Below are 228877 nucleotides of genomic sequence, written 5' to 3'. Positions count from 1 at the left end.
CGTCGATGAAATCCACGCGGTGGCGTCGGACAAGCGCGGCAGCCACCTGAGCCTGACGCTGGAGCGCTTGCAGCGGCTGGTCGCGCAGCCGATCACGCGGGTGGGGCTGTCGGCCACCCAGAAGCCCATCGAAACGGTGGCGCAATTCCTGGTCGGTGTCGACGCAGACGGCGTGCCGCCGCCGTGCGAGATCGTCGATATCGGCTACACCCGCAAGCGTGATCTGGCCCTGGCGTTGCCGCCCACGCCGCTGAGCGTGGTGATGTCCAACGACCAGTGGCTGCAGGTGTATGCCGATGTGGCTGCACTGGCGCAGCAACATCGCACCACGCTGGTGTTCGTCAACACACGGCGCATGGCCGAACGCGCGGCGCGGCATCTGGGCGATCTGCTCGGCAAGCAGCGCGTGTCGGCGCATCACGGCAGCCTGTCGCGCGAGACGCGCCTGCTGGCCGAGCAACGGCTCAAGGCCGGCGATCTCACCGTGTTGGTGGCGACCGCATCGCTGGAACTGGGGCTGGATATCGGCGATGTCGATCTGGTCTGCCAGCTCGGTTCGCCGCGCTCGATTGCCACCTTCCTGCAACGCGCCGGGCGTTCCGGACACAAGGTCGGCGGCACGCCCAAGGCGCGCCTGTTTCCGCAGACCCGCGACGAACTGGTCGAATGCGCCGCGCTGCTGGACAGCATCCGCCGCGGCGAACTGGATGCCTTGCGCATTGTGACGGCGCCGGTGGATGTGCTGGCGCAGCAGATCGTTGCCGAAGCCGCATGCGAAGACTGGGACGAAGATGCGCTGTTCGCGCTGGTGCGGCGCGCGTGGCCGTTCGCCGGGTTGAGCCGTGCCACCTTCGACAGCGTGGTGCGCATGTTGTGCGATGGCTTCAGCACCCGCCTCGGTCCGCGCGCCGGGTATCTGCATCGCGATGCCGTGCACCGGCGCCTGCATGCACGGCGCGGTGCGCGCATGACGGCGCTCACTTCCGGCGGCACCATTCCCGAAACCGGCGACTACAGCGTGGTGCTGGAACCGCAGGCCGAAAAGATCGGCACGGTGAACGAGGATTTCGCCGTTGAAAGCCTCACCGGCGATGTGTTCCAGCTCGGCAATGCGAGCTACCGCATCCTGCGCGTGGAGGCCGGGCGCGTGCGCGTGGAAGATGCCAAGGGCGCGCCGCCGAACATTCCGTTCTGGCTGGGCGAAGCGCCGGGTCGCAGCGATGAGCTGTCTGCGGCGGTGTCGCGCCTGCGTGGCGAGATTGCCGCGCGGCTGGACACCGCGCCGCACCAAGCCGCGCGCGACTGGCTGCAGCGCGAGCTGGAGATGTCCGCCGAAGCGGCGCGGCAACTGGTGGATTATCTGGCAAACGCTTGCACGGCATTGGGCGCGATGCCCACCCAGCAGTGCCTGGTGATGGAGCGCTTCTTCGATGCCAGCGGCGGTACCCAGCTGGTCATCCATTCGCCGTACGGCAGCCGCATCAATCGTGCGTGGGGGCTGGCGCTGCGTAAGCGCTTCTGCCGCACCTTCAATTTCGAATTGCAGGCGGCGGCCACCGAAGATGCGATTGTGTTGTCGCTGTCGACCAGTCATAGCTTTGCGCTGGAAGAGGTTGGTCGTTACCTGCATTCGTCGTCGGCCGAGCATGTGTTGATCCAGGCATTGCTGGACGCACCACTGTTCGGCGTGCGCTGGCGCTGGAACGCCACCAACGCAATGGCGCTGCCGCGCTTCAGTGGCGGCAACAAGGTGGCGCCGCAGTTGCAACGCATGAAGTCCGAAGATTTGCTCGCCACGGTATTCCCGGACCAGGTGGCCTGTGCGGAGAATCTGGTCGGCGAACGCGAGGTGCCTGACCACCCGTTGGTGGCACAGACCCTGGAAGATTGCCTGCATCACGCCATGGATAGCGACGGCTGGCTGCAGGTATTGCGCGGCCTGGAATCGGGCGCGGTGACGCTGGTCGCGCGCGACCTGGCGGCGCCGTCGCCGCTGGCCGCCGAAGCCTTGAATGCGCGTCCGTATGCATTTCTCGACGATGCGCCACTGGAAGAACGCCGTACCCAGGCCGTGCAAAGTCGCCGCTACACGCCGCAGACCAGCGACGACCTGGGCCAGCTCGATCCGCAGGCGATTGCCGCAGTGTGCGAAGAGGCCTGGCCACAGCCGCGCGATGCCGAAGAAATGCACGAGGCATTGGTGGTGCTGGGCGTGTTGCCGGTCGCAGAGGCTACCGACGCGCAGTGGCAGGCATGGTTGGCCGCGCTGGCCGCAGCGGGTCGTGCCAGCTGCATTGCCTTGCACGGCAGCCCGGCGCTGTGGGTCAGCGCCGAGCGTATCGACTGGTTCTTGCCGTTGTATCGGCAAGCAACTGTGCAGCCGCCGTTGCAGGCGCCGGCCGATTGCCGCGTTGCCGACTGGCAGCGCGACTGGGCGGTGCGCGAACTGCTGCGCGGGCGCTTGTCCGCGGTCGGCCCGGCACAGGTGCCGGCCTTGTCCCACGCATTGCAGGTACCGGAAGCAGAAATCGCGCTCGCACTGGCGGCCTTGCAACGCGAGGGCTACGTCATGGCCGGGCAGTTCAATGCGCATGTGCAGGCCGAAGAGTGGTGCGAGCGCCATCTGTTGGCACGCATCCACCGCTACACGCTGGGGCGCCTGCGCCGCGAGATCGAACCGGTATCGCAACGCGATTACGCGCGTTTTCTGTTCGAGTGGCAGCACGTGGACAGCAGCAGCCGGGTGGCTGGGCCGGATGCGCTGGCCGGTGTGGTGGGGCAGCTCGAAGGCTTCGAGGCGCCTGCGGTGCTGTGGGAGAGCGAGCTATTGCCTGCGCGCATCCGCGACTATCAACCGGCCTGGCTGGACGAGTTGTGCACTGCCGGGCGCACGCTGTGGGCACGCCTGCGGCCCGGCGGCGGCCGCAGCGGCGCTGCACTGCGCAGTACGCCGATCGTGCTGCTGCCACGACGCGAAGCGCAGCGTTGGAGCGCGTTGGCGCGCGATGCCGACGACGCGCCATTGGGCTCCCGCGCGCAACGGGTCATGCAGGTGCTGCAGCAGCAAGGCGCGCTGTTCTTCGACGAAATCGCCGACGCGGCACATCTGATGAACACCGAGCTGGAAGATGCCTTGAGCGAGCTGGTGATGCGTGGCCGCGCGCATTGCGACAGCTATGCCGGCCTGCGCGCGCTGCTGGTGCCTGCGTCCAAGCGACCGTCGGCACTGTCGCGGCAGCGTCGCCGTGCCAGCGCACTGGGCATCCGCGATGCGGGCCGCTGGGCACCGGTGCGGGCGCTGCCCGACCTGCCGCTTGCCGAAGCCGCGCAGCGCCATCAGGACATGCTCGAACACGTCGCGCGCACGCTGCTGCGGCGCTACGGCGTGGTGTGCTGGCGGCTGCTCGAACGCGAGGCCGCATGGCTGCCGCCATGGCGGGAATTGCTGCGCATGTATCAACGGCTGGAAGCGCGCGGCGAAATCCGCGGCGGGCGGTTTATCGCCGGGCTGTCCGGCGAGCAGTTTGCGTTGCCGGACGCGATTGCGGCCCTGCGCCGTGTGCGCGCGCAGCCCTTGCCGCAGCAGTGGATCTGCGTCAGTGCCAGCGACCCAAGCAATCTGCTCGGCAGTCTGCTGCCGGGCGAGCGGGTCGCGCGCGTGCCGGGCAATCGCGTCGCTTCGCTGGATGGGCTACCGATGGCGGTCTGGGCGGCAGACCGCTTCCAGGCCTTGCAGGAGCTCACCCCCGAGCAGGCCGAGCAGGCGTTGCGTCTGCTACAGCGCGGACCGGGCGCGGCCGAGCAATCGCCGATGGAGCGCTGGTTGGCTCAATCGCCCGCGGGCGCCGTGCCTTTTCCGGTCACGCGCGGAAGCGGACGCGACACATAGCGGCTATCTGCAACCACCCAGCGCCATGGCGCGTCCACGGCCTTGCGGATGCCGATACGCGGCGTTGCCACTGGATGGGAGGGGGGCGGCACGCCGTTGTCTTCGATCCAGAGCCGCGCGGCCGCAGTGCTGAGATCCAGCCCATTGTCGGCGGCGGTCACGCCGAACGCCTGCGCCAGGCGGCCTGGGCCGGTGGTCAAGGCGGTGACCGGCGCGGCGCCGCGCGCGGCCTGCATGCGATCGATACCGGCCAGCGGTTCCAGTGCGCGGAGCAGCACCGCATGCCCGGGCGCACCGCCGCACACCGCATTGATTGCCCAATGCATGCCATAGATGAAATACACATACAGGTGCCCCGGCGCACCGAACATCACCCGCGTGCGCGGAGTCATGCCGCGGAACGAGTGCGCGGCCGGGTCGTCGCTGCCGCAGTAGGCTTCCACTTCGGTGATGCGCCCGCGGCGTCCGTCAGCACTGACCAGCACCTTGTTGAGCAATTGCGGCGCGACGTGGCGGGCATCGTGGGCATAGAACGTGCGGGGCAAGGGCTTTGCAGGCATGGCCAAAGCATAGCTGCGCAGACGTGATGTCCCAGCGGTGTGGCCTGGACAGCGCACGGGCGGGGGTAGGGTTTTTCCGAATATGGGCGGTGATGAGCGCGTGATCTGTCACAAAAGCGCAGATTCGATTTGATGAATAGGCACTCCGGCTCTGGATGCATCTCAAGCGCGTTTTGTCGTCGCCGATAGCCATTAGCGATGGGTTAGACCCGCCGTATCGCCATGCGCGGTACGCGCAGCGCCATCGCCTTCCTGTAGCGCATGTCGCCCACGCATCCTTCTTGAGAGAACTCCCCAATGTTAGGCAACTTCAGAATCGGAACCAGACTGATCGTGGCATTCCTGATCGTCTCGGCCATCGGCGCATGCATCGGGTGGGTGGGCTATTCCAACTCCGGCCGCATCAGCGCGCTGTCGACGTCGTTGTACGAGCGCGAGTTGCTCGGCATGTCCCATGTTAAGGAAGCCAACATCAACCTCATCTATGCCGGCCGCGCGCGCGCCAACCTGTTGTTGGCCAGCAGTGCAGAAGAGCGCCAGTCGCATGTGCAGAACATCGACAAATACACCGCCAAGGTGGTCGATCACATGGCCCGTGCGCGGGAGAGCTTCCAGAGCGAGGAAGGCAAGAACAAGCTGGCGCAATTCGATCGCGCCTGGCAGAAGTATCTGGACGAGCGCGGCCGCTTCATCGAAGTCGCCAACCGCGAAGCGTTGCGCGAGGCCAATCCGGAACTGGCCGCGCTCTCGCGCGCGGTACGCGCCAGCTCGGACGAAGTGGATAACCTGATGACCGACCTGAGCGGCCTGCGCGAGCGCAGCGCCGCGGCGGCCAACGCCGAAGCCGATGCGATCCACACACGCAGTTCCAGGCTGTTGGTGGCCATCATCTGCAGCGGCGTGTTGCTCGGTGCCATTCTCGGCGTGGTGATCAGCCGCAGCGTCACCGGGCCGATCCGCCGCGCGGTGGCGGTGGCCAACGGCTTGTCGGAAGGCGATCTCACCATGCGCATCGATGTGCATGGCCGCGACGAAACCGCGCAACTGCTCGAAGCGATGCGCACCATGGTCGGGAAGCTGTCGCAGGTGGTCGGCGAGGTCAATACCAGTGCCGAAACCCTCGCCAGCGCGTCGGAAGAAGTCAGCGCCACCGCGCAGTCGCTGTCGCAGGCGGCCAGCGAACAGGCCGCCGGTGTGGAAGAAACCAGTGCGTCGCTGGAGCAGATGACCGCATCGATCAGCCAGAACACCGAGAACGCGCGCATCACCGACGGCATGGCCACCCAGGCCGCGAAAGAAACCGTGGAAGGCGGCGAAGCGGTGGTGGCCACCACCCAGGCGATGAAGCAGATCGCGCAGAAGATCGGCATCATTGACGACATCGCGTACCAGACCAACCTGCTTGCGCTCAATGCCGCGATCGAAGCCGCGCGCGCCGGCGAACATGGCAAGGGGTTTGCCGTGGTCGCCGCCGAGGTGCGCAAGCTGGCCGAACGCAGCCAGGTGGCCGCGCAGGAAATCGGCGAGGTGGCCAGTTCCAGCGTGGAATTGGCCGACCGCGCCGGTCGTTTGCTGGATTCGATCGTGCCCAGCATCAAGCGCACCTCCGACCTGGTGCAGGAAATTTCCGCCGCCTCCGAGGAGCAATCTTCCGGCGTCAGCCAGATCAATTCGGCGGTCGTGCAGTTGAGCCAGACCACCCAGCAGAACGCCAGCGCATCCGAAGAGCTGGCCGCCACTGCCGAGGAAATGAGCGCGCAGGCCGAACAGCTGCAGCAGAGCATGGCGTTCTTCCGGCTGGGCGGGCAGGGCGCGCCGACTCCGCCGCCCAAGCGCGGCAAGCAGGTCGCTGCGCGTCCGGCGCGTGCGGCGGGTACGCGTGGCTGGCGCAGCAACGCAGCGCCGGCGTATGCGATGTCCGAGGGCCCGGACGAAGGCCAGTTCGCGCGTTTCTGAGAGAGCGACCAATGACCGCACCGACGCTTGATGTGATGCCCGGCGATGCCGATGTCGCCGCGCAATATCTGACCTTTCAACTGGATGGCGAAACCTTCGCCACCAGCATTCTCGGCATCCGCGAGATCATTCAATACCGCGCTCCCACACCGGTGCCGTCGATGCCGGATTGCGTGCGCGGGGTGATCAATCTACGCGGCGCGGTGGTGCCGGTGGTGGACCTGCAATCGCGGCTGGGGCGCGCAGACAGCACGATCGGCAAACGCAGCTGCATCGTGATTGTGGCCACCGAACAGGCGCAGGGCACGCAGGTGATTGGCGTGCTGGTCGATGCGGTCAATGCAGTGATCGAACTGGCCGATCAGGACATCGAAGCGGCGCCGTCGTTCGGCACGCATATCCGCCGCGATCTGCTGCGCGGCATGGGCAAGGTCGGCGAGCGCTTCGTGGTACTGCTGGAGATGGAGCAGGTGCTGCAGGTGGACGAGATCGCCGGAAACACCGACGCACTGGCGGCCTGAGCGACAGCCGTGCAGCAGGGCGATCGGCGCAGTCTGCGTCGATCAGGCCCGCAGCTGCCAACCGTCGAAGCCGTGCACGCGGTTGCGGCCATCGCCACGCGCCTGCTGCAACGCGTGCCGCGCACGGGCCAGCAGGGTATTGCTGTCGAGCGCGGTTGGCGTGGCAACGTCCACCACACCTGCGCTGAGCGTCAACGGGCCGGTGGGCCAGTGCGCGTCTTCCACTGCCTTGCGCAAGTCTTCGGCAGTGGCAAGGGCTGCAGATGCAGCGGTCTCCGGCAGCGCCACGCAGAATTGATCGCAGGCCAGACGCGCCACGAGTGCGTCAGCCGGAAGCTGCGCTTCCAGCAATGCAGCCACCTGAAGCAAGGTGGCATCGGCCGCTGCCGCGCCGGCCTGCAATTTTTGCCGCTTGAAGCCGTCCAGTTCGAGCAGCATGAAACCCAGGGGCGCATCGGCGGCAGAGCTGGGCGCGTCGGCAAGCGCGTGCAAAGCGTGCTCCAGCCCGGCGCGATTCCATCGCCCGGTGAGCGCATCGCGCAGTGCATCCAGCTCCACCAGCCGCGCGGCCTGTTGCAGTTCGATGGTGCTGACGACTTGCCTGGCCAAGGCTTGCAGCGCGTCGCGCTCGGTTACCGACAGGCGCCGCGGAACGCGATCCAGCACGCACAGGGTTCCCAGTGCGATGCCGTCCGGGGTCAATAACGGCGCGCCTGCATAGAAGCGGATCTGCGGCTCGCCTGTCACCAGCGCGTTGCGCGCAAACCGCTTGTCCAGGTGGGTATCGCCGACTTCCATCACCTGATCGGGTTCGAGGATGGCATGCGCGCAAAACGACAATTCACGCGGCGTCTCGCTCTGCTGCATGCCGAGCCTGGATTTGAACCATTGCCGATGGGTATCGACCAGCGAGATCAGCGCCATCGGCATCCGGCAGAGCGCGGCTGCGATCGAGGTGAACGCGTCGTAGCTCGGCTCCGGTGCGGTGTCCAGCAGGCGGTAGGCATGCAGTGCCTCCACGCGCTCATCTTCGTTGGCCGGCAGGCGCGCCCCCGGAATGGCGTTGACGCCTCCTGGCAGTAACGTTGCCTGGATCAGGTTCAACGCGGGTGCATCGGGTATCTGCATGCAAAGCACCACCGGGAACAAGGCGCCATCAAGGCGATGAGGGTTTGACGCGACAACGCACTGGCCGATGCGACTGCAACCTTGGCAAGGCACCGGTTCCCAGGGCAGCGGCATATCGGCGAGCGCCTGTCCGGATCTTGCCACAGGAACGCGTGGCTGGCCGGTGCCGGGCTTTCAGTCCCACGGACGCAGCGGTCTCAGCTGCACGACAGGGTGCAACGCGCCGCTGGCGATGCAGCAGGGAAGTTCACCGCATCGGCGTGCCGCGGCGCTGCCCGATGCCAGGCAGCATGCTTGGCCAACTCACTCTCCCTGGCCAGCCTTGCCGGTGGGGCGACGGCTTTGCTCGTCGTGCACCTTCAGGTCTTCCTGGCCCGGGCGTTGCTTGGCGGCATCGTCGTGCTTGCGGTCTTGCTGGCTCTCGGTCACGCCGTGCGCATCGTCGGCGACGTCATCGGGCTGCTGGTCTTTCTTGCTCATGGTGTGGTCCGCTGTGGAGTGAAGCCGGACGTTAGCGCGCGCGATGTGATCCCCACGCCACGGCGACCGGCCGGCCCTGCACCGCAACACCCTCAAAACGCGCAAGCCCCGGAAACATGACGTCTCCAGGGCTTGTGCGTTTGACTCGATGGTGGAGCGGAAGGGGATCGAACCCTCGACCTTCGCGATGCGAACGCGACGCTCTCCCAGCTGAGCTACCGCCCCACGTGCTTCGATTCTACCCACAAGCCGCGCGGTTCGCCAAGCGAAGGGCGCGGCCGACGGTGCGAGGCGGCACTGTCGTGCGGGCTATCGCCTTACTCGCGAACCAGCGGAAACTTGAGGTCCGGGTTCTTGGCCTTCCATTCCTTGTACGACACCGACCCTTCCCAGGCAGCGAAAGCCTTCGGCGTGCGGCCACGACCGGACCAGGTTTCGCCGGTGTGCGGTAGCTCGTACTTGGGCTTCACTTCGCTGCGGCCGCTCTTGACCACTTCCTTGCGCGCGGCAGTGGTGCCCAGGTAAGCGGCAATGTCGTTGCGCTGCTTGGTGTTGAAGTGACCGGCGAACTGCTCGAGCAGCGAAACGATGGTGGCATGCGCAGAGGATGCCTCGCTCGCGCGCTCGGTTTTCTCCTGTTCTTCCAGCTTCTGCAATTCGTCCAGCAGCTTGGCTTTGGCTTGCGCGATGGAATCCAGTTTCGAAGAGGTATTGCTCACAGAGGTATGGCCTCGGAATAAGAGTGGACACGCCGCCCGAAGGGCGCGCGGCATTATGGCATGTGGCCCGGGAGCGGCCGTTGTGGAACAGGGGCTTGCACATGGCGTGAACAGGCCTTTCACGACGCCTGTTCGAACGCTTTCGCATTGTCGCTACGGGCGCTGCTGGGCCGAAGGCTCACGTTAGCAGACCCGACCACGACGATACAGGAGCATGTCATGAGTGACGACAAACGCAACGTCGGTTCGCCAGACCGCGACCGCATCAACGTCAATGAAGCCTATGAGCTGCAGTACTGGACCAAGACCCTGGGCGTCAGCGCCGAGGAGTTGCGCGCGGCCGTGCAGAAGGTGGGGCCAATGGCCGCCAGCGTACGCCAGCACCTGGGCAAATAAGCGGAAGGTCCGTCATGAGCCTGAGCGAATATCGCCGCAAGCGCAGCTTTAACAAGACCCGCGAGCCGGAGCCGGGCAAGGCCCTGCCGCCGGGGCAGCGTGCGATCTTCGTGGTGCAACTGCACCACGCCAGCCGCCGCCATTACGACTTTCGCCTGCAGGTGGGCGATGCGCTCAAGAGCTGGGCGGTGCCGAAGGGTCCCAGTTACGACCCCAAGGTCAAGCGCATGGCAGTGGAGGTGGAAGACCACCCGGTCGATTACGCCAGTTTCGAGGGCGAGATTCCCAAAGGCGAATACGGCGGCGGGCATGTGGCGCAGTTCGATCATGGCGTGTGGGCCACCGCGGGCGACCCCGAAGCGCAATTAGCCAAGGGACATCTGCGCTTTGAGTTGTTCGGCGACAAGCTCAAGGGCGGTTGGCATCTGGTGCGCTCGGGCAAGCCGGCGCGGCAGCCGCAGTGGCTGTTGTTCAAGGACGACGATGCCTACGCCGGCACGTTGGAGGCCGATGACCTGCTGGCCGACGTCGCTGCCGCGCCTGCCGAGGATGTACGCCGCGCAGGCGCCGGCAAGACCCAGCGCAAGGCGCTGACGACCGTGCCGCCGCCGGCGGCGAAGAGGCGTGGTACCTGGGCGAAACAGGCGCTGGCGCTGAGCAATGCACGTCGCGCCGAGATGGAAGATGCCCCGTTTGCACCGCAGCTGGCCAAGCTGGGGCAGTCCCCGCCAGAAGGGGCGCAGTGGCTGCATGAAATCAAATGGGACGGTTATCGCATCCTGGCCACCGTGACCAACGGCAAGGTGAGGCTATGGTCGCGCAATGCATTGGAGTGGACCGACAAGACGCCGGAAATTGCCGATGCCATCCGGTCGCTGGGCCTGCGCAGCGCGCAGATCGATGGCGAACTGATCGCCGGACGCGGCACCAAGGACGACTTCAACCTGCTGCAGGCCACCTTGTCCGGCGAGCGCCAGGTGCCGCTGGCGCTGGCGGTATTCGACCTGTTGCATGTGGACGGGGTGGACATCAGCGAGGCGCCGCTGCGCGAACGCAAGCGGCTGTTGCAGCAGGTGCTGGAGGCTGCACCTCACACGCATCTGGCCTATAGCTCGCACGTCGAAGGCGATGGCACCGAGGCGTTCCGGGTGGCCGGGCAACAGCACTTCGAAGGCATCATTTCCAAGCGCGCAGATCGCCCGTATCGCGATGGGCGTAGCGACGATTGGCGCAAGACCAAGCAACTGGCCAGCCAGGAGTATGCGGTGGTCGGCTACACCGCGCCCAAGGGCAGCCGCAGTGGCTTCGGCTCGCTGTTGCTGGCCGCGCCGGACCCGGTGCATGGCTGGTTGTACGTGGGCCGTGTGGGCTCCGGGTTCTCCGGTGCCTTGATGCGCGAGGTCACCCCGCAACTGGAAGGTGGCGGGCGCAAACCCACCGCGCATATTCCCACCGAAGACACCGACCTGCGCGGCGCCACCTGGTTTGCGCCGCGCTTTGTGGTGGAGGTGTTCTATCGCGGCATTGGTGGGCAACAGTTGTTGCGCCAGGCATCGTTCAAGGCGCTGCGTCCGGATAAGCGCATTGCCGATCTGGCCGACAGCGATGCCGGAAACGGCCCGGCTACACCGTCCTCTGCCAGGCGTTCGGCAACAACGCGTGCTGCCAAAGACGCAGCAACGCAGGCGCCCAGACGTGCAGCGACGCGGGCAACAGCGCCTGCGCGCAAATCTGCGGTTGCCACACCTTCCTCGGCTGCGCTGCCGACGCTGTCCAGCCCGACCAAGCTGATCTACCCGGATATCCGCGCGACCAAGGGCGATGTCTGGGACTATTACCAGGCGGTGATGGATCACCTATTGCCGCAGATCGTGGGACGGCCGCTGTCCATCATCCGCTGCCCCAGCGGCGCCGAAAAACCGTGTTTTTTCCAGAAGCACCATACTGCCGGCTTCGAGCGTGTGAGCTCGGTCAAGCTGACCGAAGAGACCGGAACCAACGCGTATTACCTGGTGGTTGAAGACGCGCCTGGCCTGCTGGAACTGGTGCAATTCAATGCGCTGGAATTCCACCCTTGGGGCTCGCATGCGGACCGCCCGGATGTGGCCGACCGGGTGGTCTTCGATCTCGATCCGGGCCCGGACGTGCCGTTTGCCGAGGTCAAACGTGCGGCCAACGATATTCGCAAGCTGCTGGCGCAGCTGGAGCTGGAATCGTTCCTGCGTGTGTCTGGCGGCAAGGGGCTGCACGTGGTGGTGCCCCTAAACCCCGGCTGCGATTGGGAGGTGACCAAGCGTTTCGCCAAGGGATTTGCCGATGCCCTGGCACAGGCGCAGCCGCAGCGGTTCATCGCCACTGCCACCAAGCGACTGCGCAACAAGCGCATCTTCGTGGACTACCTGCGCAACGGCCGTGGCGCCACTGCGGTTGCGTCCTATTCGTTACGCGGCCGCCCGGGGGCGCCAGTCGCCTTGCCGCTGGCGTGGTCGGACCTGTCCAAGCTGCAGCGCGCCGATGCATTCACTTTGCGCGATGTCCCGGAGAAGCTGCGCCGTCGGCGCAAGGATCCCTGGGCAGACATGGACGGCATCCGGCAAAACCTGGCGCGCTGGGCAGAGCAGGACGAGGAGTGACGTGCTACGGCGCAGAGAATGCCGGCATCGCCGCGCGGGTGCGACCGGTAATGAAATCGCCGTGCGACGCAGGCGCTTCGCAAGGTCCTCACGCCTTCCAATACTGTTCGCGAGGCGGTCTTCGCCGGTTCGGCGCCGCTCGCCTGTACCTGACGAAGAGCCCGCATCGCTGCGGGCTCTGCGCCATCACCGCGGCAATCCTACGCCGCAGTGTCGTCCAGCAGCGGCATCAGCTGTGATTCCAGCAGGGCACGACGCCATTGGCCCAGCGCCGCAGGCCAGCTGCGTTGTTCCATCAGGGTTTCCAGGTGGCGGCGCGAGGCCAGCAGGCCGTCCGGCAGGCCGAGTTCGCGGCTACGCTGCGCCACCGCGTCCTGCAGCCGTTTGAGTACGGCCTTGTTGCCGTCGGTGGCGGCCTGCGCCAGCGGCGCGTGCTCTTCATCCGGCAGCGGGATGTTGAGTGCATCCCACACCGCGTTGGCAAGCTTGCGCGGCGCCTTGGGGAATTTGTCGAACTGGCGCAGCAAGGCTTCCAGATCGGCTGGCGGAAACCGCGCCAGCTGGCTGGCCAGCTCGTTGTCCAGGATCCAGCTGCGCGGGCGATCGCTCTGCCGCGCCTGCAGGTCGCGCCAACGCAGCAGCCGCAGCAGGCGTCGTTGCGCGGCCGGTTCCAGGAACTGTGCGGCACGCAGGCTCACATGCGGCCAGCGCTCGCCATCGTCGTGCTCCACCGTGGCGAGCAGGCGCTCGGCATCTTCGGCCAGCCAGTCCAGGCGGTCCTGTTCGGCGAGGCGGCGGGTGAGTTCGTCGTGGATTGCAAACAGGTAGCGCACGTCGTCGGCGGCGTATTCCAGCTGCGACGGCGATAGCGGGCGACGCATCCAGTCCGAGCGTGTCTCGCCCTTGGTCAGCAAGGTGCCGGTGACTTCCTGCACCAGTTTCTGGTAGCCCATGCCGCCGCCGACACCGGCCAGGGCCGCGGCGATCTGGGTGTCGAACAACGGCCGCGGCAAGGCGCCACACGCGCATTTGAATGTGACCAGGTCTTCGCTGGCGCTATGCATCACCTTGACGATGTCGGTGGCGGTCAACCACTCCTTGAGCGCCGCATTCATGCCCGGGATCAGCGGGTCGATCAGCAGGATCTCATCGCCGATGGCCATCTGCACCAGGGCCAGCTGCGGCCAGTAGGTGCGTTCGCGAATGAATTCTGTATCCAGGCCGATGCGCGACGGTCGCGCTGCCTGCAGGCGGTCAGTCAGCTCGGAGGGGTGGATGATCCAATGGGGCACGTGATTTCCGTCGGCGGCAAGGGTTTGCGCAGAGCGCGCAGAATAGCCTAACGTCGCGATCGCCTGTCGTGCGGCAGAGCACTGGAAGGAGCAGGTGGTGGGTGAGTGCGGTGACCGGATGGCAGCGTGGGCAATGGTCGCGCTGAGGGCGACTGGCAAAATTCCTGCGCAGCCAGCAGGCGGGCGCGGCCGCTGTGCGGAATCGGCATCTGGCACGCCTACGCTCCGGTTCCTGCGCGCCCGCCTTGCCCGCCCGAGCGCTGCGCGCTGCGTTTTGTTGGCCGCTCTTAGCCTGTGCGCCTGTTCGCGCACGCCCACGCCCGCGCCTGCGGCTGCGCCGCAACCGGCACCTGCCGCCGTGCCGAGCAAGCCGAACGTTTCCATCGGTGGCGAAGAATCCGCCGAAACCGTGGCGCAATGGCAACCGCCGGTGGTGGAGTTGGGCGACGAGCCCCTGGCGCAGGTGCGCAAGCGTGCCGACCAGGCATTGCGGGAAGACCGCCTGTATCGCGACGCCGGTGATGCGATCCCGTTGTATCTGGCGATCCAGCAGCGCGCCGGTGGCAAGGATGCAGCCAGCCGGCGTGGCCTGGAGCAGGCGCGTGACCGGTTGCTCGAACGCGGCGCGGCGCTGATCGCACAAACCGAGCGCCAGGATGACGCGTTGGAGCAGGCGCGTGAGGTGGCCTTCGTCGCGCTTGCCCTTGCGCCACAGGACCCGAAGGTGCGCGCACTGCAGCGCGAGGTGGAAACCGCGCAGCGCGTGCTGGCGTTCAACCGCGCCGGCGAAGAAGACCTGCGCGGCGGGCGGCTGGGCGAAGACGGCAATGGCGCGCTGGTGAATTTTCGCGATGCCGCGCAATTGGATCCCGACAACCCGCGCACCCGGCAGGGCCTGGCCGCCGTGGAAAGCGGCCTGCTGGAGCGCGCCGAACGGGCGGCGCAGGCGAGCGACTTCATCGGTGCCCGTTACTGGCTGCAGATGGCGGGGCAGGTACGCGATCGCGCGCCTACCATCGCCGATGCGCGCGCGCGGGTGGAACGCGTGCGCCGGGCGCAGATCGCGGCGTTGCACGACGCCGGTCTGCACGATCTGACCTCGCCGCGCGGGCTCAAGGCGGCCGGCGAGAAGCTTGCCGAAGTGTTGCGCATCGCCGACCCCGGAGATCCAGTGGCCGGCGATCTGCGCCGCCGGCTGGAACTGGCCACGCATTACGGCAGCTTCCGTCCCGGGCAGGTGTTCACCGACGGGCTCAAGGTCGGCGGGCGCGGGCCGCAGATGATCGTGGTGCCGCATGGCGCATTCCAGATGGGAGCCGGCGATGCGGAGCCGGGCGCTTCCGACAACGAGCGCCCCGCCCATTACGTGCGCTTCGCGCGCGGCTTTGCGTTGTCGATCACCGAGGTCACGGTTGCCGAGTTCCGCCAGTTCGTCGATGCCACCGGCGCACGCCCGCGTGCCACCCGGCGTGGGCATTCGGTGGTTTACGACGAGCGCAGCGGCAACTTCATCCGCCGCAGCGGCGTGGATTGGCAGTCCGACTACAACGGCGCCCAGGCCGCGCCCAACAGCCCGGTGATGCACGTCAGCATTCGCGACGCCGAAGCGTATGCGAGCTGGCTGTCGGAACAGACCGGCCGCCATTACCACGTGCCCAGCGAGGCCGAGTTCGAGTATGCGGTCCGTGCCGGCACCACCGGACGTTACCCGTGGGGCAACGCGGGCTCGCCGCCGGCCGACGCCGGTAATTTCACCGGCGGCAACGACGTTTCGCGCAGCGGCCGGCACTGGAACAACGGCTTCGTCGGCTACGGCGATGGCTTCTGGGGTCCGGCGCCGGTCGGCAGTTTTCGCGCCAACGCCTGGGGTCTGCACGATATGGGCGGCAACCTGAGCGAATGGGTGGCCGACTGCTGGCACGCCAGCTACCGGCGTGCACCGGCCGATGGCGCTGCCTGGTACAACCCGGGCTGCCGGCAACGCATGATCCGTGGCGGCAGCTGGGCCAATTCGCCGCAGCAGACGCGCGCGGCCTGGCGGCAGTCGCAGGACTCGGACACCACCAGTGCCCGTATCGGCTTTCGCGTGGCACGCGGAATCTAGCGACGACCTACGGCGGATGGGCGCGTCGATCGTGCGGTTCGTGACTGCAGGCTTCGGCTTGCCGTCGCTGTCGCCGCGAGCGCTTTCGGCTCGGCCCTAAAATCTGGGGACGCCTTGGCGGGGGCGTGTTCGCTCCGACAGAGTCGGCTCGGGGCGCGGCTAGGCGAGAAAGGCATCTGTCGTGCACGACGAGAAACTCGGCCAAAAGAGCGCTGCAGTCGCGCGAGCGCCTCTGGGGATCGAGGACCCGCGGACGGCGGGCGCTTCCATCCAGCAACGTTCCGAGGACGACGAACGCAAGCGAAATTTCCGAGGCGGCAATCCCCGGCCGTTAGCGGTGCAGTGGGCGCTTGCAGGCGATGCGCCGCGCTGACCAAGCGTTGTGCGCAAGGTGGGGTTCAGTTGGCTTAACAGCGATGAACACCGCGTGCATGCGCAGTGAAACCGGCCGTGTCTGCTGTGGTCAAATCGCAACCGCTATCAAGGGACTGCCGTCATGGGCATGGGGATCAAAATGTTTCGTTGGGTGATTGCGATCTTGCTGATCGGCGGCAGCGGCTATGCCGTGGCGCGGCATCTGCAGGACAGTAATACGGCTGGGCATTACGGCTCGGTCGAAGTTCTCCGCCCGGAAGGGACGCCCAAGGCGATGGTGATCCTGCTGCCCGACAGCGCTCATCCGCAAGACAGCCAGAAGCTGGCCGACCTGCTGAGCGACGATGGCGCGCTGGTGGCAGTGGTCGACACCGCAAACTATCGTGAACACGTGCGCTCGCACCAAGCCGCCTGCAGCTCGCTGGCCGACGATGCCGAGCGACTGGGCAAGAAATTGTTGCGCGCCGAACACGTCGATGCGTTCCTGCCGCCGGTGCTGGTGGGGCAGGGCGATGGCGCGGTGCTGGCGCGTCAGGCGGTGGCCTCGGCCGCGCCCGACGTGCTGGGCGGCGCGGTGGTTGCCGACGCCGGCACCAAGGATCCAGGCCTGGCGTGCTCGCGCGATCTGCCCAATGCCAGTCAGGGCTTCCTGGACGATCTGGCCGATGCATCCAGCCCGATGCAGATCGCAGCGGCCACACGCGGGCACTTCCTGGCTGCGCAGTCGCAGGGCCTGGGCGACCTGCCGCTAGTGGAACTCCACGCACCTGGCAGCGACCGTCTGGTGGTGATGTTGTCCGGCGATGGCGGCTGGCGCGAGCTGGATAAAGGCATTGCCGCGCAGTTGCAGCAGCAGGGCGTGTCGGTGGTGGGCTGGAATAGCCTGCGCTACTTCTGGGGCAGCCGCACGCCGCAGCAGGTCGGGGCGGATCTGGATCGGGTGATCGCCAGCTATCGCCAGCGCTGGCATATCCAGCACGTTGCCCTTGTTGGGTACTCGTTCGGTGCCGATGTGTTGCCGTTCGCCTATCCGGAACTGTCGCCCCAGCAACGCGCTTCGGTGCAGTTCGTCAGCCTGCTCGGCCTGGGCCACGAGGCCGACTTCAAGGTGCGCGTCGGTGGCTGGCTGGGCTGGCATAACGACGCCGAGCGCGATGTGGAGCCGGCCATCCAGGCGCTGGACGCGCACCGCCTGCAATGCATCTACGGCAACGAAGAAAAGGACACGCTGTGCCCGGAGCTGCGCGCACGTGGCGTGCAGGTGCTGGCGCGTCCGGGTGGGCATCACTTCGACCATGATCCGGTGGTGCTGGCCAATCTGCTGATGGAGGGCTGGCAGCATGCAGCGCAGACGCCGATGGCGGAAACAGCAAGCCGCTCCTGAAGCCGCTTGCAACCGACGAAGCGTTGCATAACGTTTTCTGGAGCGGTTGATCGACAAGCGGTGATCGGCACTGAGCACCTTCTTGCGTAGGTGCTCAACGTTGAAGTCCTGCTGGCGGCCCTGCTCCAGCGAAATCGCGGACTCGCCCGGCCCTGTGGCGTGTTTCGAAGGCGCTCTCTGGCACCGCGCCTATCCTTGTGGCACTCCGTGCAATGGGCATCTTCGAAGAGTTCATGTCAGCGCTTAGCGCCGGCCTTGCTGCGGGAGCGACGGCGCTGCGCATGGCTTGCGGTCAGCTTTCGCCAGACTCCACACGCACCTGGATGCTGCCATCGGCCAGCTGCGCGCGCAGGCGTTCGCCCGTGACCACCTCGGCGGCGCTGCGCACCACGCTGCTGTCGGCAGGGCGGGTCACGATGGCGTAGCCGCGCGCGACTGTGGCCAGCGGGCTGACCGCTTCCAGCGAGCGTGCAATGCTGCGCAGTTGCAGCTGATCATGCTGCAGGCGGCGTTGCATCGCCGCCTGCGGGTGCAGTGCCCGCAGGCGTTGCTGCAAGCCGGCCAGCTGGCGTTGCGGGTTGTGTGCTTGCAGCTGCGCTTGCCCACGCTGTAAACGCGCCTGCAAGCGTTCGAGCACCTGCGTCATGCGCGCACGCAGCTGGCGACCGGCGTCTTGCTGGCGGCGATGGAGCAGTTGCAGGCGCGCCTGCGGGCTCTGCGCACGCAGCCGCAGTGCCAGTCTGTCTGCGCGTTGCATGGCATTGCCCAAGGCGTGTTGCTGCAGTTGGGTCATGCGTGCCTGCGCACGCCGCACGCGCGCGACCAGCTCGCGTTGATCGGGCACCAGCAATTCGGCCGCGACCGAGGGCGTGGGCGCACGCACGTCGGCCACGAAATCGCTGAGGCTGAAGTCGGTCTCGTGGCCGACTGCAGACACCACCGGCGTCTGCGCGGCGGCGATCGCGCGCGCCAGGCGTTCGTCGTTGAAGGCCCACAGATCTTCCAGCGAGCCGCCACCGCGGGTGATCAGGATGACGTCGTAGCGCCCGGAAGCATCGGCGCGTTGCAGCAGTGAGGTGATCTGTGCGGCAGCGCTGTCGCCTTGCACCAGCGAGGGCAGTAGATCCACTTCGAGCAGCGGAAAACGCCGCGCCAGCACGCTGAGCACATCGCGCACCGCCGCGCCGCTGGGCGAGGTGATCACCGCCAGCCGCTGCACATGCGCAGGCAGTGCCTGCTTGCGTTCGGCATCGAACAGGCCTTCGGCGGCAAGACGCGCGCGCAGTTCGTCGAAGGCGCGACGCAGGGCGCCTTCGCCGGCTTCTTCCATATGGTCGAGCACCAGCTGATAGTCGCCGCGTGCTTCGTACAGGGTCACGCGCCCACGCGCGAGCACGCGCAGGCCTTCGCGCGGCTGAAATTTCAGCCAGGTGCTCTTGGGCTTGAACATCGCGCAGCGGATCTGCGCGCGCGCATCCTTGAGTGTGAAATACAGATGTCCCGACGCGGGACGGGTGACGCTGCTCAGTTCGGCTTCTACCCACACCAGCGGGAAGCTGCCTTCCAGCAGGTCGCGCGCCAGTGAATTGAGCTGGCTGGGAGTGAGGATCTGATCGTTGCGGTCGGCCATCGCTGCATTATCCCGTAGCGACGACGGTCATGGGTGATCTGCTGCGAATGCCGATGCCGCCGGTGGCTGCGCCGATCGCGTGCACGTGCAGGCCGCGGCTGCTGCATGCGCGACGCGTGCGGGTCAGAGGTCGTGTTGCGCCAGCGCCCAGCCAACGTGTTCGCGCACCAGCGCCGAGTCGTCGTGGCGACGCGCTTGCAGTGCGGCCAGGACCTCTGGCGTGCCAGGCGCATTGCCCAGGCCCACGGCAATATTGCGCAGCCAGCGCTCGTGTCCGCTGCGGCGGATCGGGCTACCCTCGGTGCGGCGCAGGAACTCGTCCTCGTTCCAGGCGAACAACTGCGGCAGCGTGGCCACGTCCAGGTCGTTGCGGGCGCGGAAATCGGCTTCGTCGGTGCGCTTGGCGAACTTGTTCCAGGGGCAGATCAGCTGGCAGTCGTCGCAGCCGAAGATGCGGTTGCCGATCGGCTTGCGCATGTCTTCGGGAATTGCGCCGTCGTGTTCGATGGTGAGGTATGCGATGCAGCGGCGCGCATCCAGCCGGTAGGGCGCGATGATGGCTTGCGTGGGGCAGATGTCGATGCAGCGCGTGCAGGTGCCGCAATGCGCGGTGGCGGGCGTGTCGATCGGCAGTGGCAGGTCGAGGTAGATCTCGCCGAGAAAGAACCACGAGCCGCCATGACGATCGATCAGGCAGGTGTGTTTGCCGATCCAGCCCAGGCCGGCATTGCGTGCCAATGCGCGCTCCAGCACCGGCGCCGAATCGACGAACACGCGGAACCCGAATGGGCCGATTTCGCCCTGGATGCGCTCGGCGAGCTTCTGCAGCCGGTTGCGCATCAGCTTGTGATAGTCGCGCCCCAGCGCATAGCGCGCCACATAGGCGCGGTTGCCGTCGTGCAAGGTGTTCCAGGCTTCGGTGTCGTCCTTGCGGCCGTAATCCATGCCAACCGACAACACGCGCAGGGTGCCGGGAACCAGTTCCTGCGGGCGCGAGCGTTTGTCGCCGTGCTGGGCCATCCAGTGCATGGTCCCGTACAGTCCTTCCTCCAGCCAGCTACGCAGATGCACCTCATCCTCGCCCAGCTCAATGCCGGTGATGCCGCACCGTTGAAAGCCGGCTTCGCGCGCAAGCACGCGAATGCGCGCAGCGGTATCGGCAGGGTCGGGGTGGGCAAGGGCGGCAGACATGGCGACAAGTATAGAATTCCCTGCATGTACGCACCGCTCGATCTTTACGACACCACCGCCGCGCGCACGCTCGATGCGCAGGCCACCACGCTGCTCGGCGGCGATGGCTACACCCTGATGCAACGCGCCGGGCAGGCGGCCTGGCAGTGGTTGCTGGAGCGCTGGCCGCAGGCGCGCCGCATCGTGGTGGTCTGCGGCACCGGCAACAATGGGGGCGACGGCTATGTGCTGGCGCGCCTGGCACACCGCGCAGGGCGTCAGGTGCGCGTGGTGCACCTGACCGAACACGGCCCCGGCTCGGATCTGGCGCAGCGCGCCTGTACCGACTACCTCGCCGTCGGTGGGGCAATCGAATTGTTTCCGTATCCGCTGGCGCAGGTCGATGTGATCGTCGATGCGCTGTTCGGCATCGGCCTGAATCGCGCACCCGATGATGCAACCGCCGCCCTGATCGACGCCATCAACGCGGCGGGCGTGCCGGTGTTTGCGCTGGATGTGCCCAGCGGCATCGATGCCGACCATGGGGTGGCCTTCGGTGCGGCGGTACGCGCAGCACTGACCTTGCAGTTCATCGTGCCGCATCTGGGGCTCTACACCGGCGATGCGCTGGAACATGCCGGCGAGCGTCAGATCGCCGCGCTGGAGGTGCCGCTTTCAGCGTTCGACGGGCTCACGCCAGCCGCACATAGTTGGAGTGGCGAGGCCCTTGCGGCGCAATTGCGCCCGCGTCGCCGCAACACGCACAAGGGCGAATCGGGGCGGGTGCTGTGCGTGGGCGGCAATCTCGGCAGCGGTGGCGCGATCATGCTGACCGCCGAAGCGGCGTTGCGCAGCGGCGCCGGGTTGGTGCAGGTCGCAACGCGCGCCGAGCATGTCACGCCGCTGCTGGCGCGCTGCCCCGAAGCGATGGCGCGTGCCGTGCAGGCCGATGACGACATCGCCACATTGACCGAGGCGGCAGATGCAGTCGCGCTCGGGCCCGGGCTAGGGCAGGACGCCTGGGCGCAGGCGTTGTGGCGTGCGGCGCTGGGCGCCGCTACGGCGGTGGTGATCGATGCCGATGGGCTGAATCTGCTGGCCTCCACCGACGTTGCAGCGTGTGGTCCGCGCATCTTGACGCCACATCCGGGCGAAGCCGGTCGTCTGCTTGGCCTTTCGACCCGACAGATTCAGCGCGATCGTCCGGCTGCTGCCGCTGCACTCGCAAAACGCTACGACGCCGTGGTGGTGCTCAAGGGCGCCGGCACCGTGGTCGCGTCGCCAGGTCACTTGCCGCGCATCATCGATGCGGGCAATCCCGGCATGGCGGTCGGCGGGATGGGCGATCTGTTGACCGGCGTCATCGCGGCATTGCTGGCGCAGGGATTCTCGCCGTTCGATGCCGCCAGCCTTGGCGCCTTGTTGCACGCCTGTGCCGGCGATGCGGCCGCGCACGCAGGCGAGCGCGGCCTGCTGCCCACCGACCTGCTTGCCGAGCTGCGCCGCCTCGCCAACGCTGGAGCCATCGCATGATCGACCTCAACGGACAGCTGCACGACGTGCAGGCCACCGAAACCCTGGGCCAGGCGCTGGCCGCCGTGCGACCGGCCAGCGCGGTGGTGCAGCTGCATGGCGACCTGGGCGCGGGCAAGTCCACGCTCGCGCGCGCGCTGTTGCGCGCACTCGGTGTCACCGGGCCGATTCGCAGCCCCACCTACACCTTGGTCGAACGCTATCCGCTGGCAACCGGCGATGAAGCCTGGCACCTGGACCTGTACCGCATTGGCCATGCGGGCGAGCTGGATTTTCTCGGGCTCGACGAGGGCAGTGCGAGCTTGTGGCTGGTCGAATGGCCGGAGCGCGGTGCTGGCGTGCTGCCGCCAGTCGATCTGGACGTTGAACTGGCCGTGGCTGGCGAAGGCCGCAGCGTTCGGTTGCTGGGCCGCAGTGCGATCGGGCATGCCTGGATGGAAAGGCTGTCCAAGCAGCCCCAGTTGCAGGCCCTTTTTGCCTCCTCACGAGAAGAATGAACGCCAGGTTATGGATTATTAAGGGAAATTGCCTTGCAATTCACACAGTTGGATGCTTGAATCCAGCGCCATGACACCGGGGATCCGCCAGTTCTTTCTTTCCGCCCTGACCGCCAGCTTGAGCCTGGCGGTTTTTGCTGCATGGGGCGGCGAAATCAAGGGGGTTGGCGTCAGTACCGGGGCCACCGGGACCCGTGCAGAAATTCAACTGGCCGGCAGCGGCGGCTTCAAAACCCTCTCGCTGGCGAACCCGACGCGCCTGGTTGTCGATTTTCCCGAATCCTCGGGCATGCGCGGTCTCAAGCTGCCGTCCGCTGCCGGATTGGTGACCTCGGTACGCACCGGTCAGCCGGTGCCTGGCACATTCCGTGTGGTGTTCGAACTGGCAACGCCGGTGACGCCGCTCAAGCCGCAGATGCAGACGCTGGGTAGCGTGTCGACATTGGTGATCGAATGGCCTGGCGATCCGGCGCCGGCGGCGGCCTCCGCCGTTGCTGCGGCTGCACTGACGGCAGCCCCGGCGCCGCGTCCGCTCAATGCGCAGGCCGAAGCTGCACGCGCAACGGCCGCCCTGGCCGCATCTGCGCAACGTGCCTCCTCGGTGCCGCCGTCCCAGCCGTCGACTCCGCCGCCTGCACCGTCTGTGCCGGCATCGGCGCTGCCCACTGTCACTCAGGCCCCGGTACCGACCACTGTCGCTACCGGTGTGCCGACGCCTCGGCCTGCCACCTCCGGTGCACCAGCGCCGACCGGCGTTGCCGGCAACACGCCGAACCGTGCCGCCGGGGCCGCTGCCAACGTTACGTCCGGCGCGGTGGTGGCGGGCAGCAGCGCATCTGCAGCTGCCATCTTGAATGGCGGCAGCGCACCGATGGGCGCAACCTCCGGTAATGCCGCGGCAAATGCCCCCAATAGCGCCTCGAGCGCGGTGGCTGCTGCAGGCGACGACGACCTGCCGCCGCGCCCCGTGCTGCCAAGCGAAGCGTCGCGGGTCAAGATGGCGCCGGGCATGCGGCCGTTGATCGTGGCGATCGACCCAGGCCACGGCGGCCAGGACCCGGGCGCCATGGGTCCCACCGGCAAGCGCGAGAAGGACGTCACCCTGGCGGTCGGCCGTGAACTGGCACGCCAGGTCAACGCCACGCCAGGCATGAAGGCCTACCTGACCCGCGATACCGACGTGTTCATTCCGTTGCCGATGCGTGCGCAAAAAGCCCGCGCCGCCAAGGCCGACATCTTCATTTCCATCCACGCCGACGCCGCCGAAAACCGCAGCGCCACCGGCTCCTCGGTGTACGTACTGTCGACCAAGGGAGCCTCGTCGCAACGTGCGCGCTGGCTGGCCGACAAGGAAAACGCGGCCGATCTGGTTGGCGGCGTGCGCCTGCAGCAGACCGAAAGCACCTTGGCCAACGTGTTGCTGGACCTGGCTCAGAGCGGCCATATGAAGGCCTCCGAAGATGCCGCCGGCCATGTGCTTGGAGGATTGAAGCGCATCGGCAACAACCACAAGCCGCAACTGGAACGCGCCAACTTCGCGGTGCTGCGCACCTCCGACATGCCGGCAATGCTGGTGGAAACCGCCTTCATTTCCAATCCGGACGAAGAACGCCGCCTGATCGATCCGGCTTATCAGCGCAAGATCGCTGGCGCCGTGCTGGACGGCATCGATACCTTCTTTACCCGCCAACCGCCGCCAGGCACGTTGTTCGCGGCACGTGCGCAGGCCGAAGCCGATGCAGTCAGCACCGTGGCCGGCGGCAGTCGCTGACCCGCTCGGCTATCATTCCGCACTGATTCCTTAAATGACGGCGAAATGACGGCGCCTGCGCGCCGCCGGATTGCCGTGCCGAGGTCTGTCTTGCCTGTCACACCGCCGATCTACCGCGTTTCGCGCGTGCCGCAATGGAGCGTGCGTTGATGGCGATCCGCCAGTTGCCCGAGATTCTGATCAACCAGATCGCTGCCGGCGAAGTCGTCGAGCGGCCCGCATCTGTGGTCAAGGAACTGGTCGAAAACGCACTCGACGCCGGCGCCACGCGCGTGGATATCGAGCTCGAGGAGGGCGGCGTCCGGCTGATCCGCATCCGCGACAACGGTGGCGGCATCGCCCCGGACGAACTGCCGCTGGCCGTGTCGCGGCATGCCACCAGCAAGATCGCTTCGCTGGACGACCTGGAAACCGTCGCCACGCTGGGCTTCCGTGGCGAAGCCTTGCCGTCGATCGCCTCGGTCAGCCGCTTTACCCTGACCTCGCGTCGCCACGACGCCGAGCACGGCTCTGCATTGGAAATCGACGGCGGTCGCCTGGGCGAAGTGGTGCCGCGCGCGCATGCGCCGGGCACCACGGTCGAAGTGCGCGAACTGTTCTTCAACGTGCCGGCGCGGCGCAAATTCCTGCGTGCCGAACGCACCGAACTCGGCCACATCGAAGAGTGGTTGCGTTCGTTGGCATTGGCGCGGCCGGATGTGGAATTGCGCGTCTCGCACAACGGCAAGCCGTCGCGTCGCTACAAGCCGGGCGATCTGTATTCGGACGCGCGGCTGGGCGAAACCCTCGGCGACGATTTTGCGCGCCAGGCCTTGCGCGTGGACCAAAGCGGTGCCGGTCTGCGCCTGCACGGCTGGGTTGCGCAACCGCATTACTCGCGTGCCAGCACCGACCAGCAATACCTCTACGTCAACGGCCGCTCGGTCAGGGACCGCAGCGTGGCGCATGCGGTGAAGATGGCCTACGGCGATGTGCTGTTTCATGGCCGTCAGCCGGCCTATGTGCTGTTTCTGGAGCTGGACCCGGCACGCGTGGACGTCAATGTGCACCCGGCCAAACACGAGGTGCGTTTCCGCGAAGCGCGGCTGATCCACGATTTCGTCTATCGCACCCTGCAGGATGCCTTGGCGCATACCCGTGCCGGCGTCACGCCAAACAGTATCGGCAGCGATGGTGCCGGCGACCCAGGTGCGACCGCTGGCGGACTGGGCAACATTGCTGGCAGCGGTGTTCCTAACCACGGCAACGCACCTGGCAGCAGCGGTAGCGGCTACAACTACCCGAGCTGGACGCCTTCGCAAACGCCGCTGGGACTGCGTGTGGACGAGGCGCGCGCCGCCTACAGCGCGCTGTACGCGCCGCCGCCCAGCAGTGCGCAGCAATCGGCAGGCATGCCGAGCATGGCCGGCACCGGGTTGCCGGCAACTGCGCAAGACAGCGGTGTTCCGCCGCTCGGTTATGCCGTCGCGCAGTTGCACGGCATCTACATCCTGGCCGAAAACGCCGAAGGCTTGATCGTGGTCGACATGCACGCGGCGCATGAGCGCATCGGCTATGAGCGGCTCAAAAATGCGCACGACAGCATCGGCCTGCACGCGCAGCCCTTGCTGGTGCCGATGACGCTGGCAGTGGGCGAGCGCGAAGCCGACACCGCCGAGCGCGAAGCTGAAACATTGGCCACGCTCGGCTTCGAGATCACCCGGGCCGGCCCGCAGTCGCTGCACGTGCGCAGCATTCCCGCGCTGCTGGCCAATGCCGAGCCGGAGGCGCTGCTGCGCGATGTGCTGGGCGATCTGCGCGAGCATGGTCAAAGCCGCCGCATCGCCAGCGCACGCGACGAACTGCTCTCCACCATGGCGTGCCACGGTGCAGTGCGCGCCAACCGCCGCCTCACCGTGCCTGAAATGAACGCGCTGCTGCGCGATATGGAAGCCACCGAACGCTCGGGCCAGTGCAACCATGGCCGACCGACCTGGGCGCGGTTTACGCTGAGCGATATCGATCGTTGGTTTCTGAGGGGGCGTTGATGGCAGTGCACGGGGGGAAGGGCTGGCTGCTCGGCATGCTGGTCGCAGCGGCGTTAGTCGGTTGCGGGCGCGATGCGCCACCGCCGGCTGCGCCGGTCGCACTCGACAAGACATTTCTGGCCGACACCGCCGCCTGGCGCGAAGCGCGGCTGAAGGAACTGCGCGCGCCCGATGGCTGGACCAGCCTGGTTGGCCTGCATTGGCTGTCGCTGAAGGCGCATTACATCGGCAGCAGCGCCGACAGCGGTATCAGACTCGCGGTAGGCCCACCGAAGATGGGCATGGTGTCCACCGAGAACAACGCGGTCTGGTTCGTGCCCGAGCGTGGCGCCGCGCTGACCCTCGATGGCAAGCCGCTGACCAGCCGGATCCGCTTCCAGTCCGATCGCGATCCGCAGCCCACCCTGATCCATTTCGACCAGGGCAAGGGCGTGTTGAGCCTGATCCATCGCGGCGACCGGTATGCGCTACGGGTCAAGCATGCCGACGCGAGCTCGCGCACGCACTTCGCGGGTCTGGACTATTGGCCCGTGGATCCATCCTGGCGCATCAACGCGCGCTATGTGCCCAACTCCGTCGGCAAGACCATCCCGATCGTCGACATCGTCGGGATCAGCAGCGAGCAGCCGAACGCGGGCGCGATCGAGTTCGAGCGCGACGGCAAGACCTACCGATTGGAAACCATCGGCGAGCCAGGGCGGCCGATGTTCGTGGTATTCGCCGACCGCACCAGCGGTCACGGCAGCTATCCGGCTGGACGTTTTCTGGATCTGGACCTGCCCGATGCCTCGGGGCATGTCATCGTCGATTTCAACCGCGCCTACAACCCGCCATGCGCGTTCACCCCGTTCGCCACCTGCCCACTGCCGCCGCCGGAAAACCGCATCGATCTGGCGGTGTCGGCAGGCGAGAAGGCCTACAAGGTGCCGCACTGACATGCGCGCCATTCACATGTGCGGAGAAGCCTGGTGACCGGGCGACGGACCACGTTGACGCGCCAGCGGATTGCCACCTGGTGCAGCGGCGCGCTGCTTGGCCTGGCCTTGTGGAGCGGCGCGCTCGTACCGGTGTGGGCGCGCGGTGCCGGCCACGCGCCGGCAGGCCCGCCGGTGCCGCTGCTGTGGAAGGTCGATGGCAAGGGCGGCACGCTGTATCTGCTGGGCTCGTTTCATGTGCTCAAGCCCAGCGACTACCCGCTATCGCCGGATGTGATGCAGGCCTTCGCCAAGGCCGACCGTCTGCTGTTCGAATTGCCGCCTGACGATGCGCAATCGCCCGAGCTGGCCAGTCGCATGCTGCAGGCGGCGCGGCGCACCGACGGGCGTACGCTGCAGGACACGCTGGATGCGAAGACCTGGCAGGCGCTGAGCGCCTACGCGCGCAAGTACGGCATGTCGCTGGCGAGCCTGCAGCCGCTCGAGCCCTGGTTCGTAGCGCTGACGATCAGCCTGGCGGAGATGACCCGGCAAGGCATGGACCCGAACGCGGGGCTGGACCATTACCTGATGGAACAGGCGCAGGCGCGCGGCAAACCGGCCGACGGCCTGGAGCGCGCCGCCGAGCAAATCGCCTTGCTCGACGGCATGTCGCCGACCGAGCAGCATCAGTTGCTGGAAGAGTCGCTGGACGAGGCCGATGCCACCGACCAGCTACGCCAGCTGCATGCAGCCTGGCGCAATGGCGATGTGCATACGCTGTCCACGCAGATGGCCGAAGACATGCGCCGCCAGTATCCGGCGCTGTATCAGGACATCAATGTCGAGCGCAATGCGCGCTGGGTGCCGCGGCTGGAGCGGCGGCTCGGCAAGGGCAGCGGAACCACGCTGGTGGTGGTCGGTGCGCTGCATTTGCTGGGCAATGACGGGGTAGTGGAGCGTCTGCGTGCGCGCGGCTACCACGTGGAGCGGATCTGCTCTGCCTGCACAACGCAGGCCGGCCACTGATTGGCTGCGCCTGGGAGCGTGGGGCTCCTGGCGCAGCGTTCGATATCTCAAGCGGTCGACATCACACCGCGACCAGCCGTCAGCTGGCATGGCCGGCGCAGCGGAGCCGGGGTGTCCGAACAGCGCCTGAGGATGCCGGCACCGGCCGCACCTGCCTGGCGGCTGCGCAATGGCGTGTTGTCTATTAGCCGCGGTTGCGGGCCTTGCCGGTCGTGCCGTGATTGCCGCCAGCCGAGCCATGCGTGCCGGTTCCCATCGGGCCGCTGCCCAGGCCGCTTGCCCCGGGCGGGTTCGGCGGCGTGCCCGGGCCACCCGGGCGGCCGAAGCCGGCGCCGAAGTTGCGCTGGAACTCCTGCCACAACTCCAGGTTGCGCTCGGTCAACTGGTTCATCATCGCCCACGGGGTTTGCCCGAGCAGGTTGCCCATTTGCTGACGGAACTGCTGCTGCTGATCCAGGAACACCTGCATGCTGCGCTCCAGGTAATTGCCCATGAAGCCCTGCAGCGAGTCGCCATAAAACCGGATGATCTGGCTCAGCAACTGGGTGGAGAGCATCGGCTCGCCGTCCTGCTCGCGGTCGGCGATGATTTGCAGCAGCACTGCGCGGCTGAGGTCCTCGCCGCTCTTGGCATCGCGTACTTCGAATTCTTCGCCATCGATGATCAATTGGCGCACATCTTCGATGGTGATGTAGCTGGAGATTTCCGTGTCGTAGAGACGGCGATTGGGATACTTCTTGATGATGCGAAGTCCGGCCATGGAACGTTCACCCACACTGATAGTGCGCGCAGGATGGCGCACCGCAGCAGCGCTTGCAACAGCCAAAAGGCCTTATTTGCTTAAGCGGACACATTAAAAATGTTGCGCAGCATGGTTTTTGAGCAAAATCCATGCTGCACCGCAAAGTTGCAGCAAACGTTACCAGCCCATGTGGTGGCCGCCGTTGATGTCCAGATTCGAGCCGGTGATCCAGGCAGCCTCTTCCGCAACCAGAAACGCCACCGCGTAGGCGATCTCTTCCGGACGGCCCAGGCGTCCGGTGGGGATATCGGCCACGATCTTGGCGCGCACTTCTTCCGGAACGGCCATCACCATGTCGGTAGCCACATAACCGGGCGAGACCGTGTTGACGGTGACCCCGAATGCCGCGTTCTCGCGCGCCAGCGAGATGGTGAAGCCGTGCATGCCAGCCTTGGCGGCAGCGTAGTTGGCCTGGCCATACTGGCCCTTGAGCCCGTTGATCGAGCTGATCTGGATCACCCGGCCCCAGCCGCGTTTACGCATGCCCTCGATCACCGGGCGGGTCACGTTGAAGACCGAATTGAGGTTGGTATTGATGACCTCGTGCCACTGCTCGGCACTCATGCGGTGGAAGGTGGTGTCGCGGGTGATGCCGGCGTTGTTGACCAACACCTCGACCGGCCCCAGCGATGATTCGACGTCTTCCACCAGCGCGCGCGCATGCTCGGACGAGGCGACATCGCCGCGAAACAGGGCGACCTCGTACCCCTGCGCCTGCATGCGCTGCTGCCAGTCGCGCGCCTTCTCTTCGTTGCGGAAGTTGCTGGCGACCCGGTGGCCCTGGTCGGCCAGGCGCTTGCAGATGGCAGTACCGATACCGCCGGTGCCGCCGGTGACCAATGCGACGCGAGATGTCATGACGACTCCAATCAACAAGTGAGGCTGAGGGCGATTCGGGTGCGGGACTGCTGCGCCCGGACGCCGGTGCTGGGCCGCAATTCTAGTCACGCTGGAGGCCGGATGCGCGCGCATCGAGGTCCAGCTGGCGTTGGCCTGGAAGCAGCCGTGGCGAAAAATGCTGCGCGGCCTGCTGCAGCAGGGTTTCCACGGCTGCATGCCGCGGCAGTGCGTCGGCCTGTTGGCCCAAGGCGACCCAGGCGGCGTGCAGGGCCGGCAGTGGATCGGCGTCGTCCAGTGCGGGTGCATCGTGTGACTTGGACAGCTTGCGGCCGTCGCGATCCAGCATCAGCGGCAGGTGCAGGTAGCGCGGCTGCGGCAGGCCCAGTGCGCGCTGCAGCACCATCTGGCGCGGGGTGGAGTCGAGCAGGTCTGCGCCGCGCACCACATCGGTGATGCCCTGCGCCGCATCGTCCACCACCACTGCCAGTTGGTACGCCCAATACCCATCGGCGCGGCGCAGCACCACATCGCCCACCTCGGCGTAGACATCCTGCAGCACCGGGCCCTGCAAGGCGTCCTCGAAGCCGACCGGCGATTGCGGCGGCATCCGCAGGCGCACCGCACGGCGCTCGCCCAGTGGCGCGACGCAGGCGTGGTGGATGCCGCCCATGCCGGCCAGATCGGCACGGCTGCAGCTGCATTCGAATGCCTGGCCGGTTTCCAGCAATTGAGCGATAGCGTCGGTGTAGGCCGCATCGCGCTCGGACTGCCGCATCACCGGCAGGTCCGAGTGCAGCCCGAATGCGGCCAGCGTGCGCAGCTGACGTTCGCTGGCGCCGGGTTCGGCACGCGGCGGGTCGATGTCTTCGATGCGTACGCACCACTGCCCACCGGCATGCCGGGCCAGCAGCCAGCTGCCGAATGCAGCCAGCAGGGAGCCGAAGTGCAGGGGGCCGGTGGGCGAGGGCGCGAAGCGGCCGAGATAAGGGGGCGATGGCATGGGCAGCTGAATCGTCGGTCAGGTGCTTGCTTGATTTCAAGCCGCAACACCCGCAGATCCGCACCAGTTCCCCCCGCATCCGTGGAGCCATCGCGCCATGTTCAACCGCATTTTCCTGTTCCTGCTGACCAATCTTGCGGTGCTGATGCTCGCCGGCATCGTCATGTCGATGCTGGGCGTCAATCCCGCGCAGATGAGTGGCCTGTTGGTGATGGCCGCCATCTTCGGTTTCGGCGGCTCGTTCATTTCCTTGCTGCTGTCCAAGTTCATGGCCAAGCGCAGCACCGGTGCGCAGGTCATCACCGAGCCGCGCACGCCGACCGAGCGCTGGTTGCTGGAGACCGTGCGCCGCCAGGCCCAGGCTGCCGGCATCGGCATGCCGGAAGTAGCGGTCTACGACGGCCCGGAAATCAACGCGTTCGCTACCGGCGCCAACCGCAACAATGCCCTGGTGGCGGTGTCCACCGGTCTGTTGCAGAACATGGACCAGGATGAAGCCGAGGCGGTGCTTGGCCACGAGATCGCCCACGTGGCCAACGGCGATATGGTCACCATGGCGCTGCTGCAGGGCGTCCTCAATACCTTCGTGATCGTGCTCGCCCGCGTGGTCGGCGGCATTATCGATAGCGCCTTGTCGGGCAACCGCGAGGGCGGTCGTGGCTTTGCGTACTACATCATCGTGTTTGCGTTGGAGATGGTGTTCGGCTTGTTCGCGACCATGATTGCGATGTGGTTCTCGCGACGCCGCGAATTCCGCGCCGATGCCGGTGGCGCGCAGCTGGCTGGCCGCAGCAAGATGATCGCTGCGCTGGAGCGGCTGTCGCTCAACCATGGCCAGAACACCTTGCCCTCGCAAGTGCAGGCGTTCGGCATCTCCGGTGGGGTGGGCGAGGGCTTGCGCCGGCTGTTCCTGAGCCATCCGCCGCTTACCGAACGCATCGCTGCGCTGCGCGCCGCCAGTGGTAGCGCCATGTAAGGTGTCGGAACTCCGGCTGCCTGGCAGGCAACAAAAAACCCGCGCAATGCGGGTTTTTTGTTGCTTAGCGAGGTTGCGAACGAGCGGGCGCGCCGGCTTTCAGCCGAACTCGTAATTCATCAATGGCCCGGTCGGTGCCACGAAATCGCCCTGGACGTAGTCCACTCCGGCACTGAAGAAGCTGCTCATCGACTGCGCATCGGCGACGAACTCGGCCATTGTCAGAATGCCGGCCGGCTGCGCCCGCGAGGTGATTTCGCGAATCTTTTCCTGGCTCTCCCGCGCCGAGGCGATGTCGCCGGTGATGCCGCGATCCAGTTTGAGGAAGGCCGGGTGGAAATGCGCCAGCAACTGGAACGAATCCAGGCCCGAGCCGAACTGCTCCAGCCCGACCTTGCAATCCATCGCCGACACCGCAGCCAGGAACTGCTGCGCGTTGCGCAGGTGCGTAAACACCTTCGACTCCGGCGTCTGCAGCCACAGCCGTTCGCCGGGGACACCGTAAACCGCCAATTGCTCGCGGATGGTGTCGATCATCTGCGGGTCCGAGAACGAGTTTGGCCCGATGCGTACCAGCAGATGGGTCTTGTGCCCGGCACGTTGGCGTTCGCCCAGTTGCCGGATGGCCCGCGCCACCACCCAGCGGTCGATTTCGGTGACCAGGTCGTGCTCTTCGGCGATGGCCATGAACGCGTTCGGCGACATCATTTCGCCATTGCGTTCCAGGCGCAGGAAGGCCTGGTACAGCTCCAGCGGCTCGCCTTGCAGGTTGAGCACCGGCTGGTAATGCAGCAGGAAACCGTCGCCGACCAGCGCTTCGCGCAGCTGCTCGACCCAACGTTCGATGCGTTCTTCTTCGGCCCGATCCGCCGCAGCCGGGTCGTAGATGCTGACCGCGTTGCCACCGAGCTCGGCAGTGGTGCGCACCGCCTCGGTGCCGCGATTGAGTACCTGGCCGATGCTGGCGATCTTTTCGCCGATCTGCACGCCGCCGATGCTGACCGTCACCGTGGCCGAGCGCGTCCCCACGCTGACCACGTGCTGCGCGAACGCATTGCGCACGGTTTCGGCCAGCGCATGCGTGCGCGCGTAATTTCCGTTCAACAGCAGGGCGAAACTGTGTTCGCCGAAGCGCGCGGCCAACACGCTGTCGTCCAGCACGCTCGCCACATGCGCGGCAAGCGCAGCAATCAGCGCATCTGCCGAATCCAGCCCGAACTCCGGAAGGATGCGTGCGTAGTGATCCGGCTCGATCAGCAGGAAGCCGGATTGGCCCTCGCTGCGGCCGGCCTGTGCCACGGCCTGTTCCAGCGCCACCATGAAGGTGGGGCGATTGAGCAGGCCGGTGACCTGGTCGCGCTGGCGCAAGTCTTCGACCTCGCGCGCCAGTTCCGGGTCGAACTCCTCGCGGCGCCGGAACACCACCTGGATGCACGGCTCGCCTTCATAGGTGGCGGTGGCGAACTCCATCGTGGCCGGAAAGGTGTCGCCTTCCACGCGGCGTGCATCGAGCTTGTACTGTGCCGGCGGCGGTTCGCCCTTGGACATCGCCTTGAGCAGCTGTTTGAAATCGTCGACGTATTGCGCGGCGATCATGTCCAGCAGCGAGATGCCTTCGACATCGTCGAACGACTCGAAGCCGAACATTTCCAGATAGGCATCGTTGGCACGGATATGCATGCCTTCATGCACGTAGGCGATCGGGTCGCGCGAGGATGCGATGAGTGCGTCGCAGCGGCGCTCGGTCTCGCGCATCTGCGCTTCGATGCGGCGCAGTCCGCGGCGGGCCTGCAGGTCGTCCCATTCCGAGCGCACCAGTGCAAGCAAATGCGCGGGGCGGTGGCGCAATGCGATGGCGCGCACCCCGTGCGAAGCGGCCTCGACCAGGGCGTTCTCTTCGATCCGCTCGGCCAGCAAGATGATCGGGATGTCCTTGCCGCTGCCCGCAATTTGGGTCTGCAAGGCGCTCATGGGGATCTGCTGCGCCTGACCCAAGATGGCCAGATCGATCTGGCCCGACAGCATGCTGGCCAGTTCCTCCTGGCTTTGCGGTCGCGATGGACGCACCGCAATGCCGCCATTGCGCAGCGCGGTGACGATGGTCTCCGCACTCTCCACGCTGTCGTCGACGATCATCAGGCGGAGGGTGAGATCTTTGCCTTTTTGCATGCGCGGCTCCCTAGAGACGGGCTTTAATACACGAAGGGGTTTGACACGTCCATGTGTGTGGAGCATGCCGCATCAAGTGTGAGACGTAGAACAATATTTGCGCGTGGAAGATGCCTTCTGGCGCGCATCGACCGTTTTCACTGCGTGCTGTCCATGCCGCGACGGCGCGTTCAAGGCGCCTGACCTGATCGGTGGGCGAGCCCCCCGCCATCGCCGTTACGCCACGCTCCCCGCTGCATGGCCGGACGCCCACGCCCACTGAAAGTTGTAACCGCCAAGCCAGCCGGTGACATCCAGTACCTCGCCGACAAAGTACAGGCCTGCCACCAGGCGCGACTCCATGGTCGCACTGGAGACCTGTTGGGTATCGACCCCGCCCAGGGTGACTTCAGCTGTCCGATAGCCTTCGGTGCCGCTGGCGATCAGCGGAAAGCTGCCGAGCAGCTCGGCGGCGGCTGTCAGCTGCGGCGGATCCAGCTGACGCACCGGCTTGTCTGGCAGCCAGAGCTCGCACAAGCGTTGCGCAAACCGTTTCGGCAGCACGTCGGCCAGCACGTTGCGCAGCTCGGTGGCGCCGCGTTGCTGCTTTTGTTCGCGCAGCCACGTCGCTGCATCGCGACCGGGCAGCAGATCCAGCCGCAAATCGTCGCCCGGCTGCCAATACGAGGAGATCTGCAGGATCGCCGGGCCGCTGACCCCACGATGGGTGAGCAGCATGGAATTGCGAAAGCTGACTCCGTTGCACTGCGCCTGGACCGGCAACGCCAGCCCGGACAGCGCTTGCAGACGCTCCTGATGCTTGCCGCTCAATGTGAGTGGCACCAGCCCGGCGCGGGTGGGCAGCAGCGCATGGCCGAACTGCTTGGCCAGGGTATAGCCGAAGCCGCTGGCCCCCATGCTGGGAATCGACAGCCCCCCGGTCGCCACGATCAACGACTGCGTCTGCACGGCCCCCTGGCTGGTCTGGACCTGGAAGCCGTCGCTGCCGCGCTGGACCGACAGCACGTCGCACTGGGTGCGGATCTGCACGCCGGCCGCATCGCATTCGTCCAGCAGCATGCGCACGATCTGCTTGGAGGAGATGTCGCAGAACAACTGGCCCAGCTCTTTCTCGTGATAGGCGATGGCATGCCGTTCGACCATCTCCACAAAATCCGCCGGGCTGTAGCGCGCCAGGGCGGATTTGCAGAAATGCCGATTGGCCGAAATGAAGTTGCCAGGCGTGGTGCCGGTGTTGGTGAAATTGCAGCGCCCGCCACCGGACATCAGGATCTTCTTGCCGACCTTGTTGGCATGATCGATCACCACCACCTTGCGGCCACGCTGGCCGGCAGTGAAGGCGCTCATCAGCCCGGCAGCGCCGGCGCCGATGACCAGCACGTCGCAACGCATGCTCATTCGGCCGGGGCTTGCCGCACCATCGGGGTCAGGGTGACGCTGCCGTGGTCGGCCAGCATCTGCACTTCGCCGTCCTGGATGATCACGTCGAACCGCATGCCGCGCTGGATCAGTGCGCCCAGCGCTTCGGTGGCCTGCGAGTCGAGCTCGATCACGCGCAGATTGCGGTACCGGCCCATGGCGTTGGCGTGCTTTTTCCACCAGGTTTCGGTGGCCTGGCCGCCGTAGCCGATGACCACCGCCTGGCGCGAGCGGTTGCAGGCCTTGCGCACGCGGCTTTCGTCCGGCTGGCCGAGGTCGATCCACAGATCCGGGTCGCCGGTGTAGTCGCGCCGCCATAGGTCCGGCTCGTCGTCGTTGCTGAGGCCACGGCCGAATTCCAGACGATCGTCGGCAAATAGCGCGAACGCCAGCAGCCGCACCATCAGGCGCTCGTCGGTCTCGGAAGGGTGCTGGGCCAGGGTCAGCGAATGGTTGGCGTAATAGCCGCGGTCCATGTCGCTGATCTGAAGTTCCGCCCTGCGGACGGTGGCGGTGAGGGCCATCAGGATGCCGGTTGCAAAGGGCGCCTATGATACGCGGCCGGTTCATGCGCCGGGTGTTGCCCGCATCTGGCAGAGGTGCGTCGTCGGCCGGGCCTGGGCTGGCTGACAGCTGGATGGTGCGAGCAAGGGCAGGGTGGGCTTGGCTCAGAGGCCGGTTGGCTGCAAGGGCCACGGCGGGGCGACAGGCGCTGAGGCGCGGTCCAGGACGTCGCGGACCATGGCCGGGCAGGTGTCGTTAACGGCCCCCATGATCTGCGCAGCTGTGGGGGCGTCAGGCAGTGGCATCCGGTCAATTGGGATGGGGACAGTCCCGACAGGCCGTCGGATTGGACCCGACTGCAAAAGATTTGACGCAGGGTGTCGCTTTTTGCAGAAAACACGAGTACTGTGCACGCACTGTGTTTGCAAGGGTCACCGTGAATCGTGGCCTGGTGCAGCCGGATCGTTACAGATCTCGCTTCATCGTTCCGCTTTACCAACGCCTGCAACTCAGTCTCAGCTCCGGCTTTTCGGACGCTGCGATTTATCCATCAATAGTTCAGGAGTTAGTAAATGTCAGAGCGTCAGAGCGGTACCGTGAAGTGGTTCAACGATGCCAAGGGCTTCGGCTTCATCACCCCGGAAAGCGGCCCGGACCTGTTCGTGCACTTCCGCGCCATCCAGGGCACCGGCTTCAAGTCGCTGCAGGAAGGCCAGAAGGTCACCTTCGTCGCCGTGCAGGGCCAGAAGGGCATGCAGGCTGACCAGGTGCAGGCGGTCTAATCCGCCTGCAACCTTAGGGTTGCCAAAAACGCCGGCCGTGCAAGCGGCTGGCGTTTTTTATTGTCTGCACGACAGGCGGTCAGCCTCGCTGGCGCGTCCACCAGGCGCTGCTTGCGCACAGCGACGACGCCTGGATCGGTAGGATGTGCGCTTTCCGCGCGCAGCTATCTCATGATCACTGTCCACCATCTCAATAATTCCCGTTCCCAGCGCGTGCTGTGGCTGCTGGAAGAACTGGCGCTGCCTTACCAGATCGTGCGCCATGAACGCGACCCCAAGACCATGCTGGCGCCGCCGGCGCTGCGCGCGATCCATCCGCTGGGCAAATCGCCGGTGCTGGTCGATGGCGACCTGGTCGTAGCCGAATCTGGGGCGATCCTGGAGTACCTGACCGAGCGCTACGACACCGAGTGCGCGCTGTCGCCATCGCCGCGGCCGCTGGATTCGCCCGAGCGCCTGCAGTTTCGCTATTGGATGCATTACGCCGAAGGCTCGGCGATGCCGCCGTTGCTGATGACGCTGATCTTCGGTCGCATCCGCAGCGCGCCGATGCCGTTCTTCGCCAAACCCATCGCACGTGCGATCGTGGACAAGGCGATGTCGGGTTTCGTGGGGCCGCAGCTCACCTTGCATCTGGATTGGATGGAGCAGTCGTTGCAGGCCGGCAACTGGTTCGCTGGCGAACGCTTCACCGCCGCCGACATCCAGATGAGCTTCCCCGTACAGGCGGCGGCCGCACGCGGCGGCGGTCTGGAGAACTACCCGCGTTTGCACGCGTTTCTGCAGCGGATCCAAGCGCGTCCGGCGTATCAGGCTGCGTTGAAGAAAGGCGGCCCGTTCGAGCTGATGGGAAGCAAGCCGGCCAATTGAGGCATCGGGGAGTAGGGAGAGCGGGGTGCGAGTAGGTGGGCGGGACTGTGCTTCGCCCGCTGTCTGCTGCTACGACATGGCGTCTCTCATCGCCATGTATTCCCTCATTCCGGATCCGAATGGCTACCCAGCGACACCGTCGTCGGTATCGCTGCCCATCAGCCGTTCGCAGCGGTCACTCAATCCCCAGCGACGTCAGGGCGGATTGCGCTTCAGGGCACCCGGCACTGGCGCACAAACTGCAGCGTATCGTTCAGCACCTGCGAGCGCTCGGGCGATTTGCGCAGCGCCAGCAGGATGCCGAGATGGCCCATGCCGGGGTAGACCTTCAGTTCGGCACTGCCGCCTTCGCGCTTGAGCGCCTGCTGCAGCGAGACGCTGTTCTGTAGTTCGACCACGCGGTCGGCATCGCCATGCAGCAGCAACATGGGCGGTTCGTCGCCGCCGACGTAACGCACCGGTTGCGATTGCCGTTGCGCTGCCGGCGCATCGCCGAAGATTTCGACCAATTCGGGATCGGTCATCGGCATGAAGTCGTACGGCCCGGCCAGGCCTACGACGCCGCACAACTGGTGAGGTTTGAGGCCTTGCGCCTGCAGCCAGCGGGCATCGGTGCCAAGCAACGCGGCCATATGCGCGCCTGCCGAATGACCCATCACCGCGAGGCGATTCGGGTTGCCGCCGTACTCGTGCGCGTGGCGGTAGCTCCATGCGGTGGCGCCTGCCGCGTCGGACATGAAACCGTGTAATCCGACCTGCGGATACTTGCGGTAGTCGGCCACCATCGCCACCACGCCCTGGCGCGCAAGTGCGCGGCCCACCCAGCGATAGTTGGCGCGTGAACCGCGCTTCCAGGTGCCGCCGTAGAAAAACACCACCACTGGCGCGTCGCTTGCGCCGCGCGGCTGGTAGACATCCAGCGCCAGGCCGTGCGCGGAATCGAACACCTGGTCGCGATGCTCGACAATGCCCGATCGGCTGGATGCGGCATTGATGCCACCAAAAAAGACGCTGCTGCAGGCCGTCATGGTCAACGAACCGAGCAACAGGAGGGCAGGACGGAACCAGCGGGAAGCGCGCGAGGGCATGGGCAATATCGGTACGGGGGCAGGAAGGGTGGTGGGGACCAGGCACGAACGCAACAGGCCGGCAAGTGCAGACCAGAGAGTGGCGTCCCGGCAACGTTCGCCTCTGTCTGGTTCGCATCTGATCGGCAGCCGGCGGCTATTAGCGGCTATCGCACGTCGCAAGCATGTGCAGGACGAGCCCGCTCGGCACACGCCAGGCGAGTGAAGATACGGTTCGCACGCAGCGCCGGATGCGGCTTCGCCCATGTCAGGTTCACTGCCGGTGGCCTAGGCTTGCCGGCATGACACATTTGCACTTCGATAATCGTCTGCGTCAGCAGCTGCCTGGCGACCCGGAAGAGGGGGCACGCCGGCGCGAGGTGGGCGCGGCCTGGTCGTCAGTCTTGCCGACGCCGGTCGCCGCTCCGTACCTGATCGCGCATTCGGCGGAGATGGCGCAGGTGCTGGGCCTGGAGGCGGCCGAGATCGCCAGTGCGCAGTTCGCCCAGGTGTTCGGCGGCAACGCGCTGTACCCGGGAATGCAGCCTTGGGCGGTCAACTACGGTGGGCATCAATTCGGGCATTGGGCCGGACAGCTTGGCGACGGGCGGGCGATTTCGCTGGGCGAGGCGATCGGAACTGACGGTGGGCGCTACGAATTGCAGCTCAAGGGTGCCGGCCCGACGCCGTATTCGCGCGGTGCCGATGGGCGCGCCGTATTGCGCTCGTCGATCCGCGAATTCCTGTGCAGCGAGGCCATGCATCATCTGGGCGTGCCGACCACGCGTGCATTGAGCCTGGTCGGCACTGGTGAGGCGGTGGTGCGCGACATGTTCTACGACGGCCACCCGCAGCGCGAGCCGGGCGCGATCGTGTGCCGGGTGGCGCCTTCGTTCATCCGTTTCGGCAACTTCGAATTGCCCAGCGCACGCGGCGATATCGCATTGCTGAAGCAGTGGGTGGATTTCACCATCGCCCGCGATTTCCCGGCGTTGGCCGGTGCCGGCGAGGAGCTCTACGCCGACTGGTTTGCGCAGGTCTGCGAGCGTACCGCGGTGATGGTGGCGCACTGGATGCGGGTCGGGTTCGTGCATGGGGTGATGAATACCGACAACATGTCGATCCTCGGTCTGACCATCGACTACGGCCCGTATGGCTGGGTCGACGACTATGACCCGGACTGGACGCCCAACACCACCGACGCGCAGGGGCGGCGCTATCGCTTCGGCACCCAGCCACAAGTGGCCTACTGGAACCTGGGCCGGCTTGCCCAGGCGCTGGCGCCGCTGTTTGCCGACCAGGCCCTGCTGCAATATGGGCTGGATCGTTTTCGCGATACCTACCTGGCGTGCGACCGGCGCGACACCGCCGCCAAGCTGGGCTTGGCAGAGTGTCGCGACGAGGATCTGCAGCTGATCGACGCGCTGCGCGCCCTGATGCGCGAATCCGAGATGGACATGACGCTGACCTTCCGTGGGCTCATCGACCTGTCGCCCGAACATCCGGACCCCGCGCAGCTGCGCGACGCCTTTTACGACGAAGACAAACGCCTGGCGGATGCGCCGCAGCTGCAGCAATGGCTGCAGCGCTATGCCGCGCGCCTGCAGCAGGATCCGCTGTCGCCAGAAGAGCGGCGCGCGCGCATGCGCCTGGCCAACCCGCGCTATGTGTTGCGCAATTATCTGGCGCAGCAGGCGATCGACCGTGCCGAGCAGGGTGACCCGTCCGGGGTGCAGGAGTTGCTGGAAGTCATGCGCCGCCCTTACGACGATCAGCCCGGGCGCGACGCATTTGCGGCGCGGCGGCCGGACTGGGCACGTGCTCGCGCCGGGTGTTCGATGCTGTCGTGCAGTTCCTGACGCGCTCAGATGCAGGTATGCCGTAAATCCGGCAGGGATGGCGTGCGCAGCCTAGAATAGGCGCAACTCCACCGGCCACCACGCCACCGCCCTCATGACTGACTGCAGCCGCTGCGCCGGCACCACGACTTCCGGACCCAACCATTGGTCAGAGCGGATTCGCGACATCGCCGATTTCCCTAAGCCGGGCATCGTCTTCAAGGACATTACCCCGTTGCTGTCGGACGGCCCGGATTTCGCCTCTGCGCTGGACGAAATGGCGCAGCCGTGGCGCACCACGCCGCTGGATGCGGTGCTGGGTATCGAGGCGCGCGGTTTCATTCTGGGCGCTGCCCTGGCGCGCGAACTGCGGACCGGCTTCGTGCCGGTGCGCAAGCCGGGCAAGCTGCCGGGGCGCACGCTGATCCAGGAATACGCGCTGGAGTACGGCACCGATCGCATCGAAATGCATGAGGATGCGCTGCCACGCGGGGCGCGCGTACTGATTGTCGACGACGTGCTGGCCACCGGCGGCACGCTGCGTGCGGCCCTGGGACTTGCTGCCCAACTCGAACTGGAAGTCGTTGGCGCAGCCGTGCTGGTGGAATTGCAGGTGCTGCAGGGTCGCCAGAAATGGGCGAACGATGTGCCGCTGTTGGCGACACTTTCTTACTGAGTCCAAGCGCTGGAAGCGACCCTGGATGCGTGGACGTGCGCGCATCCAGGATTGCTGCTGCTGAAACATAGGCGGCCGGCGCAATGCCGGCCGCGCTGCGTTCAGAGCTTGCTGACCCGAAACCGGCGTCCCTTGATCTTGCCTGCGTGCAGATGTGCCAGCGCCTTAGCGACCTGCGCGCGGGCAATGGCCACGTAGGAGCGGGTAGGGTAGATGGCGATCTTGCCGATTGCCGCGCCCGAGAGCCCGGCTTCGCCAGTCAGGGCGCCCAGGATGTCGCCGGCACGCAGCTTGTCGGTCTTGCCGCCATCGATGCGCAAGGTGGTCATTGCCGCCTGCGGCAGTTGCGCCGGGCGCGCGGTGGCCAGTGGCGCACGCGACCACTTCAAGGGTTGGCCCTGTTCGGCTTCCAGTGCCTGCGCGCGGGCAGTTTCGCGCGGGGCGACCAGGCTCAGCGCCAGTCCATGCTTGCCGGCACGTGCGGTACGGCCAATGCGATGGCGGTAGGTTTCGGTATCGGTGGGCAGCTCGTAGTTGACCACCGCCGAGAGGTCTTCCACGTCCAGCCCGCGAGCGGCCACGTCGCTGGCCACCAGCACATTGCAGCTGCGGTTGACGAAGCGCACCAGCACTTCGTCACGGTCGCGCTGTTCCATGTCGCCGTGCAGCGCGAGTGCGGAGAAGCCGAACTCCTGCAGCGAGCCAGCCACCTCGTCCACTTCCTTGCGGGTATTGCAGAACACCACGCTGGACTCGGGATTGAAACGCAGCAGCAGGCCGGCAACGGCCTTTTGCCGATAGGTCGGGTCGACCTCGAAGAACTGCTGATCGATCTCCGGTGCGCTATCGGCGCCTTCCACCGTGACCTCAACCGGCTCCTTCAACAGCTCGCGTGCGAGCGTGCGGATACTGTCCGGGAACGTGGCCGAAAACAGCAGGCTTTGGCGGTGTTTGTCGCAACGGCCGGCAATCTCGCGGATGGGTTCTTCGAAGCCCATGTCGAGCATGCGGTCGGCCTCGTCCAGCACCAGCGTGCGCACGCCGCCCAGATGCAGGGCGCGTTTGCGGGCCAGTTCCTGGATGCGACCGGGCGTGCCCACCACCACTTGCGGGTCGTGCGCTTCCAGCGAGGCCAATTGCGGGCCCAGCGGCATGCCGCCGGTGAGCACCACCAGCTTCATGTTGGGAATGCCGGTGGCGAGCTTGCGCAGCTGCTTGCCGACCTGGTCGGCCAATTCGCGGGTGGGGCAGAGCACCAGCGCCTGTGCGCGGGTCACTGCAGGGTCGAGCTTTTGCAGCAGGCCAAGCCCGAACGCGGCGGTCTTGCCGCTGCCGGTCGGCGCCTGGGCGATGACATCGAGCCCCTGCAGGATCGGCGGCAGGCTTTGCGCCTGGATGGGAGTCAGGACGGTGTAGCCAAGGGCGTCGATGCCGGGGGCCAGGGCCGGCGACAGCGGCAGCGCGGAGAATTCGTTCATGGCGCATTTTAGCCCGGGATTGGGGAGTAGGGATTCGGGATTCGTCACCGTGACAGCGTGCGCTTTTGCCAATCCCGAATCCCCAATCACCAATCCCGTACAATTGCGCCATGCCTTTAATCACTCTGCAAAGCGTCGACTACAGCGTCGGCGGCCCCTTGTTGCTGGAAAAAACCGACCTCACGATCGAGCCGGGCGAGCGTATCGCCTTGATCGGCCGCAACGGCGCCGGCAAATCGACCTTGATGAAACTGATCGCCGGCGAGCTCAAGCCCGACGACGGCGAAGTGCGCGTGCAACAGGGCGTGCGCATCGCGCGGCTGGAGCAGGAGGTACCGCAAGGGACCGGCGGCAGCGTGTTCGACGTGGTGGCCGATGGTCTGGGCGAGTTGGGTCATTGGCTGGCCGAATTCCATCAGCTCAGCCATGCCGAGGTGTTCGACGCCGATGCGTTCGGCAAGGTGCAGGCCAAGATCGATGCGGCCGACGGGTGGGCGCTGGATCAACGCGTCACCGAGACGCTGACCAAGCTGGAACTGGACGGCGATGCGGAGTTCGCGCGGCTGTCCGGCGGTATGAAGCGACGCGTGCTGTTGGCGCGTTCGCTGGTGTCCTCGCCGGATGTGCTGCTGCTGGACGAACCGACCAACCATCTGGATATCGAAGCCATCGATTGGCTGGAAACCTTCCTGAAGGGCTGGAGCGGCAGCGTGCTGTTCGTCACCCACGACCGGCGCTTCCTGCGTGCGTTGGCCACCCGCATCGTCGAGATCGATCGCGGCCAGGTCACCAGCTGGCCGGGCGACTGGGCCAACTACGAGCGCCGCCGCGAGGAACGGCTCAATGCGCAGGCGCAGGAGAATGCGCGCTTCGACAAGTTGCTGGCGCAGGAAGAGATCTGGATCCGTCAGGGCATCAAGGCGCGGCGCACCCGCGACGAGGGCCGCGTGCGGCGCCTGGAATCGATGCGCAACGAGCGCGTGCAGCGGCGCGAGCTCACCGGCAACGTGCGCATGGAAGTCTCGCAGGGCGAGTCGTCCGGCAAGAAGGTGATCGAGGCCAAGGAGGTTGGCTTCGCGTTCGGTGCGCGCACGATGGTCAAGGATTTTTCCACCATTATCCAGCGTGGCGACCGCATCGGCCTGATCGGCCCCAACGGCAGCGGCAAGACCACCTTGCTCAAGCTGTTGCTGGGCGATCTGCAGCCGCAGCAGGGCGAAATCCGCATCGGTACCAATCTGCAGATTGCGTATTTCGACCAATACCGTTCCACCCTGCGCGAAGACTGGAGCGCGATCGAAAACGTAGCCGAAGGCCGCGATTTCCTGGAAATCAACGGCAAGCGCAAGCACGTGCATGCCTATCTGCAGGATTTCTTGTTCACCCCCGAGCGCGCGCGCGCGCCGATCACGCGCCTGTCCGGTGGCGAGCGCAATCGCCTATTGCTGGCACGTCTGTTCGCGCAGCCGTCCAACCTGCTGGTGATGGACGAACCGACCAACGACCTGGACGTGGAAACGCTGGAGCTGCTGGAAGAATTGCTGGGCGAATACAGCGGAACCTTGCTGCTGGTCAGCCATGACCGCGACTTCCTCGACAACGTGGTGACCTCCACGCTGGTGATGGAGGGCGATGGCCTGATCGGCGATTACGTCGGCGGATACAGCGATTCGCTGCGCCAGCGCCGTACGCCGGTCGGCAATGCGATGGCGGTGGCCAAGGCATCGGCCACTGCGGTGGCGACCGCGCCCGTGGCTGCAGTGCCGGCGGACACCGCCCCCAAGCGCAAGCTCAGCTACAAGGATGCACGCGAGCTGGAGCAACTGCCGGCCCTGATCGAGACGCTGGAGCAGCAAGTGGCCACGCTCACCGAGGCGATGAACGAGCCGGCCTTCTATCAGCGCGACAGTGCGGCGATGGCGGCCCACACCGCAGCATTGGCCGATGCGCAAAAGCACCTGGATGCGGCGTACGCGCGCTGGAGCGAGCTGGATAGTTGATCGTCGGTCGGCACGCGCAATGCGTGCCGTTCGCGCGTCTGGCGCGACGAAGGGCGATGGTGGTCTGCCATCGCGCCTGGATGCAGGCCGATGCGGGTGCGTAGCGATCCGTGTTCGCCGGAAATACCAGCGCTGATCGACAGCGCCGCATGGTGCCTGGGAAACATCGCGAGCGCTCATCAGGTCGGTGCGGGCGGCATGCAGGCAGCCATCGCTTCTGTACGGGGCATGTGGTGCCGGCGCCAGGCGTGTCCGCTCCGCCGGCTGCGCAGGCGTGCTGTTGGCTGCTCTCAGTCGCAGGCGCTTGCGGGCGCAACGAACGCCGCGAAGGTCAGCCCGCGTGCTGCCCAGGCGTTGGCGACTTCATCGAGGATGTCCAGCAAGGTGTCGCGGTCGTTGGGTGCCGTGCTGGCCAGCGCCTGGGCGCCGTCAATGAGCAGCGCATAGCCATGTGGCGAAGGCAGCCACGCCAGGTCGCGCAGGGCATCGCTGAGCGCGTCCCAGTTGCGGCCGAAGCTGGCCGGGAAATCCAGTTGCGTGGCCAGGCGCATCAGCAGCATGCGTTTGTCGCTGCAGGCGGCCAGATCCACGCGCACGATGCGTAGGCCGGCATCGCGCGCAAGCGCTGCCATGGTGTCCAGATCGTCGGTCTCGGCCTGATACACCCCCGACTGCTGCGGATCGGACAGATCCAGCGCGAAGTCGCCAGCGTTCATGGTGCCTGGTCCGGGGTCGGGCCATCGAAGGCCTTGAAGCTCTGGTAATGATCGTCGCTGTAGTACCACGCCTCGGGCGGAGTGCCGCCGGTGACGATGCGGCGCGCGCCGCGATCCGGGCTGCCGGGGGTATCGACAGTGTATTCGCGGTAATAGCCACGCGGACGTTCGGGCAGGCGATGCTCGCGGTTGCCGAACATGCTGCCATCCTGCGGATGCGGAAACGGGCCACCGCGCTGGATCAACACGATGGTGGCCATCGCCTCGGTCGGCAGAAAGGCGGGCAGGCGCGGCACCTCGCGCGTCGGCGCGTCCGCGGCGATCGGGGCGTTGAGTTGCGGCGCGAACTGCGGCTTGGGCGTCTGCATCGTGCGCATGCCCCACAGGCCGGCGACGAGCAGCGCGATGGCGACAACGAGCAAAGCGGGCTTGCGCATGAAGACAGTCCGAAATGGATACGGCAGAGCAAGTATGCCGATGCGCGACTGTGTCGACTTTGAACGTGGCCGGCGCCGGGACGGTTCACGCCCAAGTAACCGGGACCTGGTGCAAGGTGTGCGGCGAACATCGTGCGGCATGCGATGGGATGAAGTTTCCCTGCCAGCACCCTTGGTAAGCGCTGCCGCCGTCCTTACCATTCACCCCGCAACGCCCGGTCTTCGCCGGGCGGCAAGTCCAGGAGATACGCATGGCTTACACCCTTCCGCAGTTGCCCTACGCCTACGACGCGCTGGAACCGAACATCGATGCGCAAACGATGGAAATCCATCACACCAAGCATCACCAGACCTACATCAACAACGTCAACGCGGCGCTGGAAGGGACCGAGTACGCCGATCTGCCGATCGAAGAACTGGTCTCCAAGCTGAAGAGCCTGCCGGAAAACCTGCAGGGCCCGGTGCGCAACAATGGCGGCGGCCACGCCAACCACTCCCTGTTCTGGACCGTGCTGTCGCCCAACGGTGGCGGCGAGCCCAAGGGCGAGGTCGCCAAGGCGATCGACAAGGATCTCGGTGGTTTCGAGAAATTCAAGGAAGCCTTCACCAAGGCCGCCGTCAGCCGCTTTGGCTCGGGTTGGGCGTGGTTGAGCGTGACCCCCGACAAGAAGCTGGTGGTGGAAAGCACCGCCAACCAGGACAGCCCGCTATTCGAGGGCAACACCCCGATCCTGGGTCTGGACGTGTGGGAACACGCGTACTACCTGAAGTACCAGAACCGTCGCCCGGAATACATCGGCGCGTTCTACAACGCCGTCAATTGGGAAGAAGTCGAGCGCCGCTACCACGCCGCGATCGCCTGAGGTCCTGCACCGGCGCCAGGCACTGCCTAGCGCTGTGACAGCGGCACCCAACGTACAAGGCCGGGAGCGATCCCGGCCTTGTACGTTTACTGCGCTGTGGGTAGGAGCGACCCCGGTCGCGAGAGGCCTTGCAGGGAAGCCTCCGTGCTCGGGCGTGTTCCGATGTCTGCCGGGCAGCGGTAGTGCGAACGGGTCGATCAGAACTTGGCGTCGAACTCGCGGGCGTAGCCGGTGTTGACGATGACCTTCTGCAACGCGTCGCTGATCTTGATGTTGCCGGCCACGATTTGCTGCGTCTCAGGGCCCATGTTGTCCATGCGCGGCGGGGTGGCGCCCTTGTAGTCGCAAACGCGGCCACCGGCCTCGCGTACCAGCAGCACACCAGCGGCGATGTCCCAGGCTTTGACGCCCGCTTCGAAATAGGCGTCGGCGCGGCCGCAGGCCACATAGGCCAGGTCCAGCGCTGCCGAGCCGGTGCGGCGCACGTCTTCGGCCTGCACCAGCAGCGCATCCACGCACTTGAGCTGCGCACTGGCGCGCGCACGCTCGCGTGGCGGGAAGCCGGTGTGGACCATTGCGCCTTCCAGATCCTTGCGCTCTGCGATACGGATGCGGCGGTCATTGAGCACCGCGCCTGCGCCGCGGCTGGCAGTGAACAGCTCGTTGCGCAGCGGGTCGAAGATCACCGCATCGGTCGGTTCGCCATTTTCCACCAGTGCGATGGACACGCAGTAGTGCGGGAAGCCGCGCAGATAATTGCTGGTGCCGTCCAGTGGATCGATGACCCAGGTGTAGCGGCCACTCTTGCCGCCCTGCACGCCGCCTTCTTCGCCGAACACGGCGTACTCGGGGTAGCCGCGCTTGAGTTCCTTGATGATGACCTTCTCGGCATCGGCATCGACTTCGCTGGCGTAGTCCATGCGGCCTTTCTGCACCACATTGAGCGCATCGAGCTTGTTGATGCCGCGCAACAGCACATTGCCGGCGAGGCGGGCGGCTTTGACCATGACGGTGACGGCGGGTTTCTGCATGGTGAAAGCTCCCGTGAAGGCAGAATCGGACAATGGCGAAGGTATAAAGAGCGGTCCGGCGCGAAAGCCGGCCGCGCAGTTTACCATCTACGGCCGAACAGCTTCCCGATCTCCGTTCATGTCCGTCAGCCAGCGCATCCGATTTGTTCTTGTGGGTACCCAGCATCCAGGCAACATCGGCGCTGCAGCGCGTGCGATGAAGACCATGGGGGTTTCGCGCCTGGTGCTGGTGGCACCGGAGCGCGCACTCGACGAAGACGCCTATCGGCGCTCGGCCGGCGCAGAAGACGTGCTGAGCCAGGCGCCGATCTTCGCGACACTGGGCGAGGCGGTGGCCGACTGCACGCTGGTGATTGGCTGCACTGCGCGCGCGCGCCGGGTGGCGCTGGAAGAACTGCTGCCGGACGAGGGCGCGCAGCGTGCCCTGGCCAAGGCGGGCGAGCCGGCCGAGGTGGCCTTCGTGTTCGGCCGCGAGCGCACCGGTCTGACCAACGACGAGCTGCAGCTGTGCCACGCCGCGGTCCACATTCCCTCCGATCCGCAGTTCAGTTCGCTCAATCTGGCCGCGGCCGTGCAGGTGCTGGCGTACGAGGTGCGACTGGCGCAGCTGGCGGCAGGCCAGGCCGAACGCGCGCCGGCAGCGGCTCCGGGCTTGCGCGACGGGCCGGCCAGCCACGCACAGCTGGAAGGGATGTTCGGCCAGCTGGGCGACACGCTGGACGAGATCGACTTCCACAAGGGCCGTGCGCCGGAGTCGGCGATGCGCAAGTTGCGCCGGTTGTTGCTGCGCGCAGAGATGACCGAGCAGGAGGTGCGGCTGATTCGCGGCATCCTGTCCGATGCGCAGCGCATGGCCATGCTTGCCAAGCAGGCCGGAAACTGACGTCTGTCACATCTTCGAAGATTCGGCTAGGCTGTCCGCGGCTCTAGGGGAGTGTCCGTTTTGCGCGGTCTACGATGGTGTCTGATTGCCTGCTGGCTGATTGCCGGGGCAGGCTTGGCCGTGACGGCTGCGGCAGCGCCTTCCTCGGTCCTGGTGCTTGGACGGATCAGCGATGATCCCGCCAGCCATTACGAGCAGCTCAAGCCCTTGCTGGATTACGTGGTGCCGCGCATGCGCGAGGTCGGGATCCGCCGCGGCGAAATCCTGATGGCGCCCGATGCGCGCCAGATGTCCAGCTATCTGCGGCGCGGCCGGGTCGATTGGGTCAGCGAAACGACCGGCGCGGCGATGCTGCTGGAACAGCGCGGCAGCGCGCATCCCTTGCTCATGACCGAGCGTGGCGGACTGCGCGACTTCCACACGGTGTTCTTCGTGCGCCGCGACAGCTCGATCCAGTCGCTGTCGCAGTTGCGCGGCCATACCCTGGCATTGCAGAACGCCTCGTCCACCAGCGGCTACCTGCTACCGTTGCTCGAACTGCTGCGCAACGGCATCGCATGCGATGTGCTGCTGTCGGCCGACGACACCCCGGCACGCGGATCGGCCGGCTATCTGATGGTGGGGTCGAAATTGAACGTTGCCGCGTTCGTGCACAAACATCTGATCGACGTGGGCGCGCTCAGCAACGTCGATTGGGACGACGAACGCCACATGCCACCGGTGTTCAAGCGCGACTTCCGCATCGTGCACCGCACTGCGCCGGTGCCGCGCGCGGTGGAAATGGTGCGCGCAGGAATGGACCCGGCCGTGGAGCAGCGTCTGCGGGTGGTGTTGCTGCAGGCCGCCTCCGACCCCAAGGCGGGCCCGGCGCTGAAGCGCTTTTTCGACACTACCGGGTTCCATCCGCTGGATCCCGCTAGCCGCCGACGTCTGCAAGAGTTGAGCGCGGGCGTGCAACGCGTCAGGGATCACGTGGAATGACTCAGGTGCGCTTCGGCTTGCAGGCACGCTTTCTCTTGGTGATGGCGCTGACGCTGCTGCTGGTCGGTGCGATCCTGGCTTCGCTGCTGCAGCGACAAAGCGCGATGCAGCGCGAGGTGCGCGGCTTGAGTGCGCAGATCCTGCACGAGCTGTTCGATCGCAGCCTGCGCACGCGCGGCGAAACGCTGGCGACCGAGCTGGCTTCCGGCTTGGCCAACCCCTTGTATTACTCGGACCTGGGCGCGGTGGGTGCGCTGGTGCGCAATGCCTCGCGCCAGCAGGTGGTGAGCTATGTGCTGGTGTTCGACCGCCATGGCCGGCTGGTGCACGACGGCACGCCGACCTTGCAGCGTTACGGGCAGGCCATGACCGATCCGCTCGCCGCCAAAGCGCTGGCGGCGCAGGCGATGGTGTTGCAGTCCTCGCCGGAGGTGCTGGATGTGACGGTGCCGATCAAGATCGGCGACCAGCGCATCGGTGGCGTGCGCGTGGGCATGTCGCGCGAGCGGGTGCGCAAGATCGAATCCGGCGCCAATCTCACCCTGGTGCAGAACCTCAACGCCATCGGCAAGCGTGATCTGGGCTGGTTGCTGGTCCTGCTGGCTGCGCTGGTCGGGCTGGGCGTGTTGCTGGCCATCTACGTGCAGCGCACGCTGGTGGCGCCGATTCGGTTGCTGGCGGCAGCGGCAAGGCAGATCGAACGGGGCGACTATGCGGTGCAGCTGCCGCCGCACCCCCGCAACGACGAGATCGGCGAGTTGATTTCCGCGTTCGGGCGCATGAGCGAAAGCATCGCCCGGCACGACCGCGAAGTGCGGCACATGGCCTACACCGACGCGTTGACCGGGCTGACCAACCGGCTGGGCTTTCGCGAGGGTCTGGATCATCTGCTCCACACCGCGCGCAGCAACGACAGCAAGTTGGCCTTGCTGTTTGCCGATATCGACGACTTCAAACGCGTCAACGACACGCTTGGCCATGAGGCCGGCGACGAGGCCTTGCTGCAGTTCGCCAGCCGCATCAGCCGCGCAGTTGCCGCGCTGGGCGGCGACGATGCGATTCTGGCGCGCTTTGGCGGCGATGAGTTCGTGATCCTGCTGCAGAGCGGCGATGTCAGCCTGCTGGCGGCGCAACTGGCCGACCGGCTGGTGCACGAACTGAGCCGGCCGTTGAACGTGCAGGGCCGCGAGGTGTTCCTGGGGACCTCGATCGGCATCACGCTGTTCCCCGATGATGCGCGCGATGCCACCGCGCTGCTGAAGAACGGCGACATCGCCATGTACCAGGCCAAGGTCGCCGGCAAGAACTGCCATCGCTTCTACAGCCGCGCCGCCGATCACGCGGTGGAGCGCCGCGTGCACATGGAGCACGAGTTGCGCGGGGCCTGGGAACGCGACGAGCTGCGTCTGGTCTACCAGCCGATCTACCGCACCAGCGACCGTGTGCTGGTGGGCGTGGAGGTGCTGCTGCGCTGGCAGCATCCGGCGCTGGGAACGATCGCGCCGTCCACCTTTATCGATATTGCCGAGCAGAGCGGCCTGATCGAAGTGATCGGCCCCAAGGTGCTGCGCGCGGCCTGCCTGGAGGCGGCGCAGTGGCCAGTGGTGGGCGAGGGTTTGTTCGTGTCGGTCAATGTTTCGCCGCGGCAACTGCGCAGCGGTGCGCTGATCGACACCGTGGCCGGGTGCCTGGCCGAGTCGGGGCTGCCGGCCGCGCGCCTGCATCTGGAGCTGACCGAGACCGCGGTGATCGGCGACGAGATGATGGCGGCCAGCCTGCTCGACCAACTGCACCGCACCGGCGTGAAGGTATGGCTGGACGATTTCGGCACCGGCTTCTCCGGCTTGAGCCATCTGCGTCAGGTGCCGGTGGACGGGGTCAAGATCGACAAGAGTTTTGTTGCCGACCTGCAGCGCGACCCGGACGATCTGGCGCTGACCACCGCGATCATCAACATGGCGCACTCGCTGGGAATCACCGTGGTTGCCGAAGGCATCGAGCAGGAAGCGCAATTCAATCTGTTGCGCGAGCGCGGTTGCGACCTGGGGCAGGGCTATTGGTTCAGCAGGCCGTTGAGCCCGGCCGATATGGTCAAGCTGATCGCGGCGGGGTGAGTGCCCTCGGAGCGCGCCTGAGCGCGACGGGCTTTACTGGATAAGGCTCCATCGCGCCCGGGTGCGCTCCTACGACCGGTTGCGCTGAGGTCCGGGCGGTTACAGCGGCCGCTTGCCGGTATCGCCGGGGATTTCACGCACCAGCCGCGGGACCAGGTAGCCGGACAGGCGGGCAGCCAGCTCGGCATGCAGCGCGCGCGCGCGCGCATCGTCCACTTCGAAATGCGCCACCCCGGCGACCCGATCGAGCTGATGCAGGTAGTAGGGCAGCACGCCGGCGGCAAAGCTGCGCTCGCTCAGCGCCGCCAGCGCATCCACGCTGTCGTTGACGCCACGCAACAGCACGGCCTGGTTGAGCAAGTGTGCGCCGGTGTCGCGCAGCCCCTGCACGGCGGCGTCTACCGCGGGGTCGAATTCGTTGGCATGGTTGGCATGCAGTACGAACGCCACCGGCCACGGCAGGCTGCGCAGCCAGGCCTGCAGTGGCGCATCCACGCGCTCCGGCAGCACGATCGGCAGGCGGCTGTGGATGCGCAGGCGCTTGAGATGCGGGATGGCCGCCAGGGCGTCGGTGAGTTCGACCAGCTTGGGTGTGGCCAACGAGAGCGGGTCGCCGCCGGAAAGCAGCACTTCCTCGATGCCGGGGTCGGCGGCGATCGCGGTCACCGCCTCACGCCAGCCATCGCGCGCAGCGGTCTCTTCGGCATACGGAAAGTGGCGGCGGAAGCAGTAGCGGCAGTGCACCGCGCAGCTGCCGGTGGCGATCAGCAGGGCGCGGCCGCGGTATTTCTGGATCACCCCGGCAGCGGTCCGGGCGGCGGCATCGCCCACCGCATCCAGGCCGAAGCCCGGCACCGGCTGCATTTCCGCATCCAGCGGCAGCACCTGGCGCAGCAGCGGGTCGTGCAGGTCGCCATGGCGCATGCGCGCCACGAAGGCGCGCGGCACCCGCAGTGGAAACTGGGCGGCGGCGGCAGCGCTGATTGCCGCCGCTTGCGCATCCAGGCCCAGCAGCTGCAGCAGCACGCGCGGGTCGCGCACGGCGTCGCGCCACTGCTGTTGCCAGCGCGCTGGCTGCAGGGCGGGGGGCGGGGATGGCTGTAAGGCGAGGGGGGCTGCGGTTATCATGTGCGGTCACAAAACCAAATGCCCGCCGGTTGCGGCGGGCGCCCCATTCTAATCCGACCTGCTACCGCGTGGCGGGTCGTGGTCTTATCGAGGAGCTGCACCATGGCCACTGTTGGCATGAACGACGTCAAGAACGGCATGAAGATCCTGGTCAACAACGAGCCGGCGGTCATCACCGAGACCGAATACGTCAAGCCGGGCAAGGGCCAGGCCTTCACCCGCATGAAGTACCGCTTCATCAAGTCCGGTCGCGTGGTCGAAATGACCATGAAGGCGACCGACGATGTGGAAGTGGCCGACGTGGTCGATACCGACATGCGCTACCTCTACAGCGATGGCGAGTACTGGCACTTCATGGACCCGGAAACCTTCGAGCAGGTGCAGACCGACAAGGCCGGCATGGGCGGCGCCGACAAGTGGCTCAAGGGCGAGGAAGACTGCATCGTGACCTTGTGGAACGGCACCCCGATCTGGGTGCAGCCGCCGAACTTCGTCGAGCTGAAGATCACCGAGACCGATCCGGGCGTGCGCGGCGACACCTCCGGCGGCGGCGGCAAGCCGGCCACGCTGGAAACCGGCGCGGTGGTGCGCGTGCCGCTGTTCGTCAACCAGGACGAGATCATCAAGGTCGATACCCGTTCGGGCGAATACTCGGCGCGCGTCAAGTAATCCAGATGCGCTTGGGACGCCGGTCCGGTCGAGCAGTACGCAGCGCCAGTGTCCTGACGACGCCAGGAGCAGCCGAAGAAACGACTGCGCCGTTGCCAGGCTTGGGCGGCCGGTGTCTGGAATCTGCATGGGCCACGCGTGCACTGCCGGTCCCGTGCGCCATTGGCTCGCACCTGACGGCCGCGTGCGTCGCGTTGCTGGCCGGGCTGAGCGGCCTGCTGGCGGCGTGTCCGGTGCTTGCGCAAACCGCCGCCGCCACTGCCTGCGACGCGCAAAGCGTGGCGGCGGTGGCAGCTGGTGCGGTGTCCGGCGCCGCAGGGGCGGTGCCGGTCGACCATGCCGTGGCACAGACCTGCAAGCCGTGGCCGTACGACCCATCGATACGACTGGCGGCCATTGCGTTCGCCAGCGATGCCACCACCGAGGCAGGCGAACGCAACCTTGAGTTGCGCGTTGCCATGCTCGATGCCCGTACTGCCCAGGTCGTTGCCTTGTACACGCAGGACATGGGCGAAGATGCCGGCTTCGAACTTGCTGCCGACAGTCTGCGCCTGGATACCGCACGCTATGACCTGGCGCAGGGCGTGCGTGCGGTTGGCGTGGTGGTGCACAGCGTTGCGCGCGGGCCCAGTTGTCCGGATTTCGACAGCAACGATGCATTGACCTTGCTGGTGCGCGAACAGCGCCGGTTGCGCCCGGTGCTGCAGCGGGATCTCACTGTCTGGCGGCGGGTAAAAGGCGAACCGTGCAACTGGGGCGCGACGGGTGTGGTGACCGAACGCGGCACGCTCACCCTGTCGATGGACGCGCCGGTCCACACGGGCTATGCCGACATCGCAGTCACTGCCAACCTGGTGACTTCCACCACCGTCGAGGATGCAGACGACATCGAGCGCACGCACCGCCAGCGCCAGGTGCTGCGCTACGACGGCACGCGGTATGCGCCTGTGTCACGCTCCGACGACTCCTGGCCGTTCGGCAACTAACTTCAATGGATCCACTCATGACCAACGCTCCGCCCGAACCCTGCGACCTGCTGATCGAGGCCGGCTACGTCGTGCCGATCGAACCGCATGCGGTGGTGCTGGAAGACCACGCGGTCGCGGTCAGTCACGGCGTCATCGTTGCCGTGCTGCCGGCTGCCGAAGCACGCACGCGTTTTGCGCCCAAGCAGACCGTGTCGCGGCCCGATGCGGCGTTGATCCCGGGCCTGGTCAATGCGCATACGCATAATCCGATGACGCTGCTGCGCGGCGTCGCCGACGACCTGCCGCTGATGGTGTGGTTGCAGCAGCACATCTGGCCGGTGGAGGCGGCGGTGATCGGACCGGAATTCGTGGCTGATGGCACCACGCTGGCAATCGCCGAAATGCTGCGCGGTGGTACGACCTGCGTTAACGAAAACTACTTCTTCGCCGATGTGCAGGCGGCCGTCTACAAGCAGCACGGTTTCCGTGCGCTGGTGGGCGCGGTGATCATCGATTTCCCGACCGCATGGGCATCGTCGGACGACGAATACTTCGCGCGTGCCGGCGAGCTGCACGACCAATGGCGCGACGATCCGTTGATCAGCACCGCGTTCGCGCCGCATGCGCCGTATACCGTGAACGATGCCAACTTCGAACGCGTACGCATGCTGGCCGACCAGCTCGACATCCCGGTGCATCTGCATACGCACGAAACCGCGCAGGAAGTGGCCGATTCGATCAAGCAGTACGGCCAGCGCCCGCTGGCGCGGCTGGATCGCCTGGGCCTGGTCAACGACCGCCTGATCGCGGTGCACATGACCCAGCTCACCGATGCGGAAATCCATCTGTGCGCCGAGCGCGGCGTCAGCGTGGTGCATTGCCCCGAATCCAATCTCAAGCTCGCTTCGGGCTTTTGCCCGGCATGCGCGCTGCAGCGTGCGGGCGTGAATCTGGCCATCGGCACCGACGGCTGCGCCAGCAACAACGACCTGGACATGTTCAGCGAAAACCGTACCGCCGCCATTCTGGCCAAGGCCGTGGCCAACGATGCGACCGCGCTGGACGCCGCGACCACCTTGCGTGCGGCCACGTTAGGCGGCGCGCGTGCCTTGGGCTTCGGCGACAGGATCGGCTCGATCGAGGTCGGCAAGCAGGCCGACCTGGTCTGCGTGGACCTGTCTGCACTGGAAACCCAGCCGCTGCATCATGTGCTGTCGCAGCTGATCTACGCGGCTGGCCGCCATCATGTCACCGATGTGTGGATCGCCGGAAAGCCCAAACTGGTGCAGCGCGAGCTCATCGACATGGATACCGCCGCCCTTCTCGCCAATGCGCGGCAGTGGCGCGAACGCATCCGCACCGTCCGCGCCTGAGCGCGCGTCACCGCATCACGGAGCCCCGCATGAATTCGAATACGCACGCCAAATCCAGCAATTTCCATCAGAGCGAGCTGGATAAATTCGCCGCACTGGCCAACCGCTGGTGGGATGCCGACGGCCCGCAGAAGCCGCTGCATGCGCTCAATCCAGTGCGTCTGGAGTATGTGTCCACGCGGCTGGAACTTGCCGGTGCGCGCGTGCTCGATGTCGGCTGCGGTGGCGGTTTGCTCAGCGAATCGATGGCACGTCTGGGCGCGCAGGTGACTGCGATCGACCTGGCGCCGGAACTGGTGAAGGTGGCGCGTCTGCACAGCCTGGAATCGGGCGTGCAGGTCGACTATCGCGTGCAATCGGTGGAAGACCTGGCCGCCGAACAGCCGGGCAGCTTCGATACGGTGACCTGCATGGAAATGCTCGAACACGTGCCGGATCCGACCGCGATCATCCGTGCCTGCGCCAGCCTGCTCAAGCCGGGCGGCAAGCTGTTCCTGTCCACGCTCAATCGCACCCCTGCCGCGTTCGCGTTGGCGGTGGTGGGCGCCGAATACATCGCGCGTCTGCTGCCCAAGGGCACGCACCACTACAAGGATTTCATCAAGCCGGCCGAGCTTGCGGCGTGGCTGCGCAACGCCGGGTTGCAGCTTGAAGACGTCAGCGGCATGCTGTACGAGCCGTGGCGCAATCGCGCCCGCCTGTCCTCGCGTACCGAGGTGAATTACCTGGCGTATGCGGTGAAGCCGTGATGGGCGGGGATTCGGGAATCGGGAATCGGGAATCGCAAAGGCGGTTGGCTGAGGGTTTGAGATTTTCTCGTTTCCGGTGGAGTGCATGCAGTTGCATGCCCGTGGCGCTGTGGTGAGTTTCCCGCGTGCGGCGTTGTTCGATCTGGATGGCACCTTGCTGGACAGCGCGCCGGACATGCTCGCGACAGTCAACGGGATGCTGGATGCGCGTGGGCGTGCGCCAGTTGCATTGGCTTCGCTTCGCCCGGTGGTTTCCAAAGGTGCGCGTGCGATGCTCGGCGTGGCCTTTGCCGAGCTCGATGCCGCGGCGTGCGCGGCGCTGGTGCCGGAATTCCTGCAGCGCTACGAAGGCCTGATCGGCACGCAATCGCAGCTGTTCGATGGCATCGAACAGATGCTGGCGCGGCTGGAGGATGCCGGCTGCGTGTGGGGTATCGTCACCAACAAGCCCGAATATCTGGCACGCCTGATCCTGCCGCAGTTGGGCTGGGAGCAGCGCTGCGCGGTGCTGATCGGTGGCGACACGCTGGCCGAGCGCAAGCCGCATCCGTTGCCGCTGGTGGTCGCCGCCCAACGCATCGGCGTTGCACCTGCGCAATGCGTGTATGTGGGCGACGATGAGCGCGACATCGTGGCTGCGCGCGCGGCGGCGATGGCGTCGGTCGCGGCGTTGTGGGGCTATCGTCTGGACGACGACGACCCGACGCACTGGCAGGCCGATGTGCTGGTCGAGCGGCCGCAGGCACTTTGGAATGCGGCAACGTGGCCGCAGATCTGATCTTTCTTCGTATTTTTCCGGACCCGCCATGAGCCAATCCAGCGCGCTCGACAGTTTTCTCGACAAGTGGGCCACCCGCTGGCCGGAATGGTCGGTTGCCGAACCGTTCGTGCCCGAGCCGCAACGCCGTCTGGCAGTTGCCTGGTTCGCGTTGCTGCAGGAATGGGAAGACATCATGAATATCGCCGGCGACCCGTTGCCGGCCGATGCCAAGCTGGCGTGGTGGCAGCAGGAGCTGCGTGACTGGTCCAGCCAGCGCTCGCGCCATCCGTTGGGGCGCGTGCTTGAACCGGTGCGTGCGCCGTGGTCACAGCTGGCCGACACCTTGCCGGCCATGCAGGCCGCGCGCGTCCAGCCACAATCGCTGCAGCACGCGCTAGGGGCACTGCGTACGTTCGCCGAGGCGGTGATTGCGGTGGAAGCGGTGCTGTTCGCACGGGCACGGCCTGGCGATGCCACTGCGGTGGCGGTGCAATGGCTGGATGCACGCCAACGCGTGGCCGGCGACGGCGCAGCGCCCGGTGGCGTTGCCACGTCCGCCTGGCGCACGCAGCTGTTGCAGGCCTGGCCGCGCAAGGTCGCGTTGGCGCGGCCGCACCGGGTGTGGTCGCGTCTGGCACGGCTGCGCTTGCAGCGCGAGCTGGCGGGCAAACCTGCGTACCCGCCGCCGATGCAACAGCTCTGGCATAGCTGGCGTGCCGCCAGCGGCACCGATTAAGCGGCGCCGGTAGGTCAGCTGCGTGCAGCATGCGCGTGTGTGGCGTGACGGGCGCGGCGGCCCAGTCTGTCGTGTGCGGAGCGGGGCAATTGGCAGCACGGCGCTAAGGTAATGACAGCGCCAATCGTGCGTAGGCCTTGCGACGCAGTCAGGCGTTCGCACGCCCTCTTATCGGCAGCCGGTGCGCTGCCGTTGTCGCGGCCGATACGATCGAGTGCCGCGCGACGCCACGCACACGCAGGGATCCTGGCAGGAATTCCAGCTCGTCGCGCGAGGCCGCAAGCACGGGCAATGCCCGGCTTGCGGCGCAGTTGCGGCGAAGCATCGACTCAATTGGCCGCGCCGGGACCGCTATTGTTGTATTCGTAGAAACGGTTGGCCGAATTGGTGCAGTTGCTGCTGCAATACGGGCGGCCGACCGTTGATGCATTCCATGGCGCGGTCTTGCGGATATGGCTGCCCAGGGTCGAGTCACGTACCGTCACCTGGCCGTTGGGCGAAGTGCCGTTGACGTAAGAACTCAGGCTGCCGACGCTCTCGTCCCACGCACGTCCAAGATAGGTGTTGTTGTCCGGGGAGCCGGAGACACCGGTAAAGCTGCTGTTGATCGCCAGAAATCCGTAGCTGCTGCCAGGACGCGTGCTGGGCGCAAAAATATAGCCGCCGCGGCTGCTGCCCAGGCGTGCGCCGGTGGAACGGATGGTGGCGCCATCGAAAACACCGACGCCGGAGCCGAAGATGAAATCGACATCGCCTTCGATGGTGCTGTTCTTGAAATACGCCCGGATCACATTGGACGCGCTGGTCGCGCTGATCAACAAGGTGTCCTGGTTGCCGGTCACCAGGACATCCTGGAAGTTGGCCTTGTCGCCACGCACAGCCAGCGCCACCGCCGATTGATTGTTGTCGGTGTAGGTGCCTTCCACATAGTTGTTGTCCACGCGCAGGTGGCGCGCCTCGAAATTCGCCGCGCGCACCGTGAACGTCGCGCTGTTGGAGGTGCCAACCGTGGTCGCCGACGCATTGCTCGCACACGGGTGGCTTGCGGTGCCGGCTGGCTTGGGAGTGGGGTTGGCATTGTTGAAGCGGATGACGGTGTCGCCGGTATTTGTGCCCAGCCCGAACAGCGTCAGCGGTGGCGCATTGTTCGGCACGCAGACCAGCTCGGTGTAAGTGCCCGCCTTGATGCTGATATAGCGACGTGTGGTGCCGCCGGCAGCCACGGCAGCGTCGATGGCAGATTGCACGGTGCGGTAGCGTGTTGAGCCGTCGGCCGCCACTGCGTAATCGGCACTGAGTAGGGCGACACCTGCGGTGGGGTTCCAGTTATCGGTCACCAATGCGCTGATCGGCCCGGCTTTGGCCAAGGCTTTGGCGATCGTATAACTGCTCGCTTCGCTGCTGGTGAGTTGCGGCCGTGTGGCAGTGCCGGTCAATGCCAGCGCAGTGGCGCTAACAAGGCTCAGCACTGCGGCAGCGAGACAGGTCGAACGGATGTGCGTTGCAGACATGTGGTGGCGCTCTCTCAGAAGGGGACGTATGCGCAATACGCTGCAGATGCCGGCAAGCCAGGAGCGACGACGACGCCGGTGCGCGCTCGCCTGATAAACGATCGCAACAGGTGTCCGGCCGCTTCAGGATTCGGAAGCAATGCAGCGCAGGTGCAACGACGGTCGTTGCCATGCGCGGTTCTCGTTCGTGCCGCACCAGCGGCCGGCCGATCCTACTGCCGTGTTCGTTTTTCGGCTGATGACGTATCGGCCAATGTGCCGGAACTGCGAATCGGTCACGCTTTGCGGGCCGGTACTGGCGCTACAGGCCATGTGCGCACGCGGACCATATTGCGGTTGCACAATGACGGCGATTCGAGATGCGTCCTCACATGCCGTGGGCGCAGGGCCTTTCAGACTGACTCACCCGCGTACACGCGCATGTCAGGAATCGAAATGGCAGACACCAAAGAGTTGCAGGAAAAATTCTGGAAGGCGCTCAAATCCGATCGCACCGTGATGCTGGGCCTGGACGGTGTCGAAGACGGTCATGCGCGTCCGATGACCGCACAGATCGAAGGCGATAGCGGTGGACCGATCTGGTTCTTTACATCCAAGGACAACGCGTTGATCACCATGCTGGGGCAGGGCCGCCGCGTCATCGGCGCCTTCAGCAGCAAGGGCCACGATTTGTTCGCCAGCATCAGCGGCTCGCTGCGCGAAGACACCGACCCGGCCATGGTCGACCGGTTGTGGAATCCATATGTCGCTGCGTGGTACGAAGGCGGCAAGACCGATCCGAACTTGGCGCTGCTGCGCCTAGACGCCGACCATGCGCAGATCTGGCTCAACGAGTCGAGCCTGCTGGCAGGGATCAAGGTGTTGTTGGGCGTCGACCCGAAGAAGGATTATCAGGACAAGGTGGCGGACGTTCCGCTGCGCTGAAATCTGGGGCGCACGCGCCACCGTCAAGGTGGCGTGTGCGCACTGGTTGCGCGATTTGCTCCGCTCACCGCTGTGCGACGGTCGCATTGCCACGCTGGCCCGCCAAGCGGAGCGTGCCGATGCGCGTGCATCACCTCAACTGCATCTCCACCTGTCCGCTGGGCGGCCATCTCATGGACGGACGTACGCCAGGCGTCCTGGATCGCGGCCATCTGTGTTGCCATTGCTTGTTGGTGGAAACCAGCGCCGGGTTGGTACTGATCGATACCGGTTTCGGCCTGCGCGATGTGGCCGAGCCACGTGCGCGCGTGAGTCGGTTTTTTCTGGCCCTGGTCAAGCCGGATTTGCGCGAGGAGATGACCGCAATCCGGCAGATACAACGGCTGGGGCTGGACCCGCGCGATGTGCGGCACATCGTGCTGACCCATCTGGATTTCGACCACGCCGGCGGGCTGGACGACTTTCCGCATGCGCGCGTGCACCTGATGACGAGCGAACGCGATGCCGCACTGGCACAGCGCACCTGGATGGATCGCCAACGCTTTCGTCCGCAACAGTGGTCTACGCGCGGGCAGTGGCGCACCTACGACGGTGCAGCAGGCGAGCGCTGGATGGGGCTGGAGTGCGTGCGCGACCTGCATGGATTACCGCCAGAGCTGCTGATGGTGCCGCTTCCCGGGCACACGCTGGGTCATGCCGCGGTTGCGGTGCACACGCCGGCACGATGGCTGCTGCTGGCAGGCGATGCATATTTCTTCCATCGCGAAATGGATCCGGACGCGCCTTACTGCACGCCAGGGCTGCGCGCGTATCAATGGATGCTGGAGAAGGACCGCGCCGCGCGCTTGAGCAACCAGCAGCGCCTGCGCGTTCTACGGCAACAGCATGCAGGTGAGGTGGAGGTGTTCTGTTCGCACGATGTGAGCGAGTTCGAGCGTATTGCCGGGCAGCCGGCCCGCCTGCCGAGCGGCGCCTTGCTGCACGCACCCACGCCGCAGTGATCCGCACTTCACCACGCGCCAACGCACCGCAGCGCGATGATCTGCCACCGGCACAGCGCGCTTGCGTGATGACGCCATTCCAGGAGATTGAACATGCAGCAGATCGAAATTGGCCAGATGGTATTTCTACGCGATGGCGAAATCGGCGTCGGTGCCGTCCGCGACATCCGCAACGATGGGGACGAACTGGTCATCAATATCGAAAATGGCGGCGACTTCGTGCTGCCTGCCTCGGTGGTGCGTGATGTGCACTCGGGAAAGGTGATGCTGGATGTCGACAAGCTTCCCGATGATGTACGCAACGCCTTACGTCATCCGCATGACAATGAACTGCAGACCAGCACCTATGCCGCCAGCAACACGCAGGATGGGGCATTGAAGTGATGGATTGATTGCGAATTGCGCGGTGTGACTCCTGGTCAGCACACGCCGCGCAGTTCAGTCAGGCAGCAAGAACGTGCGCGGCGCGATGTCGGCAGGCCCTGCCAGCGACGCAGGTTGTTCGGCTTCGTCTTTCAACTGCACGCCAGAGAGTCTGCGGCGAAATGCCTCGCGCAGCAGATACGCCAATTTGTGGCTCGCCTCGGCGTAACTCAGCCCTTCGGCGCGAATGTTGGAAATGCAGTTGCGCGCTGCATCGGTGAGCCCGACGCGGGGCGTGTAGGTGAGATATAGGCCCAGGCTGTCGGGCGAGCTCAGGCCCGGCCTTTCGCCGATCAGCACGATCACGGCGCGTGCGTTGAGCAGTTCGCCGACCTCATCGCCGATCGCCACGCGCCCTTGCGCCACCAGCACCGCCGGCGCGAGCGACCAGCCTTCCTGCGATGCCAGTGCATCGATCTGGTCGAGCATGCGCGCGGCATGCCGATGCACGGCCAGCGCAGACAGCCCATCGGCGATGACCACCGCAACATCCTGTCCGCCGCCATGCACGGCCGTGAGGCCGCGTAGCTGGGCGGCGGCATCTTCGGCCAGGCGCCGTCCCAGATCGGGACGTCGCAGATACTGATGACGATCGGCCGCAGCGCTCTGCAGCAGGATGCTGCTGCGCCCGCGTTGCTCCAGCGCGGCCTGCAGCGGTGCCGGGTCGAATGCCAGATGCACCGCATCGCGTGCCTGCGCGTGCGCCAGCTGGAACTCCAGGTGCGCGTCCGTAGGCAGGCTGGTCCCCACCCGGCCCAGCGCAATGCGCGCGGGCGTCAGTTGGCGCAGGTGCGCCCAGGCATCGCGGGGTGGTGTGGAGGGTGCGCTCATGGCGCCGCTCTACCGCTGGCCTGTGCCAATGCACGCCGAAATGGCGCCGGTACCTCGCTGCCGAGCTCGAAGCGGCCATCGCGCAGCCGCAGGATGTCGTGCTGCTCCAGCCACCGTTCGAACTCGGGTGCGGCGCGCAGGCCGAGTGCCTGGCGCGCATACAGCGCATCGTGAAACGAGGTGGTCTGGTAGTTCAACATCACATCGTCCGAGCCGGGGATGCCCATGATGAAGTTGATGCCGGCAGTACCGAGCAGGGTGAGCAACACGTCCATGTCGTCCTGATCGGCTTCGGCATGGTTGGTGTAGCAGATGTCACAGCCCATCGGCACGCCGAGCAACTTGCCGCAGAAGTGATCCTCCAGCCCGGCGCGGACGATCTGCTTGCCGTCGTAGAGATATTCCGGCCCGATGAAGCCCACCACGGTGTTTACCAGCAGCGGTTTGTAGTGGCGCGCTACCGCATAGGCGCGCACCTCGCAGGTCTGCTGATCCACGCCGTGGTGCGCATTGGCCGACAACGCGCTGCCCTGGCCGGTTTCGAAGTACATCACGTTGTCGCCGACGTTGCCGCGCCGCAACGACAGGCCCGCTTCATACCCTTCCTGCAGCAAGGCCAGGTTGATGCCGAAGCTGGCATTGGCCGCCTCGGTGCCGGCGATGGACTGAAACACCAGATCCACCGGCACGCCGCGGCCGATCGCTTCGATGGTGGTGGTGATGTGCGCAAGCACGCACGATTGCGTGGGAATCTGATACCCACTGATCACCGCATCGAGCATGCGCAACAGGGCCGTGGTTGCGGCCAGGCTGTCGCTGGCCGGGTTGATGCCGATCACCGCATCGCCGTTGCCGTACAACAAGCCGTCGAGCACGCTGGCGGCGATGCCGGTTGCATCATCGGTGGGGTGGTTGGGCTGCAGGCGCGTCGACAGGCGTCCGCGCAACCCCAGCGTGTTGCGAAAGCGGGTGACGACCCGGGTTTTCTGCGCCACCAGGATCAGGTCCTGCACCCGCATCAATTTGGACACCGCGGCCACCATTTCCGGCGTCAGGCCGGGTGCCAACGCGGTCAATGCAGCTTCGTCGGCCTGCGCACTCAGCAGCCAATCGCGAAAGCCGCCCACGGTGAGATGCGCCACGGCGGCAAATGCAGCGGCATCGTGCTGGTCGATGATCAGCCGGGTGACTTCGTCTGCTTCATACGGCACCACTGCTTCGTCGAGGAAGTGCCGTAGCGGCAGATCGGCCAGCGCCATCTGTGCGGCCACGCGCTGCAGACCGGAGTCGGCGGCAAGACCGGCCAGCTGGTCGCCGGAGCGCGCAGGCGTCGCCTTGGCCAGCAGCTGCTTCAGATCGGCAAACTGAAAGCGTTCGCCGCCTGCGGTGAAGGCAAAGCCGCTCATCCGGCGCTGGCCACAGGCGTGTGTTGCGTGCGCAGGCTCAGGACGCAACACGCCGCGCCGAACAACAGCAGGCCCAGGAAGATCAACGCCACAATCGGGTTGAACCACACCATCGCCACCAGGCACACCAGCGCCAGCAGCAGCGCAATGGCCGGCACCACCGGGTACCCCGGTGCGCGGAAACTACGCTCCAATCCCGGTTCGGCGCGACGCAGCCTGAACAGGCTGAGCATGCTCATCACATACATCACGATCGCGCCGAACACCGACATGGTGATCATCGCTGCGGTCAACGACATGCCCTGGATCTTGACCACGCTGTCGCTGCAGATAGCAGCAATGCCGATGACGCCGCCAGCCAGGATGGCGCGATGCGGCGTGCGAAAACGCGAGAGCCTGGCCAGCCCATGTGGCAGGAAACCGGCACGCGCCAGCGCAAAGAACTGACGCGAATAGCCCAGGATGATGCCGTGGAAACTCGCTACCAACCCGAACAAGCCGATCCACACCAACATGTGCAACCAGGTGGAACTGTTGCCGACCACGGCCTTCATCGCCTGCGGCAGCGGATCGTTGATGTTGGAAAGCTGGCGCCAGTCGCCGACGCCGCCGGCAAACACCATCACGCCCAGCGCCAACACCACCAGGGTGAGAATGCCGGCGATGTAGGCGCGCGGAATCGTGCGCCTGGGGTCTTTGGCTTCTTCGGCCGCCATCGCCGCGCCTTCGATCGCCAGAAAGAACCAGATCGCAAACGGGATCGCGGCGAAGATTCCGGAAATGGCCGCCGGCCCGAAGCCGTCGCTGCCGGCCCAGCCGTTGGCGGCAAAGCGCGCCACGCTGAAACCCGGCGCCACCACACCCATGAACACCAGCAGTTCGATCACCGCCAGCAAGGTCACGATCAGCTCGAAGGTGGCTGCAATCGCCACGCCGACAATGTTCAAGCTCATGAAGACCAGGTAGGCGCCAACCGCTGCAAGACGCGGATCGAGCGTGGGGTACTGCACGTTCAGATACGCGCCGATCGCCATCGCGATAGCCGGCGGCGCGAAGACGAATTCGATCAACGTGGCCAGGCCTGCCAGCATGCCGCCATAGGTCCCGAACGCGCGCAGGCTGTAGGCGAAGGGCCCGCCCGCATTGGGAATGGCGGTGGTCAATTCGGTGAAGCTGAAGATGAAACAGGTGTACATCACTGCGACCAGCAGCGTGGTCACCAGAAAGCCGAGCGTACCGGCGGTGCCCCAGCCGTAACTCCAGCCGAAATACTCGCCTGAAATCACCAGCCCCACTGCGATGCCCCACAACTGCCAGGTACCCAGGGTCGGTTTGAGGTGCTCGTTGCGCATGTCGCACATCTCCTGCAGTCGGGGAGGGGAGATGAAGCACGCCCGACGCCGAAGCGACGGACCGACCGTCGGCAGCCCAAGCGTCCACCTGCAGCGACGCACGACGGTCGTTTCGGTTATACCGCAAAGCCCGCTGGCGAACACAAGCACGACGGGTAGGTCGCCGCCGACCGGGTGTGTAGCGTTCCGGCGCAATGATCGTGGGTTGCGTTTTTCTTCTGGCGTCGCAGGGTGTGGCCCGTTGTTAAATTGAGGGGGCCTGATCCAGTGGTCGCGATGCATCAAATAGTGGGGTCATCGCAGAATGACTCTGCAGCCGCACGCTAAGGCGGATCGGGATCATGGTCCATCAACGGGGCGGGGATGCGACCATTCGGTGTCATCCCGCTGACGACTGCGCCGGTAGTCGGGGCGCGCCGGTTCTGTCACGGTCCAGCAGGCTGCATGAACTCGATGGAAATATGGTCGGGACCGGACACGTAGGCGGTGAGCGTTCCTGTTCTCGGACCTCCCGGAATCGGCAGCGGCTTGCCCTTCGCCTTCCATCCGGCCGCCTCGACACGGCAAATGGCCGCATGGATGTCCCGGACGGTCAGCGCCAGATGGGCGGCCCCGATCGCACCCGCGCTGTCCGGCGACTGCCCATTCCGACGGCCTTTGGAATATTGCAGCAACTCGACGATGAATCCGTCCGGAGCCTTCACGATTGCCGTTCGCACGCTCGGATCATCCACGCCGGTGACCTGATGCAGGAAATCGCCGCCCATCTGTGCCTGTCGTTCGAGCGTAAACCCCAGGGCCTCGGTCCAGAACCGGATCGCCTCGTCAAGAGATGAAACGGCAAACCCGATGTGATCAACGTTGGCCACGCCTGCATTGCTATCCACTGTTGCGGCTCCGTTCCAGTACGTCCGGGACGCGATAATTTGTGTGAGGGAAACTCGAGTCAGCAGAAGACCGGGCTGGCCAAGCAGGCTCTTCTAGGAAGCGTAGAACAGCGTCTTCAATGCCACCGCACGTCAAAAAGGCGATCTTTCGAACGCTCTACTTCGTCCGCTCAAGCACCAGCAACGGATCGATGCGGATGTCGAACCAGTTCATTCCCCAATGCAGATGCGGCCCGGTGGCACGCCCGGTGGCACCAACCGCCGCAATCACCTGGCCTTGCTCGACCCGGTCGCCCACCTTCACGTCGATACGCGACAAGTGCAGGAAATTCGAGCTCACCCCGAAGCCGTGATCCAGCAGCACCGTGCCGCCGGTGAGATACAGGTCCGGCGCCGCGAACGTCACCACGCCGGCAGCCGGTGCCTTCACCGGGGTGCCGGTGGGCACGGCGATGTCCATGCCCGAATGGCCGGCGCCCGGCTGGCCGTTGTACACGCGTGCATTGCCGAAGCGGCCGCTGATACGTCCCTGCACCGGCCAGATGAAGGGTTGGGCGAAATCGGTGCGTGCGTCATCGCGGTCGCGCGCCGCCGTGACCTGCGCCTGTTCGCGTTTGATGCGCGCGGCAATCTCGGCCGGCGGGTTGACCGTCTTCGGCGGCACGCCATTGACGCGTTCCACCGGCCAGTCGCGCGGCGTTACTGCGATGCTCACGGTGCGCGTGCTGCCATCGGGTTGGGTGATCTGCACCTGCAAGGGCCCGGTCGCATCACGGCCGATCCCGAACACGACGCTTCCATAACCGCTCACACGCAAGTTGCGGCCGGCATATTGCACCTTGCTGCCTGCCGGCACCTTGCCGATCACCAGCGCGCCTTGCGACGCGCTTTGCGGAAATACGACATCAGTTGCGGCGGCCGCACCCTGCGCTTGGGCGCGACCTGCAACCAGCGCGACCGGCGCCAGGATCAACCAGGCACCAAACAGGGCTGCGCGCATCAGCGGTCGAAGGTCAGGCGCTGGCCGGCAGCGCTGCCCACCAGCTGTTCGCCATCCCACACCTGCTGGCCGTTGACCCACGTCGCAGCGATGCGCGAACGGAAGGTGGTGCCCTCGAATGGCGACCAGCCGCACTTGGACAACACCTGCTCGCGCTTCACGGTAAACGGGGTGTTGTCGATCATCACCAGGTCGGCGAAATAGCCTTCGCGCAGGAAGCCACGCTCTTGCACATCGAACAACTGGGCCGGCGCATGCGCGAACTTCTGCACGATACGGGTGATCGGCAACTTGCCTTCGTGCACCAGCTCCAGTGCCGCGACCAGCGCGTACTGCACCAGCGGCAGGCCCGAGGGCGCCTGCGCATAGGGCTTTTGCTTTTCTTCCCAGGTGTGCGGGGCGTGGTCGGTGGCGAGCACGTCGATGACATCTTCGGCCAGCGCATCGATGAGCGCCAGACGATCTTCGGCGTCCTTGATCGCGGGGTTGCACTTGATCAGGTTGCCCAGTCGTGCGTAATCGCTGCGATCGAAGCGCAGAAAGTGGATGCAGGTCTCGGCGGTAATGCGCTTGCGCAGCTTGCCATCGGCATCGACCAGCGGGCCGGCTTCGAACAGCGCCAGCTCGTCGGCGGTGGAAATGTGCAGCACGTGCAGGCGGGTGTTGTGCTTGCGCGCCAGCGAGACCGCCAGCTGCGAGGACTTCAGGCAGGCCTGACGCGAACGGATGTCCGGGTGCATCTCCGGTGTCAGCGCATCGCCATACTTTTCCTTGTACTGCGCCATCGTCGCGTCGATGGTCGGGGTGTCTTCGCAGTGGGTGATGATCGGCGTGGGTGCGTCGCGGAAGATGGCGTCCAGCGTTTCCGGGTTATCGACCAGCATGTTGCCGGTGGAGGCGCCCATGAACACCTTGATGCCCGGTGCAGTCTTGGGGTCCAGCGACTGGATGTGGGCCAGGTTGTCGTTGCTGGCACCCATGTAGAAGCCGTAGTTGGCCCAGGCGCGCCCGGCAGCGGCGTCGTACTTGGCCTGCAGTGCGGCGGCATCCAGGGTCGGCGGATTGGTGTTGGGCATGTCCATGAAGCTGGTCAGGCCACCAGCCACCGCGGCGCCGGATTCGGTCGCGATGTCGCCCTTGTGGGTCAGGCCAGGTTCGCGGAAGTGCACCTGGTCGTCGATCATGCCTGGCAGCACCCAGCGTCCGGCGGCATCCACGACGGTATCACCAGGGGCAGGGGCGATCTTGCTGTCGATCTTGGCGATGCGGCCGCCCTCGATCAGGAGATCGGCGTCGAACTCCTTGCCTTCGTTGACCAGGCGGGCATTGACGATGACGGTTCGGCTCATGGATGGGGTCCTTTGCAGCTGCAGGAAGAAGACGGGGAGGGCGAGGCGGGTGCATCGGGCACCGGATCGAATCCGCCCGGATGGAAGGGATGACAGCGGCCGAGCCTGCGCGCGGCAAGCCAACTGCCGCGCAGCGGGCCGAAGCGGCCGATGGCGGTCATCGCGTAGTCCGAGCAGCTTGGTGCAAAACGGCAACGCGGCCCGAGCAGGGGGCTGATGACGAGCTTGTAGACGCGTAGCAGCGCGATGAGCAGGCGTGAGATCACTTGCCAATGATATGCCACTTGCATTAATAGGTGGTTGCCGGGGGTCCGCGGGGTACGTTATAAAGGCCCGCTTTCCCGGGCCCCGGGGGAACCAAGGATGAGCGTTTCGTGGCTGCTAAAAAACCTGCAAAAAAGGCCGTAGAGGCCGCCAAGAAGTCCGCCAAACCCGTTGCGAAAAAGGCAGCGACGTCCGCTGCTGCGAAACCGGCCGCAAAACCGCCGACCAAGCAGCCGGCTGCCAATAAGGCACCCGCGAAGAAGGCACCTGCTAAGAAGGCCGCTGCCAAGCCGGCGCCGGCTTCCAAGACCACCGCGTCCGCAGCCCCCAAGTCAGTGAAACCCGTCGCCAAGAGTGCTGCCAAGCCGGCGGCGAAAAAGGCAGCTCCGGCTGCCGCCAAACCGGCTGCCAAGCCGGTGGCGTCCAAGTCCGTACCGAAGCCGGCCACCAAGCCGGCTCCGGCCAAGTCAGTCCCGGTCAAGGCTGAAAAGCCCGCGCCCGCACCGGTCCCCAAGGCCGTCCCTGCGAAGCCGGCAAAGCCTGCGACCCCGTCATCTAAGAATCCCGTGCCCGTTTCGAAATCTTCCGCAAAAACGCCAACTAAAACCGAAGCCCCCGCCAAGCCTGCTGCGACCCGTCCGGTCGGCAAGGTGGCCGTGGCCGTGACGTCCAAGCCGTCCAGCGCGGCTCCCAAGACCAAGTACAAGGTCGTCGAGTACAAGACCGACGAAGCAACCGGTCGCCCGATCCTGCCGCAGGGCTACAAGCCTTCCGCGGACGAGGAGTACATGAACAAGTTGCAGCAGGAATATTTCCGCCAGCGTCTGCAGAGCTGGCGCAACGAGATGGTGGAGGAATCCAAGCAGACCATCGAAAACCTGCGCGAAGAAGTACGCGACATCGGCGACGAAGCCGAACGTGCCACCCGCGAGACCGAAAACTCGCTGGAACTGCGTGCCCGTGATCGCGCCCGCAAGCTGATTTCCAAGATCGATAGCACGCTCAAGCGTCTGGAAGACGGTGACTACGGCTACTGCGTGGACACCGGTGAAGAGATTGGCCTGGACCGCCTGGAAGCGCGTCTGACTGCCGAGCGCACCATCGATGCCCAGGAGCGTTGGGAGCACTTGCAGAAGCAGCAGGGCGACTGATCGTCCGCCTGGCTCACCGAAAGACCCCGCCATGTGCGGGGTTTTTTATGGTCGCCTGATTCGTTGTATTGGCGCCTGGCCGAGAGTCAGGCAGCGCCCATTGGCGAGACGCCGCCGCACGCAGCTGCATGCGGCACGTGAGCGCGGTCCGCAACACGAGCCCCTTGCCACCACAGCGGCGCAGTGGGCACCGGCAATCACGCGATCGCGCCGCTCACTGCAGATCGCGCAGGTCCAGCTTGCGCAGGCGCGGCGCCTTCCAGGCGGTGGTGGCCACCACGCCCAGGGTGACGCAGCCGCCGATGACCACCGCCGGCACCAGGCCGACCAGGCGCGCCATGACGCCGTCGTAGAACGCGCCCAACTCGTTGGACGAGCCGATGAAGATGCCGTTGATCGAAGACACCCGGCCACGCATGGCATCGGGGGTGGCCAACTGCAGGATGGTCTGGCGCACCACCACCGAGACGCCATCGCACATGCCGTACACCAGCAGGATCGCCGCGGACAGCCAGAAATGGCGCGACAGTCCGAAGGCGATGGTGCAGAGCCCGAAGCCGGCCACCGACAGCAGCAGCACGCGTCCGGCATTGCGCTGCAGCGGGTGCCGCGCCAGCCACACGCCAACCACGATCGAACCCAGCGCCGGCGCACCGCGCAGGATGCCCAGGCCTTCCGGGCCGTAGTGCAGGATGTCGTGGATGAAGGCCGGCAACATCGACACCGCGCCGCCAAGCAGGACCGAGAACATGTCCAGCGCCATGGCGCCCAGCATGATCTGGTTGGACAGTACGAACTGCGCGCCTTCGGCGATGCTGCGGAAGATCGGCGCACGCGGGCCGGCGCTGACCGGCTCGCTGACACGTAACAAAGCCAACGCCAGGATCGCCAGCATCGCCACGCTGGCGGCGACCCCGTAGGCCAGGCCCTTGCCGCCCCAGCCGACCAGCACGCCGCCCAGCGCCGGGCCGATCACCATGCCGGCCTGGAAGGTGACGCTGCCGATGCTGGCGCCGCGTGCGAATGCGTCGCGCGGCAGCGCCCGTGCGAACAAGGCGTTGTAGACCGGCGACAAGAAAGAGCGCGCCGCGCCGGTGAGCGAGATGGCGGCATAGATGGGCCACACGCCTTTGACCGGCAGCCAGCCTTGCGTGATCGCCAACAGCAACAGCGCGGTTGCGACCAAGCCCAGCACGGCGACCATGCCCAGCCGGCGGCGCGGCAGGTGATCGACCAGGTAGCCGGCAAAGGGGGCGATGCAGAAGAACGGCAGGATTTCCGCCAGGCCGATCAGCCCCAACGAGAGCGGGTTGCCGGTCATTTCGTAAATATGCCAACCGACTGTCACCGCGACGATCTGGTAGGACAGCATCGCCGCCACGCGGTACAGCAGCACCAGGCCGAAGCCTGGATGGGCGAGCAGCGTCCGCAGCGAATCGGCGGGCGATGGGGCGGGCGTGCTCACTGCTGCGCGCGCGCGGTATCGCGGATGAAGGCCAGCATCGCTGCCACGCCGTTGCTGCGGGTCGGCGACAGATGCTTGGCCAGGCCGATCCCGGCGATGTAGTCAGGCTCGGTAGCCAGGATCTCTTGCGCGCTACGCCCTGAATACACGCGCAGCGCAAGGTAGATCAGCCCGGAGACAATGGCCGAATCGCTGACGGCATGGAAATCCAGCCGCTCGGCGTTGCCCTCCGGCACGATCCAGACCATCGATTGGCAGCCGTGCAGGCGGTGCTCTTCGGTTTTCCACTGTTCCGGGAAGGCGGGCAACTTGCGGCCAAGGTCGATCAGGTACTGGTAGCGCTCGGACCAGTCGCCAAAGAAGGAAAATTCCTCGGCAATGGCGGCCTGCGCCTCGGTAGCAGTCGGTTCAAGCGGGAAGGGGGAGGTGGTCATCTAAAAATCCAGAATCAATTCGATCAAGTCCCTCTCCCGCGGGGCGAGAAGGCACGGTGTGCGCCACTGGCACCTGGCCTTGGAGCGCTGTGGCCACTGCATCTTTCACCAGGTGCCAGGGCGGGGCAGCCTGCGAGGGCCGTCGGTCATTCTTTCTGGCTGGCGCGTGGCGACGCGTTTGCCATGACCGACGGTTGATTGTCGCCGCAGCGCACCCTCATCCGCCTGCGGGGGCACTTTCTCCCGCAGGAAGACGTGAGAAGGATCAAGCACGCTTCCAACGCACGCCCTGCGGCGTGTCTTCCAGCACGATACCCTCTTCGGCAAGTTGCTTGCGGATGGCGTCGGCGCGGGCGAAATCCTTGGCTTTCTTCGCCGCGCTGCGTTCTTCCACCAATGCGGTGATGCGTGCATCGTCGCCGGCGTCGGTGCCGCGCGAGAACCATGCAGCCGGGTCTTGTTGCAGCAACCCCAGTGCCATTCCGGCACCGAGCAACTTGGCGCGCGCCGCATGCAGCTCGATCATGCGCGCCGATGCTTGGCCGCTTTGCATCAGGTCGCTGCGCAATGCACGCGCATCGGAGGCGATGCTTGCCATGACGGACAAGGCCAGCGGCGTGTTGAGATCGTCATCCAGAGCGGACTCCACCTCGGCGGGAATCGTCATGGATACCGCCAGATCGCTGCCGCTTTCCGCTTCCAGCGCAGCCAGATCCCGCAACGTTCCATACAGGCGGTCCAGCGTGTTCTTGGCCTGCTCGATCAACCCATCCGACCAGTCCAGCGGCTGACGGTAGTGCGCGCTCAACAGCGCATAGCGCAGCGCTTCGGGCGGATGCCTGGCGATGAGCTCGTGCACGGTTTCGATATTGCCCAGCGACTTGCTCATCTTCGCGCCGCTGAAATTGAGCATGCCGTTGTGCAGCCAGAAGCGCGCAAAGGTGGCACCGCCATGCGCGCACTCGCTCTGCGCAATCTCGTTTTCGTGATGCGGGAACTGCAGGTCCACACCGCCGGCGTGGATGTCGATGGTCGGCCCCAGATGGGCGGCGGCCATCGCCGAGCATTCGATATGCCAACCCGGCCGGCCGCGGCCCCAGGGCGATGGCCAGCCGGGCAGGTCGTCGCTGGAGGGTTTCCACAGCACGAAGTCGCCGGGGTCGCGCTTGTATGGCGCCACGTCCACGCGTGCGCCGGCCAACATTTCGTCCGGGTCGCGCCGCGAGAGCTTGCCGTAGTCCTCGAAGCTGGAGACCGAAAACAGCACGTGGCCTTCTGCGGCATAGGCATGCCCATTGGCGATCAGCTGCTCGATCATCGCCACGATCTGCGGGATGTGCGCGGTGGCCTCCGGTTCGATGTCCGGTGGAACCACGCCAAGCGCCGCCATGTCCTGCCGGTAGATCGCCGCGAAGCGGTCGGTGATCGTCGAAATCGGCACGCCCTGCGCCTGCGCGGCGGCGTTGATCTTGTCGTCCACGTCGGTGATGTTGCGCGCGTAGCGCAGCGCGCCGTAGCGTCGGCGCAGCAACGCGGCAAGCACATCGAAGACCACCGGGCCGCGAGCGTTGCCGATATGCGCGTAGTTGTAGACGGTGGGACCGCAGACGTACAGGGTGGGGCTGGACGGATCGAGCGGCGCAAACGGCTCGACCCGCCGCGTCAGGTTGTTGTGCAGGCGCAGGCTCATCGGCATCCGAAAAAGGGCAATCGCGCGATTCTAGCCCGTTGTGGCGGGATGGCGAATCGCCAGCCTGACGATGGTCACCGGATGGGTTGCGTTCAGCCCAGGCGGCCGCAAGCTCCATACACTTACGTACTGCCTGGCTGCGCGTTCCCGGTACTGATGCGACCTTCTCCGTTCTTCATGCTGCTGTGTACGTTTGCCGGGCAAGTCATTCCGGCGTATGCGGCAGAACCCGACCCCAAGAACCGGGTCGTGGTGATCGAGAACGTGAAACTGGATTATGCGCAGGTGCTCAATGTCGAGCCGGTCTACCAGACGCTTCGCGCCACGCGTATCGAAGAGCAATGCGAAGCCGAGCAGGCGGCACAGGCTGCGGCAGCGCCGGCCGAGGACGAGGGCCGCATCAACCGCATGGTCGATTCGGTCAAGGAAATGTTCTCGCGTCGCCCCGAACCGGCAGCGCCCGCTGCGGTGCCGCCGACCAGCACGCGGCGCAACTGCAAGGTGGTGGAAGTGCCGCGCGAGTTCCGCCGGCCGATCGCCTTCGACGTGGACTATGTCTACAAGGGCACCAAATACCGTTCGCGCCTGCCCGAAGATCCGGGCAATCGGCTGCGCATCCGGGTCTCGGTGACGCCGTACATTCCGGACGCCATCGTCGCGCCGCCGCGATGAGATGCGCAGCGGTTGCGCCGTGCCCACATGCGTGCGAGGATTCGCGCCCTATGCAAGCAAACGCTTTTCAGCACGACACCAGCGCCGCCCGGATGGCCTCCGGCATGACCTCGCGTGCCCGCCGACCGGAATCCCACATTTTCGCTGGGTAAGCCGGGGCGTTTGCTGTTCCGACGTTGAAGACCCAGCCCCCAGGCTGGGTTTTTTCGTTTTGGCGTCACAAAAGTTTCAACGGCAAGAAACGCGCATGTCGCGCACCCCGTCGCTCCTGGCGGACCAACGCAGCAGTAGCACGCAGCAAAGGATCGATCGATGTCACTGAAGCACTTCTTGAACACCCAGGACTGGAGCCGCGCCGAGCTGGACGCGCTGTTGACCCAGGCCGCGTTGTTCAAACGCAACAAGCTGGGAAGCGAGCTGAAGGGCAAGTCGATTGCACTGGTGTTCTTCAACCCGTCCATGCGCACCCGTACCAGCTTCGAGCTGGGCGCGTTCCAACTGGGCGGGCATGCGGTGGTCTTGCAGCCGGGCAAGGATGCGTGGCCGATCGAGTTCAATCTGGGGACGGTCATGGACGGCGACACCGAAGAGCACATCGCCGAAGTGGCGCGCGTGCTGGGGCGTTATGTCGATCTGATCGGCGTGCGCGCGTTTCCGAAGTTCGTGGACTGGTCCAAGGACCGCGAAGACCAGGTGCTCAAGAGCTTTGCCAAGTATTCGCCGGTGCCGGTGATCAACATGGAAACCATCACCCACCCATGCCAGGAGCTGGCGCATGCGCTGGCGCTGCAGGAACACTTCGGTACCCAGGATCTGCGTGGCAAGAAGTACGTGCTGACCTGGACCTACCACCCCAAGCCGCTGAACACAGCGGTGGCCAACTCGGCGCTGACCATCGCCACGCGCATGGGCATGGACGTGACCCTACTGTGCCCGACGCCGGACTACATCCTGGATCAGCGCTACATGGACTGGGCCGCGCAAAACGTGGCCGAAAGCGGTGGCTCGCTGCAGGTCAGCCATGACATCGACAGCGCCTACGCCGGCGCCGATGTCGTCTACGCCAAGAGCTGGGGTGCGTTGCCGTTCTTCGGCAACTGGGAACCAGAAAAGCCGATCCGCGACCAGTACCAGCATTTCATCGTCGACGAACGCAAGATGGCGCTGACCAACAACGGCGTGTTCTCGCACTGCCTGCCGCTGCGCCGCAACGTCAAGGCGACCGATGCGGTGATGGATTCGCCCAACTGCATCGCCATCGATGAAGCCGAAAATCGGCTGCATGTGCAAAAGGCGATCATGGCGGCGCTTGCTTCGCAAGCGGGAATCGGGAATCGGGATTAGAGAATCGCAACAGCAACACACTTGGCCCCCACATTTACGTACTAAGGAACAATGATGAGCGCTGCTTCCACCAATCCCGAATCCCGAATCCCGACTCCCGGCACCAAAGACATCGTTCTCGCGTTTTCCGGTGGTCTGGACACCAGCTTCTGCATTCCGTATCTGCAGGAGCGCGGCTATGCGGTGCACACCGTGTTTGCCGACACCGGTGGTGTGGATGCCGAAGAGCGTGAGTTCATCGAGAAGCGCGCCGCCGAATTGGGCGCGGCCAGCCACGTCACCGTGGACGGTGGCCCGGCGATCTGGGAAGGCTTCGTCAAGCCGTTCGTGTGGGCGGGCGAGGGGTACCAGGGCCAGTACCCGTTGCTGGTGTCCGACCGTTACCTGATCGTGGATGCTGCGCTCAAGCGTGCCGAAGAATTGGGCACGCGCATCATTGCGCATGGTTGCACCGGCATGGGCAACGATCAGGTGCGTTTCGACCTGGCAGTGAAGGCGCTGGGCGACTACCAGATCGTGGCGCCGATCCGCGAGATCCAGAAAGAGCACACCCAGACCCGCGCCTATGAGCAGAAGTATCTGGAAGCGCGTGGTTTCGGCGTGCGTGCCAAACAGCAGGCCTACACCATCAACGAGAACCTGCTGGGCCTGACCATGTCCGGCGGCGAGATCGATCGTTGGGAAGCGCCGGGCGAGGGCGCGCGCGGCTGGTGCGCGCCGCGCAGTGCTTGGCCGAGCGAGGCGTTGACGGTGACGCTGAAGTTCGTCGAAGGCGAAGCGGTGGAACTGGACGGCAAGCCGCTGCCGGGTGCCAAGATCCTGGCCAAGCTCAACACCTTGTTTGCGCAATACGGCGTGGGCCGCGGCGTCTATACCGGCGACACCGTGATCGGTTTGAAGGGCCGCATCGTGTTCGAAGCGCCGGGCCTGATTTCGCTGCTCACCGCGCACCGTGCACTGGAAGATGCGGTGCTGACCAAGCAGCAGAACCGCTTCAAGCCGGACGTGGCGCGCAAGTGGGTGGAGCTGGTGTACGAAGGCTTCTATCACGACCCGCTCAAGAGCGATATCGAGGCGTTCCTGAAGTCCTCGCAGTCCAAGGTCAATGGCGAGGTGACGCTGGAAACTCGCGGCGGCCGCGTCGATGCGGTGGCGGTACGCTCGCCGCACCTGCTCAACACCAAGGGTGCGACCTACGCGCAATCGGCCGACTGGGGCGTGGAAGAAGCGGAAGGCTTCATCAAGCTGTTCGGGATGAGCTCGACGCTGTACGCGCAGGTCAACCGCTGAGCAAAAGCCCCTCTCACCCGGGGAGAGGGGCTTGGGGTGCCGCAGAAACCTCCAAGATCGATCATGACGAACGCGTCGCCACGCGCCAGTCATGGGGAACTACTGCAGCATTGCGTCCATCGTTCTCCATCTGGGCACGTGGCGACGCGTTCGACCTGGTTGCTTCGCGAAGTTTCGTGAGGCGCCCCTCATCCGCCCCTTCGGGCCACCTTCTCCCGGTGGGAGAAGAGGGTCACTGCGATGGAACCCATGCCCGCATTACGCATCAGTACCGACAAGCAGGAACTCGATCTGCCGTTGATCCATCGCTTCCTCAGCGAGCAGGCCTATTGGTGCCTGGGCATCCCGCTGGACACGGTGCAGCGGGCGATCGCCGGCTCGCTGTGTTTCGGCGGTTATTGCGCGGGCGTAGGGCAGGTGGCGTTCGCGCGCGTGATCACCGACGGTGCCACCTTCGGCTATCTCGCCGATGTGTTCGTGCTCGATGCACACCGTGGGCGCGGCTATGGCAAGCAACTGGTGGCAGCAGTGATGGCCCATCCGCATCTGCAAGGTCTTCGTCGCTTCATGCTCGCCACCTCCGATGCGCATGCGCTGTACGCACAGCACGGCTTCGCCGCGCCGGCACGGCCGCAGGCGTTGATGGAAATCGCCTATCCCGATCTCTACCGCACCACCACCACGGCTGCCTGACCCACATGACTGACCTGCTCACCTCCACGCTCGACCACCTGCAGGCGCTGGTGGCATTCGACACCCGCAATCCGCCGCGTGCGATTGCCGCGCAAGGCGGCATCTTCGATTATCTGCGCGCGCAGCTGCCGGGGTTCCAGGTCGAGGTGGTCGATCACGGTGCAGGGGCGGTGAGCTTGTACGCGGTGCGCGGCACGCCGAAGTACCTGTTCAACGTGCATCTGGATACCGTGCCGGATTCGCCGCATTGGAGCGCCGACCCGCACGCGATGCGGCGCCTGGACGACTGCGTGGTGGGCCTGGGCGTGTGCGACATCAAGGGCGCGGCGGCGGCGCTGGTTGCCGCGGCCAATGCCGGTAACGGCGATGCCGCGTTCCTGTTTTCTTCGGACGAAGAGGCCAATGATCCGCGCTGCATCGCCGCGTTCCTGGCGCGCGGCGTGCCGTACGAAGCTGTCCTGGTGGCCGAGCCGACCATGGGCGAAGCGGTGCTGGCGCATCGTGGCATCAGTTCGGTGCTGATGCGGTTTGCCGGGCGCGCAGGGCATGCATCGGGCAAGCAGGATCCCTCGGCCAGCGCGCTCCATCAGGCAATGCGCTGGGGCGCAAATGCCCTGGACCATGTGCAATCGCTGGCGCATGCGCGCTTCGGCGGGTTGACCGGATTGCGCTTCAACATCGGCCGCGTCGAGGGGGGCATCAAGGCCAACATGATCGCGCCGGCAGCCGAAGTGCGCTTCGGCTTTCGTCCGTTGCCGTCGATGGACGTGGATGGACTGCTGGCAAGCTTTGCCGGCTTCGCCGAACCGGCGGCAGCGCATTTCGAAGAAACCTTCCGCGGGCCGAGCCTGCCGTCGGGCGACATCGCACGCGCGGAAGAACGCCGCCTGGCCGCACGCGATGTGGCCGATGCGCTGGACCTGCCGATCGGCAACGCAGTGGACTTCTGGACCGAGGCCTCGCTGTTTTCGGCCGGCGGCTATACCGCGCTGGTGTATGGTCCTGGCGACATCGCCCAGGCGCACACCGCCGACGAATTCGTGACGCTGGCGCAGTTGCAGGGTTACGCCGAATCGGTCCATCGCATCATCAACGGTTCGCATTGAACCGACACGCGCCTGGCGCTCCCTTTCCTCTTTCGAACACGGCAATGTCCCCTTCCGCACAACCCCACAAACAAACCCGCCAGACCATCGTGCGCCTGCTCTCCAGCATGGCCAGCGCGAAGGAAATCAGCCAATACCTCAAGCGGTTTTCGCAGCTCGATGCCAAGCGCTTTGCGGTGGTCAAGGTGGGGGGCGCAGTATTGCGCGACGATCTGGACGCGCTGACCTCGTCGTTGTCGTTCCTGCAGGAAGTGGGGCTGACCCCGATCGTGCTGCATGGCGCCGGCCCGCAGCTGGATGCAGAGCTGGCCGCCGCCGGCATCGAAAAGCACACCGTCAACGGACTGCGCGTGACCTCGCCCGAAGCCTTGGCGATCGTGCGCAAGGTGTTCCAGGCCTCCAACCTGAAACTGGTGGAAGCGCTGCAGCAAAACGGCGCGCGTGCGACCTCGATCACCGGTGGCGTGTTCGAGGCCGAGTATCTGGATCGCGACACCTACGGCCTGGTCGGTGAGGTCAAGGCGGTGAATCTGGCGCCGATCGAAGCCAGTCTGCAGGCCGGCTCCATCCCGGTGATCACCAGCCTGGGCGAAACGCCCAGCGGGCAGATCCTCAACGTCAATGCGGATTTTGCCGCCAACGAGTTGGTGCAGGAGCTGCAGCCGTACAAGATCATCTTTCTCACCGGCACCGGCGGCCTGCTGGATGCCGATGGCAAGTTGATCGATTCGATCAACCTGTCTACCGAGTTCGACCACCTGATGCAGCAGCCGTGGATCAACGGCGGCATGCGGGTGAAGATCGAGCAGATCAAGGACTTGCTCGATCGCCTGCCGCTGGAATCGTCGGTGTCGATCACCCGGCCGTCGGACCTGGCCAAGGAGCTGTTCACCCACAAGGGCTCGGGTACGCTGGTGCGGCGCGGCGAGCGCGTGCTGCGCGCCACCTCCTGGGACGAACTGGATCTGCCTCGCCTGAAGTCGCTGATCGAATCCAGCTTCGGCCGCACGCTGGTGCCGGAGTATTTCGAGACCACCACGTTGCTGCGCGCGTATGTCAGCGAAAACTACCGCGCGGCGGTGATCCTGACCGACGAAGGCCAGTTCGGTGCGGGCAGGCTGACCTATCTGGACAAGTTCGCCGTGCTCGACGATGCGCAGGGCGAAGGTCTTGGCCGGGCGGTATGGAATGTGATGCGCGAAGAGACCCCGCAGCTGTTCTGGCGCTCGCGCCATAACAACCAGGTCAATATCTTTTACTACGCCGAATCCGACGGTTGCATCAAGCAGGAGAAGTGGAAGGTGTTCTGGTACGGGCTGGAAAACTTCGAGCAGATCCAGCATTGCGTTGCGCACTGCGCGACGCGTCAGCCGACCTTGCTGGGCTGACTGCGATGAGCGTCGTCACCTTGCCAGCACGTTGGCGCGAGCAGCCGAACATGCGTGGACGGCATGCGAGCCTGGAGCCGCTGCAGACAGCGCATGCCGATGGGTTGCGTGAGGTGGTGGGCGACGGCGCGCTATCGCGGCTGTGGTACACCAGCGTGCCCGCACCGGAGCAGGTCGAGGCGTATATCGCTGCGGCCCTGGCCGCCTGCGCCGATGGCGCGGCGTTGCCATATGTGGTGCGCGATGCGGCCGGCGACATCGTCGGTTGCACGCGCTACTACGCGCTGGATGCCGCAGTGCCCAGGCTGTCGATCGGCTACACCTGGTACGCACCACGCGTGCAGCGCAGCGGCGTCAACACCGAAACCAAGCTGATGCTGCTGCAATACGCCTTCGAAACATTGGGGTGCCTGAGCGTGGTGTTCGAGACCAGCTGGTTCAACCATACCTCGCGCGCGGCGATCGCGCGGCTGGGTGCAAAACAGGACGGCGTGCTGCGCAACCACGCCCGCCACGCCGACGGTACGCCGCGCGATACCGTGGTGTTTTCCATCATCGATACGGAATGGGCCGGGGTCAAACGCCACCTGCAGTTCCGCCTGGAAGCAAACGCATGACTGTTGAACAAAAGACCATCGGCATTGTCGGCGCCCGCGGGCATACCGGCTCGGAATTGATCAAACTGGTGGCGGCGCATCCGCAGCTGCACTTGAGCTTCGTGTCCTCGCGCGAGCTGGCCGGGCAGCCCGTGGCCGAGCATAACGATGCCTACCAGGGCCAGCTGCGCTACGAGAACCTGGATGCCGACGCGGTGGCCGCCAAGGCGGCCGACGTGGTGATCCTGGCGCTGCCCAATGGCAAGGCAGAGCCCTTTGTCGCCGCGATCGACGCGGCAGCGCCACAGACGCTGGTGATCGATCTGTCGGCCGACTATCGCTTCGATCCGGCCTGGTACTACGGCTTGCCTGAGTTGACGCGCGGCAGTTACGCCGGGCAAAAACGCATCAGCAACCCGGGCTGTTATGCCACCGCGATGCAGCTGACCATCGCACCACTGCTCGACCAGCTGGCCGGGCCACCGCAGTGTTTCGGTGTCTCCGGGTATTCGGGCGCGGGTACCACGCCTTCGGACAAGAACAATCCTGCGTTGCTCTCCAATAACGTGATGCCCTATGCGCTGACCAACCACATGCACGAGCGCGAGGTGTCTGCGCAGCTTGGCGTGCCGGTGGAGTTCATGCCGCACGTGGCGCCGCATTTCCGCGGCATCACCATGACCGTCAACCTGTGGCTGCAGCAGCCGCTGACGCGCGAGCAGATCCAGGCGCGTTATACGCAGCGTTATGCCGACGAGCCGTTGATCGAAATCGTCGACGAGGCGCCCTGGGTGAGCCGCATCGCCGGCAAGCACGGTGTGCAGATTGGCGGAGTAACGCTGGCGCCCGGCAACAAGCGCGTGGTGGTGGTGGCGACGCTGGACAATCTGCTCAAGGGTGCGGCAACGCAGGCGATGCAAAACCTCAACCTTGCGCTGGGCTGGGACGAGTTGATGGCAATTCGTTGATGCGAGTCCCTCGCAACAGCCTGCACATCCATGTGCAGGGATTCAACGAAGCGAGTCACTCGCAACAGCCTGCACATCCATGTGCGGGGATTCAACGAAGCGAGTTCCTCGCAACAGCCCGCGCATCCATGTGCGGGGATCGAAACTGGACGACTTACTCGAGACGCTTTCCGATGACCAATCTGTTGTGGCAAAAACCTGGCGTTGCCGTTGACGCCAAGATCCAGAGTTTCCTGGCCGGCGACGATGTGATCCTGGATCGCGAATTCTTCCTGTACGACATCGCTGCCAGCAAGGCGCATGCGCAGGGGCTGCAGCACATCGGCATCTTGTCGTTGCAGGAGCTGGGCGGCTTGAGCGAACAGCTCGACCTGCTGGCCGCCGATTTTCGCAGCGGCGCCTTCGTGCTCGATGCGCAATACGAAGATTGCCACTCCGCCATCGAAGCGCGATTGACCGAGCGTCTGGGCGATGCAGGCCGCAAGATCCACACCGGGCGCAGCCGCAACGACCAGATCCTGGTCGCCACGCGGCTGTGGCTGAAGGACAAGCTGCAGCGCGTTGCCACGCTCAGCGCGGAGATCGCCAAGGTGGCGTTGGACCGCGCACAGGCCGAGGCCGGGCTGCCGGTGCCTGGTTATACGCACATCCAACGGGCGGTGGTGTCCTCGGCCGGGATGTGGTGGGCGGGCTGGGCGGAAGCGTTCATCGACAACGCCGTGCGCGCCGACGACACCGTCCGTTTGGTCGACAGCAACCCGCTCGGCACCGCCGCAGGCTATGGCGTGAATCTGCCGCTGGATCGTGCGCATACCACCGCCGAACTGGGGTTTGCACGCCTGTTGGTCTCGCCGATCTACGCCCAGCTTTCGCGCGGCAAGTACGAACTGGCCGCGCTCGAAGCACTCGGCAGCGCCACGCTGGATCTGCGCCGCATCGCTTGGGATCTGTCGCTGTTCACCAGCGGCGAATTCGCGTTTGTCGCCTTGCCGGCCCAATACACCACCGGCAGTTCGATCATGCCGAACAAGCGCAACCCGGACGTGATCGAGCTGATGCGCGCAACGCATGCCAGCGTGGCGGCAGCGCGCACCGAGATCGAACAGCTGCTGTCGCTGCCGTCGGGTTATCACCGCGACCTGCAGAGCAGCAAGGGCGCGATCGTGCACGGCTTTGGCCGCGGACTTGCAGCGCTGGAACTGCTGCCGGCCTTGCTGGCCAATCTGGAATGGCGCCCGGACAAACTGCGCGCAGCCATCGATTCGGGCATGTATGCCACCGATGTGGCGGTGGAAGCCGCGGTAGCCGGCGTGCCGTTCCGCGAGGCCTACAAGGCCGCAGCGCAGGCCGCCGAGACCGCAGGGCAGGGACGCACGCCGGAAGGCAGCCTGGCTGCGCGCGTGTCGCCCGGTGCGGCAGCCGACCTGCAACTGGATGTGCTGCAGGCGCGCTGGCAGGCGCTGCGCGCATGACGACCCGCTATCTGGTGCTTGCGCTGCGCAAGCCGGGGTTTCCCGCCGATGTGGTGCAGCCGCATCTGGACTTTCTCGATGCATTGCGCGCCGCCGGGCAACTCGAGCTGACCGGCGGCTTCAGCGATCGCAGCGGTGGCGCGTATGTGCTGGTCAACGTGGCCACGCTTCAAGAGGCGCAGCAGATCGTTGCGCGCGACCCGCTGGTGCTGCGCGATGCCTCTGCACTGACCGTGTATGAGTGGAACACGCACTGAGGACGCCATTGCCATGAGCACGCCTGCCAGCACGTTGTCGCCGTTTACCGAGCAGGCGCTGCCGCCGTGGCGCCGTGCGGTGCTCAAAGTCGGCAGCAGCCTGCTCGCCGCCGATGGCGGTGGCCTGTCCCCGCGCTTCGCGCTGGGTCTGGCGCAGTTCGTTTCCGCCAATCTGGCAGCCGGGCGCGAGCTGGTGATCGTCTCGTCGGGCGCGGTGGCCGCTGGTCGCGCCATCCTGCCCAAAGCGGCGGATGTCGGCGCGCCGATCGCGGCGCGGCAGGCACTGGCCGCCTTGGGCCAAGCGCAGCTGATTGCGTTATGGCAGCGCTTTTTCGAGCGGCCGGTGGCGCAGGTACTGCTCACGCATGACGACCTGCGCAACCGTCGCCGCTATCTCAACGCGCGTGCCACCTTGGGCGAGTTGCTGCGGCTGGGTGCGCTGCCGGTGATCAACGAAAACGACACCGTCTCGGTGGATGAGTTGAAGCTGGGCGATAACGACAACCTGGCCGCGATCGTGGCTGCGCTGGTCGATGCCGACGCGTTGTTCATCGCCACCGACATCGATGGGTTGTATAGCGCCGACCCACGTAGCAATCCGCTGGCGCGCCCGCTCGACGATGTGCCCGAGCTCACCCCTGAAGTGCTGGCGATGGCCGGCGGCAGCGGCAGCAACGTGGGGACCGGCGGCATGCGCACCAAACTGGAAGCCGCAGCAAAGGCCGGTGCGGCCGGCATCGAAACCTATCTATTCAACGGCCGAAGTGGCGAGGTGGTGCGCGCCCTGGCGCAGGACCGCCTGCGTGGCACACGCATCCACGCCGCGCGCACGCGCATCGCTGCGCGAAAATACTGGCTGCGGCACGCACCGGTGGAAGCGGGCGCGATCCTCATCGACGACGGCGCCGCAGCGGCCCTGACCGGCAAGGGCGCCTCGCTGTTGCCAGGCGGCGTGGCCGGCGCGCAGGGCGATTTCCGTCGCGGCGACATGGTGGAGATTCGTCTGCGCGACACCGCGGGCGACCAGTGTCTGGCACGCGGCGTCAGCCAGTATTCGGCCCTGGATATCCGTCGTATCGCAGGCCGCCACTCGCGCGAGATCGAGAACGTGCTCGGCTACAGTTACGGCGAAAACGTGGTGCATCGCGATGATCTGGTGCTGTTGTAGCCGGGATTCGAGATTTGGGATTTGGGATTCGCAACAGCGTGTGCACTGCGTCCCTAGACCTCTGCCTCTTCGTCCCAGCGACTGACCCCTGGTAGTGATAAAACCGTGTCGCCCGCTTTTGCCAATCCCTAATCCCGACTCCCCAATCCCGGCTCCCAAATGACCATCAAAACGCTCGCTCTGCAATGCCGTGATGCCGCGCAGGTGGTGTCGCAATTGTCTGCACCGGCCAAGCATGCCTTGCTGGACGCGATGGCGGCCGCGCTGGAAGCCGATGCCGCGGCGATTCTGGCCGCCAATGCGCGCGATCTGGAGGCCGCGCGTGCCAAGGGCACCGGCAGTGCCATGCTCGATCGGCTGGCGCTGGACGACAAGCGCCTGGCCGGCATCGCGGCCGCACTGCGCGAGGTGGCGCAGCTGCCCGACCCGGTGGGTCGGATCACCCGCGAAGATGTGCGCCCCAACGGGATTCGCGTGCAGAAGGTGCGTGTGCCGCTGGGCGTGATCGCGATGATCTACGAGGCGCGGCCCAACGTCACGGCCGACGCTGCGGCACTGTGCATCAAGGCCGGCAATGGCGTGATCCTGCGCGGTGGCTCGGAGGCGATCCATTCCAATACCGCCATTGCGCGCGCACTGCAGCGGGCCTTGCGCGAGGCCAATGTGCCGGACGCGGCGCTGACCCTGGTCGAGGATCTGCGCCGCGAGACCATGCTGGAACTGCTGCAGCTCAGCGACATCGTCGATCTGGCGATTCCGCGCGGTGGCGAAGGCCTGATCCGGTTTGTCGCCGAGCACGCGCGCGTGCCGGTGATCAAGCACTACAAGGGGGTGTGCCACCTGTTTGTGGATGCATCCGCCGATATGGAGCTTGCGCTGCGCCTGCTGATCGATGGCAAGGCGACGCGGCCGTCGGCCTGTAATTCGCTGGAGACCTTGCTGGTGCATGCTGGCATCGCCGAGCGCTTCTTGCCGCTTGCCGCGCAGGCATTGCGCGAACGCAAGGTGGAACTGCGTGGCGATGCGGCGACGCAGGCGGTGCTGCCGGACATCGCTGCTGCCAGCGACGACGACTATGCCGCGGAATTCCTGGATCTGATTCTGGCCATCCGCGTGGTGCCGGATCTGGACACGGCGCTGGCGCACATCCGCCAGTATGGCTCGGACCACACCGAAGTCATCGCCACGCAGGATGCCGACAACGCCGAGCGATTCGTGCAGTCGCTACGCTCTGCGGTGGTGATGGTGAACGCCTCCTCGCGCTTTTCCGATGGCGGTGAATTGGGCCTGGGCGCGGAGATCGGCATCTCCACCACACGCCTGCATTCCTATGGCCCCATGGGCCTGGAAGCGCTGACGGTGGAGCGCTTCGTGGTGCGTGGCGAAGGCCAGGTGCGGCATTAGGAACGCTGGGCACCCCTAGCGAACACCCATCAACGGCCGCCACGCAGACGCCGCCTGCAACGGCGTCATGCTGCAGGCGCTGCCGGCCTGCGGGGCCGGCTCACAGCACGCGCCGCACTTGGCCGCGTGCAAGCGTAATGTCGTGCGCCTGGGCGCCCCAGGCAATGCGGGTGCGGGTGCCGCCGACACTGCGCACGCTGACCTGCGTCGGCACGCCGTTGCGCCACGCCATATCCACCGTGAATCCGCCGCGTGCGCCCAGGCCGGTAACGCGGCCTTGCGCGGCCCAGGCCTTGGGCAGTGCGGGCAGCAGCGTGATCTGGCCAGGGCGCGAATACAGCAGCATTTCCAGCATTGCGGCCGGGGTGCCGAAGTTGGCATCGATCTGGAACACCCCGCCAAGGGTGGGGTCGCCGTGCTGGCTGAGATCGTAGATATCGAACAGATTCGGCGCGGTGCCATTGCTGTGACCGATCGAGGGTTTCAGATTGGTCAGCACCAGCGCATAAGCACGCTCCGCATCGCCCAGTCTTGCCCAGCACAGCGCCCGCCACGCGCAGGCCCAGCCAAAGCTCTGCATGCCGCGCGCTTCCAACAGCCTGCGCGCTGCTTCCACCTGCGCGGGCGGCCCCAGATCCGGGTGCAGGCGATGGCCGGGGAATAAACCCATCAGCGGCGACAGGTGCCGGTGATGGGCTTCACCCAGGTCGGTGGGGGACATCCATTCCTGCAATTGGCCGCTTAGCGGGCTGATTTCCGGCAGGTACAGACGCTGCTGCAGCGTGGCGACGGTCGCGGCGTAGGCCGCGTCGCGGCCAAGCAGGGCGCTGGCCTGGCGGTATTGCCCAAACAACGTCCACACCAGTTCCTGCGCGTAGGCAATACCGCGCGCATTTTCCGGGCCGTGCTCGGGTGACCAGTCATGGTCGTCGACCAGGCACTGTCGCGTGTGCCCGTCTGCATCGGCGACCTCCATCGCGATCAAGCGCGCCTGCCAGAATTCGCAGGCGCCCTTGAGCAGCGGATAGATGCGCGTGAGCTCGCCCCGGTCCTGTGTGAACTCGTAGTGCTGCCACAGGCTGTCGCATAACCATGCATTGCCTGCCGGGTGCCAGTACCAGCCGTTGCCGCCGAACGGATTTGTGGAAATGGCCACGGTCCAGCCGGCGATCTTGCCGGATGTATTGCGAAAACGATTGCGCGGGTCGTTGAAATGGGTCTGGGTGATGCGTGTCCAGGACGGCAACTGCGCCAGGCAATAGCGTGTCAGCGCATCGACGCAGTTGCCCAAGCCGGACGGGTCCGCCAGCCAGTAGTTCATCTGCAGATTGACGTCGCTGTGGTAATCGCTCATCCAGGGCGGCTCGTTGTTTTCCAGCCACAAACCCTGCAGGTTGGTGGGCAATCCATCGCGCGAGGCGGCGATGGTGAGATAGCGGCCAAATTGCAGATAGGCCACTTCCAGTTCCGGGTCGGGGAGCGCAGGTGCCGCGGCGCGGGCCTGGATTCGCTGCCAGGTTTCCAGGCCGCGCTGCGCATCGCTGGACTGGCCAAGCTCCACCTGCAACGTGTCGAACAGCGCACGGTGATCGGCGACATGGGTATCCAGCAACAGCGCCGCAGGCACTGAAGCGGCGGCCTGTGCGCGGTGGCGCGCCCGCGCAAGCGGGTCGCGCGTGGGGTCGCGCGTGGGGTCGCGCCAGCCGCGTGCGCCATCGGCGGCGTAATCGGTGTCGCCGCACAACACGATGGTCAGGCCACGGCAGTCACGAAACTGCAGGAGGCCGTCGCCTGTTTCGAGACTGCCATCGTCGCTGTGCACGCGCAGCGCTGCGGCATAGCGCAGGCCGTTATCGAGCTGGCCGGCGAAGCGCAGCCCAGCGTCGCCGTCGGCGCGACCGGCGCCGGCATGCGTATCGATCAGGCGAATGCGGCCACGGTGGCTGCCTGCGCCTTCGCAATCCAGGCGCAACACGATGGCCGCATCCGGGTGGCTTGCGAACAGCGTGCGCGTATAACGCGTCTCGCCGATGCGATAGCGCACGCGTACGCAGCCGTTGCTCATGTCCAGTTCGCGCTGGTAATCGAACACCTGCGCCTGCGCATGCCCTTCCAGTTCCACGAACAGTTTGGCCAGCAGCATGAAGCTGCCGAAATCTTCCTTGGTATACGCAAACTGGCCATCGTCCTGCAGCGCTGCGTTGCTGCCGCCCGACCAGAGGCTGCCTTCGGAAACGAACAGCGTCTCGCAGGCAGGAGCCCCGCCGCAGAGCGCACCGAGCCGGCCATTGCCGATCGGCAGTCCTTCACGCAACAGCTGCGCATCGGCGGCAGGTGCCGCATAGGGCAGGCGCAGCGCCTGCTCGGGCGGCAGCAACGGCGAACGGGTGGGGCGTACCGGTGGCGTGGTCGCGTCGCTACCGCCTGCACGGCCGAGCAACGGCAACAGCGCGGCCGCACCGAGGTGGGTGAGCAGGCGACGGCGGTGTGGGTCAGCGCAGGCGTGTGAGGGGATATCGCGCATACGAGCGGTCGCTGCAATCGTGGGATCAAACGTTGTAAAGCATCTGCCGCGCCTGCGGAAGCGTGCGATTTGCCGGTGGGCCAATGACGTTTGGTTGGCTTGGTGCTGGCTTGCGCGCACCGATCCGAGACTGGCGTGCAAGGGATGCAACGCACGGCATGGTCATTTCAGGACAGCACCAAGGCGCTGCCTTGCCGCCAATCGGCAGCACGTGCGCGCCGCAGCGTGGCCGACCCGGTACCTTCGACACTCCCGCAAGCCAGTTGTCTGTGTCTACGCTGCTGCAGTTGTTCATCCTGCCCACCGTTGCTGCCGGAGATTCCATGCGCCGCCTTGCCGCCTGCCTGCTAGCCACCGCCATTGCCGCCGCCACCGGCACCGCGATGACGCAAACCTCGCCGATGACGCCGGACATCACCGGCAAGCCGTTCGTGGCTGCCGATGCGAACAACGACTACATCAAGCGCGAGGTGATGATTCCGATGCGCGATGGGGTCAAGCTGCACACGGTGATCGTGCTGCCGAAGGGCGCCAGGAACGCACCGATCATGCTGACACGCACGCCTTACGACGCCAGTGGCCGCACCGAACGGCTGTCCTCGCCGCATATGAAGGACCTGCTGTCTGCCGGCGACGACGTCTTCGTGGAAGGCGGCTACATCCGTGTGTTTCAGGACGTGCGCGGCAAATACGGTTCCGAAGGCGATTACGTGATGACGCGCCCGCTGCGTGGGCCGCTCAATCCCAGCGAGGTCGACCATGCCACCGATGCCTGGGACACCATCGACTGGCTGGTGAAGAACGTCAAGGAATCCAATGGCAAGGTCGGCATGATCGGCTCGTCCTACGAAGGCTTCACCGTGGTGATGGCACTGACCAACCCGCATCCGGCGTTGAAGGTGGCGGTGCCGGAAAGCCCGATGATCGACGGCTGGATGGGCGACGACTGGTTCAATTACGGCGCGTTCCGCCAGGTGAATTTCGATTACTTCACCGGCCAGCTCAGCAAGCGCGGCAAGGGCGCCGGCATCGCGCGTCAGGGGCACGACGATTACAGCAACTTCCTGCAGGCCGGCTCGGCCGGCGACTTCGCCAAGGCCGCAGGTCTGGAGCAATTGCCGTGGTGGCACAAGCTCACCGAACACGCCGCCTATGACGCGTTCTGGCAGGAGCAGGCGCTCGACAAGGTAATGGCGCGCACGCCGCTGAAGGTGCCCACGATGTGGCTGCAAGGCCTGTGGGATCAGGAAGACATGTGGGGGGCGATCCACAGCTACGCGGCGATGGAGCCGCGCGACCAGCGCAATACGCTCAACTACCTGGTGATGGGCCCGTGGCGCCACAGTCAGGTGAACTACGACGGCAGTGCCTTGGGCCCGCTGAATTTCGAAGGCGATACCGCGCGCCAGTTCCGTTCCGAGGTGCTGCGCCCGTTCCTGGACCAGTACCTGGTCGATGGCGCGCCCAAGGCAGACACGCCGCCGGTGTTCATCTACAACACCGGCGAAAACCATTGGGACCGCCTCAAGGCGTGGCCGCGCAGTTGCGACAAGGGCTGCGCCTCGTCCAGCAGGCCGCTGTATCTGCAGGCCGGCGGCAAGTTGTCGTTCCAGCAACCGGTGGCCGGGCAGGCGGGCTTTGAAGAGTACGTGTCCGACCCCGCCAAGCCGGTGCCGTTCGTGCCGCGCCCGGTGGACTTTGCCGACCGCGCGATGTGGACCACCTGGTTGGTGCACGACCAGCGCTTTGTCGATGGCCGCCCTGACGTGCTGACCTTCGTCACCGAGCCGCTGACCGAGCCGCTGCAGATCGCCGGTGCCCCAGAAGTGCATCTGCAGGCCTCCACCAGCGGCAGCGACAGCGATTGGGTGGTGAAGCTGATTGATGTGTATCCGGAGGAGATGGCGTCGAACCCGAAGATGGGCGGCTACGAGTTGCCGGTGTCGCTGGCGATCTTCCGCGGCCGTTACCGCGAGAGCTTCAGCACGCCCAAACCCTTGGCCTCCAATCAGCCGCTGGCATTCCAGTTCGGCCTGCCAACCGCCAACCACACCTTCCAGCCGGGCCACCGGGTGATGGTGCAGGTGCAGTCCAGCCTGTTCCCGCTGTACGACCGCAACCCGCAGACCTACGTGCCCAATATCTTCTTCGCCAAGCCCGGCGATTATCAAAAAGCCACGCAGCGGGTATACGTGTCCCCCGAGCAGCCCAGCTACATCAGTCTGCCGGTACGTTGAGCGCGGGCGCCGCGTGCCGGCGGCGTCCACGCATCTTCCAGCAACTGCGGGCGGCAGGCTACCCAGGCGGCGGCCAGCTGCACCAGCAGGCAGATGACCAGGAACACGAACGGGGAGGTCCAGCCGCCGCTGTGCGCGTGCAGCCAGCCGAACAGGAACGGACCCAGGCAGCTCACCGCATAGCCCACGCCCTGCGAGAAACCGGACAGCGCGGCCGAACCGGCCGCCGTGCGGCTGCGCTGATTCACCAACACCAACGCCAGCGGAAACGTGCTCGGCCCCAGGCCGAGCAGGGTCACCCACAGGACCGGTGCGGCCAGCGGCGCCCACCACAGCCCGGCGAACGCGACCAGGTGGCAGGCTGCGCATAGCAGCACGATCGGAAACGGATTGCGCATGCGCACCGCCAGCGCCGGCATGGTCAGCGCGCCGACCATGCCCAATGCCGCGAACAACGCCACCATGGTGCCGCCGAACGCAGGCGATGCACCGGCTTCGCGCAGCAGCGTTGGCAGCCAGGTGAACATGGAATAGGTCACCAGCGAGGTCATGCCGAAGGTCACCGCCATGCTCCAACCCAGCGCCGTACGCGCGACGCGGCCTTCGGCTTCGGGCGTGGGTGTGACCGGTGCCGGGCCGGTGGCGCGGATGCGCCGATGGTTGGCGTGCACCAGGGCCCACGCCGCCGTTGCCAGCAGGGCCGGCAGCACCCACGCCACCATCGAACTGCGCCAACCCAGCGCATCGGCCACCGGCACTGCCAGCAGGGCCGGCAGCAGCGTGCCGACCTGCAGCACGGTGATGTACAGCGTGCTCACCCGACCCACGCGGTCGCCGAAGTAGCGCTTCACCAGCGGCGGCAGCACCACGTTACCCATGCCCATGCCAGCCAATGCCACCAGCGAGCCGACCAGCAACCCGGTGGTGCCCGGCAGCAGCGGGCGCAGCACCAACCCCAGCGTGGCCAGCGCCATCGACAACAGCGCCACGCGCAGCAAGCCGAAACGGCGCAGCAATGCGGGCGTTGCCACGCCGGTGAGTGCGAACGCTGCGGTCGGCAACATGCCGAGCGCACCCATGGTGGGCGCGCCGAAGGCGTACTCGTCGGCAATGCGTTCCAGCAGCGGCGTCAGCGACGTCACCGCGGTGCGCAAGTTGAATGCGGACAGCAGGATCGCGGCCAGCACCAGCCCGCGACCACGCAACTGGGCGGACGAAGAAGACGCGGCAGTGACAACAGACATGACAGACCATCCGCGTCGCGCACGTGCGTGCAACGACGCCTGAAAACACAAAACCGGCACAAGGCCGGTTTGTGTTTTGAAACTGGTCGGGGAGACAGGATTCGAACCTGCGACCTCTACGTCCCGAACGTAGCGCTCTACCAGACTGAGCTACACCCCGAAGGAGCCGCGTATGTTACATAGGGAATGGGGAATCGGCAAGCATCTGATGAAATTATTTTACTGAGGCGGCTCGCCACGCTCGGGCTCGCGTGCTTCGAACCACATGCCGTTGAGCACCGCGGCCAATGCCGCCAGGCCGGTGCCAAGTATCCATGCGAAATACCACATTGGTGTGCTCCTCGAATCGTTGAACAGGATGATGGTGGCGCGCGGTGCGGCAACGGCAGCGCAGGCGCTGCGATCGCTGCCGCGGCGCTCAGTACGCGTTGGGGTTGGCCGTGACCGCATCGTCGGTGACCTTGCCCTTGAGCACGCGATACACCCAGCTCGTGTACGCCAGCACGATCGGCATGAACACGGCAGTGGCCAGCAACATGATCCACAACGTAAGACGGCTACTGGATGCATCCCACACCGTCAGGCTCGCGCTTGGCGCGCTGGAAGAGGGCAGCAGGAACGGGAACAACGCAAAGCCCACCGTGAACACGATGCCGACGATGGCGCTGCCGGAGGCGATGAAGGCCAGGCCGCCGCGCCGCAGGCGTAAGCACACCGCGCTCATCGCAAGCCCGACCAGGCCCACCAGCGGCGCCATCAATGTGGCCGGCATGCTGCTGTAGTTGTGCAACCAGCCGCCCGCGGCGGTGAGCGCAGCGGTCTTGCCGAGCGGGTTGGTGGCCGCATCGGTGGCCAGCACCGAGGTCACCGCATAGCCGGGCAGACCCAGCGCCACCCATGCGCCGCCTGCTGCAAACAGTGCCAGCGCACACAGCGCGGCGATGCCGCCGAAACGTGCCGCGCGCTCGGCCACCGGTCCATCGGTCTTGAGCACCAGCATCGCGGCGCCATGCGCGAGCAGCATCGCCACGCTGAGCAAGCCGGCGAGCAATGCGAACGGCGTCAGCAACCCGAGCAGGTTGCCGGTGTAGAACGTGCGCATGCTGTCGTCGAAGTGGAACGGCACACCCAGCAGCACGTTGCCGACCGCCACGCCCATGATCAGCGCCGGAATGAAGCCGCCGACGAACAACGCCCAGTCCCAAGTGCTGCGCCAGCGCGGACTCACCAGTTTGCCGCGGAACTTGAAACCGACCGGGCGCAGGATCAGCGCGAACAGGATCAGGAACATCGCCAGATAGAACCCGGAGAAGCTCACTGCATACAACGGCGGAAACGCGGCAAAGATCGCGCCGCCGCCCAGGATCAACCACACCTGGTTGCCTTCCCAGACCGGGCCGACGGTGTTGATCACCAGCCGGCGTTCGGCATCGTTGCTGGCGACGAACGGCAGCAGCGCGCCCACGCCCAGATCGAAGCCGCCCATCACCGCGTAGCCGGACAGCAGCACGCCGAGCAGCAGCCACCAGATCACGCGCAGGGTCGTGTAATCGAGCAATACGAAATCCATGATGTCTCTCCTTCGCTTACGGTGCGCTGCCGGCCACGGCACCGGAACTCAGCGGTGCGTGACGCGACGGGGCATGGTCCTGCAGGGCGGCGGGCAATGCGTTGGGCAGCATCGGTGGGAACAACACCTCCGGGCCCTTGTTGATGGTCTTCAGCGACAACTTGATCGCAATCACCAACAACGTCGTGTACAGCGCGGTGAAGCCCACCAGCGTCATCACGATCTCGTAAAGGTCCAGCCCCGAGGCGGCGTAGAACGTGGGCAGCACGCCTTCCACCGCCCACGGCTGGCGGCCGTATTCGGCAACGAACCAACCACATTCGATCGCGATCCACGGCAGCGGCAACGTCCACAGGGCCAAGCTCAGGAACCAGCGTTTTTCCTGGAAGTTGTGCTTGCAGGCAAACCAGAAGGCGACAGCGAAAAACGCGATGAGATACATGCCGATGGCGGCCATGATGCGGAAGGTCCAGAACAGCGGCAGCACGCGCGGTACGGTGTCCATCGCGGCCTGGGCAATCTGCTCCGGCGTGGCGTTGCCGATATCGTCGCGATAGCGCTTGAGCAGCAGGCCGTGGCCCAGGTCCTGCCAGTGCGCATCGAAAACCTTGCGTGCTTGGGCGTCGTTCTTGTCGGCGCGGATGCGTTGCAGTGCGCCGTAGGCGATCTGACCGCCGCGGATGCGGTGTTCGGCACGGCCGACCAGTTCGAGAATGCCTGGAATTGGCTCATCCAGCGAACGCGTGGCGATCAAGCCCATCAGGTACGGAATCTTGATGGCGTAATCGTTGCGATGGGTGGTCTGGTTCGGAATGCCGAATGCAGTGAAGTCGGCCGGTGCGGCTTCGGTTTCCCACATCGCTTCGATGGCGGCCAGTTTCATCTTCTGGTGTTCGCTGGCGGCGTAGCCGCTCTCGTCGCCCAGCACCACCACCGACAGCGACGACAGCAGGCCGAACGCTGCAGCCACCGCAAACGAACGCCGTGCCATTTCAATATGCTTGCCTCGCAAGAGATAAAGCGCACTGATCGACATCACGAACACCGCGCCCAGCACGTAGCCGGCACTCACCGTATGCACGAACTTGGCCTGCGCCACCGGGTTGAACAGCACTGCCACGAAATCCACCACCTCCATGCGCATGGTGTCGGGGTTGAACACCGCGCCGGCCGGATTCTGCATCCAGCCGTTGGCGATCAGGATCCATAACGCGGAGAAGTTGCTGCCCAGCGCCACCAGCCAGGTGGTGATCAGGTGCTGTACCTTGCTCAGGCGATTCCAGCCAAGAAAGAACAGGCCCAAGAAGGTGGCTTCCAGAAAGAACGCCATCAGTCCCTCGATCGCCAGCGGCGCACCGAAGATGTCGCCCACGTAATGGCTGTAGTACGACCAGTTCATGCCGAATTCGAATTCCATCACGATGCCGGTGCCGACACCCATGGCGAAGTTGATGCCGAACAGCACACCCCAGAACATGGTCATGCGCCGCCAGATCTGCTTGCCGGTCATGACGTAGACGCTTTCCATGATGCCCAGCAGGAACGACAGACCCATGGTGAGCGGTGGAAAGATGAAGTGGTACATCGCGGTGACTGCGAACTGCAGCCGCGACAGTTCGACAACTGTCGAGTCGATCATGGCGGGTGGGCCTGGTTGAGGGTCGGTAAGGAATGTGGCGATCATCTGCCGCCATCGCGCCGGCCGCGTTGATCCAAATCAATGCGGTCCTGAACAGGTGCGTCACACTGTCCATCCCCGACCGGGAGGCGGCGACTTACAATCGCGTGCAATGCGCAGTCTTCAGAAGAGCGACGTGAGCCAGCCCAGCGTGCAAGCCAGCGAAACGCCCGCCCAGCGCCGTCAACGCGGCCACTGGCTGGATGCGCTGGCCGCATCGGCCACGCGCGCGCGGCGGCTCGCCGGCGTGGCGGTGGCGTTGTCGGGTGCGTTGCTGCTTGTGCAATCGGCTGCGATTGCCTGGCTGGTACAGGCGGTACTGGTGCAGCACCTGGCAATGGCGCAATTGCGCAACGTGGGCGCGGGGTTGCTGGTTGCGCTGATCGGGCGCGCGCTACTTAATGCCTGGGCGCAATCGTTGACCGGCGATGTGGCCGACGTGGCCAAGCGCGAACTGCGCGCGCGCATTGCGCAACGCCTGGTGCAGCACGGGCCGCTATGGTTGCGCCGGCAACGCAGTGGCGAACTGGGCGAGTTGAGCCTGGCGCATACCGATGCGCTGGAAGGCTATTTCGTCGGCTACCAGCTCGCTCGCATCGAAATGGTGCTGGTGCCGCCGCTGATTCTGATCGCGGTGTTTTCGGTCGATTGGGTGGTCGGGCTGGTGTTGCTGCTCACCGCGCCGCTGATTCCGTTCTTCATGATGCTGGTGGGGTGGGGCGCCGAGGCCGCAGGGCGCGAACAACTCGGCGAACTGGCGCGCATGGGCGGGCATTTTGCCGATCGCCTCAAGGGCCTGGGATTGCTGCGCGTGTATGGCCGCGGCCAGGCTGAATTGCAGGGCATTGCCGCCGCTGCCGAGGGCGTGCGCGAGCGCTCGCTGAAGGTGTTGCGCATCGCATTCCTGTCCTCCACCGTGCTGGAGTTCTTTGCCTCCGTCAGCGTTGCGATCGTAGCGCTGTACTTCGGCTTGAGCTATCTGGGCATGCTGCATCTGCACGGTATGCCGTCGCTGGGTGCCGGCATGTTCTGCCTCTTGCTGGCGCCGGAATTCTTCGCACCGCTGCGGCGCTTGGCCGCGCATTACCATGACCGCGCGAACGCCTTGGCTGCCGTGGCCGAAGCCGAGCGCTTGCTGCAGGGTTTCCAGCCGGATGCCGCCGCGCACACCGCAGTGCTACCCGCACGTGCCCTGGAGCCGGCGCAAGCGCATGCGCCCTTGTTGCAGGCACGTGGATTGGCGCTGCGTCCTGCCGGCGCGCCGCAGGTGGTGGTCCAGGAGTTCGCACTGACGCTGGAGCCCGGCCAGCGCGTTGCGGTGATCGGTGCCAGCGGCAGCGGCAAGAGCACGCTGCTGGAAGGGCTCGCCGGTTGGCTTGCACCCGAGGCGGGCAGCGTGGCCGTGCGCCCGGGGGCGCGCATTGGATATGCCACGCAGCGGCCCTACCTGTTTCACGCCAGCATTGCCGACAACCTGCGCCTGGCCGACCCGCAGGCCAGCGATGCGCGCCTGCACGCGGTGGCCGAGGCGGCGCAGGTGCTGCGCTTTACCGCGCACTTGCCGGCCGGCCTGGACACCGTGATCGGCGAGCGTGGCTTTGGTTTGTCCGGTGGCGAAGCCCGCCGCGTGGCGTTGGCGCGATTGTTGTTGCGCGAGCCGGAGGTGTTGCTGCTGGACGAACCCACCGCCTTTCTGGACCCGGACACCGAAGCGGAATTGCTGCGGACGCTGGGCATCTTTGCGCGCGGCCGTGCGGTCGTTCTGGCGACGCATAGCGCTGCGGCGATGCGTTGGGCCGACACGGTGATCGATCTGCGCGGCGTGCCGGTCACGCTGGAGGCACCATGAGCCGCCCCCAGCCTGATCGTTTGCGCGATGTGTTTCGTCTGCATGCCTGGCGCCTGCTGTTGTCGGCAGTGCTGGTGCTGGTCACCATGCTTGCCGGTGTCGGCCTGCTGGGCTTGTCCGGCAGCTTCCTGACCGCCGCTGCGCTGGCAGGCGTTGCCGGCATGGGGACCGGTTTCAACTTTTTCTCGCCGTCGGCCGGCATTCGCGCCTTGACCTTCGCGCGTATCGTGTCGCGTTACGGCGAAAAGTTGATCGGGCACGATGCCACCTTGCGCATCGCCCGCGATCTGCGGGTGTGGTTCTTTCGCCGCGCCTTGCCGCTGGCGCCCGGGCGATTGTCGGCCACCCGGACCGGCGATCTGCTGGCGCGGTTGATGTCCGACATCGGCGAGGTCGACGGCCTGAGCGTGCGCGCGTTGGCACCGCTGGCCGCATTGCTCGGCATCTGGTTAGGTGGTGTCGCCGCCGCTGCGCTGATCTATCTCCCCGCTGCGTGCTTGTTGCTGGTGCTTGGCATGTTGATCGGCGGGCTGGTGCCGTGGCAGGTGGCACGTGGCGGCGCGCAGCGCGAGCAGTTGCGTGCACAGCAGCGCACGGCCTTGCGCACGCAGGCCTTCGAAGGCCTGGAGGGCGCGGCCGACCTTGCTGCGGTCGACGCGCAGGGCGCCTGGCTGCAGCGCAGTGACGCCGCCGCCGCCGTCACCGGCGGCGATCGCATCCAGCGCAGACGGCTGATCACAGGCAACCTGCTGCATGCGCTCTGCGGCGGGCTGGGGCTGGCCAGCATGCTGTGGCTGGCACTTGGCGCGGCCGAACGCGGGCTGATCGCCGCCGAGCTCGCTGCGGGGTTGGTGTTTTTGACCATGGCATTGCTGGAAGTCTGGGCCGGTGCCGGGCTGGCATTGCAGGCGCTGCAAAGCGCACGCGTTGCCGCCAGGCGCCTGCAGGCCATCGTCGATCAAGCACCATCGGTGAGCGATCCGGCGCACGCGATCGACGTGCCGCGCACCGGCACGTTGCAATTGCAGCAGGTGTCGTTTGCCTGGCCCGGTAGCGTGCGCCCGGTGCTGCACGCGCTCGATCTGACCCTGGCGCCGGGCGAGCGCATTGCCATCAGCGGCGATAGCGGCAGCGGTAAAAGCACAGTGTTGGCGTTGTTGCTGCGCCTGTGGGATCCGCAGGCCGGGCAGCTGCGCTACGCGGGCATCGACCTGCGCCACCTCGCACAGGCGCAATGGCACCAGCGTATCGCCTGGCTGCCACAGAACGCGCCGGTGTTTGCCGGCAGCGTGCGCGAAAACCTGCTCATCGGCGACGCCGCTGCCGATGATGCCGCACTGTGGCAGGTGCTCCAACAGGTGCGCCTGGGCGCGTGGGCCAGCGCGAACGACGGTCTGGACACCTGGGTTGGCGAAAACGGCGCCACGCTGTCTGCCGGCCAGGCGCGCCGGCTCGCCCTCGCGCGGGCACTGCTGCGCGATGCCCCGATCCTGTTGCTCGACGAACCCACCGATGGTCTGGACGTGGATACCGCCCACGCGCTGTTGGTCGACCTGGCCGCCGCACTCGGCGAACGCTCGCTGGTGATGATCACCCACGACGCGCTGCCGCCCGGTGTCGTGCAACGGCATTACCGGATGCGTGAGGGAACGCTGGAGTTGCTCGACCAGAACGCATAGCCGATCACCGAGGTCCTCGAACGTGGTCACAGGGTGGGAGTTGATCGCCGGGCCGCGCGTTGTTGATCGCGTTCAATCAAACAGCACCGCAAGCGCGGCCATCAGATCGGTCTCGGTCACTGCCAGTACCAGTGCACTGACATTCAACGCTACCGTGAGCCAGAACCTCAGCTGAAACGCCGCCTTGCTGCACTTGTGCCGGTAGATTTCCTGCGCCAGCAATGCACCTGGCCAGCCACCGATCAGCGCCAGCAGGTGCAAGCTGGATTCGGGTATGCGCCATTGATTGCGTTGCGCGGCCGACTTGTCCATCGCATAGATCAGCAGGGTGACCAGGCTGGCCGCCGCGTACCAGAGCGGGACGATCACCGGTACCACGTGCATCAGCGTGGCCGCCGCCAACGCGAGCATCGACACCGCAGCCAGCGTCTTGCGTGGCAAGCCGCTGCGACGCTGTTCGGTCCTGGCGGCGATGGTACGGTCTGCCCACCGCACTTGCGTGGCATTCAGGCGTTTGTGCGCATCGCGTTCGATTGCATACGTGATGATCTCCCCATCGCGCGGGCGACGCGTCTGCCGTGCAAATGCGCTGATATGGACGAATGCGCGGTCGCCACCACCATGGGGCGTGACGAAGCCAAAGCCCTTGTGATCATTCCAGTCGCTGAGACGTCCCTGATAGCGCATTCGCGTTGCTCTGTTGGATGGTGTGGCTTGCCGGTGCGATCTGCGCGCATATCACGCATCAACTGCCCAGCCGGAAAAAACAGCGGTGACGGTCGTCATCTTCCAGCAGCATCGGCCGAGATCCGGCGGCGCAGAGCGACGTTCAAGGAACTCAACAGTCCTGCAAAAAATCGCGGACCGCTGGGCCGAAGCGGGCGAAATCGACCAGGAACGCGTCATGGCCTTGCGGCGAATCCAGGCCGATGAAGTGCGCATCGGCGCCGCCGGCACGCAGGCCGTCGGCAATCTGCTCCTGCTGCTGCACCGGGAACAGGATGTCGGTGTTGGCACCGATCGCCAGCGCACGCGCGATGCGGATACGCGCCAGGCCGGCAAGCACCGTGTCGGCGGTCGAGACGCCGGCCTGCGGCTTGGCAGAGGCGGGCAGGGCATCCGCATGGGCGTGGTCGATGGCAGCGTCGGCAGCCGGTTGCTCGTCGACATACTCGGCCAGGTCGAACCAGTCCATCGAGCGGCTCAGGTATAGATAGCAGTTGGGGTCGAAGAAGCGCACGAAGCGGCGTGCGTGGCCTTCCAGATAGCTTTCCACCTGAAATTCCAGCCCGAACGGATCATCGGCCGCCTGCTCGGAATCCAGTCGCACGCGGCCGAAACGACCGTCCCATTCCAGCGCCGAGCGATAGGTGATCACGCCGAGCTTGCGCGCCATGCGCATGCCCGATTCCGGGTAGCGGGCATCGTCGTAGTGGCCGCCGTTCCAGTGCGGATCCAGCCGGATCGCCTCGCGTTGCAACGAGCGGATCGCGATCGAAAACGGCAATGCCTGCGCGCTGCCGGAGATATTGATATGGCTGCGCGCGATGCCGGGATGACGCAGCAATAGCGCCAGCGCGGTCATACCGCCCATCGAGTTGCCGATCAGGCAGGCCAGTTGCGCGATACCCAGTGCGCGCACCACGTCGGCTGCGGCATCGGCCACGTCTTCGATCGACAAATCCGGAAAGGTGAGGCGATACGGCGCGCCGGTGGCGGGGTTCACCGAGGCCGGCCCGGTCGAGCCCTTGCAACTGCCCAAGGAATTGACGCAGACCACGAACCAGCGTGCGGTATCGATCGGCTTGCCCGGGCCTAGCATTGCTTCCCACCAGCCCGGCTCGGGGTTGGCCTGGTGTGCCGCCGCGTGCGCATTGGGCGACAGGCCGGTGACGATCAGGATCGCGTTGCTGCGATCTGCGGCCAGCGTGCCCCAGGTCTCGTACGCCACGCGTGCCTGATGCAGCACGCCACCGCGTTTCATCGGAAACGGCGAGGGCAGGGCGTGGTACAGCGTGCCGGCAGGGATGAATTCAGTCATGGGCCAATTCTAGCTGGCACTGCGCGAGGGTGCTGGGGCGCATGTGAGATGGGAAATACACGCAGCGAGGAGCGCTCATTTGATACGCGATTAGGCTGCTGGCCGGCGTACATTCGTCTGCATGCGCATGTAGACAACGGAACATTCGGCTCAGCAGGCAATTTCGCAAACGCCGCTCGATCTGTGTCGATGCACGCGTGATGTACTTTCAGTACAGCGGCATGGCTGCACGAAGATCGAGTGTTTGCCCGCATCAGTTAGGGCGATGACCTCGCCCATCACGCGCAATGCGTCAGCCATCAGCGGCCGATCACCAGTTCCACCGGCGCGGCCGCAGGCAGTGCGACTGTCACCGGTGCGCTCTCCACGTCATCGGCCTGGCGCATGGCGTTGCCGCTGCGCGACAGCCGTGCCAGCAGCTGTACGTTGTCCAGCGACGACAGCGTGCGCGTCGGCATCGGGCTGTCGCCATCGTCCAGCGTGATGGTCAATGGAAGCTCGCGCAGCGCGTGTTTTTCCACCGCCACCGGCATCGGCGTGTCGGCCGCGCGCGCGATCACGAACACGCTGGTATCGCCGGGCAGTCCGGCGCGCTTGGCGAATTCGGCATCCAGCGTCACGCGCACCTGGATGGGTTTGCCATTGGCTGCAGCGGCGGTAGGCGCAGCCGGTGCCTGGATCGGCTCGAGCCTGGCGTCGTGTCGGGCGGCATTGATCTGTTCGAGCAGGCCGGGGCGGGTAGAGGCATCGACCACGCGCAAAAGTGGCTCCCATGTCGCACTGGCCTTGGCCGGCTCACCGGCTTGGCGCTGCACCACCCCCAGGAACCAGCGCGCGCGTTGGTGGTCCGGTTGCACCGCCAGCGCGTGTTCGAGCAGGCGCATGGCTTCCGGGTCCGGGCGGCCGCTGTCGTCGGCAAGCATGCGCGCCTGCGCCGCGGCGACCAGCACGTCCGCTTCGTCCGGACGGAGTGCGACCGCGCGTGCGAAGGCATCGCGCGCTTCGGCAAATTTCTGCTGGCTGGACAGTGAGCGCCCCAGCAACACCCAGCCCTCGGCCTGTTCGGGGTGACTGGCCAGCGCCGCGCGCAGCTGCACGATGGCATCATCCAGCGAACGTGGCGTGGCCGGGCGATCGGTCGGCTGCGTGATGGCGCCTGGCGCCCCGACCAGCCAGTACAACGCCGTGCTCGCGGCCAGCAGCAACACTGCCACGCTTGCGGCCAGGCCGCGCGCTTCGCGCCACAGCGGGCGCAACACCACGCCGAAGGCCAGTAGCGCAATCACGATCCCCGCGACGATAAAGCCGGCCATCACCACTCCTGCTCATCGGCAGGCACGACAGGCGCGGCCACGCTGCGTTTGCGTACCACCCGCACCACGGCGCCCGCGCCCAGCAGCAACACCAGCAGCGGACCGAACCATAGCAGCCAGGTGCGCGACTCCACCCGCGGGCGATACAGCACGAACTCGCCATAGCGCGCGACCAGGAACTGGCGGATCTGCGCATCGCTGCGGCCCTCGTGCATCAGTGCCAGCACCTCGCGGCGCAAGTCCTGCGCAATCTGCGCGTTGGAATCGGCCAGCGACTGGTTCTGGCATTGCACGCAGCGCAACTCGGCGGTGAGTGCGTGAAAACGCGCCTCCTCTTCGGCCGATGCATAGCGCAGCGGCGCCGGGTCGCCGACCGGCTGGGCGAATGCCAGCCAGGGCAGTAACACTAGCGTCAGCAGCCAGCGGGTCATTGTTTGGCGTGCAGGTCCGGTGCTGCGGTGGGCGAACGTTCGATCTTGCTTAGCGCCGGAATCAACTGGGTGTCGATGATGGATTGGGTCAGCATGCCGCTGTACTTCCAACGCACCACGCCACGCCCGTCGACCAAGAAGGTTTCCGGCGCGGCAGCAATGCCGAAATCGATGGCGGTGCGGCCATCCTGATCGGCGACCACCAGCAGATACGGGTTGCCGAGTTGTTCGAGCCAGCGCAGCGCATCGTTGCGCTCGTCCTTCCAGTTGTAGCCGATCACGCGTACGCGCTTGGTCAGCGCGAAGCGGCTCAGCACCGGGTGTTCTTCGCGGCAGGCCGGGCACCAGCTGCCCCACACGTTGATGATGTACGGCGCGCCGCGCAGTTCGCGCGCATGCACCATGATGGCCGGGTCGTGCAGCAGCGGCAGCGCGAATTCCGGCGCCGGTTTGCCGATCAACGCAGAGGGCAGGGCATCGCGATCGTCCTGACCGGAGCGCACCACCGCGTAGACCAGCAGCGCTGCCAGGGCGAGCAGCAGCACGATGGCGCCCACGAGAACCGCAGTGGGCAGGCGGGGCGAACGTGACTCAACCATCTTGGATCTCCGGAGAACGACGAAAACGCCGGTCGGCCGCGGTCACCAGGCCGCCAAGCGCCATCAGCAGCGCTCCCAGCCAGATCCAGCGGACGAACGGTTTGAGGTGGACACGCACCGCCCAGGCCTGGTTGCCCAGCGGTTCGCCAAGGGCGACATACAGGTCGCCAAACGGGCCAGGACGAATCGCCGCCTCGGTCAATGTCTGGCCACCGCTGGCGTAGCGGCGCTTTTCGGCCTGCAGCGCGCCCACCGGCGCATCGTCCTTGAGCACCTGCAGGTTGGCACGGTCGGCCACGTAATTGGGCCCGCGCAGTTCTTCCAGCCCGTCGAAATGCAGGGCATAGCGGCCGATCTGCACCTGTTGCCCGGGCGCCAGCGCCACTTCGCGCTGCAGGCTCAATCCCTCCACCAGCAGGGCACCGGACAGGAACACCGCAACGCCCAGGTGCGCCAGCACCATGCCCAGCATCTCGGCGGTGAATCTGCGCCCCTTGGCTGCCCGCCGCGTCCACAGGAACCGCGCGGTGCCCAGCAGCACCCAGGCTGCACCGGCGACACCGAAGGCGGCTTTCAACTGTCCCTGCGGCGCGACCAACCAGGCCAGCACGCCGGCCGCCAGCGCCAGGCCTGCCCACGGCGCCAGCATCGCCAGCGGCCGCGAGGCCTGTTCGCGCTGCCAGCGGGTGAGCGGGCCGAACGGCAGCAGCGCCACCAGCGGCGCCATCAGCACCACGAACAAGGTGCCGAAGTAGGGCGGGCCGACCGACAACTTGCCCAGTCCCAACGCATCGGCGAGCAGCGGGTACAAGGTGCCCAGCAACACCATGGCGCAGGCGCAGGTGAGCAGCAGGTTGTTCAACAGCAGCAAGGTTTCGCGCGAGCTGCCGGCGAATGCGCGACGCGGATCGTCCGCCACCGACAGAAGCGGCGCGCGCAGGGCATACAGCAGCAACGAACCACCGACCACGGCCAGCAGGAATACCAGAATGAACAGCCCGCGCGACGGGTCGGCGGCGAACGAATGCACGCTGGTCAACACGCCCGAGCGCACCAGGAAGGTGCCCAGCAGCGACAGCGCGAAGGCGGCGATTGCCAGCAACAAGGTCCAGCTGGCGAAGCTGCCGCGCTTTTCGGTCACCGCCTGCGAATGCAGCAGTGCGGTGCCCACCAGCCACGGCATGAAACTGGCGTTCTCCACCGGGTCCCAGAACCACCAGCCCCCCCAGCCCAGCTCGTAATACGCCCACCAGCTACCGAGCGCGATGCCCACGGTGAGCATCGACCAGGCGACATTGGTCCACGGCCGCGTCCAGCGCAGCCAGCGCGCATCCATACGGCCTTCCAGCAGCGCGGCGATGGCGAACGCGAACGGCACCGCAAAGCCGACGTAGCCGCAATACAGCATCGGCGGATGGACGATCAGCCCCGGATCCTGCAGCAGCGGATTGAGGTCGCCACCTTCCGGCGGCACCGGAAACAACCGCGCAAACGGGTTGGAGGTGAACAGCAGGAACGCCAGAAACCCAATACTCACCAGCGCCATGACGCCGAGCACGCGCGCGATCACATGCGCCGGCAGCTGCCGCGACCAGATCGCCACCGCGCCGGTCCACAACGCCAGCACCAGCGTCCACAGCAGTAGCGAGCCTTCGTGCGCGCCCCACACCGCCGAATAGCGGTACATCACCGGCAGCAGGCTGTTGGAATTCTCGGCGACGTAGCGCACCGAAAAATCCTGCACCAAGAAGGCATGCGTCAACACGGCAAAGGCCGATGCGATCAGTGCCAGCTGCACCAGCGCTGCCGGCCGCGCCACGGCCATCCAGCTGCTGCGTCCGCGTTGTGCGCCTGCCAGCGGCACCACGGCCTGCACCAGCGCCACCAGCAGGGCCAGCACCAGCAGGAACGTCCCGAGTTCAGGAAGCATCGGGTCGGCGCGTTGTCGAGCGTGGGTCCGTGCCACGACGGCAGGTGCATTGCAGAGTTCGCATTACTGCAGCGGTTGCACCTGCTTGCCAACGCACGGCGACATCGTTAGCCACGCACCCGCCGCGCAAGCCACCTGTCTGCAGAAATGCCGATCTCCTGACACACGCCATCAATGCAGCTCTCCAGCTTGGCCCGCAGCTGTCGGCACATCGTGCTTGCGATGCGCGCTGCCCATCTTGTCGGCGACTTCCTTCGGCATATAGGTTTCGTCGTGCTTGGCCAGCACATCTTCGGCGACGAAGATGCCGTTCTGCATGCGGCCGGTGGCCACCACTGCCTGCCCCTCGCGAAACAGGTCCGGCAGGATGCGGTCGTAACTGACGGGCAATTGCGCATCGCCATCGGTGACGCGGAATTGCGCTTCCAATGCACCGGAGGCGCGTTTGAACGAGCCTTTTTCGACCATGCCGCCAAGCCGGAAGCGCGAATGCGCGCCGGCATCGCCACGCAGCACTTCCGAAGGCGTGTACAGGTAGGCCACGTTGCGCTGCAAGGCCATGGCCACCAGCGTGGTTGCCAGCCCGCCGGCCAGCACCAAGGCCAGCACCAGCCACAGGCGGCGGCGACGTTGCGGGTTCACCGGATCAACTCCGCGTCGCTGGGCACCGCGCGCTTGCGCTCGCGCAGACGGCGCGCCTGGGCGGTCTTCAGGGCGCGACGTACCTGCCAACGGCCGGCGATCAGATCCCACAGCAGCACCAGCACGAACACCGCATAGGCGGCGATGACGTAAGGCAGGTAGCTCATGCCGCACTCTCCTGCGCATCGCGCACGATCCAGGCCTTGCCCGCCTCGCGGCGCAGGTTGTCGGCGCGCGCGCGCGTCAACAGCGACCCGACAAACCAGAACTTGGTGCCGATCACCATCAACCACAGCGGCAGCAGCATGCTTGCGTCGATGGTGGACGGACCAAGCAGGCGGATGCTCTGGCCCTGATGCAGCGAATTCCACCACACCACCGAATAGCGGATCACCGGCAGCAGCGCCACCCCGACGATGGCCAGCAACGCCGCCGCGCGCGCCGCCTGACGGCGGTCGTCGATGGCGTGATACAGGCCGATCACGCCCAGATACAGAAACAGCAGGATCAATTCGGTGGTCAGGCGCGGGTCCCAGTCCCACCAAGCGCCCCACATCGGTTTGCCCCAGATGCTGCCGGTCAGCAAGGTGATTACGGTAAACGCAGCGCCGATCGGCGCGCACGCCATCGCCAGGATCTCGCAGATCTTGATGCGCCAGATCAACGCGATGGCCGCATACAGCGCCATCAGCCCGAACACGAACAGGCTCATCCACGCGCTCGGCACATGGATGTAGAGAATACGAAAGCTGTCGCCTTGCTGGTAATCCGCCGGCACCGCAAACAAGGCCTGCCAGATGCCCACGCCCAGCAGCAACGCGGCCAGCGCGTAGCACCAGGGCGCCCAGCGCGCAGTAAAACGGTCGAAGATCGGGGGCGATGCGAGTTGGTGGAACCAGCGGACGACGACGTTCATGCGATGGCAGTAGCCTTTGGAATGGCATTGGCTCTCGAAACAGCAACAACGCGTTGTGCGGGACGTGCTATCGACAATGCATCGAGTGCAGCGCTCAACTCAACGAAATGCGGATCGCGGCCGCCGCAGCCAGCGGTGCCAGGACCACGCCGATCACCAGTCCGGCGCCCAACAACAACAACGCACCCACCGCATCCTGCCCTTGTCCGCTGGCCGCCACGCTGCCGGCACCAAACACCAGCACCGGCACGTACAGCGGCAACGCCAGCAAGGCCACGAGAATACCAGAGCGCTTCATCGTCACCGTCAGTGCCGCAACCACAGCGCCGAGCAGGCTCAGGAGCGGCGTTCCCAGCGCCAACGATGCCAGCAGCACAGGTAATTGGTCATGCGGCAGGTGCAGCAATTCGCCCAGCAGCGGCGTCACGGCAATCAGCGGCAGCGCACTGGTCGCCCAATGCAGCAGCACGCGCACTGCGATCAACCAGGCCAACGGCACCGGTGCCAGCAGCCACTGCTCCATCGAGCCGTCTTCCACATCGCTGCGGAACAAGGCGTCCAGCGACAGCAGGCCAGCCAGCAACACCGACAGCCACAGCACCGCCGGCGCGGCCTGCGCAAGCAGGTCCGGGCGTCCGCCCAGTCCCAACGCGAACAACACCACGATCAGCAATGCGAACAGTGCCGGCTGCAATGCATCGCTACGGCGTCGCCACAGCAGGTGCAGGTCGCGGGCAAGCAGGGCGCGGGCCGCCTGCCAGAGCGAGGGTTGCGGCGAATGCGTGCTCATGCCGCAGCCTCCAGCGTGAGCATGCGGGTGCGCACCGGTGGCGCTGCATACGCACCGTGCGTGGTGACCAGCGCCGCGCCACCGCCGCGCAGATGCGCGGAGATCATTCGGTTAACCAGGGTGATGCCATCCAGATCCAGATTGGCGTACGGCTCATCCAGCAACCAGAGTGGTGCCGGCGACAGCCATAGCCGTGCCAGCGCCAGCCGCTTGCGCTGGCCAGCCGACAATTGCCGCACCAGCGCATCTTCGTAACCGGCCAGGCCGACGATCGCCAGCGCGCTGCCGGGCATCTGCTTGGCGCGACGGCCGTGCAGGCCGCACAGGAAGTGCAGGTTCTCCAGCGTGCTGAGGTCGGCCTTCAGGCCGGGCAGGTGGCCGAGGTAGGCCATGAAGCGGCTGCGGTCGCCGCGCTTGGCGGTCTTGCCATCGATCTGGATCTGCCCGCGCTCCACATGCAGCAGGCCAGCCAGCACGCGCAGCAACGTGGTCTTGCCGGCGCCGTTGTCGCCTTGCACCAGCAACGCTTCGCCGGCATCGACATGGAAATCCAGCGGGCCAAACACCGGCTCCTCGTTGCGGCTGAAGGCCAGGGCGTGCGCCGCCAGCAGCGGCGGTGCGGTGTGCAGCGGTTCGATCATCGGTGCAGCAGGCTCGGGTCGCAGGACGGCATGGGGGAGGGCCGGGCAGACACGCGCCGGACCGGGCGCGCATTGTAGCGACGATGGTGGCATGCCGGGGACGCCTGCGGCAGCGCCGCAGCCGCCGCGATGTGTCAGGGAACGCTGTTTTGCAGCGTCCGGGCGCAACCGGCTGGCGGCTTTGCGTACACTCGCGGTCCCCCGTTTCTTGATCCGGACAGGCACCATGCCCCTCACGACCAAGCTGCCCAAGGTGGGCACCACCATCTTCACCGTCATGTCGCAGCTGGCGGCCGAGCACGGCGCGGTCAATCTGGGCCAGGGCTTTCCCGATTTCGCGGTGCCGCAGCGGCTGGTCGACGAACTGAGCAAGGCCATGGCGGCCGGCCACAACCAGTATCCACCGATGACCGGCGTGGCCGCGTTGCGCCAGGCCATCGCCGGCAAGGCACAGCGCTGCTATGGCGCGCAGGTCGATGCCGACACCGAGATCACCGTCACCAGCGGTGCCACCGAGGCGATCTTCAACGCCATCCACGCGGTGGTGCGCGCCGGCGAAGAGGTCATCGTGCTGGACCCGGCCTACGACTGCTACGAGCCGGCGATCGATCTGGCCGGCGCACGTGCCGTGCATGTGGCGCTGCACCCGCAGACCTTTGCGGTCGACTGGGCTGCGCTACGCGCCGCGATCACCCCCAAGACGCGCCTGTTGATGATCAACTCGCCGCACAACCCGTCTGGCGCGATGCTGTCGGCCGAGGACATGCAGACGCTGACCGAGCTGTTGCGCGGCACCGACATCTTTTTGCTGTCCGATGAGGTCTACGAACACATCGTGTTCGATGGCCGCCGGCACGAATCGGTGCTGCGCTGGCCGGAACTGCGCGAGCGCGCATTGGTGATTTCCAGCTTCGGCAAGACCTACCATTGCACCGGCTGGAAGATCGGCTACGCCATCGCACCGCCGGCGCTCACGGCCGAATTCCGCAAGGTGCACCAGTACAACACCTTCACCAGTTTCGGTCCGGCCCAGCACGCCTTCGCTGCAATGATCCGCGACGAGCCCGAACACGACGAGCAACTGGGCGCGTTCTACCAAGCCAAGCGCGACCGCTTCCGCGAACGGCTGCTGGCCACGCGCTTGAAGCCGTTGCCTGTGCCCGGCGGCTACTTCCAGCTGGTGGACTACTCAGCCATCAGCGATCTGCCCGATACCGAATTCGTGAAGTGGCTGACGATCGAGAAGGGCGTGGCCGCGATCCCATTGTCGCCGTTCTACCAGAACGCGCCTGCAGGGCAGCGCCTGGCGCGGCTGTGCTTTGCCAAGAACGATGCGACGCTGGATGCGGCGATCGAGCGCCTGCGTAGGCTCTGACGAGCCGGGAATCGGGATTCGGGATTCGGGATTCGTAAGAGCGGTCGGCCGCTTTTTGATCTGAATTCGCACTGGCTCGATGACATAACGCCCTCATTAAACCGCTGTCCGATTCCCTATTCCCGATTCTCCTTTCCCGAGTCTCACCATGCATGACCTGCGCATCTCCCTGATCCAAGGCGACACCCGCTGGCATGACCCGGCCGGTAACCGTGACTATTACGCTGCGCTGCTGGAGCCGCTGGCCGGGCAGACCGATCTGGTGATCCTGCCGGAAACCTTCACCAGCGGGTTTTCCAACGATGCCATCGACAAGGCCGAAGACATGGACGGGCCGACGGTGGAGTGGGTGCGTGCACAAGCCGCACGGCTAGGCGCGGCGGTGACAGGCAGCGTGCAGTTGCGTACCGACGCCGGTGTGTTCAACCGGCTGCTCTGGGCCACGCCCGATGGATCGCTGCAGTATTACGACAAGCGCCACCTGTTTCGCTTCGGCAACGAGCATCTGCGTTATGCGGCCGGGCGCGAGCGGCTGACGGTGGAATGGAAGGGTTGGCGGATCAATCCGCAGGTCTGCTACGACCTGCGGTTTCCGGTGTTCTGCCGCAACCGCTTCGATGTGGAACGCCCGGGGCAGATGGATTTTGATCTGCAAGTGTTCGTCGCCAACTGGCCGTCCGCCCGCGCCTACGCGTGGAAGACGTTGCTGCGCGCACGCGCGATCGAAAACCTGTGCTTCGTGGCGGCGGTCAACCGGATTGGCATCGATGGCAACCAACTGCATTACGCCGGCGACAGCGCGGTGATCGATTTCCTCGGTCAGCCGCAGGTGGAAATCCGCGAACGCGAGCAGGTGGTCACCACCACCATCAGCGCAACTGCGCTGGCCGAGCACCGCGCCCGTTTTCCCGCGATGTTGGATGCAGATCGGTTCGAGATTGGGGATTAGCGATCCGGGATCGGCACAGGCTGCTGCCGGGCAGTTGCAAGCCCGGCCGCTGTCGCCAATCCCGAATCCCGAATCTCTAATCCCGGCTACTGAGCCAGCTTGATCTCGTAGATCTTCGGCCAGCGCTTTCCGGTGACGAACAAGCGATCGTGCGCGGCGTCGTAGGCGATGCCGTTGAGGACATCGTTGGTGGGGTCGGTCAAGGTGTCCGGGTCTGGCACCAGTGCCTTGAGGTCGATCCAGGCGATGACCTTGCCGTTGGCGGGGTCGATGCGTGCGATGCGGGTGGTCAGCCACACGTTGGCCAGCAACTGGCCCTTGACCCATTCCAGCTCGTTGAGGTTGTCCAGCGGCTTGCCGCGGGCGGTGACCTTGATGCTGCCGATCTGTTTCAGGCTCTGCGGATCCAGCCGGCGGATGTTGGCGGTTCCGTCGCTCATATAGAGCTGGCGATCATCGCTGGTCAGCGCCCAGCCCTCGCCGGAATAGGTGAATTGGGTACGCGGTGCCAGCGTGGCCAGGTCGTAGACGAAGCCGCGCTGATTGCGCCAGGTCAGCTGGATCAGGCGATCTTTCCAGGCCACGATGCCTTCGCCATAGAAAGGCGGCGGCGTATTGACCTGCTGCAGGACGTTGCCGCTGTCCAGGTCGACCTTGCGCACGCTGGACTGGCCCAGCTCGCCGGTGCTCTCGTAGAGATGCCCGTCCAGATAGAACAGGCCTTCGGTAAAGGCAGCGGTATCGTGCGGATAGGTCTTGACGACGGTGTAACCCTGGGTGGGAATCGCCTCGCCGCAGTGGGCGAGGGCGGGCAGCAGCAGTGCGCTGGCGAGCAGGCTGTAGACGATGCGTGGCATGCGGCAATCATCCCATGTCGCGGCCGCAGGCGGCAGCTCTGTTGCCCTGTCGGACTTGGCTAAGACCCCGCTGAACAAACGCCTGCGCCGCGCTGGAATCTTGTCGCGGCTGCCACATCGGCGCTGCTAGTCTCGCGCCACGTCCACCACTGGCACTGCTCACATGATCAAGTCACTTTCGCTCATCGCGCTGCTTGGCGCCGCCACGCTGGCTCCGCAGGCGCAGGCCGCCGGCAACATCGATTGCCAGCTGTCGTTCAACTTGTCCGGCTGGTCGGTGTTCTACAAAACCGCCAGCGGTACCGGCACCATCAAGTGCGATAACGGTGCGGTCATTCCGGTCAAGATCTCCAGCAAAGGCGGTGGCCTGACGGTCGGTAAATCCAAGATCGTCGGCGGCCGCGGCACCTTCAGCGGTGCCTATAGCCTCAACGACCTGTTCGGCACGTATGCCGCCGCCGAAGCGCACGCGGGCGTCGTGAAGTCCAGCACCGCACAGGTCGTCACCAAGGGCGATATCTCGCTTGCGCTGGCAGGCACAGGCGAGGGCGTGGACCTGGGTGTCAACGTGGGTAACTTCGTGATCGAGCGTCGCAAGTAAGAGCGGTAACAAGCTGAGCGGGCTGTCCCCGGATGGGCGTGCGCTGCGCGCCCAACACCGGAGCGCACGGGTGGCAGGTGTCGATGTCGAGCAACGGTCGCGCCCACCCGAAGGCCGCGCAGTCGTGTTGCCGATCCAGGTCGCAGCATCGGGATCGCGCTCATTCAACCGGTGCGTGCGGTGTCTGCATCGCGATGGCGCTGCAAGGGAATGGCTTTCGTTAAAGGACTGTACGACCGGATACGCGGCAGCTTCTGTGTCTCAGTCGATGTCCTATACCGTCCTCCACATAAAAACGGCCCTTTGCAGGGCCGTTTTTATCGCGCGGATCGGTTGACGCTCAACGACCGCGATTACCGCCGGGAGGACGACGATTGCCGCCGCCCGGCGGACGGCCGCCGGGGCCGCGCGGTGCGCCACCCGGGCCGCGAGCGCCGCCACCGGGACCGCCGGGGCCACGGTTGGCAGACGCGGGGCCGCGATTACCACCCGGACCCGGTCGCCCACCGCTCGGGCGACCAGCAGGGCGTGCGGCACCGTACGGGCTGAAGCCCGGGTTGGCGTGATCGGAGGGGAAGCTCGGTGCGTTGCCCGGGTGGCCATACGGGTGCTTGCGTTGCCCCTGGCCCTGCGACTGACCCTGTCCGCCGCCAGCGCCGCGTCCCGGACCACCCGGGCGGGCGCCGCCTGGACCGCCAGCGCCCGGTCGCGCACCACCCGGTCCTTTCTTGGCATACGGGCGTGCCTGACCGGTGCCCGGGCCGCTCGGGCCGGCATTGCGGTGGCCGCTCGGGCCGGTGCTCACGCCATCGGGCACATACCAGCTGCGGAACGCGGCCGGGTTGCCGTCTGGCAACGCGCCGCGGTCGCCCTTGGCCGGGCCGCGCTGCTTGAACGGGCGCTGCTGCGATTGCTTGGCGGCCGCTTCGCCGCTGACTGTCAGGCCGCCCCTGAAACCGCCGGGCTTGCCGCGACCGCCACGGCCGCGATCTTCGCGCAAGTTGTCGAAACGCCGCAGTTCGCGGCCTTCATCCGCGCCAGAGGTCTGGCCGTTGACGTAGGCATTGCTGCGGCCATCGCGTGAGACGTGCACGGTCGACTTGGCGGCGCGGCGCTGACCGATCACAGGCTGCAGGGTCAGTGCCGACGGCGCGCCTTCTTCCAGTTTCAGTTCGGCGCGCAAGGCGTCGACCTTGTCCTGCGCCACTTCCACCGAGTGCCCGCGCAGCAGCTCGCGCGGCAGCGAAATCTTGCCGTAACGGCTGCGCTTGAGGCGGCTGACCTGGCAACCCTGCGATTCCCACAGGCGGCGCACTTCGCGGTTGCGGCCTTCCTTGACCACCACGCGGAACCAGTCGTGCGAGTCGGTACCGCCGATGCGTTCGATCTCGTCGAATTTGGCGCCACCGTCTTCCAGCAGCACGCCGCGCGACAGGCGCTCGATGATGGCATCGGAGACTTTTTCTTCGCCTTCCGGCGCACGCACGCGCACCACGTATTCGCGCTCGACCTCGTAGGAGGGGTGCATCATCGCGTTGGCCAGCTCACCGTCGGTGGTGAGCAGCAGCAGGCCGGTGGTGTTGATGTCCAGGCGGCCAATGGCGATCCAGCGCGAGCCCTTCAAAACCGGAAGCGACTCGAACACGGTCGGGCGGCCTTCGGGATCTTCGCGCGTGGTCACTTCGCCTTCGGGCTTGTTGTAGATCAGCACGCGCGAGGGCTCGGTCAGCGCGCTGGCCACGAAGCTGCGGCCGTCCAACTCGATCTTGTCGCCGCTGCGCACCGACATGCCGGTCTGCGCGACGGCGCCATTGACCTTGATCAGGCCGTCGGCGATGCGCTGTTCCAGCGCGCGGCGCGAACCCAGGCCGGCCTGGGCCAGCACCTTGTGCAGGCGCTCTTCCAGCTTGGGCGCTTCGGGCGCGCTGTCGCGCTTGAGAGAAAGCTTGTTCAACGACAGCTTGCGGGGGGTGTCACTCATGTGTCTGGCTCCGGCCGCCGCGTTGCGGGTCGGCCTCTGGGTCGGAATCGGCTTCGTCAACAGCCACGGTCGTCGTCGCGACGGCGTTGTCTTCGTCTTCGTTCACTGCATCCGCGCGAGTTCCCGGCGCGGTGTCGGGGTCGCCCTCACGGGCGTCGTCTGGGTCCTGCGTGTTCTTCTCGTGCGCCGAGCCATGCTCGGGGTGTTGCGGTGTCTGGTCGTTTACTGCGTCGACCGCTTCGGTGTCGATCGCCTCATCGAGACCGTGGTGTTGCTGGTCGACTGCGGCATCGTCAGGCGATTGCTGTGCATGCTGGTCGGCGTCGGCGTCACTTTCAATTTCGGTATCGCGCTCGGCGTCGGCCTCGTCCATTTCCAAACTATCTTGCAAAGCGCCGGTGCCGCTGTCGTCAGCCGCAGCGCCAGCTTCCACATCCGCGTCGGTACCGCCAGCATCCGCATCGTCAGCACCCGTATCGCCGCCCTCGGCGTCAGCCTGATCTGCATCGGCCTGATCCCGCGCCGCGTCCATCGCTGCCGCCGCGGGCACGGCGCCATCCAGTTGCCCCTCGCGGTCCAGCGGCAGCTGCGGTTCCAGCTCGGCGATGTCCTTCAACTCAGACAATGGCGGCAGCTCGTCCAATCGCTTGAGCCCGAAATAATCCAGAAAGCCCTTGGTGGTGCCGAACAGGGCCGGCTTGCCGGGCACGTCGCGGTGGCCCACCACGCGGATCCATTCGCGCTCTTCCAGCGCCTGGATGATGTTGCTGCTGACGGCCACGCCGCGCACCTGCTCGATCTCGCCGCGGGTGATCGGCTGGCGGTAGGCGATCAGCGCCAGGGTCTCCAGCGTGGCGCGGGTGTACTTGGTGCGGCGCTCGGTCCACAGCCGGGCGACCCAGCCATGCACATCGGCCTTGACCTGGAAGCGGAAGCCGGAGGCCACTTCGACCAGTTCCACGCCGCGCTCGGCGCAGGCCTCGCGTAGCAGTTCCAGGGCGCGCTCCACGCTGCCGGGCGGTGCCGGCTCTTCTTCCGGAAACAGGCCCTGCAGTTGCGCCAGCGTCAGCGGCTGGCTGCTCGCCAACAGGGCGGCTTCGATAATGCGGGTGATCAGCGCTTGATCCATTCGGTGATCGGCTTCAGATAGGTTCGTTGGCGGCATCGCTATCGTCGAATTCGCTGGAGAATTGCAACGGCGCATTGGTATTGCCCAACGCCAGCGACTTCACGTAGATCGGCGCCAGCGGCGCTTCCTGCACGATGTCCAGCAACTGCTCCTTGGCCAGTTCGAGCAGCGCCAGGAAGGTGACCAGCACGCCGAGCTTGCCTTCTTGGGCAGTGAACAGCGATTCGAAACGGTAGAACTTGCCATCGTCCAGGCGGCTGAGCACATCGCCCATGCGCTGGCGCACACTCAGCGCCTCGCGCTTGATCGCATGGCCGGTGAACAGCTCGGCGCGTTTGAGCACGTCGTACAGCGCCATCAGCATTTCTTTCAGCTCCACCGGCGGCGGCAGCTTCACCGCTGCGCGCTCGGGCAGATGCGCCTGCACCGGCGCGCTGTCGCGGCCCATGCGGGGCAGGGTGTCCAGATCCTCGGCGGCCTGCTTGAAGCGTTCGTATTCCTGCAGGCGGCGTACCAGCTCGGCGCGCGGATCTTCTTCTTCGCCATCCTGGCTGGGAGGGCGCGGCAACAGCATGCGCGATTTGATCTCGGCCAGGATTGCCGCCATTACCAGATATTCGGCTGCCAGTTCGAAGCGCAGCTCCTGCATCACATTGATGTAGTCCACATATTGCCGGGTGATCTCGGCGACGGGGATGTCCAGGATGTCCAGGTTCTGGCGGCGGATCAGATACAGCAGCAGGTCCAGCGGGCCTTCGAAGGCATCCAGGATGACTTCCAGCGCATCCGGCGGGATATACAGATCCTGCGGAATCTGCAGCACCGGTTGCCCATGCACCACCGCCAGCGGCATTTCCTGCTGCTGTGGCGGCGCGCTCGTGGCTGGCGGAGTCGCGACGTGCGCGAGTTCGGAATTCATCAGGTCGACATCGGTCTTGCGGTCGCCGGCGGCGGTCTTAAGCCGCGCCTGCAGGGCTTTGCCTTGAGTTATTGCGATCAATGTCGTGCCTGTGCCGGCACGATCCCACAAATCCACATACAACGTCCGCCGCGTGGCATGCGGCGACGGAACAGCGAGGAGGTCGTCTACGCGGACCGGCGGTGGGCAGCGAATCGGTCGTCGGGAAGAGCGCTGCGCCTGGGCCGACGGGCCGCTGCGTCCGGTTGCGTGTGCAGTGGTGCCAAGCGTAATGCGTGCGCGGGGGCGGTGTCCAGCGCCGACGCGGCTAGAATCGGTGCGGTGATCTTCCAGTCTTGGGCGAGGTGGCGTGTGTGGTACGTAATCGAGGGATATGACCGGGCCGACGCAGTGGCGGCACGGCAGCAGGCGCGGCCGGCGCATCTGGCGCGTCTTCAGGCGCTTGCGGCTGCTGGGCGGTTGCTGGTGGCGGGCCCGTGTCCGGCCATCGACGCCGAAGATCCAGGTCCGGCCGGTTTCACCGGCAGCGTCGTGATTGCCGAGTTCGACGCCCTGGAGGATGCGCGCGCCTGGGCCGATGCCGACCCCTATGTGGAAGCGGGCGTGTACACGCGCACCGAGGTCCGCCCATTCCGCCGGGTATTGCCATGAGCCGGGTCGAGCAGATCCGCGCAGCGTTGCAGGCGGCACTGGCGCCCACCGAACTGGACGTCGTCGACGACAGCGCGCGGCATGCCGGCCATGCCGGTGCGCGCGACGGGCGCGGGCACTTCAATGTGCGCGTGGTCAGCGCCGCATTCGTAGGCAAGCCGCCACTGGCACGGCATCGCGCGGTGTACGCCGCGGTGGGCGAGATGATGCAGACCGATATTCATGCCTTGTCGATCGAGGCCTTCGCGCCGGGCGAGGTTGGCTGAACGTCGCGGGGAACCCCGGCGGTCGTACCGGGCCGTCTGCTGTGATCAGAACTGCCGGGCTCAGCGGTGATTGCCTTCTCGGCAGCGAGCGTCAGGGTGCAGCCGGCAAGGCCGCGGGAGTGCCGGTGCAGGCGCCGGTCCGTGCGGTCCTGGCAAGACTGGATTGACCAGCAAATCGTGACCTGCATCCTGCTTCGCATGTGGACGCATTGGTGCATATTTGTTGCGACGCAGCACGTTGCTTCACGTGCTCCTCACCCGCAGCTGATTGATCTGTAAGCGTTTTCACGCATGTGAAGATAGGGGTTTACGCCTCTGTATGAAAACGCTTACAGTCCGCGCCAGTTTTGGGAAGTCGGTCGCGGAGGGCGACACGAATGGCCAAGGGTGCGGTCACCATCAAAGATGTCGCTCGGGAAGCGCAGGTCTCCGTCGCAACGGTGTCGCGTGCGCTCAACGGGCACGACAACGTTGCCGGACCGGTGCGCCAGCAGGTGCTGGAGGTGGCTGAGCGGCTGCGCTACAGCCCGCATGCGGCCGCGCGCAGCCTGAGCAGCCGGCGCTCGCAGACCCTGGGCGTGGTGCTGCCGGACTTGTATGGCGAGTTCTTTTCCGAATTGATTCGCGGCATCGACGGCGCGGCGCGTGCGGCCGGCCAGCACCTGCTGGTGTCCAGCTACCACGGCGACCCGGAAGCCCAGGGCAGGGCGCTGCGCTCGATGCGCGGGCGCGTCGATGGCCTGCTGGTGCTTTCGCCCTACGCCGAGCAGCCGGGGTTCCTCACCGACAACCTGCCGCAGTCGCTGCCGACGGTGTTGATCAATGCGCACCTGCCCGGTGCCGACTATCCGGTGCTGAGCATCGACGACCATGCCGGTGCCATGGCCATGACCGAGCACCTGTTGCGGGCCGGGCACCGCCGCATCGCCTTCATCGGTGGCCCGGCGCTGAACTTCGATGCGCGCGAACGCCTGCGCGGCTTCCGCGATGCGCTTGCTGCGTTCGGTGCGCAGGCGCAGGGCGTGGAATACCCGGGCGACTTCGACGAAGCCTCCGGCCACCGCGCCGGGCTGGCGATGCTGGCGGCCGGCGCGTTGCCGGATGCGGTGTTCGCCGCCAACGACATGACCGCGCTGGGCTGCCTGTACGCGTTTGCCCAGGCCGATGTGTCGGTGCCTGGCGACGTGGCGCTGGCGGGTTTTGACGACATTCCGCTGGCCCGCTTTGTCCATCCCGCGCTGACCACCATGCGGGTGAGCATCGCCCGGCTGGGCGAGCAGGCGATGACCCGGCTGATGCGCCTGGTCGAAACGCCTGACCGCGATGACGGCATCCGCCAGTTGCTGACGCCCGAGCTGGTGATCCGTGCCTCCTGCGGTGCCGGCCAATCGGCTCACTGACCTTTCCGGCCACGCGTTTCCGGGCCGACCTTTTCGCGGACGTCCTGTCCGCTCCCGCTGTACCCGCAGCGGCTGTTCCTGCACCACTGCACTGCCACAACAACAATCTGTACCGATCCCTGGAGGGACGACCATGCGCCACCACCACCCCCATTCCGCCCGTCCGGCGCGCAAGCTGCTCAGCTGCGCGCTTGCCAGCTGCCTGCTGCTCGGCGCCGCTCCGGCCTTCGCACAGAGCACCGCTGCGACCATCCGCGGGCAGGTCACCGTCGATGCCGCACCTGCCGCCCAGGCGCAGGTCACCGCCACCAATCTGGCCACCGGCCTGACCCGCACCGTGCAGGTCAGCAATGGCGGCTATTCGGTGGGCGGCCTGCCGCCGGGTTCGTACCGCATCGATGTCACCGCCAATGGCCAGACCAGCTCGCAGAACGTCACCGTGCAGGTCGGCCAGACCGCGACCTTGAACCTGGGCGTCGGTGGCGAACCGGCCACGGCCGCCGGTGGTAACGCCACCACGCTGGATGCGGTGCAGGTGAAGGCGCCGCCGGTGCTGGTGGAGACGCGCACCTCCGAGAACGCCACCTACATTTCCAACGTGCAGATCCAGAACCTGCCGCGCGCCACGCGCAACTTCCTGGAGCTGGCCGACACCGTGCCCAACGTGCAGTTCACCCGCGATGCCAACGGCACCACCAAGGTGCGCACCGGCGCCACCTCGGCCGAAGGCACCAATGTCTACATCGACGGTGTGAGCCAGAAGAACTACGTGCTCACCGGCGGCGTGAGCGGCCAGGATTCCAGCCGCGGCAACCCGTTCCCGCAGTCGGCGATCGGCGAATACAAGGTCATCACCTCCAATTACAAGGCCGAGTTCGACCAGGTCAGCGGCGCGGCCATCGTGGCCTCGTCCAAGTCCGGCACCAACGATTTCCACGGCAGCTTCTTCTGGGACACCAGCAACGACAGCTGGCGCGAGGAAAGCCCGCTGGAGAAGAAGGCCGGCGTGCGCGACGACTTCGAAGAAACCCAGTACGGCGCCACCTTCAGCGGCCCGATCCTCAAGGACAAGGCGCACTTCTTCATCGCCTATGAAGCCAAGGAATACACCACCCCGAACGTGGTGATCCCCGGCTCGATCTATTCGGACCGCGTCGACCAGTTGCCGGCCCAGCTGCAGCCGCTGGTGGTGACCTCCAGCACGCCGTTCAAGGAAGACCTGTACTTCGGCAAGATCGACTGGACCATCGGCGAAAACAACCTGTTCGAGCTGACCGGCAAGTACCGCAAGGAAGACGAGCTCAACGACGTCGGCCGCACCTCGACCTACGAGCACGGCAGCATCAACGGCCAGGAAGAAAAGCGCGCCAACCTGCGCTGGCAGTACAGCGGGGCCAACTTCCTCAACGAAGCCAACCTGAGCTACGAAAGCGCGTTCTGGAACCAGGCGCCGATCAACAACGGCAATGGCTACATCCTCAGCTACGCGCCGGTGCGCGGCAACGAGACCGACATCCTGGCGGCGGGCGCCGGCAGCAGCTTCCAGCGCAAGGGGCAGAAGGGCTGGACCTTCCAGGACGACCTGACCTTGAACAGCCTGGAATGGCACGGCGCGCACACCGTCAAGATGGGCGTGAAGTTCAAGAGCATCGACCTGGATTCGACCCAGTTCAATCCGGCCAACCCGCAGTACTACTACAACATCCTCACCGACGTGCAAACACCGTACCGCGTGCGCTTCGGTGCGCCGCTGGTGGAAGGTGGCGGTTCGGTGGTGTCCAAGAACAAGCAGTACGGCATCTACCTGCAGGACGACTGGGAGGTCAACGAGCACTGGACCTTGAACCTGGGCGTGCGCTACGACTACGAGCAAACCCCGGCATTCCTGGATTTCGTGACCCCCTCGGATGTCGCCAGCGCGCTGCAGAACTGGCCGAACCTGCGCAACGCCAACTACAACATCAACGACTTCATCAGCACCGGCAACAACCGCAAGGCGTTCAAGAATGCCTGGCAGCCGCGTCTGGGCGCCTCCTACGACCTGTTCGGCGATCAGGCCCACGTGATCTATGGCGGCGCCGGTCGTGCCTATGACCGCAACATCTTCGATTACCTGGCACTGGAGCAGCTCAACAACTCTTTCAAGTCGTATAGCTACTACTTCACCAGCGCCAACAACCCCGCTTGCCTGGGCGACCCGTGCACGGCCTGGAATCCGGCGTACAACAGTCAGGATGGCTTGAACACACTCACGGCCAACAGCACCGGCGGTGGCGGACGTGAGGTCTACCTGATCGACAACAACCTCAAGACCCCGTACTCCGATCAATTCAGCATCGGCATGCGCAACATGGTGCCGTTGTGGGGCCAGGACTGGTTCACCGATGTCACCCTGAGCCGCATCGAAAGCCATGACGGTTTCGCCTTCGTGCGCGGCAACCGCCTGCCGGACGGTTCGTTCTTCCAGCCGGGCACCACCTCCGGCGTGCCGACCGACGGCCCGAATGGCTATAGCGCCATCGTGCTGGGCACCAATGGCGTGGAAACCCGCAACAACCAGCTGGCCTTGCAGGTGGAAAAGCCCTTCGACGAAGAGTCCGGCTGGGGCTTGACCGTGGCCTACACCTATTCCGATGCGAAGGAGAACCGGCAGTTCGGCGAGCACTATGCGCTGGACCGCGAACGCATCCAGGACTATGGCTGGCGCGAGGCCGGCGGCATCCCGAAGAACCGCCTGGTGGTCACCGGCATCTACGAGCTGCCGTATGAGGTCAAGCTGTCCGGCAAGCTGTCGCTGGCCAGCCAGACCGCGCGCTATGGACAGAATTGCCTGGCCGGCAACGACCAGTGCGAGATCATCCAGTTCAAGCCGGATGGCACGCTGGGCTACAAGGAATTCAGCATTGCCGCCAATAAAGAGTGGGACACCGGCGGTGGTGTCAAATTCAATGTGCGTGCGGATATCCTCAACGTGTTCAACTGGGTTAATTACGCCACCTTCAACGGCGATACCGGAACATTGCAGGACTTGAACACGGCTTACGGCACACCGACCGGTGTGCTGGCGTCGCCGATGCGTACCTTCCGTCTGGCCTTCGGCCTGAACTGGTGAGGTGCTCGACCGCCCTGGCCGCAACGCCAGGGCGGTCGAACTCGGCGCCTGGATAGGGTAGGTTGGCGTGTCAGATGTAATCGATTACACACGTGGGGGGCGGATGGACAGGGGCAACACGTCGCGATGGTTGACGATTCCACTCTTGCTGGGCGCGCTGGTCTTGGCGTCGTGCAAGCAAGCCGAGGAACCCAAGGTGGCCGAAAAGAAGGCACCGGTCAAAGTCATCCTGGTTGAGGCGCAACTGCCGCCCAAACCGGTCAAGCCGCCGCTGCCGCCGCTGTTTTCGGACATCGAACGCCGCACATTCCAGTTCTTCTGGGACACCACCAACGAGGTCAACGGCCTGTCGCCGGATCGGTTTCCGTCGCGCCCGTTTGCCAGCATTGCGTCGGTCGGATTCGCGTTGACCGCCTATCCGATCGGCATCGAGAACGGGTGGGTCAGTCGCAATCAGGCAATCGACCGCACCCTGACCACGCTGAAATTCTTCCGCGACGCGCCGATGGGTCCGCAGAAGACCGGCCGGGCCGGCTACAAGGGCTTCTACTACCATTTTCTGGACATGCAGCAGGGCAACCGCTATGACAGCTGGGTTGAACTGTCGAGCGTGGACACCGCACTGCTGATGATGGGCGTGTTGTTCACCCAGTCGTACTACGACGGCGACGACCCGCGCGAAAAGGAGATCCGCCAGATCGCCGACACGCTGTACAAGCGCGTGGACTGGCGCTGGTTGCAACAGCGCGCGCCGCTGATCTCGATGGGCTGGTTCCCCGAGAGCGGCTTCATCAACCACGACTGGATGGGCTACAACGAGGCGATGATGCTGTACATCCTCGCGCTGGGCTCGCCAACGCATGGCGTCGACCCGGACGCCTGGACCAGCTGGACCCGCACCTACAACAACGACTGGGGCGTGTATCAGGGCCAGGAATACCTGTCGTTCGGCCCGCTGTTCGGCCACCAATACAGCCATGTCTGGATCGACTTCCGCGATATCCAGGACCAGTACATGCGCGAACGCGGCATCGACTACTTCCTCAACAGCCGCCGCGCCACGTTGGCGCAGCGCGACTACGCCATCGACAACCCGATGAAGTGGAAGGACTACGGCGAAAACGTCTGGGGCCTGACCGCCAGCGACGGTCCGCAGAACACCAGCCAGGAATACCGCGGCGAGCAGCGCCAGTTCCGCCATTACTCTTCGCGCGGCGCCGGTCTGCGCGAGAATTTCGACGACGGCACCATCGCCCCGACTGCGGCGATCTCCTCGATCGTGTTCGCCCCGGAAGTGGTGATTCCTGCCACCCAAGAGATGCACAAGCGCTATGGCGACTTCCTGTATTCGAGCTACGGGTTCCTGGATTCGTTCAACCCCAGTTTCAACTACGACATCCCGATCAAGACCGGGCGCATGGTGCCGGACCGTGGCTGGGTGGCCAGCGACTACATCGCCATCGACCAGGGCCCGATCCTGACGATGATCGCCAACTACCAGAACGAATTCGTCTGGAACGTGATGAAGAAGAACCCCTACATCCGTGCCGGTCTGGAACGCGCCGGCTTCACCGGCGGCTGGCTCACTCCGGAGGGCGAGCCGCAGCCGGCGCCGCAGAAGGACGAGCAGAAGGCCGCCGCGCGCGCGCTGGGCATGGCCGAATCGCGTGCCGCCGCCGCCCAGGCCCAGCAAGACCCCTCGCAACGCCAGAAACCCGAGTAATCCGTGCGCCTTTTGAAACTGTTGATGTTGGCCGTCGCCCTGTGTGCAGGTGCGACGGGATGCGAACGCTCCGATCCGGGCAAGACCACGGTGCGCTTCTGGGCGATGGGCAAGGAGGCCGAAGTGGTCGCCGAGCTGGTGGCTGATTTCGAAAAGCAGAACCCCACCATCCACGTGGATGTGCAGAACATCCCGATGACGGCGGCACACGAAAAACTGCTGACCGCCTTTGCCGCCGATGGCCTGCCGGATGTGTGCCAGCTCGGCAACACCTGGCTGCCGGAGTTCGCGCTGCTGGACACGTTGGAGCCGATGCAGCCGTACGTGGCGCGCTCCAGCGTTGTCGACCCGGCCGATTATTTCCCCGGCGTGTGGGACACCAATCTGGTCGATGGCACGCTGTACGGCGTGCCGTGGTACGTGGACACGCGGCTGCTGTTCTATCGCAAGGACCTGCTGCGCGAGGCCGGCTATAGCGAAATGCCCAAGACCTGGGCCGAGATGGAACAGGTGATGGCCGCGATCAAGCGCAAGGTCGGCCCCGACCGCTATGCCATCCTGATGCCGCTCAACGAATTCGAGCAGCAATTGTCGTTCGCGCTGCAGCAGGACGACCGCCTGCTGCGCGACCACGACAACTACGGCAACTTCCGTGGCGCCGGTTTCCGCAAGGCGCTGGGTTTCTACGACAACATGTATCAGCAGGGCTGGGCGCCCAAGGTCTCAGAGACCCAGGTCTCCAATGTCTGGTACGAATTCTTCAACGGCTATTACGCGTTCTATCTGTCCGGGCCGTGGAACGTGCGCGAGTTCAAGCTGCGCCAGCCGCCGGGCATGGAAGGCAAGTGGGGCACCGCGCCGTTGCCGGGCCCCACTGGCTTGGGTGCCGGCATCGCCGGCGGTTCCAGCCTGGTGATCTTCAAGTCCTCGCAACACAAGGACGCCAGCTGGAAGCTGATCGAATACCTGTCGCAGCCGCAGGTGCAGGCGCGTTTCCACGCCATCATCGGCGACCTGCCGCCGCGTCGCAGTACCTGGAAGCTGCCTTCGCTGGCCAACGACGAACTGGCGCATGCCTTCGGCGATCAGCTGGAGCGGGTCAAGGCCACGCCCAAGGTGCTGGAGTGGGAGCGCATCGTGCAGGAAATGCGTCTGGTCACCGAGCGTGTGGTGCGCGGCGGGCAATCGCACGAAGCCGCCGTGCAGGAACTGGATCAACGCGTGGACGAAATCTTGGCCAAGCGCCGCTGGATCTTCGAGCAGGAGGGCGGGCATGTCGGCCCGGCCGGTGACACCGCTCCGCCGGCAGTGAAGCCAGCGGCAGCAGGCACCACCGCGCCAGCTGCCGCAGCGGATCAGGGAGCCGCACGATGATGAAGCGCAATTCCGTCGCCGGCTGGGTCTTTGCCGCGCCGTCGATCATGGTGCTGGGCATGTTCTTCGGCGTGCCGGTGTTCGCCGCGCTGGTGCTCAGTGTGACCGACTTCGACCTGTACGCACTGGCCGACAGCAGCCATCTGCGCTTCGTCGGCCTGGGCAACTACATCGACCTGCTGCAGACGCCGCTGTTCTGGAAGTCGTTGTGGAACACCACCTACTTCGTGCTGCTGGGCGTGCCGATGTCGATCGGTGTGTCGCTGGGCGCGGCCCTGCTGCTCAACGCCAAGGCCTCGCGCTTCAAGGCGCTGTTCCGCACCGCCTTGTTCGCGCCAGTGGTGACCACGCTGGTAGCGGTGGCGGTAATCTGGCGCTACCTGTTCCATATCAAGTACGGCCTGGTGAACTTCGGCCTGAGCCATCTGGGCATCGCCCCGATCGACTGGCTGGGCGACCCGCGCTGGGCGATGCCCACCATCATGCTGTTCGCGGTGTGGAAGAACTTCGGCTACAACATGGTGATCTTCCTGGCCGGGCTGCAGGCGATCCCGCAGGACTTGTACGAGGCCGCGCGCATCGATGGCGCTTCGCGCTGGAAGCAGTTCCTGCACATCACCTTGCCGATGCTCGGCCCGGTGCTGATGGTCGTGGGCGTGATCACCATTTCCGGCTACTTCCAGCTGTTCGCCGAACCCTACGTGATGACCCGCGGCGACCCGCTGCAAAGCACCGTCAGTGTGCTGTATTTCATGTTCGAAGAAGGCTTCAAGTGGTGGAACCTCGGCCGCGCGTCGGCGGTGGCGTTCCTGTTGTTCCTCATCATTCTGGCGGTGACCACCGTGATGCTGCGCTTTGGCCGCAAGAAGGACCTGATATGAGTCGTGATGTCGGCGAGTCGCGCTGGAATGCCGTGCTGATCAACGGCGGCCTGCTGGCGCTGGCGGTGATCAGCCTGGCACCGCTGCTATGGATGCTGTCGGTGTCGTTCATGCCCACCGGCGAGGCCAGCCGGTTTCCGCCACCGATGCTGCCGTCGGCGTTCACCACCGCCAACTACCACGAGCTGTTCGCGCGCACCGGCATGGCGCGCAACTTCGCCAACAGCTTGCTGGTGTCCGGGCTGATCACGCTCGGCTCGCTACTGGTCAACACCATGGCCGGTTATGCGTTCGCCAAGCTGCAGTTCGTCGGCCGCGAGCGCATCTTCAAGATCCTGATGGCCGCGCTGGTGATCCCGGCGCAGGTGGCGATGCTGCCGCTGTTCCTGCTGATGAAGCAGTTGCACCTGGTCAACAACATCGGCGGGGTGGTGGTGCCGGCGCTGGCCACGGTGTTCGGCATCTTCCTGGTGCGTCAGTACGCGCGCAGCATTCCGGATGAATTGATCGAGGCCGCGCGCATCGACGGTGCCAGCGAGATGCGCATCTTCTTCCAGATCGTGTTGCCGATGCTCAAGCCGGTGCTAGTCACCTTGACCATCTTCACCTTCATGGGTTCGTGGAACGACTTCATGTGGCCGTTGATCGTGCTGACCGACCAGGAGCAGTACACCTTGCCGGTGGCGCTGGCGGCGCTGTCGCGCGAGCACATCATGGATGTGGAATTGATGATGGCTGGCGCAGTGGTGACGGTGATTCCGGTGCTGCTATTGTTCCTGGCGCTGCAGCGTTACTACATCCAAGGTCTTCTGCTGGGGAGTGTGAAGGGGTGAAACCAGTGTTCCTGCGACTGTGTGCCATGGCCGCTTTCGTCACGTCTGCGGGCGCGGCGCAGGCGCAGGAGCGCGTGCTCGACGGCTTCAACGACATCGGTGCCTGGCGCCTGGTGGTGTCCAACCAGGTTAGCGGTTCGCTGCGCCCGGTGGCCACGCCCTCGGGCGGGCATGCGCTGTGCCTGGACTACAACTTCAACGGCGTGTCCGGCTATGTCGGCATCCGTCGCAATTTGCCGATCACCTATCCGGACAATTACCGGATGTCGTTCGCGGTGCGCGGCGAGTCGCCGTCCAACGACCTGCAGCTCAAGCTGATCGACGCAAGCGGCGACAATGTGTGGTGGGTCAACCGGCCGGGCTTCAACTTCCCGAAGAACTGGACAACGTTCAACTACCGCAAGCGCAACATCGAGAAGGCCTGGGGCCCAGGTCAGGACAAGCAACTGCGCAGCAGCGCCGATGTGGAGTTCACCATCTACAACAAGGTCGGCGGCAAGGGCACGGTGTGCTTCGACCGGCTCACGCTCACGCCGCTGCCGCCCGAAGACACCTCGCCGTTGCAGGCCAAGGCCATCACCGACACCGCGCCTGCGTTGGAACAGCGCCTGGCCGATGGCAAGCCGGACACGTTCTGGCTCAGCGGCGCGGTCAAGCAACAGACGGTCACGCTGGATCTGGGCAAGGTGCGCGAATTCGGCGGCGCCGTGGTGCAGTGGGTGCCGGGTCTGCAGGCCTCGCAATACGTGGTGCGCTCCTCCAGCGACGGACGGAGCTGGCGCGACCTGCGCACGGTCACTGCCGGCGCGGGCGGCACCGATTGGTTGGCGCTTCCCGATACCGAAGCGCGCTACCTGCGTTTCGATCTCAAGGACGGCCCCAACTGGCGCTATGGCATCAAGGAAGTGCAGCTGCAGCCGCTGGCATTCGCCGCAACGCCCAATGACTTCATCAAGTCGCTGGCCGCGCAACTGCCGCGCGGCAGCTATCCGCGCGGCTTCTCCGGCGAGCAGCCGTACTGGACCATCCTGGGCCTGGATGGCGGCACCGAACAGGGTCTGATCGGCGAGGACGGTGCGGTGGAAGTGGGCAAGGGCGGTTTCAGCATCGAGCCGTTCGTGGTTACCGGCGGCAAGGTGCTGCACTGGTCCGATGTCAGCAGCGAGCAAAGCCTGCAGGACGATTACCTGCCGATTCCCAGCGTGGATTGGCACCACGACCTGATGAATCTGCGCGTCACCGCCTTCGTGCAGGGCACCCCCGATCAGGCGCAACTGGTCGCGCGTTACCAACTGCACAACACCGGCAAGGATGCGCGCGAGTTCACCCTGGCGCTGGCAGTCCGGCCATTCCAGGTCAACCCGCCGGCGCAGTTTCTCAACACCTTGGGTGGCGTCAGCCGCATCGACCAACTCGCAGTGGATGGTGGCCAGGTCAGCGTCAACGGCAAGCCGCGGGTGTTCGCTGCACAGCGGCCGGATGCCGGCTTTGCAAGCGCCTTCGACAGCGGCATGGACGTCAGCCATCTCACCGCGGCCACGCCGCCGACGGTGACCCAGGTCAAGGACGAAACTGGCCTGGCATCGGGTGTACTGCTGTATCGCTGGAAGCTGGAGCCCGGCCAACGCCGCGAAGTGGCCCTGGTCATTCCGCAAACCGGCGCCGCGCAGCTGCCGGCTGGCTTCGATGCCGACAAGGCGCAGCAGCAGGTGGCGCAGCAATGGCGCAGCAAGCTCGATCGGGTGCGCATCAGCGTGCCGGCCGAAGGCAAGCCGGTGGTCGATACCTTGCGCACCGCGCTGGCGCATATGCTGATCTCACGCATCGGTCCACGCCTGCAGCCGGGCACACGCTCGTATTCGCGCAGCTGGATCCGCGACGGCGCAATGATTTCCGAAGGACTGTTGCGGCTGGGTCGCGAAGACGTGGTGCGCGACTACGTGGATTGGTTCGCGCCATACCAGTTTGCCGATGGCATGGTGCCGTGCTGCGTGGACGACCGCGGCAGCGACCCGGTGCCGGAGAACGACAGCCACGGCGAGCTGATCTACAACATCGCCGAGTACTACCGCTATACCGGCGACAAGGCCTTCCTGGAAAAGATGTGGCCGCATGTCACCGGCGCCTACGACTACATGGAAAGGCTGCGCGCCAGCGAGCGTACCGAAGAAAACTTCATGCGCAACCCGGCTTTCTACGGAATGATGCCGGTGTCGATCAGCCACGAAGGCTATTCGGCCAAGCCGGTGCATTCGTACTGGGATAATTTCTGGGCACTGCGCGGTTACAAGGACGCGGCGATGCTGGCCGGGGCGCTGGACAAGCCAGAGGAAGCGGCACGCTTCAGCGCCGCACGCGATGAATTCAGTGGCGATCTGGTGGCATCGCTGGGCGCGGCCGTGCGTCAGCACAACCTGGATTTCCTGCCGGGCTCGGCGGAGCTGGGCGACTTCGATGCGACCTCGACCACCATTGCGTTGACGCCAGGCGGCGAGCAGCAACGCCTGCCGCAGGATCTGCTGACCAAGACCTTCGAGCGTTACTGGAAGGAATTCTCCGGCCGTCGCGACGGCAAGCGCGAATGGAAGGACTACACGCCCTACGAGTGGCGCAACGTGGCCGCATTCGTGCGCCTGGGCTGGCGCGACCGCGCCTGGGACGCGACCGCGTTCTTCTTCAAGGACCGCGCTCCACAACCCTGGAACCAGTGGGCCGAAGTGGTCTCGCGCACGCCACGCACGCCGTTCTTCGTCGGCGACCTGCCGCATGCCTGGGTCGCCTCGGACTTCGTACGCTCGGTGCTGGACATGTTCGCCTACGGCCGCGAATCCGATGCCAGCCTGGTCATCGCGGCCGGCACGCCGACGCGCTGGTTCGAAGGCAAGGGAATCGGTATCGCCGAACTGCGTACACCGTACGGGCGCCTCAACTACACCTTGCAACGCACCGACAAGCAATTGGTGCTGCAGCTGCAGCCCGGGCTGATCCTGCCGCCGGGCGGTGTGGTGCTGCCGTGGCCGTATCAGGGCACCCCGGGCAAGGCCACGATCAACGGCGAATCGGCTGAATGGCAAAACGGCGAGCTGCGCATCCAGCAACTGCCGGCCAACGTGCAAATCGATGTGCCCAGCGCGGTGCGGCGGGCCGAGCGCGCCACGCAATGAGGCAGGCGTGGCGGCCGTCCCGGGCAGCGCCAGCACGGCGAGGTTCCGAAGGGCTGCTCATGTTGGTTGCACTGCTGCTGTTCTCCACTGGCGTGCAGGCCGGGCAGGGCGTTCCCTCCGTGCAGCGCGGCAATCGTGAGCAAGTAGCGAACGCCGTGCAGTCATCCGCCACAGCGTCGCGCGAAATGACCCTGGTCACGCTCAACCTGCACCACGATCGCGAAGACTGGCCGGCACGACGCGCTTATATCGCCAGGGAACTCAAGCGACTGGCGCCGGACGTGATTGCGTTGCAGGAAGTGATCGAGCGCCGCGGCAGCGTGGAAAACCAGGCCGCCTGGCTCGCGCGCAAGCTCGGTTACGACTACACCTTCGCCTCGGTCGATCCGGTCGGTGCACCCAAACGCTACGGCAATGCGTTGCTGAGTCGCCGCAAAGTGCTGGCCACCCACCAGCGCCTGCTGCAGCCGCTGGACGATTACCGTGTCGCCGCGCATCTGCAGGTGGATGTCGATGGCCAGCCGGTCAACGTCTATGTCACCCATCTCAACGAACGCGCCGACGCACGCGGTGCCGGCATACGCACGCGCCAGGTGGCCGATCTGCTGGACTTCATCGCCTCCAACAGCGCGCAGGCGCCGGTGGTGATCGCCGGCGATTTCAATACCGCCGCCGACACGCTCGATCTGCAAGCGCTACGCAAGGGCTACGGCGACAGCTACGGCAGCGTGCATCGCAATAGCGACGCCACGGTCAGCACCTTGAACATGCACATCTTCGACAGGCCTGCACGCATCGACCATGTGTTTTTCCAGCAGAACCGCCTGCTGGCCCGCGAAGCCCGCATCCTGTTCGAGGCGCCTTATGCCGAAGGCCGCTGGGCATCGGATCACTATGGTGTGTGGGTACGCCTGCAGCTTGCGCCGGAGCATCCGGCAAGCAACCGGATGCCGTAGGAGCGCACCCGCGCGCGACAGTAATTTACCGGGAAGGCCTCATCGCGCCCAGGGCGTTTCTACATGGCTCCGGGTACGCCTGCAGCCAGCGCCGGAGCATCCACCACCCCCCCCGTATGCCGTAGGAGCGCACCCGGGCGCGATGGGATTTACCGTAAGGCCTATTGGCCCGGGTGCACTCCGACGAACGGTCTGGAGCTGGCGGCTTCAGTGCCGCAGTACTCACCCGTGCAGACGATTGAAGATTTGCACCCCGGCCAGCCACACACCGGCCATGCTGCCGAAATTGGTCAGCAGAAATGTCAGCACCACCCGCGAGACGCGGTTGCGGTACCAGCCGCGCAGCGTCTGCGCGTCGTCGCGCAATGACAGAAAGTCGCCGTAGGCCGGCTTTCGCATATGCACTTCGACCAACGCGGCGAATGCACCGGTCGGCACGCTCAGGCGAAATGGCTTGAACGGCGCGACGACCGCGGCGGTGAGAATGCTCAACGGGTGGCTACCGGCCAGCAAGCAGCCGAGCGCGGCCATGCCGCCGGTATACATGGCCCACTGCATCAACAGGTCCGCGCCCATGCTCAGGCCGCCACGCCAGAACCCGATGCCGATGCCGGTGATGATGACCGCCAGGATGCCCAGCGTGATCCACGGAATACGCTTGCGCTGCTGCACGTATTCCAGCGATTCGCGCAGCGGGCCGGGCGCGGCGGTGTCCTGTTCCAGATGGCGCGCAAGTCCGGCCAGATGTCCAGCGCCAACCACCGCCAAGATCTCGCGCTGCTCTGCGCCGACTTCTTCGCGCAGACGCGTGGCCATGTATTGGTCGCGCTCGGCAATCACCGTCTCGTACAGCTCCGGACTTTCGCTGGCGAAGTCGCCGAAGCTTGCCTCGAGCATGTCGCCTTGCTTGAGCTTTTCGATTTCCTCCTCGCCCACCTCATCGGCAGCGAACAGGCCGCCGAGCAATCCCCCGGCCAGTTTCATCTTGCCGAAAAACCCCAGCCGCCCGGACGCACGTTTGAAGGTCAGGCCAACCTCGCGATCGATCAGATGCACCGGCAAGCCCTGCGCGCGTGCCAGGTTCACCGCCTCCTTCAATTCCGCGCCCGGTTCGATGCCCAGTTGTTTGGCCAGGCGGCGCTGGTACGCGGCAAGCGCCAGATTCGCGGCGAACAAGGCCACACGGCCCTTGCGGATCACCTGCACCAGATCCAGGCGGGCGAGGGCGTCGGGATCGCTGAGCGCCTGCAGGCGCTGCGCGTCCAGTTCCACCGCTACCGCGTCGTAACGCCCGCTGCCGATCGCCCGTTGCACGGCGGCAACGCTCGCCAGCGACACGTGCGCGGTGCCGAGCAAGGTATAGCGCACGCCGTCGCGTTCGACGATGCGATGCGGCTGGCCGGACAGCGCATCGTCCAGAACGTGGGGGGGCTGCTCAGTCATGGGGCTTTTCATCAGAAGGAGGGGCGGTGTCGCCGGAGCCGAGCGCGCGTTGCATCTGCACGCCGTCCAGCCAGCGACCGTGTTTGCGGCCAATTCCGTTGAAGACTCCGACCGTGCGAAATCCAAAACGTTCATGCAAGTGTCGCGATGCCAGATTGCCGGCATCGCCAATCACCGCGATCATCTGGCGGAAGCCGCGCTGCTCGCACACCGCGATCAGCTCGCCCAGCAGGGCTTTGCCGATGCCGCGGCCCTGCGTCGCGCTGGCCAGGTAGATCGAGTTCTCCACCGTCCAGCGATATCCGGCGCGCGCGCGAAATGCGCCGGCATAGGCGTAGCCCGCGACCACGCCATCGAGCTCTGCCACCAGATAGGGGTAGCCTGCCTCCACGATCGCGCTTACCCGCGCGCGCATTTCATCGAGCGATGGCGCGTTGTATTCGTAGGTATTGACCCCGGCGATCTGCTCCGCATAAATCGCAGTGATCGCCGGGATGTCCGCATCGCGGACTGCACGCAGCTCCAATGGCATGCGTCAGTCGATGTAGCGCTTGAGCAGATCGCCGTACGCATCGATGCGACGGTCGCGCAAAAACGGCCAGATGCGGCGCACATGTTCGCTGCGTTGCAGGTCGACATCGCAGATCAGCACGGTCGGATCCTGGCCGGCTTCGGCAATGAACTCGCCCTGCGGCCCCAGCACATGGCTGTTGCCCCAGAACTGGATGCCCGAGGCGCCCAGCGGCGAGGGCTCATGGCCGACCCGGTTGCACGACAGCACCGGCACGCCGTTGGCGACCGCATGGCCGCGATGGCTGAGGATCCAGGCATCGCGCTGGCGCTCCTGCTCGGCCTGCTGGTCGTCCGGATCCCAGCCAATCGCCGTGGGGTAGAGCAGCAGTTCCGCACCGGCCAGCGCCATCAGGCGCGCCGCTTCCGGATACCACTGGTCCCAGCACACCAGCACGCCCAGGCGGCCCACCGAGGTATCGATCGGCGTGAAGCCCAGATCGCCCGGAGTGAAATAGAACTTCTCGTAGAAGCCCGGATCGTCGGGGATGTGCATCTTGCGGTACTTGCCGAGCAGCCGGCCGTCCGTTTCGAACACCACCGCGGTGTTGTGATACAGGCCGGCCGCGCGACGCTCGAACAGCGAGGCGACCAGCACCACGCCGTGCTGCTTGGCCAGCGCGCTCAAGCGCTCGGTGCTGGGGCCGGGAATCGGCTCGGCCAGGTTGAACTCGTCCACCGACTCGTGCTGGCAAAAATACGCACCGTTGTGCAGTTCCTGCAACAGCACCAGCTTGGCGCCCTGCGCGGCGGCTTCGGCCACGCGCGATGCGATGACGGCCAGGTTGGCCTCGGCGTCGCCGTGGTTGCGCTCCTGGATCAGCGCGACGGGAAGGAGATGACGGGTCATGGCAGCATCCAACGTTAGTGGCGCACTAAGGTAGCGCGCCATGGCGTAACACCGGCCTGCCGGCCGGAACAGGAAGCCGCGTGCGGTCTGTGCGGCCGCGACGCAGGCGAGGTTCGCAACTGCGCTTAGGCCGCGAGCAGGCCGGCCGGCAATTGCATGGTCAGGCAATGCAGGCTGCCGTTCTGCCAGATCAGCGCACGGCACGGCACCGGCACGATCTCGTGCTGCGGGAATGCCTGCGCCAGCACCGCCTGCGCGGTTGCATCGGCCGCATCGCCATAGGCCGGCATCAGCACTGCGCCGTTGACGATCAGGAAATTGGCATACGACGCAGCCAACCGGCGGCCTTCATCGAGGATGGGCTGTGCCCACGGCAGCACAAACAGCCGATATGGCTGCCCGTCGGCCCTGCGCAGCGCGGCCAGTTCGGCCCCCATCGCCTGCAGTTCGACGTAATGCGAATCGCCGGGCACGTCGCAGCCCTGATAAACGATCGCATCCGGGCCGGCAAAGCGCGCCAGCGTGTCGATATGCGCGTCGGTATCGTCGCCTTCCAGGTAGCCGTGATCCAGCCACAGCACGCGCTCTTGCGCCAGCCACGTGGCCAGATCGCTGCTGAGCGATTCGCGCGTGCGCTGCGGATGCCGCTCATGCAGGCACTTCCAGGTGGTCAGCAGGGTGCCGGCACCATCGGTCTCGATGGCGCCACCTTCCAGCGCGAAGTCGATGGTCTCCACCTGCGCCGGCACGAACACTTGCGCGGCATCCAGCGAACTCACCAACTGATCGTCCAGGCTGGCTTCGAACTTGCCGCCCCAACCGGTGAAACGGAAATCCATCAACCGGAAGCCGGCTTCCTGGCGCAGCGTGATCGGGCCCGAATCGCGCAGCCAGGTGTCGTTGTACGCGGCGATCACGAAGCGCACGCGCGTCATCTCCACCCGCGCCGAACGCAGCCGCGCCTCGGCATAGATCTGCAGGTCGTCGTCGGCCACGCAGATGACCACCGGCTCGAAGCGGGAGATCGCCGTGACCAGCGCAATATAGGTCTCTTCCACGTCGGCCAGGCGCTCGGCCCAATCGGTGCCGGCATGCGGCCACGCGAGCAACACGGCGGATTGGGGTTCCCACTCGGCGGGAAAGCGAAGACGGTCGGTCATGCCAGGCAAATACTCATCTTGGTGTGCAGGCCATCGCCCGCTCGTTCATCGATATCCCGCACGTGGATGCGGGCTCTTGCAATCCAGTCGCCGATCGCCGCGCCGGCCTTGTAACAGCATCGCAGCAACGCATGTCCGGCTGCTGACGGACCCGGTGCACCTTGCGATGCGAATCGTGACGGCCGGCGTGCGAAGACCGGATGCCGAAACCTCCGGTCGAGCCGTCACCGACGCCTCAGCGGATCGGCGGCTTGGGCCCAATCTCGTTGGCATCGGCCTTGTTGGCCACCACGTCGATCACCTTGCTCTTTTCGAAGTACACGGTGAAGGCCGGATACACCCAGCGATGGATGGTCGGCCACTGGCGCTTCTGGCCGCCACGTGGGTCGAGCTTTTCCTGTGGCGCGCCGTAGCGGCCTTCGACCTGGCTCATGCTCTCGCCGCGCAAGGGCAGGGCAGCGGCAGGCTTCTGCTGTGCGCGGTCGACCAGCAATGTATCGGCCGAAGCGACGGCACTGATCCCCATCAGCGCGATTGTCAGTACGACCGGCGGCATCACAAACAAACGGTTACGCATGTCATCTACTCCCCAGTGGACAAGATTTCAGATGGTGATTACAGCAAAAAACGACGACAGGCGCTGTTGCGACACGGCTGACCTGACGGGCCGCGATTGCCCGGGCGCCCCGGCCCAGGGACGGCGATGTCCTGCGTGGGCAGGCCGGCGTAGATCCGTATGCAACCACGATGAAGCAGCGGCCAAGAAAAAACCGCCCGGAGGCGGCTTTCTCGGGTCTTGCACGCGCCGCGAAGGCTTAGCGCTGACGCGCCTTGAAACGCGGGTTCGACTTGCAGATCACGAAGACCTTACCGCGGCGGCGGACCACCTTGCAGTCGCGGTGACGGGTCTTCGCAGACTTCAGGGAGGACAGGACTTTCATGGCACACCTCGGCGTAAACGGTTGGATTCGATGGAAGAGTGCCCACGGTCGAGGGTGCACCCGGAATTAAGCCGGCGATTCTAACCGGCTTTTCGTCGTGCTTTCAAGTGGTTGCAGCGCGATCGCTGCGAGCGGCGCTACACTACGCGCTGATGACCTTCCGGAAACCTGAATGACCGACCTGTCGCCCGTTCTCACCATCGATGGCCCTTCCGGTGCCGGTAAGGGCACCGTGAGCCGGATCGTGGCCGCCCGGCTGGGCTGGCATTACCTCGATTCGGGTGCACTGTATCGCGCGGTGGGTGTGGCGGCGAGCTGGGCCGACCTGGATGTCTCCGACCCGGCAGCGCTGGTGCGTTGCACCTTCGACACCAGGGTGGAATTCGACGATGCGGGCGAGGCAGGGCTGCGCGTGCTGGTCAATGGCGCAGATGCGACCAGTGAGCTGCGCCTGGAAACTACGGGCGCGCTGGCCTCGGCCATTGCCGCCATTCCCGAGGTGCGCAGCGCCCTGAAAGAGCGCCAACGCGCATTCAGGCGCGCCCCCGGCCTGGTTGCCGACGGGCGCGACATGGGCACGGTGATCTTCCCCGATGCGGCCTACAAAGTGTTTCTGACCGCCAGTGCCGAAGAACGTGCGGGCCGTCGCCATAAACAGTTGATGGAAAAGGGTGTTTCGGTTATCTTTGACGACCTGCTGCGCGAGATCATGGCCCGTGATGCCCGTGATGCGCAGCGGGTGGTGGCGCCATTGCGGCCGGCCGAAGACGCCGTGCTGATCGATACCAGCGGAATGGGAATCGAAGATGTCGTCCAGCGTGTGGTCGGGTTGCTCGCAGACCGTGCGCCGTCGTAAGCGTTTGGCAAGCGGGTTTGTCCCGCCGACCGTAAGGCGTTCCAAAGCTCCGTCGCGCATCCTGCGTGGCGGTTCTATGACTTCCAACCGACTCGCTTTCCGGAGTCGACCAACAGGCTGGGCGGTTCGCATCTGTCGCACCCCGACAATCGGCGCCCGTGTGTTCAACTGAGTAAATTCAAATGACAGAATCTTTTGCAGAACTGTTCGAAGCCAGCCAAGCCAATCTGGCGAAGCTGAAGCCGGGCTCCATCGTCACCGGTACCGTCGTGGAAGTCCGCGGCGACGTGGTGGTGATCAACGCTGGCCTGAAGTCCGAAGGCATCGTGCCGATCGAGCAGTTCCGTAACGACGCTGGCGAGATCGATGTCGGCGTAGGCGACCAGGTCAAGGTCGCCCTCGATTCCATCGAGAACGGCTTCGGCGAAACCGTGTTGTCGCGCGAGAAGGCCAAGCGCGCGATGGTGTGGGACGAGCTCGAAGAAGCGTTGGAAAAGAACGAAACCATCACCGGCCGCATCAGCGGCAAGGTCAAGGGTGGTTTCACCGTGGACATCAAGGATGTCCGCGCGTTCCTGCCCGGTTCGCTGGTGGATGTGCGCCCGGTGCGCGACCCGGCCTACCTGGAAGGCAAGGAACTCGAGTTCAAGCTGATCAAGCTGGACCGCAAGCGCAACAACGTCGTTGTCTCGCGTCGTGCAGTGGTCGAAAGCGAGCACTCGGAAGAGCGCGAGCAGCTGATGGACAAGCTGCAGGAAGGCGCGATCCTGAAGGGTGTCGTCAAGAACCTGACCGACTACGGCGCGTTCGTGGACCTGGGCGGTATCGACGGCCTGCTGCACATCACCGACATGGCCTGGAAGCGCGTGCGCCATCCGTCCGAAGTGGTCAACGTCGGCGACGAGCTGGACGTGCGCGTGCTGAAGTTCGATCGCGAGCGTAACCGCGTCAGCCTCGGCCTGAAGCAGCTGGGCGAAGATCCGTGGGACAACATCGCGCGTCGTTACCCGGCCAACAGCCGCGTGTTCGGCAAGGTCTCCAACGTCACCGATTACGGCGCGTTCGTCGAGATCGAGCCGGGCGTCGAAGGCCTGGTGCACGTCTCCGAGATGGATTGGACCAACAAGAACGTCAACCCGTCCAAGGTCGTGCAGGTCGGTGACGAAGTCGAAGTCATGGTCCTGGACGTGGACGAGGAGCGTCGCCGCATCTCGCTGGGCATGAAGCAGGTTGCCGCCAATCCGTGGGAAACCTTCGCTGCCACCCACAAGAAGAACGACAAGGTGTCCGGTCAGATCAAGTCGATCACCGACTTCGGCATCTTCATCGGTCTGGACGGCGGCATCGACGGTCTGGTCCACCTGTCCGACATCAGCTGGAACACCACCGGCGAAGATGTCGTGCGCAATTACAAGAAGGGCGACACGCTGGAAGCCGTGGTGCTGGCAGTGGACCCGGAGCGCGAGCGCATCAGCCTGGGCGTCAAGCAGCTGGAGCAGGACCCGTTCGGTCAGTACATGGCGTCCAACCCGAAGGGCTCGAAGGTCGAAGGCGTGGTGCGTGAAGTGGATGCCAAGGGCGCCACGATCGACCTGGCCGATGGCATCGAAGGCTACGTCGCTGCACGCGACATCGCCAACGAGCGCGTCGACGACGCCACTCAGCACCTGAAGGTCGGCGACAAGATCGAAGCCAAGTTCGTGGGCATGGACCGTAAGGGCCGCACCCTGCAGCTGTCGATCAAGGCCAAGGACGATGCCGAAATGCGCGAAACGTTGGAGGACTACCAGTCCGCCTCCGCGTCGGGCGGCATGACTCAGCTGGGCGCGCTGCTGCGTGCACAGTTGAACAACAACAAGTCCGAGTAAGCGCGTAGCGCTCGCAAGAGCGTAATGGATCGGCCCGGGCTTGCCCGGGCCGATTCCGATGTGTCAGTCGAAAAAAGCAAGTCTTCCCATGACCAAGTCCGAATTGATTGAAATCCTGGCGCGACGCCAAGCGCATCTGAAGTCGGACGACGTGGATCTGGCAGTGAAGTCGCTGCTGGAAATGATGGGGCAGGCGCTCTCCGATGGCGATCGGATCGAAATTCGCGGGTTCGGCAGTTTTTCGCTGCATTACCGTCCGCCACGTCTGGGACGTAATCCCAAGACCGGCGAGTCGGTCGCGCTGCCGGGCAAGCATGTTCCCCACTTCAAGCCGGGCAAGGAATTGCGTGAGCGGGTCAGCTCCGTGGTGCCCGTGGATGTGGTCGATACGGCAGACTGAAGCCCGTCTGGCGCTGCGTTTATGTCGTCTCGGTTAAGCTAGCATGCTTCCCGACGGAGTCTCGCCATGAAGGTGCTTCGCTTGCTGGTGATGTTGGCCTTCCTGTTGGTCGGTCTGATCATCGGTGCGGTCAATTCCCAGGACGTCACGCTCGACTTCCTGTTCTCCAGCGTGCATACCAGTTCAGGCGTCGCGATCATCGTCGCGCTGCTGGTCGGTGTGTTGATCGGTGCCGGCATGGTGCTGGTCAGTGTGGTCATTCCCCTCTATTCCAAACTGCGCCAGGCCAACAAGGCTGTTGCGGTCAGTCGCGCCGACGCCAGGCCTGTCACGCCTGCGACCGTCGAGCCGCGCCCCATCGATGGACTGTAACGACGTATGGACTTTCTGACCGAGTGGATCTGGTTCTTCCTGTTTGTGCCGCTGGCTGCGCTAGGCGGCTGGATCGTGGGCCGTCGTGGCGGTCAACGCCATGGCGACACGCAGGTCAGTCGTCTTTCCAGTACTTATTTCCGTGGGTTGAACTATCTGCTCAACGAGCAGCCAGACAAGGCGATCGAGCTGTTCTTGCATATCGCCGAACTGGACAAGGAAACCTTCGAGACCCAGGTCGCGTTGGGGCATCTGTTCCGTCGCCGTGGTGAAGTGGATCGTGCGATCCGCCTGCACCAGGGCCTGGTGCAGCGTGGCGACCTGACCGATCAGCAGCGCGTGCAGGCCTTGCTGGCACTCGGCGAGGACTACATGAAGTCGGGTCTGCTGGATCGTGCCGAAACGGTCTTTACCGAGTTGGCGCAACTGGACCAGCGTGCGCCGCAGGCGCTGCGCCACCTGATCGGCATCTATCAGGCCGAGCGCGATTGGGAAAAGGCGATCGACAACGCCACCCGCTATGAAGAAGTGACCGGCGAGCCGATGGGCAAGCTGATCTCGCAATTCGAATGCGAACTGGCTGATCGCTATCGCGGCCTGGGCAAGACCGACGATGCGCTACAAGCCATCGCACGTGCCTACCAGGCCGATGGCACCTCCGTGCGCGCCGGCATTCTGGAAGGGCGCATCGAAGCCGAGCGCGGTCACGACGAAGCGGCAGTGCGCGCTTTCGAACGGGCTGCCCGGCATGATCCGGAATACCTGCCCGAGATCATTCCTGCATTGATGGCCGCGTATCGACGGGTCGGCGATATCGCGGGGGCGCGCAACTTCCTGTCGGAGATGACCGAGCACTATCGCGGCATCGCTCCGGTGCTGGCGCTGACCCAGTTGATGGAAGCCCAGGATGGCGTCGCGCCTGCGCTGGCCTATCTTGGCCGCCAGCTCAAGGATCGGCCGTCGGTGCGTGGTGAGTCGGCGTTGATCGATCTCACCCTGGCCGAGGGAAGCGACCCGGTCGGCACCTTGCAGGACCTCAAGCACATCACCGACCAATTGCTGGTGCGCAATCCGAGCTACCGATGCACGCGCTGCGGCTTCGGTGCCAAGACGCATCATTGGCAATGCCCGAGCTGCAAGGAATGGGGTACGGTCAAACCGCTGTTGAACTACGCGGTGGTCTGATGGCGTGGCTGTGGTGCGCGCTGCACCTGCTGGTCGCGGCACTGGGGACCTGGGGGCTGCGGCGCTATGCCTTGCACCGCCGCCTGCTCGATCATCCCGGTGAACGGCGTAGCCACGTGGTCGCTACCCCGCGCGGCGGCGGTATGGCGATTGTGGCGGCGATCTTGCTGGGCTGCGTTGCAGCTTGCGCGCTGTGGCCGACGTCGCGGCTGACGGTCTGCTGGTTCGCAGCGGGCCTGATCGCCGTGGCCGGCGTAGGGTGGTGGGACGATCATCGTCCGCTTTCGGCAAGGCTGCGGTTTTCGATTCACCTGGCCGCGTCGGCGGCATTGGGCGCCTTGGTTTGGCATGACACGGGCAGCGTGTGGGATGGATTGCTGACTGCCGCTGCGTCCGTGGTATTGATCAATGTCTGGAATTTCATGGATGGCATCAATGGGCTGGCCTGCACCCAGGCGGCGTTGGCCGCGCTCGGATTCTCGCTGGTAGCGCCTGCCGGCTCGTCGTGGGCAGGTCTGGCGGTTGCAGCGGCGTGCCTTGGGTTTGTGCCGTTCAATTTCCCACGTGCACGCATCTTCATGGGCGATGGCGGCAGCGGTGCGCTCGGCTATGTGCTGGCGGCGCTATTGGCGCTGAACGTAGCGAGTGGTCAGGTGAGCTGGTGGATCAGCTGGTTCCCGTTGACAGCCTTTCTTGTAGACGCCGGCTTCACACTGCTTGCTCGCATGCTTTCCGGGCAACGCTGGTGGGAACCGCATGCCCAGCACGTCTATCAACGTCTGGCGCGTCGTCTTGAGACGCACGTCCCGGTAACGTGCGTTTATTTCGCTTTCAGCCTCATTGCCGTCTGCTTGTACCTGTTAATCCGTCATGATCCGTTCTGGCTGCAGGTGTCCGGCGCGCTGGCATGGGGCATGGGCACCACTGCAATCTGGCATTTTCTGCGCGATGGATTGCGCAATTCCTGACTAATGGACTTTTATGATTTCCTGGCGTGACCGTTTGACCAAGGCCCTGCCGCAGATAGCGGTCGTGGTACATGATCTGCTGATGGTGTGGGTATGCTGGCAGCTCCTGCATGCCGGCCGCTACTCGATGCTACGCGACGCGCCGGATCTGCCGCTGTGGGACTGGCGCACCGCGGTGGTGCTGGTGGCGCAGGGCCTGGTGTTCTGGAAGATGGGGTTGTATCGCGGGTTGTGGCGCTTCGCCTCGGTGCCGGACCTGTGGAACATCTTCAAGTCGAGTTTTCTCGGATTGGTCGCAATCGTGCTGGCGTTGGCGTACGACCGTCTGGATGGCGTGCCGCTGTCGGTGCTGGTGGTCTATCCCTTTGCGTTGTCGGCCATGCTGGGTACGCCGCGTCTGCTGTATCGCGCTTGGAAGGACTACCAGATCGCGCATTCCGGTGATGCGGGGCAGCGCGTGCTGATCCTCGGCGCCGGGCGCGCCGCCGAAGGGTTGGTGCGCGATCTTCGCCGTACCGGCGCGTTTGTGCCGATTGGCTATCTGGACGATGCCAGCAACCTGCATGGCGCCAAGATCCAGGGCCTCAATGTGCTGGGCAATCTGGACCAGGCCGCCGCGATTGCCAAAGAGACTGCTGCCAAATTACTGGTGATCGCGATTCCATCGCTGGATGCCTCCGGCATGCAGCGCGTGGTGGCGATTTGCGAAAGCACCGGCTTGCCGTTCCGCATGGTGCCCAAGCTGATCAACGTGCTGGAAGGGCGCTCCTTGCCGGGCGAGTTGAAGGAGGTCGCGATCGAGGACCTGCTCAACCGCAAGCCGGTCACGCCCGACTGGCGCCTGATCCGCGACTGGCTGACCAACAAGACCGTGATGGTGACCGGCGCCGGCGGTTCGATCGGTTCGGAAGTCTGCCGCCAGTGCGCACGCCATGGCGCGCGCCGGATCGTGCTGCTGGAAATCGACGAGCTGGCGCTACTGACCATCGACTCGGATCTGCGCCGGCTGTTTCCGGATATCGAAGTGGTGCGCGTGTTGGGCGATTGCGGCGACCCGGCGGTCGTGGCGCATGCGTTGAACACTGCCACGCCGGACGCGGTCTTTCATGCGGCTGCGTACAAGCAGGTGCCGTTGCTGGAAGAGCAGTTGCGCGAGGCGGTGCGCAACAACGTGCTGGCGACCGAGAACGTGGCGCGCGCTTGCCAGCGGGCACGTATCGAGACGTTCGTCTTCATTTCCACCGACAAGGCGGTCGAGCCGGTCAATGTGCTGGGCGCAAGCAAGCGCTATGCAGAAATGATCTGCCAGAGCCTTGACGCGCGCGATGCGCCGACGCGCTTCATCACCGTGCGCTTCGGCAACGTGCTGGATTCGGCCGGCAGCGTGGTGCCGTTGTTCCGCGAACAGATCCGCCAGGGCGGCCCGGTGACCGTGACGCATCCGGATGTCACGCGTTACTTCATGACCATCCCCGAAGCCTGCCAGTTGGTCATCCAGGCGGCTGCATCTGCATCGCATGGTGCGATCTATACGCTGGACATGGGCGAGCCGGTGCCGATTCGCTTGCTTGCCGAGCAGATGATCCGACTGGCCGGCAAGCAGCCGGGCAAGGACGTGGCGATTCTCTATACCGGCCTGCGGCCGGGCGAGAAGCTGCATGAGACGCTGTTCTATTCCGACGAAGACTATCGTCCCACCGCGCACCCCAAGATTCTGGAAGCCGGTGTGCGCGAGTTCTCGCATGAGCAGGTGCTGCAGCTGGTGACGCGCTTGCGCGAGGCCGTTAACCGCTATGACATCAACGCGATGGAGACTGTATTGGGCAGCCTGATGCCGGATTTCGCGGCTGCTCGACGGAAAGTCGACGCGCGATCTGATACGGTCGTTCCATTCCCCGCACGTGAGGTCAGAAGACTGTAATGAGCCAGCGTATTCGCAAGGCCGTATTCCCCGTCGCAGGTCTTGGGACCCGCTTTCTTCCGGCAACCAAGACAGTGCCGAAAGAAATGCTGCCAATCATCGACAAGCCATTGATCCAGTACGCCGTCGACGAAGCCATCCAGGCTGGTTGCGATACGCTGATCTTCGTTACCAACCGCTACAAGCACTCCATTGCCGACTACTTCGACAAAGCCTATGAGCTCGAGCAGAAGCTGGAGCGCGCAGGCAAGCTGGAGCAGCTGGAGCTGGTGCGCCATGCATTGCCCGAGGGCGTCCGCGCCATTTTTGTCACGCAGGCAGAGGCGCTTGGCCTGGGCCATGCGGTGTTGTGTGCCAAGGCCGTTGTCGGTGACGAGCCGTTCGCGGTGTTGCTGCCGGACGATCTGATGTGGAACCGCGGCGATGCCGCGCTGACCCAGATGGCCAACGTGGCCGAAGCCTCGGGCGGCAGCGTGATCGCCGTGGAAGACGTGCCGCACGACAAGACCGCCAGCTACGGCATCGTTTCCACCGACGCGTTCGACGGCCGCAAGGGCCGCATCAACGCGATCGTCGAAAAGCCCAAGCCGGAAGTCGCGCCAAGCAATCTGGCCGTGGTCGGTCGTTACGTGCTGAGCCCCAAGATCTTCGACCTGCTCGAAGCCACCGGTGCAGGCGCGGGCGGCGAAATCCAGCTCACTGATGCGATTGCCGAGTTGCTGAAGGAAGAGCAAGTCGATGCCTTCCGTTTCGAAGGTCGCCGTTTCGATTGCGGCGCGCACATCGGCCTGATCGAAGCCACCGTGCATTTCGCGCTTGAGCACGAAAAGCATGGCGGCCCAGCGAAGGAAATCCTGCGCAATGCACTGGCCCAGGCCGACGCGCGCGGCTGAGTGTTGCCTGATCGCTGTTTCCACGAACGACGCCAGCTGGCGTCGTTCGTCGTTTAGGGGCTTGCCGTATGCTTTGCCGCGCCGGCAGAGCTCGGCTTGGCAAGCCCAAGCGGGGACGAAGATGCGCACCCTGATGCAGGCTGGGGCCGCGCAAGTGCCGCTAGAATCCGGGCATGAGCCAACCTGCCGAATCCAGTGAGCTGATCAACGTGGTAGTGCTGCTCGGCGCTGCCGTGGTGGCAATCCCGTTGTTCCGTCGTCTGGGCCTGGGCTCGGTGTTGGGTTATCTGGCGGCGGGACTGGCAATTGGTCCGTTCGGGTTGGGCCTGTTCAACGAGCCGCAAGCCATCCTGCATGTGGCCGAGTTGGGCGTGGTGATGTTTCTGTTCGTGATCGGGCTGGAAATGCGCCCCTCGCACCTGTGGAGTTTGCGCAAGGAAATCTTCGGACTCGGCACGCTGCAGATCGCGGTCTGCGCGCTGGTGTTGACCGGCGTCGGCATGTTGCTCGGCTTTGCGCTACCGGTGGCCTTCGTGGCGGCGTCCGGTTTCGTGCTGACATCCACTGCCGTGGTGATGCAGCTCTTGGCAGAGCGTGGCGACGTCGCCTTGCCGCCGGGGCAGAAGATCGTGGCGATCCTGCTGTTCGAAGACCTGTTGATCGTGCCGTTGCTGGCGATCGTGGCCTGGATGGGAGCCAGCGGCGACCCGCAGGCGGCATCGCAGCGTTGGCAGGGAATCGGCATCGGTCTGGCCTGCATCGTCGGCTTGCTGGCGGCCGGGCGTTGGCTGCTCAATCCCTTGTTCCGCATCCTGGCCGCATCCAAGGCGCGCGAGGTGATGACGGCAGCGGCATTGCTGGTGGTGCTGGGCGCCGCGCTGCTGATGCAGGTGGGCGGGCTGTCGATGGCGATGGGGGCGTTCCTGGCCGGCGTGCTGTTGTCCGAGTCCACGTTCCGGCATCAGATCGAAGCGGATATCGAACCTTTCGCGGCATCCTGCTGGGGCTGTTTTTTCTCGGTGTCGGCATGAGCCTGGACTTGCGCGTGGTGGCGGCGGACTGGCGCCTGATCGTGATGGGCGTGCCGGCTCTGATGGTGGGTAAGGGCGTGTGCATCTATGCGGTGGCGCGGCTGATGCACAGCGACCATCGCCAGGCGCTGGACCGTGGTGTGTTGATGGCGCAAGGCGGCGAATTCGCATTCGTGCTGTTTGCCGCCGCGTCGGCATCCGGCGTCATCGATGCCCAGGTCAATGCCAGCCTGACCGCGATCGTGGTGTTGTCGATGGCACTGACGCCATTGTTCGTGCTGCTGCAACGGCGGCTGACGCCGGCGGCGGCGGTCTCGCTGGATGGCGTGGAAGCAGCCAGTGGCCAGACCGGCAGCGTGCTGATCATCGGCTTTGGGCGCTTTGGACAGGTGGCCAGTCAGTCGCTGCTGGCGCGCGACGTGGATGTGACCATCATCGATAACGACATCGAGATGATCCAGAGCGCGGAAGAATTTGGTTTCAAGATCTACTACGGCGACGGCACCCGGCTCGATGTGTTGCACGCCTCCGGCGCGCACAGCGCACGTGCGATTGCGGTGTGCGTCGACAACCAGGAGGCGGCCAATCGCATCGTCGAGCTGGCAACGCGCGAGTTTCCGCATGCCAAGCTGCTGGTGCGTTCGTACGACCGCCAGCATTCGCTGCAGTTGGTCGCTGCGGGAGTGGATTACCAGATCCGCGAGACCTTCGAGTCGGCGGTGCTCTTCGGCAAAGTGGCGCTGGTGGAGCTGGGGGTGGACGAGGACGAAGCCGGCATGATTTCGCGTCAGATCCGCCGCCGCGATGCCGAGCGTTTCGAACTGGAGATTGCTGCCGGCGATGCACGCGCCGGAGCCAAGCTGATGTATGGCAACACCGTGCCGATCGCGCCCCGGCCCACGCCGTTCACGCGGCCGCGTCGCGGCAGCCGCACGTTGAATCCCGATGCGGTGCCGCAGGCTGAGCCAGCAGAGACACAGACGCGCGACTAAGGGCGGCCCACAAACCGCTGCGCAGGCGCTCCGCGGCATGGCCAGTGCGCGATGCGGTGCGCCAGTCGTCCGGCGCGATAGCCGCGATTGGACGACTGCTCACTAGGTCTTGTTGGCCGCCAGGAGCGGGCACACACGCCTGCGCAGGCGTCGGGTGCGCCACCCCTGCTCGATGCGGTACGGATCGCTCGGGCGCTCCGGCTCCTCAGTGCGCCCACATCCCGCCAAAGATTGACGGGACGTTCTGGCAGGCGCGCTCACCGATGCCTACTAGCCATGCTTGCGCTGGGCGGCGGCGAAGGCTTCCAACTGCTCGGGCGTGGCGTCTTTCTGATGCTGCTGTTTCCACTGGGCAAATGGCATGCCGTAAACGGCTTCGCGCGCCTGTTCCTTGGTCATGGCCTGGCCTTGCGCTTCGGCCGCTTCGCGGTACCAATCGCCCAGGCAATTGCGGCAGAAGCCGGCGAGAATCATCAGGTCGATGTTCTGCACATCGGTGCGGTCCCGATTGAGATGCTGCAAGAGACGGCGAAATGCTGCCGCTTCGATCGAAGTGGTGCTTGAATCGGTGCGTGAGGTGGTGTCGGTCATTGCGGAATCGGGGACAATAGACGGCCTTCGACTCTACACCTGACGCCCCATGACCGCTTCTGCGCCAGCTGCCTCCGCTTCGGCCCGCCTTCTCGATGGTCGCCGCATTGCCGAGGAATTGCTCGACGGATTGAAGCTGCGGGTGGATGCGCGGCTGGCCGCCGGCAAGGCGCGACCCGGGCTGGCGGTGGTGCTGGTCGGTGGCGATCCGGCATCGTCGGTGTATGTGCGCAACAAGCGGCGCGCGGCCGAGAAGGTCGGCATCGAAGCCTTCGATTACGACCTGCCGCAGGGCACCAGCGAAGCCCAGCTGGCGTCGCTGATCGATGAGCTCAATGCCGACCCCAAGATCCACGGCATTCTGATCCAGCTGCCGCTGCCGGGCATCCCCGATGCCAACCGGCTGATTCAGCGCATCGACCCGCGCAAGGACGTGGACGGATTCCATCCGCAGAATGTCGGGCATCTGGCCTTGCGCGAATTCGGGCTGCGCCCGTGCACGCCGCGCGGCATCGTGACCTTGCTCGGGCATACCGACCAACCGGTGCGCGGCCGCAACGCTACCATCGTGGGGGTGAGCAACCACGTGGGCCGTCCGATGGGGTTGGAGCTATTGATCGCCGGGTGCACGGTCACCAGTTGCCACAAATTCACCCCGCCCGATGTGCTGGAAGCGAGCGTGCGCAATGCCGACATCCTGGTGGTGGCGGTGGGCCGCCCGGGCCTGATTCCGGGCGAATGGGTCAAGCCGGGCGCGGTGGTGATCGATGTCGGCATCAACCGGCTCGATGATGGCCGCCTGGTGGGCGACGTCGGCTTCGACGCCGCCGCGCAGCGCGCGGCCTGGATCACTCCGGTGCCGGGCGGGGTAGGGCCAATGACGGTGGCCACGCTCATGCAGAACACCATCGAGGCCGCCGATGCCGCCGGGAGTGGGGATTCGGGATTGGGGATTGGTTAACCGCAGCGGCCACGCGCACGCGTCGGCCCATCCGGATTGCATCCGAGATCGGCCGGCCATCGGCATCCTGACAAACAAGCGAACGGCGAACGGTGCAGGGCCCGCCGTTGCGAATCCCGACTCCCCAATCCCGGCTCCAATGCGTTAAAATGCCGCGCTTCCCCAAAACTCGGGTCCGCCGATGCTACGCATCCAGGCTGAAGCTCTCACCTACGACGACGTTTCGCTCGTCCCCGCTCATTCGATCGTCCTGCCCAAGGACGTCAGCCTGGAAACCCGGCTGACGCGCGACCTGCGCCTGAAACTGCCGATTCTGTCGGCGGCAATGGACACAGTGACCGAACACCGTCTTGCGGTGGCCATGGCCCAGCTGGGCGGCATCGGCATCATCCACAAGAACCTGACCCCGCAGCAGCAAGCCGGCGAAGTGGCACGGGTCAAGAAGTTCGAATCCGGCGTGATCACCGAGCCGTTCACCGTCAGCCCCGACACGACCATCGGCGAAGTGCTGGCACTGACGCGCGCGCGCAACATCTCCGGCGTGCCGGTGGTGGATGGCAGCGAACTGGTCGGTATCGTCACCAGCCGCGACATGCGCTTCGAAAAGAAGCTCGACGATCCGGTCCGCCACATCATGACCAAGAAGGACCGCCTGATTACCGTGCGCGAAGGCGCCAGCGATGAGGAAGTGCTCGAGCTGCTGCATCGCAACCGGATCGAAAAGGTCCTGGTGGTCAACGACAGCTTCGAGCTGCGCGGCCTGATCACGGTCAAGGACATCCAGAAGAAGACCGACAACCCCAATGCCGCCAAGGACAGCGCCAAGCGTTTGCTGGTGGGCGCGGCGGTGGGCGTGGGCGGCGATACCGAGCAGCGCATCGAGCTGCTTGCCGCAGCCGGCGTGGACGTGGTGATTGTCGATACCGCGCATGGCCATTCGCAGGGCGTGATCGATCGCGTGGCGTGGGTCAAGAAGACCTATCCGCAGCTGCAGGTGATCGGCGGCAACATCGTCACCGGCGATGCGGCATTGGCGTTGATGGATGCCGGTGCGGACGCGGTCAAGGTCGGCGTGGGCCCGGGTTCGATCTGCACCACGCGAGTGGTTGCCGGCGTGGGCGTGCCGCAGATCACTGCGGTGGACATGGTGGCCGAAGCGCTGCAGGACCGCATCCCCTTGATTGCCGATGGCGGCATCCGCTATTCCGGCGACATCGGCAAGGCGCTGGTGGCCGGTGCCTCGACGGTGATGGTCGGCGGCCTGTTGGCCGGTACCGAAGAAGCGCCGGGCGAGGTCGAACTGTTCCAGGGCCGCAGCTACAAGAGCTACCGCGGCATGGGTAGCCTGGGTGCGATGGAAAAGGGGTCCAAGGACCGCTACTTCCAGGATGCCTCCGATGCCGACAAGCTGGTTCCCGAAGGCATCGAGGGCCGCGTGCCGTATCGCGGGCCGGTCGGCGGCATCATCCATCAGCTCATCGGTGGCCTGCGCGCGACCATGGGCTATGTGGGCTGCGCCACCATCGAAGACATGCGGACCAAGCCCAAGTTCGTCAAGATCACCGGCGCCGGCCAGCGCGAAAGCCACGTGCACGACGTGCAGATCACCAAAGAGCCGCCGAACTATCGCGCCGGGTAACCGGGAATGGGGAATCGCGAATCGGGAATCGTAAGAGCCCGCCGCCTCCTCATCCGATAGCGGTCGGCGCTGCGTTTGCTGTTGCGATTCCCTCATCCCGATTCTCGATTCCCGGCTCTCAATGACCAACATCCATACCGACAAGATCCTCATCCTCGACTTCGGCGCGCAGTACACCCAGTTGATTGCACGGCGTATTCGCGAGATCGGGGTCTACTGCGAGATTTGGGCGTGGGATCACGATCCGTCGGAGATTGCCGGTTTCGGTGCCAAGGGCATCATCCTGTCCGGCGGCCCGGAGTCGACCACGTTGCCGGGCGCACCGGTGGCGCCGCAGGAAGTGTTCGATAGCGGCCTGCCGGTGTTCGGTATCTGCTACGGCATGCAGACCCTCGCCGCGCAATTGGGTGGTGCGACCGAGGCAGCGGATCAACGCGAATTCGGCCATGCCGAAGTGGACGTGGTGGCGGCAGATGCCTTGTTCTCCGGCCTCACCGACCACGCCGGCGCCTCGCGCCTGAATGTATGGATGAGCCACGGCGACCACGTGTCGCAGGTGCCACCGGGCTTCACCATCACCGCCACGACCGACCGCATTCCGGTGGCGGCCATGTCCAACGAAGCCAAGCGTTGGTACGGCGTGCAGTTCCATCCTGAGGTGACGCATACCTTGCAGGGCCAGACCTTGCTGCGCCGCTTCGTGGTGGATGTCTGCGGCTGCCAGACGCTGTGGACCGCGGCCAACATCATCGAGGACCAGATCGCGCGCGTGCGCGAACAGGTGGGCGACGATGAAGTGATTCTTGGGTTGTCCGGCGGCGTCGATTCGTCGGTGGTGGCCGCGCTGCTGCACAAGGCGATCGGCGACAAGCTGACCTGCGTGTTCGTCGATACCGGCTTGCTGCGTTGGCAGGAAGGCGACCAGGTGATGGCGATGTTCGCCGAGCACATGGGCGTCAAGGTGATTCGCGTCAACGCCGCCGACCGTTATTTCGCCAAGCTGGAAGGCGTCAGCGACCCGGAAGCCAAGCGCAAGATCATCGGCAACCTGTTCGTGGAGATCTTCGACGAAGAATCCAACAAGCTGGCCAATGCCAAGTGGCTGGCGCAGGGTACGATCTATCCGGACGTGATCGAGTCGGCGGGCAGCAAGACCGGCAAGGCGCACGTGATCAAGAGCCACCATAACGTCGGTGGCTTGCCCGAGCACATGAAGCTGGGCCTGGTCGAGCCGCTGCGCGAATTGTTCAAGGACGAGGTGCGTCGCCTTGGCGTGGAACTCGGCCTGCCGCGCACCATGGTGTATCGCCACCCGTTCCCGGGCCCCGGCCTGGGCGTACGCATTCTGGGCGAGGTGAAGCGCGAGTACGCCGAGTTGCTGGCCAAGGCCGACGCGATCTTCATCGACGAACTGCGCAAGGCCGACCTGTACGACAAGACCAGCCAGGCCTTCGCCGTGTTCCTGCCGGTGAAGTCGGTCGGCGTGGTCGGCGACGCCCGCGCCTACGAATGGGTGATCGCGCTGCGCGCGGTGGAGACCATCGACTTCATGACCGCGCATTGGGCGCACCTGCCGTACGACTTCCTCGGCACCGTGAGCAACCGCATCATCAACGAACTGCGTGGTGTGTCGCGCGTGGTCTACGACATCTCCGGCAAGCCGCCGGCGACGATCGAGTGGGAGTGATCCCGCGTGCGGCACTGCCCGGCACGGTCTAGCAAAATGTCCTGAGACCCGCGTAACTGCGGGCTTTGGGTTTTTGGGTCTGGCAAGTTCGGGTAGTGTTTTAGCCAGCGAAAGCTCCGTTGGGCGGGCTTTTGCTTCTGTGCTTTACGCTGCTCTACCAATTATCTCGTGAACACGGTCTTGCCCTGGGTGCGACCGTCGATCATGTTGCGGATCGCGTCGCGGGCTTCGGTCATCGGCACCACCGCTCCGACTTCGGGGGCGATGTTGTTGCGGATGACGAATTGCATCATGGCCTTCATTTCCTCAAGCGTGCCCATGATGGTGCCGCGGATGTCGATCTGTTCGACGAAGATGCGCAGCACGTCGGTTTCGGCGATGTTCCCGGTGGTGATGCCGTTGATCACCAGGACGCCACCGCGCTTGACCGCTTTCAGGCTATCTGCCCATGTCGCCGCGCCGACGTTGTCGACGACTGCGTCAACGCGGCGTGGCAAGGGCTCGCCATGTCGCAATACCCGGTTGGCGCCAAGGCGTTCGGCAATGGCGGCTCCTTCATCATTGCGGGTGGTGACCCACACTTCGAAGCCGGCAGCACGGCCCATCTGTATGAGCGCCGTCGACATACCGCCCGAAGCGCCCTGTACGAGAAGCGTCTGCCCCGGAATCAACCGTGATTTGGTAAAGAGCGAGCGATAGGCCGTGAGCCACGCGGTGCCGAGCAGCGAGGCGTGAAGCGGTGTCAAACCGTCAGGAATAGGGACCGCGTTGCGTTTCGGGACGGCGACATAATCGGCCATCGTCCCGGGCACGAGTTCGCTGATAACGTGCCAGTGCGGGTCGAGGGTCTCGTCGCCTTTCCAGTCGTCGCTGCCCAGTACCGGATAGAGCACGACGGGCGTGCCGTCTTCGAGCACGCCTGCGGCATCGTTGCCCAGGATCATCGGGAAGGGGATCGGCTGCTCCTGGGAGGTCATGCCGCGCAGGGTGAAAATGTCGTGCCGGTTAAGGCTGGCGTGGGTCACCTTCACGCGTACCCAGCCCTCTTGCACGATAGGCTCGGGGCGCTCTCCGACGACGACGGAGGCAAGCGGGTCGTCGACGTTGGCTTCTTTGGCGTAGACGGCAAACATGGTCGTTCTCCTTCAGTCGGTTGGACGTTTTGTGCGGCGCGCACGTGAAGTCGAAGTGAGCGCTGGCGCACAGGGTTTGCCCTGCGGTACCGCAGTTGAAATCTGGCTTCCATGGGTCCAGCTGATGAGCCCTGCGCCCTAGCGGGTTCCTTAGTGCTCGAGATGGCGTCGGAAGCAGCCAAGCGAATGGTCGTTGACGATGCCGACCGCCTGCATCCAGGCGTGGATGATGGTCGGTCCGACGAACTTGAAGCCGCGTCGCTTCAGTTCCCTGGAGATGTTCTCGGACAGTGGCGTACTGGCCACCAGGCTTACACCGTCACCCAGGATGGGAACGCCAGCCGTGAAGGACCAGCAGAAGGCCGAGAAGTCTTCGCCGCGATCCTGCATGTCGCAGTAGATTCGCGCGCCCTTGATGGTGGCTTCGATCTTGGCCCGCGCACGCACGATGCCGGGGTTCGCCATCAGCCGCTCGATATCCTGCTCGTCGAAAGCGGCGACCTTGACCGGATCGAAACCCGCGAAGGCAGCGCGAAAGGCTTCGCGCTTGCGCAGGATGGTGATCCAGGCCAGACCTGCCTGGAACCCTTCCAGCATGAGCATCTCCCAGAGCATCCTTGGGTCGCGCTGGGGCACGCCCCATTCGGCATCGTGGTAGTCGCGCATCAGCGGGTCGTTCTGGGCCCAGCTGCAGCGTTCGCAAGATGGGTTCTCAGGCATGGTGTTGGCCTCTCTTCAATCAATCCGCGGGCTGGCATTGGGCAACCACTTCATCCACCGGCAAGGGGAGGTGAGCGGCGCGCTTGCGGGAATACCGCAAAGCCATGCCTACACCGTCCTGATCGTGCCGCCATCGATGACGAACTCGGCGCCGTGGATCGCCGCCGCACGATCGGCAGCGAGGTAGGCGATAAGATCGGCCACCTCTTCAGGTTCGGCTGCGCGCCCGATCGGGATACCGCCCAGGGCATCGAGCACAGACTGACGCGCTTGCTCGATCGTGCCGCCAGATTTGCTGAGCGTTTCCAGAAAGTCCTGCGTGGCCTCGGTCATGATCCAGCCCGGTGAGACGGCATTGACCCGCACGCCCTTGGGGCCGAGCTCTTTGGAAATCGACTTGCTGTAGGTCCGCAGCGCGGCCTTGGCGGCGGCATAGCCTGTCGTCGACTCGGGCAACGGCAGAACCGACTGAATCGAGGTGATGTGCACCACAACGCCGCTGCCACGCTCCAGCATCTGCGGAATCAACAGCCGATCGAGTCGCACGGTCGCCAGCAGGTTGAGGTTCAGTTCGGCAAGCCAGTGCTCGTCCGTCAGCGCGGCGAAACCTCCGGCTGGCGAAGAGGAGCCACCGACGACATGGGCCAGGATGTCGACGCCGCCCAGCCGCTCAAGCGCCGCCGTGGCAAACGCCTGGCCGCCTTCCGCGGTCGTCAGGTCGGCCTGCACGTATTCGACGCCTTCGATAGGGGCGTTGATCGTGCGAGCCGCGGTGATGACACGGGCGCCGCCAGCGAGGAAGCGCTCGACCGTGGCACGGCCCAGCCCCTTGGTGCCACCGCTGACGAGCACGCGCTTGCCGGCGAATTCGGTCGGATCTGCCTTCATGCCCATACCCTTGTCTCCAGGGTCTTGATGGCATCGTTGACCATCGTGAAACGATAGGTGAAGCGCAGCGGGCTACCGGGGAAGTCGCCATGGGTGGGGCCTTCGAGGACCACGGCGCCGTCCTCTTCACGCACGGTATCGGGCTCGAAGATCGCCTTCACCGCGATCCCTTCTTCCTCGAGCAGTTGGCGGATTGTGGCCTGCCCCACGTATTGCTTGCCGTTGTCGATGAAAACGGCGTCCTCGTGGAAGTGTTTCATCATGCCGTCGAGATCGAGACGGGTGTTTGCCTCGATGTAGTCGGCGATCGGATTGGGTAGCTTGATTGACATGGTCATCTCCTCGGCGGTGATGGCGTCAATTTAGCGGTGGACTTTTCGCCTGATAAGCCAGATAAAGGCGCATGGAGTATCACGGAAAGCGGGATAATGACGCGTCATTCGCTGATCGAGCTTGAAGCGGTTCTCGCCATCGTGCGCTGCGGCTCGTTTCGTGCGGCGGCACTGGAACTGGACATGTCAACCACGGCTATCAGCAGCGCGGTAGGCAAGCTCGAGCGAGACCTTGGCGTGCGGTTGTTCAACCGCACCACGCGCAGCGTCTCGCTTACCGATGCGGGGCGGATGTTCGTCGACCGCATCAAGCCTGCCTTCGAGGGCATCCAGAATGCGCTGAACGCGGTGCGCTCCCATCAGGAGACGCCATCCGGTACCTTGCGCATCAATGCTTTTGCCACCGCCGCGCGGGAGATCATGGCGCCGCTGGTGTTGAGCTACCTGCAGCGCTATCCGCTGGTGCATGTCGACATCGTCACCGAGGGGCGACTGGTTGACGTGGTGGCGGCGGGCTTCGATCTGGCCGTGCGCAGTGCCGATCTGGTGCCCAGCGACGCGATCGCCATACCGCTGGGGCAGAGGCGGCGCATGGCGGTGGCTGCCTCTCCCGCCTTCTTCGAAAACCGGGCTATCCCGAAAGTGCCGCAGGATCTGCTCGTTTACCCCTGCGTTCGCGGGCGGCTTCCTGATGGCACATTGCTCCGGTGGCGGTTCGAGAAGGGCGGTGAAGAGCTGCAGCTGGAGGTCCAGGGACCGATCACGCTCGACGAGGCATCGCTGGCGCGGATCGCGGTGGCCAATGGGGTGGGGATCGGCTATTTCATGGAGGCCGATATCCGCGAAGACATCGCCGCAGGGCGGCTCGTGCGCATCCTCGAAGACTGGACGCCGCCGCTCGCGCCGCTGTGCCTGTATTACTACAACCGGCGCAATTCTTCTGCGGCCTTCCAGGCCTTCATCGCGCTGGCACGTGACTACACGGCCGGACGGCTTGCGTAGCCCGCTTCGGCATCACGTGCGTCTAGTCCTGGAACTTGTGGATGGTGCGCCGACCTCTCCGTGTTGGAGCTGCATCCCGGACTTGCCATCCTTCTCACTGCTCCGTGGCGTTCTCGCCGTCTAGGCCCGGACCACGTCCGCTCCAGACGCAGGCAGGTCGGGCTAGAGCGGACGCTCGCCAAGGCTCCAACTCGGTCCCTCGAATGCATGACCGGCTGGAACCCGGCTTCTGGCGTTATAGCGTTGGATCCAACCCGGGTATGCGGCAGCGGGTCGGCTGACTTGGTCGAGTTCGGCCAGGTCCTCGCTCGAAAGCGTCAGTTCCAGCGCTCCGAGGTTCTCGGTCAGTTGCTCGGGGCGTTTGAGGCCGACGATGACGCTGGTGACCGCCGGACGAGAGAGCAGCCATGCGAGCGCGATCTGGGCAGCGGTCGCGTCATGCCGCGCGGCCACGGTCTTCAAGGTGTCGATGATGTCGTGCACCCGTGTTTCGTCAACCGGCGGAAAGGCGATCGACGCGCGGCGCGCGGTGTTGTCTGTGTGACCATGGCGATCGAACTTGCCGGAGAGCAGTCCGCCGGCCAGCGGACTCCAACATAGCAGGCCGATCTGTGCATCCATGACCGCAGGCACCAGCTCATGTTCGATGTCCCGCCCCGCGATGGAGTAGTAGGCCTGAAGGGAGGCGCACCGCGTCAATCGCCGCCGCCGTAGACGTCCGCTGTATCGATGAAGTTGATGCCGGCATCGAGGGCCTGGTCGACGATGGCGTTCGTCTCCTGCTGCGACAGGCGCCCAATGGCTGCACCCGCAGGCGTCGTGGCACCACCGAAGGTCATGCCGCCGAGGCAGAACTTCGACACGAAAAGACCGGTGCGACCAAACTGGGCGTAGTGCATGAGAGGTCCTCGCTGCCGTAGGGAAGAGGATCGCAGGACACGGGGAGATCACATTATCGAGCGGCAGCCCTCTCCAATCCATTATCGAAGCGACGCATTTCATCATCCACCGGCCAGGCATGGACCCTGTTCGACGCCTTCTCGCTGCTCCGCTTCGGCAGCCTGCTGACCACGCAGGGATGCGCAGGGGCGCCGGACACGGCGTTCCCATCCTGTCGGTAGACGGAGATGCTGGTGAGTGCACCCGCAACAATCTCACGCGTGCCGTCTGCCAAGCGAATATTGAAAGCTGCCGTGGTACGAGACACTGACGTTAGCCTGTCGCTGCCCGGCCGGCTCGCTGTATCTCCCACGAATGCAAGACCTGTGCTGCTGACGGCAGAGGCCTATGCCCATCACGGCCACTTCTTCAAGGATGTGGATTCGGAGCTCTGCCGAGGATGGGGTTGAACGAACTCAGCTGCTTTCGGCCATTGCCGGCGGACAACCCATCATTCCAAGGTGTTGATCCGATCCGGCGGGGTTTTCGTTGGCTTGGAGAAAATCCACTTCCTGCCCTCCCGCCTCCGGTCCGGTGGCGGGGTAGGCGAGTGTGTGTCATGCAAGCATCGGCACGGAGTGATCGCAGCTGCGTGCGCCGCTGGCGTTCTGCTCCCAACGCAGGTCGCCTGCATAGCGCTGCGCCATGCGGCCTTCGTCGTCCAGGGCGAACAGGTGCAGCCAGCGATTGTCGAACAGGGCGCGGACCTGCGGGTGGCGTTCGAGGATGGTGGCGATCGCTTCGGGCGGTGCTTCGATCAGCACGGAGAGCCGCAGCGGCTCGTGGGTCAGGCGTTGGCCGTCATGCACCGATTGCCACGGCAACCCGGTGCGCAGGATCCCGCCGTTGCCCTCGACCACACCGATGCCGCCGGTGACGTTGTGCAGCAGCTTGTTGCCGGCACCAAGACTCTCGGGCGCGACGGTGGATCCGTAGTACTGCAGGCTGATCCAGCTGGCGACGACGACCGGTGCGGTCAGGATCAACTCCAGCACGCCGAAGCCGTCGTCGTAGCGCCAGTCGTAGTCGTGGAGGAAGGCGCGTCCGGCCAGATCGCGCCCGGCAGTGCGCGAGCGCGGTGCGGCGATGAAGGCCTGGCAGCCGGCAAGTGCCCATTCGGGGCGAATCTCGGCCCAGTCGCGGGCACGATGTGCGATGTCCTGGCTGCGATGCGCGCGGGGCAGGCGCACGGCACGTTCCCCGCGCGCCAGCGCCCCGGCTGCGGCCAGCCACTGCCTCGCTTGGGCGAGATCGTCGGCATGCCCGGGCGAAGGGTGATCGGCGGTGTAGAGGGTGACCGCATCGGTCGTGGTGTCGTGCAGTGCAGCCAGGAATAACGTGTCGGCGGGAATGACGATGCCGCGTGCGGCAAGACCGGCGCGCACCTGGCTATCGTTGAGCAGCGAGGCGAGCAACCGCGCGTTCACTTCGCCCGAATAGCCGCCGCATGCGCCGCAGTGCAGCGCGCTCGCATGAGGGTTGTTGACCACTTTCGCACCATGGCCGGCGAGTACCACCAGCCGGGCGAAGCCGCCGGTGAACGACATCGCCTTGAGGATGCGCGTGGCCATGGTCAGCCGGGTCTCCAGGTCCAGCCCGTCGCGCAGCAGCTTGGCAACGTAGATCGGGCCGGTGGCCTCGACGAAGGCGAACGAGGAAATGGCCGCCAGCTTGAAGCGGCCCCAGGCGCGCTTGGCACGTGCCGCGATCCGTGCGCTGAGGTCGGAGGCGGCTGCCGACGACGTTGCATCTCCCGCGCAGGTGGTCACACCTGGCGTGAGCAATACGGGCAGGCGCGCTTCGACCACGTCCGAGGCAAACCGGCGATGCCCGATGCCCAAGCCGAAAAACCCTGCAAACCCGAGGGTCTGGATGCCCGAATCGAGGCTTTCCAGCGCCCGGCGGAAGACTTCCGAGCGCACATCGATGCAGAACGCCATTTGCAGCTTCACACGCCCAGATGCGACCTGGGCCGGCGATGGCGCGGCCAGCACGGCGTTGAGCTTGCGCTGCGCGGCACGTTCGGCCGCTTCCTGCAGGATGCTGTCGATGACATCGTCCGACGTTGCAGCGACCGGCTCGGCGTAGGCGGCAACGGCCCTCTGCCAGCCAGGCACCAGCGTGCAGCCGCCGTTGCCCAGCAACGCGGCTTCCCAGAGCAGGCGGATGGCGAGCAGATCGGTGACGCATGCATCGGTTGCGCCGCTCAACTCTGCCTGCCAGAGCCGATACCGGGCGAGCTGGCCCCAGCCGCCCAACGTGGTCAGCAAGCGGTGGAAATAACCGTCCAGTGCGTCCTGCGAAAGTCCCAGGCGAGCGACACAGTCGACGATGGCGTCTTCGGCATTGGCCGGCGCCTCCGCCACATACCGTGCGAAACCTGCCAGGCCGGCGATTTCCGGAGTCAGATCGTGGGTCGCGATGATCCGCCAGGTGCTGTAGGCGCCACCGGACTGGCCGACCGCCCAGAGCGCCTGGCCCTGGTCGAAATAGCCGGCTGCCCAGTGACCGATGCGCTCGTTGACGATGCCGGGCCAGTCGACCGCATCCGCGTCGCGGGCCAGCTCGGCGACCGTGGGGAGCGCCTGCGGGGCAGGGCGTGCGGCTTGGACCGCCTGTTTCAGTGCGGGCAAGTTCGGCGGCCGCAGGGCTGCCGGCGCGTTCTGCAAGGCGGCTTGCAGATCCTGCTCGGCGATCTGGCCGGACTGTAGCCGCTCTGCATACCAGGACCGCGGCATGGTGATCGCGATACCGGACGCGCGCCGCAGTCGCGCCCCCGCCATTTCCAGCGGCTCGCTGGCCTGGCCGAGGAAGGGGTTGACCGCAACGCTGGAGGCGAGCGGCCACAGCGGCGGGATGGCGCGTGCCGCACGTTGGGCGGCGGCGATGATCACATCGTGGGACAGGGACACAGGCATGGCGGTGGGCGTGGTGGTCATCAGCGTGGGGGCCTGGGGTGAAGGGGTTCAGGAGGTCTTGCGAATGGACCAGCCGCCGAGCAGGCGATCGATCGTGGCGTTGGCATACAGCCCATTGGAGAGGTGGACGCGGAGCCCGGCGGCCGCGGGGTGCGAGGCCCAGAGCGGGAACAGCGCCTGCGCCACCGCCACCAGCCCGAAGCTCAGTACCGCAAGCGTCATCAGCGTCCACTCCAGCCGCCCCGGTGCGGGCGTGCCCGGCAGCACGCCGGCCGTCAGCCATTCGGCAGCGGTCTGCAGCGCGAAGTAGCCGATCGCTGCGGCACTGGCGTAGATCGCCGTCCTGCGGGTGAGAGGGCGTGGCGCGGCATCGGCAAGGCCCTGGGCCAGCAGGTAGGCGACACCAAAGATCAGGATCGCGCCCAGTGCCAGCGCCTGTGGCGACTTGTGCTCGAAGCCGAAGGTGAACCCGAAGGCAGTGCCGATGCCGATATAGATCGCCAGTGCGATCAAAAATGCGCGGCCGACCGCCGACCCGTTCGGAACGGCGACCGGCCCGGGCCGGCGAATGGCCGCCACTTGCTCGACCGCGCCGCCGGAGGCCAGGAACGCGTGCGCCTTGTAGAGCGAGTGCGCCACGATGTGCAGCAGGGCCAGCGGGAACAGCGCCAGACCGCACTGGAGCATCATGAATCCCATCTGCGCGACCGTGGACCAGGCCAGCGAGGTCTTGACCGCCGGCTGGGTCAGCATCACTAGCGCGCCGAACAAGGCGGTGAACCCGCCCAGCATGGCCAGCACGGCGAGCACGCCGGGGGCGGCGAGCATCAGGTCGGCAAAGCGGATCAGCAGGAAGCCGCCGCCGTTGACCACGCCGGCGTGCAGCAAGGCCGATACCGGCGTGGGCGCTTCCATCATCTCGGTGAGCCAGCCGTGGGTCGGGAATTGCGCCGATTTCAGAACCGCCGCGAGTGCGATCAGGGCGGCCGCCGCGACCAGCGCCCAGGAGTGCTGCCCGCGCGCGGCCAGCGCATTGATCGTGGCGATATCGGTCGTGCCCATGCTTTTCCAGATCAGCACCGCGCCGCAGGTCAGGGCGATACCGCCGGTGGTGGAGAACACGCGCTTCTTGCGTGCGGCGCGCTGCGCCTCGACGCGCTCGGGGTAGAACAGCAGCAGGCGATGCATCGCGATGCTGGTGGCGATCCAGGCGATGACGACCTGGACCAGGTTGCCGGCCTGCACCAGCAGCAGCACCGCTGCCAGCGCCATGCACAGCCAGCCGGTGAAATAGCCCTGGCGTGCCTCGCCGTCGAGATAGGTGCGCGCGTACCGCACCACGATCCAGCCAACGAAGGCCACCAGCAGGAGCATCGTCACGCTGACCGCGTCCAGCCGCGCGGACAGGCCGATATCGCCCCATCCGATCAGCGGGCTGGCGCCGGTTCCTCGCAGGAGCACCAGCGCCAGCGATGCGATCGCGATGCAGAGCGCGCCGAGCGCGGCGCCTTCGGCGAGGAGGGGAATCTTCAGTGGAGGCCGACCGCCGCGCCCCAAGGCGACGACAGCGGCGGTCAGCAACAGGAGTGGTGCGAACAGCGGGAGTAGATAGAGCGACAAGGCAATCCCCTAAGAACGAACGTGGTGGCGGGCCGCGCCACGATAGCGATCGGTGGGGTTGAATAAAAATTCATTGTTCTTGCAGATTCGTTCGTTATTATCGAATGATATGGCCGCCTTGAACTACAACCATCTGCGCTACTTCTGGGCGGTCGCGCACGACGGCAACCTCACCCGTACTGCCGAGCGTCTCAACCTCACCCAGTCGGCGCTTTCGGTGCAAATCCGCAAGCTGGAGGAGCGCCTGGGCCATGCGCTGTTCGAACGCCGCGGGCGACAACTGCATCTGACCGAGGCCGGACAGATCGTGCTCGACCATGCCGATGCGATTTTTGCCACCGGCGATGAACTGCTCGGCACGCTGCGGCAGACAGGTGCGGCGCGGCAGGCGCTGCGGGTCGGCTCGCTTGCCACGCTGTCGCGCAACTTCCAGATGGAATTCCTGCGGCCGCTGCTGGGCCGCACCGACATCGACCTCATTTTGCGTTCGGGCAGCGCGGGTGAACTGCTGCGCGCACTGGAGGCGCTCAATCTCGACGTGGTGCTGCTGAATCGGGCACCTGCCGGCGACGCGCTGTCCCCCTTCGTCACTCACCGGCTCGCGGAGTACCCGGTCAGCCTGGTGGGGACGCCGGATCGCCTGGGCCATGCGGCCAGCTTCGCTGACCGCCTTCGCAGCCACCCCATCATCCTGCCGACGGTGGATAGCAGCGTGCGCATCGGCTTCGACGCATTGGCCGACCGGCTGGGCGTGCGGCCGCAGATCGTGGCGGAAGTGGAGGACATGGCGATGATGCGACTGCTTGCCCGCGAGGACATCGGCCTGGCGGTTCTTCCGCCGATCGTGGTCAAGGACGAGATCGCCGCTGGCGCGTTGATGGAAGGCGATCAATTGCCGGACATCGTGGAGACCTTCCATGCGGTGACCATGTCGCGACGTTTCCCGAATCCTCTGCTCCGGCTTCTGCTGCAGCCCTCGACCAGGCCAGACAGCCCGTAATGCCGCTCGGTTGCCATCTGCGGGCAGGCATGCAGACCCATGCATTGACAGGGGGCGCCAAGCCGCTGCAGTGCGGTCTTGAACGCAAGGCGCGCGTGCAGCCGCACCGCCGAAGCGCAGGCGCGCGGGCTCGAGCCGGATCGACCAGCCGCATTGCTAGGCGGGGATGAGGCTGGTCAACGCGAAGTTGGGGTCGGCGGCTTGCTGCGGCGTCGGCGAGCGTCCCAGTTCGAGCAGCTTGCGGGCCGCCAGATGATCCTGTGGCCGATTGATCGAGTCCACGGCGCAGAGTTCGCCATCGACGTAGTAGAAGAGGGAGAACGTGCTGGTCGCCAGGTCGCCGCGCACCACCGCCTGCGTGTGGCCTGCGGCAAAGCCGGCCATTTGCAGCCTGACCTCGTACTGCTCCGACCAGAACCAGGGCAACGCAGGGTAGGGGCGGTGCTCGCCCAGCAGTGAGGCGGCAGCGGATTTGGCTTGTTCGATTGCATTCTGGACCGACTCCAGCCGCAGCAAACCGCTGCCTGCCCGCTGCCGCACCGTGCAGTCGCCGGCACCGACGATGCCGGGGCTGCTACTGCGTGCGCACGCGTCCACGATCAATGCCCCGCGATCGCAAGCCAGTCCGGCCTGTTGGGCCAGTTCGCCATTGGGGATGACGCCGATCCCGACGACGACCAGGTCTGCCGGAAACACGCGCCCGTCTGCGGTGTGGACGGCAGTCACCACGCCGCGACTGCCGCTCAATGCGCGGACGTTGCTGCCCAGTTCGATGGTCGCGCCGTTGTCTCGATGCAGGCGAAGGAAGAAGTCCGCCAGTTGCGGGCTGACGACGCGCGCCATCAGCCGATCGGCCGCCTCCAGCACAACGACCTGCTTGCCGAGCCGCCTGGCGATGGAGGCGAATTCCAGCCCGATGAAGCCGCCACCGATCACCACCACCTGCGAGGTGTGCGGCAGGATCGCGGCAAGCGCGCGAGTGTCGGCCATGTCGCGCAACATGCAGACATGGCCGAGCCCGGCGCCTGGGACCTCCAGCCGGCGGGCGCGTGCGCCGGTGGCAAGACACAGCCCCGTGTAGCCCAGGGTGCTGCCGTCATCCAGGTGCAGCGTGCGGGTGGCGTGTTCGATGCGCATCACCCGGGCGCTGGCATGCCACTGGATGCCCTTGCGGTTCAAGGCCTCGGGTGCGCGAATGTACAGCTGGGTGTCGCTCACCTCGCCAAGCAGAAACCCCTTGGAAAGCGGTGGACGGTGATAGGGCGCGCAGGGCTCGTCCCCCAATAAGACGATGGAGCCCGTATAGCCGCCGCTGCGCAGGGATTCGGCGGTCTGCAGGCCCGCCTGACCCGCACCGACGATGACCATGCCGCTCATCGCGCACCTGCCGTGCGCAGGCTCATGTCTGCCGATCCGGAAAGCGTACGGTCATGTCCGATGTCGGTACGAGCTGGCACGCCAGGCGGCTGTTGCTGCGCCGTTCGGCCGCCACGCTGTCGAGCATGCCGGCCTCCATGTCCAGCAGTGGCAGGTCCTGGCCGCCGGCCTCCACGTAGCAATGGCAGGTGGCGCACGCACAGGAGCCGCCGCACTGCGCTTCGATGCCATCGATGCCGTGATGCATGGCCCCTTGCATCAGGGTCCATCCCGGCGCGAGGTCGACCGCCACGGTCTCGCCGCTCGGTTCGATGTAGGTGATGGTGGGCATGGTCGCTTCCTAGTGCGCGCGCATGGGCAGATGCGACAGCCCACGGGTGATGCTGTTGGGAATGCGTTGCACCGGCCCGGTCAGCGTGAAGTGGTCGATGTAGCGGGCCAACGCTGCGAATGTGGCCATCCCTTCCAGCTTGGCGAGCGCCTGGCCTGCGCAATTGTGCGTCGCCAGCCCAAATCCCAGGTGATCGACGGGATTGCGCTCGATATCGAAGCGGTCCGGTTCCGGATAATGGCGTTCGTCGCGATTGGCCGAGGCATAGCTCACGATCACCCGCGCGCCTGCGGGAAGCACGACACCTTCGCCCAGATCGACCTGGCGGGTGGTCACGCGCGAGAGGTGCTGCAGCGGGCTTTCGATGCGGACGATCTCCTGGAAGGCGGCAGGTGCCTTGCCCGGATCCTGGCGCAACCTTTCCCACTGCTCGGGATGTTGCGCGAACTGCCATAGCCCATTGCTGATGGCATTGATCGTGGTGTCGAAGGCGGCGATCACATAGCCCTCCATCAGGCCGATGGCCGCTTCGCGCGGGATCTCGCCGCGCTTGCCGGCGGCGGCGACCGTGGAACCGAAGCCACCGGGCGTAAGCCGATCGCGGTCGTAGGTGTCGGCGACGAATGCCCGCATCGCTTCAAGGCGTGGCAGGGCCGCGCGCATGCGTAAGGAGTCCGGGCCACAGGCATCGAAGCAGCCGGCGGCCAGCGCCGCCAGTTCGCCGCGCGCTTCTTCCGGCCATCCGATCAGATCGAAAATGACATTGACCGGCAGGTCGTGGGCGACGTCGCGTACGCCATCGAACTGCTCGCGCTGCTGCAGGCTTCTTGCCAGTTCGTCGGCGCGTTGATGGATGGTGTCTTGGACGTGCTGCAGATGGCGTGGACCGAGACGTTCGGTGAACAGCTTGCGGGTGCCACCGTGCATGGGCGGATCGACGCAGATCAGCGCGTGTTCCCACTGCTTGTTGATGACCGGATTGAGCCCGGCGCCCTGCGCGGACGAAAATGTCTGCCAATCCATCAGCGCCTTGCGCACCTGCTCGTAGCGGCCTAGGTAGTAGAGGTCATAGGTGCGCAGGTAGGCGGTAGGCCCGAGATTGCGCAGTTCGGCATAGAGCGGGTAGGGGTCGTGCAACGCGTCGTCGGTAAACAGATCGATATCGCTGCTGATGCGACTCAAGGCATTCATGCGGTGCCGCCTCCGGCTGGTGGTTCGTACCCGACATGGGCACGCGCAGCTTAGAGAGCGCGACGGCGGCAGCGCTTGGCGAGCGACGAAGCAAACTTGACCAGGAGCGAAATCGGCATCCGGCGCTGCACGCTAACCGGCGTTTGCGCCGTTGCGGTAGGCACGTGCGCTGCTGCCGAAGCGTTTGCGGAAGCAGCGGCAGAAATGCGAGACGTCGCTGAAGCCCGCCTCCAGCGCGATCTCGCCGATGGGCGCGGCGACCGGATCGCGCAGGCGCTCGGCCACCCACTGCAGGCGCTGTTCGAGCACATACGCACCGAGGGAGGTGTGCGCGGCAGCGAACAGCAGTTGCACATAGCGGGGCGTGATGCCGAAATGCTGGGCGATGCTCTGCGCACCAAGCCCCGGATCGGCGAGATGCTGATGCACATGCTGGCGCAGGCGCGCCTGCCAGGTGAGCGCGGTGCTCCTTCCCGAATGCGTGCCGGCAGCCGCAGGCCAGGTCAGCGCCAATAGGGCACAGGCGGTGGTCAGCAGCGTCGAAACGTGCTGCCCGGCGCCGAGGTGATCGAGATGCGCGATGAAATTGCCGAGCAACTGGAACTGTGCGCCGCGATAAGCGGTGGCGCTCTGCGCAGCCAACTGATCGGCCAGATCGGTGCCGGGCAGGTAGAGCACGCGTGTGCGGTGATCGCGGCTGCATTCGATGCGATACGGATCGCGCGCGCGCAACACGACCAGTTCGCCGGCTTGCAAACGCGCCTGCCGGCCATGCTGATAGACGTCGCAGCTGCCATGCTCGTTGCGCATCAGGTAGACGCCATCGTAGTTGCTGCTGCGCCTGGAATCGATCGCCACGGGAGTCGACTCGACGGTGGTCAGGTGCATCGAACCGAAGCCTCGCCTCTGCATGCGCGCGCAGAAGCGTTGCGATGCCGGCTCGATCTCCATGTTGTCGAAGGCCGTTCTTACCAGGTCTTTCCAATAGCGCAGGCGCGCGCCGGCTTGGATCGCCGTGGTGTCGAACAGCTCGGTGGTTGGCATGGCGACGTCCTCCGGAACGGAAGCAACGGCTGGCTGACCCGGGGCGGGTCGCAAGATGATGCACGCGATTGCGCCCCTGTCGTTTTGCGGCGCATCAATCTGCAGGTTGGCGAGCGGCTGGCTGATTCCGCGGGGGTGAGATCCACATGCCGTGATGGGATGCACCCATCAAGAATTCCACGTCAGTGGAACATTGCGGTGATGCCCACATTGAGGGCAAAGCCGCCGCAAACCAGCCATGCAAACAGAATGGCTGCAAGCGCCAGCGGCCTGATGCCGGCCTTGCGGATGGCCGAGACGTGCGTCGTCAATCCCAGGCCGGCCATGGCCATCGCCAGCAGGACGGTATCGATGTCGATCGCCTGGTGCACCAGCGTCGGTGGCAGCAACGCCAGCGAGTTGAGTCCAGCAACCGCGATGAACCCAAGCGCGAACCAGGGCATCACGACGCTGCCGGGCTGCGTGCGCGCGTTCTGGTCGGTACCGCCATCGCACTTTGAGGGATCTGCGTGCTGTCCCCTGGTTCGAGAAAGATAGGCCGACAGGGCGATAAGAAACGGCGCCAGCAGCATCACCCGCACCATCTTGGCGATCACTGCGGTATTTGCGGCCTGCTCGCCAATGGCGCGACCCGCAGCGACCACCTGTGCCACTTCATGGATGGTGGAACCGGCAAAGACGCCGTATGCCGCCGGCGACAGGGCGAACCCGCGGGAGTGCGCGACCAGGTGATACAGCACCGGGTACAGGAACATCGCCAGCGTGCCGAACACCACCACCGTGGCCACCGCGACCATCACCTGTTCGGCGCGGCCGCGGACGACGGGTTCGGCGGCCATCACGGCGGCTGCACCGCAGATCGAGCTACCCGCACCGATCAGCATCGCCGTGGTGCGGTCCAGGCCGAACACGCGCATGCCAACGAAACAGGCAAGGCCGAAGGTACTGCACAGCACCGCCGCGTCGATGGCAACACCAGTCCAGCCGACGTTGCCGATGTCCTGGAAGGTCAGGCGCAGGCCGTACAGGACGATGCCCAGCCGCAGCAGGGTGGCCTTGGAAAAACGCACGCCCGGGTCGGCGTTCGCAGCCAGGCGCGGATAGAACGTGTTGCCGGCCAGCATGCCGAGCAGGATGGCCAGGGTCAGCGCGCTGACGCCGTTGGCCTGCAGCCCGCCGATCTTGCCCAGCTGCATCGACGCGCCAGCCAGCAGGCCCGTCAATGCAAGACCGGGCACCAACTGGCGCAGGCGCCGGGTGGCCCCAGCGGCATGGCCTTGCAAAAGGTTGAGTGGGGCAGGAGTGCTGTACATGGTGGTTTCATCGCAACGTGCGGCAGGCAGGAGCGCACTGTGGACTGCCCGGAACTATCCAACAAACGGATAATTTCGTTATAACCTAGCGATAAAACAGGTAATCGATAGCTCCATGCGCCTGACCCTGCGGCAGCTCCTGATCTTCACGGCCGTGGCCGATACCGGCAGCACTACTGCGGCCGCAGAGCGTGTGGCGCTATCGCAGTCGGCTACCAGCGGTGCGCTCAATGAACTGGAGAGCCTGCTCGGCGCGCAGCTGTTCGACCGCATCGGCAAGCGTTTAATGCTCAACGACAATGGCCGTGCATTGCTGCCGCAGGCCAGGGCAGTGCTCGATGGCGTGCAGCAGATCGAAGGCCAGTTCGGCCTTGGGAGTGCCGCTGCCGCGGCTGCGCCGTTGCTCACGCGTCTTCGCGTGGGGGCAAGCACCACCATCGGCAACTATGTGTTGCCGTCGCTGATTGCCAGCTATCGAAGCGCGTGGCCGGGCGCGGCGGTGGACGTGGTCATCGGCAACACACGCGAGGTGGCCGCCGCGGTGAGCCGGTTGGAGGTGGATATCGGCTTGATCGAAGGCCCGTGCCATGAGGCAGACCTCCAGGTCGTGCCTTGGCGACAGGACGAGCTGGTGATCGTGGCGGCACCGACGCATGCAGTGGCGCAGGCCGCCATGCAGGCACGGGTTCCGTTGAAGGCCTTGCGACAGGCGCACTGGCTGCTTCGCGAGCCCGGCTCCGGCACGCGCGAGGCGGTAGAACAGGTCTTACTGCCGCACCTGCATCATCTGCACAGCGACCTGCAGCCGGGCAGCACCGAGGCGATCAAGCAGGCGGCGGCAGAAGGACTGGGACTGGCCTGCCTATCGCTGTGCGCGGTGCAGGACCTGGTGACGCTGGGCCGGCTGGTGATTCTGCAGACCACCTTGCCGCGGCTGACCCGTCGCTTCTACCGGATCCAGCACCGGCAAAAACGTCTGTCGGGCAATCTGCAGCGCTTCGTGGCGCATTGCGATCTGCATGAGCTGCACGTTTGCTGATAGCCGACAGGCCGAGCCTGGGTCGGATGCCATGATCTATCGTCACGCTGGCCACTGCGCACGCCTCGCAGACCAGCAACGCATAGCCGATGTTCGGCCTTCCTCGACGTGGCTTGATGTTGCAACGCATGGCCGGCGCCCTTGCCGCGCCCACAAAAAAAAGCCGCGCAGTGCGCGGCCTTGATGCAGGAGCCGAACTGAGATGCTCCTCAGCGAACCTTGGCCAATGCCACGCGGGCGTCGGCCATGAACTTCTGTGCTTCCTGGGGTGTCGCCAGGTTGGCGGCGAGCTGGCTGAGCACCTGCTCGATGTCGCTGGAGGCGTCCCAGGCTTCATCGCACAGCATGCCGGCGATCGGGCCGAGGTAGTTCAATGCGACCGATTCCAGTGCACTGCGAACGCGCTCGTCGGGCCCGGCGTTGTCGCCACTGGCGACCGGCGCCGCACTCGCGCTTGCGACAGCTGCGGCAGGAGCCGGTGTCGGGGCAACCGGCGCACGCACCGGCGACGGTGCGCCGCCGAGATCCTGTTCAAAACCGCCCATCAACCACTGCCGCGAGTCGTCGCTCAACAGCGAGGGTTTGCCCAGGCCGGCCCCGGGGTCGGCCTGGAAGCGCGCCTTGGCCGCGTTGACCATGGTGAGGCGTTGCACCGCCTCGTCATTGCGCAGCATGCGGAACACCACTTCTTCGATCTGCCCGCTGTTGATGCGGACGATGCAGGAGTGGTTTTCCTCGGTGACGATGAACAGAAAGCCGGACGCCTTCTTCAATGCCAGCGCTTTGAGCTCGCGCAGGATCTCGATCAGCGGACGGAATTCAGTGGACATGGCGTCTTCCTTGCAGCATCAGGTACGGAATGGGTGACAGCGACTCAGCGTTTGCTGAGGCGCTCCATGGCCAACCGGACGCTGTTGGACAAGCGGGAGATGGCGCGCGCCAGCGTACCGATTTCATCTTTGAGGTTGACCTCTGCGATGGTGTGGTTCCACTTGCCCAGGCTCAGCTCTTCGGCCACGGTGGTCAAGTGCTGGATCGGGCGCAACACGCGGCTCCAGATCAAGGCCCACTGCAGGCCGAGCAACAAGGCGCAGACCAGCAGACCGATGCCGGCGATCCACAGCGACTGGCGCACAATCACGCCATTGACGTCGCTTTTGGGATAGGCCGAGACCAGGGTGAAGCCCCAATCGGGTACCTGTTCCTTGGTGACGACCCAATCATCCGGGGTGTCCTTGACGATACGCTCGATGGTGGCAGTATCGGTGGTGGCGCCGGTGGTGGACTGGAAGCGCAGCTTGTTCTTGCTGTCGAACACGGCAATGAAGCCGGAGTCGAGCACGCGACGGCTGCTGACCACGTTTTCCAGCGCCTGGGTGTCTGCCTTGTAACCGACGTACCACGCACCGATCACGCGCTTGTCGTTGCCGGCAAAGATCGGCTCGTAGCCGGTGACGTACGGGTTGCCGAGAATATCGACCACGCCGTAGAAGCTTTCGCCGTTACGCAGCTTGGCAGCGGCCTGGCCGTTCGGATCGAGCACGGTGCCGATGGCGCGGCTGCCGTCGTCCTTCTTGACGTTGGTGGAGATGCGCACGAAGTCGTCGCCGGTACGCGAGAACAGCGTTGCGGTACCTTCGTGGATGGCGGTGACCTCGTCCACCAAGGTGAAGGCATTTGCCTGCGAGCGCTGGCCCAGCAGCAGGTCATTGGCGCTACGATCGGCAACGCGGACGTCGCCGCCAACGCTGGGAGCGCCTTCCTTGTTGGCTTCCCTGCGCAGCTGGCGCATGGAGGAATTGACGCGGTCGAGCATCATCGCGCGGGTGACCGCGAACAAGGTCTGCAAGGACACCGACTGGCGTTCGATCGCGTCGCCGGCTTCGAACTTGACCCGGTTCGCTTCGGTAATGGCCAGAATGACCGTCAGTGCCACCACCACAACCAGCACCAAGGCCAGCACCGGCAACAGCAGGCGCACCCGCAAAGAGTGACGAAGCATCGCAATTCCCCTGAACGCGTTTAAATGAGTGAGTCGAGTGCCGCCGCAGCGCAGTGCGGCGGTTGGACGTAGCCGTTATCGGCTGCCGAACCAGATGCTGAAGCGGCCCCCATGCCGCTTGGCGGTGCATACGATAGCGTAAGCCGATCGGTTTGAGCGTGCGGAGCTATCGCGCGTGTCGCCTCGCGTTCAAGAATGGTCGACCGCGTAGCAAAAGCCGCCGCTGGCTGGGCCCAGGATGGGCGAGCCGCCGCTCAGGTCTCCAGCGACAGGATCCCCCGCCGCAGCGCGACGGTGACCGCATGGGTGCGATCGCGCACGCCGAGCTTGCCCAGGATGTTCTTCATATGGGCCTTGACGGTTTCTTCGGAGATGCTCAAGGCACTGCCGATCTGCTTGTTGGAGCAGCCGGTGGCGACCAGGTTCAGCACTTCGGTCTCGCGCGCGGACAGGGCATCGTCGAGCACATGGGCGGCGATGTTTTCGGCAACCGAGGCCGGCACGTGCCGGCGCTGGCCGCGGCGCACGTCGCGGATGGTGTCGACCAGCTCGCGGCGCAGCGCGCTCTTGAGCAGGTAGCCGCAGGCGCCTGCCTGCAGGGCGCGCACCGCGCGCACGTCGCCGGTATAGGTGGTCAGCACGATGACCTTGGCGGCGGAGTCGACCTGGCGGATGCGCTGGATGGCCTCGACCCCGTCCACGCGTGGCATCTGCAGATCCATCAACACCACGTCCGGGCGCAGGCGGATGTAGCAGGCTACTGCCTGCTCGCCGTCTTCCGCTTCGCCGACCACGCGCATGTCGTGCTCGGCGGCGAGCATGGCACTGAGCCCATCGCGCAGCAGCGGATGGTCGTCTACCACCAGCACCCCGGTTGGTCGGGCCATCTCAGCCATTGGAACTCTCCGTGGGTCGTGCGGTGTGAAATGGCCACCACCACCGCTTGGCGCGCAGGTAGGCGGCACGGGCGGGCAGGGTGATCTGGATTTCGGTGCCGCTGCCGGGACGCGACCACAGCTGCATCTTGGCGCCGATGCGCTGCGCGCGTTCCTGCATGCCGGTCAGGCCCCAATGCCCGGTGCGGGCGTGGCCGTGCAGCACGTCCGGGTCCAGGCCGCGGCCATCGTCGCGGATGCGCAGCGTGAAGTCACGAGAACCGTAACGCAGTTCCAGCGCGATGCCGGTGGCGTTGGCGTGCCGGTCGGCATTGGCGAGCGCTTCGCGCCCGAGCTGGAACAGCTCGTCGGCCACCAGGGGACGCAGGCGCATGGGCCGGCCTTCGACGCAGACCTGCAGTGCGGCCGTTGGCGGCGGCATGCTGGCGTTGCGCGCCCGTTGCAGGGCGGCGGCCAGGTCTTCGTGCAGGGACTGGCTGTCGCGCAAGCCGTTGACGCGATCGCGGCCTTCGGCAAGCGCGTTTTCGGCCAGATCCACCGCCTGTTCCAGCTCCAGCCGGCGCGGATCGTTCCAGGGAAGCGAGCGGCTGGCAGCATGCAGCCGCAGGATCAGCCCCTGGGTGCCCTGCAGTAAGGTGTCGTGCAATTCGCGGGCGATGCGTTCGCGTTCGCGGTAGCGCTCTTCCAGACGCGCGCGCAGGCGCCCGGCCACCTGCCGGGTCCGCATGCGCCAGGCAACGCCCAGCGCCAGTAGCGACGCCAGCGCGCAGCAGGCCTTGAACTGCCAGGTCTGGATGAAGGCCGGTTCGATGACGAAGGCCAGGGTGTCGCCGCGTGCATTCCACAGGCCGTCGTTGTTGGCGGCCGCAATACGGAAGCGGTAACGCCCCGGTGCAAGGTTGGTATAGAAGGCCTCGTTGCGGTTGCCGGCGTCCTGCCAGCGTGCATCCACCCCCTCCAGCCGGTAGCGGAACCGCACGCGCTCCGGGCGGGTGAGGCTGATGGCGTCGTAGCCGATGCGCAGACGGTCGGTCCACTTGGGCAGGTGCAGGCCGTCCTGACGCGGGTAAGGGCGGTCGTTGGCAACCACCTCGGTGATGAAGACCTTCGGCGCGGTTGTGTTGCGATAGGTTTGCTCGGGGTCGAGCCAGGCCAGGCCCTGGTTGGTGGTGAACCAGAGCAGGCCATCGGCCGCGGCGATCGCGGTCGGCACCGGGGTGGCCTGCTGGGCGACGCCGGGCAGGCCATCCATGATGTCGTACAGGCGCAGCGTGGGGCTGACCAGGCCGCTGCGCAGGCTGCGCAGCAATGCCTGCCGGCCGATTTGCACGACGCCACGATTGCCGTTCAACCAGAAGGTGTCGTGACGGTCGCGCGCGATGCCGGTGATGCCCTGCAACACCGGATTGGCCTGATCGGCCACCTGCTGGAAGCGGCCATCGCTGCCGAGCACTGCCAGCCCGCTTTCGCCGGCCACCAGGGTGAGGGCTGCGCTGCGCCAAATGGCGGTGATCGGGCCGACCGACAAGCCGTTGTTGGCGGTGTAGTGCTGCACCTGCCCGCCACGCAGCACGCTGAGCTCGCCTGTGACGCTGCCTACCCACAGCGCGCCATCGGGCGCGGCCACCAGGACCGAACAGGGGTGGTCCTGCAAGCTCGCAATCGGCTGCCAGCGATGGCCGTCCCAGCGCTGCGGGCCGCTGGCATCGGGACACGCCCAGGGCGAGTCCTGGGCATCGACGGCAAACGCGCGGATCGATCCGGTGCGCGCATCCTGGGGCAGGGGCAGGGAATGCGTGCGGCCTGCGTGCAGGCGCAGCAGGCGGTTGTCGCCGAGCAACCAGCCGTTGGCGTTGGACGGCACCTGCAGCACGCCGACAGGCGCGCCGCGTTGCAGGGCCTGGATGCCGGTCCGCGTCAATGCCAGCTGGCGCTCGTCGCGCAGGACCGCCAGCAACACCGGTGCACTTGGCGTGGCGACGGTTGCAAAGACCGCCACCGCCGTGGTCTGGCCGGGCAGCAATGCCGCCAGCGGCAGCAGGGCCCGATGGCGGAAGCGGTTGAGCCCCAGATTGGTGCCGGCCCAGAGGTTGCCTTCGTGGTCTTCCAGCAGCGGGCCGGCAGTGGAGGAGGTCAGACCCTGCACCGCGCCATAGCGTTCGAGCACGGGCGCCGACGATGTGGGTTGGGCGACACGGAACACCCCGCCTGCGATGTAGTCGCTGCCCCACAGCGCGCCATCGCGCATGAAACGGATGCGATGCGCGAACAAGCCGGGAAACTGCAGCCGGTTGCGTGCCACGGCGGGTAACACCACGCCATGCGCATCGGTGAGCGCGAACACGCCGCGGTGCGGGTCGGCGACCCAGATCGCGCCGTCCGGGTGCTCGGCCATGGTGGTGAAGTGCCCGACCTGCTGGCCACTGGATTCGAAGCGTCGTGCACCCGGTTGCAGCGACAGGATGCGGCTGCCATCGCTCACCCACAAGATGCCGCGGCGATCGCGCAGCAGCCACTGCGCGCTGGATTCCGGGTAGCCCCAGTCGGCACCGGCGCGATGCCAGCGTTGTCCGTCGAACCAGCACAGCCCGCCATCGATGGCGGCCCACAGACGGCCGCTGCCATCGCGCTCGATGCGAAAGACCATTCCATCCGGCACATCCTTGCCGGGGACGAAATGAGTGAGATGGCCGTCGGCCAGGCGATCGATGCCGGCATTGAAATAGCCGATCCACGCGCCGTCGTCGGTGGTCAGCGACAGTGCGGTCATGTTGTGCGATGCATAGGCTTCGCCCTCCGGCGCTGCCTGCCGGGTGAAGTGTTCGCCGTCGAACTTGAACAGCCCGAAGCCAGTCGCCAGCCACAGCGCGCCGCCATCGGCTTGCTGGATGTCCCAGATGTCGGCCGGCGCACCGCGCTCGATGCTCCAGGCCGTGTGGTGGAACTGCAGCAGCCCGTCGCGAGTCGCGGCGATGCCGGCTGCGCAGGCAGGACGACAGAGCAGGAGTAGCCACCACAGCGCCACCACCGCTGCCGCGCGCAAGCGCGACAAGCAAAGCGAATGGATGACGGACGCATGCGGCATCGCATCATTGTCGGGCGGGATCGGGGGAAGCACCACCACCTCTTTCGGGGGAGGGACGTGCGGGAAGAATTCGTTTAGCGACTGACTCAGGCCGCGCGCGTGATGCGCGAACCGTAGGGCGGCGCGCAATGCCTCGGCATGCTGCAGCCTCACTGCACCGCGTTGCGGTTGCGGTTGCTTGGCGGTCGCCGCGACGCGCTGTTGCATGTTGATCGCGATATTGAACAACCGCGCGCCGTCTGATCAGCGCGATGTGTGGCGATGCGTCTGCGCTCTCTGGATCGCACTGGCACTGCACCGGGGCATGACGCCGCGCTCGATCGAACGCGCATTGCATCCAGGCCGCTGCCCGTGGCGAAGACGTGCAAGCGCTCCCCCGAAAGAGGGAAAGATTCGCCTCACCATCAGGGGTAGGGCAACGAGGCTGTCCCCGGCACCATGCGGTCATTCCCCCCGGAGACGCCCCGTGGCACCTCTGACTGCCATCGCTTGCCCCGAGACGCGTGCTGCAGGACGCATGCAAACGCAGGCGCCGCGTGTGCGCGCTGTTGCGCGCGCAATGCAGTACATCGACACGCATCTGTACGAACCTGTCAGCGTGGCGCATCTCGCGCAAGCTGCCTGTCTGAGCCGCTTCCATTTCGCCCGCGTATTTCGCGATGCGGTCGGCGCCAGTCCAATGGAATACCTGCGTCATCGTCGGCTCGAACGTGCCCAGGCGATGTTGCGCGAAGGCCGCCACACCATCAGCCAGATCGCCACCGATCTGTGCTTCTTCGATCAAAGCCACTTCGTTCGCAGCTTTCGCAACGCCACCGGGTGCACGCCGGCGCGTTTCGCCGCGCAGACGGCGATGGAGACATGCGGGGCTGCACACATGCCCTCATCGCAGCGGCGCGGCGATGAATCGGTGTCACTTTCCATGGAGCAACCCGCATGACCACTGCAATTGCCGTGCCCGGCACATCCTTGCTATCGCCTGGCGATCACACCCTGATTCTGATCGACCATCAATCGCAGATGGCGTTCGCCACGCACACCATCGACATTTCGGCGCTGCGCAACAATGTGTCCTTGATTGCAAAGGGCGCCAAAGGCTTCAAGGTGCCGGTGATCCTGACCACCGTCGCAGAAAAATCGTTCTCCGGCCCGTTGTTCCCGGAGTTGCCGGACATCTTTCCGGATGAGCCGGTATTGGATCGCACCAGCATGAACGCCTGGGAAGACCAGGGCGTGATCGATCGCATCAACGCACTCGGCAAGCAGCGTCTGGTGATCGCCGGTCTGTGGACCAGCGTGTGCATCGTGGGCCCGACACTGTCGGCGATCGACCAAGGGTTCGAGGTGTACGTCATCACCGATGCTTGCGGCGACGTGAGCGACGAGGCGCACGAACGTGCCGTTATGCGCATGGTGCAGGCCGGCGCTGCGCCCATGACCAGTGTGCAGTACCTGCTGGAATTGCAGCGCGACTGGGCACGTAGCGACACCTATGCGCTGACCACCGGCATTGCACGCGCGCATGCTGGCGGCTACGGCATCGGCATCCAGTACGCCAAGAGCATGTTCGGTGCGCAGGAAGGCGGGCATTGAACCTATCGGCACCACGTGGCACCGCCGGACTTTCGTCGGCGTTGCTGATGCTGCGCATCGCCGGCGGCGGCTTCCTGCTGCCGCATGGGCTGGGCAAGTTGCTGGGCTGGTTCGGTGGACCGGGCCTGACCGGGTTCGCCGCCGAGTTGCAGCAGTTCGGCCTTCCATCCGCTGCACCGTTACCGCTGCTGCTGGCCCTGATGCAGACCCTCTCCGGGCTGGCGGTCTTGCTGGGAATGTGGACGCGTGCCAGCGCCGCATTGGCAGCGCTGTTCATCGCAACCACCGTGCTGGTTGCCATGCCCAACGGATGGTTCTGGATGCACGGCGGCATGGAGTATCCGCTGATGTGGATGGTCGTCTTGCTGTCACTGGCTGCAGTCGGTGGTGGCGACTGGTCGCTGGATCGTCTGCGTAGGCGCGCGGCATGAGCCCCACTGCGGGCAATCACGATGCCGGTCGACGCGTGTGGATGCAGGGCGCCGCAGCCGGTCTTGCGTTGGGTGCATTGCCGGCTGCCTCGTCTGCGTCAGGGAAGTCTCCCATGGTCGATCTCGTCGTTCGCAATGCGCGCATTACCACGCTCGATCCGCGCCAGCCCAGTGCCACTGCCATCGCCGTTGCCGATGGACGCATCGTGGCAGTCGGCGACGATGCGCAGATCATGGCCTTGGCGCAGGGCATGCGCACCATCGATGCGCAGGGGCGGCGGTTGCTGCCCGGCCTCAACGACAGCCACACCCATCTGATCCGTGGTGGTCTGAACTACAACCTGGAGCTGCGCTGGGATGGCGTGCGCTCGCTGGCCGACGCCATGGCCATGCTGAAGGTGCAGGTCGATCGCACGCCAGCGCCGCAGTGGGTGCGCGTGGTTGGCGGTTTCACTGCGCATCAGTTCGCTGAAAAGCGCCTGCCCACGCTCGAGGAGATCAACGCCATCGCGCCGGACACGCCGGTGTTTCTGTTGCATCTGTACGACCGTGCCTTGCTCAATCGTGCCGCGCTGCTAGCCTGCGGCTACGACAAGACCACGCCGGATCCGCCGGGCGGGCGCATCGAGCGCGACAAGTTGGGCAACCCCACGGGGTTGCTGCTGGCCAAGCCCAACGCGTTGATCCTTTACGCAAGTCTGGCCAAAGGCCCGCGTCTGCCGCTGGAATACCAGGCCAATTCCACTCGCCATTTCATGCGCGAGCTCAACCGGCTCGGGATCACCTCGGTGATCGACGCCGGTGGTGGTTTCCAGAATTATCCGGAGGATTACCAGGTCATCGAACAGCTGCACGCAGCCGGCCAACTGAGCGTGCGCATTGCCTATAACCTGTTCACCCAGAACAAGGGCAGGGAGGTCGAGGACTTCCGCGGCTGGACCGACTTACTGCCGGTGCGCAAGGGCGATGACCTGCTGCGTCACAACGGCGCCGGCGAGATGCTGGTGTTTTCCGCGGCAGACTTCGAACAATTCAGCGAGCCGCGCCCAGAGCTGCCGGCGGCGCTGGAGCCCGAGCTGGAGCAGGTGGTGCGGCTATTGGTGGAAAAGCGCTGGCCATTTCGTATCCATGCGACATACGACCAAAGCATCGCGCGCATTCTCGATGTCTATGAAAAGGTCAACGCCGACATCCCGTTCGACGGCCTGCATTGGTTCATCGACCATGCCGAAACGATTACCCCGCGCAATATCGACCGCATCCGCGCCTTGAACGGCGGCATCGCCGTGCAGCATCGTATGGCCTACCAGGGCGAGGCGTTCGTGCAGCGCTACGGTGTGCAGGCTGCAAAACAGACGCCGCCAGTGCGACGCATGCTCGCAGCGGGAATTCCGGTCGGCGCAGGCACCGATGCCACGCGCGTGGCCAGCTACAACCCGTGGGTGGCGCTGTCGTGGCTGGTCACCGGCCGCACGGTGGGCGGTCTGGCCCTGTATGGCGAGGAGAATCTGCTTGATCGCGAACAAGCGTTGCGCTTGTGGACGCAGGGCAGCGCCTGGTTTTCCGGCGACGAGACCCGCAAGGGCACCTTGGCGGTAGGGCAGTTGGCCGACTTCATCGTGTTGTCTGACGATTACTTCCGCATCGACGATGCGGCCATCGCCGACATCACCAGCGTGCTGACCGTGCTGGGCGGGCGTGTTGTGCATGGCGATGGCGACTTTGCTGCGCTCGCTCCCACGCTGCCGCCTGCCATGCCGGACTGGTCGCCGGTGAATCGGTTCGGCGGCTACCAGGTTGGAGGCGCGGTAAGCGGGCTGTCCGCTGCAACGCACACGCATGCACACGGCCACGCGTGTCGTGCCCACGGCGCGCACGCGCACGCCGGGCGACATGCGGTCCCCACCGATGATCTACGTAGCTTCTGGGGCGCCTTGGGATGCGCGTGCTTCGCGTTCTGATGGCGGTATCGCCAGCACATCTGCGTGCCTGTGCGTTGCGCGCGGCACACCTGTGCGTTGTCTGTTTCGTCCCATTGCCTGGAGCCTTGCCGCGATGACTGTTTCTGCCGCACCTGCCGAAGGTGGTGCCTGGGCGCCGCTGCGTGAGCCGGTCTTCCGTGCCTTGTGGCTGGCGATCCTGGGCAGCAACGTCGGTACCTGGATCAATGATGTCGCCGCGTCCTGGGTGATGGCCGAACAGACCGGCTCGCCATTGATGGTGGCGGCGGTGCAGTCGGCCACCACCTTGCCGGTGGTGCTATTGGCACTGGTCGCCGGCACGCTGGCCGACATCGTCGACCGTCGTCGCTACCTGCTGTTGACCCAGGCCTGGATGCTGCTGGTGGCCGGTATGCTCGCGTTATTGGCGCATCTGCAGTTGCTGACGCCGTGGGTCTTGGTGGCGCTCACCTTTGCAATGGGCGTGGGCGCAGCAATGGCGATGCCGGCGCAGGCAGCGATCGTGTCGGAACTGGTGCCGCGCCCGATGCTGGCTTCGGCGGTGGCGCTCAATTCGATCGGCATGAACATCGCGCGATCGATCGGCCCGGCCGTGGGTGGGCTGATCGTGGCGCAATTCGGCCCGCCATGGGCCTTCCTGCTCAACGGGCTGACCTTTGGCGTGATGCTTTACGTGCTGTGGCGGTGGCGCCGCGATGTGCGTGCCTCGGCGCTGCCGCCGGAGAGCTTTGGCGCAGGCCTGCGCGCAGGGTTGCGCTACGCCGCGCGCGCCGGTCGCCTGCAGGCGGTGCTGATCAAGGCTGCCGGTTTTTTCGTGTTCGCCAGTGCGTTGACGGCGCTGCTGCCGCTGGTGGTCCGCCGCGACATGCAGCTGGGCGCCGGCAGTTACGGCATTTTGCTGGGCTGTATCGGCATGGGCGCAATCAGCGGCGCCTTGCTGTTGCCGCGCCTGCGTGCGCGCTACGACCGCGATCTGCTGGTGTTCGTTGCCACCCTGGTGTGCGCCGCATCGCTGCTGGGGTTGGCGTTGTCGCGGCTGCTTGGCGTGTTGTGCGTGGTGATGGTGGTGAACGGTCTGGCCTGGATCACGGTGCTGTCGTCGTTGCAGATCGCCGCACAGACCGCCGTCCCTGCGTGGGTGCGTGCGCGTGCATTGTCGCTGTACATCGTGGTGTTTTCCGCAGGCATGGCCAGCGGCTCGCTGTTATGGGGTGCTTTGGCGCAACGCACGTCGATTGCGACAGCACTGCAGCTCGCCGCTGCCGGTGCAGTGATCGCCGCGCTATTGGTCAAACGCGCGCGGATTGCAGGAACCGAACAGCTGGACCTCGCCCCCGGCGGCCATTGGCCTGCACCTGCGCAAACCGATCGCGTCGAGCACGACCGCGGCCCGGTGCTGGTCACGGTGGAATACCGTATCGCTGCCGAGGCACGCGTCGCATTCTTGCAGTTGATGACGCAACTGGGCAACGCGCGCCGCCGCGACGGCGCCGTGGTCTGGGGCATTGCCGAAGACGCTGCAACGCCGGGTGTGCAATTGGAATACTTCATCGTCGCCTCATGGCTGGAGCATCTGCGGCAGCACGAACGCGTCACCGGCGACGACCGCCAATTGCAGGAACAGATCCGCGCCCTGCATCACGGCGAGCGCGCGCCGGTGGTGCGCCACTTCGTCGGTGGCGGCGGTGCTGCGCTGCCGCCGCACGCGCACTCGGATATCTGATGCCATGAATTGGAAGCTCATCAGCGGTGTCGCGCTGGGTGTGGCAATCGGCTTCGGCTGCCGTGTGGCCGGCATTCCATCGCCTGCACCAACGGCCTTCGTCGGCGCGCTGCTGGTGCTGGCAATGACGTGCGGCTATGCACTGGCCGACCGTTTTCTGGCCCGGCGCGCCGCTAAGAATCTAGAGCATTGCGGCGGACCCAGCGGCCGCGTTGGCCGGCAGGGCGATGCATGAGCCTGGCAGTGCTCGGGGTCCTGCTCGCATTGGCGATCGGCATCGGCTGCCGGTTGCTCGACTTGCCGTTGCCCGCTCCGCCACGTCTGACCGGTGCATTGCTCGTCGTGGCGATGAGCATCGGGTTCCTGCTGGCCGACTGGTTGCTGCGCTGAAGCGCCACGGTGTCGGGAGCATGCGGCGTGTCCTGAGAGCGGCGAGCGCATGATGCCCTCAGTCAACCAAGATCTCGACTGAGCCTGAGAAGCGCAGCGAACAGCAACGACTCTCACCGTCAGGCAGACCTGGCCGGTGTGCGAATCGGGATCCATCACTGGCAAGGTGTAGGTCCGAGCGCAGCGTCGATACCGCCCGACAACAACCTGTCCGGGCGTGAGCGGTGCTTGCGCGATCACTAGCGCCAGATCAAAAAAGGCCGGCTCTGTCGAGCCGGCCTTTCGCCGATCCATCCAACTTCGATCAGGCTTTTGCGAACGCCAGCAGATCCTTGTTGAACTGGTCCGCATGGGTCACGGTCAGGCCGTGCGGCGCGCCGGCATAGATCTTCAATTCTGCATTCTTGATGATCTTGGCCGACATCTTGCCGGACGCATCGATCGGCACGATCTGATCGTCGTCGCCATGGACCACCAGCGCCGGCACATCGATCTTCTTCAGGTCGGGCGTGTAATCGACTTCGGAAAATTCCCTGATGCAGTCGTACTGACCCTTATGCCCACCCAACATGCCCTGCAGCCAGAACGCATCGCGCATGCCCTGGGTGACCTTGTGGCCATCGCGGTTGGCGCCGAAGAACGGCGTGGTCAGGTCCTGATAAAACTGCGAACGATCCTTGGCCACACCGTCACGAATGCCGTCGAACACGCTCATCGGCAGGCCGCCCGGGTTGGTCGGGCTCTTGACCATCTGCGGCGGCACGGCGCCCACCAGTACCACCTTGGCCACGCGCTTGCTGCTATGGCGGCCAACGTAATGCGCCACTTCGCCGCCGCCGGTGGAATGGCCTACCAGGATCGCGTCCTTCAGATCCAGCGCCTCGATCACCGCGGCCAGATCGTCGGCGTAGGTGTCCATATCGTTGCCGTCCCAGGTCTGCGACGAACGGCCGTGGCTGCGGCGGTCATGCGCAATCACGCGGAAGCCGTGCTGGCCCATGAACAACATCTGCGCATCCCAGGCATCGGCGCTGAGCGGCCAGCCGTGCGAAAACACGACCGGTTGGCCCTTGCCCCAGTCCTTGTAGAAAATGTTGGCGCCGTCGGGACGTTTGACGAAATTGGACATCTGCTTGACTCCGTGAGTGGACGAGTGGGGCGAGGAGGTGGATGGCATGCGCGTGGCCGCGGCAGCGCTGGCGAGATGTGGCAGCGATAACGCTGCCACGGCTGCCGTGCCGGAAATGAGAAAGTGGCGGCGCCCGGCATCGGCCGGATGCGCCTCAAACGGATCCATAAGAACTCCTGCAGGCGAGGGCATGCAGCCCGGCGGTCGCATGCGCGCGTTGGCGCGTCATGCAAGGCATGCCTACGCAGCGCAAGGCCACTGTAGGTAAAAGACACACCGGTGCATGCGCCAAGTAGAGCGCGTGGGGCACGAGGCAGATTGCACATGCGTGCGCAGTGCGCGAACTGGCACAGAATGTGGTCGATTCGAGCGACGCGCAGGCCGTAATGGAAGAAACGTATACATGCGCACAGCGCTGGCGACGGGCTCAAGCGGTAGCGTGATGTTTCGGTCTTCAATCACCTCACCGAGCACCTGTCTGGTGCGGTGTGCTCACCGTTGGCGGCATGGATCCCGCCATCCAGCCTACATAGAAGGTACTTGCGGCGTGTCCTGCGAGCGGCGAGGGCACCGCCACCTCGAGTCAGTCGAGTCTGCTGCCGAGAGCGTGTCCAGCCATCATGGCAGGACACGCTGGGTAAGCTCTCAAGCATCACCAACAGCGATGGTGCGCATTGAAGGGAAGAAAGCGCGACGTCGTCTTCCAGCTGTCCGGGCGATGCGAAACAATTGATCGAACGCCGGTGCAACACCCGAGCCAATGCCGCATCTCAATGCAGCGCGGTATCCCACAGCAGCTTCAGATTGAGGCATACGATCACTGCCGCGATCACCCACGCGATGCGTACCAGCCACGCTGGCGCTACCAGCGCGCCCATCAATTGCCGGTCGGACACGAAGCGCACCAGCGGAATCACCGCAAACGGCAGCTGCATCGACAACACCACCTGGCTGAGTACCAACAACCGTGCGGTACCGGCTTCGCCATACAGCCAGGTCACGATGACCACCGGCACGATGGCGATACCACGGGTGAGCAAGCGCCGTATCCACGGCGGCAGGCGTAATTGCAGGAAACCTTCCATCACGATCTGCCCGGCCAACGTTGCGGTCACGGTGGAGTTGATGCCCGAGGCAAGCAGCGCCACCGCAAACAGCGTCGAGGCCAGGCCGACGCCCAGCATCGGCGCCAGCAACGCATGCGCCTGTTCGATCTCCTGCACGTCGGTGCGGCCCTGCGCATGGAACACCGCCGCAGCCAGGATCAGGATCGAGGCATTGATGAACAACGCGAACATCAACGCCACGGTGCTGTCGGTGACCGCCCAACGCAGCGCCGATTTCCGGCCGACATCGGTCCGCGGATACGCGCGCGTCTGCACGATCGACGAATGCAGATACAGGTTGTGTGGCATCACCGTCGCCCCGATGATGCCGATCGCCAGATACAGCGCCTGCGGGTCGGTGACCACCTGCGCACGCGGAATGAAACCGCCCAGGATCGCCGCAACCGGCGGTGCGGCCAGCGCGATCTGGATGCCGAAACACACGAAGATGATCAGCAGCAGCGCGATCACGAAGGCTTCCAGCGCGCGGAAGCCGCGGTTCATCAGTAGCAACACCAGCACCACATCCACCGCGGTGATGATCGCGCCCATGGTGAGCGGAATCCCGAACAACAGCTTCAACGCAATCGCGGTACCGATGACCTCGGCCAGATCGCAGGCGATGATGGCCAGTTCGCAAATGCCCCACAGCGCCAGGTTGACGCCACGCGGATAACGCACGCGACAGGCCTGCGCCAGATCCAGCCCGGTCGCGATGCCCAGCCGCGCCGACAGGCCTTGCAGCACGATCGCCATCAGGTTCGACAACAGGATCACCGACAGCAGCAGGTAGCCGAACTGCGAGCCGCCGGCCAGATCGGTAGCCCAGTTGCCCGGGTCCATATAGCCCACCGACACCATGTAGCCCGGTCCTAGGAAGGCCAGCAGGCGGAACCACCAATGGCCGCCCTTGGGCACGGAGACGCTGGCCTGGTGGTCGCCCAGGCCGCCGTTGGCGGTGGCTGGCGATGGCGCTGAGGCGGCGGTGTTGGCGGACATGCACTCGGGTCACAACGGGGTCAATGCATCATATAGCAGTTGCTATGCTGTTGAGCATTGGCAATTTGAATCGTATTGATCTGCCGTGTGCTTCAAACTATGCGCCCGGCATCGACGCCGGCGACGATGACGAGGACGAGGGTGGGCAAGAGCGAAAAGGTGGAAGCGGCCGCGCCGGTCCTGATCGATGCGCAGGTGCACATGGAGAGCTTCCGTCAGGTACGCGAAGCGCGCCGCGCCGAGCTGGTCGAAGACTACGTGGAGCTCATCTCCGATCTGCTGGTGGATGGCGGCGAGGCACGCCAGGTCGATATCGCGGCGCGCCTGGGTGTGGCGCAGCCCACCGTGGCCAAGATGCTCAAGCGGCTGGTGCGCGATGGGTGGGTCGTGCAGCGCCCCTACCGCGGAGTGTTCCTGACCCCGGCCGGCGAGGCGCTGGCCGCCTCCAGCCGGCAGCGCCACCAGATCGTGGAGCGCTTCCTGCTTGCGCTTGGCATCGACGAAGCCACCGCGCGCCGCGACGCGGAGGGCATCGAACACCATGTCAGCGAAGCCACGGTTGCCGCGTTCGCCGCGTTCCTGGACCGCCAGGGCGGTGCGGCCACGTGAGTGTGCCCATCGATGCGCCGACCGAAACGCCGTACGCGGCGATCGATGAGCACTGGATGCGGCATGCCTTGCAATTGGCCGAGCGTGCCGAGCGCGACTATGACGAAATCCCGGTCGGCGCGCTGCTGGTCGATGCGCAAGGCAACGTGCTTGGCGAAGGCTGGAATTTCAATATCGCCAGCCACGATCCCAGCGCGCATGCCGAAATCGTGGCAATGCGCGAAGCCGGGCGCCGCCTGGCCAATCACCGCCTGATCGGCTGCACGCTGTACGTCACCCTGGAGCCGTGCGCGATGTGCGCGATGGCGATGATTCATGCGCGGATCGCGCGCGTGGTGTTCGCCGCCAGCGATCCGAAGACCGGCGCCTGCGGCAGCGTCTTCGACCTGCTTGCCGACCCGCGCCACAATCATCGCGTGCAGGTGTGCGGTGGCGTGCTTGCGGCCGAGGCGAGCCTGCGGCTGACCAATTATTTCAGGGCCAAGCGCGGCAAGCCACCACTTGCGCCCTGAGCGACGTGGCCGCGGTATGATGCGCGCCCTCTTCAGCATCCGGCCGGCGACGGCCTCCACAGGACGGCGATATGGCAGAGAACCTTGCAGGCAACGACCGACTGATCTGGATCGATCTGGAAATGACCGGCCTGGATACCGATCGCGATTCCATCATCGAGATCGCCACCATCGTGACCGATGCGCAGTTGAACGTGCTTGCCGAGGGGCCGGAACTGGCCATTGCGCATCCGCTGGAAACCCTGGAAGCGATGGACGAATGGAACCGCAATCAGCACCGCCGTTCGGGTCTGTGGCAGCGCGTGCTCGACAGCCAGGTGACCCACGCGCAGGCTGAAGCGCAGACGGTGGCATTCCTGAGCGAGTGGATCCGTGCCGGCGCCTCGCCGATGTGCGGCAACTCGATCTGCCAGGATCGCCGCTTCCTGCACCGTCAGATGTCGCGCCTGGAACGCTATTTCCATTACCGCAATCTGGACGTGTCCACCATCAAGGAACTCGCGCGACGTTGGGCGCCCACGGTGGCGAACGGGTTTGCGAAGAGTTCGGCGCATACCGCCCTGAGCGATGTGCGCGATTCGATCGACGAGTTGCGCCACTACCGTCAGTTCATGGGTGCGCTCGGTGGCGATGCTGCGGCGGGTGTGGAGGGCTGAGCGTTGGCCACGGCGTTGTTGCAGGCTGTTGGCGTGTCGCCGGTGTCCCATTCCAATGGCACGCATGCGTGCGCCAGTTGACTCCTCAGCCGACTGCGCGGGGTGCAGGCCACTCGATGGCGACCCATCCAACAAAAGCATCCAACAAGAAAAGCATCAACAAAAAGGCCGCATCGTTCGATGCGGCCTTTTTTGCCTTTCCATCGCGCCATTGTGTACGTCAGCGCGCCAACGAAGGCCCCTTGCTCAGGTCGCCATCGTCGGCGATGCCTTTCAGCAACAGGTCGGAGATCGGCTTGCCATCGGCATCGTGGTGATACACGTGCAGGTCGCGCTGCGGGTAGGGGATGTTGAGTCCGTTTTCCAGCAATTGATTGCGGATCTGCTCCAGCGTGGTGCTCTTGGCGGCGCCGAAATTGCCGTTGGTCGCATACGCGAACAACATCAGGTCCACCGTACTCTCGCCCAGATTGGTCACCTGCACGAATGGTGCAGGCGATTCCAGGATGTTCGGGTTGTCCTTGGCGATCTGCAGCAACAGCTGCTGCGCCTTCTTCAGATCGTCTTGGTAGCCCACGCCGACCGTCACTTCCAGGCGGCGGTTGGGCAGGGTGCTGTAGTTGACGATGGGGGCGGTGGTAATCGTGCTGTTTGGCAGGGTGATCATGCGTTCGTCGAACGAACGGATCCGGGTCTGGAAGATCCGGATCTCGTCGACGATGCCTTCCTGCCCGGCGATCAACACGTGGTCGCCATCGCGCATCGGCCGCAGCACGATCAGCATCACGCCTGCGGCGATGTTGGACAGCGAATCCTTTAGGGCAAGGCCGACCGCCAGGCCTGCTGCGCCGAGCACTGCGATCAGTGAGGTCGGTGGCACACCGATCTGACTCAATGCGCTGACGAAGACCAGCACCAGCAACAACGCGTACATCACGTTGCGCAGGAAGTTGGTCAGCGTGATCTCGACGCGTGCGCGGGTGAGCGCGCGGTGCAACCACTGGCTGAGTTGCCGGGCCAGCCACATGCCGACCACGACGATCAGCAGCGCCACTCCCCAGTTGACCGCGTACTGCGCCCACGGAATGGCGGCCCAATTGAATGCCGGCTCGCTGGTCGCGGCGGGCTTCGCGGCTGCCGCTCCTGCTGCAGCAACCGGTTTTGCAGCAGCTGCTCCCGCAGCTGCTGCCCACATCGCACCCATCAGTCCCATCAGCCCTCGCTCTTGAGCTTGGCCAGACGCAGCCAGGTGTCGACCACGGTGTCGGGATTCAACGACACCGATTCGATTCCTTCCTGCATCAGCCACTCGGCCAGTTCCGGGTGGTCGGACGGCCCCTGGCCGCAGATCCCCACGTATTTGCCCTTGGCGCGCGCCGATTTGATCGCCATCGACAGCAGCTTCTTGACCGCCGGGTTCCGCTCATCGAACAGGTGCGCCACGATCGAAGAATCGCGGTCCAGGCCCAGGGTGAGCTGGGTTAGGTCGTTGGAGCCGATCGAGAAGCCGTCGAAGATCTCCAGGAACTCGTCGGCCAGCAGCGCATTGGACGGCAGCTCGCACATCATGATGATCTTCAAACCGTTCTCGCCTTGCTTGAGCCCGTTCTGCTCCAGCACTTCGATCACCTTGCGGCCTTCTTCCAGCGTACGCACGAACGGGATCATCACCCAGAGGTTGTCCAGGCCCATCTCGTTGCGCACCTTCAACACCGCCTTGCACTCCAGCGCGAAGGCCTTGGTGAAGGACGGGTCGACGTAGCGGCTGGCGCCGCGGAAGCCGATCATCGGGTTCTCTTCATGCGGCTCGTAACGCGAACCGCCGATCAGGTTGGCGTACTCGTTGGACTTGAAGTCCGACAAACGCACGATCACGGTATTCGGCGCGACCGATGCGGTCAGCGTAGCGATGCCTTCGGCCAGGCGGTTGACATAGAAGCTGACCGGATCGCCATAGCCGGCGATCTTGGCGTCGATCTTCTTGCGGACATCGGCATCCTGCTTGTCGTATTCCAGCAGAGCGTTGGGATGCACGCCGATGTGCGAGGCGATGATCATTTCCAGGCGCGCCAGGCCGATGCCGGCATTGGGCAGCTGGCCGAAGTCGAACGCGCGTTCCGGGTTGGCGACGTTCATCATGATCTTCAGCGGGGCAGGCGGCATGTTGCCCAGATCGGTCGTGGTGCGCTCGAACGCCAGCTTGCCTTCGTAGATAAAGCCGGTGTCGCCCTCGGCGCAGCTGACGGTAACTTCCTGGCTGTCCTTGATCACGGCGGTGGCATTGCCCGATCCGACCACGGCCGGCACGCCGAGCTCACGCGCGATGATCGCTGCATGGCAGGTACGGCCGCCGCGGTTGGTGACGATGGCCGAGGCGCGCTTCATCACCGGCTCCCAATCGGGATCGGTCATGTCGGCGATCAACACATCGCCAGCCTGGACACGATTCATGTCGTCCAACGAACGCACCACGCGTGCCACGCCGCTACCGATCTTGGCACCGACCGCGCGGCCTTCGGCCAGGATCTTGGCGTCCTTGGCTTCCAGCGCAAAACGTTCGATCTGGGTCGCATGGCTGCGCGACTTCACCGTCTCCGGACGCGCCTGCACAATGAACAACTTGCCGCTGACGCCATCCTTGGCCCACTCGATATCCATCGGGCGGCCGTAATGCTTTTCGATCACCAGCGCCTGCTTGGACAGCTCATGCACGTCTTCGTCGCTGATCGAGAAGGTGTTGCGCAGTTCCACCGGGGTGTCTTCGGTGCGCACACGCTCGCCGGGCACGTCCGAATAGACCATGCGGATGGCCTTGCTGCCGAGCGAGCGGCGCAGGATTGCCGGCTTGCCCGCGGTCAGCGTGGGTTTGTAGACGTAGAACTCGTCCGGGTTGACCGCGCCCTGCACGACCATTTCGCCCAGACCGAAGCTGGAGGTGACGAACACCACGTCGCGGAAACCGGATTCGGTGTCAAGCGTAAACAAGACGCCTGCCGCACCTACCCCCGAGCGCACCATCAACTGCACGCCGGCCGACAGGAACACGTCTTCATGCTTGAAGCCGTGGTGCACGCGATAGGCGATCGCACGATCGTTGTAGAGGCTGGCGAACACTTCCTTGACCTTGTGCACCACATCGTCGGCGCCGGTCACATTGAGGAAGGTCTCCTGCTGGCCTGCGAACGAGGCGTCCGGCAGGTCTTCGGCGGTTGCCGAGGAGCGCACGGCCACGGCAACGTCACCGCCGCCGTTCTCGGCGCACAACTGGGCGTAGGCGGTGCGGATGTCGCGGTCCAGTTCCGGCTGCAGCGGGGCATCGATCACCCAGCCGCGGATTTCCTTGCCGGCCAGCGTGAGTGCATTGACGTCCTCGACATCCAGCGTCGCCAGCTTGTCGAAGATGCGCTTGGACAGATCGTTGTGTGCGATGAAGTCCTTGAAAGCTTCCGCAGTCGTCGCATATCCACCGGGAACCGAGACGCCCAACCCAGCCAGGTTGCCGATCATCTCGCCAAGTGAGGAATTTTTACCGCCTACGCGGGCCAGGTCGGCCAGGCGTAGCTCATGCAACCACAGGATATTCTCGTTCAAGCGCGATGCTCCGTAAGGCCATCGCCCGAGCGGGCTGAATGGCCGCGACCGTAGGAAGAAGCCGCTATGATGCAGTGCACAGCGGAGCCTGCACAAGCATGAATCCGTAAGTTTTGGACACCAGTTCAAAGAGGTGGTCTTGATGTCAACAATTCGGCCGGTGTTTTACGTCTCCGATGGAACCGGTATCACCGCTGAAACGATTGGGCATAGCCTGCTCACGCAGTTCAGCGGTTTCAACTTCGTCACCGACCGCATGTCGTTCATCGATGATGCAGATAAAGCGCGCGACGCCGCCATGCGTGTGCGCGCCGCAGGCGAGCGGTACCAGGTGCGGCCGGTCGTGGTCAATTCGTGCGTCGATCCACAATTGAGCATGATCCTGGCCGAAAGTGGCGCGCTGATGCTGGATGTGTTCGCGCCCTTCATCGAGCCGCTGGAGCGCGAGCTCAATGCGCCACGCCATTCGCGTGTGGGCCGCGCGCATGGCATGGTCGACTTCGAAACCTATCACCGCCGCATCAACGCGATGAACTTCGCGCTCAGTCACGACGATGGCATTGCACTCAATTACGACGAGGCCGATGTGATCCTGGTGGCAGTGTCGCGCGCGGGCAAGACCCCGACCTGCATCTATCTGGCCTTGCATTACGGCATCCGCGCCGCCAACTATCCGCTGACCGACGAAGATCTGGAAAACGAGCAGTTGCCGCCGCGGTTGCGTAACTACCGCAGCAAGTTGTTCGGTTTGACCATTGACCCTGAGCGGTTGCAGCAAATTCGTCAGGAGCGGCGCGCCAATTCGCGCTACAGCGCGGCAGAGACCTGCAGGCGCGAAGTCGCGATCGCCGAGCGCATGTTCCAAATGGAGCGCATTCCCTCGCTCAGCACCACCAATACCTCGATCGAAGAAATCTCCAGCAAGGTGTTGTCCACCCTGGGCCTGCAACGCGAGATGTTTTGATCGGGGATCAGGCTTGGTCGCCGGCCCGCCGGTCTTGCGAGCGTGCGCATCGGACGGAGAGCGACCGGTGCGGTTGCGGCGGCGGCTGTTGGAGCAAAGCGGGCGGGGCAGTGCTCCGCCAAGGTAGGCCTGCCGTTGGGCCCTCGTCAATGCTGCCCGTGCGGCGGCGCAGCGTGTAGGATCGGTCCATGGCGCAAGCACTGAGCAAACTCGAACGCATTCCCAAACTGAGCCGCTTCGGCTGGCTGATGGGCTTGTATGCAGAAAACTTCCAACATCTGACCCGGCTGTTCGCCCCGGCCGATCTTGCGCCGGGCTCGTACGTGTCCTCGATCGGCGATGGCCTGAACCTGCGGCTGGACGTGATCGAATGCCACCGCTACACGGTGGAGCTGCGCCTGACCTACGACCTGTGCGACCCGGTTACCGGCGAGCCGGACCCATCGGCGTATGTGCGGCTGTACCGCGATGCGCGCCAGGCCGAGACCACGCATTGCTATGTCGGTCGGCGCTGGCAGGACGTGATGGGCATGTTCCCGCCGCCGGCCGAGCTGATCAGCCACCGCATGCGCATGAATACGTTCCTGGGCAAGTGGCTGGAGTACCTGGCCGAACGCGGCCACGGCGTTGCGACCCTGCGCCTGGATACCGATCACGTGGCACCGCCGCGCCCGAATCCGCAGGCCGCCGTCGGCTGAGCCGGCGTTACCGCCGCGTGCGGCGTGCCGCTTCAGTCATACTGATGCGCTTCGTGTCAGATCGCATGCCATGCCCTATACCCCGATTGTCGCCACGCTCGGCTACCTGTTGTCGCCGGACGGCACCCAGGTGCTGATGATCCATCGCAATGCCCGTCCCGGCGACCAGCATCTGGGCAAATACAACGGCCTGGGCGGCAAGATGGAGCCGGACGAAGACGTGCTGGCCTGCATGCGCCGCGAGATACGCGAGGAAGCCGGCGTCGACTGCGGGCAAATGCAGTTGCGCGGCACCATCAGCTGGCCCGGCTTCGGCAAGCAGGGCGAAGATTGGCTGGGCTTCGTGTTCCTGATCCACAGCTTCGACGGCACGCCCCACACCTCCAATCCGGAAGGGACGCTGGAGTGGATCGCGATCGAGCGGATGGACCAGGTGCCAATGTGGGAAGGCGACCGCCATTTCCTGCCGCTGGTGTTCGATGGCGACCCGCGCCCGTTCCACGGCGTCATGCCGTATCGCGACGGGCGCATGCAGTCGTGGACGTATTCGCGGATCTGATCGCTGCGCGTGCACAACGCGATGGGGACGTGACGCCGACACCGTTCCGGCAGCTGCCCAACCGAGCCCGACTGTTGTAGGGCGATGTCCTCGACGTGCGACGGGGCAGCGGAGCAGCGCTTCCCATCCGATCGGCGAGCCGTGCCGGCTCGCGGCGCAGCACCAATTCCAGCCAGGCTCAACCGTGCGCTGTCTGACATTAATCGCGGGGAGCCTTTCGACGCTATCGAGAACGGCAGGCCTCACCCAGTTCTCCACACCCCCTGTGGATGGACGCTGCGCAAGTCTGTGGACAAGTCCGCGCACCCCTTGCGCCATCTGGCATGCGCGACGCCTGGTCAAAATTTCGCCAGCGTGATCATTGGGCCGTCCAGCCGCCGTCGATGGCGATGGCTTGCCCGGTGATGTTGCGCGCGGCATGCGACATCAGAAACGCCACCGTGCCGGCCAGCTCGTCATACTCGATGAAGGCGCCCTTGGGCATCGGCTTGAGCATCACATCGCGCACCACCGCGTCCTCGGCGATGCCGCGGGTGCGCGCCTGATCGGCAATCTGCCGCTCCACCAGCGGTGTGCGCACATAGCTGGGGCAGAGCGTGTTGACGGTGATGTCGCAATCGGCGGTTTCCAGCGCGATGACCTTGGCCAGGCCGACCAGGCCATGCTTGGCGGCGACATACGCACTTTTGTATGGGCTGGCCACCAGCGAGTGGATGCTGCCGATATTGAGGATGCGGCCATAGCCGGCTGCACGCATGCCGGGCAGCACGGCGCGACTGAGGCGTGCGGCGCCGGTGAGCATGACATCCACCAGCAGCGCCCACTGCTGCATCGGGAACTCCTCCAGTGTGGCCACATGCTGCAGGCCGGCATTGTTCACCAGTACCTGCGGGGCGCGTGATGCGTTGGCCAGTGCCTGCGCAATGCTGTCTGCATCGGTCACGTCCAACGCCAGCGCCTCGGCCGAGGCGTCTGCCTGGCGCAACGCCTCGGCCGTGCGCTCGGCGTCCGCCAGCTGCACATCGCTGACGAGCAGATGATGGCCATCGGCCGCCAGTTGGCTGGCGATACCGGCGCCAATGCCGCTGCCCGCGCCGGTGATCAGGATGCTGCGCATCGGATGTCCTCGTGAAGTGGTGCGCGGCCGGGAGCGGTCACGCGGATCGCCAGCCTAGCCGAGTGCAGCGAAACGGTCGCCTGCATGGCGCGCGCGCGTTACCCTTTGCGCCTTGCTCACCTCAGGCTCCGCATGAAACGCCATTTTTCGATGCTGCGCGATTTCCAACTCGCGGACTGGTTCACGCTTGCCAACGCGTTCTGCGGCACCGGCGCGGTGTTTGCGGCCATGCGGTTCCTGCAAGAGGGGCATCGCGGCGATCTGCTGCTTGGCATGGCCTTGATCCCGCTAGCGTTCGTGTTCGATGCGCTGGACGGGCACGTGGCGCGCTGGCGCAAAGCGTCTTCCACACTGGGCCGCGAACTGGATTCGCTGGCAGACGTGATCTCCTTCGGCGTGGCGCCGGCGGCGCTGGGCTACGCCTGCGGCATGCGCGGCGGTTGGGACTGGCTGGTGCTGAGCTACTTCGTCTGCTGCGGGGTCAGCCGGCTGGCGCGCTACAACGTCACCGCCGAAGAGATCGCTGGCGAGGCCGACAAGGTGCCGTATTTCGAAGGCACGCCCATTCCGACCAGCCTGGTATTGGTGATCCTGCTCGCCGTTGCCGCCAGCAGCGGGCATATCGGCGACACCTTGTGGTGGGGGCAATGGCAGCTGGGGCCGTGGCAGTTCCATCCGCTGGTGCTGCTATTTGCGGTGTCCGGCTCGCTGATGATCAGCAAGACGCTGCGTATCCCCAAGCCCTGAGCGGCACACCGCCACGCACGCGGTAGGATGGCTGGGTAAAGGTCACTGGACGGGATGATGGCAAGCAGCGGTTCGGACAACGGCAACTTCGACGACAAGGCGCGCCAGTATTGGGCTGCCTGGGGAGATGCCATGCGCCACGGCCAGGCCGGCGCCGCCGCGCAACAACCACCGCCCGCGTCCGGTAGCGATGCTCCGCAGGATTGGCGCAAGGCCGTGGATTGGTGGTCGCAGTTGCTGCCCACCCAGGCCGCCCCGCAGGCGCAGGAGGCCATCGACCGCTTTCGCACCCAGGCCGGTGACTGGTTCGGGACCATGCAGCAGGTGGCCGCGCAGTTTGCCGGGCGCGACACCTCGGCCAATGAAGTGGCCGAGGCCTGGCGCCAGGCCGTACAAGGGCAGGGCGAACAGCTGATGCAGTGGACCTTGGGTTCGCTGCGCGGCGGCAGCCCGGGCGGGTTCGACCCGTGGCTGCAGGACGCGGCGCAGGCGCTGCAGAAGTGGCGCGAGGAAAATGCGCCCTGGCTGGACATGCCGGCGTTCGGATTGAACCGCAATCACCAGTCGCGCCTGCAGAAACTGGCACGCGCACAGCAGGAGTTCCAGGCCCAGTCGGAGGCCTATGGCGAGCAACTCAAGGCGGCGATCGAGCAGGCGTTCGCGCGCTTCGCGTCCAAGCTGAGCGAGCACGAGAGCAGCGGTAGCCAGCTGACCAGCGCCCGCGCCCTGTTCGATTTGTGGATCGAGGCGGCCGAAGAGTCCTATGCCGATGTCGCCTTGTCGGAGCAGTTCCGCAAGGTGTACGGCGGTTTTGCCAATGCGCACATGCGTCTGCGCGCTGCGCTGCAGGAAGAGGTCGAGCAACTCAGCGAACGCTTCGGCATGCCCACACGTTCGGAGATGGACGCCGCGCATCGGCGCATTGCCGAACTGGAACGCCTGGTCAGGCGGATGCTGCGTAACGTAGCTTCACCGGCAAGCAAGCCCGCCGCGGCGCCGCAGCCTGAAACGGTGACATCGGCGGCGGGCAAGCGCGCGTCGTCCGCCAGCGCCAGTGCGGCGGCAGCGCGGCCGGCGGGGGCAGCACGGGCAGTCAAGCCGGGTGCATCCAGGAAGGCGTCCGTCGACAGGACCGCGACGAAAAAGGCGGCTCCGAAACAGGCGCCAGCGGTCTCCAAGTCGACGAAAACGACCTCGGTCAAGAAGCGCGATGGCGCGAAATCCCCGCCCAAGCCTGCGGCCCGTAAACCCGCTGCAGGTAAAAAACGTGGAGCGCAGGCATGAAAGGTCCGTTGGGATTCAGTGCCGAAGACCTGATGCAGGAAACCTTGTCGATGCAACGCAAGTTGCGCGAAGGGCTCAAGTTGCTGCCGGGCGTGGACGATGTGGATTATGGCGTCACCGAGCGCGAAGAAATCTGGCGCGATGGCAAGGTAGTGCTATACCGCTTCATCGGCGAGCAGGCACCGGTGGCGAAGACGCCGCTGCTGATTGTCTATGCATTGGTCAATCGCCCGTACATGGTCGATCTGCAGGCGGATCGCTCGCTGGTGAAGGGGCTATTGAGCCACGGCCAGGACGTCTACGTGCTGGACTGGGGCTACCCCGATCGCTCGGAGCGCTACCTCACGCTGGAAGATTATCTGCTGCGCTATATCGATGGCGCGGTTGATCACCTGCGCGCGCAATCCGGGCTGGAGGCGGTCGATGTGCTCGGCATCTGTCAGGGCGGCACGTTTTCGTTGTGCTACGCCGCGCTGCAACGCGACAAGGTGCGCAACCTGATCACCATGGTGACACCGGTGGATTTCCATACTCCCGACAACATGCTGTCCAACTGGGCGCGCATGGTCGATGTGGATCTGTTCGTGGACACGATGGGCAACGTGCCGGCGGACCTGATGAACGCCAGTTACCTGATGCTCAAGCCGTTCCGGCTGAATCTGCAGAAGTACGTGGGCCTGCTCGACATCCTCGACGACAAGCAGGCGCTGGAGGATTTCCTGCGCATGGAAAAGTGGATCTTCGATTCGCCCGACCTGGCCGGTGAGGCCTTCCGCGAATTCGTCACGTTGTTCTATCAGCGCAACGGGTTGGTCACCGGGCAGGTGAGCATCGGGGGACAGGCAGTCGATCTGCAGGCGCTCGACATGCCGGTGCTGAATATCTACGCCGAACACGACCACTTGGTGCCGCCGGATGCCTCACGGGCGCTAGGAGGGCTGGTCGGCAGCGACGACTACAGCGAATTGAGCTTCCGTGGCGGGCACATCGGAATCTACGTCTCCGGGCGTGCGCAGCGCGAGGTGCCGGTGGCAATCCATCGCTGGTTGCAGGAACGCGGCGGCAATGCCTGAGATGGCTGCCTGCACGCCGCGCAGGTGATGCTGCGCCAAGCAGGCCGGGCGGCCATCACGATGTGCAGCGGCCGCTTTTTCTAGACTGTTGGCTACGTCTTGCAGGAGTCCTGCCATGTCTACCACCACGTTGTCCCGCTCCCTCAACGACCGCATGATCGCCGGTGTCGTTGGCGGCATTGCGCGTCGTTTTGGCTGGAGCTCGACGCTGCTGCGTGTGTTGTTCGTCATCGTGTCGATTGCCTCGGCCGCGTTTCCCGGCATCCTGGTGTATCTGATTCTGTGGCTGCTGATCCCCAACCAGGCCGATTGAAGCCGGTAATGCGCGGCCTGCCTGCACTGCAGGTGCTGGGCGCGTTGTGGACGCTGCCCAATACCTTGATCGGGCTCGCGATCGGCGCGGCCGGCTGGTGTTTCGGCGCGCGTCCCGTCTGGTCGCCGCGGGAACATGCCGTGGCCTTTCACGCGTGGCCGTGGGGTCCGGGGGGCGCAATGACGTTGGGCAACGTGATCCTGCTGAAAGGTGCATCGCTGGACCTGCAGTGCAGCACCTACGCGCACGCCGCAGGCCGTTGCCAGCATCCGCCGGTGCGCCTGGGCGACCACGAGCGCGCGCATGTCTATCAGTACATGCTGCTTGGGCCGCTGTTCCTGCCCATGTATGTTCTGTGCGGCGGCATCCACGTGCGCAATCCGCTGGAGCGGGCTGCCGATACCTATGCGATGCACGGCCACGGTTGGTGGCCGTGGGGGATTCAACGCAGGCGCGCGAAGCCGAACAATTCGGACAGCGGGTGAGGCGTGCCCTCTAGTTGTGCACGCAACAAGCCTGCGCCAATGGCGCTATAGGTAATGCCGTTGCCGCCATAGGCCATCGCAAACGATACACGTGGCCCCAGTTCGGCATGCGGCCCGAAGAACGGCAATCCATCGGCAGTCTCTGCGAAGGTGCCAGCCCATGCGAACGCCGGGCGCAGGCGCATATCGGGCATGGTCTTGCCAATTTTCTTCAGCAACGTCCTGAGCTTGCCCTGCACGCGTGCGTCGCGGCGAGGGGGAATGTCGATGTTGTCGTCTTCGCCACCCGCGACCACGCGCCCGTCTGGTGTGCTGCGCAGGTACAGATACGGGCGCGCGGTCTCCCACATCATGGTGTGCTTAAGCGCGCCCATTTCGCTGTCGTGCAGGGTGTCGGTCACGAAGGCGTAGCTGCTGCGATTGCGCGCCACCGGCTGCGAGAGCCAGCGCTGGTTGCCATAGCCGGCTGCCAGGATCACGTGACGGGCGCGCACGCTCACACCGTCTTCGGTGCGCAGGTCGACATGCGGGTCGTGCGGATCGATCGAGGCAATGGCGGTGCGGTCATAGATGCGTGCGCCGTATTGCTCGCACTCGGAAAACAGGCGGTAGCACAGGCGGTACGGGTCTACGCTGGCGGCCAGGCGGCTCAGAATCGCGCCATCCGAATGCACGCCGTAGTTGTGCCAGAGCGGCTCGCGTTCGATCCACTCCACCGGCAGTCTCTGCGCCTGGCGGGTCTCCAGCTCGCTGCGCAGGTCTTTGATATCGCGCGAGCGGCTGGCGTAGTACAGGCTGTCCTGGCGCGTGAAGTCGGTGCCGCCGAAGGTATTGCACAGGCCCTGCAGGTCGAGGATGGCTTGCGCGCACGCCCCATAGGCCAGTGCTGCTGCCTGCATGCCGTGCTGTCTGGCCAGTTCGATCATCGGTGTATCGATTTCGTACTGGAGCAATGCGGTGCTGGCCGAGGTGCTGCCCCAGCCGATGTCGCGCTGTTCGATCACCGCGACTTCGTGCCCATGGCGCACCAATTCGTGGGCAATCAGCGCGGCGGTCACCCCACCACCGACGATGGCCACTTCGCAGACGGTGTCTTGCTCCAGGCGCGGGTACGCGCGCATCAACCCGTTGCGGATCGACCAGAACGGGTAGCCACTTTTGAGATCCATGCGGTGTCGAGCAGCGAGCGGATGGACGGCGATTGACCGCCAAGCGGAGTGAAGCGGCCGTGAGGCGAGCCCGGCCTTGCCGCCGTCACCAAACGGCAAACAGCCAGCGTTAACGTGCGTGGAAAGCTCCTCACGGCGTGCTGGTTATCCTGCCGCCACAACGCAGCAACAGCAGCAGAAGAGGGTGTGGGTATGTCGATTGTCCTGTACGTCGGTGGCAGCAAAGATGGCGACAAGGGCGTGGTGCCTTACGGTTTCAGCAAGTCGCGTGCGATGACCGATGCTGGCCCGGAGGTGTATGTCGAACGCATGGTACCGCTGAAGGATGTCGGCAAGGTCCGCGTGATGGCGCTGGAGTCGCTGCACGAAAGCATTCTGGTCGAACGTGCCGCCACCCATTACGCTCGTCAGGTCAGCTGAGCGCGGCAGCATAGGTTTACGGCGGCGTTGTCAACGGGTTTCCGTGGCGGGCCGGCACTGCGAAAATGCGTTTTTCAGTGAAGCGGGTCACCCCGCGCCGTCATGCACGATAGCCAGCTCGCCCAGCAGATTGCTCGCACCATCGCCGATGAGATCGGTGCCCAGCCCGCCCAGGCGCACGCCGCCATCGCCTTGCTCGACGAAGGCGCCAGCGTCCCCTTCATCGCCCGCTACCGCAAGGAAGTCACCGGCGGGCTGGACGACACGCAGCTACGCAACCTGGAAACGCGCCTGACCTATCTGCGCGAGCTGGAAGAGCGCCGCGCGGCGATCCTGTCCAGCATCGGCGAGCAGGGCAAGCTCAGCGACGAATTGCGCAACGAGATCGTGGCGGCCGACACCAAGTCGCGGCTGGAAGACCTGTACCTGCCCTACAAGCCCAAGCGCCGCACCCGCGCGCAGATCGCGCGCGAAGCCGGGCTGGAGCCACTGGCCGATGGCCTGTTGGCGGACCCGACGCAATCCCCGGAAGTAGCCGCGGCAGCCTTCGTCGATGCCGAGAAAGGCGTTGCCGACAGCAAGGCGGCGCTGGAAGGCGCGCGCGCCATCCTGATGGAGCGCTGGGGTGAAGACGCGGCGCTGGTCGGTGAGCTGCGCAGTTGGCTGAGCGACAATGGCGTGATCCGCGCACGGGTCGCCGAGGGCAAGGAAGAGGCCGGTGCCAAGTACCGCGACTACTTCGATCACGCCGAAACATTGGCGAAGATTCCTTCGCACCGCTTGCTGGCGCTGTTTCGCGCACGCCGCGAAGAAATCCTGTATCTGGATCTGGATCCGGGCAGCGATGCCGAGGCTGGCCACCAGTACGCCGAAGGCCGTGTGGCGCGCAATGCCGGTATCTCCAACGAAGGTCGTCCAGCCGATCGCTGGTTGCTGGACGCGTGCCGGCTGACATGGCGCGCCAAGCTGCATATGCACTTGCTGTTGGACCTGTTCAACCAGGCGCGCGAAAAGGCCGAGGCCGAAGCGATCGCGGTATTCGGCGACAACCTCAAGGACCTGATGCTGGCAGCGCCGGCCGGTCCGCGGGTGGTGCTTGGGCTGGATCCGGGCATCCGTACCGGTTGCAAGATCGCCGTGGTCGATGCCACCGGCAAGCTGGTGGCCACCGAAACGATTTATCCGCACGAACCCAAGCGGCAGTGGGATCAGTCGCTGCAGACCATCAAAAAGTTGTGCATGCAGCACAACGTGGAGCTGATCGCGATCGGCAACGGCACCGCCAGCCGCGAGACCGACAAGCTGGCCGGTGAGGCGATTGCGCTGTGCGGCGCTGCCAAGGTACAGAAGGTGGTGGTGAGCGAGGCGGGCGCATCGGTGTATTCGGCCTCGGAGTTCGCGGCCAAGGAATTCCCGAATCTGGATGTGTCGCTGCGTGGCGCCGTGTCGATCGCGCGCCGTCTGCAGGATCCATTGGCCGAACTGGTGAAGATCGAGCCCAAGGCGATCGGCGTGGGCCAGTACCAGCACGATGTGGATCAATACCGTCTGGCCAAGGCATTGGAAGCGCGGGTGGAAGACTGCGTCAACGCGGTCGGTGTCTACGTCAATACGGCCTCGGCGGCGTTGTTGTCGCGCGTGTCCGGGCTGTCAGGCACGGTGGCGGAAAATATCGTGCGTCACCGCGACGACAATGGCCCGTTCAAGCGACGCAAGGACTTGCTCAAGGTGCCGCGGCTGGGCGAGAAGACCTTCGAGCAATGCGCCGGTTTCCTGCGCATTGCTGATGGCGAGGAGCCGCTGGATGTGTCGGCGGTGCATCCGGAAGCGTATCCGGTGGTGGAACGCATCGTGAGCAGCACCGGCAAACCGATCAAGGCATTGCTGGGCGACGGCAGTTTTCTGCGTGGCCTGAAGCCGGAGATGTTCACCGACGACCAATTCGGTGTGCCGACCGTGCGCGACATCCTCAAGGAACTGGAAAAACCCGGCCGCGATCCGCGCCCGGAGTTCAAGGCAGCGCAGTTCGCCGAAGGCATCGAGGACATCAAGCACCTCAAGCCGGGCATGGTGCTCGAAGGTGTGGTCAGCAATGTGGCCGCGTTCGGTGCGTTCGTCGATATCGGCGTGCATCAGGATGGATTGGTGCACATCTCGGCGTTGTCGGAGACCTTCGTCAAGGATCCGCGCGATGTGGTCAAGGCCGGCGACATCGTCAAGGTCAAGGTGCTGGAGGTGGATGTGGCGCGCAAGCGCATCGCGCTGACCTGTCGTCTGTCCGACACGCCGCCAGCGGCGGATGGCGCAGCGCAGCCGCGCGAAGCCCGTGGCAGCGGCGGTCCGGGGCAGGGCAGGCGCGATGGTGGTGGGCGCGGTCAGGCGCAGGCCAATAGCAAACCGCGGATCACCGCGCCGCCGGCCGACAATGCGCTGGCAGCGGCGTTTGCGCGTGCCAAGCGTAGCTAGGTCGCGTTTTTGATCTGTCGGTTGATCGGCGTGGTTGGGTGGCGTGGCGCGGATCTATTGTGGCGATGGATGGTCTGCGGTTTGGCTTATAAGTAAAAGCCTTCGATGCAGGCAAGCATCCTCAGTGTGCCGATCGGTGACGAAGTCATCGACCAAGCACGCTCCGGTGCTACTCCACTGCAGCCCGCACCGCGCGCGTGGGCAAGATCAAGCGTTCGATCAGGTCGACCAGGCCGGGTGGTTCCACCGGCTTGCCCATGTGCGCATCGAAGCCGGCTACTACCGCGCGGTCGCGGTCTTCTTCGCGGACATAGGCGGTCAGGGCGATGGCCGGAATATGCCGCGGCAGATCGGCGCGGCCCGAACGCACGGTGCGGATCAAGTCGTAGCCATCGCGTAAGGGCATCGCGATATCGCTGACCAATACATCGAAGTGCGCGTTCACCAAGCAGTGCTCGGCCGCGTCCACCGACCCGGCAGCCTGCACCTGCGCCCCGGCCAGCATCAGGAACTGCATCACCGCTTCGCGCGAATCCTGATCGTCGTCGACCAGCAGGACGCGCACGCCAGCCAGGCGGTCGCGGCACTCGTCCGGCAGCGCGCCCACGTGGGTGGTGTCTGCCGAGGCAGGCCGCAGATCGCTGACCCCGTGCTGGAACGGTAACACGATGGTAAATAGCGCGCCCTGGCCTTCGCCCGCGCTGGAGGCGCCAAGACTGCCGCCATGCAGGTCCACCAACTGACGCGAGATCGACAGGCCCAGCCCCAGGCCGCCCACGCGCCGTGTAGTGCCTGCATCGGCCTGACGAAAACGGTCGAACACATGCGGCAGGAAATCCGCCGCAATGCCGATCCCGGTGTCCTGCACGCACAGGCGCAGCCGCTCGTCTTCGACATCCATCGCCACTCGCACCGTACCGCCGGCAGGGGTGAACTTCAGCGCATTGCTGAGCAGGTTGGTCAGCACCTGCTGCAGCCGCCCGGCATCGCCGAAGAACCACAGCTCGCCATCGCAAGGCGCATCCAGCTCCAGTGCGATCTTGCGCGCCAACGCGGTCGGCTGCATGAGTTCCAGCACGCTGCGCACCAACCCGGCGATATCGAAATGCTCGGCCTGCAGGCGGATCTTGCCGGACAGGATCGCGCTCATATCCAGCAGGTCGTCGATGATCTGCGTCTGCGCGCGCGCACTGCGTTCGATGATCACCAGGCCCCGGCCCAGATTGGCCGGATCGGCGATGTCCGATTGCATCAACCGCGACCAACCCAGGATCGCGTTGAGGGGTGTGCGCAACTCATGGCTGAGCGTAGCCAGGAATTCGTCCTTGACCCGGTTGGCATGCTCGGCCTGCGCGCGCGCGGCGGTTTCCGCCTGCAACGACAGCTTGAGCTTGGCATCCACCCGGGTGCGTTCGATCACGATGCCGGCCAGGTGCGAGGCCGAGCGCGCCATCGCCTGCTCGCGCAAGGACGGTAGGTGAGGGCGGTCGTAATAGATATTGAGCGTGCCCAATACCTGCCCGTTGCTGGCCAGGATCGGGGTAACGCAACACGCGGCGATGCCCATCGTTGCCGAGATCGCATGGTGGCTGCTGAAGCTTGCATCTGCCTGGAGATCGCTGCAGATCACCTGACGACCCAGGTGCGCCGACAGGGCGCACGGCGGACCCTCCGGCCCGATCGGCGATGGCTCGAAGTGCCCGCGGTACTCGATCGGAAAATGCGGTGCCGAGCCGAAACTCAAGGTGTGGCGGACCTCATCGCGCACCATCACCGAGCAGTACAACGGGATTTCACCGCGTGCCTCCACACTCAATGCGATCGCATCCAGCACCACCGGCAATGGTGCGCCGGTGGTGATCAAACTCAGGATTGCGCGATCCGAAGCGGTGGCATCTTCGATGTGCTTGCGTTCGGAGATGTCGGTGAGCGAGCCGATGTGCCCCAGAAACCGTCCGTCACTGGCGAAGTGCGGGGATGCGGTGTCGATGCACCAGCGGTATTGCCCGTCGTGGCGGCGCACGCGGTATTCGGCGAGGAATTCGCCGCGTTGCTCGAGTGCCTGTTCAAAGGCATGCCGCACGCGTGCTGCATCGTCCGGATGCATCACATCCCACCAGCCCTGATCCAGTGCCTGGTCTTCCCCCTGTCCGGTGAAGTTGTACCAGCGCGGATTCCAGTACACGCAATCGCCTTGCGCGTCGGCCATCCAGATCATCGCTGGCACCGTCTCGCAGAGCGCACGGAAGCGCACTTCGCTTTCGCGCAATTGCTGCTCGAATGCGCGCCGGTCATGAATGTCGGTGTAGGTACCGATCCACTCGCTGATGCTGCCATCGTCGCCGCGCACCGGGAGCGCGCGCACCAGGTGCCAGCGCGATTGCCCGTCGTGACGCAGCAGTTCGCACTCCACCTCGAGAGCGCGCTGACCTTTCAATGCCAGGCTCCACGCCTGCTCGGACAGGCGCAGACCATCGGCGGTGTGCGCGCGGTGCCAGGCGGCATCTTCGTTGCTGGAAGGATCCAGGCCGGTGTACTCGTACCAGCGCTGGTTGAAGTAGTGCGGTCGTCCGTCCGGATCGGCAATGAAGATGATCTGCGGCAGCGTATCGGCGAGGCGGCGCAGGCGCGCTTCGTTGGCCGCGAGTTGCTGCTGCGCCTTGGCCCGTTGCATCGATTCCCAGCAGCGTGCCACGACCAATCGCACCAGTTCGATCTCCGCCGACAGCCAGCGCCGCGGTGCGCGCTGATGGACGCCGATCGCGGCCACCAATCGGTCGTGCTTGTGCAGCGGAATGGCCAGCGAGGCGCGCAAGCCGGAGCGGCGGTACTGCTCGGCCACATAGTCCGGCGCACCCGGCGCCATCGCATCGGTCGTGAACCAGGGGCGGTTCGCCAGCAGCGCATCGCGCAGGCCCTGTGCGGCCTCCAGTGGGAAGTCGCCTTGCAGGCTCGGCATGTCCTGCACGTGGTCGCTGATGACATGCATGGTGCTGCCATCGGCAGCGACCAGACCGAATGCGCAACGGTTCGCCTGCAGATGCTCGCCAAGCAGGCGCACGCTGGTGTCGATGATCTGCCGCGGATCGGACACGTGCTGCAATGCGTCTTCCAGCATCAATAGAAAACTGTCGCGACTATCGCTGCGACGTTGTTCGCTGACGTCAGCGGTCGAATCCGCAACGCCGATGTAGAGCGCGCCTACCTGCTCGCCCGTTTGCAGCACTGGGCTGCATGACCAGCGCTCCAGCTCCAGGGCCATTGCCGCGGCTGGCTCGTCATCGCCATCGCGATTGGATGCGTATGTCAGCGCCGCACGCGGCTGCCCGAATGCCGCCGGGTGGTGCGGTCCCAGTCGTGCAATGCAGGCATCGTTGTAGATACAGCGCTCGTCGCGGCCCCATACGAGCAGCATCGGAACTTGCGCATGCAGGCAGATCGAGAGTGCTGTGCGCAGCGCGGGGCTGTCGCCCAACAGCGCGTCCGCAGCGTGCACGGAAGCGGCCAGTAATGCTGCAGTTTCGCTCGTCTCCGGCAGCAAGCCGGCAAACGGCGACACGGCGATATCCATCCAGCGACCCGCCCGTCATTCTTCGATGGCAGATTCTAGTAGCAACCGGCCTGCACCGGCAGCGCCGCGGAACCGGCGATTCAGCTAATCGCTGCCGGCACATGGCAACACAATGCGTCTGTGGCAGAAGGATAAGGTGTTAGAGAGAGGGCAGGCGTGCCGCACCTGGCAGTGGCACCGGCAGGGCGCCCGGTCCTGCTGCTCAGCCCTCAGCGCCGCGCAACTCGCGCGCTTTGGACAATGCACCGATCAGTTCTTCGGACAGATAGGGCTTGATCAGGATGACACCACGTTCGAATCCACTCGGGATGCTGCCGATGGCCACGCCGGTTGCCAGCACGAACGGGATACCGCGCTCCGACAACAGGCGTGCGACCGGTTCGCTGGTTTCGCCGTTACCCAGGCGATAGTCCAGCACTGCGATATCCGGTGGCTCGGCGCTGATCAGCTGCAGGGCATCGCGCACTTCGCCGACCGGGCCGATGACGACGGCACCCGCCTGAACAAGCTGCAGGTCGAGCAGCATGGCATTCATGTCATCGTTTTCGACCACGAGTACCCGAACTCCACGCAACACCGACATTGCTTACTCCTTCACTGAATCGGCCAGTATATCGGGACTGCCTGGACACAGCGCTGCAGACCCCGCTTGCACCTGAATTCGTCAGGCGCAAACTGACACTGTTCGTTTCAACAACAAGTCGCTATACTGTGCGGCCACGCCGAAGTGGCGGAATCGGTAGACGCAGCGGACTCAAAATCCGCCGCCCTTAAAAGCGTGTGGGTTCGAGTCCCACCTTCGGCACCAGGTTGTTGCAGTACCAGCGAAAGCCCTTCTGGAGAAGTCCGGTGGGGCTTTTTGCTGTGTGCCGTTCGGCAAGGCGTGGGGCTTCGTTGATGCGGCGCGACCAGCGAGGCTGGCGACCGTCAGTGCGGTCGAACGGAGCGCGAAGCGACGGCGTGGTTGGCGCGCGATGCACGACTGGCGTCAGGAGCAATTTGTTTGCAGTGCATCTGCGTGGCGCAGATGCTGATCGCTCGAGTTCGTCCATCGGCACGCCACGCATCAGGCACGCAACTGCCGCGCGCCGTGCAGTGCGCAGGTAATGGATGACGTTGCAGGCACGCGACCATCACGCTGCTTGCGTACCGTGGGAGTCTCTTTTGAGCGGGTGACCCCATGGACTTCGATGCTTCGCAACAGCTGCGCATCCTGCGCGACATCCACGACACCAAGCCGGTGGCCGACGAAGAGGGAAACTGGGCGGTACGCGCCGGCTATGCCACGCAAGCCGAAGATGGCGACATCGACCTGACGCACGAGGGCCGCAAGGCGCTGGATAGTGGGCAGACCTGAGGTGTTCCGCACCGTGCACTGCGTGGCTGGCCTTGAGATCGGACGGAGGTTTTACTCATCGCATTAGCGTGCGATGGGGCCTGCGACACGCCCCGAACGCATTGCGAGGTGGCGAGACGATTGGTCAGCGATGTAATGGCTTGCGAGTGCGTAGCGGGGAGTTGAATACAAGGCTCGCCAGTGAAATGCATTTGCGCGCCACTGGTCCCAGCCCGCAATGGCCTCGAAATACGTCCGAGACGGAGGTTAGGGACAGACAAGAAAAAGCCCCGGCAGTGCCGGGGCTTTGGATGATTGGCGTCCCCACGGGGATTCGAACCCCGGTGTCCACCGTGAAAGGGTGGTGTCCTAGGCCTCTAGACGATGGGGACGCGTATCAAAACCTCGTTGTCCACTTGAGACGGCCTAATGTCTGAAGTGGTGGAGCCAGGCGGGATCGAACCGCCGACCTCCTGCATGCCATGCAGGCGCTCTCCCAGCTGAGCTATGGCCCCGCGTTGCTGCGAGCCGGCAATCATAGCGACATCGCCGCGCGATGGGAAGTGGTCTGGGCAAAAAAGTTGTAGCAAGGGCGCAGCCGCCGGGCGAACTGCCGGGCCGCATGCGTCGAGCGCGGCGATTGAACAGCAACGGCGCAGCTGGAGTGCATGAAGCGCCATAAGTCCACGGTGTTCGGGGCGTGCAGTGGATTGCAGCGACGACAATATCGGCGCGCTGGATGCGCCGATGTGAGTTTGCACTCACTTCGACAGCGATCGATTCGCGAGCAACTGCCGCGCCGGGTCGCGCGTCAAGTCCGCTGCATCTCGTCTACAAGCAACACCGGATTCGCGTCCCGTGCTCGCCGTCATCACGGCATGCGTGAGCGCGACCATCGCGCACATTGCGTTTTTGGCGCGGCAATCTGTAGCGACGCTTCTGGCAACGTGGCAACTGCGAGGCGGCAGGGACATCGACAGCAAAATTATGTGCGCGCGCGAATGCGCATACGCATACGCTTGAGTCGTGCCGAAACTCGTCAAGCGCTTGGATCGAGCGGGTGTTGGCAGCAGTAGTGGCCTGCCGAACAGCAGTGCGTGCGTATCGATTCGCACACCAAGCGCGCGCCATCCGCGGCAGAGATTCAACTCTTTCTGTCCGCTGCATCATGGCGATGAACCGAGGCATGCCCAGCCTCGCTCAGAACCGGATTCGGCCTGGTGACAGGCAAAAAAAAGCCCCGGCAGTGCCGGGGCTTTTGGATGATTGGCGTCCCCACGGGGATTCGAACCCCGGTGTCCACCGTGAAAGGGTGGTGTCCTAGGCCTCTAGACGATGGGGACGCATATCAAAACCTCGTTGTCCACTTGAGACGGCCTAATGTCTGAAGTGGTGGAGCCAGGCGGGATCGAACCGCCGACCTCCTGCATGCCATGCAGGCGCTCTCCCAGCTGAGCTATGGCCCCACGAAACTGAGAACGAAATGATAGCGGCCTGTTAATGTTCGCGCAAGCGCTTTTTCATTCCGAATGAGACGGTGCGACGTTCGCATCGCACTCAGTTGACGCCGTGCAGATCGCGCAACTGCGTCTGACGCGCGCCGAAGTACGCCGCCAGGTCGGCGATGTCCTGATCGCTCAGCGCCGTGGCCTGGGCGGTCATCAACGGATGCTGACGGTCGCCGCTACGGTAGGCCTGCAGCGCATGCGCAAGATAGTCGCCGTATTGGCCGCCCAGTTTGGGATAGCTGGGATCGATCGGCGCATTGCCATCGGCACCGTGGCAGTCCACGCAGCTCTGGCCGGTCGCCTTGCCCTTGGCATGGGCGAGTTTGTCGCCGGCGTCGGCGCGGCCGGTGGGCAGACCTGCCGACGAGCCGGAGCCGTGCTCGCCGCTGGCGTGGCCGGGGTCGCCAGCGGAGTGATCGGTGGACTCAACCTGGGATTGGGAACAGGCCGCCATCATCAGGGCAGCGACCAGGACGATGGCTAGACGCGGAGCGTGCAGGGCGTTCGGCATGTGGGCGCTTATTTGAGGGTGGACAGAAAGGCGGAGATGTCGGCGATGTCCTGCTCGGAAAAGCTCTGCGCCTGTGCCTGCATGGTTGGATGCTTGCGCTTGCCCTGGCGATATTCGGTCAACGCCTGGGTCAGATACTGGCTGGTCTGGCCGCCAATCTTGGGCACGCGATAACTGGGGTAGGCGTTCTTATAGCCGGTGACGCCGTGGCAACCCTGGCAGGTATAGGCGAGCAAGCGCCCATTCGACGGGTTGCCGGTCGGCGCGGCAGGGGTTGCCACCGCGGCAGCAGGTGCCGGGGGGGCCGGAGCTGCGGGTGTGGCTTGCGGTGTTGCTGATGCGCCCCCAAACGGCAGGAAGACGACCAGAGCGAGACAAGCGGCGAGCGGCTGCGGGCGCATGGTTTCGTATCCGGAAGACTGATTGAGCGTCCGCACGTGGGGGCGTGACGGAACCGGACCGAGTATGCCTGCGATTTGGCGCGGCGCAAACCGGGTGAATAGGCAAAGTTGAATAGACCATGACCTTTGGCGCATTGGCGGCATGTGCATCTGGGTGGTCTACTTGCCTACAACACCTGTTCACGCATCCACTAGGACACGACGATGTCGCCACTCTCCTTCTTGCCGGGTCGCAGCGGAACCTGCGCCGCTGCATTGTTGATCACCACGAGCCTGCTGCTGGGGGGTTGCAAGGCAGGAGAGGGCCAGGCCAAGACCGCCGAGGAAAAGAAGGCCGTCGATGCGGTGCCGGTGGAAATCGCCAAGGCCGCGCGCCGTGCGGTAGCCGCCAGTTACACCGGCACCGCTGCGCTGGAGCCACGTGCCGAGGCGCAAGTGGTGGCCAAGACCTCGGGCGTTGCGCTGTCGGTGATGGTGGAAGAGGGGCAGAAGGTGTCGGCGGGCCAGGCACTGGTGCGTCTGGATCCGGATCGCGCACACCTGGCGGTGGCGCAGAGCGAAGCGCAGCTGCGCAAGCTGGAAAACAGCTATCGCCGCGCCACCCAGTTGGTAGGGCAGCAGTTGGTCAGCGCCGCGGATGTGGACCAGCTCAAATTCGATGTCGAAAACAGCCGTGCGCAGCACCGGCTTGCATCGTTGGAGCTGTCGTACACCACGGTGCAGGCGCCGATCTCCGGCGTGATCGCATCGCGCTCGATCAAGACCGGCAACTTCGTGCAGATCAATACGCCGATCTTCCGCATCGTCGACGATTCGCAGCTGGAGGCCACGCTCAACGTGCCCGAACGCGAATTGGCCACGCTCAAGTCGGGCCAGCCGGTGACCTTGCTGGCCGATGCGCTGCCGGGCCAACAATTCGTCGGCAAGGTGGATCGCATCGCGCCGGTGGTGGACTCGGGCAGCGGCACGTTTCGCGTGGTCTGCGCATTCGGCCAGGGGGCCGAAGCGTTGCAGCCGGGCATGTTCGGGCGCATCCGCATCGATTACGACCAGCGCAAGGACGCCTTGGTGATCCCGCGCCTGGCGTTATTGGACGATGGCGAACCGGCAGTGTTCGTAGTGCGCAACGGCAAGGCCAGCCGGGTGCCGGTGAAACTGGGCTATGCCGAGGGGCCGTGGCTGGAAGTGCGGCAGGGCCTGAAGGAAGGCGACCAGGTGGTGACTGCCGGCAAGGTGGCGCTGCGCGACGGCACTGCGGTGCAGGTGATCGGCCAACCCGATCGCAAGCCGGTCGCGACCAAGGCCGCTGCGCCCGCACATGATGAGACGCACGCATGAGCGAGAACGGCAACCCGCACGGACCCGTGCATGATCCGCACGCACCACTGCCTGGCGGCGGTGGCCTGGTGGCCTTCGCCACGCGGCGGCGTGTGACCATCGCCATGATCACCGTAACGATGCTGCTGTTCGGGCTGATCGCGTTACGCAGCCTCAAGGTCAATCTGCTGCCCGATCTGAGCTATCCCACGCTCACCGTACGCACCGAATACACCGGCGCGGCGCCGGCGGAAATCGAAACGCTGGTGACCGAGCCGGTGGAAGAAGCGGTCGGGGTGGTCAAGAACCTGCGCAAGCTCAAGTCGATCTCGCGCACAGGGCAGAGCGATGTGGTGCTGGAGTTTGCCTGGGGCACCAATATGGACCAGGCCAGCCTGGAGGTGCGCGACAAGATGGAGGCCTTGTCGCTGCCGCTGGAAACCAAGCCGCCGGTACTGCTGCGCTTCAATCCTTCCACCGAGCCGATCATGCGGCTGGCGTTGTCGCCCAAGCAGTCGCCGGCCTCCGATACAGATGCGATCCGCCAGCTCACCGGCTTGCGTCGCTATGCCGACGAAGACCTGAAAAAGAAGCTCGAACCGGTGGCCGGCGTGGCAGCGGTGAAGGTCGGCGGCGGGCTGGAAGACGAGATCCAGGTCGACATCGATCAGCAGAAGCTGGCGCAGCTCAATCTGCCGATCGACAACGTGATCACCCGGCTCAAGGAGGAGAACGTCAACATCTCCGGCGGTCGGCTGGAAGAAGGCTCGCAGCGCTACCTGGTGCGTACGGTCAACCAGTTCGTGGATCTGGACGAGATCCGCAACATGCTGGTGACCACCCAAAGCAGCAGCGGCAGCGCGGCCGAAGCGGCGATGCAGCAGATGTACGCCATTGCGGCGTCCACCGGTTCGCAGGCGGCGCTGGCGGCAGCGGCCGAAGTGCAGAGCACCTCCTCCTCGTCCAGCAGCAGCATCGCCGGCGGCATGCCGGTGCGGCTGAAGGATGTGGCGCAGGTGCGCCAGGGCTACAAGGAACGCGAGGCGATCATCCGCCTGGGCGGCAAGGAAGCGGTGGAGCTGGCGATCTACAAGGAAGGCGATGCCAACACCGTGTCCACCGCCGCGGCGCTGCGCAAGCGCCTGGAGCAACTCAAGGCGACGGTGCCGGGCGATGTGGAAATCACCACGATCGAGGACCAATCGCACTTCATCGAGCATGCGATCAGCGATGTCAAAAAAGATGCGGTGATTGGCGGCGTGCTGGCGATCCTGATCATCTTCCTGTTCCTGCGCGATGGCTGGAGCACGTTCGTGATCAGCCTGTCGTTGCCGGTGTCGATCATCACCACGTTCTTCTTCATGGGTCAGCTGGGGTTGAGCCTCAACGTGATGTCGCTGGGCGGGCTGGCGTTGGCCACCGGCCTGGTGGTGGACGATTCGATCGTGGTGCTGGAGAGCATCGCCAAGGCACGCGAGCGTGGCCTGGGCGTACTGGACGCGGCCATCGCCGGCACCCGCGAAGTGAGCATGGCGGTGATGGCGTCCACGTTGACCACCATTGCGGTATTCCTGCCGTTGGTGTTCGTCGAAGGCATCGCCGGGCAGTTGTTCCGCGATCAGGCATTGACGGTGGCGATCGCGATTGCGATTTCGCTGGTGGTGTCGATGACGCTGGTTCCGATGCTGAGCTCGCTCAAGGGCGCGCCGCCGATGGCGTTCCCGGACGAGCCGAGCCATCCGGATTGGCAGCCCGAGCAGCGCTGGCTCAAGCCGGTGGCGGCCGGGCGGCGCGGCGCCGGTGCGAGCGTGCGTTATGCATTCTTCGGTGCGGCGTGGGCGGTGGTGAAGGTGTGGCGCGGGTTGAGCCGCGTGGTGGGGCCGGTGATGCGCAAGGCCAGCGACCTGGCGATGGCGCCGTATGCCCGTGCCGAGCGCGGCTATCTGGGGATGTTGCCGGCGGCGCTGCGGCGTCCCTGGTTGGTGCTGGGGCTGGCCGCGGCGGCGTTCATCGGGACGGTGTTTCTGGTGCCGATGCTGGGCGCGGATCTGATTCCGCAGCTGGCGCAGGATCGCTTCGAAATGACCGTCAAACTGCCTTCCGGCACGCCGCTGGCGCAGACCGATGCAGTGGTGCGCGAGTTGCAGCTGGCGCACGACAAGGACCCGGGCGTCGCCTCCCTCTACGGCGTCAGCGGTAGCGGCACGCGATTGGACGCCAACCCCACCGAGAGCGGCGAGAACATCGGCAAGCTCACCGTGGTGATGGCCGGTGGCGGTAGCCCGGCGGTGGAAGCGGCGGCGACCGAGCGGCTGCGCAGCAGCATGGTCGGGCACCCGGGCGCACAGGTGGATTTCGCGCGGCCGGCGTTGTTCAGTTTTTCGACACCGCTGGAAGTGGAACTGCGCGGCCAGGATCTGGGCGAGCTGGAACGCGCCGGGCAGAAGTTGGCCGCGATGCTGCGCGCCAACGGCCACTACGCCGACGTCAAATCGACGGTGGAAGAGGGCTTTCCGGAGATCCAGATCCGTTTCGACCAGGAGCGCGCTGGTGCCTTGGGGCTGACCACGCGGCAGATCGCCGATGTCATCGTCAAGAAGGTACGTGGCGATGTGGCCACGCGCTACAGCTTCCGTGACCGCAAGATTGATGTGCTGGTGCGTGCCCAACAAGCCGATCGCGCCAGTGTCGATGCGATCCGTCAGCTGATCGTCAACCCGGGCAGCAGCCGGCCGGTGCGCCTGGCGGCCGTTGCCGAGGTGTTGGCGACGACGGGGCCGAGCGAGATCCATCGTGCCGACCAGACCCGCGTGGCGATCGTGTCGGCCAGCCTGAAGGACATCGACCTGGGCGGTGCGGTGCGCGAGGTGGAAACGATGGTGCGCAAGGACCCGCTTGCTGCCGGCGTGGGCATGCACATCGGCGGGCAGGGCGAGGAGCTGGCGCAATCGGTGAAGTCGCTGTTGTTCGCATTCGGCCTGGCGATCTTCCTGGTCTATTTGGTGATGGCTTCGCAGTTCGAGTCGCTGCTGCATCCATTCGTCATTCTGTTCACCATTCCGTTGGCAATGGTCGGTGCGGTGCTGGCCCTGCTGATGACCGGCAAGCCGATCTCGGTGGTGGTGTTCATCGGCCTGATCCTGCTGGTGGGCCTGGTGACCAAGAACGCGATCATCCTGATCGACAAGGTCAACCAGCTGCGCGAAGACGGCGTGCCCAAGCGCGAGGCGCTGATCGAAGGTGCGCGCTCGCGCCTGCGGCCGATCATCATGACCACCTTGTGCACCTTGTTCGGCTTCCTGCCGCTGGCGGTGGCGATGGGCGAGGGCGCTGAAGTGCGTGCACCGATGGCGATCACCGTGATCGGCGGGTTGCTGGTGTCGACCTTGCTGACCCTGCTGGTCATCCCGGTGGTGTACGACCTGCTGGATCGCCGTGCCGATGCGTACTACCTGGAGCGCGGCCGGCGCATGGCCGGGCAACGTGCACAGGCGGCGAGCAATGCCGACGGACTGGGGGCGCTATGAGCGTTGCCGCCTTCAGCATCCGTCGCCCGGTCACCACCATCATGTGCTTCGTGTCGCTGGTGGTGGTGGGCTTGATCGCGGCGTTCCGGCTGCCCTTGGAGGCGCTGCCGGATATTTCCGCGCCATTCCTGTTCGTGCAATTGCCCTACACCGGCTCCACGCCGGACGAGGTGGAGCGCAACCTGGTGCGGCCGGCCGAGGAAGCGCTGGCAACGATGACCGGCATCAAGCGCATGCGCTCGACCGCCACCGCAGACGGCGCGAACATCTTCATCGAATTCTCCGACTGGGACCGCGATATCGCCATCGCCGCATCCGATGCGCGCGAGCGACTGGATGCGGTGCGCGACGATTTCCCGGAGGATCTGCAGCGCTTCCACGTCTTCAAGTGGTCCAGCAGCGACGAGCCGGTGCTCAAGGTGCGCCTGGCCAGCCAGACCGATCTGACCGGCGCGTACGACATGCTCGACCGCGAGTTCAAGCGGCGCATCGAGCGCATCCCCGGCGTGGCCAAGGTGGAGATTTCCGGTGCGCCGCCGAACGAGGTCGAGATCGCGATCGCACCGGATCGGCTCACCGCGCACGACCTCAGCCTCAACGATCTGAGCGAGCGCTTGGGCAAGCTGAATTTCTCGGTGTCTGCAGGCCAGATCGACGACAACGGCCAGCGTATCCGGGTGCAGCCAATCGGCGAGCTGCGCGACCTGCAGGAATTGCGCGAGCTGGTGCTCAATGCCAAAGGTGTGCGGCTGGGCGACATCGCCGAGGTGCGGCTCAAGCCGACGCGCATGAATTATGGCCGGCGCCTGGATGGGCGCCCGGCCATCGGCCTGGATGTCTACAAGGAACGCAGCGCCAATCTGGTTGAGGTGTCGAAGGCGGCGTTGAAAGAGGTCGAAGACATCCGCGCCCAACCGGCGCTGCGCGATGTGCAGGTCAAGGTGATCGACAACCAGGGCAAGGCGGTGACCTCGTCGCTGGCCGAACTGGCCGAAGCCGGCGCGGTGGGTCTGCTGTTATCGATCACCGTGTTGTTCTTCTTCCTGCGGCACTGGCCATCGACGCTGATGGTGACATTGGCGATCCCGATCTGCTTCGCCATCACCTTGGGCTTCATGTATTTCGTCGGGGTCACGCTCAACATCCTGACCATGATGGGGTTGCTGCTGGCAGTGGGCATGCTGGTGGACAACGCGGTGGTGGTGGTGGAAAGCATCTACCAGGAACGCGAGCGCATGCCCGATCAACCGCAGCTTGCCGCGCTGCTGGGAACGCGCAGCGTGGCCATTGCGCTCAGCGCCGGCACCTTGTGCCATTGCATCGTGTTCGTGCCGAATTTGTTCGGCGAAACCAACAACATCAGCATTTTCATGGCGCAGATCGCCATCACCATCTCGGTGTCGTTGCTGGCGTCGTGGCTGGTGGCAATCAGCTTGATTCCGATGTTGTCTGCACGCATGAAAACGCCGCCGATGGTGACCTCCGAGCACGGCGTGATTGCGCGGCTGCAGCGCCGTTACGCCAAGGTGCTGGCGTGGACGTTGGCGCACCGCGGCTGGAGCGTGACCGGCATCATCCTGGTCAGCGCGATCAGCCTGGTGCCCATGAAGTTGACCAAGGTCGACATGTTCGGTGGCGACGGGGGCAACGAAGCCTTTATCCAGTATCAGTGGAAAGGTTCGTACACACGTGAGCAGTTGGGCGAAGAGATCGGCCGTGTCGAAAACTATCTCCAAGCCAATCGCGCCAGGTACCACATCACGCAGATCTATTCGTGGTTCAGCGAAGTGGAAGGCAGCAATACGGTGGTGACCTTCGATGCGAGCAAGGTCAAGGACCTGCCGCCGCTGCTGGAAAAAATCCGCAAGGAGCTGCCGCGCTCTGCGCGTGCCGATTACAGCATCGGCAATCAGGGCGATGGCGGCAATGGCAACCAGGGCGTGCAGGTGCAGTTGGTCGGCGATTCGACTGATGCACTGAAAGCGCTGGCCGACGATGTGATTCCACTGCTGGCGCAGCGCAAGGAGCTGCGTGATGTGCATGTGGATACGGGCGACCGCACCAGCGAGCTGGCGATTCGTGTCGATCGCGAGCGCGCGGCTGCCTTCGGATTCAGTGCCGAGCAAGTGGCCAGTTTTGTCGGGTTGGCGTTGCGCGGCACACCGCTGCGCGAGTTCCGCCGGGGCGACAACGAGGTGCCGGTGTGGGTGCGGTTTGCCGGCGCCGAGCAGAGCAAGCCGGAAGATCTGGCCAGCTTCACCGTGCGCACCAAGGACGGCCGCAGCGTACCGTTGCTGAGTCTGGTGGAGGTGCAGATCCGTCCGGCCGCCACCCAGATCGGGCGCACCAATCGGCAGACGACGCTGACGATCAAGGCCAATCTCGCCGAAAAGGTCACCATGCCCGAGGCGCGCGCAGCGATGGAAGCGCCGCTCAAGGCGATGAGTTTCCCGGCCGGTTACAGCTACACCTTCGACGGCGGCGATTACCAGAACGACGGCGAGGCGATGAACCAGATGGTGTTCAATCTGGTGATCGCGCTGGTGATGATCTATGTGGTGATGGCCGCGGTGTTCGAATCGCTGCTGTTCCCGGCGGCGATCATGAGCGGGGTGCTGTTCTCGATCTTCGGGGTGTTCTGGCTGTTCTGGATCACCGGTACCTCGTTCGGCATCATGTCCTTCATCGGCATCCTGGTGCTGATGGGCGTGGTGGTGAACAACGGCATCGTGATGATCGAGCACATCAACAATCTGCGCCGCCGCGGCATGGGGCGGACGCAGGCGCTGGTCGAAGGCTCGCGCGAGCGTTTGCGGCCCATCATGATGACCATGGGCACCGCGATCCTGGCGATGGTGCCGATCTCGCTGACCAGCACCACGATGTTCAGCGACGGCCCACCGTACTTCCCGATGGCGCGCGCCATCGCCGGCGGCCTGGCGTTTTCGACGGTGGTGAGCCTGCTGTTCCTGCCGACGATCTACGCGATCCTCGACGACATGAGCAGCGGTGCGGCTGCGCTGGTACAGCGTGCGCGTGGTGTGCCGAAGGCGAGGCGGTCGAGCGCTGCGTTGGAATCGTGAACGAGGTAAGGCGTTAAGCCCCTCTCCCCCCCCGGGAGAGGGGTTGGGGTGAGGGTACGGTTGCTTCCTTCGGCTCGTACGACAACCAAAGCACCTGACCGCCAATCAGCGGCTCCGGTAAGGGGCGACAGCGCAGCCGGGGATCGGCTCTTCGGAGCGACAGACATCCTGTCTGACGCGCCGTCGCGACACCTCCGTGCGCCGCTCTCCGCCGATCGCCGGCCGCGCTGCCGCTTCGGTGTTTCATTACCGTGGCTTCGAGCAGATCGGTGTGCCATCGCCATGACCTCGAGCAGAAAAGCCGCGCTCAAGGATGCTTCGAAAGATTTTTTTCGGCCTACGGGCGAACACTGCAGTGATCGCCGTCATGCAGGATCACTCGATCTCCAATGCCGTCATTAGCGAATCCGTACATCTGTATCGGCGTACAGATTCGAAGTCATCCAACGATCAACCCGCTGGAGATGGCGTCAGCGCGTCAGCCTGCACGCACCTGCCGCACGATCGCCGCCGCCTTGGCCGAACTTTCCTTGACCTTGTCCCACTGGCCCTGCGCCAGCCAGTCCTTGGGCACCATCCACGAGCCGCCGATGCACAGCACGTTCGGCTGCGCCAGGAACTCGGCGGCGTTGGACTCGCTGATGCCGCCGGTGGGGCAGAGCTTGAGCTCGGACAACGGGCCAGCCAGGCCCTTGAGCATCTGCAGACCGCCCACGGCGGTGGCCGGGAACAACTTGCAGACGCGAAAGCCCAGGCCCATCAACGTCAGCAGCTCGGTCGGGGTGGCCGCGCCTGGAACCGCCGGGATCGGTGCATCCGCCAGCAGGCGCGCCAGCGGCGCCAGCGTGCCCGGGGTCACCAGAAAGTCTGCACCGGCATCCACCGACTGGCGCAGTTGCAGCTCGCTGAGCACCGTGCCGGCGCCGATCACGATGTTGGGCAGCTCGCGCTTGAGCATCGCCAGCGCATCGATGGCAACCGGCGTGCGCAGGGTCAGCTCGATCGCGGGCAGACCGCCTTCGAGCAGCGCATCGGCGACGCGGCGCGCCTGGTCCAGCGTGTCCACGGTGACCACCGGCAGGATGCCGGCATCGCGCAGCAACTGTTCGGCGGTGTTCTGGGTCTGGGCAATCGTCATTGCAACTCCGGGTGACGGCGACCGCCGGAGCGGCCGCAGAGAGGGAAGGGGATCAGGCGTCCTTGGACTCGTGCGGTGCTGCCGCAGCGGCAGCATCGGCACCGAGTTCGTACTCGGCGTCGTAGCTCCACAGCGCACCGTCCGGATGGGTCGGGCCGCAGGAAATCGAAATCGCGCCCTGGTCGGCGGGGCCGACGACCTGGCGGTTGATGGCGAACAGATTGCGGCCCAGGTCATTGCCGGCAACGGACGTATTGGGTGCAACCTCGCGCGATGCCCATTCTTCGGCCGAGACCAGCACTTCCAGGGTGCCGGCTTCGCCGTCCAGGCGCACGATGTCGCCTTCGCGTACGCGCCCGATCGGGCCGCCGCGTGCCGCTTCGGGCGTCAGGTGGATTGCGGCCGGGAACTTGCCCGAGGCACCGGACAGGCGGCCGTCGGTGACCAATGCCACGCGCCGGCCCTGGTTCTGCAGCAGGCCCAGCAGCGGCGCCATCGAATGCAGCTCCGGCATGCCGTTTGCGCGCGGGCCCTGGTAGCGCAACACCACCACGAAATCGTGCGGCAACACGCCGGCGGCATGCAGTTTGTTGAGCACCTGAGGCGTATCGATCACCACGGCCGGCGCCTGGATGCTGCGATGCTGCGGCTTGACTGCCGACAGCTTGATCAACGAGCGACCGAGATTGCCGCGCAGCAGGCGCAGCCCGCCTTGCGATTCGAAGGCATCGCCGACCGGACGCGCCACGCTGTCGTCGGCGGTGGTGGGAGTGCCTGGCACGTAGGTCACCTTGCCGTCCTGCAGGCGCGGCTCATTGATGTAGGCACGCATGCCGCCTTCCACCACGGTGGGTAGGTCGTCGTGCATGTAGCCGGCGTCCATCAGCTCGCGGAACACGAATGCCGTGCCGCCAGCGGCCTGGAAGCGATTCACGTCGGCTTCGCCGTTCGGGTAGATGCGCGTCAGCAGCGGCACCGTCTGCGAAATCAGGTCCATGTCGTCCCAGGTCAGCACGATGCCGGCCGCACGCGCCACTGCGATCCAGTGGATGGTGTGGTTGGTCGAGCCACCGGTCGCCATCAGCGCGACCACGGCGTTGACGATGGCGCGCTCGTCGATCAGGCGACCGAATGGACGGAAATCTTCGCCCAACGCCGAGATCGCCAATGCGCGCGCGGTGCCTTCGCGGGTCAACGCATCACGCAACGGCAGCTCCGGATTGACGAACGAGGCGCCGGGCAGCTGCACGCCCATCGCTTCGAGCAAGACCTGGTTGGAGTTGGCCGTGCCGTAGAAGGTGCAGGTGCCCGGCGAGTGGTAGGACGATGCCTCGGCTTCCAGCAGCTCGGCGCGCGTGGCTTCGCCAGCGGCGTAGCGTTCGCGCACTTCGGCCTTCTGCTTGTTCGGAATGCCCGGCGTCATCGGGCCGGCCGGCATGAAAATCGCCGGCAAATGGCCGAACGCCAGCGCACCGATCAGCAGGCCCGGCACGATCTTGTCGCAGACGCCCAGGTACACCACGCTGTCGAACATGTCGTGGCTCAGGCCGATGGCTGTCGCCTGGGCGATGTTGTCGCGCGAAAACAGCGACAGCTCCATGCCGGCGCGGCCCTGGGTGACGCCGTCGCACATCGCCGGCACGCCACCGGCCACCTGTGCGGTGGCACCGAGCGCGCGGGCAGTCTCGCGGATCAGCTGCGGGTAGTGTTCGAACGGCTGATGTGCCGACAACATGTCGTTATAGGCAGTGATGATGCCCAGGTTCGGCGTGGCCGCACCACGCAGGCGCGATTTGTCGCCCGGCTCGGACGCAGCGAAGCCATGCGCAAGATTGCCGCAGCTCAAGCGGCTACGGAACGGACCCTCACGCAGGGCAGCATCGAGACCGGCCAGATACGCTGCGCGCGAGGGAGCGCTGCGCTTGCGGATACGGTCGGTGACGGCTTGGATATTCGGATGCAGGCTCATTGGCTACCGGCTATGAGAAACAGGGGGGAAGGAAATGCTCTTTTAATTCCCCGCACATGGATGTGCGGGTTTTTTCGAGGGACTCGCATCGCATCGGCTGTTGCGAAGGACTCGCATCAAACCACTCGCATTCAAGCACACCAATGCACCCGCAACCGCGGACCAGGCTGCTGCAGCGCCACGCGGATGGGATATTCGTTGACATCGTCGCCTGCCAGCGCAGCCTGCAGCACGTCCAGCTTCTGCTTGCCGCGCAACAACAGCAGGCGCGTCGGAATGCTGGCAAGCCCTGCAGGTGTGAGGGTGATGCGTAACGGCCATTGGTTCGAGCCCGGGCAGCCGGTGGCATCCAGCGAGGCATACGGCTGCGGGCTGGCGAGCGCCTTGGGCAGGTCGGTGGCCCCCGGGAACAACGACGCGGTGTGCCCGTCGCCGCCCATGCCCAGCACCGCCAGGCAGGCCGGTTCGGCATGCGTGGCCTGCAGGTTGGCGGTGTGCACGCATTCGGGCAATTGCTTGCCTGGGCGAACCAGCGGGATGAAGGTCGCGGCCGGTGCGTGGGTCAGGAAGCTGTGATTCACCAGCCAGGCATTGCTGTCCTGATCCTGCGGCGACAACCAGCGCTCATCGACCAGGCCCACTTCCACCCGCGACCAGTCCAGCGGCCGGTGGGCGAGGGACTCGTACACCGGCGCAGGCGTGGTACCGCCCGACAACAGCATGCGTGCCTGGCCGCGCCGGGAGATTTCCTGTTCCAGCAGGTCGGCCATTTCGCTGGCCACCGCCTCGGTCCACTCGGCCGGGTCGTCGTAGCGCACCAGGGCGATGCGCGGGTTGTCCTGCAGGTTCATCGCTGCTCCCCGGGGTGCTGACGTTGTGCATCCACCGCGTATGCGGCGGCGCCCAGCAGGCCGGCATGCGGGTGCATGACCGCCAGCGATGGCACCTTCGACATGATCGCGGAGAAACGGCCCTTGTGCTCGAAGCGCTGGCGAAAGCCGGAATGCTGGAGCGAATCCAGCACCTTGGGCACCAGCCCGCCGGTGAGGAACACGCCGTCCCAGGCGCCCTGCATCAGCACCATGTCGCCGGCGATCGCACCGAAGATGGCGCAGAACAGGTCGATGGTGCGCGAGGACCGCGGGTCGCCCGCGGCCGCGCGCGCGGTGATGTCCTTGGGTTGCAGCGGGCCGGGATCGACGCCGGCGATCTCGCTGAGCGCGCGATGGATGTTGACCAGGCCAGGGCCGCAGATCAGCCGCTCGTTGGAGACCCGGCCGAACTGCTCGGACAGGATTTCCAGGATGCGGATTTCTTCCGGCGTGCCGGGCGGGAAGCTGACATGGCCGCCTTCGGTTTCCAGCGGAAAGCAGCGCCCGTTGCGAATGATCAGGCCACCCACGCCCAGGCCGGTGCCCGGGCCGATCACGCCATAGTTGCGCGCTTGATCGATCGGCGCCGGCCGCCAGCTGGCGCCGCCCACCTGCACCACGTCCTGCGGGCGCAGCAGGCTGATGGCCATGGCCTGCGCGGCAAAGTCGTTGATCAGATGCAAGGTACTGAAACCCAGCATGGTGGCGGTGCGCGAGCGCGAGATCACCCAGGGATGGTTGGTGATGCGCGCCTCGTCGCCATCCACGCGGCCTGCCACGGCGAACACGCCCTGGGTGGCCTGCACGCCGATCTGGTCGAGGTAATAGCGCGCGGCTTCGCCCAGCGAACCGAAGTCCACCACGGCAAATTCGCGCGAGGTGTCATCCAGCAACGGCACCGAAGCGTCGACATCGGCCAGCGCGAAGCGCGCATTGGTTCCGCCGATATCGGCAACAAGCACCGGCTTGGAAGGAGCGGTCATGCGTTGTTTCCCTGTGCGTCGGTGGCAGGGGGCAGGAAGTGGGCGGCGGATTCGGGCCCCCAGCTGCCGGCCGGGTAGGGCTGCAGCGGCAGCGCGGCGTCTTTCCAGGCGTCGCTGACGCTGTCTATCCACGACCACGCCGCCTTGACCTCGTCGTCGCGCACGAACAGCGCGGGGTTGCCGTTGAAGGCGTCCACAAACAGACGTTCGTAGGCGATACGACGGTGCAGGCCAGTCGGCACTGACAGTTCCAGTTCCAACGGCTGCAGTTCGATCGCGCCCCATTCCGGGCCAGCCAGGCTGCTCATCAGGCCGAGTTCGATGTTTTCCTGCGGCTGCAACTGGAAGGTCAGGCGGTTCGGCACCGCATTCTGGCGGTCGGGGCGTTCGAACAGCCAATGCGTCACGGGCTTAAGCGTCACCACGATGCGGGTGGAGCGCTCGGCCAGTCGCTTGCCGGTGCACAGGTGGAACGGCACGCCGGCCCAACGCCAGTTGTCGATATGCGCGGTGACGGCGACGAAAGTTTCCACGTCGCTGCCTTCCGGCGGGTGGTAGGCCTGCGCCGGCTGTCCGTTGATGCTGCCGGCAGTGTAGCGGCCGCGCACGCAGTCATGCGCGGCGTGCTCGGCGGTCATCGGACGCAGGGCGCGCAGCACCTTGACCTTCTCATCGCGGATGCGGTCGGCTTCCAGCGAGGCCGGCGGCTCCATTGCCACCAGGCACAACAGCTGCAGGATATGGCTCTGCACCATGTCGCGCAGTGCGCCGGAGCGGGCGTAGTAGGCGTCGCGCCCGTCGACGCCTTCGCTTTCGGCGACCAGGATCTGCACCGACTCGATGTAGGCGCGGTTCCAGACCGCCTCCAGCAGCGTGTTGCCGAAGCGCAGTGCGATCAGGTTCTGCACCGCCGCCTTGCCCAGGTAGTGGTCCAGGCGGAACACGCGGTCCTCGTCGATCAGCGCGCCGATCGACTGCAGGATGTCGCGGGCGCTGTCGGAGTCGTGGCCGATCGGTTTTTCCAGCATCAAGCGATGCGGTGCCTCCAGCGCGCCACCCAGCGCCAGGCCCTGGCAGGTGCTGATGTACAGGCCCGGCGGGATCGCCAGGTAGCTCACACAGCGGCGGCTGGCCAGCTCGCGGACCGCATTGGCCACCGACTCGGCATCGCGCAGATCCACCGAGCGGTAATCGATTCGCTGCAGCAGCGTGTCGATCTGTTCGGCGGTCGCGATCGGCAATGCTTCGGTCAGGCGTGGCCGCAGTACTTCGCGAAATGCATCGGTGTCGTGCGGCGACAGCGCCAGCGCACGGATGCGGAAGTCCTCCGGCAGCAGGCCGTCGATGAACAGGCGCAGCAGGGAAGGAAAGAGATAGCGCTGGGCAAGATCGCCGGTGGCGCCAAACAGGATCAGGGTGTTGTGCATGGACCGCGTTTCAGATTCTGGAGACATCGTTATCAGCAGCTTGTCGGAAAGGCGCCGGTCGTCCGGCGGTCGGTACGTCTGTTCCTGAGCGACACTTGCGTGCGCGCAGCGGGGGATGGACGCTGACACCCAGTCCCGGATTGTTGCAGCAACTGGCGATCAGCGGTTAGCGCCATGGCGGCATAGCTGCACCTGCGTGATGGCATGCCATGCGTCGTGCGGCGAGCTGCACTGCAGGCAATGCGTCATACCTGCGTGGCGGCATGGTCCTCCAGAGATCGATGTTGCCATGTGAAAACGATTACATGTCAGAATAAACCAATGCATTCGTTTGCAGGGAATTCCTCGCAAGCGCATGCGGCGTCACCGCCATCGGGAGGGCCGAGGGCAGGGCGCACAACTTACGTTGAGGCCGAACGATGGCGAAAGTGCAGTTGGAAGGTGTCCGCAAGGTCTACGACAATGGCCAGGTGGCGGTGCAGGGCGCAAGTTTCGAAGTGGCCGACGGCGAGCTGATGGTGCTGGTGGGGCCGTCCGGCTGCGGCAAGTCGACCCTGTTGCGCATGATTGCCGGGCTTGAAGACATCAGCGCCGGCACGCTGAAGATCGGCGAGCGCGTGGTCAACGACGTGGCGCCGAAGGATCGCGACATCGCCATGGTGTTCCAGAGCTACGCGCTGTATCCGCACATGACCGTGGCCGAAAACCTGGCGTTCGGGCTCAAGCTGCGCGGGCATCCGAAGCAGGTCATCGCCGAACGCGTCAACAACGCCGCAGAGCTGTTGGGCCTGACGCCGATGCTGGACAAGCTGCCCAAGGCGATGTCCGGCGGTCAGCGTCAGCGCGTGGCGCTGGGCCGGGCGATGGTGCGCGAATCCTCGGTGTTCCTGCTCGACGAGCCGCTGTCCAACCTGGACGCCAAGTTGCGCCACAGCGTGCGCACCGAGATCGCGCAGCTGCACCGCAAGCTTGGCACCACCATGATCTACGTCACCCACGATCAGGTCGAAGCGATGACGCTTGGCCAGCGTATCGTGGTGCTCAAGGATGGCGTGATCCAGCAGATCGACAGTCCGATGGCGCTATACGACCGTCCGGCCAATCTGTTCGTGGCCGGGTTCCTCGGCAGCCCGGCGATGAACGTGCTGCAGGGGCGTCTGGACGCGCAGGACGGCCTGCACCTGGTCATGGCCGATGGCTGGCGCGTGCCGCTGGGTGCGGCGCGGGTCGATGCGGCTTGGTTCGGCCAGGACGTGATCGTCGGCGTGCGCCCGGAGCACTTGCAGCCGTCCGACGATGCGGTCCTGGGCTTCGATGCGCGGGTCGATGTGATCGAGCCGGTCGGCAACGAGATCTTCCTCAATCTCGACCGTGGCGGTCAGCCGCTGGTGATCCGTGTCCCGCCGCAGAGCTTGCCGGCGGTAGGCCAGCCATTGCGCCTGGCATTGCGCAGCGAGGCCTTGCACTTTTTCGATCCAGCCACCGGCCAGCGGCTGGAGGCGGCTTAGGCAAACTGGTCAACAGCGACGCAGCCGCCAGACGGACACGGCCGGCGCTCGGAATTGGCGGGTGTCGTTGGGCCACTGCGTGCTGCGCGATGCCCACGCCCGCCTGGCACGGCTCGCTGCGTTTTTTTGCCGCTAACGCTCCAGCCCCGTCGTGAGTGCGCGTGGGCGGGCGCCATGCGTGCCTGCCTGCAACGCGGTACCGGCGTCCAGCGTCAGTTCCAACGGCAATACCGCCAGCGCGAGGTTGCCGGCCACGCTCACTACCGTGCCGATCGCGCTACCGTCCAATGCGACGGCATCGCCTGCATCCACGGCCGCATCCGTTTCGAGCAGCTGCAAGACGCGCTTGGCCTTGCCCAGGAAGTGCGTCCGCGCCACGATTTCCTGGCCCGGGTAGCAGCCTTTCTTGACGCTGTACGCCTGCAGGCGGTCCAGTGCCAACTGCTGCGGCGTCCACTGTTCGCGCTGGCTCTCGACCAGGCGGGCGAGCCCCAGTTGCAGATCGGTCGTCCGCCACTGCGCCTCTGCGCTCGGCAGTTCGATAGGCATCGCCAATGCATCCGGGCTGTAGAGCAATAGCGTGCGCGGCAGCGCTGCGCTACCCAGATCCAGTTCGATACGCTGGGTTCCGAGGTCGGCTTGCGCGGCATGCGCGTGTTCCGGCGCTACGAAGCCGCCGTAGGCGAGCAGCGCGGCAGCGCTGATTTTCAGCTTGCGGCGGAACACGAAACGGCCGAGTTGCGCGGCGATCTCGGCCGCGTTGCCGTCCGGCAACAGCATCAGCAGGTGTGCGTCGTCCTCACGCAGGAGTGCGAAGATGGAAATCACGCGCCCCTTCGCCGTCAGCCACGCGTTCCACTGCCACTGCCCAACCGCCAGCGCCTGTACGTCATTGGCAAATTGGGCATGCGCAAACGCCACTGCATCCGTACCGGCCAATCGGACGTATTGCATGTCGTGCAGGGAGCCAAAACCCTGCGGAATAAGATTCAGGTTGTCAGCCACGGAAGGGGAGGACTAAAATCGCCAAGTTGTGAGAGCACTATGATAGGCCATCCAACCCCCACCCCAGCGCAGGATTCCGAGACGCAGCCTTCTTCTCAGGAGCATATTCCCGAGAAAAAGCCACTGCCGAAGGAGATTGGTGGGCGCGACGGCCCCGAGCCAACGCGCTACGGCGACTGGGAAAAAAATGGACGCTGCATCGATTTTTGAGCAGCTTTTAGCCACAGCGGCCTAGTGCCGCCCAGCCGAGAAAACGAGCCCAGCGAATGGCGATCCGCGAACGTCCTCTCTCCCCGCATCTCCAGGTATACCGTTGGCAGATACAGATGGTGACCTCGATTCTCAATCGAGCCACCGGCATCGTACTGTCCGTCGGCGCACTGGGAATTGCCGCTGCCTTGCTCACCTTGATGCTTGGCCCCGACCATTGGAATTGTTTCCGCGATCAGGCTGCCACCTGGTATGGGCAGGTATTCCTGTTCGGCTGGACCTGGTCTTTCGCCTTCCACCTGTTCGGTGGCTTGCGCCACATGCTGCAGGACTTCGGGCAAGGCTACGCCGTGCGCTCGTTCATCAGCATGGGTTGGTTGTCGGTGGTTCTGAGCCTTGTGCTGACTATCGCCATCTGGGCTTACGTACTGCTGTCCGGAGGTGCCGTATGAGCCGCTACCGTACCCCGCTGAAGAATGTGCGCGGCCTGGGCGCCGCCAAGACCGGTACCGAACATTTCGTGATCCAGCGCCTGACCGCGGCCGCACTGGTGCCGCTGTCGATCTGGTTCCTGATCTTCGTGCTGAGCCTGATCGGTGCCGATCACGCTGCCGCCACCGCCGCAGTGGCCAAGCCGTGGAATGCGATTTTGCTTGTCGCTTTCCTCATTGCCTCGTTCTGGCATGCCCAGCTTGGCATGCAGGTGGTACTGGAAGACTACGTCCACGACTCGCTGCTCGCACTGATTGCGCAGACCCTCGTGCGTTTTGTTGCCGTGCTGGGCGCCATCGTCAGCGTATTTGCCGTGGCGCGTATCGCGCTGGGCATGAGCTGAGTCGTCAGCGACCAAACAGGAACCCATAATTCGATGTCCGCTTACAAGATCACAGAACACAAGTACGACATGGTCGTGGTGGGCGCCGGTGGCGCCGGCCTGCGCGCCACGTTCGGCCTGGCCCAGAAGGGCCTGCAGACGGTCTGCCTGACCAAGGTCTTCCCGACCCGTTCGCACACCGTGGCAGCGCAGGGCGGTATTTCCGCGGCGCTGGGCAACATGGGCGAGGACGACTGGCGTTATCACTTTTACGACACCATCAAGGGCTCCGATTGGCTGGGTGACCAGGACGCGATCGAGTACATGTGTCGTGAAGCGATTCCGGCCATCATCGAGCTCGAACACTACGGCGTGCCGTTCTCGCGTACCGAAGAGGGCAAGATCTACCAGCGCCCGTTCGGCGGCATGACCACCAAGTATGGCGAAGGCCCGTCAGCGCAGCGTACCTGCGCCGCAGCCGACCGGACCGGCCACGCCATGCTGCATACGCTGTATCAGCAGTCGCTGGCGCACAACGCACGCTTCATGATCGAGTACTTCGCGCTCGATCTGATCTTCGACGAAGAAGGCGTCTGCCGTGGCGTGCTCGCACTGGACATGGCAGAAGGCTCGCTACATCTGTTCCGCGCCCACGGCGTGGTGCTGGCGACCGGCGGTTACGGCCGTGCCTACTTCAGCGCCACCTCCGCACACACCTGTACCGGTGACGGCGGCGGCCTGGTGATGCGTGCCGGCCTGCCGGTGCAGGACATGGAATTCGTGCAGTTCCACCCCACCGGCATCTACGGCGCGGGCTGCCTGATCACCGAGGGCGTGCGCGGCGAAGGCGGCATCCTGCGCAACAGCAATGGCGAGCGCTTCATGGAGCGCTACGCACCGCATTACAAGGATCTGGCGTCGCGCGACGTGGTGTCGCGTTCGATGACGGTGGAAATTCGAGAAGGCCGTGGCGTGGGCGAGCACAAGGATCACATCCTGCTCGACCTGACCCACCTTGGTCCGGAAGTGATCAACGAAAAGCTGCCCGGCATCGCCGAAAGCGCACACATCTTCGCCGGCGTGGACGTGACCAAGCAGCCGATCCCGGTGCTGCCGACCGTGCACTACAACATGGGTGGCATTCCGACCAACTTCTACGGCGAGGTCGTGCGCAAGCAGGGCGACGATGCGGATGCCGTGGTGCCGGGCCTGTATGCCATCGGCGAGGCGGCGTGCGTCTCGGTCCATGGTGCAAACCGTCTGGGTTCGAACTCGCTGCTGGACCTGGTGGTGTTCGGCCGCGCGGTTGCCAATCGCTGTGCCGAGACGGTCAAGCCCAATCAGCCGCACAAGACGCTGCCGTCCGATGCCTGCGACAAGGCCTTGGGCCTGCTGGACAAGCTGCGTCACGCCAACGGCTCCACGCCGACGGCCGTGATCCGCGACAACATGCAGCGCACCATGCAGTCGGACGCCGCCGTGTTCCGCACCAGCAAGACGCTGAAAGAGGGCGTGGACAAGATGGCCGAGATCTTCGCCACCTTCGAAGACGTCAAGGTGTCTGACCGTTCGCTGGTGTGGAATTCGGACCTGATCGAGACCTATGAATTGAACAACCTGCTGCTCAACGCGGTGGCGACGATCAATTCGGCCGAACAGCGCAAGGAAAGCCGCGGCGCGCATTCGCACGAAGACTTCCCGGATCGCGACGATGTCAACTGGCAGAAGCACACGCTGGTGACCGTCGACGACAAGGGCAAGTGCGAATTCGATTACCGCCCTGTGCACATGTACACGCTGAGCAAGGACGTGGACGTGGTCCCGCCGAAGCCGCGCGTTTACTGATCGATGCGCATGCAGCGACCCACCGTTGCCTTGTCATCGCTTGCCATCGCCTCGGCGCGTGGCGGCGAGTCGGTGCAGCAGTGTGGTCGTGGCATGACGCTGGAGCAGTGCCGGCACATGGCCGGCCGCTGTGCGACTGCTTCGGCAGTGGCATCCGTCATCTTTACCTTCATGCGCACGGTGCAGTTGTCGTCCGCACCGCGCATCGCCTGAGCCAACGAGAGCAGCTATGGCAGAGTTCACCCTCCCCAAGAATTCAAAGATCGGCAAGGGCAAGCATTACCCTGCAAAGGGCGCCAAGAACACGCGCACCTTCAAGGTCTACCGCTGGGATCCGGACGTCGACGCCAACCCGCGCACCGACAGTTACGAGATCGATCTGGATAAATGCGGCCCGATGGTCCTGGACGCGCTGATCAAGATCAAGAACGAGATCGACCCGACGCTGGCGTTCCGTCGCTCCTGCCGCGAGGGCATTTGCGGCTCGTGCGCGATGAACATCGATGGCACCAACACGCTGGCCTGCACCAAGGCGATTGCCGCATGCGGCAAGTCCGAGGTGCCGATCTATCCGCTGCCGCACATGAGCGTGATCAAGGACCTGGTGCCGGATCTGACGCATTTCTATGCGCAGTACGCGTCGATCAAGCCGTGGATCCGTACCCAGACCCCGCCGCCGCCGGACCGCGAGCGCCTGCAGTCGCCCGAAGACCGTCGCAAGCTCGACGGATTGTACGAGTGCATCCTGTGCGCATGCTGCTCGACCAGTTGCCCAAGCTACTGGTGGAATGGCGAGCGGTATCTGGGCCCGGCGATCCTGCTGCAGGCCTACCGTTGGATCATCGATTCGCGCGACGAAGACACCGGTGCGCGTCTGGACGATCTGGAAGACCCGTTCAAGCTGTATCGCTGCCACACCATCATGAACTGCGCACGGACCTGCCCGAAGGGCTTGAACCCGGCGCTGGCGATCGCCGAAATCAAGAAGCTGATGATGGCGCGTCGCGCCTGATTGCACGGCATTGATTCCCCACCACGGGGATGTGGTTCGCAGCGGCACCGGCCCTTGGGTCAGGTGCCGCTGTCGTTTTTGGCCCGCCATGCGGTGCGGTGGAGAGTGAGAATGGACGAACAAACCCTGCTGAAAAAACTGCGCTGGCGTTGCCGGCGCGGCATGCGCGAACTCGACCAATTGTTCGGGCGCTACCTTGATCAACGCTGGGCGCAGGCTCCCGACGCCGAGCGCGCGGTTTTCCTACAGCTACTGGATTGCGAAGACGATAAGTTGTGGCGCTGGTTCATGGGATACGAGGCTTGCCCCGATGCCGCCAACGCCGCACTCATCGCCGATATTCGCGCCTTGCCGGCTTGAGTGGCGCCCCTCGCGCTGGTTGATTTGCGCATTGAGCGTGTTGGTGGCGCTGGCCGTGTGCGCGGTGTGGCGCAGTGGCGTACCACCGTGGCTGGCCGTGTCGTTGTCGGCGTACGCGGTGTTTGCAGGCGGGCGAGCAGTGCGCCAGCTGTTGCGTTCGCCAGTGAGGCAGTTGCTGGTGCCATGGACGCAAACGCCCGCCAGCATTGACGGTATGCAGGTGGAAGGGCTGCAGGTCCGTTGGCGCGGACCGCTTGCGGTGGTGTCGTGGAGGCGAGCGGATGGCCGGCGCGAGCGCCTGCATTTCTGGCCGGACACCTTGCCGGCGCCGCAACGACGTGAACTGCGTCTGGCCGCTCAGGCCCACGCCATTTCGTCGGGGCGGCCGCTAGTGGCACCATAGCGTCCCTTTCCCGGTTGAACCGCATGTTCAAACCTATCCCGGTTGCCATCGGCTTGCGCTATCTGCGTGCCAAGCGGCGCAATGGCTTCATATCGTTTATTTCGATGGCGTCGATCCTGGGCATCGCCCTGGGCGTGACCGTGCTGATCACCACGCTTGCAGTGATGAGCGGTTTCCAGAAGGAAATTCGCGACCGCCTGCTGCAGATGGCTGCCCACGCGACTGTCAGTGCAGAAGGCGCGCCGATGCGCGACTGGCAGCATGCGGTCGAGGTCGCCATGTCCGATCCGCGCGTAGCCGGTGCCGCGCCCTACATCGAAACCGAATCCTTATTGCAGGGCCCGCGCAAGCAGCCGGCCATCGTGCGCGGCGTGATTCCTGCCGAAGAAGGCAAGGTGTCGGTGCTGGCCAAGAAGATGCAGCAGGGCTCGGTCGACAGCCTGACCCCTGGCTCGTACAACATCGTCATCGGCAAGGAGCTGGCGTTGTGGCTTGGCGTGGATGTCGGCGACAGCATCGTCGTGTTGCTCAGCGACACCCAGGCAACGCCGCTGGGCGCGATGCCGCGGCTCAAGCGCTTTACCGTGAGCGGTATTTTCGAGGCCGGATACAACGAGATCGACCGCGGCCTGGCCGTGGTGAACATGCAGGACCTTGCGCGCGTGCTGCGCATGGATGGCGTCACCGGCGTGCGCCTGCGCCTGCATGACATGGATCAGGCCTGGCCGGTGGCGCGCGATTTGGCGGTGAAGTTGCACGGCCCGTATCGGGTCAGCGACTGGACCC

The 228877-nt window shown here is 65.3% G+C and carries 200 protein-coding genes, 7 tRNA genes, 2 other RNA genes and 1 pseudogene (2 of these 210 only partly in view); 112 read left to right on the top strand and 98 right to left on the bottom strand.

Annotation, left to right across the window (positions count from 1 at the left end):
- On the top strand, positions 1–3889 hold the 3' portion of the coding sequence (locus ACDH77_RS11765; protein WP_372353460.1) for a DEAD/DEAH box helicase. Its footprint begins 506 nt before the window's first position; only the last 3889 of its 4395 coding nucleotides appear in the window; the start codon falls outside the window, past its left edge; its stop codon occupies positions 3887–3889.
- On the opposite strand, the gene ACDH77_RS11760 is transcribed toward ACDH77_RS11765, so the two are convergent.
- Positions 3829–4434, bottom strand: a complete 606-nt coding sequence (locus ACDH77_RS11760) for a DNA-3-methyladenine glycosylase (RefSeq protein ID WP_372353905.1) — start codon at positions 4432–4434, stop codon at positions 3829–3831. The two genes, ACDH77_RS11765 and ACDH77_RS11760, sit on opposite strands and share 61 nt — an antisense overlap.
- Positions 4435–4746: 312 nt before the next feature.
- Here ACDH77_RS11760 and ACDH77_RS11755 point away from each other — a divergent pair, with 312 nt between their 5' ends.
- A complete protein-coding gene (locus tag ACDH77_RS11755; RefSeq protein WP_031423071.1) occupies positions 4747–6405 on the top strand; it encodes a methyl-accepting chemotaxis protein in 1659 nt (552 codons plus the stop codon).
- An 11-nt stretch (positions 6406–6416) separates the two neighbouring features.
- On the top strand, positions 6417–6926 hold the full coding sequence (locus ACDH77_RS11750; protein ID WP_011347768.1) for a chemotaxis protein CheW: 510 nt from the start codon (positions 6417–6419) through the stop codon (positions 6924–6926).
- Positions 6927–6968: 42 nt separating this feature from the next.
- On the opposite strand, the gene ACDH77_RS11745 is transcribed toward ACDH77_RS11750, so the two are convergent.
- The 4 genes from ACDH77_RS11745 to ACDH77_RS11730 form a co-directional block, all read right to left on the bottom strand.
- A complete protein-coding gene (locus ACDH77_RS11745; protein ID WP_031423069.1) occupies positions 6969–8075 on the bottom strand; it encodes a sensor domain-containing diguanylate cyclase in 1107 nt (368 codons plus the stop codon).
- Between the two features lie 282 nt (positions 8076–8357).
- Positions 8358–8534, bottom strand: coding sequence for a hypothetical protein (locus ACDH77_RS11740; protein ID WP_008576117.1), 177 nt, complete (start codon positions 8532–8534; stop codon positions 8358–8360).
- A gap of 149 nt (positions 8535–8683) precedes the next feature.
- A tRNA-Ala gene (locus tag ACDH77_RS11735) sits at positions 8684–8759 on the bottom strand.
- A gap of 92 nt (positions 8760–8851) precedes the next feature.
- Positions 8852–9253: an H-NS family nucleoid-associated regulatory protein gene (locus tag ACDH77_RS11730; protein ID WP_003485983.1), complete on the bottom strand. Its 402-nt coding sequence runs from the start codon at positions 9251–9253 to the stop codon at positions 8852–8854.
- Between the two features lie 219 nt (positions 9254–9472).
- On the opposite strand from ACDH77_RS11730, the gene ACDH77_RS11725 reads away from it, so the two are divergent.
- Positions 9473–9649: a DUF3606 domain-containing protein gene (locus ACDH77_RS11725; protein ID WP_008576119.1), complete on the top strand. Its 177-nt coding sequence runs from the start codon at positions 9473–9475 to the stop codon at positions 9647–9649.
- A 14-nt stretch (positions 9650–9663) separates the two neighbouring features.
- Positions 9664–12282: a DNA ligase D gene (gene ligD / locus ACDH77_RS11720; RefSeq protein ID WP_031423068.1), complete on the top strand. Its 2619-nt coding sequence runs from the start codon at positions 9664–9666 to the stop codon at positions 12280–12282.
- A 200-nt stretch (positions 12283–12482) separates the two neighbouring features.
- Here the strand turns inward: ligD and rnd are convergent, their stop codons facing one another.
- Positions 12483–13574, bottom strand: coding sequence for a ribonuclease D (gene rnd / locus ACDH77_RS11715; protein WP_031423066.1), 1092 nt, complete (start codon positions 13572–13574; stop codon positions 12483–12485).
- Positions 13575–13781: 207 nt separating this feature from the next.
- Between rnd and ACDH77_RS11710 the strand changes: the two genes are divergently transcribed.
- From ACDH77_RS11710 to ACDH77_RS11700, 3 genes are all read left to right on the top strand, one after another.
- A non-coding RNA gene (locus ACDH77_RS11710) (sX9 sRNA) lies at positions 13782–13857 on the top strand.
- A 75-nt stretch (positions 13858–13932) separates the two neighbouring features.
- Positions 13933–15678, top strand: a complete 1746-nt coding sequence (locus ACDH77_RS11705; protein ID WP_065624894.1) for a formylglycine-generating enzyme family protein — start codon at positions 13933–13935, stop codon at positions 15676–15678.
- A gap of 496 nt (positions 15679–16174) precedes the next feature.
- Positions 16175–17437, top strand: a complete 1263-nt coding sequence (locus ACDH77_RS11700; RefSeq protein ID WP_008576125.1) for a virulence factor — start codon at positions 16175–16177, stop codon at positions 17435–17437.
- Positions 17438–17729: 292 nt separating this feature from the next.
- On the opposite strand, the gene xseA is transcribed toward ACDH77_RS11700, so the two are convergent.
- Both xseA and queG read right to left on the bottom strand, forming a co-directional pair.
- Entirely contained in the window at positions 17730–19067 is a 1338-nt protein-coding gene (xseA, locus tag ACDH77_RS11695) for an exodeoxyribonuclease VII large subunit (RefSeq protein WP_008576126.1), read from the bottom strand.
- A 123-nt stretch (positions 19068–19190) separates the two neighbouring features.
- Positions 19191–20258 (bottom strand): tRNA epoxyqueuosine(34) reductase QueG, encoded by a 1068-nt coding sequence (gene queG / locus ACDH77_RS11690; RefSeq protein WP_008576127.1) that lies wholly within the window; start codon positions 20256–20258, stop codon positions 19191–19193.
- 24 nt (positions 20259–20282) lie between these two features.
- On the opposite strand from queG, the gene ACDH77_RS11685 reads away from it, so the two are divergent.
- The 6 genes from ACDH77_RS11685 (at position 20283) to ACDH77_RS11660 (ending at position 28008) form a co-directional block, all read left to right on the top strand.
- Positions 20283–21770, top strand: a complete 1488-nt coding sequence (locus ACDH77_RS11685) for a bifunctional ADP-dependent NAD(P)H-hydrate dehydratase/NAD(P)H-hydrate epimerase (RefSeq protein WP_008576129.1) — start codon at positions 20283–20285, stop codon at positions 21768–21770.
- Complete coding sequence (gene tsaE, locus ACDH77_RS11680; RefSeq protein ID WP_008576131.1) at positions 21767–22267, top strand: tRNA (adenosine(37)-N6)-threonylcarbamoyltransferase complex ATPase subunit type 1 TsaE; 501 nt, start codon at positions 21767–21769, stop codon at positions 22265–22267. Before ACDH77_RS11685 ends, tsaE begins: the two co-directional genes overlap by 4 nt.
- Before the next feature lie 70 nt (positions 22268–22337).
- Complete coding sequence (locus ACDH77_RS11675) at positions 22338–24038, top strand: N-acetylmuramoyl-L-alanine amidase (RefSeq protein ID WP_031423061.1); 1701 nt, start codon at positions 22338–22340, stop codon at positions 24036–24038.
- 149 nt (positions 24039–24187) lie between these two features.
- Positions 24188–26065 (top strand): DNA mismatch repair endonuclease MutL, encoded by a 1878-nt coding sequence (mutL, locus tag ACDH77_RS11670; RefSeq protein WP_031423060.1) that lies wholly within the window; start codon positions 24188–24190, stop codon positions 26063–26065.
- Positions 26065–27000 carry a DUF1684 domain-containing protein gene (locus ACDH77_RS11665; protein ID WP_031423059.1) on the top strand — a complete coding sequence of 312 codons (936 nt, stop codon included), beginning with the start codon at positions 26065–26067 and terminating at the stop codon, positions 26998–27000. The genes mutL and ACDH77_RS11665 overlap by 1 nt, the downstream gene beginning before the upstream one ends.
- A gap of 33 nt (positions 27001–27033) precedes the next feature.
- Positions 27034–28008 carry a TraB/GumN family protein gene (locus ACDH77_RS11660; protein WP_031423058.1) on the top strand — a complete coding sequence of 325 codons (975 nt, stop codon included), beginning with the start codon at positions 27034–27036 and terminating at the stop codon, positions 28006–28008.
- Between the two features lie 53 nt (positions 28009–28061).
- Here the strand turns inward: ACDH77_RS11660 and ACDH77_RS11655 are convergent.
- From ACDH77_RS11655 to gluQRS, 4 genes are all read right to left on the bottom strand, one after another.
- A non-coding RNA gene (locus ACDH77_RS11655) (sX9 sRNA) lies at positions 28062–28136 on the bottom strand.
- A 56-nt stretch (positions 28137–28192) separates the two neighbouring features.
- A complete protein-coding gene (gene phaR / locus ACDH77_RS11650; RefSeq protein ID WP_031423057.1) occupies positions 28193–28768 on the bottom strand; it encodes a polyhydroxyalkanoate synthesis repressor PhaR in 576 nt (191 codons plus the stop codon).
- 159 nt (positions 28769–28927) lie between these two features.
- Positions 28928–29668, bottom strand: a complete 741-nt coding sequence (locus tag ACDH77_RS11645; protein WP_014090372.1) for a beta-ketoacyl-ACP reductase — start codon at positions 29666–29668, stop codon at positions 28928–28930.
- 82 nt (positions 29669–29750) lie between these two features.
- The gene (gluQRS, locus tag ACDH77_RS11640; protein WP_031423054.1) at positions 29751–30650 is read right to left on the bottom strand and encodes a tRNA glutamyl-Q(34) synthetase GluQRS; all 900 of its coding nucleotides are present in this window, start codon (positions 30648–30650) and stop codon (positions 29751–29753) included.
- A gap of 97 nt (positions 30651–30747) precedes the next feature.
- On the opposite strand from gluQRS, the gene htpX reads away from it, so the two are divergent.
- On the top strand, positions 30748–31626 hold the full coding sequence (gene htpX, locus ACDH77_RS11635) for a protease HtpX (protein ID WP_109290952.1): 879 nt from the start codon (positions 30748–30750) through the stop codon (positions 31624–31626).
- Positions 31627–31725: 99 nt separating this feature from the next.
- Here htpX and ACDH77_RS11630 read toward each other — a convergent pair whose 3' ends face one another.
- From ACDH77_RS11630 to ACDH77_RS11620, 3 genes are all read right to left on the bottom strand, one after another.
- Entirely contained in the window at positions 31726–33795 is a 2070-nt protein-coding gene (locus ACDH77_RS11630) for an EAL domain-containing protein (RefSeq protein WP_008576147.1), read from the bottom strand.
- A gap of 216 nt (positions 33796–34011) precedes the next feature.
- Complete coding sequence (locus ACDH77_RS11625) at positions 34012–35193, bottom strand: NAD(P)/FAD-dependent oxidoreductase (RefSeq protein WP_031423053.1); 1182 nt, start codon at positions 35191–35193, stop codon at positions 34012–34014.
- Complete coding sequence (locus ACDH77_RS11620; protein WP_008576151.1) at positions 35190–35738, bottom strand: YaeQ family protein; 549 nt, start codon at positions 35736–35738, stop codon at positions 35190–35192. Before ACDH77_RS11620 ends, ACDH77_RS11625 begins: the two co-directional genes overlap by 4 nt.
- Before the next feature lie 552 nt (positions 35739–36290).
- On the opposite strand from ACDH77_RS11620, the gene ACDH77_RS11615 reads away from it, so the two are divergent.
- Together ACDH77_RS11615 and ACDH77_RS11610 are read left to right on the top strand one after the other, a co-directional pair.
- Positions 36291–36500: a cold-shock protein gene (locus tag ACDH77_RS11615; protein WP_008576153.1), complete on the top strand. Its 210-nt coding sequence runs from the start codon at positions 36291–36293 to the stop codon at positions 36498–36500.
- 171 nt (positions 36501–36671) lie between these two features.
- Entirely contained in the window at positions 36672–37370 is a 699-nt protein-coding gene (locus ACDH77_RS11610; RefSeq protein WP_031423052.1) for a glutathione S-transferase family protein, read from the top strand.
- Between the two features lie 212 nt (positions 37371–37582).
- On the opposite strand, the gene ACDH77_RS11605 is transcribed toward ACDH77_RS11610, so the two are convergent.
- Entirely contained in the window at positions 37583–38458 is an 876-nt protein-coding gene (locus tag ACDH77_RS11605) for an alpha/beta hydrolase (protein ID WP_014090368.1), read from the bottom strand.
- Between the two features lie 281 nt (positions 38459–38739).
- Here ACDH77_RS11605 and ACDH77_RS11600 point away from each other — a divergent pair, with 281 nt between their 5' ends.
- Together ACDH77_RS11600 and ACDH77_RS11595 are read left to right on the top strand one after the other, a co-directional pair.
- Positions 38740–40296: a YdiU family protein gene (locus tag ACDH77_RS11600; RefSeq protein ID WP_372353459.1), complete on the top strand. Its 1557-nt coding sequence runs from the start codon at positions 38740–38742 to the stop codon at positions 40294–40296.
- A gap of 94 nt (positions 40297–40390) precedes the next feature.
- Complete coding sequence (locus ACDH77_RS11595; RefSeq protein WP_014090366.1) at positions 40391–40951, top strand: adenine phosphoribosyltransferase; 561 nt, start codon at positions 40391–40393, stop codon at positions 40949–40951.
- Between the two features lie 101 nt (positions 40952–41052).
- Here ACDH77_RS11595 and dbpA read toward each other — a convergent pair whose 3' ends face one another.
- A complete protein-coding gene (dbpA, locus tag ACDH77_RS11590) occupies positions 41053–42429 on the bottom strand; it encodes an ATP-dependent RNA helicase DbpA (protein ID WP_218502037.1) in 1377 nt (458 codons plus the stop codon).
- Between the two features lie 110 nt (positions 42430–42539).
- Between dbpA and ACDH77_RS11585 the strand changes: the two genes are divergently transcribed.
- Positions 42540–44429: an ATP-binding cassette domain-containing protein gene (locus ACDH77_RS11585; RefSeq protein ID WP_031423048.1), complete on the top strand. Its 1890-nt coding sequence runs from the start codon at positions 42540–42542 to the stop codon at positions 44427–44429.
- Between the two features lie 290 nt (positions 44430–44719).
- Here the strand turns inward: ACDH77_RS11585 and ACDH77_RS11580 are convergent, their stop codons facing one another.
- Entirely contained in the window at positions 44720–45145 is a 426-nt protein-coding gene (locus ACDH77_RS11580; RefSeq protein WP_008576164.1) for a barstar family protein, read from the bottom strand.
- Positions 45142–45582, bottom strand: coding sequence for a ribonuclease domain-containing protein (locus tag ACDH77_RS11575; RefSeq protein WP_218490461.1), 441 nt, complete (start codon positions 45580–45582; stop codon positions 45142–45144). The genes ACDH77_RS11580 and ACDH77_RS11575 overlap by 4 nt, the downstream gene beginning before the upstream one ends.
- Positions 45583–45833: 251 nt before the next feature.
- On the opposite strand from ACDH77_RS11575, the gene ACDH77_RS11570 reads away from it, so the two are divergent.
- Positions 45834–46445 carry a superoxide dismutase gene (locus ACDH77_RS11570; protein ID WP_003486056.1) on the top strand — a complete coding sequence of 204 codons (612 nt, stop codon included), beginning with the start codon at positions 45834–45836 and terminating at the stop codon, positions 46443–46445.
- 197 nt (positions 46446–46642) lie between these two features.
- Here the strand turns inward: ACDH77_RS11570 and ACDH77_RS11565 are convergent, their stop codons facing one another.
- Positions 46643–47476, bottom strand: a complete 834-nt coding sequence (locus tag ACDH77_RS11565; RefSeq protein ID WP_005913068.1) for an inositol monophosphatase family protein — start codon at positions 47474–47476, stop codon at positions 46643–46645.
- A 118-nt stretch (positions 47477–47594) separates the two neighbouring features.
- On the opposite strand from ACDH77_RS11565, the gene ACDH77_RS11560 reads away from it, so the two are divergent.
- The 3 genes from ACDH77_RS11560 to ACDH77_RS11550 are packed head-to-tail and all read left to right on the top strand — an operon-like array spanning position 47595 to position 51454.
- The gene (locus ACDH77_RS11560; protein WP_011347732.1) at positions 47595–48359 is read left to right on the top strand and encodes an RNA methyltransferase; all 765 of its coding nucleotides are present in this window, start codon (positions 47595–47597) and stop codon (positions 48357–48359) included.
- A gap of 51 nt (positions 48360–48410) precedes the next feature.
- Complete coding sequence (locus tag ACDH77_RS11555; protein WP_014090361.1) at positions 48411–49340, top strand: phosphate/phosphite/phosphonate ABC transporter substrate-binding protein; 930 nt, start codon at positions 48411–48413, stop codon at positions 49338–49340.
- Positions 49337–51454 carry a putative bifunctional diguanylate cyclase/phosphodiesterase gene (locus ACDH77_RS11550; protein WP_014090360.1) on the top strand — a complete coding sequence of 706 codons (2118 nt, stop codon included), beginning with the start codon at positions 49337–49339 and terminating at the stop codon, positions 51452–51454. Before ACDH77_RS11555 ends, ACDH77_RS11550 begins: the two co-directional genes overlap by 4 nt.
- Positions 51455–51553: 99 nt before the next feature.
- On the opposite strand, the gene epmB is transcribed toward ACDH77_RS11550, so the two are convergent.
- Positions 51554–52582, bottom strand: a complete 1029-nt coding sequence (gene epmB / locus ACDH77_RS11545) for an EF-P beta-lysylation protein EpmB (protein ID WP_011347729.1) — start codon at positions 52580–52582, stop codon at positions 51554–51556.
- A gap of 102 nt (positions 52583–52684) precedes the next feature.
- On the opposite strand from epmB, the gene efp reads away from it, so the two are divergent.
- The 6 genes from efp (at position 52685) to ACDH77_RS11515 (ending at position 57837) form a co-directional block, all read left to right on the top strand.
- Positions 52685–53251, top strand: coding sequence for an elongation factor P (gene efp, locus ACDH77_RS11540; RefSeq protein ID WP_007962665.1), 567 nt, complete (start codon positions 52685–52687; stop codon positions 53249–53251).
- A 194-nt stretch (positions 53252–53445) separates the two neighbouring features.
- Complete coding sequence (locus tag ACDH77_RS11535) at positions 53446–54237, top strand: hypothetical protein (protein ID WP_031423045.1); 792 nt, start codon at positions 53446–53448, stop codon at positions 54235–54237.
- Between the two features lie 17 nt (positions 54238–54254).
- Positions 54255–55592, top strand: coding sequence for a TRZ/ATZ family hydrolase (locus ACDH77_RS11530; RefSeq protein WP_031423044.1), 1338 nt, complete (start codon positions 54255–54257; stop codon positions 55590–55592).
- A 29-nt stretch (positions 55593–55621) separates the two neighbouring features.
- Positions 55622–56341 carry a bifunctional 2-polyprenyl-6-hydroxyphenol methylase/3-demethylubiquinol 3-O-methyltransferase UbiG gene (gene ubiG / locus ACDH77_RS11525; protein ID WP_011347726.1) on the top strand — a complete coding sequence of 240 codons (720 nt, stop codon included), beginning with the start codon at positions 55622–55624 and terminating at the stop codon, positions 56339–56341.
- Positions 56342–56426: 85 nt separating this feature from the next.
- The gene (locus ACDH77_RS11520; RefSeq protein ID WP_031423041.1) at positions 56427–57119 is read left to right on the top strand and encodes a phosphoglycolate phosphatase; all 693 of its coding nucleotides are present in this window, start codon (positions 56427–56429) and stop codon (positions 57117–57119) included.
- Between the two features lie 28 nt (positions 57120–57147).
- Positions 57148–57837, top strand: coding sequence for a phytoene synthase (locus ACDH77_RS11515; RefSeq protein WP_014090355.1), 690 nt, complete (start codon positions 57148–57150; stop codon positions 57835–57837).
- A gap of 329 nt (positions 57838–58166) precedes the next feature.
- Here ACDH77_RS11515 and ACDH77_RS11510 read toward each other — a convergent pair whose 3' ends face one another.
- Positions 58167–59306 carry a putative acyl-CoA thioester hydrolase gene (locus tag ACDH77_RS11510; RefSeq protein WP_031423040.1) on the bottom strand — a complete coding sequence of 380 codons (1140 nt, stop codon included), beginning with the start codon at positions 59304–59306 and terminating at the stop codon, positions 58167–58169.
- Between the two features lie 462 nt (positions 59307–59768).
- Here ACDH77_RS11510 and ACDH77_RS11505 point away from each other — a divergent pair, with 462 nt between their 5' ends.
- The 3 genes from ACDH77_RS11505 (at position 59769) to ACDH77_RS11495 (ending at position 61657) form a co-directional block, all read left to right on the top strand.
- Positions 59769–60272, top strand: a complete 504-nt coding sequence (locus tag ACDH77_RS11505) for a pyridoxamine 5'-phosphate oxidase family protein (RefSeq protein WP_031423038.1) — start codon at positions 59769–59771, stop codon at positions 60270–60272.
- 119 nt (positions 60273–60391) lie between these two features.
- On the top strand, positions 60392–61273 hold the full coding sequence (locus tag ACDH77_RS11500; RefSeq protein ID WP_031423037.1) for an MBL fold metallo-hydrolase: 882 nt from the start codon (positions 60392–60394) through the stop codon (positions 61271–61273).
- A 93-nt stretch (positions 61274–61366) separates the two neighbouring features.
- Positions 61367–61657 (top strand): hypothetical protein, encoded by a 291-nt coding sequence (locus tag ACDH77_RS11495; RefSeq protein ID WP_031423035.1) that lies wholly within the window; start codon positions 61367–61369, stop codon positions 61655–61657.
- Between the two features lie 54 nt (positions 61658–61711).
- On the opposite strand, the gene eutC is transcribed toward ACDH77_RS11495, so the two are convergent.
- From eutC to ACDH77_RS11455, 8 genes are all read right to left on the bottom strand, one after another.
- Positions 61712–62527, bottom strand: coding sequence for an ethanolamine ammonia-lyase subunit EutC (eutC, locus tag ACDH77_RS11490; protein WP_031423034.1), 816 nt, complete (start codon positions 62525–62527; stop codon positions 61712–61714).
- Positions 62524–63933 (bottom strand): ethanolamine ammonia-lyase subunit EutB, encoded by a 1410-nt coding sequence (locus tag ACDH77_RS11485; protein WP_031423031.1) that lies wholly within the window; start codon positions 63931–63933, stop codon positions 62524–62526. The genes eutC and ACDH77_RS11485 overlap by 4 nt, the downstream gene beginning before the upstream one ends.
- The gene (gene eat, locus ACDH77_RS11480; protein WP_031423029.1) at positions 63930–65294 is read right to left on the bottom strand and encodes an ethanolamine permease; all 1365 of its coding nucleotides are present in this window, start codon (positions 65292–65294) and stop codon (positions 63930–63932) included. Before eat ends, ACDH77_RS11485 begins: the two co-directional genes overlap by 4 nt.
- 416 nt (positions 65295–65710) lie before the next feature.
- Positions 65711–66211, bottom strand: a complete 501-nt coding sequence (locus ACDH77_RS11475; RefSeq protein WP_046934839.1) for a VOC family protein — start codon at positions 66209–66211, stop codon at positions 65711–65713.
- A 118-nt stretch (positions 66212–66329) separates the two neighbouring features.
- Entirely contained in the window at positions 66330–67172 is an 843-nt protein-coding gene (locus ACDH77_RS11470) for a M23 family metallopeptidase (protein ID WP_057681910.1), read from the bottom strand.
- On the bottom strand, positions 67172–68521 hold the full coding sequence (locus tag ACDH77_RS11465) for a dihydroorotase (protein ID WP_008573418.1): 1350 nt from the start codon (positions 68519–68521) through the stop codon (positions 67172–67174). The genes ACDH77_RS11470 and ACDH77_RS11465 overlap by 1 nt, the downstream gene beginning before the upstream one ends.
- Positions 68518–68811, bottom strand: a complete 294-nt coding sequence (yidD, locus tag ACDH77_RS11460; protein WP_011347711.1) for a membrane protein insertion efficiency factor YidD — start codon at positions 68809–68811, stop codon at positions 68518–68520. Before yidD ends, ACDH77_RS11465 begins: the two co-directional genes overlap by 4 nt.
- A complete protein-coding gene (locus tag ACDH77_RS11455; protein ID WP_228728953.1) occupies positions 68811–69458 on the bottom strand; it encodes a hypothetical protein in 648 nt (215 codons plus the stop codon). Before ACDH77_RS11455 ends, yidD begins: the two co-directional genes overlap by 1 nt.
- Positions 69459–69573: 115 nt before the next feature.
- Between ACDH77_RS11455 and dksA the strand changes: the two genes are divergently transcribed.
- Positions 69574–69936 carry an RNA polymerase-binding protein DksA gene (dksA, locus tag ACDH77_RS11450; protein WP_223293187.1) on the top strand — a complete coding sequence of 121 codons (363 nt, stop codon included), beginning with the start codon at positions 69574–69576 and terminating at the stop codon, positions 69934–69936.
- 214 nt (positions 69937–70150) lie between these two features.
- On the opposite strand, the gene ACDH77_RS11445 is transcribed toward dksA, so the two are convergent.
- The 3 genes from ACDH77_RS11445 to cysS form a co-directional block, all read right to left on the bottom strand.
- Entirely contained in the window at positions 70151–71401 is a 1251-nt protein-coding gene (locus ACDH77_RS11445; RefSeq protein ID WP_008573410.1) for an MFS transporter, read from the bottom strand.
- Complete coding sequence (locus ACDH77_RS11440) at positions 71398–71835, bottom strand: SufE family protein (protein ID WP_008573408.1); 438 nt, start codon at positions 71833–71835, stop codon at positions 71398–71400. Before ACDH77_RS11440 ends, ACDH77_RS11445 begins: the two co-directional genes overlap by 4 nt.
- A 265-nt stretch (positions 71836–72100) precedes the next feature.
- A complete protein-coding gene (cysS, locus tag ACDH77_RS11435) occupies positions 72101–73525 on the bottom strand; it encodes a cysteine--tRNA ligase (RefSeq protein WP_031423018.1) in 1425 nt (474 codons plus the stop codon).
- A gap of 177 nt (positions 73526–73702) precedes the next feature.
- Here cysS and ACDH77_RS11430 point away from each other — a divergent pair, with 177 nt between their 5' ends.
- The 12 genes from ACDH77_RS11430 to ACDH77_RS11375 all read left to right on the top strand — a co-directional run bounded on the left by ACDH77_RS11430 (position 73703) and on the right by ACDH77_RS11375 (position 85883).
- Complete coding sequence (locus ACDH77_RS11430) at positions 73703–74197, top strand: hypothetical protein (protein WP_029819580.1); 495 nt, start codon at positions 73703–73705, stop codon at positions 74195–74197.
- A gap of 312 nt (positions 74198–74509) precedes the next feature.
- The gene (locus ACDH77_RS11425) at positions 74510–75541 is read left to right on the top strand and encodes an N-acetylornithine carbamoyltransferase (protein ID WP_008573404.1); all 1032 of its coding nucleotides are present in this window, start codon (positions 74510–74512) and stop codon (positions 75539–75541) included.
- A gap of 51 nt (positions 75542–75592) precedes the next feature.
- Positions 75593–76831: an argininosuccinate synthase gene (locus tag ACDH77_RS11420; RefSeq protein ID WP_031423013.1), complete on the top strand. Its 1239-nt coding sequence runs from the start codon at positions 75593–75595 to the stop codon at positions 76829–76831.
- A gap of 240 nt (positions 76832–77071) precedes the next feature.
- Complete coding sequence (locus ACDH77_RS11415) at positions 77072–77524, top strand: GNAT family N-acetyltransferase (protein ID WP_011347704.1); 453 nt, start codon at positions 77072–77074, stop codon at positions 77522–77524.
- A 5-nt stretch (positions 77525–77529) separates the two neighbouring features.
- Positions 77530–78630 (top strand): acetylornithine deacetylase, encoded by a 1101-nt coding sequence (locus ACDH77_RS11410; RefSeq protein WP_031423010.1) that lies wholly within the window; start codon positions 77530–77532, stop codon positions 78628–78630.
- Between the two features lie 44 nt (positions 78631–78674).
- Complete coding sequence (locus tag ACDH77_RS11405) at positions 78675–80018, top strand: acetylglutamate kinase (protein WP_014090341.1); 1344 nt, start codon at positions 78675–78677, stop codon at positions 80016–80018.
- Positions 80019–80023: 5 nt separating this feature from the next.
- Positions 80024–80635 carry a GNAT family N-acetyltransferase gene (locus ACDH77_RS11400; protein ID WP_008573396.1) on the top strand — a complete coding sequence of 204 codons (612 nt, stop codon included), beginning with the start codon at positions 80024–80026 and terminating at the stop codon, positions 80633–80635.
- Positions 80632–81582, top strand: coding sequence for an N-acetyl-gamma-glutamyl-phosphate reductase (gene argC, locus ACDH77_RS11395; protein WP_031423007.1), 951 nt, complete (start codon positions 80632–80634; stop codon positions 81580–81582). The genes ACDH77_RS11400 and argC overlap by 4 nt, the downstream gene beginning before the upstream one ends.
- A 173-nt stretch (positions 81583–81755) precedes the next feature.
- Positions 81756–83054: an argininosuccinate lyase gene (locus ACDH77_RS11390; protein ID WP_011347702.1), complete on the top strand. Its 1299-nt coding sequence runs from the start codon at positions 81756–81758 to the stop codon at positions 83052–83054.
- Positions 83051–83311: a YciI family protein gene (locus ACDH77_RS11385; RefSeq protein WP_011347701.1), complete on the top strand. Its 261-nt coding sequence runs from the start codon at positions 83051–83053 to the stop codon at positions 83309–83311. The genes ACDH77_RS11390 and ACDH77_RS11385 overlap by 4 nt, the downstream gene beginning before the upstream one ends.
- A gap of 13 nt (positions 83312–83324) precedes the next feature.
- Positions 83325–84479, top strand: a complete 1155-nt coding sequence (gene proB, locus ACDH77_RS11380) for a glutamate 5-kinase (RefSeq protein WP_031423004.1) — start codon at positions 83325–83327, stop codon at positions 84477–84479.
- 159 nt (positions 84480–84638) lie between these two features.
- Positions 84639–85883, top strand: a complete 1245-nt coding sequence (locus ACDH77_RS11375; RefSeq protein ID WP_031423002.1) for a glutamate-5-semialdehyde dehydrogenase — start codon at positions 84639–84641, stop codon at positions 85881–85883.
- Positions 85884–85983: 100 nt separating this feature from the next.
- On the opposite strand, the gene ACDH77_RS11370 is transcribed toward ACDH77_RS11375, so the two are convergent.
- Entirely contained in the window at positions 85984–88407 is a 2424-nt protein-coding gene (locus ACDH77_RS11370) for a glycosyl hydrolase family 95 catalytic domain-containing protein (RefSeq protein ID WP_218488437.1), read from the bottom strand.
- A 323-nt stretch (positions 88408–88730) separates the two neighbouring features.
- On the opposite strand from ACDH77_RS11370, the gene ACDH77_RS11365 reads away from it, so the two are divergent.
- The gene (locus ACDH77_RS11365; RefSeq protein WP_218488436.1) at positions 88731–90644 is read left to right on the top strand and encodes a CocE/NonD family hydrolase; all 1914 of its coding nucleotides are present in this window, start codon (positions 88731–88733) and stop codon (positions 90642–90644) included.
- Here ACDH77_RS11365 and ACDH77_RS11360 read toward each other — a convergent pair.
- The 5 genes from ACDH77_RS11360 to ACDH77_RS11340 all read right to left on the bottom strand — a co-directional run bounded on the left by ACDH77_RS11360 (position 90620) and on the right by ACDH77_RS11340 (position 95097).
- A complete protein-coding gene (locus ACDH77_RS11360) occupies positions 90620–91888 on the bottom strand; it encodes an MFS transporter (RefSeq protein WP_218488435.1) in 1269 nt (422 codons plus the stop codon). The genes ACDH77_RS11365 and ACDH77_RS11360 overlap by 25 nt on opposite strands.
- A gap of 83 nt (positions 91889–91971) precedes the next feature.
- Positions 91972–92048, bottom strand: a tRNA-Pro gene (locus ACDH77_RS11355).
- Between the two features lie 59 nt (positions 92049–92107).
- The gene (cydX, locus tag ACDH77_RS11350) at positions 92108–92218 is read right to left on the bottom strand and encodes a cytochrome bd-I oxidase subunit CydX (RefSeq protein WP_008573380.1); all 111 of its coding nucleotides are present in this window, start codon (positions 92216–92218) and stop codon (positions 92108–92110) included.
- Between the two features lie 88 nt (positions 92219–92306).
- The gene (gene cydB / locus ACDH77_RS11345; protein ID WP_011347694.1) at positions 92307–93458 is read right to left on the bottom strand and encodes a cytochrome d ubiquinol oxidase subunit II; all 1152 of its coding nucleotides are present in this window, start codon (positions 93456–93458) and stop codon (positions 92307–92309) included.
- Between the two features lie 16 nt (positions 93459–93474).
- Positions 93475–95097, bottom strand: a complete 1623-nt coding sequence (locus tag ACDH77_RS11340) for a cytochrome ubiquinol oxidase subunit I (RefSeq protein ID WP_218488434.1) — start codon at positions 95095–95097, stop codon at positions 93475–93477.
- A gap of 151 nt (positions 95098–95248) precedes the next feature.
- Between ACDH77_RS11340 and cydD the strand changes: the two genes are divergently transcribed.
- Complete coding sequence (gene cydD, locus ACDH77_RS11335) at positions 95249–96985, top strand: thiol reductant ABC exporter subunit CydD (RefSeq protein ID WP_031422989.1); 1737 nt, start codon at positions 95249–95251, stop codon at positions 96983–96985.
- Positions 96982–98664, top strand: coding sequence for a thiol reductant ABC exporter subunit CydC (gene cydC / locus ACDH77_RS11330; protein WP_372353458.1), 1683 nt, complete (start codon positions 96982–96984; stop codon positions 98662–98664). Before cydD ends, cydC begins: the two co-directional genes overlap by 4 nt.
- A gap of 72 nt (positions 98665–98736) precedes the next feature.
- Here the strand turns inward: cydC and ACDH77_RS11325 are convergent, their stop codons facing one another.
- The 11 genes from ACDH77_RS11325 to ccmA all read right to left on the bottom strand — a co-directional run bounded on the left by ACDH77_RS11325 (position 98737) and on the right by ccmA (position 107967).
- The gene (locus tag ACDH77_RS11325) at positions 98737–99351 is read right to left on the bottom strand and encodes a DUF1294 domain-containing protein (RefSeq protein WP_031422985.1); all 615 of its coding nucleotides are present in this window, start codon (positions 99349–99351) and stop codon (positions 98737–98739) included.
- Positions 99352–99502: 151 nt separating this feature from the next.
- The gene (locus ACDH77_RS11320) at positions 99503–100705 is read right to left on the bottom strand and encodes a homoserine O-acetyltransferase (RefSeq protein WP_031422982.1); all 1203 of its coding nucleotides are present in this window, start codon (positions 100703–100705) and stop codon (positions 99503–99505) included.
- Positions 100706–101004: 299 nt separating this feature from the next.
- Positions 101005–102018 carry a tetratricopeptide repeat protein gene (locus tag ACDH77_RS11315; protein WP_031422980.1) on the bottom strand — a complete coding sequence of 338 codons (1014 nt, stop codon included), beginning with the start codon at positions 102016–102018 and terminating at the stop codon, positions 101005–101007.
- Positions 102018–102449, bottom strand: coding sequence for a cytochrome c-type biogenesis protein (locus ACDH77_RS11310; protein ID WP_031422978.1), 432 nt, complete (start codon positions 102447–102449; stop codon positions 102018–102020). The genes ACDH77_RS11315 and ACDH77_RS11310 overlap by 1 nt, the downstream gene beginning before the upstream one ends.
- On the bottom strand, positions 102446–103048 hold the full coding sequence (locus ACDH77_RS11305) for a DsbE family thiol:disulfide interchange protein (protein WP_031422976.1): 603 nt from the start codon (positions 103046–103048) through the stop codon (positions 102446–102448). The genes ACDH77_RS11310 and ACDH77_RS11305 overlap by 4 nt, the downstream gene beginning before the upstream one ends.
- On the bottom strand, positions 103041–104978 hold the full coding sequence (locus ACDH77_RS11300) for a heme lyase CcmF/NrfE family subunit (protein WP_011347686.1): 1938 nt from the start codon (positions 104976–104978) through the stop codon (positions 103041–103043). The genes ACDH77_RS11305 and ACDH77_RS11300 overlap by 8 nt, the downstream gene beginning before the upstream one ends.
- A 171-nt stretch (positions 104979–105149) precedes the next feature.
- Positions 105150–105620, bottom strand: coding sequence for a cytochrome c maturation protein CcmE (ccmE, locus tag ACDH77_RS11295; protein ID WP_011347685.1), 471 nt, complete (start codon positions 105618–105620; stop codon positions 105150–105152).
- Complete coding sequence (locus ACDH77_RS11290; RefSeq protein ID WP_008573809.1) at positions 105617–105787, bottom strand: heme exporter protein CcmD; 171 nt, start codon at positions 105785–105787, stop codon at positions 105617–105619. The genes ccmE and ACDH77_RS11290 overlap by 4 nt, the downstream gene beginning before the upstream one ends.
- Entirely contained in the window at positions 105784–106536 is a 753-nt protein-coding gene (ccmC, locus tag ACDH77_RS11285) for a heme ABC transporter permease CcmC (RefSeq protein ID WP_008573810.1), read from the bottom strand. Before ccmC ends, ACDH77_RS11290 begins: the two co-directional genes overlap by 4 nt.
- A 94-nt stretch (positions 106537–106630) precedes the next feature.
- The gene (ccmB, locus tag ACDH77_RS11280) at positions 106631–107326 is read right to left on the bottom strand and encodes a heme exporter protein CcmB (RefSeq protein ID WP_008573811.1); all 696 of its coding nucleotides are present in this window, start codon (positions 107324–107326) and stop codon (positions 106631–106633) included.
- On the bottom strand, positions 107323–107967 hold the full coding sequence (ccmA, locus tag ACDH77_RS11275) for a heme ABC exporter ATP-binding protein CcmA (RefSeq protein WP_008573812.1): 645 nt from the start codon (positions 107965–107967) through the stop codon (positions 107323–107325). The genes ccmB and ccmA overlap by 4 nt, the downstream gene beginning before the upstream one ends.
- Before the next feature lie 226 nt (positions 107968–108193).
- Here ccmA and ACDH77_RS11270 point away from each other — a divergent pair, with 226 nt between their 5' ends.
- The gene (locus tag ACDH77_RS11270) at positions 108194–109342 is read left to right on the top strand and encodes a pyridoxal phosphate-dependent aminotransferase (RefSeq protein ID WP_031422969.1); all 1149 of its coding nucleotides are present in this window, start codon (positions 108194–108196) and stop codon (positions 109340–109342) included.
- A gap of 148 nt (positions 109343–109490) precedes the next feature.
- Entirely contained in the window at positions 109491–110291 is an 801-nt protein-coding gene (locus ACDH77_RS11265; protein ID WP_031422967.1) for an amidohydrolase, read from the top strand.
- An 86-nt stretch (positions 110292–110377) separates the two neighbouring features.
- On the opposite strand, the gene ACDH77_RS11260 is transcribed toward ACDH77_RS11265, so the two are convergent.
- Positions 110378–111148: a glutaminyl-peptide cyclotransferase gene (locus ACDH77_RS11260; RefSeq protein ID WP_277612259.1), complete on the bottom strand. Its 771-nt coding sequence runs from the start codon at positions 111146–111148 to the stop codon at positions 110378–110380.
- Positions 111149–111311: 163 nt separating this feature from the next.
- On the opposite strand from ACDH77_RS11260, the gene ACDH77_RS11255 reads away from it, so the two are divergent.
- Positions 111312–111749, top strand: a complete 438-nt coding sequence (locus tag ACDH77_RS11255; protein ID WP_003487019.1) for a hypothetical protein — start codon at positions 111312–111314, stop codon at positions 111747–111749.
- A gap of 340 nt (positions 111750–112089) precedes the next feature.
- Here the strand turns inward: ACDH77_RS11255 and ACDH77_RS11250 are convergent, their stop codons facing one another.
- The 3 genes from ACDH77_RS11250 to ACDH77_RS11240 are packed head-to-tail and all read right to left on the bottom strand — an operon-like array spanning position 112090 to position 115901.
- Positions 112090–113730, bottom strand: coding sequence for a pseudouridine synthase (locus tag ACDH77_RS11250; RefSeq protein WP_046931924.1), 1641 nt, complete (start codon positions 113728–113730; stop codon positions 112090–112092).
- On the bottom strand, positions 113723–114859 hold the full coding sequence (gene scpB / locus ACDH77_RS11245; RefSeq protein WP_372353457.1) for an SMC-Scp complex subunit ScpB: 1137 nt from the start codon (positions 114857–114859) through the stop codon (positions 113723–113725). The genes ACDH77_RS11250 and scpB overlap by 8 nt, the downstream gene beginning before the upstream one ends.
- Before the next feature lie 13 nt (positions 114860–114872).
- On the bottom strand, positions 114873–115901 hold the full coding sequence (locus ACDH77_RS11240; RefSeq protein ID WP_029819552.1) for a segregation and condensation protein A: 1029 nt from the start codon (positions 115899–115901) through the stop codon (positions 114873–114875).
- Positions 115902–116129: 228 nt separating this feature from the next.
- Between ACDH77_RS11240 and ACDH77_RS11235 the strand changes: the two genes are divergently transcribed.
- From ACDH77_RS11235 to ACDH77_RS11190, 10 genes are all read left to right on the top strand, one after another.
- Positions 116130–116429 (top strand): YciI family protein, encoded by a 300-nt coding sequence (locus ACDH77_RS11235; protein WP_014090321.1) that lies wholly within the window; start codon positions 116130–116132, stop codon positions 116427–116429.
- Positions 116426–116695 carry a BolA family protein gene (locus ACDH77_RS11230; RefSeq protein ID WP_008571805.1) on the top strand — a complete coding sequence of 90 codons (270 nt, stop codon included), beginning with the start codon at positions 116426–116428 and terminating at the stop codon, positions 116693–116695. The genes ACDH77_RS11235 and ACDH77_RS11230 overlap by 4 nt, the downstream gene beginning before the upstream one ends.
- A 377-nt stretch (positions 116696–117072) precedes the next feature.
- Positions 117073–118095 carry a LacI family DNA-binding transcriptional regulator gene (locus ACDH77_RS11225; RefSeq protein ID WP_011347676.1) on the top strand — a complete coding sequence of 341 codons (1023 nt, stop codon included), beginning with the start codon at positions 117073–117075 and terminating at the stop codon, positions 118093–118095.
- Positions 118096–118228: 133 nt separating this feature from the next.
- Complete coding sequence (locus tag ACDH77_RS11220) at positions 118229–121207, top strand: TonB-dependent receptor (protein WP_109290973.1); 2979 nt, start codon at positions 118229–118231, stop codon at positions 121205–121207.
- Positions 121208–121310: 103 nt separating this feature from the next.
- Positions 121311–122930, top strand: a complete 1620-nt coding sequence (locus tag ACDH77_RS11215; RefSeq protein ID WP_011347674.1) for a glucoamylase family protein — start codon at positions 121311–121313, stop codon at positions 122928–122930.
- Positions 122931–122933: 3 nt separating this feature from the next.
- A complete protein-coding gene (locus ACDH77_RS11210) occupies positions 122934–124304 on the top strand; it encodes a sugar ABC transporter substrate-binding protein (protein WP_031422949.1) in 1371 nt (456 codons plus the stop codon).
- On the top strand, positions 124301–125185 hold the full coding sequence (locus ACDH77_RS11205) for a carbohydrate ABC transporter permease (protein ID WP_011347672.1): 885 nt from the start codon (positions 124301–124303) through the stop codon (positions 125183–125185). The genes ACDH77_RS11210 and ACDH77_RS11205 overlap by 4 nt, the downstream gene beginning before the upstream one ends.
- Positions 125182–126018 carry a carbohydrate ABC transporter permease gene (locus ACDH77_RS11200; RefSeq protein ID WP_011347671.1) on the top strand — a complete coding sequence of 279 codons (837 nt, stop codon included), beginning with the start codon at positions 125182–125184 and terminating at the stop codon, positions 126016–126018. The genes ACDH77_RS11205 and ACDH77_RS11200 overlap by 4 nt, the downstream gene beginning before the upstream one ends.
- A 26-nt stretch (positions 126019–126044) precedes the next feature.
- On the top strand, positions 126045–129182 hold the full coding sequence (locus ACDH77_RS11195) for a discoidin domain-containing protein (protein WP_218488432.1): 3138 nt from the start codon (positions 126045–126047) through the stop codon (positions 129180–129182).
- A 62-nt stretch (positions 129183–129244) separates the two neighbouring features.
- Positions 129245–130138, top strand: a complete 894-nt coding sequence (locus ACDH77_RS11190) for an endonuclease/exonuclease/phosphatase family protein (RefSeq protein ID WP_033478931.1) — start codon at positions 129245–129247, stop codon at positions 130136–130138.
- A gap of 222 nt (positions 130139–130360) precedes the next feature.
- Here ACDH77_RS11190 and ACDH77_RS11185 read toward each other — a convergent pair whose 3' ends face one another.
- From ACDH77_RS11185 to ykgO, 6 genes are all read right to left on the bottom strand, one after another.
- Entirely contained in the window at positions 130361–131593 is a 1233-nt protein-coding gene (locus tag ACDH77_RS11185) for a TraB/GumN family protein (protein WP_046931923.1), read from the bottom strand.
- Positions 131574–132113, bottom strand: a complete 540-nt coding sequence (locus tag ACDH77_RS11180; protein WP_031422942.1) for a GNAT family N-acetyltransferase — start codon at positions 132111–132113, stop codon at positions 131574–131576. Before ACDH77_RS11180 ends, ACDH77_RS11185 begins: the two co-directional genes overlap by 20 nt.
- A 3-nt stretch (positions 132114–132116) precedes the next feature.
- A complete protein-coding gene (locus tag ACDH77_RS11175; protein WP_218488431.1) occupies positions 132117–133001 on the bottom strand; it encodes a carbon-nitrogen hydrolase in 885 nt (294 codons plus the stop codon).
- Between the two features lie 125 nt (positions 133002–133126).
- Positions 133127–134161 carry an agmatine/peptidylarginine deiminase gene (locus ACDH77_RS11170; protein WP_218488430.1) on the bottom strand — a complete coding sequence of 345 codons (1035 nt, stop codon included), beginning with the start codon at positions 134159–134161 and terminating at the stop codon, positions 133127–133129.
- A 235-nt stretch (positions 134162–134396) separates the two neighbouring features.
- Positions 134397–134738: a hypothetical protein gene (locus ACDH77_RS11165; protein WP_007970129.1), complete on the bottom strand. Its 342-nt coding sequence runs from the start codon at positions 134736–134738 to the stop codon at positions 134397–134399.
- A gap of 238 nt (positions 134739–134976) precedes the next feature.
- The gene (gene ykgO / locus ACDH77_RS11160) at positions 134977–135102 is read right to left on the bottom strand and encodes a type B 50S ribosomal protein L36 (RefSeq protein WP_005913193.1); all 126 of its coding nucleotides are present in this window, start codon (positions 135100–135102) and stop codon (positions 134977–134979) included.
- A gap of 172 nt (positions 135103–135274) precedes the next feature.
- On the opposite strand from ykgO, the gene cmk reads away from it, so the two are divergent.
- The 9 genes and pseudogenes from cmk to ACDH77_RS11115 all read left to right on the top strand — a co-directional run bounded on the left by cmk (position 135275) and on the right by ACDH77_RS11115 (position 145588).
- Entirely contained in the window at positions 135275–135958 is a 684-nt protein-coding gene (cmk, locus tag ACDH77_RS11155) for a (d)CMP kinase (protein WP_008572390.1), read from the top strand.
- 182 nt (positions 135959–136140) lie between these two features.
- A complete protein-coding gene (gene rpsA / locus ACDH77_RS11150) occupies positions 136141–137826 on the top strand; it encodes a 30S ribosomal protein S1 (RefSeq protein WP_003489652.1) in 1686 nt (561 codons plus the stop codon).
- A gap of 88 nt (positions 137827–137914) precedes the next feature.
- On the top strand, positions 137915–138226 hold the full coding sequence (locus ACDH77_RS11145) for an integration host factor subunit beta (protein WP_008572387.1): 312 nt from the start codon (positions 137915–137917) through the stop codon (positions 138224–138226).
- Positions 138227–138292: 66 nt separating this feature from the next.
- The gene (locus tag ACDH77_RS11140) at positions 138293–138598 is read left to right on the top strand and encodes a lipopolysaccharide assembly protein LapA domain-containing protein (RefSeq protein WP_003489650.1); all 306 of its coding nucleotides are present in this window, start codon (positions 138293–138295) and stop codon (positions 138596–138598) included.
- 6 nt (positions 138599–138604) lie between these two features.
- Positions 138605–139783: a lipopolysaccharide assembly protein LapB gene (gene lapB, locus ACDH77_RS11135; RefSeq protein WP_003489647.1), complete on the top strand. Its 1179-nt coding sequence runs from the start codon at positions 138605–138607 to the stop codon at positions 139781–139783.
- Complete coding sequence (locus tag ACDH77_RS11130) at positions 139783–140751, top strand: glycosyltransferase family 4 protein (protein ID WP_372353904.1); 969 nt, start codon at positions 139783–139785, stop codon at positions 140749–140751. The genes lapB and ACDH77_RS11130 overlap by 1 nt, the downstream gene beginning before the upstream one ends.
- Positions 140752–140764: 13 nt before the next feature.
- Complete coding sequence (locus tag ACDH77_RS11125; protein ID WP_011347661.1) at positions 140765–142672, top strand: polysaccharide biosynthesis protein; 1908 nt, start codon at positions 140765–140767, stop codon at positions 142670–142672.
- Complete coding sequence (gene galU, locus ACDH77_RS11120; protein ID WP_008572379.1) at positions 142672–143565, top strand: UTP--glucose-1-phosphate uridylyltransferase GalU; 894 nt, start codon at positions 142672–142674, stop codon at positions 143563–143565. The genes ACDH77_RS11125 and galU overlap by 1 nt, the downstream gene beginning before the upstream one ends.
- A gap of 173 nt (positions 143566–143738) precedes the next feature.
- Positions 143739–145588, top strand: a pseudogene (locus tag ACDH77_RS11115) (monovalent cation:proton antiporter-2 (CPA2) family protein).
- 270 nt (positions 145589–145858) lie between these two features.
- Here the strand turns inward: ACDH77_RS11115 and ACDH77_RS11110 are convergent.
- Positions 145859–146179 (bottom strand): DUF1244 domain-containing protein, encoded by a 321-nt coding sequence (locus ACDH77_RS11110; RefSeq protein ID WP_029819542.1) that lies wholly within the window; start codon positions 146177–146179, stop codon positions 145859–145861.
- Positions 146180–146228: 49 nt separating this feature from the next.
- Here ACDH77_RS11110 and folD point away from each other — a divergent pair, with 49 nt between their 5' ends.
- From folD to guaA, 3 genes are all read left to right on the top strand, one after another.
- A complete protein-coding gene (gene folD / locus ACDH77_RS11105) occupies positions 146229–147140 on the top strand; it encodes a bifunctional methylenetetrahydrofolate dehydrogenase/methenyltetrahydrofolate cyclohydrolase FolD (protein WP_008572374.1) in 912 nt (303 codons plus the stop codon).
- 181 nt (positions 147141–147321) lie between these two features.
- Positions 147322–148779 (top strand): IMP dehydrogenase, encoded by a 1458-nt coding sequence (gene guaB / locus ACDH77_RS11100; protein WP_008572372.1) that lies wholly within the window; start codon positions 147322–147324, stop codon positions 148777–148779.
- A gap of 121 nt (positions 148780–148900) precedes the next feature.
- Positions 148901–150466, top strand: coding sequence for a glutamine-hydrolyzing GMP synthase (gene guaA, locus ACDH77_RS11095; protein WP_014090311.1), 1566 nt, complete (start codon positions 148901–148903; stop codon positions 150464–150466).
- Between the two features lie 161 nt (positions 150467–150627).
- Here guaA and ACDH77_RS11090 read toward each other — a convergent pair whose 3' ends face one another.
- The 4 genes from ACDH77_RS11090 to ACDH77_RS11075 form a co-directional block, all read right to left on the bottom strand.
- Complete coding sequence (locus ACDH77_RS11090; protein WP_008572368.1) at positions 150628–151599, bottom strand: zinc-binding dehydrogenase; 972 nt, start codon at positions 151597–151599, stop codon at positions 150628–150630.
- Positions 151600–151749: 150 nt separating this feature from the next.
- Positions 151750–152265, bottom strand: coding sequence for a DNA-3-methyladenine glycosylase I (locus ACDH77_RS11085; RefSeq protein ID WP_008572366.1), 516 nt, complete (start codon positions 152263–152265; stop codon positions 151750–151752).
- Positions 152266–152427: 162 nt separating this feature from the next.
- Positions 152428–153213 carry an SDR family oxidoreductase gene (locus ACDH77_RS11080; protein ID WP_008572364.1) on the bottom strand — a complete coding sequence of 262 codons (786 nt, stop codon included), beginning with the start codon at positions 153211–153213 and terminating at the stop codon, positions 152428–152430.
- A complete protein-coding gene (locus ACDH77_RS11075) occupies positions 153204–153539 on the bottom strand; it encodes a nuclear transport factor 2 family protein (protein ID WP_031422926.1) in 336 nt (111 codons plus the stop codon). Before ACDH77_RS11075 ends, ACDH77_RS11080 begins: the two co-directional genes overlap by 10 nt.
- Positions 153540–153635: 96 nt before the next feature.
- Here ACDH77_RS11075 and ACDH77_RS11070 point away from each other — a divergent pair, with 96 nt between their 5' ends.
- Positions 153636–154541, top strand: coding sequence for a LysR family transcriptional regulator (locus ACDH77_RS11070; RefSeq protein ID WP_008571367.1), 906 nt, complete (start codon positions 153636–153638; stop codon positions 154539–154541).
- A 162-nt stretch (positions 154542–154703) separates the two neighbouring features.
- On the opposite strand, the gene ACDH77_RS11065 is transcribed toward ACDH77_RS11070, so the two are convergent.
- The 4 genes from ACDH77_RS11065 to ACDH77_RS11050 form a co-directional block, all read right to left on the bottom strand.
- A complete protein-coding gene (locus ACDH77_RS11065) occupies positions 154704–155240 on the bottom strand; it encodes an aldo/keto reductase (RefSeq protein ID WP_008571369.1) in 537 nt (178 codons plus the stop codon).
- On the bottom strand, positions 155237–155440 hold the full coding sequence (locus ACDH77_RS11060; RefSeq protein ID WP_008571370.1) for an aldo/keto reductase: 204 nt from the start codon (positions 155438–155440) through the stop codon (positions 155237–155239). Before ACDH77_RS11060 ends, ACDH77_RS11065 begins: the two co-directional genes overlap by 4 nt.
- A 597-nt stretch (positions 155441–156037) precedes the next feature.
- A complete protein-coding gene (locus ACDH77_RS11055) occupies positions 156038–158419 on the bottom strand; it encodes a YbcC family protein (RefSeq protein ID WP_031422924.1) in 2382 nt (793 codons plus the stop codon).
- A gap of 27 nt (positions 158420–158446) precedes the next feature.
- Entirely contained in the window at positions 158447–160018 is a 1572-nt protein-coding gene (locus tag ACDH77_RS11050) for a proton-conducting transporter membrane subunit (RefSeq protein ID WP_008577913.1), read from the bottom strand.
- A gap of 109 nt (positions 160019–160127) precedes the next feature.
- Here ACDH77_RS11050 and ACDH77_RS11045 point away from each other — a divergent pair, with 109 nt between their 5' ends.
- Entirely contained in the window at positions 160128–161018 is an 891-nt protein-coding gene (locus ACDH77_RS11045; RefSeq protein ID WP_008577914.1) for a LysR family transcriptional regulator, read from the top strand.
- 156 nt (positions 161019–161174) lie between these two features.
- On the opposite strand, the gene ACDH77_RS11040 is transcribed toward ACDH77_RS11045, so the two are convergent.
- The 5 genes from ACDH77_RS11040 to ACDH77_RS11020 all read right to left on the bottom strand — a co-directional run bounded on the left by ACDH77_RS11040 (position 161175) and on the right by ACDH77_RS11020 (position 166274).
- Entirely contained in the window at positions 161175–162395 is a 1221-nt protein-coding gene (locus ACDH77_RS11040; RefSeq protein ID WP_031422923.1) for an NAD(P)/FAD-dependent oxidoreductase, read from the bottom strand.
- Positions 162396–162417: 22 nt separating this feature from the next.
- Entirely contained in the window at positions 162418–162726 is a 309-nt protein-coding gene (locus ACDH77_RS11035; protein ID WP_008577916.1) for a 2Fe-2S iron-sulfur cluster-binding protein, read from the bottom strand.
- Between the two features lie 9 nt (positions 162727–162735).
- Entirely contained in the window at positions 162736–163917 is a 1182-nt protein-coding gene (locus ACDH77_RS11030) for a cytochrome P450 (protein WP_372353456.1), read from the bottom strand.
- A gap of 132 nt (positions 163918–164049) precedes the next feature.
- On the bottom strand, positions 164050–164961 hold the full coding sequence (locus tag ACDH77_RS11025) for a helix-turn-helix domain-containing protein (RefSeq protein WP_057682190.1): 912 nt from the start codon (positions 164959–164961) through the stop codon (positions 164050–164052).
- A 182-nt stretch (positions 164962–165143) separates the two neighbouring features.
- Complete coding sequence (locus ACDH77_RS11020; protein ID WP_372353455.1) at positions 165144–166274, bottom strand: YeiH family protein; 1131 nt, start codon at positions 166272–166274, stop codon at positions 165144–165146.
- 115 nt (positions 166275–166389) lie between these two features.
- Between ACDH77_RS11020 and ACDH77_RS11015 the strand changes: the two genes are divergently transcribed.
- Positions 166390–167313 carry a LysR family transcriptional regulator gene (locus ACDH77_RS11015; protein ID WP_218488428.1) on the top strand — a complete coding sequence of 308 codons (924 nt, stop codon included), beginning with the start codon at positions 166390–166392 and terminating at the stop codon, positions 167311–167313.
- 209 nt (positions 167314–167522) lie between these two features.
- On the opposite strand, the gene ACDH77_RS11010 is transcribed toward ACDH77_RS11015, so the two are convergent.
- From ACDH77_RS11010 to ACDH77_RS10995, 4 genes are all read right to left on the bottom strand, one after another.
- Entirely contained in the window at positions 167523–168143 is a 621-nt protein-coding gene (locus ACDH77_RS11010; protein WP_008577922.1) for a hypothetical protein, read from the bottom strand.
- 44 nt (positions 168144–168187) lie between these two features.
- Positions 168188–169315 carry a Cache 3/Cache 2 fusion domain-containing protein gene (locus ACDH77_RS11005; RefSeq protein WP_029819529.1) on the bottom strand — a complete coding sequence of 376 codons (1128 nt, stop codon included), beginning with the start codon at positions 169313–169315 and terminating at the stop codon, positions 168188–168190.
- 254 nt (positions 169316–169569) lie between these two features.
- Positions 169570–170211 carry a response regulator gene (locus ACDH77_RS11000; protein WP_008577924.1) on the bottom strand — a complete coding sequence of 214 codons (642 nt, stop codon included), beginning with the start codon at positions 170209–170211 and terminating at the stop codon, positions 169570–169572.
- Positions 170204–173296 carry a sensor histidine kinase gene (locus ACDH77_RS10995; protein WP_218488427.1) on the bottom strand — a complete coding sequence of 1031 codons (3093 nt, stop codon included), beginning with the start codon at positions 173294–173296 and terminating at the stop codon, positions 170204–170206. Before ACDH77_RS10995 ends, ACDH77_RS11000 begins: the two co-directional genes overlap by 8 nt.
- A 517-nt stretch (positions 173297–173813) precedes the next feature.
- Here ACDH77_RS10995 and ACDH77_RS10990 point away from each other — a divergent pair.
- From ACDH77_RS10990 to ACDH77_RS10960, 7 genes are all read left to right on the top strand, one after another.
- Entirely contained in the window at positions 173814–174236 is a 423-nt protein-coding gene (locus ACDH77_RS10990) for a helix-turn-helix domain-containing protein (protein ID WP_029819527.1), read from the top strand.
- Positions 174233–174889: a hydrolase gene (locus tag ACDH77_RS10985; RefSeq protein ID WP_011347411.1), complete on the top strand. Its 657-nt coding sequence runs from the start codon at positions 174233–174235 to the stop codon at positions 174887–174889. Before ACDH77_RS10990 ends, ACDH77_RS10985 begins: the two co-directional genes overlap by 4 nt.
- Positions 174886–175320, top strand: coding sequence for a DoxX family protein (locus ACDH77_RS10980; RefSeq protein ID WP_031422906.1), 435 nt, complete (start codon positions 174886–174888; stop codon positions 175318–175320). The genes ACDH77_RS10985 and ACDH77_RS10980 overlap by 4 nt, the downstream gene beginning before the upstream one ends.
- 113 nt (positions 175321–175433) lie before the next feature.
- On the top strand, positions 175434–177281 hold the full coding sequence (locus ACDH77_RS10975) for an amidohydrolase (RefSeq protein WP_218488426.1): 1848 nt from the start codon (positions 175434–175436) through the stop codon (positions 177279–177281).
- Between the two features lie 94 nt (positions 177282–177375).
- A complete protein-coding gene (locus ACDH77_RS10970) occupies positions 177376–179004 on the top strand; it encodes an MFS transporter (protein WP_109291433.1) in 1629 nt (542 codons plus the stop codon).
- Positions 179005–179008: 4 nt separating this feature from the next.
- Positions 179009–179239: a DUF1427 family protein gene (locus ACDH77_RS10965; protein WP_372353454.1), complete on the top strand. Its 231-nt coding sequence runs from the start codon at positions 179009–179011 to the stop codon at positions 179237–179239.
- Complete coding sequence (locus ACDH77_RS10960; protein ID WP_109291435.1) at positions 179236–179394, top strand: XapX domain-containing protein; 159 nt, start codon at positions 179236–179238, stop codon at positions 179392–179394. The genes ACDH77_RS10965 and ACDH77_RS10960 overlap by 4 nt, the downstream gene beginning before the upstream one ends.
- 304 nt (positions 179395–179698) lie before the next feature.
- Here ACDH77_RS10960 and ACDH77_RS10955 read toward each other — a convergent pair whose 3' ends face one another.
- Entirely contained in the window at positions 179699–180523 is an 825-nt protein-coding gene (locus ACDH77_RS10955; RefSeq protein ID WP_029820848.1) for an alpha/beta fold hydrolase, read from the bottom strand.
- A 770-nt stretch (positions 180524–181293) separates the two neighbouring features.
- A complete protein-coding gene (locus tag ACDH77_RS10950) occupies positions 181294–182628 on the bottom strand; it encodes an Nramp family divalent metal transporter (protein WP_218488425.1) in 1335 nt (444 codons plus the stop codon).
- A 141-nt stretch (positions 182629–182769) separates the two neighbouring features.
- On the opposite strand from ACDH77_RS10950, the gene mntR reads away from it, so the two are divergent.
- From mntR to orn, 3 genes are all read left to right on the top strand, one after another.
- Positions 182770–183237, top strand: coding sequence for a manganese-binding transcriptional regulator MntR (gene mntR / locus ACDH77_RS10945; RefSeq protein ID WP_011347418.1), 468 nt, complete (start codon positions 182770–182772; stop codon positions 183235–183237).
- Positions 183234–183749, top strand: coding sequence for a tRNA adenosine(34) deaminase TadA (gene tadA, locus ACDH77_RS10940; RefSeq protein WP_008577150.1), 516 nt, complete (start codon positions 183234–183236; stop codon positions 183747–183749). Before mntR ends, tadA begins: the two co-directional genes overlap by 4 nt.
- A gap of 71 nt (positions 183750–183820) precedes the next feature.
- On the top strand, positions 183821–184405 hold the full coding sequence (gene orn, locus ACDH77_RS10935) for an oligoribonuclease (RefSeq protein WP_029819517.1): 585 nt from the start codon (positions 183821–183823) through the stop codon (positions 184403–184405).
- A gap of 220 nt (positions 184406–184625) precedes the next feature.
- On the opposite strand, the gene ACDH77_RS10930 is transcribed toward orn, so the two are convergent.
- Together ACDH77_RS10930 and ppsA are read right to left on the bottom strand one after the other, a co-directional pair.
- Positions 184626–185618, bottom strand: a complete 993-nt coding sequence (locus tag ACDH77_RS10930) for a mechanosensitive ion channel family protein (RefSeq protein WP_071117985.1) — start codon at positions 185616–185618, stop codon at positions 184626–184628.
- Positions 185618–187996, bottom strand: a complete 2379-nt coding sequence (ppsA, locus tag ACDH77_RS10925; protein WP_372353453.1) for a phosphoenolpyruvate synthase — start codon at positions 187994–187996, stop codon at positions 185618–185620. The genes ACDH77_RS10930 and ppsA overlap by 1 nt, the downstream gene beginning before the upstream one ends.
- Before the next feature lie 142 nt (positions 187997–188138).
- Here ppsA and ACDH77_RS10920 point away from each other — a divergent pair, with 142 nt between their 5' ends.
- From ACDH77_RS10920 to ACDH77_RS10910, 3 genes are all read left to right on the top strand, one after another.
- Entirely contained in the window at positions 188139–188960 is an 822-nt protein-coding gene (locus ACDH77_RS10920) for a pyruvate, water dikinase regulatory protein (protein ID WP_003482830.1), read from the top strand.
- 188 nt (positions 188961–189148) lie between these two features.
- On the top strand, positions 189149–189658 hold the full coding sequence (locus ACDH77_RS10915; RefSeq protein WP_008573198.1) for a DUF1249 domain-containing protein: 510 nt from the start codon (positions 189149–189151) through the stop codon (positions 189656–189658).
- Positions 189659–189728: 70 nt separating this feature from the next.
- Positions 189729–190217, top strand: coding sequence for an NUDIX hydrolase (locus ACDH77_RS10910; protein WP_008573201.1), 489 nt, complete (start codon positions 189729–189731; stop codon positions 190215–190217).
- Positions 190218–190575: 358 nt separating this feature from the next.
- Here the strand turns inward: ACDH77_RS10910 and ACDH77_RS10905 are convergent, their stop codons facing one another.
- Complete coding sequence (locus ACDH77_RS10905; protein ID WP_031422889.1) at positions 190576–191334, bottom strand: 3-hydroxybutyrate dehydrogenase; 759 nt, start codon at positions 191332–191334, stop codon at positions 190576–190578.
- 84 nt (positions 191335–191418) lie between these two features.
- Here ACDH77_RS10905 and ACDH77_RS10900 point away from each other — a divergent pair, with 84 nt between their 5' ends.
- The 5 genes from ACDH77_RS10900 to ACDH77_RS10880 all read left to right on the top strand — a co-directional run bounded on the left by ACDH77_RS10900 (position 191419) and on the right by ACDH77_RS10880 (position 195236).
- Positions 191419–192081 carry a CDP-alcohol phosphatidyltransferase family protein gene (locus tag ACDH77_RS10900; protein WP_011347422.1) on the top strand — a complete coding sequence of 221 codons (663 nt, stop codon included), beginning with the start codon at positions 191419–191421 and terminating at the stop codon, positions 192079–192081.
- Between the two features lie 54 nt (positions 192082–192135).
- Positions 192136–193365, top strand: coding sequence for a class III poly(R)-hydroxyalkanoic acid synthase subunit PhaE (phaE, locus tag ACDH77_RS10895; RefSeq protein ID WP_031422886.1), 1230 nt, complete (start codon positions 192136–192138; stop codon positions 193363–193365).
- On the top strand, positions 193362–194438 hold the full coding sequence (locus ACDH77_RS10890; RefSeq protein ID WP_008573208.1) for a class III poly(R)-hydroxyalkanoic acid synthase subunit PhaC: 1077 nt from the start codon (positions 193362–193364) through the stop codon (positions 194436–194438). Before phaE ends, ACDH77_RS10890 begins: the two co-directional genes overlap by 4 nt.
- A gap of 115 nt (positions 194439–194553) precedes the next feature.
- On the top strand, positions 194554–194751 hold the full coding sequence (locus ACDH77_RS10885) for a PspC domain-containing protein (protein ID WP_011347425.1): 198 nt from the start codon (positions 194554–194556) through the stop codon (positions 194749–194751).
- 8 nt (positions 194752–194759) lie between these two features.
- Positions 194760–195236: a hypothetical protein gene (locus ACDH77_RS10880; RefSeq protein ID WP_014090228.1), complete on the top strand. Its 477-nt coding sequence runs from the start codon at positions 194760–194762 to the stop codon at positions 195234–195236.
- Here the strand turns inward: ACDH77_RS10880 and ACDH77_RS10875 are convergent.
- Positions 195194–196405, bottom strand: coding sequence for an FAD-binding oxidoreductase (locus tag ACDH77_RS10875; protein ID WP_218488424.1), 1212 nt, complete (start codon positions 196403–196405; stop codon positions 195194–195196). The genes ACDH77_RS10880 and ACDH77_RS10875 overlap by 43 nt on opposite strands.
- A gap of 192 nt (positions 196406–196597) precedes the next feature.
- Between ACDH77_RS10875 and ACDH77_RS10870 the strand changes: the two genes are divergently transcribed.
- Together ACDH77_RS10870 and ACDH77_RS10865 are read left to right on the top strand one after the other, a co-directional pair.
- A complete protein-coding gene (locus tag ACDH77_RS10870) occupies positions 196598–196825 on the top strand; it encodes a hypothetical protein (protein ID WP_017157548.1) in 228 nt (75 codons plus the stop codon).
- Positions 196826–196927: 102 nt separating this feature from the next.
- Positions 196928–199291 carry a Tex family protein gene (locus ACDH77_RS10865; protein ID WP_031422878.1) on the top strand — a complete coding sequence of 788 codons (2364 nt, stop codon included), beginning with the start codon at positions 196928–196930 and terminating at the stop codon, positions 199289–199291.
- Positions 199292–199460: 169 nt separating this feature from the next.
- On the opposite strand, the gene ACDH77_RS10860 is transcribed toward ACDH77_RS10865, so the two are convergent.
- Both ACDH77_RS10860 and ACDH77_RS10855 read right to left on the bottom strand, forming a co-directional pair.
- Positions 199461–202862, bottom strand: a complete 3402-nt coding sequence (locus ACDH77_RS10860; RefSeq protein WP_071117195.1) for a PAS domain S-box protein — start codon at positions 202860–202862, stop codon at positions 199461–199463.
- Positions 202863–203064: 202 nt separating this feature from the next.
- Positions 203065–203445, bottom strand: coding sequence for a response regulator (locus ACDH77_RS10855; RefSeq protein ID WP_011347430.1), 381 nt, complete (start codon positions 203443–203445; stop codon positions 203065–203067).
- A gap of 138 nt (positions 203446–203583) precedes the next feature.
- On the opposite strand from ACDH77_RS10855, the gene ACDH77_RS10850 reads away from it, so the two are divergent.
- Positions 203584–203670, top strand: a tRNA-Leu gene (locus ACDH77_RS10850).
- Between the two features lie 372 nt (positions 203671–204042).
- A complete protein-coding gene (locus tag ACDH77_RS10845) occupies positions 204043–204219 on the top strand; it encodes a hypothetical protein (protein WP_003482805.1) in 177 nt (58 codons plus the stop codon).
- Positions 204220–204514: 295 nt separating this feature from the next.
- Here ACDH77_RS10845 and ACDH77_RS10840 read toward each other — a convergent pair.
- From ACDH77_RS10840 to ACDH77_RS10815, 6 genes are all read right to left on the bottom strand, one after another.
- Positions 204515–204590, bottom strand: a tRNA-Glu gene (locus ACDH77_RS10840).
- Between the two features lie 47 nt (positions 204591–204637).
- Positions 204638–204713, bottom strand: a tRNA-Ala gene (locus ACDH77_RS10835).
- 752 nt (positions 204714–205465) lie between these two features.
- Positions 205466–205541, bottom strand: a tRNA-Glu gene (locus ACDH77_RS10830).
- A 47-nt stretch (positions 205542–205588) separates the two neighbouring features.
- Positions 205589–205664 (bottom strand) — tRNA-Ala (locus ACDH77_RS10825).
- Between the two features lie 91 nt (positions 205665–205755).
- Complete coding sequence (locus ACDH77_RS10820; protein WP_008576685.1) at positions 205756–206217, bottom strand: c-type cytochrome; 462 nt, start codon at positions 206215–206217, stop codon at positions 205756–205758.
- An 8-nt stretch (positions 206218–206225) separates the two neighbouring features.
- On the bottom strand, positions 206226–206618 hold the full coding sequence (locus tag ACDH77_RS10815; RefSeq protein ID WP_033479153.1) for a c-type cytochrome: 393 nt from the start codon (positions 206616–206618) through the stop codon (positions 206226–206228).
- A gap of 204 nt (positions 206619–206822) precedes the next feature.
- On the opposite strand from ACDH77_RS10815, the gene ACDH77_RS10810 reads away from it, so the two are divergent.
- From ACDH77_RS10810 to ACDH77_RS10800, 3 genes are read left to right on the top strand one after another with little or no spacing between them, the layout of a single operon-like run.
- A complete protein-coding gene (locus ACDH77_RS10810; RefSeq protein WP_008576683.1) occupies positions 206823–207956 on the top strand; it encodes an efflux RND transporter periplasmic adaptor subunit in 1134 nt (377 codons plus the stop codon).
- The gene (locus tag ACDH77_RS10805; protein WP_218488423.1) at positions 207953–211462 is read left to right on the top strand and encodes an efflux RND transporter permease subunit; all 3510 of its coding nucleotides are present in this window, start codon (positions 207953–207955) and stop codon (positions 211460–211462) included. Before ACDH77_RS10810 ends, ACDH77_RS10805 begins: the two co-directional genes overlap by 4 nt.
- Complete coding sequence (locus ACDH77_RS10800; RefSeq protein ID WP_031422859.1) at positions 211459–214545, top strand: efflux RND transporter permease subunit; 3087 nt, start codon at positions 211459–211461, stop codon at positions 214543–214545. The genes ACDH77_RS10805 and ACDH77_RS10800 overlap by 4 nt, the downstream gene beginning before the upstream one ends.
- 478 nt (positions 214546–215023) lie before the next feature.
- Here ACDH77_RS10800 and ACDH77_RS10795 read toward each other — a convergent pair whose 3' ends face one another.
- From ACDH77_RS10795 to zwf, 5 genes are all read right to left on the bottom strand, one after another.
- Positions 215024–215683: a bifunctional 4-hydroxy-2-oxoglutarate aldolase/2-dehydro-3-deoxy-phosphogluconate aldolase gene (locus tag ACDH77_RS10795; protein WP_372353452.1), complete on the bottom strand. Its 660-nt coding sequence runs from the start codon at positions 215681–215683 to the stop codon at positions 215024–215026.
- A gap of 52 nt (positions 215684–215735) precedes the next feature.
- Positions 215736–217652, bottom strand: a complete 1917-nt coding sequence (gene edd / locus ACDH77_RS10790; protein WP_008576679.1) for a phosphogluconate dehydratase — start codon at positions 217650–217652, stop codon at positions 215736–215738.
- A gap of 131 nt (positions 217653–217783) precedes the next feature.
- Positions 217784–218503: a 6-phosphogluconolactonase gene (gene pgl / locus ACDH77_RS10785; RefSeq protein WP_017156602.1), complete on the bottom strand. Its 720-nt coding sequence runs from the start codon at positions 218501–218503 to the stop codon at positions 217784–217786.
- Positions 218500–219507, bottom strand: a complete 1008-nt coding sequence (gene glk, locus ACDH77_RS10780; protein ID WP_005929801.1) for a glucokinase — start codon at positions 219505–219507, stop codon at positions 218500–218502. Before glk ends, pgl begins: the two co-directional genes overlap by 4 nt.
- A complete protein-coding gene (zwf, locus tag ACDH77_RS10775) occupies positions 219504–220934 on the bottom strand; it encodes a glucose-6-phosphate dehydrogenase (protein WP_008576676.1) in 1431 nt (476 codons plus the stop codon). The genes glk and zwf overlap by 4 nt, the downstream gene beginning before the upstream one ends.
- A 419-nt stretch (positions 220935–221353) precedes the next feature.
- Here zwf and ACDH77_RS10770 point away from each other — a divergent pair, with 419 nt between their 5' ends.
- The gene (locus tag ACDH77_RS10770) at positions 221354–222442 is read left to right on the top strand and encodes an ABC transporter ATP-binding protein (RefSeq protein WP_008576674.1); all 1089 of its coding nucleotides are present in this window, start codon (positions 221354–221356) and stop codon (positions 222440–222442) included.
- Positions 222443–222574: 132 nt separating this feature from the next.
- Here the strand turns inward: ACDH77_RS10770 and ACDH77_RS10765 are convergent, their stop codons facing one another.
- Positions 222575–223447, bottom strand: coding sequence for a YgfZ/GcvT domain-containing protein (locus tag ACDH77_RS10765; protein WP_031422853.1), 873 nt, complete (start codon positions 223445–223447; stop codon positions 222575–222577).
- Here ACDH77_RS10765 and ACDH77_RS10760 point away from each other — a divergent pair.
- The 9 genes from ACDH77_RS10760 to ACDH77_RS10720 all read left to right on the top strand — a co-directional run.
- A complete protein-coding gene (locus ACDH77_RS10760) occupies positions 223349–223657 on the top strand; it encodes a DUF1674 domain-containing protein (protein WP_014090240.1) in 309 nt (102 codons plus the stop codon). The genes ACDH77_RS10765 and ACDH77_RS10760 overlap by 99 nt on opposite strands.
- Positions 223658–223713: 56 nt before the next feature.
- Entirely contained in the window at positions 223714–224109 is a 396-nt protein-coding gene (gene sdhC / locus ACDH77_RS10755) for a succinate dehydrogenase, cytochrome b556 subunit (RefSeq protein ID WP_029819501.1), read from the top strand.
- Positions 224106–224492 (top strand): succinate dehydrogenase, hydrophobic membrane anchor protein, encoded by a 387-nt coding sequence (gene sdhD / locus ACDH77_RS10750; RefSeq protein WP_008576669.1) that lies wholly within the window; start codon positions 224106–224108, stop codon positions 224490–224492. Before sdhC ends, sdhD begins: the two co-directional genes overlap by 4 nt.
- A gap of 33 nt (positions 224493–224525) precedes the next feature.
- Complete coding sequence (sdhA, locus tag ACDH77_RS10745) at positions 224526–226316, top strand: succinate dehydrogenase flavoprotein subunit (RefSeq protein ID WP_005916748.1); 1791 nt, start codon at positions 224526–224528, stop codon at positions 226314–226316.
- A 9-nt stretch (positions 226317–226325) separates the two neighbouring features.
- Positions 226326–226529 (top strand): hypothetical protein, encoded by a 204-nt coding sequence (locus ACDH77_RS10740; RefSeq protein WP_031422850.1) that lies wholly within the window; start codon positions 226326–226328, stop codon positions 226527–226529.
- A 16-nt stretch (positions 226530–226545) separates the two neighbouring features.
- Positions 226546–227328, top strand: coding sequence for a succinate dehydrogenase iron-sulfur subunit (locus ACDH77_RS10735; protein WP_003482787.1), 783 nt, complete (start codon positions 226546–226548; stop codon positions 227326–227328).
- A gap of 111 nt (positions 227329–227439) precedes the next feature.
- Positions 227440–227688, top strand: coding sequence for a succinate dehydrogenase assembly factor 2 (locus ACDH77_RS10730; RefSeq protein ID WP_003482785.1), 249 nt, complete (start codon positions 227440–227442; stop codon positions 227686–227688).
- Positions 227639–228091 (top strand): hypothetical protein, encoded by a 453-nt coding sequence (locus tag ACDH77_RS10725; RefSeq protein WP_011347451.1) that lies wholly within the window; start codon positions 227639–227641, stop codon positions 228089–228091. The genes ACDH77_RS10730 and ACDH77_RS10725 overlap by 50 nt, the downstream gene beginning before the upstream one ends.
- Before the next feature lie 23 nt (positions 228092–228114).
- Positions 228115–228877, top strand: partial view of a lipoprotein-releasing ABC transporter permease subunit gene (locus tag ACDH77_RS10720; protein ID WP_008576657.1) — the 5' portion only. It continues 479 nt past the right edge of the window; 763 of the gene's 1242 nt are visible here — the first part of the coding sequence; its start codon is at positions 228115–228117; its stop codon lies off the right edge, out of view.

The sequence above is a fragment of the Xanthomonas axonopodis pv. maculifoliigardeniae genome, from assembly GCF_041519315.1.
Lineage (GTDB): Bacteria > Pseudomonadota > Gammaproteobacteria > Xanthomonadales > Xanthomonadaceae > Xanthomonas > Xanthomonas euvesicatoria.
The sequence above is the reverse complement of the archived record's forward strand: the minus strand, read 5'-3'. Positions and strand labels throughout refer to the sequence as shown.

Bases quoted from the DNA above. Each gene is read 5' to 3' on its own strand.
- ACDH77_RS11270 (WP_031422969.1), top strand. From the start codon at position 108,194: ATGCCCCTCACGACCAAGCTGCCCAAGGTGGGCACCACCATCTTCACC.
- ACDH77_RS11575 (WP_218490461.1), bottom strand. From the start codon at position 45,582: ATGCGCAAGCCCGCTTTGCTCGTTGTCGCCATCGCGCTGCTCGTCGCC.
- ACDH77_RS10975 (WP_218488426.1), top strand. From the start codon at position 175,434: ATGGTCGATCTCGTCGTTCGCAATGCGCGCATTACCACGCTCGATCCG.
- ACDH77_RS11530 (WP_031423044.1), top strand. From the start codon at position 54,255: ATGACCAACGCTCCGCCCGAACCCTGCGACCTGCTGATCGAGGCCGGC.
- orn (WP_029819517.1), top strand. From the start codon at position 183,821: ATGGCAGAGAACCTTGCAGGCAACGACCGACTGATCTGGATCGATCTG.
- ACDH77_RS11400 (WP_008573396.1), top strand. From the start codon at position 80,024: ATGAGCGTCGTCACCTTGCCAGCACGTTGGCGCGAGCAGCCGAACATG.
- sdhA (WP_005916748.1), top strand. From the start codon at position 224,526: ATGTCCGCTTACAAGATCACAGAACACAAGTACGACATGGTCGTGGTG.
- ACDH77_RS11570 (WP_003486056.1), top strand. From the start codon at position 45,834: ATGGCTTACACCCTTCCGCAGTTGCCCTACGCCTACGACGCGCTGGAA.
- ACDH77_RS11255 (WP_003487019.1), top strand. From the start codon at position 111,312: ATGATCAAGTCACTTTCGCTCATCGCGCTGCTTGGCGCCGCCACGCTG.
- ACDH77_RS10875 (WP_218488424.1), bottom strand. From the start codon at position 196,405: ATGGATCTCAAAAGTGGCTACCCGTTCTGGTCGATCCGCAACGGGTTG.
- ACDH77_RS11620 (WP_008576151.1), bottom strand. From the start codon at position 35,738: ATGGCCCTCACCGCCACCGTCCGCAGGGCGGAACTTCAGATCAGCGAC.
- ACDH77_RS10735 (WP_003482787.1), top strand. From the start codon at position 226,546: ATGGCAGAGTTCACCCTCCCCAAGAATTCAAAGATCGGCAAGGGCAAG.
- ACDH77_RS10870 (WP_017157548.1), top strand. From the start codon at position 196,598: ATGTCGATTGTCCTGTACGTCGGTGGCAGCAAAGATGGCGACAAGGGC.
- cydD (WP_031422989.1), top strand. From the start codon at position 95,249: ATGCGCAGTCTTCAGAAGAGCGACGTGAGCCAGCCCAGCGTGCAAGCC.
- ACDH77_RS10910 (WP_008573201.1), top strand. From the start codon at position 189,729: ATGCCCTATACCCCGATTGTCGCCACGCTCGGCTACCTGTTGTCGCCG.
- cydB (WP_011347694.1), bottom strand. From the start codon at position 93,458: ATGGATTTCGTATTGCTCGATTACACGACCCTGCGCGTGATCTGGTGG.
- ACDH77_RS10915 (WP_008573198.1), top strand. From the start codon at position 189,149: ATGGCGCAAGCACTGAGCAAACTCGAACGCATTCCCAAACTGAGCCGC.
- ACDH77_RS10855 (WP_011347430.1), bottom strand. From the start codon at position 203,445: ATGTCGGTGTTGCGTGGAGTTCGGGTACTCGTGGTCGAAAACGATGAC.
- ACDH77_RS11070 (WP_008571367.1), top strand. From the start codon at position 153,636: ATGACGCGTCATTCGCTGATCGAGCTTGAAGCGGTTCTCGCCATCGTG.
- ACDH77_RS11415 (WP_011347704.1), top strand. From the start codon at position 77,072: ATGGAACCCATGCCCGCATTACGCATCAGTACCGACAAGCAGGAACTC.
- ACDH77_RS11130 (WP_372353904.1), top strand. From the start codon at position 139,783: ATGGCGTGGCTGTGGTGCGCGCTGCACCTGCTGGTCGCGGCACTGGGG.
- ACDH77_RS10920 (WP_003482830.1), top strand. From the start codon at position 188,139: ATGTCAACAATTCGGCCGGTGTTTTACGTCTCCGATGGAACCGGTATC.
- ACDH77_RS11260 (WP_277612259.1), bottom strand. From the start codon at position 111,148: ATGCCACGCATCGTCTACAGCCTGCTCGCCAGCGCACTGCTGCTGCCC.
- ACDH77_RS11630 (WP_008576147.1), bottom strand. From the start codon at position 33,795: ATGCAAAAAGGCAAAGATCTCACCCTCCGCCTGATGATCGTCGACGAC.
- ACDH77_RS11040 (WP_031422923.1), bottom strand. From the start codon at position 162,395: ATGAGCGGCATGGTCATCGTCGGTGCGGGTCAGGCGGGCCTGCAGACC.
- ACDH77_RS11410 (WP_031423010.1), top strand. From the start codon at position 77,530: ATGACTGACCTGCTCACCTCCACGCTCGACCACCTGCAGGCGCTGGTG.
- ACDH77_RS10760 (WP_014090240.1), top strand. From the start codon at position 223,349: ATGCGCAAACGCCACTGCATCCGTACCGGCCAATCGGACGTATTGCAT.
- efp (WP_007962665.1), top strand. From the start codon at position 52,685: ATGGCCACTGTTGGCATGAACGACGTCAAGAACGGCATGAAGATCCTG.
- ACDH77_RS11440 (WP_008573408.1), bottom strand. From the start codon at position 71,835: ATGACCACCTCCCCCTTCCCGCTTGAACCGACTGCTACCGAGGCGCAG.
- ACDH77_RS11550 (WP_014090360.1), top strand. From the start codon at position 49,337: ATGACTCAGGTGCGCTTCGGCTTGCAGGCACGCTTTCTCTTGGTGATG.
- ACDH77_RS11290 (WP_008573809.1), bottom strand. From the start codon at position 105,787: ATGAGCTACCTGCCTTACGTCATCGCCGCCTATGCGGTGTTCGTGCTG.
- ACDH77_RS11020 (WP_372353455.1), bottom strand. From the start codon at position 166,274: ATGTACAGCACTCCTGCCCCACTCAACCTTTTGCAAGGCCATGCCGCT.
- ACDH77_RS11000 (WP_008577924.1), bottom strand. From the start codon at position 170,211: ATGGCTGAGATGGCCCGACCAACCGGGGTGCTGGTGGTAGACGACCAT.
- sdhD (WP_008576669.1), top strand. From the start codon at position 224,106: ATGAGCCGCTACCGTACCCCGCTGAAGAATGTGCGCGGCCTGGGCGCC.
- ACDH77_RS10860 (WP_071117195.1), bottom strand. From the start codon at position 202,862: ATGGATATCGCCGTGTCGCCGTTTGCCGGCTTGCTGCCGGAGACGAGC.
- cysS (WP_031423018.1), bottom strand. From the start codon at position 73,525: ATGAGCCTGCGCCTGCACAACAACCTGACGCGGCGGGTCGAGCCGTTT.
- ACDH77_RS11425 (WP_008573404.1), top strand. From the start codon at position 74,510: ATGTCACTGAAGCACTTCTTGAACACCCAGGACTGGAGCCGCGCCGAG.
- ACDH77_RS11125 (WP_011347661.1), top strand. From the start codon at position 140,765: ATGATTTCCTGGCGTGACCGTTTGACCAAGGCCCTGCCGCAGATAGCG.
- ACDH77_RS10930 (WP_071117985.1), bottom strand. From the start codon at position 185,618: ATGGGACTGATGGGTGCGATGTGGGCAGCAGCTGCGGGAGCAGCTGCT.
- lapB (WP_003489647.1), top strand. From the start codon at position 138,605: ATGGACTTTCTGACCGAGTGGATCTGGTTCTTCCTGTTTGTGCCGCTG.
- argC (WP_031423007.1), top strand. From the start codon at position 80,632: ATGACTGTTGAACAAAAGACCATCGGCATTGTCGGCGCCCGCGGGCAT.
- ACDH77_RS10770 (WP_008576674.1), top strand. From the start codon at position 221,354: ATGGCGAAAGTGCAGTTGGAAGGTGTCCGCAAGGTCTACGACAATGGC.
- ACDH77_RS11665 (WP_031423059.1), top strand. From the start codon at position 26,065: ATGGCAGTGCACGGGGGGAAGGGCTGGCTGCTCGGCATGCTGGTCGCA.
- ACDH77_RS11195 (WP_218488432.1), top strand. From the start codon at position 126,045: ATGGCCGCTTTCGTCACGTCTGCGGGCGCGGCGCAGGCGCAGGAGCGC.
- ACDH77_RS11430 (WP_029819580.1), top strand. From the start codon at position 73,703: ATGCTGCTGTGTACGTTTGCCGGGCAAGTCATTCCGGCGTATGCGGCA.
- ACDH77_RS11385 (WP_011347701.1), top strand. From the start codon at position 83,051: ATGACGACCCGCTATCTGGTGCTTGCGCTGCGCAAGCCGGGGTTTCCC.
- ACDH77_RS11145 (WP_008572387.1), top strand. From the start codon at position 137,915: ATGACCAAGTCCGAATTGATTGAAATCCTGGCGCGACGCCAAGCGCAT.
- cydX (WP_008573380.1), bottom strand. From the start codon at position 92,218: ATGTGGTATTTCGCATGGATACTTGGCACCGGCCTGGCGGCATTGGCC.
- ACDH77_RS11500 (WP_031423037.1), top strand. From the start codon at position 60,392: ATGCGCGTGCATCACCTCAACTGCATCTCCACCTGTCCGCTGGGCGGC.
- ACDH77_RS10800 (WP_031422859.1), top strand. From the start codon at position 211,459: ATGAGCGTTGCCGCCTTCAGCATCCGTCGCCCGGTCACCACCATCATG.
- tsaE (WP_008576131.1), top strand. From the start codon at position 21,767: ATGATCGACCTCAACGGACAGCTGCACGACGTGCAGGCCACCGAAACC.
- ACDH77_RS11010 (WP_008577922.1), bottom strand. From the start codon at position 168,143: ATGTCCACTGAATTCCGTCCGCTGATCGAGATCCTGCGCGAGCTCAAA.
- ACDH77_RS10890 (WP_008573208.1), top strand. From the start codon at position 193,362: ATGAAAGGTCCGTTGGGATTCAGTGCCGAAGACCTGATGCAGGAAACC.
- ACDH77_RS10725 (WP_011347451.1), top strand. From the start codon at position 227,639: ATGCCGCCAACGCCGCACTCATCGCCGATATTCGCGCCTTGCCGGCTT.
- ACDH77_RS11470 (WP_057681910.1), bottom strand. From the start codon at position 67,172: ATGCGCGCAGCCCTGTTTGGTGCCTGGTTGATCCTGGCGCCGGTCGCG.
- ACDH77_RS11220 (WP_109290973.1), top strand. From the start codon at position 118,229: ATGCGCCACCACCACCCCCATTCCGCCCGTCCGGCGCGCAAGCTGCTC.
- ACDH77_RS11085 (WP_008572366.1), bottom strand. From the start codon at position 152,265: ATGCGCGACTACCACGATGCCGAATGGGGCGTGCCCCAGCGCGACCCA.
- ubiG (WP_011347726.1), top strand. From the start codon at position 55,622: ATGAATTCGAATACGCACGCCAAATCCAGCAATTTCCATCAGAGCGAG.
- ACDH77_RS11200 (WP_011347671.1), top strand. From the start codon at position 125,182: ATGAGTCGTGATGTCGGCGAGTCGCGCTGGAATGCCGTGCTGATCAAC.
- ACDH77_RS10995 (WP_218488427.1), bottom strand. From the start codon at position 173,296: ATGCCGCATGCGTCCGTCATCCATTCGCTTTGCTTGTCGCGCTTGCGC.
- ACDH77_RS11750 (WP_011347768.1), top strand. From the start codon at position 6,417: ATGACCGCACCGACGCTTGATGTGATGCCCGGCGATGCCGATGTCGCC.
- ACDH77_RS11375 (WP_031423002.1), top strand. From the start codon at position 84,639: ATGACCATCAAAACGCTCGCTCTGCAATGCCGTGATGCCGCGCAGGTG.
- ACDH77_RS10965 (WP_372353454.1), top strand. From the start codon at position 179,009: ATGAATTGGAAGCTCATCAGCGGTGTCGCGCTGGGTGTGGCAATCGGC.
- ACDH77_RS10815 (WP_033479153.1), bottom strand. From the start codon at position 206,618: ATGCGCCCGCAGCCGCTCGCCGCTTGTCTCGCTCTGGTCGTCTTCCTG.
- ACDH77_RS11625 (WP_031423053.1), bottom strand. From the start codon at position 35,193: ATGAGCATGCGTTGCGACGTGCTGGTCATCGGCGCCGGCGCTGCCGGG.
- ACDH77_RS11060 (WP_008571370.1), bottom strand. From the start codon at position 155,440: ATGCACTACGCCCAGTTTGGTCGCACCGGTCTTTTCGTGTCGAAGTTC.
- ACDH77_RS11685 (WP_008576129.1), top strand. From the start codon at position 20,283: ATGTACGCACCGCTCGATCTTTACGACACCACCGCCGCGCGCACGCTC.
- ACDH77_RS11055 (WP_031422924.1), bottom strand. From the start codon at position 158,419: ATGACCACCACGCCCACCGCCATGCCTGTGTCCCTGTCCCACGATGTG.
- ACDH77_RS11505 (WP_031423038.1), top strand. From the start codon at position 59,769: ATGTCAGGAATCGAAATGGCAGACACCAAAGAGTTGCAGGAAAAATTC.
- zwf (WP_008576676.1), bottom strand. From the start codon at position 220,934: ATGCACAACACCCTGATCCTGTTTGGCGCCACCGGCGATCTTGCCCAG.
- pgl (WP_017156602.1), bottom strand. From the start codon at position 218,503: ATGAACCTGCAGGACAACCCGCGCATCGCCCTGGTGCGCTACGACGAC.
- ACDH77_RS11165 (WP_007970129.1), bottom strand. From the start codon at position 134,738: ATGCGTAACCGTTTGTTTGTGATGCCGCCGGTCGTACTGACAATCGCG.
- ACDH77_RS11515 (WP_014090355.1), top strand. From the start codon at position 57,148: ATGAGCCAATCCAGCGCGCTCGACAGTTTTCTCGACAAGTGGGCCACC.
- ACDH77_RS11045 (WP_008577914.1), top strand. From the start codon at position 160,128: ATGGCCGCCTTGAACTACAACCATCTGCGCTACTTCTGGGCGGTCGCG.
- scpB (WP_372353457.1), bottom strand. From the start codon at position 114,859: ATGGATCAAGCGCTGATCACCCGCATTATCGAAGCCGCCCTGTTGGCG.
- ACDH77_RS11025 (WP_057682190.1), bottom strand. From the start codon at position 164,961: ATGCCAACCACCGAGCTGTTCGACACCACGGCGATCCAAGCCGGCGCG.
- ACDH77_RS11090 (WP_008572368.1), bottom strand. From the start codon at position 151,599: ATGTTTGCCGTCTACGCCAAAGAAGCCAACGTCGACGACCCGCTTGCC.
- ykgO (WP_005913193.1), bottom strand. From the start codon at position 135,102: ATGAAAGTCCTGTCCTCCCTGAAGTCTGCGAAGACCCGTCACCGCGAC.
- rpsA (WP_003489652.1), top strand. From the start codon at position 136,141: ATGACAGAATCTTTTGCAGAACTGTTCGAAGCCAGCCAAGCCAATCTG.
- phaR (WP_031423057.1), bottom strand. From the start codon at position 28,768: ATGGCCGGACTTCGCATCATCAAGAAGTATCCCAATCGCCGTCTCTAC.
- proB (WP_031423004.1), top strand. From the start codon at position 83,325: ATGAGCACGCCTGCCAGCACGTTGTCGCCGTTTACCGAGCAGGCGCTG.
- ACDH77_RS11580 (WP_008576164.1), bottom strand. From the start codon at position 45,145: ATGAACGCTGGCGACTTCGCGCTGGATCTGTCCGATCCGCAGCAGTCG.
- glk (WP_005929801.1), bottom strand. From the start codon at position 219,507: ATGACCGCTCCTTCCAAGCCGGTGCTTGTTGCCGATATCGGCGGAACC.
- dbpA (WP_218502037.1), bottom strand. From the start codon at position 42,429: ATGAACGAATTCTCCGCGCTGCCGCTGTCGCCGGCCCTGGCCCCCGGC.
- ACDH77_RS11005 (WP_029819529.1), bottom strand. From the start codon at position 169,315: ATGCTTCGTCACTCTTTGCGGGTGCGCCTGCTGTTGCCGGTGCTGGCC.
- ACDH77_RS11485 (WP_031423031.1), bottom strand. From the start codon at position 63,933: ATGAGCGGCTTTGCCTTCACCGCAGGCGGCGAACGCTTTCAGTTTGCC.
- ACDH77_RS10810 (WP_008576683.1), top strand. From the start codon at position 206,823: ATGTCGCCACTCTCCTTCTTGCCGGGTCGCAGCGGAACCTGCGCCGCT.
- mutL (WP_031423060.1), top strand. From the start codon at position 24,188: ATGGCGATCCGCCAGTTGCCCGAGATTCTGATCAACCAGATCGCTGCC.
- ACDH77_RS11605 (WP_014090368.1), bottom strand. From the start codon at position 38,458: ATGCCCTCGCGCGCTTCCCGCTGGTTCCGTCCTGCCCTCCTGTTGCTC.
- ACDH77_RS11465 (WP_008573418.1), bottom strand. From the start codon at position 68,521: ATGAGCCGAACCGTCATCGTCAATGCCCGCCTGGTCAACGAAGGCAAG.
- ccmB (WP_008573811.1), bottom strand. From the start codon at position 107,326: ATGAGCACGCATTCGCCGCAACCCTCGCTCTGGCAGGCGGCCCGCGCC.
- ACDH77_RS11405 (WP_014090341.1), top strand. From the start codon at position 78,675: ATGTCCCCTTCCGCACAACCCCACAAACAAACCCGCCAGACCATCGTG.
- ACDH77_RS10845 (WP_003482805.1), top strand. From the start codon at position 204,043: ATGGACTTCGATGCTTCGCAACAGCTGCGCATCCTGCGCGACATCCAC.
- ACDH77_RS11180 (WP_031422942.1), bottom strand. From the start codon at position 132,113: ATGCCATTGGAGCTGCGTGCAGTCCGCGATGCGGACATCCCGGCGATC.
- gluQRS (WP_031423054.1), bottom strand. From the start codon at position 30,650: ATGCCATCGCCCCCTTATCTCGGCCGCTTCGCGCCCTCGCCCACCGGC.
- ACDH77_RS11700 (WP_008576125.1), top strand. From the start codon at position 16,175: ATGGGCATGGGGATCAAAATGTTTCGTTGGGTGATTGCGATCTTGCTG.
- sdhC (WP_029819501.1), top strand. From the start codon at position 223,714: ATGGCGATCCGCGAACGTCCTCTCTCCCCGCATCTCCAGGTATACCGT.
- ACDH77_RS11015 (WP_218488428.1), top strand. From the start codon at position 166,390: ATGCGCCTGACCCTGCGGCAGCTCCTGATCTTCACGGCCGTGGCCGAT.
- htpX (WP_109290952.1), top strand. From the start codon at position 30,748: ATGTTCAACCGCATTTTCCTGTTCCTGCTGACCAATCTTGCGGTGCTG.
- ACDH77_RS11370 (WP_218488437.1), bottom strand. From the start codon at position 88,407: ATGCGCGATATCCCCTCACACGCCTGCGCTGACCCACACCGCCGTCGC.
- ACDH77_RS11495 (WP_031423035.1), top strand. From the start codon at position 61,367: ATGCAGCAGATCGAAATTGGCCAGATGGTATTTCTACGCGATGGCGAA.
- ACDH77_RS11030 (WP_372353456.1), bottom strand. From the start codon at position 163,917: ATGAATGCCTTGAGTCGCATCAGCAGCGATATCGATCTGTTTACCGAC.
- ACDH77_RS11600 (WP_372353459.1), top strand. From the start codon at position 38,740: ATGACACATTTGCACTTCGATAATCGTCTGCGTCAGCAGCTGCCTGGC.
- ACDH77_RS10960 (WP_109291435.1), top strand. From the start codon at position 179,236: ATGAGCCTGGCAGTGCTCGGGGTCCTGCTCGCATTGGCGATCGGCATC.
- ACDH77_RS11585 (WP_031423048.1), top strand. From the start codon at position 42,540: ATGCCTTTAATCACTCTGCAAAGCGTCGACTACAGCGTCGGCGGCCCC.
- dksA (WP_223293187.1), top strand. From the start codon at position 69,574: ATGAACAAGTTGCAGCAGGAATATTTCCGCCAGCGTCTGCAGAGCTGG.
- ACDH77_RS10955 (WP_029820848.1), bottom strand. From the start codon at position 180,523: ATGTCCAATTTCGTCAAACGTCCCGACGGCGCCAACATTTTCTACAAG.
- ACDH77_RS11300 (WP_011347686.1), bottom strand. From the start codon at position 104,978: ATGCTTCCTGAACTCGGGACGTTCCTGCTGGTGCTGGCCCTGCTGGTG.
- ACDH77_RS10805 (WP_218488423.1), top strand. From the start codon at position 207,953: ATGAGCGAGAACGGCAACCCGCACGGACCCGTGCATGATCCGCACGCA.
- galU (WP_008572379.1), top strand. From the start codon at position 142,672: ATGAGCCAGCGTATTCGCAAGGCCGTATTCCCCGTCGCAGGTCTTGGG.
- xseA (WP_008576126.1), bottom strand. From the start codon at position 19,067: ATGGCCGACCGCAACGATCAGATCCTCACTCCCAGCCAGCTCAATTCA.
- folD (WP_008572374.1), top strand. From the start codon at position 146,229: ATGACCGCTTCTGCGCCAGCTGCCTCCGCTTCGGCCCGCCTTCTCGAT.
- ACDH77_RS11340 (WP_218488434.1), bottom strand. From the start codon at position 95,097: ATGATCGACTCGACAGTTGTCGAACTGTCGCGGCTGCAGTTCGCAGTC.
- ACDH77_RS11565 (WP_005913068.1), bottom strand. From the start codon at position 47,476: ATGCAGAAACCCGCCGTCACCGTCATGGTCAAAGCCGCCCGCCTCGCC.
- ACDH77_RS11230 (WP_008571805.1), top strand. From the start codon at position 116,426: ATGAGCCGGGTCGAGCAGATCCGCGCAGCGTTGCAGGCGGCACTGGCG.
- ACDH77_RS11205 (WP_011347672.1), top strand. From the start codon at position 124,301: ATGATGAAGCGCAATTCCGTCGCCGGCTGGGTCTTTGCCGCGCCGTCG.
- phaE (WP_031422886.1), top strand. From the start codon at position 192,136: ATGATGGCAAGCAGCGGTTCGGACAACGGCAACTTCGACGACAAGGCG.
- ACDH77_RS11520 (WP_031423041.1), top strand. From the start codon at position 56,427: ATGCAGTTGCATGCCCGTGGCGCTGTGGTGAGTTTCCCGCGTGCGGCG.
- ACDH77_RS11725 (WP_008576119.1), top strand. From the start codon at position 9,473: ATGAGTGACGACAAACGCAACGTCGGTTCGCCAGACCGCGACCGCATC.
- ligD (WP_031423068.1), top strand. From the start codon at position 9,664: ATGAGCCTGAGCGAATATCGCCGCAAGCGCAGCTTTAACAAGACCCGC.
- ACDH77_RS11110 (WP_029819542.1), bottom strand. From the start codon at position 146,179: ATGACCGACACCACCTCACGCACCGATTCAAGCACCACTTCGATCGAA.
- ccmC (WP_008573810.1), bottom strand. From the start codon at position 106,536: ATGAACGTCGTCGTCCGCTGGTTCCACCAACTCGCATCGCCCCCGATC.
- ACDH77_RS11035 (WP_008577916.1), bottom strand. From the start codon at position 162,726: ATGCCCACCATCACCTACATCGAACCGAGCGGCGAGACCGTGGCGGTC.
- epmB (WP_011347729.1), bottom strand. From the start codon at position 52,582: ATGATAACCGCAGCCCCCCTCGCCTTACAGCCATCCCCGCCCCCCGCC.
- ACDH77_RS10985 (WP_011347411.1), top strand. From the start codon at position 174,233: ATGACCACTGCAATTGCCGTGCCCGGCACATCCTTGCTATCGCCTGGC.
- ACDH77_RS11675 (WP_031423061.1), top strand. From the start codon at position 22,338: ATGACACCGGGGATCCGCCAGTTCTTTCTTTCCGCCCTGACCGCCAGC.
- ACDH77_RS10970 (WP_109291433.1), top strand. From the start codon at position 177,376: ATGACTGTTTCTGCCGCACCTGCCGAAGGTGGTGCCTGGGCGCCGCTG.
- ACDH77_RS10820 (WP_008576685.1), bottom strand. From the start codon at position 206,217: ATGCCGAACGCCCTGCACGCTCCGCGTCTAGCCATCGTCCTGGTCGCT.
- ACDH77_RS10885 (WP_011347425.1), top strand. From the start codon at position 194,554: ATGTCTACCACCACGTTGTCCCGCTCCCTCAACGACCGCATGATCGCC.
- ACDH77_RS11645 (WP_014090372.1), bottom strand. From the start codon at position 29,668: ATGACATCTCGCGTCGCATTGGTCACCGGCGGCACCGGCGGTATCGGT.
- queG (WP_008576127.1), bottom strand. From the start codon at position 20,258: ATGTCTGCCGCCCTTGCCCACCCCGACCCTGCCGATACCGCTGCGCGC.
- ACDH77_RS11080 (WP_008572364.1), bottom strand. From the start codon at position 153,213: ATGGGCATGAAGGCAGATCCGACCGAATTCGCCGGCAAGCGCGTGCTC.
- ACDH77_RS11740 (WP_008576117.1), bottom strand. From the start codon at position 8,534: ATGAGCAAGAAAGACCAGCAGCCCGATGACGTCGCCGACGATGCGCAC.
- ACDH77_RS11250 (WP_046931924.1), bottom strand. From the start codon at position 113,730: ATGAGTGACACCCCCCGCAAGCTGTCGTTGAACAAGCTTTCTCTCAAG.
- ACDH77_RS11615 (WP_008576153.1), top strand. From the start codon at position 36,291: ATGTCAGAGCGTCAGAGCGGTACCGTGAAGTGGTTCAACGATGCCAAG.
- yidD (WP_011347711.1), bottom strand. From the start codon at position 68,811: ATGCAAGTGGCATATCATTGGCAAGTGATCTCACGCCTGCTCATCGCG.
- eat (WP_031423029.1), bottom strand. From the start codon at position 65,294: ATGTGCGACATGCGCAACGAGCACCTCAAACCGACCCTGGGTACCTGG.
- ACDH77_RS11185 (WP_046931923.1), bottom strand. From the start codon at position 131,593: ATGAAAAGCCCCATGACTGAGCAGCCCCCCCACGTTCTGGACGATGCG.
- ACDH77_RS11365 (WP_218488436.1), top strand. From the start codon at position 88,731: ATGCGCCGCCTTGCCGCCTGCCTGCTAGCCACCGCCATTGCCGCCGCC.
- ACDH77_RS10795 (WP_372353452.1), bottom strand. From the start codon at position 215,683: ATGACGATTGCCCAGACCCAGAACACCGCCGAACAGTTGCTGCGCGAT.
- ACDH77_RS10950 (WP_218488425.1), bottom strand. From the start codon at position 182,628: ATGTCCGCCAACACCGCCGCCTCAGCGCCATCGCCAGCCACCGCCAAC.
- ACDH77_RS10990 (WP_029819527.1), top strand. From the start codon at position 173,814: ATGCAAACGCAGGCGCCGCGTGTGCGCGCTGTTGCGCGCGCAATGCAG.
- ACDH77_RS11310 (WP_031422978.1), bottom strand. From the start codon at position 102,449: ATGACCCGCTGGCTGCTGACGCTAGTGTTACTGCCCTGGCTGGCATTC.
- ACDH77_RS10730 (WP_003482785.1), top strand. From the start codon at position 227,440: ATGGACGAACAAACCCTGCTGAAAAAACTGCGCTGGCGTTGCCGGCGC.
- ACDH77_RS11315 (WP_031422980.1), bottom strand. From the start codon at position 102,018: ATGGCCGGCTTTATCGTCGCGGGGATCGTGATTGCGCTACTGGCCTTC.
- ACDH77_RS11140 (WP_003489650.1), top strand. From the start codon at position 138,293: ATGAAGGTGCTTCGCTTGCTGGTGATGTTGGCCTTCCTGTTGGTCGGT.
- ACDH77_RS11360 (WP_218488435.1), bottom strand. From the start codon at position 91,888: ATGTCTGTTGTCACTGCCGCGTCTTCTTCGTCCGCCCAGTTGCGTGGT.
- ACDH77_RS11560 (WP_011347732.1), top strand. From the start codon at position 47,595: ATGTCCGTCAGCCAGCGCATCCGATTTGTTCTTGTGGGTACCCAGCAT.
- ACDH77_RS11610 (WP_031423052.1), top strand. From the start codon at position 36,672: ATGATCACTGTCCACCATCTCAATAATTCCCGTTCCCAGCGCGTGCTG.
- ACDH77_RS11215 (WP_011347674.1), top strand. From the start codon at position 121,311: ATGGACAGGGGCAACACGTCGCGATGGTTGACGATTCCACTCTTGCTG.
- ACDH77_RS10740 (WP_031422850.1), top strand. From the start codon at position 226,326: ATGCAGCGACCCACCGTTGCCTTGTCATCGCTTGCCATCGCCTCGGCG.
- eutC (WP_031423034.1), bottom strand. From the start codon at position 62,527: ATGAGCGCACCCTCCACACCACCCCGCGATGCCTGGGCGCACCTGCGC.
- ACDH77_RS11595 (WP_014090366.1), top strand. From the start codon at position 40,391: ATGACTGACTGCAGCCGCTGCGCCGGCACCACGACTTCCGGACCCAAC.
- ACDH77_RS11265 (WP_031422967.1), top strand. From the start codon at position 109,491: ATGCATGACCTGCGCATCTCCCTGATCCAAGGCGACACCCGCTGGCAT.
- guaB (WP_008572372.1), top strand. From the start codon at position 147,322: ATGCTACGCATCCAGGCTGAAGCTCTCACCTACGACGACGTTTCGCTC.
- ACDH77_RS10865 (WP_031422878.1), top strand. From the start codon at position 196,928: ATGCACGATAGCCAGCTCGCCCAGCAGATTGCTCGCACCATCGCCGAT.
- ACDH77_RS10900 (WP_011347422.1), top strand. From the start codon at position 191,419: ATGGCGCGCGCGCGTTACCCTTTGCGCCTTGCTCACCTCAGGCTCCGC.
- guaA (WP_014090311.1), top strand. From the start codon at position 148,901: ATGACCAACATCCATACCGACAAGATCCTCATCCTCGACTTCGGCGCG.
- ACDH77_RS11325 (WP_031422985.1), bottom strand. From the start codon at position 99,351: ATGCGCTATCAGGGACGTCTCAGCGACTGGAATGATCACAAGGGCTTT.
- ACDH77_RS11305 (WP_031422976.1), bottom strand. From the start codon at position 103,048: ATGGTTGAGTCACGTTCGCCCCGCCTGCCCACTGCGGTTCTCGTGGGC.
- ACDH77_RS11175 (WP_218488431.1), bottom strand. From the start codon at position 133,001: ATGACCCGTCATCTCCTTCCCGTCGCGCTGATCCAGGAGCGCAACCAC.
- ACDH77_RS11320 (WP_031422982.1), bottom strand. From the start codon at position 100,705: ATGACTGAATTCATCCCTGCCGGCACGCTGTACCACGCCCTGCCCTCG.
- ACDH77_RS11170 (WP_218488430.1), bottom strand. From the start codon at position 134,161: ATGACCGACCGTCTTCGCTTTCCCGCCGAGTGGGAACCCCAATCCGCC.
- ACDH77_RS10905 (WP_031422889.1), bottom strand. From the start codon at position 191,334: ATGCGCAGCATCCTGATCACCGGCGCGGGCAGCGGCATTGGCGCCGGT.
- edd (WP_008576679.1), bottom strand. From the start codon at position 217,652: ATGAGCCTGCATCCGAATATCCAAGCCGTCACCGACCGTATCCGCAAG.
- cydC (WP_372353458.1), top strand. From the start codon at position 96,982: ATGAGCCGCCCCCAGCCTGATCGTTTGCGCGATGTGTTTCGTCTGCAT.
- ccmA (WP_008573812.1), bottom strand. From the start codon at position 107,967: ATGATCGAACCGCTGCACACCGCACCGCCGCTGCTGGCGGCGCACGCC.
- ACDH77_RS11075 (WP_031422926.1), bottom strand. From the start codon at position 153,539: ATGTCAATCAAGCTACCCAATCCGATCGCCGACTACATCGAGGCAAAC.
- cmk (WP_008572390.1), top strand. From the start codon at position 135,275: ATGACCGACCTGTCGCCCGTTCTCACCATCGATGGCCCTTCCGGTGCC.
- ACDH77_RS10880 (WP_014090228.1), top strand. From the start codon at position 194,760: ATGCGCGGCCTGCCTGCACTGCAGGTGCTGGGCGCGTTGTGGACGCTG.
- ACDH77_RS11390 (WP_011347702.1), top strand. From the start codon at position 81,756: ATGACCAATCTGTTGTGGCAAAAACCTGGCGTTGCCGTTGACGCCAAG.
- ACDH77_RS11225 (WP_011347676.1), top strand. From the start codon at position 117,073: ATGGCCAAGGGTGCGGTCACCATCAAAGATGTCGCTCGGGAAGCGCAG.
- ACDH77_RS11755 (WP_031423071.1), top strand. From the start codon at position 4,747: ATGTTAGGCAACTTCAGAATCGGAACCAGACTGATCGTGGCATTCCTG.
- ACDH77_RS11420 (WP_031423013.1), top strand. From the start codon at position 75,593: ATGATGAGCGCTGCTTCCACCAATCCCGAATCCCGAATCCCGACTCCC.